This is a genomic window from Janthinobacterium sp. HH106, assembly GCF_001758725.1.
Classification (GTDB): Bacteria; Pseudomonadota; Gammaproteobacteria; order Burkholderiales; family Burkholderiaceae_D; genus Janthinobacterium.
Genome location: NZ_LRIC01000048.1, coordinates 115,344 through 340,132 on the forward strand (window position 1 = coordinate 115,344; position 224,789 = coordinate 340,132).

Here is a 224,789-nt window from a genome sequence, read left to right on the forward strand (position 1 = left end):
GCAAATGGGCGAATACGCGCAAAACGTGGCCGGCGGCGTCGACACCTACAGCGTGATGCAGCCGCTGGGCGTGTGCGCCGGCATTACCCCATTCAATTTCCCCGCCATGATCCCCCTGTGGATGTTCCCGATGGCGATTGCCTGCGGCAATACCTTCGTGTTGAAACCATCGGAGCAAGACCCGCTCGTGACGGAAAAACTCGTGCGCCTGGCCTTGCAGGCGGGCATCCCGGCTGGCGTGTTGAACGTCATCCACGGCGGCGAAGACGTGGTCAACGCCCTGTGCGACCATCCGGACATCAAGGCGATCTCGTTTGTCGGCTCCAGCAAGGTGGGCACGCATGTGTACCAGCGCGCCAGCCTGAACGGCAAGCGCGCGCAATGCATGATGGGCGCCAAGAACCACGCCGTCGTCTTGCCGGACGCCAATAAAGAACAGACCCTGAACCAGTTGCTGGGCGCCGGTTTCGGCGCGGCCGGCCAGCGCTGCATGGCGGCGTCCGTCGCCGTGCTGGTGGGCGAGGCGCGCGAGTGGCTGCCGGAACTGGCCGCCAAGGCGCAAACCCTGACGGTGGGCGCGGGCAAGGATAATCCGGACCTGGGCCCCGTGATCTCGTGCGCGGCGAAAGAACGCGTGTTTGGCCTGATCGCCAAGGGCGTGGAGCAGGGCGCCGTGCTGACGCTCGATGGCCGCGACGTGAAGGTCGATGGCTATCCGAACGGCAACTTCGTCGGCCCGACGATCTTGTCCGGCGTAAAACCCGGCATGGTCGTGTATGACCAGGAAATCTTTGGTCCCGTCCTGATCGTCGTCGAAGTCGATACCCTGGACGAAGCCATTGAACTGGTGAATGCGAATCCGAACGGCAATGGCACGGCCCTGTTCACGCAGAGCGGCGCGGCCGCGCGCTATTTCCAGGAAGAAATCGACGTGGGCCAGGTCGGCATCAACGTGCCCATTCCCGTGCCCGTTCCCCTGTTCAGCTTTACGGGCTCGCGCGGCTCCAAGCTGGGCGACCTGGGCCCGTTCGGCAAGCAGGTCGTGCTGTTCTACACGCAGACGCAGACGATCACCCAGCGCTGGTTCACGGATGCGGCCTCGGTGGGCAAGGTCAACACCACCATCAGCCTCAAGTAAGGAGTGGCCATGGACTTTGAACTGAGCGACGAGCAGCGCGAGTTCCAGCAGGCGGCGCGCGCGTTTGCCGAAGGCGAACTGGCGCCGCACGCGGCCCATTGGGATGCGGAATCGATCTTCCCCGTGGACACCATCGCCAAGGCGGGCGAGATGGGCTTTTGCGGCCTGTACACGCCGCAGCGCTGGGGCGGCCTGGGCCTGTCCCGCCAGGATGCGGCCATCGTGTTTGAAGAGCTGGCCGGTGGCTGCACCTCGACCACGGCCTACATCACGATCCACAACATGGCCACCTGGATGCTGTCGCGCTGGGGCCAGGAAGCCCTGTGCGACGAGTGGGTGCCGGCGCTGGCGGCCGGCCGGAAGCTGGCCAGCTATTGCCTGACGGAACCGCAATCGGGTTCCGACGCGGCGTCCTTGCGCACCAAGGCAGTAAAAGAGGGCGACTTTTATGTGCTCGACGGTACGAAAGCGTTCATCTCGGGCGCGGGGCAGACGGATATGCTGATCGTCATGGCACGCACGGGCGGCGAGGGCGCGGCCGGCATTTCCGCCTTTGCCGTGCCGGCGAATCTGCCCGGCATCGTGTATGGCAAGAAAGAAGAAAAGATGGGCTGGAACAGCCAGCCCACGCGCATCATCAGCTTCGACCAGGTGAAAGTGCCTGTTGGCAACTTGCTGGGCGCGGAAGGCGAAGGTTTTGCCATCGCCATGAAGGGCATCGATGGCGGGCGCATCAATATCGCCGTGTGCTCGGTGGGCACGGCGCAGGCGGCCCTCACGCGCGCGCAAACGTACATGAAGGAGCGCACGCAGTTCGGCCGCGAACTGGCGCAGTTCCAGGCCCTGCAATTCAAGCTGGCCGACATGCTGACGGAACTGGTGGCGGCGCGCCAGATGGTGCGCCTGGCAGCCTGGAAACTTGACCAGGAAAGCCCGGATGCGACGGCATATTGCGCCATGGCAAAACGTTTCGCGACGGATGTGGGTTTCAATGTGGCCAACGATGCGCTGCAGTTGCACGGCGGCTACGGCTACATCCGCGAGTACCCGCTCGAGCGCCACGTGCGCGACACGCGCGTGCACCAGATCCTGGAAGGGACGAATGAAATCATGCGCCTGATCGTCGCGCGAGCGATTTTGAAAGACGGCGCCACGGAGACCTTACGATGAACAAAGTGTATACAAATTTACTGCTGGAACGCCGTGGCCATACGGCCCTGGTGACCCTCGACAACCCGCCCGCCCACACGTGGACCCTGGCCAGCCTGAACGCCCTGAAGGAACTGGTGGCCGACCTGAATGCGGACGCCGACGTGTACGCTCTCGTGATCACGGGCGGCGGCGCCAAGTTCTTCTCGGCCGGCGCCGATCTGAACGTATTTGCCGACGGTAACAAGGACACGGCATTCGCCATGGCCGCCGCGTTTGGCGAGGCGTTCGAGGCATTGTCCGCGTTTCGCGGCGTCAGCATCGCCGCCATCAACGGCTACGCCATGGGCGGCGGGCTCGAATGCGCGCTCGCGTGCGACATCCGCATTGCCGAGGAGCACGCGCAGATGGCCTTGCCGGAAGCCTCGGTCGGCTTGCTGCCATGCGCGGGCGGCACGCAGCATTTGCCGTGGCTGGTGGGCGAAGGCTGGGCCAAGCGCATGATTTTGTGCGGCGAGAGAGTCGATGCGGCCAAGGCCCTGGCCATCGGCCTCGTCGAGGAAGTTGTTCCAACCGGCAAGGCTGCCGCCACGGCGTTGGCCCTGGCTGCCAAAGTGGCGCGCCAGAGCCCGAGCAGCGTGACGGCATGCAAGACCCTGATCCAGGGCGCGCGCAGCCATCCGCTCGTCGATTCCCTGCCCGATGAACGCACCCTGTTCCTGGGCCTGTTCGATACGCAAGACCAGAAAGAGGGCGTGCAGGCGTTCCTGGAAAAACGTCCGGCGGAGTGGAAGAATGGTTGAGACTTTGCTTGAAACCGTGAAAATCGAGGAGCGCGACTGTCCCGGCGGCATGAAGCTGGGCGTCATCACCCTCGACGCGCCCAAATCCCTGCACGCGCTGACCCTGGACATGATCCGCGCCATCGACGGCGCTCTCGTGCGCTGGGCCGCTGACGACGCCGTCGCCTGCGTGGTGCTGCACTCGTCGACCGACAAGGCCTTTTGCGCGGGCGGCGACGTGCGCAGCCTGCGTTCGGCCGTGGCAGAGCAACCGGGTATCGTGCCGAACCCGCAGGCGCTGGCCTTCTTTGCCGAGGAATACCGGCTCGACCACCGCATCCATACGTATGCGAAACCGCTGCTGGTGTGGGGCGGCGGCATCGTCATGGGCGGCGGCCTGGGCCTGATGGCGGGCGCCAGCCACCGCGTCGTGACGGAAAGCACGCGCATCGCCATGCCGGAAATCACGATTGGCCTGTTCCCCGACGTGGGCGGCAGCTGGTTCCTGGGCCGCATGCCGGGGCGCAGCGGCCTGTTCCTGGGTTTGACGGGCGCGCCCTTGAACGGGGCCGACGCCCTGTTCGCGGGCCTGGGCGACTATTTCCTGCGCCAGGAAGAACGGAACATGGTGCTCGACGCGCTGGCGCTGGCGCAATGGCAAGCCAGTCCGCAAGCGAACAGCGAGCAGCTGGACCGCCTGCTGCGCGGCTTCTCGGCGCCAGCCTCCATGCTGCCCGTGTCCGAAGTGTGCGCTAACTTCGACGCCATCGCCGCGCTGACGCAAGCGCCCACCTTGCCCGAAGTGGTGGCCGCCATTGCCGCGTATGACGGCGATTCGGTCTGGCTGCAAAAGGCGGCCCACTCGCTGGACAAGGGCGCGCCCACTTCGGCCGCGCTGGTGTGGGCCATGCGCGAGCGCACGCGCCATCTGAGCCTGGCGCAAGTGTTCCAGCTGGAACTCATTGTCGCCGTGCAATGTTGCGCCCATGCAGACTTCAGCGAAGGCGTGCGTGCTTTGCTGATCGACAAGGACAACGCGCCGCAGTGGCAGCCGGCCAGCCTGGCCGAGGTCAGCGAGACGTATCTCAATGAATATTTCACGGCGCCATGGGATAGCCATCCTTTGCGCGACCTGCATTAAAAGAACAACAGGAGACACATATGCAACATATCGCTTTTATCGGCCTGGGCAACATGGGCGCGCCAATGGCCCGCAACCTGGTGGCCGCCGGCTTCCACGTGTCCGTGTTCGACCTGGCGCCGGCGGCTGTGGCGTCGCTGGTCGAGGCGGGCGCCACGGCGGCCGCGTCCGCCAGCGCGGCCGTGCAGACGGCGGACGCCGTCATCACCATGCTGCCAGCAAACAAGCACGTGCAGGAACTGTACCTGGCGGCAGGCGGCGTGCTCGATTCGGCCAAGCCCGGTGCCCTGTTCATCGACTGCAGCACCATCGCCGCCGACGTGGCGCGGCAAGTGGCGCAGGCGGCCAGCGAACGCGGTTTTGCCATGATCGATGCGCCCGTCTCGGGCGGCACGGCGGGCGCGGCGGCCGGCACGCTGACCTTCATCGTCGGCGGCAGCGAGGCGGCCTTGCAGCAGGCGCGTCCCCTGCTGGAAAAGATGGGCAAGAACATCTTCCATGCGGGCGAGGCGGGCGCGGGCCAGGTGGCGAAGATTTGCAACAACATGCTGCTGGGCATACTGATGGCGGGGACGGCCGAGGCGCTGAACCTGGGAGTGGCGCATGGCCTCGATCCGAAAGTCTTGTCCGACATCATGGGCAAGAGTTCGGGGCGCAACTGGACCCTGGAAGTGTACAACCCGTGGCCCGGCGTCATGGACGGCACGCCCGCGTCGCGCAATTACACGGGCGGCTTCGGCACGGCGCTGATGCTGAAGGACCTGGGTCTGGCGCAGCAGTCGGCCCTGTCGGCGAACGCGCCCACGCCCTTGGGAGGGCTGGTGCGCCAGCTGTACCAGATGCATGCGCAAGCCGGCTATGCGCAGCAGGATTTCTCCAGCATCGTGCAGATGCTGCAGCCGGGCTTGGATAAACCCGCCTGAGGAATTTTGGACAAAAAAAAGCCCGCTGGTGAAAGCGGGCTAAATCCAATTCTTGGAAGAGTTGGAGGAGACAGATGCATTATGCTGCATCGCCACATATAACTCCAATTTATCTTTCGAATATCAAATATAGATTTTCGTGATATCTCTTCCTGGCAGCCGCGTCGCGGCTGCCAGCGCCACAGTCTTAGCCTGGATTGCAGGCGATCTGCACGGTGGTCACGTTTGCTTCACCCATCACACCGACGCCCGTGTTGGGTGCCACGGTGCATTTCAAGCCGGTAGGCTGGGTAAATACGCTGATGCCATACTTGTCGCCATCGGCAACAGGCGACGCCAGAGTGAAGGTCGTGCTGCCTTTGGCCACCGTGGTTTGCGCATTGCCGTTGATCAGGACCAGGCCGTCGGCTGTCAGGCCAGTCACCGTGCCGCCTACCGTGTACGCGTTTCGCGCACAGGAAACCGATGCCTGGATACTGACGTAGTGACCGGCCGAGCCGGTTCCGCCACTGACGGTGCAAGTCATGTGGGCTGGCTGGGTCTGCACGGTGATGTTGTAGTCGGTGCCATAGTCGATGCGCTTGCCAAAGGTAAACGAGGTCTGGCCGGCTTTGATCGGGAGCGGATCGCCGCCATTGACCAGGACCAGGCCTTCGGTGTTCAAATTGCTGACGGTGCCACTGACATCATACGAGGCCTTGCCGCCGCAAGCAGCCAATCCCAGGGTCAACAGCAGCGCGGCGATAGGGCGCAGGCAGGATAACTTCATGTATTTCTCCTATCCAATATAGTGGTGACGAATCGCGTAGCTTACTGCGCCGTGCAGTTCAGTGCGGCGCCGGTCGTGGCGGCTGAGCCCATGGTGCCGACGACATCGCGGCCGTTGGCACTGGCAGAACCCACGAAACTGCACGTCTGGCCCGTTGGATACGTCGCGATGGAAATATTGTAGGCGATGCCGTCATTGACATTCGGGAACGTATAGCTGGTGCTGCCTTTCAGCGGGCTGGTGGTGATATTGCCGATGGCCAGGGTCAAACCGTCGGCGGTCAGGCCCGTGATCGTGCCGCTCAGCGGGTAGGTATTGGTCACGCAAATCACCTGGGCCGTGGTCACGGTATAGCTCGATGCCTTGCCGGCGCCATTGGTAATCGTGCACACGGCGCCTTTTGGCTGTTGCGCGATGGTGATATCGTAGCGGTCATCGGTGCTGACCAGCTTGGTGAAAACAAAGGAAGTCTGGCCTGAGGTGACAGGCAGGCGTTCGCCGTCATTCAGCAGAATCAGGCCATCTTTTGCCAGATTGACGACTTGGCCGCTCAGATACAGATTGCCGCCGCTGCCGCCGCAGGCCGCCAATGTGACGGCGCAAGCCGCCGCCAGCATCGAGCGCAGGTACAAATTTTTCATACATTCTCCAAAACGAATTAGGTTGGGTAGCGCAACGCGGACGCTGGCGCCGCATTGGAATGGCGCCTATTTTAGTCTATCTGGCAAGCCGGATGATCTTGCCTTGTATCACCCTGTAACAATTTTTCGCCGGGAAGCGCCGGCCCGGCCCCATTTCATGGGGGCGCCGCCATGCCGGCGGCGGCGATCGGTGCGACAATAGCTGCGGGCTGCGCACCGTGACGCGGCATCTATATAGTGAGTTCCATGTCTCTTGCCCCTGTAAAACCTGCCGTGCCGCCCAAGGCCATCCTGTTCGACCTCGACGATACCTTGTGGCCCATCGCGCCCGTGATTGCCGCCGCCGAAACCCTGCTGCACGACTGGCTGGCCACGCATGCGCCCAAGGTGGCGCAGCAGTTTTCCATCGAGCTGTTGCGCCAGCACCGTCTGGCCATGCTCAATGAACAACCGCATTTCCATGGCAATTTGATCGAGCTGCGCCGCGCGGGATTGCTGACCGCCTTTGAGGCCGCCGGCGAAGATCCCGCCCTGGTCGACGGCGCCATCGCGCAGTTCCTGGCGGCGCGCCATCGCGTGCAGCCGTATGACGATGTCTTGCCCGGCCTGGCCTGGATGGGCCAGCGCATGCTGGTCGGCTCGATCTCGAATGGCAATGCGGACCTTGAAATTATCGGCCTGGCGCAGCATTTTAAAGTGTCGATTGCCGCCAGCGATTTCGGCGTCGCCAAGCCTGACGCCAGCATCTTCCTGGCCGCTTGCGCCGCGCTGGGCGTGGCGCCCCATGAGGCCGTGTATGTCGGCGATGACTTGTATTTCGACGTGACGGGGGCGCAAGGGGCGGGCATGCGTGCCGTGTGGATGAACCGCAAGGGCAGCGATGCCCATCTGGCCGCCGGCGTGCAGCCCGACGCCATCTGCGCCAACTTTGATGAATTGCTGCTGTGGCTGCAGGGGCAGCTGGAAGATTGATCGCCGTCGGACGGGCGAACGTGCATAATAGGCGCTGTTGATGCATGTTCGGCCGCTTTCGTTGCCGCTTGCTTAACAATATGCTTGTTTAAAGAATATTTGCTTACCTAAGACACCATGCAACTCGATACACGTGCCCAAACACTGCTGAAAGCCCTGGTCGAGCGATATATCGCCGACGGCCTGCCGGTCGGTTCGCGCGCCTTGTCGAAAATTTCCGGCCTCGACCTGTCGCCGGCCACGATCCGCAACATCATGGCCGACCTGGAAGAGCTCGGTTATGTGTCCAGTCCGCATACTTCGGCCGGACGCATCCCCACGCCGCGTGGCTACCGCATCTTTGTCGACACCTTGCTGACCGTCCGGCACCTGGACGAGCACATGGTGGAGTCGCGCATGCGCCTGCAGACGCCGCAGCCGCAAAAAACCATCGCCAACGCGGCGCAGATGCTGTCGTCGCTGTCGCAGTTCGCCGGCGTCGTGCTCAGCCCGCGCCGCGAATCCGTGTTCCAGCAGATTGAATTTTTGCGCCTGTCCGAAAAACGCATCCTGCTCGTCATCGTCGCTCCCGGCGGCGACGTGCAGAACCGTTTATTGCTGACGGAAGCCGACTATACGCCGGCGCAACTGGTGCAATCGGCTAATTACATCAACCAGAATTATGGCGGCCTGTCGTTCGACGCCGTGCGCGTGCGCCTGCAAGGCGAACTGCGCCAGTTGCGCGACGACATGGGCAGCCTGATGCAGGCGGCCGTGGAAGCGGGCAGCGAAGCGATGGCCGATCATAGCGATGACATGGTGATTTCCGGCGAGCGCAACCTGCTCAGCGTGAGCGATCTGTCATCGAATATGCATTCGCTGCGCCAGATGTTCGACATGTTCGAGCAAAAGACGGGCTTGATGCAGCTGCTCGACGTGTCGAGCAAGGCGACGGGCGTGCAGATTTTCATCGGCGGCGAATCGAACCTGGTGCCGATGGATGAGATGAGCGTGGTGACGGCGCCGTATGAAGTCAACGGCAAGATCGTGGGAACGCTGGGAGTGATCGGACCGACGCGCATGGCTTACGAGCGCGTTATCCCGATCGTCGACATCACGGCCAAGCTGCTGTCGAGCGCGCTCAGCCATCATTGATGCGGTTCAATGCTGCGCCGGCCGGCGCCTTGCGGGAACGGCCGGCGTGGGTCAGGCTGTTTTGTGCGGGCAAGCTGTCTTGGTGCAGTTGCCGTAGATGGCCAGGGCGTGTTCGGCGATCTTGAAGCCGCGCTCTTCGGCCACTTTTTGCTGGCGGATTTCGATTTCTTCGTCGAAGAATTCTTCGACCCGGCCGCAATCGAGGCACACCAGATGGTCGTGGTGGGAGCCTTCGTTGAGTTCGAAAATCGCCTTGCCGGTTTCAAAATGGTTGCGGTTAAGCAAGCCGGCTTGTTCGAATTGTGTGAGAACACGGTAGACAGTTGCCAAGCCGACATCCATATTGTCGGCCAGCAGAATCTTGTAGACGTCTTCCGCGGTCAGGTGGCGTACCGGGCTACTCTGGAAGATATCGAGTATCTTCAGCCGTGGCAGGGTGGCTTTCAGGCCGCTTGCCTTGAGATCACTAGGATTGTTACTCATGTTTGTTGCTCGTATGTGGGTCAGGTGCTTTATCATATAGCGTTTTGTCGGGGAGTGCCAAAATATGCTTTTTTTTGGCGGGCCGGTCACTCCTGGCGTTTTGTTCATCCAATTGAGGTCATTTATGCGCGTAACCCCGGCTGTATTGCCATCTCTCTGGCACCGTATTTCATTTCGAGCACCAGTCGTGGCAGGCATGGTCTGTGTCGCGCTGGCCGTGTCCGGCTGCGCCAACCGTGGCATTCTTGGCGAAAAGCCGGCAGCTGCTCAAAAAGAAGGCAAGGAACTGGTTCCCGAACAGGGCGCACAAACGACCACCATTACGCCGCTGCAAAAATTCATGTGGTTTTTCTCGCCCTACCGTCCTGACATTCAACAAGGCAACTTTGTCTCCGAAGAGATGCTGGCCCAGTTGAAAGTAGGAATGACGCGCGACCAGGTGCGTTTCGTCCTCGGCACTTCGCTGCTGACCGATATCTTCCATGCCGACCGCTGGGATTATCCATTCCGTCTGGCGCGGGGCAGTGGCGAAACCACTAGCAGCCGCGTGGTCGTGTACTTCGGCAAGGATGGCAAGGTTGAACGTTTCGAAGGCGGCAACTTGCCGACGGAGAAAGAATATATCGACCGCATCGCCGGTCCGTCGCCATTCGCCAAGGTCGCCAAGGCTGACGTGCCTGCCGCCGTCGTGCCATCGCCCGTGGCGCCGAGCGCCGTGCCGGTACCGGCCGATGCCGCTCCTGCCATTCCTGTGAGCAAGCCTGACGTTGCACCAGCACCAGCAACGGCGCCTGCCGCCGAGCCAGCACCGACGCCTGCCGCCGAACCCACCAAATAAGTTGTTGTAAGAGAATAAAATGACTGAACTGAAAATTGCCATCGCTGGCGCCAGCGGCCGCATGGGCCATATCCTGATCGAAGCGGTCAGCAACGCGCCCGACGCCGTGCTGACCGGCGCCCTCGACCGCGCCGGCTCGCCGAGCGTCGGGCAGGATGCCGCCGCCTTTCTCGGCAAGCCTGCCGGCGTGCTGATCGCGTCGGACCTTGCCGCCGGCCTGGCCAATGCCGATTACCTGATCGACTTCACGCGCCCCGAAGGCACTTTGCAGCACCTGGCGTATTGCGCCGAGCATGGCATCAAGATGATCATCGGCACCACCGGTTTCGATGACGCGGGCAAGGCCGCCATTGCCACCGCCGCCGAAAAGACGGCCATCATGTTCGCGCCGAACATGAGCGTGGGCGTGAATGTCACCATGAAGCTGCTGGAACTGGCCGCGAAAAGCCTGTCCGAAGGCTACGACATCGAAATTATCGAAGCGCATCACCGCTTCAAGGTCGATGCGCCATCGGGCACGGCCCTGCAAATGGGTGAAGTGGTGGCCGGCGCCCTGGGCCGCGACCTGAAGGAATGCGCCGTGTACGGCCGCGAAGGCGTGACGGGCGAACGCGATCCGTCGACCATCGGCTTTGCTACCATCCGCGGCGGCGATATCGTCGGCGACCATACGGTGCTGTTTGCCGGCATCGGCGAGCGCATCGAGATCAGCCACAAATCGAGCAGCCGCGTCACCTACGCCCACGGCGCCCTGCGCGCCGCGCGTTTCCTGGCCGACAAGCCGACGGGCCTGTTCGACATGCAGGATGTGCTGTCGCTGAAGAACTGAGGAAGACTATGGCCACAGCCATCCTGAATGGAAAAGACATCACCGATGAAGCGAGCTTTCACGCGCAATGCGTGCAAGCCTTCGGTTTCCCCGCGTTCTACGGCAACAGCATGGATGCCTGGGTCGATTGCCTCAGCTACTTGCGCGACGATGAAAACATGACGCAGTTCCGTTTGAAACCGAACGAAGTGCTGGACATCGTGGTGCAGGACGCTGACGCGATGAAGGCGAAAGTGCCTGATTTGCTGGAAGAAATCACATTTTGCATCGCCGGCATCAATGAGCGCTATGACGATTACGGTGAAAAACCGGCATTGAAACTGGTACTCAAGTGAATGGAATCGTAGGTCGGATTAGGCCCTGCGGGCCGTAATCCGACAACATTGTTGGCTGTGCAGGTCGGACTGCGCGCAAGCGCCAATCCGACCTACGTCCAGACGACCAACATTTACACCACCTTGCGCTCACGCAAGCCGTCAATCTCCGCACCGTCCAACCCCAGCCACTGCTGCAATACCTCGTCCGTATGCTGCCCCAGCAAGGGCGGCGGCAAGCGGTATTGCACCGGCGAGCCGGACAGGCGCACGGGATTGGCCACCAGCGCCACCGTGCCCGCCGTCGGATGCGGCATCTCCACTTTCAAGCCACGCGCCACCACTTGCGGGTCGGCAAAGACCTGGTCGATGCGGTTGACGGGGCCGCACGGCACGGCTTGCGCCTCGAACGCGCTGATCCACTCTGCCGTCGTGCGCATGACCGTGGTCTGGCGCATCAACGGTATCAACACCGCCCGGTGCGCGACGCGCTGCGGGTTGGTGGCGAAGCGTTCGTCCTGCGCCCATTCCGGGTGGCCGGCGACGGCGCAAAAACGCGAAAACTGTCCATCGTTGCCGATCGCCAGAATCATGTCGCCATCGGCAGTGGGAAAGTCTTGATACGGAACAATGTTCGGATGCGCATTGCCCATGCGCTGCGGCACCTTGCCTCCGCACAAGTAGTTGGCGGCCTGGTTGCCCAGCGCGGCCACTTGCACGTCGAGCAGGGCCAGGTCGATATGCTGGCCCAGGCCCGAGCGCTCGCGTTCGGCCAATGCGGCCTGCACGGCGATGGTGGCGTACAGGCCCGTCAGGATGTCCGTTTGCGCCACACCCACTTTTTGCGGTCCGGCGCCCGGCTGGCCATCGGGCACGCCCGTGATGCTCATCAGGCCGCCCATGCCCTGGATTAAGAAGTCATAGCCGGCGCGCGCCGCATACGGCCCATCCTGGCCGAAACCCGTGATGGAGCAGTACACGAGGCGCGGGTTGAGCGCCAGCAAGCTCGCCGCATCGAGGCCGTATTGCTTCAAACCATCGAGCTTGAAATTTTCCAGCAGCACGTCCGATTCGGCGGCCAGCTTGCGCACCAGGGCTTGCCCTTCAGGCGCAGCCAGGTCGATGCACAAGGAGCGCTTGTTGCGGTTGGCGCACTGGAAGTAGGCAGCCTCGGCCGTATCGCGGCCGTCCGCGTCTTTCAGATACGGCGGACCCCAGGAGCGCGTGTCGTCGCCGCGTCCCGGCTGCTCGACCTTGACGACGTCGGCGCCGAGGTCGGCCAGCATTTGTCCGGCCCACGGGCCGGCCAGCACGCGCGACAGGTCGAGCACGCGCAAGCCGCTCAACGGCGCGGGCCGCAGGGTGGAGGCGAGGGTGGAAGCCAAGGCGTCCATCAGTTGCTGAAGGCGGCGATGCCGGTGATGGCGCGGCCGATGATCAGCGCGTGCACATCGTGCGTGCCTTCATAGGTGTTCACCACTTCCAGGTTGACCAGGTGGCGGATGACGCCGAACTCGTCGGAAATGCCGTTGCCGCCCATCATGTCGCGCGCCATGCGGGCGATGTCCAGTGCCTTGCCGCAGCTGTTGCGTTTCATGATAGAGGTGATTTCCACGGCGGGCGAGCCCTCATCCTTCATGCGGCCCAGGCGCAAGCACCCTTGCAAGCCCATGGTGATTTCCGTCAGCATGTCGGCCAGTTTCTTTTGCACCAGCTGGTTCGCAGCCAATGGGCGGCCGAATTGCTGGCGGTCCATCGTGTACTGGCGTGCCTTCAGGTAGCAGTCTTCGGCCGCGCCCAGCGCGCCCCAGGCGATGCCGTAGCGGGCGCTGTTCAGGCAAGTAAATGGACCTTTCAGGCCGCGCACGTCGGGGAAGGCGTTTTCTTCCGGGCAAAATACTTCATCCATGACGATTTCGCCGGTGATGCTGGTACGCAAGCCCACCTTGCCGTGGATTTCCGGCGCCGACAGGCCTTTCCAGCCTTTTTCCAGCACGAAGCCGCGGATCGCGCCTTCATCGTCCTTGGCCCAGACGACGAACACGTCGGCAATCGGGCTGTTGGTGATCCACATCTTGGCGCCGGAGATACTGTAGCCGCCCGGCACCTTGCGCGCGCGCGTGACCATGCTGCCAGGGTCGGAGCCGTGGTTCGGTTCCGTCAGGCCGAAGCAGCCGATGAATTCGCCCGTCGCCAGTTTCGGCAGGTATTTCTGCTTGGTTTCTTCGTTGCCGAAGGCATTGATCGGCACCATCACCAGCGATGATTGCACGCTCATCATCGAGCGGTAGCCCGAATCGACGCGCTCGACTTCGCGCGCGGCCAGGCCGTAGCAGACGTAGTTCAGGCCGGCGCCGCCGTATTCTTCGGGTATCGTCGTGCCCAGCAAGCCCAGCTCGCCCATTTCGCGGAAGATGGCGGCGTCCGTGCGGCCATGGCGGAACGATTCGAGTACGCGTGGCACCAGGCTGCCCTGGCAATAGTCGCGGGCCGCTTCCAGCACGGCGCGTTCGTCGCCCGTCAGTTGTTCTTCCAGCAGCAGGGGGGAATTCCAGTCGAATACGGTTTTGCTCATCACAGGCCTCGCAGGTGAGCGCCGGTGATCGGCGCAAGATTGAATATGGCTCATGGTAGGTTTTTGCCTAGCCTTGCGCAAACGATTTTTTTGCACCCAGACATGCGTGATGCGCATATCTTGCGGCATACTGGAGCCTTTCACCGGCCCGATACCCCCATGTCACGCAAAATTCCCATGCTGCAAGCGCTAAATTGTTTCGAAGCGGCCGCGCGCCACCAGAGCTATACGCATGCGGCGCGCGAACTGTCGCTGACGCAAAGCGCCGTGTCGCGGCAGATATCTTCCCTGGAAAGCTTTCTTGGCGTGCAACTGTTCCAGCGCACGCGCCATGGCGTGCTGCTGACCAGCGCCGGCGCCGCATATGCGCGCCAGATCGCGGCCCGTCTCGACGGCCTGGAGCGCGACACGCTCGACACCATGGCGCGCCAGGGCGGCGGCGGGGCGCTGCAGCTCGCGTCCGTGCCCACGTTTGCCACACGCTGGCTGATGCCGCGGCTGTCGTCGCTGGCCGGTTTGCACCCCGATATCGTCGTGCATATCGATGCCTATACAAAGCCGTTCATGTTTGCCGATACGGAATACGACGGCGCCTTGTACGCGGGCACGCCCGAGCAGCTGGCGCGCTGGCCCGGCACGCGCGCCACCTTGCTCATGCACGAAGAAATCGTGCCTGTCGCCAGCCCGCGCCTGTTGGCGGCGCGCAGCGCCTGGCAGCCGCAGGATTTATTGGAACTGACCTTGTTGCAGCAAAGTACGCGCCCGGGCGCCTGGCGCCAGTGGTTTGACGCCATGCAGGTCGATGGGGAACTGGCGCGCTACGGCGCCCGCTATGAGTTGTTTTCCATGCTGGCCATGGCGGCCGTGCAGGGGCAGGGCGTGGTCTTGCTGCCCCGTATGCTGGTCGAAGCGGAACTGGCGCGCGGCGAGCTGCGCATCGCATGCGAGCGCCCACTGCGCGGCCAGCGCGCGTATTACCTGATCACGCCCGAGGCGGCACATGAAAAAATGGCCTTGCAGCAGTTCCGCGTATGGCTGCAAGACGAGGCGGCCTAGACGACCTTGGCCGTATCGAAGTGTGGATTGTCGATCAGGCCGATCTGGTTGCCGAAGGGGTCGAGCAATTCCACCGTGCGGATGCCGTCGCCCACGTCCGTGATCGGATGGTGCAGGCTGCCGCCCAGCGCCACGATGCGTTCGACTTCCTGCTCGATGCCATCCACGCCCCAGTACGTCACGCTGCCCTGCGTGCCAGGCTGGCCGTCCGGCAGCAGTCCCAGCTCGAAGCCGCCGATGGCAAAGCCGACATAGAACGGCTGGTCGAAATACGGTGCCGTGCCGAATACCTGGCTGTACCAGGCTTTGGCCTTGTCCAGGTCGGGGACGGGATAGGTGACGGTACGCAAGCCCTTGATCATGTTCTGCTCCTGGTGAATGAAGAATAACGCCATCATGCCACCGGCGTGCGCGTGGCGATTGGAAAAATGGAAGGCGCTCGCGCGCGCCGGCCCGCCAGCCACGCGTCGGGCGAGCTGCGGGCGAATTCCTGGAAGTCGTGGATCAGGTGCGACTGATCGAAATAACCATATTGCAAGGCCATCTGCGCCCAGTCCTGCTGTCCCGCCACGCTTTGCATGGCCTGGCAGGCGGCGCGGAAACGGCAGATGCGGGCAAACAGCTTCGGGCTGATGCCCACTTGCTGGCGAAATTGCAGCGCCAGGTGCTGGCGCGACACGCCCAGCTGCTGCGCCAGTCCATCCACGCGCACCTGCCCCGATGCCGCCTCAATGGCCGCGATGGCATGGTCGGCCGCGCCGGCCTGGCGCCGTGGCGGCGCGGCACGCAGGCGCAGCAGCAGATATTCTTGCAAAATGGCAATTCTTTGTGCGTTGGACAAGGGCTCGCTCCATAGCGCGTCACCGAGGCGCGCCGCCAGCTCGCGGCCCCATAGCTGCTGCAATCCCGTGCGGCCATCGCTCAGTTCGCACAAGGGCAGCTGGAAGAAGCGTGCCGCTGCGCCCGGCTTGAAGCGGGCCGCCACCGTCTGCACCAGACCCTGGCTGACGACGGTAATCGGCGCCGTCATCATGCCCACGGCAAAGCTGGCGTCCTGCTGGTCCTGGCACAGGATGTCGATGCAATTGTCGGGCAAGACCTGGTGCGTGAAGGGCGTGGCGCCCGTCTGCACGCGGCAGGTCCAGACGCAGTCCAGCCAGGGGCGCAGGGCGGGGAGGGGCGGATATTCCTGGTAGATGATCATGGCCGGCTTTGATGCAAAGAACAAGATTGCCCATATATTACACAGCATAATTGTGCGCTTGCCAAAATTTGCCGGCCCGGGCCGCCAGCGCGCCGCGCTATCGGGCGGCGACAACCAGTATAATGCTCGGTTCATATCCACTATTGGCCGCACATCATGCAAGATAAATATAGTCCCGCCGACGTCGAACAAGCCGCCCAATCGCACTGGAAGGCGATCGACGCCTATAAAGCCGTCGAACACGACCCGCGTTTCCCAAAAGGCAAGTATTTTGCCTGCTCGATGCTGCCTTACCCTTCGGGCAAGCTGCACATGGGTCACGTGCGCAACTATACGATCAATGACGTGATGTACCGCTACCTGCGCATGAACGGCTACAACGTGCTCATGCCGATGGGCTGGGATGCGTTCGGCATGCCGGCGGAAAACGCGGCCATGGCCAACAACGTGCCGCCCGCGCAATGGACGTATTCGAACATCGCCCACATGAAGCAGCAGATGGAATCGATGGGCCTGGCCATCGACTGGTCGCGCGAAATGACCGCCTGCAAGCCCGAATACTACAAATGGAACCAGTGGATGTTCCTCAAGATGCTGGAAAAAGGCATCATCTACAAGAAGACGGGCACCGTGAACTGGGACCCGATCGACCAGACCGTGCTGGCCAACGAACAAGTGGTCGACGGCAAGGGCTGGCGTTCCGGCGCGCTGATCGAAAAGCGCGAAATCCCCATGTACTACGCGCGCATCACCGATTACGCGGAAGAGCTGCTGGCCTATGTCGATGACAAGCTGCCGGGCTGGCCCGAGCGCGTGCGCATCATGCAGACCAACTGGATCGGCAAATCGACGGGCGTGCGCTTCGCCTTCCCGCATGCGATCAAGGACGCGAACGGCGCCCTGATCGGCGACGGCAAGCTGTACGTCTTTACTACCCGTCCGGACACCGTCATGGGCGTGACCTTCTGCGCCGTGGCCGCCGAACACCCGCTGGCCATCCACGCCGCGCAAACGAATCCTGCTCTGGCCGCGTTCAATGCCGAATGCAAGCTCGGTTCCGTGATCGAGGCAGACATGGCAACGATGGAAAAGAAGGGCATGCCGACCGGCCTGTTCGTCACCCATCCGCTGACGGGCGCGCAAGTGGAAGTCTGGGTCGGCAACTACGTGCTGATCACCTACGGCGACGGCGCCGTGATGGGCGTGCCGGCGCACGACGAACGCGATTTCGGCTTTGCCAAGAAATACAATCTGCCGATCAAGCAAGTGATCGAAGTCAAGGGCCAGGAATTTTCGACGGATGCCTGGCAGGAATCGTATGGCAGCAAGGACGGCGTCTGCATCGCCTCCGGCAAATACGACGGCCTGCATTTTGCGTCCGCCGTCGATGCGGTGGCCGCCGATCTGGCGGAGCTGGGCCTGGGCGAAAAGAAAACCACGTTCCGCCTGCGCGACTGGGGCATTTCGCGCCAGCGCTACTGGGGCACGCCGATCCCGATGATCCATTGCCTTGAGTGCGGCGTGGTGCCGGTGCCGGAAAAAGACCTGCCGGTGGTGCTGCCGGAAGACTGCGTGCCGGACGGCACGGGCAACCCGCTGAACAAATATGAAGCCTTCCTGCAGTGCGACTGCCCGCAGTGCGGCAAGCCGGCGCGCCGCGAGACGGACACCATGGATACCTTCGTCGATTCGTCGTGGTACTACATGCGCTATACCTCGCCAGGCTCGAACGACGCCATGGTCGACGCGCGCAACGATTACTGGATGCCGATGGACCAGTACATCGGCGGCATCGAACACGCCGTCATGCACTTGCTGTACGCGCGCTTCTGGACCAAGATCATGCGCGACTTCGGCCTGGTCAAGTTCGACGAGCCGTTCGTCAACCTGCTGACGCAAGGCATGGTGCTCAACGAAACGTACTTCCGCAAGGACGCCGCCGGCAAGACCACCTGGTTCAACCCGGACGACGTGCGCTTGTCGCTCGACGACAAGGGCCGTCCGCAGTCCGCCGTCCTGGTGGCCGACGGCCAGCCGGTGGAAATCGGCGGCACGGAAAAAATGTCGAAGTCGAAGAACAACGGCATCGACCCGCAAGCGCAGATCGAGCAGTACGGCGCCGACACGGCGCGCCTGTTCACCATGTTCGCCTCGCCGCCGGAACAGACCCTGGAATGGTCGGGCAGCGGTGTCGAAGGCGCGAACCGCTTCCTGCGCCGCGTGTGGAACTTCGGCTATGCCCAGTCGGCAACGATCCAGGCCGCACTGGCTGGCGGCGCCGCACCGGCCACGGGCGACGCGCAGAAAAACCTGCGCCGCGAATTGCACAAGCTGCTGCAGCAAGCCGATTACGACTTGAAGCGCATCCAGTACAACACCGTGGTGTCGGCCTGCATGAAGATGCTCAACACGCTGGAATCGGCCAAGCTGGACGATAGCGCGCAGTCGAAGGCGCTGATCGCCGAAGGCTTCTCGATCTTCCTGCGCCTGCTCAATCCCGTCGCGCCGCACATCACCCACGTCTTGTGGGAAGAGCTGGGCTATGCTGGCGTGCACGGCGATTTGCTGAACGTGGCATGGCCGCAGGTCGACCCGCAAGCGCTGGAGCAGTCCGAGATCGAGATGATGATCCAGGTGAACGGCAAGCTGCGCGGCTCGATCACGGTGGCCAAGGATGCGGACAAGGCCAGCATCGAAGCGGCCGCGCTGGCGTGCGAAAGTGTGCAGAAGTACGTCGAGACCACGCCGAAGAAGATCATCGTCGTGCCAGGCAAGTTAATCAGCATCGTGGTGTAATCATGACGACTTCCTCTCAAGTATCGCTGTTGGGCCGCCGCGCCGTGCTGGCGTTGGGCCTGACCGTCCTGCTGTCGGCCTGCGGCTTTCACTTGCGCGGTTCGAACGGCAGTTTCATGCTGCCGTTCGCGACGATGTACATCGGCTTGCCCGACTCGTCGCCGCTGGCGATCGGCCTGAAGCGCTATATCCGCGCCATTGGCAGCACGGAGGTGGTCAATACCAGGGATGGCGCCGACGCCGTCCTTGAAGTGATCTCCGATCCGGAGATGAATCGTACCAAGACCATTTTGTCCCTGAACACCAGCGGCCGCGTACAAGAGTATCAACTCGGCTATTCGATCAATTTCCGCGTGGTGGACAAGGCCGGCAACCAGTTGCTGGCGCCGACGACCATCAGCCTGGTGCGCCCCATCACCTTCGACGACAGGCAGGTACTGGCCAAGGAAACCGAGGAAGCGGCGCTGTACCGCGACATGCGCAACGACCTGGTGCAGCAGATCATGCGCCGCCTGGCCGCCATCAAGCCGGTGCTGCCGGCCATGTCGGTGGCGCCGGTGACGCCGGCCGCGCCGGCCGCCCCGCAGCAGTAACGGGGACGCCATGCAATTGCGGATAGATGCGCTCGATGGGCATGTGGCCAAGCCGCTGGCGCAGCTGTATGTGATCACCAGCGACGAACACTTGCTGGCGCTGGAAGCGGCCGACAAGATCCGCCGCGCGGCGCGCGCGCAGGGCTACTCCGAGCGCGACGTGCTGACGGTGGAGCGCAGCTTCAAGTGGGGTGAACTGCTGGCGGCGAACCAGGAGCTGTCGCTGTTCGGCGATAAAAAACTGATCGAACTGCGCATCCCCACGGGCAAGCCGGGCAAGGATGGCGGCGCGGCGCTGCAAAGCTACGCGAAAAACCTCAGTCCCGACAACCTGACCCTGATCACCTTGCCCAAGCTGGATTGGGCCACGCAAAAGGCGGCCTGGGTCGCCAGCCTGCAGCAGGCGGCCGTGTATATCGACATTCCGAATGTGGAACGGGCACAGTTGCCGGCGTGGATATCGCAGCGCCTGGGCGCGCAGGGGCAAAGCGCCGAGCGTGCCAGCATCGACTTCATCGCCGAACGGGTGGAAGGTAACTTGCTGGCGGCGCACCAGGAAATCCAGAAACTGGGCTTGCTGCATGCCGCGGGCAAGCTGACGTACGAACAAGTGCAGGACGCGGTGCTGAACGTGGCCCGCTACGATGTCTTCAAGCTGTCCGAAGCCATGCTGGCCGGCGATCCGGCGCGCCTGGTGCGTATGCTCGAAGGTTTGAAAGGCGAGGGCGAGGCGCTGCCGCTGGTCTTGTGGGCCGTCTCCGAGGAAATCCGCACGCTGTTAAAATTGAAGGCCGGCATGGCGCAGGGGCGTCCATTGGGCGCGCTGCTGAAGGAATACCGCATCTGGGGTCCGCGCGAGCGGATGATGGAACCGGCCCTGCGGCGCATTTCGCTGCCCGTGCTGGAAGCGGCGCTGCAGCAGGCGGCGCAGGTGGACAAGATGATCAAGGGTTTGCGCGCCAAGGGCTATGCAGGCGATGCCTGGGACGCCATGCTGCAACTGGGACTGAAGATCGCCCGAGGCTAGTTTTTTACTATATGGATACGAGCATGGACATCACAGAATATATGCAGGACGTGGGCACGCGCGCACGCGCCGCTTCGCGCGCCATGGCGCGTGCCGACAGCGCCACGCGCAACCGCGCCTTGACCCTGATCGCCGCCGCCATCGTGCGCGATGCCGATCTGCTGCGCGCGGCCAACCAGCGCGACCTCGATGCGGCGGCCGCCGCCGGCCTGGCGCCGGCCATGCTCGACCGCCTGACCCTGTCCGACGCCGCCATCGCCACCATGGTCGAAGGCTTGACGCAAATCGTGTCGCTGGCCGACCCGATCGGCGAAATCTCGAACATGAAATTCCGTCCGACGGGCATCCAGGTGGGCCAGATGCGCGTGCCGCTGGGCGTCATCGGCATCATCTATGAAGCGCGTCCGAACGTGACGGTGGACGCGGCCGGCCTGTGCATCAAGAGCGGCAACGCGACGATCTTGCGCGGCGGCTCGGAAGCGATTCACTGCAACCGCGCGCTGGCCAAGCTGGTGGCCGAGGGCTTGCTGGGTGCCGGCCTGCCTGCCGATGCCGTGCAAGTGATCGACACCACCGACCGCGCCGCCGTCGGCGCTTTGATCACCATGCCGCAGTATGTGGACGTCATCGTGCCGCGCGGCGGCAAAGGCCTGATCGCGCGCCTGATGGAAGAGGCCACCGTGCCGATGATCAAGCACCTCGACGGCATCTGTCACGTCTACATCGACGCCAAGGCGGACCTGAAAAAAGCCGTCGATATCGGCTTCAACGCGAAGTGCCACCGCTACGGCACCTGCAACACCATGGAAACCCTGCTGGTGGCGCGCGCCATCGCACCGGCCGTGCTGCCGCAGCTGGCCGAACTGTACCTGACCAAACAGGTGGAACTGCGCGCCGATCCGGAAAGCCATGCGATCCTGGCCGCCGCCGCTTATCCGCACCTGGTAGCGGCCACCGAGGAAGACTGGTCCACCGAATACCTGGCCGCCATCCTGTCGGTGAAGGTGGTCGACGGCATCGACGAAGCGATGGACCACATCAACCGGTATTCGTCGAAGCACACGGAGTCCATCATCACGGAAGACTACAGCGATGCGCTGCGCTTCCTGCGCGAAGTCGATTCCGCCTCGGTGATGGTGAACGCCTCGACGCGTTTCGCCGACGGTTTCGAATATGGCCTTGGCGCCGAGATCGGCATCTCGAACGACAAGCTGCACGCGCGCGGTCCGGTGGGCCTGGAAGGCCTGACCTCGCTCAAGTACGTGGTTTTCGGCCACGGCGAAGTACGCAAATAGTCTCATTCGCGGGCGGCCCACAAGGCGGCCCGTGCTCTTGTTTCTCTCCACCTCTGACACTGGGAACCCCATGCTCTTTCTCTGGACCAAAGCCTTCCACATCATCTTCGTCATTTCCTGGTTCGCCGGCCTGTTTTATTTGCCGCGCATCTTCGTGAACCTGGCGATGGAGACGGAAACGGTGGCCACCGAGCGCCTGCTGCTGATGGCGCGCAAGTTGTACCGCTTCATGTCGCTGCTGGCGCTGCCGGCGATGGTGCTGGGGCTGGCGTTGATGTGGATGCTGTATGGCGGGAGCCAGGGCGGCATGAAGATGCCGGGCTGGATGCACGCCAAACTGACCTTCGTGGTGCTGCTGCTCGGCTATCACCACGCTTGCGGTTCCATCCTGCGCAAGTTTGAAAAAGGTCTCAACAAGCGCAGTCACACCTGGTTCCGCTGGTTTAATGAAGTGCCGGTGGTGATGCTGCTGGCCGTCGTCGTGCTGGTCGTGGTCAAGCCTTTCTAAGGGAGTCGAAATGAGTGCAAGCCAGAGCAAAGTCGTGCAGTATTTTTTTGCGCCCCACTCGCCATGGACCTACCTGGGGCATGCGCGCCTGATGGCCATCGCCGCGAAGACGGGCGCACAGATCGACGTGCGTCCCTTTGACCTGGGCAAGGTCTTCAGCGTATCGGGCGGCCTGCCGCTGGCCAAGCGCGCACCGCAGCGCCAGGCGTACCGCCTGGCCGAACTGGCGCGCTGGTCGGCCTTTTTGCAGGTGCCATTGACCCTGCAGCCGAAGTTCTTCCCCGTGTCGCCGGAAGCGTCGGCCAAGCTGATCATCGCCACGCGCCTGGCGCACGGCGTGGAAGCGTCGCTGAAACTGGCGCACGTCATCATGCGCGGCCTGTGGGCGGAGGAGCGCAACATCGGCGACGAGGAAACCCTGGTGCAGATCGCGTTTGACGCCGGTTTCGACGGCCGCCAGTTGCTGAAAACGTCGGAGACGGCCAGCGTGCAGGCGGAATACGACGCCAATACGGAAGCGGCCACGGCCGCCAGCGTGTTCGGTTCGCCATGGTACATCGTCGATGGCGAAGGGTTCTGGGGGCAGGACCGCCTCGATTTTGTCGAGCGCGCGCTGGCGAAATAATTATGGAAAGATGTCAATGTAGGTCGGATTAGCGCTTTGCGCGTAATCCGACAAGCTCAGTCGGCAGCGGTGTTTGTCGGCTTACGCCCTGGCGGGCTAAGCCGACCTGCGCAAGATATTGGATGTAGGTCGGATTAGCGCTGCGCGCGTAATCCGACAAGTTTTGAAATTTTTAGTTAATTGTTTTTCAACGGATAAAAGGTACACCATGGCTTCATATTTTTGCCCATGCCCGCGCGGCATGGAAGCGGCGCTGGCCGAGGAACTGGGCGAGATCGCCCAGGATAGTGCGACCATGAAGGTCCACAACCAGGTGCCGGGCGGCGTCCATTGCTCCGGCGACCTGCTCGATTCCTACCGCATCAACCTGCATTCGCGCATCGCTTCGCGCGTGCTGATGCGCATGGCCCATTCCGGCTACAAGACGGAAAACGATATTTACGACCTGACCCTGGCGCAAGCGTGGGAAGACTGGTTCGGCGTGCACCACACGATCCGCGTTGACGTCACGGCCGTGAAATCGCCGCTGCGCAGCCTGGAATTCACGACACTGAAAATCAAGGATGCGATCTGCGACCGCTTCCGCGACCAGTTCAACGAGCGTCCATCGGTCAACACCAAGACGCCGGACATGCGCATCGTCGGCTTCCTCGACGCGCATACCTTCACCGTCTATCTCGACACCTCGGGCGAAGCCTTGTTCAAGCGCGGCTGGCGCGAAGAGACGGGCGACGCGCCGCTGCGCGAAAACCTGGCCGCCGGCCTGCTGCGCGTGTCGGGCTGGAAGCCTGGCATGGTGCTGTTCGACCCGATGTGCGGTTCCGGCACCATCCTGGCCGAAGCGGCGCAGATGCTGCAAGGGATACCGCCGGGCGCCTCGCGCCAGTTCGCGTTTGAAAACTTCCACGACTTCGATCCGGCGCCGTGGAATGCCATGAAAAACGCCATCAAGGTCAATCCGCTGCCGGCCGAACCGACCATTTTCGGCAGCGACATTTCGGGCGACATGGTCGCCATGACGCGCCATAACCTGCGTTGCGCCGGCGTGCGCTTCGACGTGCCCCTGAAACAGATCGAGGCGCAGGAAGTCAAGCCGCCGAGCGACGTGCCGGGCATCATGCTGACCAACCCGCCGTACGGCGAGCGTATTGGCGTGCGCGGCGACAGCACCATCCCGGAAGATGAACTGTCGACGTCGTTCTATTCGGCCATGGGCACGACCCTGAAGCAGCGCTTCGCCGGCTGGACCGTGTTCCTGTTCACGGCCGACCTGGGCCTGCCCAAGCTGCTGCGTCTGAAGGAAGCGCGCAAGACGCCATTCTTCAACGGTGCGCTGGAATGTCGTTTGTTCCGCTTTGATATGGTCGCCGGTTACAACCGCCGCGAAGAAGCCAAGCCAAAAAATAACTGATCAAACCTGCTGCGCGTCGGGATAGGCGGCCTGTGATGCTTGCCGTACTCGTGTACGGCTGCGCTTCTCGGCCAGCTCTCCCTTCCGCTCGCGACGGTTTTATCAGCTATTTTGGCGTCTGTAGACGTCTGTAGACGTCTGTAGTAACGCAGTACCTCGCGCGGACCGCAACCGGTCCGCGCGCCACTTTGGATCCGCCATGTTTCCCACCCCTCCGGCCGATGTGCCGCCCGACCCGGTCACGCCCGTTCCGCCTCCCACACCGAGCCACATGGCGCCGCTGAGCCGCGGTGCGCTGGCGATGATGCTGGCCGGGCTGTCGATGCTGGGTCCCCTGTCGATCGATACCTATCTGCCCGCGTTTGGCGCGATCCAGGGTTCGCTGCAGGCGTCGCCGCTGGAAGTGCAGCAGTCGCTGACGTTCTACATGCTGGCCTTTGCCGGCATGGTGCTGTGGCATGGCGCGATCTCGGATACCTTCGGCAGGCGCAACGTCATTCTCGTGTCGCTGCTGATGTTTGCCATCGGTTCGCTCGGCTGCGCTTCGGCGCACACGGTGCATTACCTGTGGTTCTTCCGCATCATGCAGGGCGTCTCGGCCGGCGCCGGCGTGGTGATCAGCCGTGCCATCATCCGCGACCTGTATGCCGATGCGGCGGCGGCGCGGCTGCTGTCGCTGGTGACGATGATCTTTTCCATCGCGCCGGCCGTGGCGCCGATTCTGGGCGGCTGGATCGTCATCTGGTTCGACTGGCGCTCGATCTTCCTGTTCCTCGCCTTCTACACGGTGGTGCTGCTGGCGTTCTGCTACTGGCGCCTGCCCGAAACCCTGCCGATGGAAAAGCGCCAGCCCTTCAATCCCCGCTTCCTGGCGTCGAGCTATGGCCAGATCCTGCGCTCGCCCCTGTTCCACATCAAGGCCGGCATCGTCGCGCTCAATTTCGCGGGCCTGTTCCTGTTCATCACGGCCGCGCCGGAAATGCTGCCCAAGCAGCTGGGCCTGGGGCCATCGCAATTCGCCTGGCTGTTCATTCCCTGCGTGAGCGGCATCTTCATGGGCGCCGCGGCGGCCAACCGCATCGCCGGCAAGGTCACGTTCGCGCGCCAGATCGGCATCGGCTTTGCCTTCCTGCTGTGCGCCGCCAGCGTCAATGTCGTGTATCACCTGTTCCTGCCGCCCTCCTTGCCCTGGTCGGTGCTGCCCTTGTTCTTCTATACCTTCGGCATGTCGCTGGTGGGTCCGGGCGCGACCCTGCTGGCGCTCGACCTGTTCCCGCACATCCGCGGCACGGTGGCCTCGTGCCAGTCGTTTGCCAGCACCTTGCTGGGCGCCGTGGTGGCCGGCGTGATCTCTCCTCTGCTGTCCGGTTCCGTGCTGTGGCTGGCGTCGGGCCAGCTGGCGTTTACGGGCCTGGCGCTGGCGCTGTGGCTGATATCGCGGCGCTTCCGCCACCGTTTGCTGGGTTCCTTCAAGGCATAAGTTTCCATCGCAGAACGCTGGATTTATTTCAACTTAATTTTCTATATTGCAAGTAATATCCGGCGCTTATGATAAGATGACTGCTTTTCCCGGCATCCTCTCAGGCGACATTTTTTGGGTTACAGGAGTGGAGGATTCCTCTGAACGTGGCCGCGCTTCGCTGCTGAGCGCTCTTCCTTTTCAAACCGGCAATGCCTGATACGATGCATCAATCTGATCAAGATATTCGCAATCGCCTGCTGATTGCCCGCCTGCCGGCCATGCCGCAGATCCTCCTCAAACTGATCGCCCACCTGCAGGCCGACGATGCCGGCATGCCGGAGCTGGCCGCGCTGATCGCCAAGGATGCGGGCATGACCAGCAAGATCCTCGGCGTGGCCAGCAGCTCGGCCTACCATCGGCAGAGCAAGGTCGTCAGCCTGGAACAGTCGCTCGTGTCGCTGGGCACGGACATGATCAAGACCCTGGTCATCAGCGAATCCGTCTTCCAGACCTTCAACAGCTTTCCCCATTCCGGCAGCACGGATTTGCGCGCCTTCTGGAAAAGTTCGCTGTCGGCCGCCGTCATGGCGCGCGCGCTGGCCAAGGCCATGGCCTATCCGCACGTCGAGGAAGCATATCTGGCCGGCTTGCTGCACAACGTGGGCCGCCTGGCCCTGCTGGCCACGGCGCCGAAGGAATACGCGTTCAATTTCACGGCGCGCGACGATGCCGCCCTGTGCGCGGTGGAGCAGCGTACCTTGCAGATCACGCATGCCGAAGCGGGCGCGTGGCTGATCGAGCGCTGGCATCTCGATTCCTTCCTGGCCGACAGCGTGCTGTATCACCATGAGCCGCTGGCGCGCCTGGAAGCGAGCCATCCCCTGATCCGCATCGTGCGCCTGGCGCACCTGCTGTGCTGCCATGCCGACGATGCGGAGTCGATCACGCAGGCGGCAAGCCTGTGCGCGCTGGACGTCGAGACACTGGACGAGCTGGCCGGCAGCGTCGCGCGCCAGGTGGAGCAGGCCGCGCAGCACCTGGGCATCGACCTGGCCGGCGCGGACGATATCGCCACGCCGCCCGCCTTTGCGCCGCCAGCCGTCGATCCGGTGCAGCGGCGCCTGTCCGACGAAGTGCGCAATATGGTGCTGGTGTCGGAAGTGGGCCAGACCTTCGCCCGGCAGCAGGGCGAGAGCAGCCTGCTCGAAGCCATCACGCGCTCGGCGCGCATTCTGTTCGATTTCGACACCGCCGTCATCCTGCTGCAAAACCCCACCGGCCATGCGCTCGTCGGCGTGGCGGCGGGCGAACATCAGCAGCGCCTGGCCGGCTTCTCGATCCCGCTGGCCAAGGGCGGCCTCCTGGCCGCCTCGGCGCTGGAGTGTCAGCTGGCGTTCCTGAAACGCGACATGCCGGCGCTGGGCATCGTCGAGGAGCAGCTGTTCCGCATTCTCGGTACCGATAGCCTGGTCTGCGTGCCCTTGGCGTCGGGCCAGCGCAGCCTGGGCGTGCTCATTGGCGGCGTGGCGGCGTGGCAGATTCCCGCTTGCCAGAAGCGCGAGGGTTTTCTGCGCGCGTATGCCAACCAGGCCGCCACGGCGCTGGAAACGGCCATCAGCGCGCGCGGGCTGGCGCGGCGCCAGCTCGATCACGTGACCGAGGAATACCGCGCCGCGTCGCGCCGCGTCGTGCACGAAGTGAATAACCCGCTGTCCATCATCAAGAACTATCTGAGCGTGCTCGATCACAAGCTCGAGAAGCAGGAACCGGTGTCGGGTGAAATGGCGATCCTGAACGAGGAAATCGACCGGGTCGGCCAGCTGATCGGCGGCCTGGCCGATCTGCAGCCGGCGGCGGCCAGCGGCGTGACCGATTGCGCGCGCGTGGTCGACGATGTGCTGCGCCTGTTCCGCGCCACCGACTTCCTGCCGCCGAAGATCGAGGTGGTCACGCGCATGCAGGACGCGCCATGCGAGGTAGAGGCCGATGCCGACATGCTCAAGCAAATCCTGCTCAACCTGTTGAAAAACGCCGTCGAAGCCCTGCCCGATGGCGGGCGCATCGAAGTGGAGAACCGTGGCCACGTGAACCGCGACCGCCGCCTGTACCTGGAGCTGTGCGTCAGCGACAATGGCGCCGGCCTGGCGCCGGAAGTGCTGGCCAATCTGTTTTCCCCCGTGCGCAGCAGCAAGGCAGGCGCGCATCACGGCCTGGGCTTGTCCATCGTGCATGACCTGGTCACGCGCCTGCATGGCGTGATCGGCTGCCGCAGCAGCAAGTCCGGCACCTCGTTTGAAATTTTACTGCCCATTCCCTTGCCGGCAAGCGCTGCAGCCGCGCTGCCCTCGCCCGGCAATACCGCCATGTCTTCGTAACGTCCATGAACTCCTCCGCCATTCCGTTTGACCTGGAAAACAGCCCGCGCATTTTGCTGGTCGACGACGAGCCCCGCCTGCTCGCCTCTCTCCACGAATTGCTGAAGGACCGCGGCTACCAGCTGCACACGGCCACCTGCGGCAGCGAGGCGCTGGCGCAGTTGTCGAAACTGCGCTTCGACCTGATCCTGCTCGACTTGCGCCTGCCCGACATGAGCGGCCATGAAATCATGGACCACATCAACCGGCGCGGCATCGAGGGCGACGTGATCGTCATGAGCGGCGACGTCGGCATCGAGGCGGCCATCGGCGCCCTCAAACGCGGGGCCTACGATTATCTGCGCAAGCCCTACAGCCGCGAGGAGCTGCTCAAGACGGTGGAGAACGCGCTGCAAAAGAGCCAGCTGGCGCTGGAGAACGAGCGCATCGCGCTGCAGCTGGAAAACTCGGAAAAGATGTACCGCTACCTGGTCGACAGCTCGCCCGACATCATCTATACGCTGAACCACGAAGGCCGCATCACCTTCATCAACGACAGGGTGCACCAGTTGCTGGGCTTTAGCCGCGAGGAGCTGATCGGCAGCCATTACTCGATTCTCGTGCACGATGAAGACCAGGAGCGGGCGCGCTATGCCTTCAACGAGCGCCGCCTCGACGAGCGCGCCTCGCGCAATGTGGAACTGCGCCTGAAGTGCCATAGCGGCAGCGGCAGCGACCGGACCTTCAACAACACCCTGATGACGATTCCGCTCAACTCGATCGGCATGCACGGCCACGACCAGGAAGCGAAAAAGCAGGAGTACTTCGGCACCTACGGCGTGGCGCGCGACATCACCGACCGCAAGCGCGCCGAGGAAGTCATCTCTTACCAGGCCTATCACGACATCCTGACGGACCTGCCGAACCGCATGCTGTTCAAGGACCGCCTGGGGCTGGCCGTCATCCAGGCGCGGCGCAAGCTGACGGAACTGGCCGTGATGTTCATCGACCTCGATCGTTTCAAGCTGGTCAACGACACCCTGGGGCACGTGAAGGGCGACGAGCTGCTGCAGCAAGTGGCGCTGCGCCTGAAGGATTGCCTGCGCCGCGGCGATACCCTGGCGCGCCAGGGCGGCGATGAATTCACCATCGTGCTGCCGGAACTGCGCGACCGCCAGGATGCGCGCCTGATCGCCGACAAATTCCTCGAATGCCTGCACCAGCCGTTCGACCTCGATGGCAACCAGGTGCATATTTCAGCCTCCATCGGCATCGCCATCTATCCGGGCGACGGAGAGACCATCGACGAGCTGCTGCGCCACGCCGACATCGCCATGTACCAGGTCAAGGCGCTGGGCAAGAACGGCCACAGTTTCTATCACGAGTCCATGCTCGACGTGTCGCACCAGAAGATCGCGCTCGAACAGAGCCTGCGCAAGGCGCTGGAGCTGAATCAGCTGGAGATGTATTACCAGCCGCAGGTGGACGTGATGACGGGCCGCATCGTTGGCGCCGAAGGCCTGATGCGCTGGAACCACCCGCAGCGGGGTTTGCTGACGGCCGGCGAATTCCTGCCGTTCGCCGAGGAAAACGGCTTGATGCTGCCGATCTCGGACTGGATGCTGGGTGCCCTGTGCCGCGACCTGGTGCAGTGGAACGCGGCTGGCGGCGAAGCCGTGCGCCTGTCGCTCAATTTGTCGCCGCAATACCTGGACCGGGGCGACTTTTTCGAGAAGATGCGCGGCGCGCTGACGCGCTACGGCATCGCGCCGGAAAAGATCGAAGTCGAGATCACGGAAAACATCTGCATCCGCAACCCGCAGTACGCGATCGAGCAGTTGAACAAGCTGTGCCAGCTGGGCGTGTCGGTGGCCATCGACGATTTCGGCACCGGCTATTCCTCGCTGTCGTACCTGCACCGCTTCCCCATCCACACCATCAAGATCGACCAGTCGTTTGTGAAGGAAATCCACGACGAGCACGGACACTATCCCGTCATCCTGGCCATCATCTCGATTGCGCGCGGCCTGGGCCTGCACCTGATCGCCGAGGGTGTGGAGACGGAAGGGCAGGCGCGCTACCTGCAGGACAAGGGCTGCACCACGATGCAGGGCTATCTGTACCACCGGCCCATTTCGCTGGGCAGTTTTATCGGCGTGCTGCAGGAGCAGAACCGCCTGATCGCCGATGCCGCTCCCGCGCCGTCCCCGACGCTGACCATCGAGGCTTGACCGTGTCGCTTGCCGATCCCCGCTACACGGCTGCTCATTACACGGCTGACTACCTGCGCCTGAAAGGACTGGCCGAGAAAGGCAATGCGAACGCCCAGCATAGCCTGGGCTTCATGTATTTCAATGGCCAGGGTATCGGGCAAAGCTATGCGCTGGCGCTGCACTGGTACGGCCTGGCTGCCGCGCAGGGACTCGAGCATGCGCAATACAACCTGGGCGTGATGTGCCAGAAGGGCCAGGGCGTGCCGCAGGATTTTGCGCAGGCGGCGCACTGGTACCAGCAGGCGGCCGAACAGGGCTACGCGGCGGCCCAGTACAACCTGGGCTGGCTGTATGCCAAGGGCCAGGGACTCGCGCAAGATAGCGGACAAGCCATGCTGTGGTTCAGCCGCGCGGCGGAGCAGGGCGACGCGGGCGCGCAAAACAACCTGGGCATGATGTACGACAATGGCAAGGGCGTGCCGCAGGACTTCGTGCAAGCCATCGCCTGGTACCGCAAGGCGGCCGAACAGGGCTATGCGCGTGCGCAGTTCAACCTGGGCCTGCGCTACGACAATGGCCAGGGCGTGCGCCAGGATCGCCAGCAGGCGACGGCCTGGATGCGCAAGGCCGCCGAGCAGGGTTATGCGCCGGCCCAGTTCAACCTGGCGCTGCGCTATGAAAATGGCGACGTGCTGCCGCAGGACAGCCGGCAGGCGATCAGCTGGTACCGGCGCGCGGCCGAGCAGGGCCACGCCAGTTCGCAGTTCAACCTGGGCCTGATTTACGACAATGGCCAGGGCGTGCCTTGCGATAAACAGGCGGCGCTGGAGTGGTATGTCAAGGCGGCGGGACTGGGTCATGCGGCGGCCCAGCACAACCTGGGCCTGCATCATGAACATGGCGCCCACGATTACGCGCAGGCGCAAGCGTTTTACCGCCAGGCCGCCGAGCAGGGCTTCCCCGCCGCGCAGTATCAGTTGGGACTGCTGCATGAGCATGGACAGGGCGTGCCTGCCGATGCGCAGGAAGCCATCTTCTGGTACCGCAAGGCGGCCGACCAGGGACATGTGCGCGCGCAGTTCGACCTGGGCCTGCGCTATGAGCATGGCCAGGGTGTGCCGCAGGATCTGTCGCTGGCGCTGGAATGGTACCGCCGCGCCGCCGAGCAGGATTACGCGCCGGCGCAATACATGCAGGGCGTCTTGCACGACCGCGACGATGGTCCTGCACCCGACAGCCAGCAGGCATGCGCCTGTTACTGCCGCGCCGCCGCCCAGGGCCACAGCCTGGCCCAGTTCGCGCTGGGCCTGCGGCACGACAATGGCCAGGACGTGCCGCAGGACTATGCCGCCGCCTGGGATTGGTATGCGCTGGCCGCGCGCCAGGGCCATGCGCGGGCGCAGATGAATCTGGGCTTGATGGCGGCCAGCGGCCAGGGCGCTCCGCTCGATTTGCAGCAGGCGTATATCTGGCTGTCGATGGCCTCGGCGGCCGGCGTGGCCGGCGCGGAAAAATCCCTGCGCCAGACGGCGGCGCGCATGCGCGAGACGGATCTGAACCAGGTGCGCGAGCGCCTGGAAGCGCTGGCCGATTAATTCACGCTCTCATTAAAATCGTCGCGCGCCACGCTGGCATTGAGGATGCCAGGTATGTCAAGAATGGGTCTTTATTTTACTGAAAACGGTTAACGCCATCTTCAAGAAAGATTGCGCATATTAATCCCGAATGAGAGTATCATAATATTCAAAAAAAATATCAAACACATAATATTCTGTCGCAGTAGTACGTTCAGTCAGGTCGTCCATCGACGATTGCACACTCGGGAACGCCTGTGAATTCGTTCAAGTGAGCAAAGGAAAGTAATATGATTTTAGTGACTGGTGGCGCCGGCTTCATCGGTTCCAACTTTGTAAGAGACTGGCTGGCGCTCAACGATGAGCCTGTAATCAATTTTGACAAACTGACCTACGCTGGCAATCTCAGCAATCTGGCCAGTCTGGAGCAAGACCCGCGGCATATCTTCGTACGCGGCGATATTTGCGATACTGTCCACGTCTCCCGCCTGCTGGCCGAACACCAGCCCCGTGCCATCGTGCATTTTGCCGCAGAGAGCCATGTCGATCGCTCGATCCATAGCCCCGGCGAATTCATTACCACCAACGTCAACGGCACCTTCAGCCTGCTCGAGGCCGCACGTGCTTACTGGTCTGGCCTGACAGGCGACGCCAGGGACGGCTTCCGTTTCCTGCACGTCTCGACCGACGAGGTGTACGGCACCCTGGGACCGAACGACCCGCCATTTACGGAAACGACGCCGTATGCGCCCAACAGTCCCTATTCGGCATCGAAAGCGGCGTCCGATCATCTGGTGCGCGCGTATTTCCATACCTATGGCATGCCGGTGCTTACCACCAACTGCTCTAACAACTATGGTTCCTTCCATTTCCCGGAAAAACTGATTCCGCTCATCATCAGCAATGCCCGTGCCGGCAAGGCCTTGCCTATCTATGGCGATGGTATGCAAGTGCGCGACTGGCTGTACGTGGGCGACCATTGCGCGGCGATCCGCCGCGTCCTGGAAGCGGGACGCCTGGGCGAGGTCTACAACGTGGGCGGCTGGAATGAAATGGCCAATCTGGAAGTCGTGCATATCTTGTGCGACATCCTCGATACGCTCGATCCCAAGGCGTCCGGCAGCTATCGCGAACAAATCACCTACGTACTGGATCGCCCAGGCCACGACCGTCGCTATGCCATCGACGCGCGCAAGATCGAGCGCGAACTGGGCTGGAAGCCGGCCGAAACCTTCGCCACTGGCATCCGCAAGACCGTCCAGTGGTATATGGAAAACCAGGTCTGGGTACGTGATGTGCAGTCGGGCGATTACCTGAAGTGGGTAGAGAAAAATTACGCGGCACGCGACACAGCCGAGGAGCAGCAATAATGGGAAACGCCATCGAACGCAAGGGCATCATCCTCGCAGGCGGTTCCGGCACGCGCCTGTACCCTGTCACCATGGCCGTGTCGAAGCAGCTGCTGCCCGTGTATGACAAGCCGATGATCTACTATCCGCTGACCACGCTGATGCTGGCTGGCATACGCGACATCCTGATCATTTCCACACCACAAGATACGCCGCGCTTCCAGGAGTTGCTGGGTGACGGCAGCCAGTGGGGCATCAAACTCAGCTACGCCGTGCAACCCACGCCGGATGGCCTGGCACAGGCGTTCATCATTGGCAAAGAATTTGTCGGCAATGCGCCATCGGCCCTGATTCTGGGCGACAACATCTATTATGGCCATGACTTTGAAACGCAGTTGCGCGTAGCCTCGGCACGCACCAGCGGCTCGACCGTGTTCGCTTACCATGTCACCGATCCGCAACGCTATGGCGTGATCGATTTCGACGCGCAACGTCACGCCGTCAGCATCGAGGAAAAGCCGCTCAAGCCAAAATCGAATTACGCCGTCACCGGCCTGTATTTCTACGACAGCCAGGTCTGCGACATCGCCGCCAGTATCGTGCCTTCTGCGCGTGGCGAGCTGGAAATCACGGATGTCAACCGCGCCTACTTGGAACGCGGCCAATTGAACGTCGAATTGATGGGCCGCGGCATGGCCTGGCTTGATACGGGCACCCATGAATCCTTGTTGGAAGCGGGCCAATTCATCGCTACCATTGAAAACCGCCAGGGCTTGAAAGTTGCCTGCCCCGAGGAAATCGCTTACCGCAAGGGATATATCGATGCCGCCAAACTGGAGCAGCTAGCCCGGCCGTTGAAGAAAAACGCCTACGGTCAATATCTGTTGCGTTTGCTCGACGACAAAATATTCTGAGGTGCGCTGCGCTTTCCACCTAGTTCATACGATACCGATATACCATGCAAATCCAGACCACAGCCATACCTGACATATTGATACTCGAACCGACGGTATTCGGTGACGACCGCGGCTTTTTCTATGAAAGCTTTAACCAGAAGCGCTTTGCCGAACTGACCGGCGTTACGCGCTCTTTCGTGCAAGACAATCATTCCAAGTCGGCCAAGGGGGTGTTGCGCGGCCTGCATTATCAGATCCAGCAGCCGCAAGGCAAACTGGTGCGCGTCACCGCCGGCGCAGTATTCGACGTCACCGTCGACCTGCGTAAAAATTCGCCAAGCTTCGGTCGCTGGGTCGGCGTGGTGCTGTCGGCTGCCAACAAACGCCAGCTATGGATTCCCGAAGGCTTCGCCCACGGCTTCCTGGTAACCAGCGACAACGCTGAATTTTTGTACAAAACCACCGATTACTGGGCGCCGGAATTTGAGCGTAGTATCTTGTGGAATGATCCGGCAATCGGCATCGACTGGCCGCTGGACGGCGAACCGCTCTTGTCGGGCAAGGACAAAGCCGCGACGTTGCTGGCCCATGCCGACGTCTTTGCCTGAGCACGGCAAGACAGCCGTGCCGCATTCACTGGAACAATTATGATCCGTATCTTAATTACAGGAAAAACCGGCCAGGTTGGCTACGAACTGGAACGCAGCCTGCAAGGCCTGGGAGAAATCATCGCGCTCGACCGCAGGCAGATGGATCTGGCCGATTTGACCCAGGTACGCGACATGATCCGCCGCCTCAAGCCGACGCTGATCGTCAACCCGGCCGCCTACACCGCCGTCGACAAAGCGGAAAGCGAGCCAGAGTTGGCCATGCGCATCAATGGCGAGGCGCCGGCTGTCATGGCCGAGGAAGCAAAAAAATTAGGTGCTGCAATGATTCATTACAGCACTGATTATGTCTTTGATGGATCGAAAAACGGTCCCTATGTCGAGACCGATCCGACGTGCCCTGTCAATGTGTACGGCAGTAGCAAGCTGGCCGGCGAACAGGCGATCCAGGCAGCCGGCATCCCGCATCTGATCCTGCGCACCAGCTGGGTCTACAGCATGCATGGAAAGAACTTTCTGCTGACCATGCTCCGCCTGGCGCAGGAGCGCGACGAGCTCAGTATCGTTTCCGACCAGGTCGGTGCACCCACCTGGAGCCGCACCATCGCCGACACCACCGCGCATATCGTGGCGCAAAGCGTCGTTGCCACGAACCGCCAAGCATGGTGGGACAAACGCTCTGGTTTATATCACTTGACGGCACAGGGACAAACCAGCTGGTTCGGCTTCACTGAGGCGATCATGGCACATGCCTCGATTGCCAAGAAGCCGCGTCTCAGACCGATACTCGCGCAAGCCTACCCGGTACCCGCACGGCGGCCTGCCAATTCGGTGCTGTCTTCGGAACGGTTGAAGAAGACCTTCTGCGGATTGCCGCAGTGGCAGGATGCGTTGAAGCTATGCCAGGACTGAGGATATAAAACATGTAAGAGAAACAATTGCCGTTGTAAAGCTGAACTAGCGGGGCAAGCCAGGCCCCGAGCTGCTTAGGCGGAGCCGACAGAATGCTGGCCAACGACCGGAAGTCCAAAGACCTGATCGTTGAAAACGATATCCATGTTTGCCATATGGTCCAGGTCCTGAAGAGGACGTCGCAGCCATGCGCGGCACTCCACAAATTTGCCAAGTACTCGCCATCCCGCGTAAAATGCAGGCTTCGCGGGTGTAGCTCAATGGTAGAGCAGAAGCTTCCCAAGCTTACGACGAGGGTTCGATTCCCTTCACCCGCTCCATTTTTCGCTGGCGCCTGGCTTGATGCGGCGCGGCTACTTATTTCTCCATTCCCATGTCTTCTGATACCCCAGCAAACGGCCCGGCGCGGCCGATGATGTACGATCCGACCGAACACCGCATCCGCAGTTTTGTCACCCGCGCGGGACGGCTGTCTGTCGCGCAGGCGCGCGCGCTTGAGACCTTGGGGCCGCAGTTCCTGTTGCCATTCGCCAAGGAGTCCATGGACTTCGAGCAGGTGTTCGGCCGCAAGGCGCCCGTGATCCTGGAAATCGGTTTCGGCATGGGCGCGACGACGGCGCATATCGCCAAAGCCATGCCGGAGAAGGATTTCATCGGCGTCGAAGTGCATACGCCTGGCGTCGGCAGCCTGCTGAAGCTGATCGGCGAAGAGTCGCTGACGAATCTGCGCCTGCTGCAGCACGATGCGGTGGAAGTGCTTACGCACATGATCCCAGCCAATTCGCTGGCCGGCATCCATGTGTTTTTCCCTGATCCATGGCACAAGGCGCGCCACAACAAGCGTCGTTTGATCCAGTCGCCATTCGTCAAGCAATTGACCGACCGCCTCGCGCCGGGCGGCTATCTGCATTGCGCCACCGATTGGGAAGATTACGCGGTGCAAATGCTGGACGTGCTGGGCGCCGAGCCTCAACTGTGCAATAGCGCCGATGCTTATGCGCCGCAACCGGCATATCGTCCGCTGACCAAGTTTGAAAACCGCGGCTTGAAGCTGGGCCATGGCGTGTGGGATCTGGTGTTCATCAAGAAATAAACACATTATGGCGGCTTGCCCACCCCTGCCATTTGCATAAAAATGAAGCCTGCCGCAGCAATGCGGCGGGCTTTTTTATTACGTGCGCAGCCTTGTGCGGGCTTGGCAAAGCGGGGAAATTCCGCTAGTCTTATCTTTTTTGCATTGATTGATATTATGTCCAAGAAAATACTCGTGACCGGCGCATCCGGTTTCATCGGTTCGCATACCTGTGTCGAATTGCTGGCTGCCGGTTTTGATGTGGTCGCGGTGGATAATCTGTGCAATAGCGCGCGCGAAGCGATGGCGCGCGTGGAGCGCATTGCCGGCAAAAGCGTGCCCTTCTATGAAGCGGACGTGCGCGACCGCACGGCCATGGCCGCCGTCTTGCGCGAGCATGCCATCGATGCGGTGATCCATTTCGCCGGCTTGAAAGCCGTGGGGGAGTCCGTGGCCCAGCCGCTGATGTACATGGACAACAATGTGTCGGGCACCGTGGCGCTGCTGGAAGTGCTGGCGGCGGCGAACGTGAAGCGTTTTGTGTTCAGCTCGTCGGCCACCGTGTATGGCGATCCGGAAGCCTTGCCGATCGTGGAATCGTCGCGCCTGTCCGTGACCAATCCGTACGGCCGCTCGAAGCTGATGGTCGAGGAGATCCTGGCCGATCTCGTGCATGCCGATGCGCAATGGCAAGTCGGTGTATTGCGCTACTTTAATCCCGTCGGCGCGCATGCCAGCGGCTTGATCGGCGAAGATCCGGCCGGCATCCCGAACAATCTGATGCCCTTCATCGCCCAGGTGGCCGTGGGCCGCCGCGAGCGCCTGGCCGTCTTCGGCAACGACTACGACACGCCGGACGGTACGGGCGTGCGCGACTACATCCACGTGGTCGACCTGGCGCTGGGCCATGTGGCGGCGTTGAACCGCCTGTTCTCCACCGAGGGCGGCTTTACCGTCAACCTGGGCACGGGTCACGGTTATAGCGTGCTTGATACCGTACGCGCCTTCGAGGCCGCCAGCGGCCGCAAGGTGCCATACGACATCGTGCCGCGCCGCCCCGGCGACATCGCCAGCTGCTACGCCTCGGCCGACAAGGCGAAGCAATTGCTGGGCTGGCAAGCGCAGAAAAACATCGACGACATGTGCCGCGACCACTGGCGCTGGCAGCACCAGAATCCGCAAGGCTACGCGGCGTAAAAAAGTCCGCCAGATACAAAAAATCCCGCTCACACGCAAGTGTGGCGGGATTTTTTTAACAGCGCCAGTAACTCAATGGCGCCTGAAAAATGTCTGGGGCCAGGCGCAAATCCGAAGACAGTACGCCAGTACGGCGAGGGGCAGGCAACAACGCCCCGGGCATTTTCTCAGGCAGCCATTATGGATACAGGCCGCGTACTTCGCGCGCCTGCAGCACGCGCGTGCACGCCAGGATGAAGGTGGCGGTACGCATCGACACTTTCTTCTCTTGCGACACTTGCCATACCGCGTCGAACGCTTCGCGCATGATGCGGGTCAGGCGGCTGTTGATTTCTTCTTCCGTCCAGAAGAAGCTCGAGAAGTTCTGCGCCCACTCGAAGTAGCTGACGGTCACGCCGCCGGCGTTGGCCAGCACGTCTGGCACGATCAGCACGCCGCGGTCGGTCAGGATGTCGTCCGCTGCAGGCAGGGTCGGGCCGTTGGCGCCTTCCAGGATGATCTTGGCGCGGATGACTTGTGCGCGTTCGGCCGTGATCTGCTGTTCCAGCGCGGCCGGGATCAGGATGTCGCAATCGATGCCCCAGAAATCTTCGCGCGGCACGAATGCCTCGGCGCCCGGGAAGCCTTCGACGCTGCCCACTTCGGCCACGTGTGCCAGCAATTGCGGGATGTTCAAGCCGCCGGAATGCACGACGGTGGTCTTGTGGTCTTGTACCGCGACCACTTTCGAGCCGGCTTCAGCGAACATGCGGGCAGCGACGCCGCCCACGTTGCCGAAACCTTGCACGATGACTTTCGCGCCTTCGAGCGACATGCCGACCTTGGCGGCCGCATCGCAACCGACGACGAACACGCCGCGGCCCGTCGCATCGCGGCGACCCAGGCTGCCGCCCAGCGAGATCGGTTTGCCCGTCACCACGCCGGTCGACATATTGCCGCCGATCATGGCGTAGCTGTCCATCATCCACGCCATGACTTGTTCATTCGTGTTGACGTCCGGCGCCGGGATATCCTTGTTCGGTCCGATGATCATGCTGATCTCGCTCGTGTAGCGGCGGGTCAGGCGTTGCAGTTCGTTGCGCGACAGGGTCTTCGGATCGACGCGGATACCGCCCTTGGCGCCGCCGTATGGCACGTTGACCGCCGCGTTCTTGACCGTCATCCAGGCCGACAGGGCCATCACTTCCGACAGGGTCACGTCCTGGTGGAAGCGTACGCCGCCTTTACCCGGGCCGCGCGACAGATTGTGCTGCACGCGGTAGCCTTCGTAGTGGGCAATGGTGCCGTCATCGCGCTCGATAGGCACGTCGACCGTCAGGATGCGCTTTGGACGCTTCAGCGTTTCCACCCAGCGCGACAGGTTGCCCAGGTACGGCGTGACGCGGTCGATCTGCTCGAGGTAGACGCCCCATGGGCCCAGGTCTTCAGGATTGAGGTAGGAAGGAAGTGCGTGCTTGCTGGTCATGCTTGATAAGCTCCTGGACAAAACGGTGGTGTAATGCCGAAAAATCTACTGCGCGTCGTGCTTTGCGGCCGGCGATGCTCGCTGTACCTTGGTACAGCTGCGCTTCTCGGCCACAAATCACTGCCGCTCGCTACGATTTTTCCTGGCATTCAAAAATGCTGTGGTAGGCGCAATCAATTGAGTTGCGCGCAGCGGAACCGCATCGTAGGCGATAGCCTCATGCCCCGGCCAATGCTTTGTGCGCATCCGGTTATGCATTTATTGCATAGTTAGGAGGTCAGGATGGAATGGTGGTGACAGCCGCGCGCCGGCGTTTTTTTCCGCCGCGCGCGGCGCTTTCCTGCACCTGCACCAGGTATTGCCACAGGCTTTCGACGATCTGCTTGCCGGGGCGCAGGCTGGACGGGCGCTCGCGGTACAAGCGGATTTCCAGCTCGATTTCCCAGCCAGGCGCGCCGCCGTCGGCGCGTGCCAGGTGCTTGTATTTGACGTCGCGCATGACGGCCGATTCGGGCAGGAAGGCGATGCCGCGGCCTTCCAGCGCCATCATTTTCAAGCCTTCGGCCATGTCCGTTTCGTAGCAGGTTTCCAGGAACAGGGGCGCCTTGGCGTCGGCCAGCAGCAGTTCCACCATGCGCCCCAGGTAGGCGTTGTTGGTGTAGGAGAGGAAGGGCAGCGGCTCCCTGGCGCTGCCGGGCAGGACGAAGTCCGGCACCTTGTCCTGGCCGCAGCGCGCATATGCGCGCAGGGTTTCGCGGCCCATCACCAGCATGTCGTAGCGGCCCGGATCGAGCTGCACCGGCTGGCGCGGATGGTGATAGCACAGCAGCAGGTCGCAGCCGCCGTCGACCAGCTGCAGTACGGCGTCGTGCACGTTCAGGGCCATCAAACGGCTGTTGATCGGCGCAAAACCTTCTTCCAGCGCCGTCAGCCATTTCGGCATGAAGGTCAGCGACAGGGTGTGCGGCACGGCGAAGTCGACGCTCGTTTGCGTGGCCGCGCGCTTGCCGCGCAACAGGGCGCGCACGCCGTTGATCTGCCCCAGCATTTCCAGCGCCTGCTCGTAGAACACGGCGCCAGCGGGCGTCAGCCGCGTCGGGTACGAGGTGCGGTCGACCAGGTCGATGCCGAGCCAGTTTTCCAGCGACTGGATGCGCCGCGAAAAGGCCGGCTGGGTCACGTGGCGCAGGGCCGCGGAACGGCTGAAATTATGCGTTTCAGCGAGCGAGATGAAGTCTTCCAGCCATTTGGTTTCCATCGCGGCGGCGTTCTCTTGTCAAGGGCAGGGGCTAGGTGGAGTGGTCAGGGCGTCTCGGCCGATGCCGCCGGCCGGTACAGCGATGCCGGCAGGCCGAAGAAGGAGGGCGGACCCAGGGTCGTGCCATCGAGCGAGCCACCCGCGTTCAAGGCCTTGTTGATGGCCGACAGCAAGGAGCTGCGGTCGGCGAGATTTTTTATCAGGGCGCGCGGGCCGTTGTGGAAAGTATGCTGGGCGATATCCGCGGCGACGACAAAGATCGGCTCGCGGCGCAAGGGGAACTCCACCCATTCGCCGTCCTCGTCCTGGGCGCGGAAGGTGGCGGGCAAGGTCATGTTTTCGGCGCCGGGAAGGTGCGACACCAGCACCAGGCCGAAGGCTTCCGGCACCACGTCGGCCAGGCGACGCACCGTCAGGTCGTCGCCGACCAGGGTACGTACTTGCGCTTCCACCGCGTCTTCTGCGTCAGGCTGGGCGCCGAGGATTTTCACGGCCTGGTAAATCAGGTCGGGCGAGAGTGCTTCCATTAAATCATCTCCAGGATCATGGCGACGATTTCGTCGCCGTACGAGGCCAGTTTTTTCTCGCCCACGCCGCTCACGCCGCGCATCTGCTCGAGCGAGGTGGGCTTGGCCTTGGCGATTTCGCGCAGGGTGGCGTCGACGAAAATCACGTAGGCGGGCACGTTGTGGGTGCGCGCCGTTTCCACGCGCCACCAGCGCAGTTTGTCGAAGATCGCCTGCTCGCTGGTGGACAAGTCCGTCTCGACATAACCCTTCGCCACGCTGGTGCTGCGCTTGCTGGTTTTCACCGGTTTCTGGTACTGGCGCAGCTGCACCTTCTGGCCGCCCTTGAGCACGGGGCGCGAGGCGTCCGTCAGTTTCAGCGAGCTGTATTGTTCATGGTCGACCGAGACGAGGCCGAGCGCGATGGCTTGGCGCAAAATCGATTTCCATTCCGCTTCGCCCAGGTCCGAGCCGATGCCGAAGACCGACAGCGAATCGTGGTGCCAGGTCTTGATGCGTTCCGATTCCACGCCGCGCAACACGTCGATCACGTGGCCGCCGGCGAAGCGCTGGTCGACGCGGTAGATGGCCGACAGCAGTTTTTGCACGGGCACCGTGCCGTCGAACGACACGGGCGGCACCAGGCAGGTGTCGCAATTGCCGCACGGCGAAGCCGGTTCGCCGAAGTATTCGAGCAATCGCATGCGGCGGCAGCTGAGCGTTTCGCACAGGCCCAGCATGGCGTCGAGCTTCACGCCCAGCACGCGCTTGAAGGTGTCGTCCGCTTCCGATTCGTCGATCATGCGCCGCTGCAGCACCACGTCCTGCAAGCCGTACGCCATCCAGGCGTTGGCGGCCATGCCGTCGCGGCCCGCGCGCCCCGTTTCCTGATAATAGCCCTCGATGCTTTTCGGCAGATCCAGATGCGCGACGAAGCGCACGTCGGGCTTATCGATGCCCATGCCGAAGGCGATGGTGGCGACCATGACGATGTTTTCCTCGCGCAGGAAGCGCGCCTGGTTGGCGCTGCGCTTGGCGTACTCCATGCCGGCGTGATAGGGCAGGGCGCGGATGCCGCTCTGGTTCAGAAATTCCGCCGTCTCTTCGACTTTTTTGCGCGACAGGCAGTACACGATGCCGCAGTCGCCCGCGTGTTCCGTGTTGATGAAGTCGAGCAGCTGCTTGCGGCCATTCGCCTTTTCCACGATCTGGTAGCGGATGTTCGGGCGGTCGAAGGACGAGACGAACTGGCGCGCGTCTTCCAGCTGCAGGCGCAGCGCGATTTCAGCGCGCGTCTGCGGGTCGGCCGTGGCCGTGAGCGCGATGCGCGGCACGTCCGGGAACTGCTCGTGCAGCACCGACAGCTTGATGTATTCGGGACGGAAGTCGTGGCCCCACTGGGCTACGCAGTGCGCCTCGTCGATGGCGAACAGGGAGATCTTCGACGCCTGGAACAGGTCAAGGCAGCGCTGCGTCATCAGGCGCTCGGGCGCCACGTAGACGACGTCGATGCCGCCCGTGCGCACCAGGCGCTCGATGCGGCTCGCTTCTTCGTAGGTCTGGGTGGAGTTCAGGAAGGCGGCGCGCACGCCGACTTCTTCCAGCGCGTCCACCTGGTCCTGCATCAGTGCGATCAGCGGCGAGACGACGACGCCGACGCCATCGCGCAGCAGCGCGGGAATCTGGTAGCACAGCGACTTGCCGCCGCCCGTGGGCATCAATACCAGCGCGTCGCCGCCATGGCTGACGTGGTCGACGATGTCGGCTTGCTGGCCGCGGAAGGCCGGGTAGCCGAAAACGGTTTGCAGCAGGTGCAGCGCGCGCTGGTTAAGATCTTGATTCATAGTGCCTTATTCTGCCCAAACAACCCAGCCGTAGTGGGCGCTGGCCAACACCAGCAAGCCGAACACAATGCGGTACCAGGCAAAAAACGTGAAGTCGTGCGAGCTGATATAGCGCAGCAGCCAGCGCACGCACAGGAAGGCGGAAATGAAGGCGGCCACGGTGCCCAGGCCGAACAGGGGCACGTCGGTGGCCGACAGGATGTCGCGCGCTTTATACAGAGAATAGGCGGTGGCCGCCAGCAGGGTGGGGATGGCCAGGAAGAACGAGAATTCGGTAGCCGTCTTGCGCGACAGTCCCAGCAGCATGCCGCCGATGATGGTCGAGCCGGAACGGCTGGTGCCGGGAATCAGCGCGAAGGCCTGCGCGCAGCCCACTTTCAATGCGTCGAACGGCGTCATTTCGTCGACCGAGTTGACGCGCACGGTGACGGGATTGGTGCGCGCGCGACGCTCCACCAGCAAAATCACGATGCCGCCGATGATGAAGGCCATGGCGACCGGAACGGGCTTGAAAAGCGCATGCTTGATCATCTTGCCGATAGCCAGTCCGATGACCGCCAGTGGCAGGAAGGCGATGGCCACGTTCAGCACGAACTTGCGCGACTTCGCTTCGCTGCCGAAGGTAGACAGCACGCTGCCGATGCGCTGGCGGTATTCCCAGCATACGGCAAGGATGGCGCCGGCCTGGATGGCGATCTCGAAGACATCCATGACTTCTTTCGAGACATCCTTGGTAAAGTCGAGCAGGCTGCCGGCCAGGATCAGATGTCCCGTGGACGAAATCGGCAAGAATTCGGTAAAACCTTCGACCAGCCCCATGATGATGGCTTTTAGCGCAAGAATGAGATCCATAGATGTATAAACGGGTATAAGTGGCAGGATGGGGTAAGTGCGTGGCGCCCGCAATGTGCGCGGGGTCGAAGCTTACCATGCCGCAGGCCCGTCGAGCCGATTTGGGCGCTGTCGGGCGGCGCTTTTTTAGCATCGTCCGACAGGCAGAAGGAGGATCAGGAACGTTGTTTGGCCGGCGCCACCAGGCGTGCGCTGGCTGCCACCAGCAGCAGGGCGGCGCCCAGCATGGCGAAGGCGATATTCAGGCTGGTGGCGTGCGCCACGAAGCCGATCACGGCCGGACCAGCCAGGATGCCCGCATAGCCGATGGTGGTGATGGCCGCCACCGCCAGGCTGGCCGGCATGGCATGTTGCTGGCCCGCCGCCGTGAACAGGATGGGCACGATGTTCGCCGCGCCCAGACCGATCAGCACGAAGCCGGCCATGGCCAGGCTGGCATGCGGCGCCAGCACGGCCAGGAAGAAGCCTGCCGCCGCGCACAGACCGCCGAAAGTGAGCACCCGCTTGCCGCCAAAGCGTGTGACCACCTTGTCGCCCGTGAAGCGGCCCACCGTCATGGCGATGGCGAAGGCGGCGTAGCCGAGACCGCCCTTGGCTTCTTCCACGCCGCGCGTGGTGGTCAGGAACAGGGCGCTCCAGTCGAGAATCGCGCCTTCGGCCAGGAAGACGATAAAGCACAGCAGACCGATGAAAATGACGGCGCCATGCGGCATGACGAACAGCGGCGTCTTTTCGCCGGAGGCGGACGCCGTCGGCAGCAGATGGCCTTGCGCCGCGCCCAGCACGCCGCACAGCAGCAGCATCACCACCGCGCAGGACCAGGCCGGCGTCAGTCCCAGCCACAACAGCAGGGCCATGCAGGCCGCGCCGGCAAAGCCGCCCACGCTGAACAGCGCATGAAAACCCGACATCATGGCGCCGCCGTTGGCTTTTTCGATGATCACGGCCTGGATATTGATGGCCACGTCGAAGGTGCCCATGGCCGCGCCGAACACCAGCAGCACCAGGCCGAGTTGCAGCGGCGTGGCGGCCAGCGCCAGGCCGGGCAGGATGGCGGTCAGCAGCAGGCCGGCGCCGACAATGACCTTGCGGCAGCCGAAGCGGGCCGTGAGCATGCCCGTAAACGGCATCGCGCACAGCGAGCCGGCGCCCAGGCACAGCAGCAAAATGCCGAGCGTCGCTTCATCGAGGCCCAGGCGCGCCTTGGCATAGGGAACCAGGGGGGCCCAGGCGGCCATGCCGAGGCCGGCGGCGAAGAAAACCAGGCGCGTGGCGCGTTGTTGCAGGGTGCCGGTGAGATGCATGGGGGAGCTTTTCAAGAGTCGGGGTGGATAAGTCAGGCGTGGGCGCGCAACACTTGCACGCCCAGTCGTTCAAAGGCAGCCGCGTGGGCAGCGTCGGCATCGGCTTCGAGCACCAGGTGCTGCAGCAAGCCCGTGGCCAGTACGCCGAAGGGCGCGGCCGTGCCCAGCTTGTCGCTGGTGACGGCCACGACGACCGCCTTGCTGGCGCCGGCGATGCTGCGCTTGAACTCGGCTTCGTCATAGTTGAACGCCGTCACGCCCGCGTCCGCGTCGGCACCGCAGGCACCGAGGAAGCACAGGTCGGGATGCATGCGCTCGACCGTGCGCAGCGCTTGCGGACCCAGGCTGGCACCGGCGCGGCGGTCGACCCGGCCGCCAGCCATGATCAGCTCGATTTCGGGACGTTCCATCAGTGCCATGGCGATCGCGGGAGCATTCGTGATGACAGTGAGCGCCAACTGCGGCAAGGCGCCGGCGATGGCCAGGTTGGTCGAGCCCGCATCGAGAAACAGCACCTGGCCCGTGCGCACGAGGGACACGGCCGCCTGCGCCAGGCGCGCCTTGCGCTCGGGCGCTTCCTGCTTGCGCTGCGTCAAAGTGCCGCCATCGGGCGCCAGCGGCAGGGCGCCGCCATACACGCGCTGGCACAGGCCGGCCGCCGCCATCTCGCGCAAGTCGCGCCGTATCGTGTCTTCGGACACATCGAGCTGGCGCGCCAGGTCCAGCGCCAGCACCCTGCCGTCGGCATGTAATTGTTGCTGGATCAATGCGTGGCGTTGTTTGAGGAGCAGAGTGGCGGACATGGATTTTAATTAAAACGTGCAGGAATGAGCATAAATATACGCAAACGTGCAAGCGCGGTCAATGCTTATCTGCGCGTCACGGCGGCCAACGGCTGGCTTACCGTGCAACCGCGGCGGCCTGCTTGCCTGCCTCTTCCAGCAGCCAGCCGCGAAAGGTCTCCAGGCGCGGCAGGCCTGCGGACTCCGGCCGGTAGACCACGTAGTAGGCCAGCGGCGAAAGAAAAGTCATCGCGCCGCACAGGCGTACCAGCCGCCCGGAGGCGATATCGTCATGCGCCATCACGCTGCGCGCCAGCGCCACGCCATGGCCCTCGGCCGCCGCCTGCAGCACCGCCGCCGAATTGTTGATCTTCATGCCGCGCGAGGCGGCGCTATCGCGCACGCCCGCCTTCTGCAGCCACGCTTCCCACGTTGGAAAATCGCTATGGCCATCCATCGACAGGTCGTGAATCAGCGTTTGCCGCGCCAGGTCGGCCGGCTGCCGCAATGGCGCATGCTGTTGCAGAAACGCGGGCGAACACACGGGATAGACTTCTTCATCCATCAATTTGTCGGCGCTCAGTCCCGGCCAGTTGCCGGTGCCGTAGCGCACGCCGATATCGATGCGTTGCGAGACGAAATCGACGGGCTTCAGACTGGTATCGAGCCGCACGTCGGTTTCCGGGCAGACCGATTGAAAGCGTTCAATCCGTGGCAACAGCCACTTGGCGGCGAAGGCGGGACTGACGGTCACCGTCAGCACCCCGTTGAGCGAACCTTCCTTGAGCCTTTCCAGACCCAGCAGCAAGCGATCAAAGCCGGCGCGCAAATCCGGCAGCGCGCGCTCCGCGGCCTGCGTCGCCACCAGCCGCGTCTTGCCCGCCGTGTGTCGATGGAACAGCGGCGCGCCCAGCCAGTCTTCCAGGGCGCGCACCAACTGGCCCACGGCAGCGGGGCTGACGTTGAGTTCAGCGGCGGCGGCTGAAAAGCTCTGGTGGCGGGCGCTGGCTTCGAATGCCCGCAAGGCGTTCAGATGGATCGGTGTCTTCATGATTTTCTTCCATGGTGTCGCGTGATTGTGCGTCTCTGCGTGGCTATTTTAGTCACTCCGCAGCCGTGCCACTAAAGATTTTCTTTCAATGACTGACATTTAATCTGGTTTGTTCCCGTTCGCCGCCAAGCGCAGAATGCATTGCATCGCGGCAGTACACAACTGCCCGGAAGTTTTTCTTCAACAGCGCCTGCCTGACGGCGGGCATAGGAAAGGAATGAAAATGAGCAAGCAATTCGAAGGCAAGAAACTGCTGGTTGTGGGTGGCACCAGCGGCATGGGTCTGGCGACGGCACGCGTGGTGCTGGAGCAAGGCGGCAGCGCCGTGATCGTCGGCCACCGCGCAGAGAAAACCGAAGAGGCGCGCAAGGCATTGTCGGCGCTCGGCACGGTGTGGGCGGTGACCGCCGACCTGTCGAGCGACGCGGGCCTGGCCGCGCTGCTCAAAACGCTGGACGAACAGCATGCGGACATCGATCTGCTGGTCAACGCGGCAGGCGTGTTCTTCCCCAAACCGTTCCTCGAACACGGCGCCGCCGACTACGACCAGTATATGAATCTCAACAAGGCCTTGTTCTTCATCACGCAAAAGGTGGCCGCGCACCTGGTCGCCGGCGGACGCCCTGGGTCTATCGTCAACATCGGCTCGATGTGGGGCAAGCAGGCGATCGCCGCCACGCCATCGTCGGCGTATTCGATGGCCAAGGCCGGCCTGCACTCGCTGACCCAGCATCTGGCGATGGAACTGGCATCGAAGCAGATTCGCGTCAACGCCGTCTCGCCAGCCGTCGTGCAGACGCCGATCTACGAAGGTTTTATTCCGAAGGCGGAGGTCCATGAGGCGCTGCAGGGCTTCAACGGTTTCCACCCGATCGGCCGCGTGGGCACGCCGCTGGACGTGGCGGAAGTGGTGGCGTTTCTGCTGTCCGACAAGGCTGCCTGGGTGACCGGCGCGGTGTGGGACGTCGATGGCGGCGTGATGGCCGGCCGCAACTAAATACCTGGGGCAAGCCCGCCTTGCCCGCCTTTTCTTCACCTGATCATCAAGGAGCATCGCATGGCTTATCTGCAAATCACCCTCAAGATCGCCAACGCCAACCGCGCCGCGGCGGCTGGCGTCTATCAGCAGTACAAGGCGCCGTTCCTGGCCGGCATCGCGGGCGCGCAGTCGAAGCAATTGCTGATCCGCGAGGAAGACGTGCAAGTGCTGCATGGCTTCGACAGCGTGGGCAACGCCAATGCCTATCTGCAAAGCGCGCTGTTCAACAGCGACGTGGTGGTGGCGCTCACGCCGCTGCTGGACGCGGCGCCCGACGTGCGCATTTATACCGTGGCGTAAGCGGGCACCCGCCCGCTGCTACCTACTATTCCCTTTTTTGGAGCAAAAATCATGATGCAAGACTGGAACACCTACCGCGACTCCCTGCTGGAAAAAGTCGGCGATTACGCCGCGCAGAGCCCCGACGTGATGCGCGGCGTGATGGCCATCGACGGCGCCGCCGCCAAGACCGGCCACCTGGCGCCGAAGATCCACGAACTGATCGCGCTGGCGGTGGCCATCACCACGCGTTGCGACGGCTGCATCTCGGTGCACACGAAGAAAGCGGTGGAAGCCGGTGCGACCCTGGAAGAAATTTCCGAAGCGCTCGGCGTGGCGATCGCGCTCAATACGGGCGCCGCGCTGACGTATTCGGCGCGCGTGATGGAAGCCTACCAACAGCTGCCGAATCAGTAAGCGCTGGCCGTTTTTTTCAACTTGGAAGTTTGTCATGCTGATCAATGCCGATTTTTCGCGCCCCGTCATCCTGGCGCCGCACCAGTACCGCTGGGTCGCGTCGCCGCAGGGCGGCGTCGAGCGCATCATGCTCGATCGCATCGGCGCCGAGCAAGCGCGCGCAACGAGCATCGTGCGCTATGCGCCCGAATCCTTCTTCCCGCCGCATCGGCATCCGGGCGGCGAGGAAATCCTGGTCCTCGACGGCACGTTTTCCGAAGACGGCGTGGATTATCCCGCCGGCTGGTATTTGCGCAATCCGCCCGGCTCCAGCCACCGGCCGTCGAGCGGCGCGGGGGCGGTGATCTTCGTCAAGTTGCAGCAGATGCAGCCGCGCGAACAGCGCCACGTCCGCATCGACACCCGCGACCCCGCCAACTGGCGCGAGCAGCGGGGGCGGGCCGTCTGTCCGCTGTTCGACGATGCTGCCGAGCAGGTCAGCCTGCAGCGGCTGATGCCGCATGAAGCCTTGCTGGCCGAGGCAGATGGCAGCCAGGAACTGCTGGTGCTCGAGGGCGAGGTGCGCGCACGCCAGCATGCCTGCGCGCCGCGCAGCTGGATGCGCCTGCCTGCCGGCACCTTGCCCGCCATCGTTGCCGGTGCGCAGGGAGCCACCGTTTACCTGAAAGTCCGGCATGTGGCGGACGCGACTTTGAAAGGATCAGCATGCAACACGCACGCATCATCATTATCGGCGCCGGCCTGAGCGGCCTGTACGCGGCCCACTTGCTGGAGCGGCTGGGCGTGGCCAATGTCGTCGTGCTCGAAGCGCGCGATTTCATCGGCGGGCGTATCGCCGGCATGCAGGCAGCTGGCGGCAGCGACCGCTTCGACCTGGGCCCGGCCTGGTTCTGGCCCGAGCAGCAGTGCGCGCTGCACCAGCTGGTCGACGGGCTGGGGCTGCAGTGCTTCGCCCAGTACGACCAGGGCGACATGCTGTACCAGCGCGCCGCAGGGGAGGCGCCGGTGCGCATGCGCACGTACGCGAGCGCGCCGCCATCGATGCGCCTGATTGGCGGCATGAATGCGCTGACCGATGCCTTGCACGGCACCTTGCGCAGCACGCGCGTCGTCACCGGACAACAGGTGCTGCGCCTGCGCCATGCGGCCGAGCACGTCGAAGTGGCGAGCGCGGATGCGGCGGGCGCCGTCACCGCGTGGCGCGCCGGCCACGTGCTGCTGGCATTGCCGCCGCGCCTGGCTGCCGCCGGTATCGCGTACGAGCCGGCCCTGCCTGCGGCGCTGGCGCGCGAGTGGACCGCCACCGCCACCTGGATGGCGCCCCATGCGAAGTACGTCGCCGTCTACGAGCGGCCGTTCTGGCGCGAACAGGGCTTGTCCGGTTCGGCGCGCAGCCAGAGCGGGCCGCTGGGCGAGATCCATGATGCCTCGATGCCGGGCGGCAGCGCTGCCCTGTTTGGTTTCCTGGCCATGCCGGCACGCACGCGCCAGCGCCTGGACGATGGGGTCTTGCTGGCGCATTGCCGGGCCCAGCTGGTACGGCTGTTCGGCCCGCAAGCTGCCGCGCCGCGCACCGATGCCATCAAGGACTGGTCGCAGGATGCGCTGACCGCCACCGCTGCCGACCTCGACGCCGGCGGCGAGCACGCTCACGCCCCGGCAGCGGCGCCTGCGGCCGGTCCCTGGCAGGGCCGCCTGACGGCCATCGCCAGCGAATGGTCGCCGCGCTTTCCCGGCTATCTGGCCGGCGCGGTCGAGGCGGCCGCTCTGGGCGTGCAAGCCTGGCAAGCGGCGCAGCAGCGCCCGGCGATTCCGTGACCTAACTCAACGAAGGAGAAATGAAGATGAAAGCCACTTACCGCGCCATGCAAGTGAGCCGCCCTGGCGTGCTGGAACTGGTCGAGCGCGCCACGCCGCTGCCTGGCGTGGGCGAAGTCTTGATCGCCGTCGAAGCCTGCGGCATCTGTGGCGCCGACAGCGCCGATATCGACGGCGCCGACCCGGCGCTGCAGCCGCCGCGCGTGCCCGGTCACGAGGTGGTCGGGCGCATCGTCGCGCTGGGCGAACACACGCCGGGCATCTGGCAAATCGGCCAGCGCGTCGGCGTCGGCCGTCTGGGCGGCCACTGCAACGCCTGCCCGCCCTGCCGCCAAGGCCGTTTCCAGTTATGTCAGGACCAGCCGTTCGTGGGCGCCAGCCGCGACGGCGGCTATGCCGAGATGATGCTGGCGCGCGCCACCGGCCTGGTATCGATTCCCGGGCAGCTTGATGCGGAAGAGGCGGCGCCCATCCTGTGCGCCGGACTCGCCACCTTCAATGCGCTCAAGAAGAGCGGGGCGCAGGCGGGCGATACGGTCGCCATCCTGGGCATCGGCGGCCTGGGGCATATGGCCTTGCAGTATGCGCGCCGCATGGGCTTCAAGGTGGTGGCGATCGGGCGCGGCGGCGATATTGCGCAGGACGCGCTGGAGCTGGGCGCGCACGTGTATGTCGACAGCCTGGCCGAGGATGCGGCCGCCGTGCTGCAAGCGCATGGCGGGGCGCAGGCGGTCATCACCACCGTCTCCAGCGCGGCCGCCGTGACGGCGCTGATGGATGGCCTGGCGCCAGCCGGACGGCTGGTCGTGCTGGGCGCGGGCAAGGATCCGCTGCTCGTGTCTTCCGGTAAATTGGTGGTGGGCGAACGCGGCGTGCTCGGCTCGATCACCGGCACGCCGTATGACAATGAAAAGACGCTTGCTTTCAGCGTGCTGGCCGGCGTGCGTCCGCGTATCGTAACCATGCCGCTGGAACGTGCGGCCGAAGCCTGTCAGCGCATGCAGTCCGGGGACGTCAAGTTCCGCATGGTGCTGACCATGTTGCCGAAGGCCTAGGCATTCTCTTCAAGTCTGCGGCGCCGTTGCCTGCTCCAGGTCGTCGAGCCAGCGTATCGCCTGTTCGCGGCTGGCGCCGCACATCTCTGCCGACGGCTGCAATCCTGCGCAGAACGCCGGCCGTTCCGGCTGTCCGAAAATGCGGCAGCGGCTATCGTCTCCCAGCTGCACGCAGCGGACGCCAGCGGGTTTCCCGTTCGGCATGCCCGGTATCGGACTGGTGATGGAGGGAGCGATGCAGCACGCTCCGCAGTGGTCGCGGCAGTTCATGGTTATTCTTTAGTGGACGACCAGCTTGCCATCCGGCTGCCAGGGAGCAGGCGCAGGACGGCATGGCGATGGCTGGAAAGGGATCAGGGGCCGACAGTATAGCAAGTCGGCGCGGCCTGCCGCTTCCCGCCGCTTGCCTAGCGCACGATGCTGACGCGCTTGCCCGACAGGGTGCGGCGGGCCGGATCGCCATGCACGGTGATGCGGCCGGAACCGCTGGCGCGGGCGTTGACTTCATTCTGGACGGTCACGTCGATGTCGCCGGAACCGTTGCTCGCCAGATAGGCAACGTCGCTGCGCAGGGCAGCCAGGTTGATGTCGCCCGAGCCATTCACGTTGGCGTCGAGACGCTGCACGGCGCCGCTGGCGCTGATGCTGCCCGAGCCGTTGACGGCCACGTTGATGCGTTCGCCGCGCACGCTGCCCAGCTGGATGTTGCCCGAGCCGTTTTGCACCGCATCCGTGTTGCCGCTGGCGAGGGCCGCCGCGTTGATGCTGCCCGAGCCATTGTTGGCCACGTCGAAGCGTCCCACCGTACCCGACAATTCGCTCTTCATCGAACCGCGCTGCTCCAGGCTGAAATCGTCGCCATTGAAACCGCTGGCCACCAGGCGGCCCGAGCCGGAGATGTTGATCTTTCTCATTTGCGGCGTCGTGTAGATGACGTGGATGCCATTGCTGCTGCGAATGTTCGTATCGCTCCAGATGCGCAGGGTATTGCCGCTCACTTCGCTATGGATGCGCGGCTGCAGATTGCTGTCCGCTTCGATCACCAGCGATGTTGCCGGCCCCACGCGCACGTCGATCTTGATATCGATGCGCTTCATGCTGTCGATGTCGAGCGTGTTGATGTTGCTGACCTGGCGCACGTCGCGGCTCACTTGCTCGTTGCCCTGGATGGCATTGCTACCCGAATCGGCATGGCGTACTTCGCCATCGTTGGGGTGGATGACGATGGCGCAACCGCCGAGGGCAAGGGCACAGCACAGGGCCAGCAAGGTACGCATGGTGTTTCCTTTATGATTGTTTTAGTTCAGGACAAGAAGTAAGCCGGCTGCCGCGCCGCGGCTGCCGTGCTGTCGATGTCAAGATAGCAAAGCGTCTGTCTTTGCTGAACGCCAATGCGATGAACTGCGCAAAACGGGGGCTGAAACGCATTCTGGTTCACCCAGCGCCACAGGTCAGGCGCCAGAGGAGGTGTCGCCAATGCCGGTACGGAGCGTACAATACCCGTGTTCGGCATGCTGGGCGGTGCCCCGCCTCGCCCGTGCTTGACCTTGCCCGTAGACAGGGCTACTATTAATGACTCAAAAGTAAGTTATTTGGAAAGACACATGCAAGCCCCGATTGATACCAAGCCCCGCTGGGAGCGGCGCAAGGATGCCCGCCCGCAGGAATTGCTCGCCGCCGCCCTCGACCTGTTTGTCGAACGGGGCTTTGCATCGACGCGCCTGGAAGATGTGGCCAAGCGGGCGGGCGTGTCGAAAGGCACCCTGTACCTGTACTTTGAGAATAAACAAGAGCTGTTCAAGGCCGTCGTGCGCGACAATATCGTGCAGTCGATCGGCGAGGCGGAAGACAGCATGGCCGCTTCGGACAGCAGCAGCGCCGAATTGTTGCGCAAGGTAATGATGCAGTGGTGGGAAGAATTCGGCGCCACCAAACTGGCCGGTTTGACCAAGCTGATGCTGGCCGAAGCGAACAATTTCCCGGAACTGGCGCAGTTTTACAACGAAGAAGTCGTCGCGCGCGGCAATGGACTGATCGTCAGTCTGCTGGAACGGGGCATGCAGCGGGGCGAATTCCGCCAGATCGATCCCGTGCTGGTCAGCACCATCCTCAGCGCACCCGTCACCATGCTCATGATGTGGACGCACTCCTTCGTGCCGTGCGAGGTCAAGGATATCGATCCGCTCGCCTATATGGATGCCTTTATCGACATGAGCTTGCGCAGCCTGCAGGCGGAGGCGCCCGGGAAAAGCTGATGCACCGGGCCTGGCTACTACCGTTCAGTTACCCCTTTTCCAAGGTTCGCCCCCCCAAATCTGCAGATCGTCGCAAATTTCCTCCATTCCCCGCCTTTATGGTTAACATGTGCTTTCAGCCAGTTCAACGATAAAATGGCGGATTATTACTTCACTTACCGAGTCCAAAGATGAATATCGAACAAGCCCGCTTCAATATGATCGAACAGCAGATCCGTCCATGGGACGTACTGGATATCGACGTGCTGGAGCTGTTGAACGTGGTCAAGCGTGAAAATTTCGTGCCGGCCGCCTATAAAAACCTGGCCTTCGTCGATACGGAAATTCCACTGGGCGGCGGCGAATGCATGTTCACGCCAAAGCTGGAAGCGCGTATTTTGCAAGACGTAGCCGTCAAGAAGCATGAAAATGTTCTGGAAATCGGCACCGGCAGCGGTTACATGGCCGCGTTGCTGGCGCACAAGGCGCGTCATGTGACGAGCGTGGAAATCGTTCCCCAATTGAAAACCCTGGCCGAGCAGAACCTGGCCGCCAACGGCGTGACCAACGTGACCGTGGAACTGGGCGACGGCGCCCAGGGCTGGAGCAAGGGTGCACCCTACGACGTGATCGTCGTGTCCGGCGCCCTGGCCGTGCTGCCGGAAGCGCTGTTGCAACAAGTCAAAGTCGGTGGCCGCATCCTGGCCATCATCGGCGAAGCGCCGATCATGTCGGCGCACCTGATCACGCGCAGCTCGGACAAAGCCTATGACACGCGCAAGCTGTTTGAAACCAATGTCACGCCGCTGCAAGCCGTGGCACCGTCGCATTTCCAGTTCTGAGGCGACCGATTCGATGGAGCATTTGAGTGCACCGCAGCTGGCCGCCTGGCTGGCTGACCCTTCCCGCCCGCGTCCGTTCTTGCTGGACGTGCGGGAACAGTGGGAGTTCGACCTGTGCCACCTCGACGGTGCCACCTTGATGCAGATGAACTCGATTCCCGCGCGCATCGATGACCTCGATGAAGACGCCGAAATCGTCTGCATTTGCCATCACGGCATGCGCAGCATGCAAGTGGCGGCCTTCCTGGAGCGCAATGGTTTTGGCAAGATCAGTAATTTGACAGGCGGCGTGCATGCCTGGGCGCTGCAAGTCGACAGCGCCATGCCGAAATACTAAGTGAATTCGCAGTAGATGCACTTCCAGGCATGTTTTTCTGCATGCCTGCGGAGGCCTGTACCCCGCTCCTGCCGGCGCGGCCGCCAGGCAGGCTGTAACCGATTTTTGATTCCATCAACTTTTGACGACTCCAACGGAGAAATGCAATGCGGAAACCCCTTATCGCCGTGCTGATGACCAGCGCCTTTGTCTCGATGACATGCTCGCTGCAAGCGCAGGCGGCCGATCTCATCCAGGTGTACCAGCAGGCGCTGGCCAATGACGCGCAGTACGCCAGCGCGCGCGCGGCCCTGTCTGCCGGGATGGAGCGGGTTCCGCAGGGGCTGGCAGGCTTGCTGCCGCAAATCTCCGCCTCGGGCAGCAATACGCGCGGCAATCAGGAACAGATCATCCAGAACAATGGCGGCAACAAGATCACTTCGCCGTCCGTCAACGTCCGCGCGAACAGCTACAACCTGACCCTGGCGCAGCCGCTGTTCCGCTGGGACCGTTGGGAAACCTACCAGCAAAGCAAGCTGGCGCAGGCGATTGCCGAAGCGCAATTTGCGCAAGTCCAGCAAGACTTGATCACGCGCGTGGCGCAAGCGTATTTCGACGTGCTCAGCGCGCAGGACAACCTGGGCGCCACGCAGGCGCAAAAAGTGGCCACGACGGAGCAGCTGGCATCGGCCAAGCGCAACTTCGAAGTCGGCACGCAAACAATTACCGACACGCACGAAGCGCAAGCGGCCTATGACCTGGTGGTGGCGCAGGAATTTGCCGCCATCAATGACCTGGCCAACAAGCGCAGCGCCCTGCAAACCATCATCGGCGAAGCGCCGACGAGCCTGGCGCCAATGCGCGCGGGCGTGGTCATCAGCGCGCCGGAACCGGCCGCCATCGAGCCGTGGGTGAGCTCGGCGGAAGAGCAGAACTACAGCGTCGTCACGGCCCAGTTCAACGTGGAATCGGCCAAGCGTGACATCGGCCGCAACCGCGCCGGCCACTATCCGACCCTGGATCTGATCGCCAACACGGGCCACACCTACACGTCCGGTGGCGGCAATGGCAGCGGCAATAACAACAACGCCATCGGCGTGCAGTGGAGCATCCCCATCTTCAGCGGCTTTGCCGTGACGAGCAAGGTGCGCGAATCGATCGCGCTGGAAAACAAGGCCCGCAACGATCTGGAAACGGCACGCCGCACGGCATCGCAAGGCGCGCGCCAGGCGTTCCTCGGCGTCAACAGCGGCCTGGCGCAAGTCAAGGCGCTGGAAGCGGCGGAAGTGTCGAGCAAGTCGGCGCTGGAGTCGAACCAGCTCGGCTATCAAGTGGGCGTGCGCATCAATATCGACGTCTTGAATGCGCAGAAACAATTGTTCTCGACGCAAAAAGACCTGTCGAAAGCCCGCTACGACACCATCATGAACGGCTTGCGCCTGAAGGCCGCCGCCGGCACCCTGAAGGAAACGGACTTGATGCCCGTCAACGCCTTGCTCGTCAAGTAAGCGCGCTCTGCTCTACATGAAAACCAGCCCCGGCAACGGCGCTGGTTTTTTTTCGCCTTGACGTGTGCTCACACGGCGCGGCTGTTGGCGAACTGGGTCAGCACGACACCGGCCACCACAAGGCCCGCGCCGGCCCAGTGCAGCGGAGAAATATGCTTGACGGCAAAACCCAGCAAGCCGTAGCGGTCGATGGCCAGCGCGGCCAGCATCTGCCCGCCGATGACGGCTGCCATGAAGGGGCCGGAACCCATGCGCGGCGCCAGCATCAGCGCGGCCGTAATATAAAACACGCCGGCCGCGCCACCGAGCCAGGACCAGCCCGGCCCGCGCACGGCGAGGTGCAAATCGGGCGCCGGCACGCGCCAGGCCAGCATCACGAGCGACGCGAGCACGGCGCTGACGGCCAGCGAGGCGATGGTGGCCCATAGCGGGTGGCCCAGATTGCGGTCCAGCGCCGCATTCGCGCCCGCCTGGAAAGGGACGACGGCGCCGGCCAGCATGGCCAGCGGGGCAAACAAGGTGATCCATCCGTGCATGTGCGACTCCCTGCGTGTTGAGTTGATGCAGTCATCGTATTATGCTGTCATCATTAAATCCAATTCGTATTTTGTCAGCTAACTATGCACCAAATGAATAATCTGCGCGCCGTCGATTTGAACTTGCTGGTGATCCTGGATGCGCTGCTGAGCGAACGCCATCTGTCGCGCGCGGCGGAACGCCTGCACATGAGCCAGCCTGCCGTCAGCCATGCGCTGGCGCGCCTGCGCCATCTGCTCGACGACCCGTTGCTGCTGCGCGGCAAAGGCGGTTTCCAGCCCACGGCGCGCGCCCTGGAATTGGCGCGGCCGCTGGCCGAAGCCCTGCAGAGCGTGCGCTCCGTGCTCGGTGGCGCCGTCTTCGAGGCGGCCACGGCGCAGCGCGTGTTTCGCCTGGCCATGTCGGATTACGGTGCGGCATTGATCTTGCCCGCTTTGCTGCGGCGTTTGCGCGTGGAAGCGCCCGGCATCGACGTGGCCGTCAGCTATGCCAGCCGTTCTGCCGTGGTGGCCGGCGTGCAGGATGGCGAGATCGATCTGGCGCTGGGCGTGTTCCCGCAACTGCCCGAGCAGTTGCACAGGGAAACCTTATTCGAGGAAACGTTCATGTGCGCGCTCGATCCGGCCAGCCTGGCGCCGGGCGAGAGCTTGAGCTTGCAGACCTATCTGGCGCGCCCCCATGTGCTGGTGGCGTCCGGCGAAGGCGGCATGGCGGCCGAAGTCGATGCAGCGCTGGCGCAACTGGGCCAGGCGCGCCGCATCGCCGTGCGCGTGCCGTACTGGACGGTCGCACCGGATGTCGTGATGGGGACGGATCTGATATTGACGGTGGCGCGGCGTGCCTTGCAGGGCATTGAGGCGCAGGGGCTGGCGCTGTGCTCCGCGCCGTTTGCCATCGCGCCGTTTGCGTTTGAAGCGATACGGCACCGCCGCACGGACGGCGATGCGGGGATCGCCTGGCTGCGTGCGGCCATTGCGTCGGCCGCCGAGCCAGGCTGAGGTGTTACAGGCCTCCGCCCTGGCCGTCGAACTTGCGCTCGATCAATTCGATCTTGTAGCCATCCGGGTCGGTGATGAAGGCGATGACCGTGTTGCCGCCCTTGACGGGGCCCGGTTCGCGCGTGACGTTGCCGCCGTTCGCGCGTGCCGCGTCGCAAGCGGCGACGATATCGTCGGCCGAGATGGCGATGTGGCCATACGCCGTGCCCAGCTCGTAGCTGGTGGTGCCATAGTTATACGTCAGTTCCAGTTCCGCGTGGTCGGGATTCGCGCCATAGCCGACGAAGGCCAGCGTGTACTGGTATTCCGGATTGTCGCTGGTGCGCAGCAGCTTCATGCCCAGGACGTTCGTGTAAAAGTCGATGGAGCGCTGCAGGTCGCCGACCCGTAACATGGTGTGCAAAATACGCATCGTAAATCCTTGAGGGTGAGAGGGGAATGGCAGGATTTTATGCGTTTTACGGCTTTCTTGCCGAGACCGCCCTTGCCGCCCGCTGGTACCGGGGCGGCGGACGGTGGCGGGCTTACTCCAGGCGGGCGTCCAGAGTGATTTCTGTGGCCAGCAACTTCGATACGGGGCAGCCGAGCTTGGCGCGCAGGGCCGCGTCCTGGAACGCTTCGTCGGTGGCACCGGGGATGGTGGCCACCAAGGTCAGGTGCACGGCCGTGATGGCATAGCTGCCATCGATTTTTTCCAGGCTGACGTCGGCTGTCGTTTTCAGGGCCGTGGCGCGCAATCCCGCCTCGCCCAGTTGGCCGGACAGTGCCATGGTAAAGCAGGCCGCGTGGGCCGCGCCGATCAGTTCTTCCGGATTGCTGCCGGGACCGTCTTCGAAGCGCGTGTTGAAACCATAGGCCACATTGTCGAGTGCGCCGCTTTGGGTGGAAATAAATCCTTTGCCATCCTTAAGGCCGCCACTCCAGACGGCTGATCCTGTTTTTTTCATGATGTACTCCTTGCGTGGTTCGAAGGTCCATCATGCGCGTGGCATCCTTGCCCTTCCGTTCGTTGCGCCACACAGGGGGCGCATGCGCGGCGCCAATGTGTTCACGGCGCCGGCGTGACGCGCCAGATGACATTGCCCACGTCGTCCGCCACCAGCAGCGCGCCCGCCTTGTCGACGGCCACGCCGACGGGGCGTCCCTGCGCCTTGCCATTGCCGTCGAGGAAGCCGCTGACGACGTCCTGCGGCGGCCCGCTGGGTACGCCATCGGCGAAGGGCACATAAATGACTTTATAGCCGCTGAAGGGCTTGCGGTTCCACGAGCCGTGCTGGCCGATGAAGGCGCCGCCCCGGTAGCGTTCCGGCAGCAGCGTGGCATCATAAAACGCCAGTCCCAGCGAGGCCGTATGCGCGCCCAGCGCGTAGTCGGGCGCAACAGCCGTGGCGACCAGTTCGGGACGGGGCGGCTTGACCCGCGCATCGACGTGCTGGCCGAAATAACTGTAGGGCCAGCCATAAAAGGCGCCGTCCTTGACGGACGTCATGTAGTCGGGCACCAGGTCGTTGCCCAGCTCGTCGCGCTCATTGACGGCCGTCCACAGGGCGCCCGTCCTGGGCTGCCAGGCCAGGCCCACGGGATTGCGCAAGCCCGTCGCATACACGCGGGCCTTGCCCGTGGCGCGCGTAAATTGCCAGATGGCGGCGCGGCCATCTTCGGCCGCCATGCCGTTTTCGCCCACGTTGCTGTTGGAACCGACGGCAACATAGAGAAATTTGCCGTCGGGGCTGGCGATGACGTTCTTGGTCCAGTGGTGATTGATGGGGCCGCCCGGTAAATCCATCACCTTGACGCCGGGCGCCGTGATGGCTGTCTGGCCTTCCTTGTAAGGAAAACGCATCAAGGCGTCGGCATTGGCGATGTACAGCTCGTTACCCACCAGGGCCATGCCGAATGGCGAGTTCAGTCCTTGCAGGAACACGCTGCGCGTCTGCGCCACGCCATTCGCGTCGACGCCGCGCAGCAGGGTGATGCGGTTGGCGCTGGGCGTGGCCGCGCCCGCTTTTTTCATCTGCATCTGCATGATGGCACCCTTGATGCCCTTGCTGTCGTCCGGCTTCGGCGGGGCGTTCGTTTCCGCCACGAGCACGTCGCCGTTCGGCAAGACGTACAGCCAGCGCGGATGGTCGAGGTCGCGCGCATACGCATGGATGGCCAGGCCCGCCGCGACAGCGGGGTGCTGCGCGGCCGTCCAGCGCTGCACGGGCGCCACATTCACGGTGGGAATCAGCTGCTTGTCCGGTGCGGGCAGGGTGGGCTGCGGGCCGAAGCCCACGGGCATGGCGGGCGCCTGGGCATGGGCGAGATGGGCGCCGCAGGCAGCGGCCAGCAGGAAGGAACGGGCGTAACGGTGCATGGCGTACTCCGGAGCATGAACAGTGCGGGTAGCAGAGCGTGACCGTTGGAGTCAGCGCGCCTTCTTTGGTTCCAGTTGCGCGTCGGGACGGGCTTGCTGCGGCGCGGCGGGCTTGACCTTTTCCACGCCCGGCTGGGCGTGCAGGTCCGTATCGACCAATCCCTGCTCCAGGTCGCTGGCCGCCTGCTGCATGATCTTGCGTGGGCGCACGTTCTGCGCATCGGGCGATTCGTCGCGCTCGTGCGGCAGACGGTCGATGCCGTCATTCTTGACCTTTTCATCGGTATTGATCTTGCGTTCGCTATGCTGGGTAACCATATGGCCTCCTGACAGAAGAATTGACGTGGGATCAGTGTCCTGCCGCAGCCAGGCTGCCTGCAAGCGGATTTGTCCATCCAGGGAGCGCTGGCGCACGCATGGATGATTCTTTTTCTGCGCTACACTGCGTGCAACACCAAGAACGCCCCTTGCGGGCACACGGCAGCCGCACTATACTGTGGATATATACAGTATCATGCGATGGCGGCGTGCGACGCGACAGCCTGGGGCGGCTTGCCACCGAATTCATTACCGAGATTTTTATGCCCGTCGATAACTACGCCGACCAGCGAGCCGAACAGCCAGCCGCGACCTTGCCAGCCCCGGGCGAGCGCTTCAACCTGGGCGCCAAGACCATTGCCCTGGTCGTGCGCCAGAATACGGATGGCATTGCCGAGCCCGTGAAAAGCATCGTCGATTTCCTGCAAGTGCTGGGCCACACGGTGGTCTTCGAGGCGGAGACGGCCGCGCACCTGAACCTGGCGTTTCCCGGCGTGCGCGCCATGTCGCCGGCCGAGATCGGCGCCGCCGCCGATTGCGCCATCGTCATGGGCGGCGATGGCACCATGCTGGGCATTGCGCGCCAGCTGGCGCCATTCGACGTTCCCTTGATCGGTATCAATCAGGGGCGCCTGGGTTTCATGACCGATATTCCGCTTGAGCGCATGCTGCCCGTGCTGGCGCAAATTCTCGGCGGCCGCTTCAAGGCCGAGCGCCGCACTTTGCTCGAAGGCAGCGTGCTGCGCGACGGCGAGTCGATTCACGTGGGCATGGCCGTCAACGATGTCGTCGTCTCGCGCGGCGGCGGCGCCGGCATGGCCGAATTGCGCGTCGAGGTCGACGGCCACTTCATGTACAACCAGCGTTCGGATGGCTTGATCATTTCCACGCCCACGGGCTCGACCGCATATTCGCTGTCGGCCGGCGGCCCGCTGCTGCATCCGACCCTGGGCGGCATCGTGCTCGTGCCGATCGCCCCGCATGCGCTGTCGAACCGCCCCATCGTCTTGCCCGATTCCAGCCAGATCGTCGTGGAAATCGTGCGCGGGCGCGATATCAGCGTCAATTTCGACATGCAGACCTTTGCCAGCCTGGTGCAGCAAGACCGCATCCTCATCCGCCGTTCGCCCCATACGATTACTTTCCTGCATCCGGAAGGGTGGAGCTACTACAACACCCTGCGTGAAAAACTGCACTGGAATGAGTACCCGTCGGGCGAGGGCAAGCTCAGCTAATAGTTTCTCCACCTCAACCCGCGGTGCGCCGCCTAACCACAGAAGCCATGCTCCATACACTGTCCATTCGCGATTTTGTCATTGTCGATACCATTGAACTGGAATTTTCCGCCGGCTTCAGCGTGCTGACGGGCGAGACGGGCGCCGGCAAGTCCATCCTCATCGATGCGCTGACCCTGGCGCTGGGCGGGCGCGGCGACGCCAGCGTGGTGCGCGAAGGCGCGGCCAAGGCCGACATCACAGCCGATTTTTCCGTCAGCGAGGTGGCGCAGGCCTGGCTGGTGGCGCATGAATTCGCCAACGACGATGGCGGCGCCCTGCTGCGCCGCGTGATCGACAATGCGGGCCGCTCGAAGGCGTATATCAACGGCATCCCCGCCACGGCCGCCCAGCTGCGCGAACTGGGCGACATGCTGGTCGATATCCACGGCCAGCACGCGCACCAGTCCTTGCTGAAAAGCGAAGCGCAGCGCGCCTTGCTCGACGGCCAGGCGACGGCGCGCGAAGCGGGCGCGGAGCAGGATGCGCGGCAAGTGGCGGCGCTGCACAAGCGCTGGCGCGCCCTCGTGCGTCAGCGCGAGGAATTCGAAACGAATGCCGCCAACGTGCTGTACGAGCGCGAACGCCTGGAATGGCAAGTGGGCGAACTGGAAAAGCTGGCCGCCAAGCCCGGCGAATGGACGGAGATCACGAACGAGCACAGCCGCCTGTCGCACGCGGCCAGCCTGCTGGAGGGGGCGCAGGAAGCCCTGGCGATCATTTCCGAGTCGGAAGACCATCCGATCGTGTCGCAACTGTCGGCCCTGAACCAGAAGCTGGGCAAGCTGGTGTCCGTCGATGCTGAATTGCAGCCGATCGTCGACCTGATCGAGTCGTCGCGCATCCAGCTGCAGGAATCCGTGTACGCGCTGAACAATTACCTGGACCGCGTGGAACTGGATCCGGAGCGTCTGCACCAGCTCGACGCGCGCATGGAAGCCATGCACAGCACGGCCCGCAAATTCCGCGTCACGCCAGAAGAATTGCCGGAGGAACACGCCAAGCTGTCGGAAAAGCTGCAGCACCTGGCCGACGCTTCCGATATCGAGGGCTTGCTGCGCCAGGAAGCGAAGATCGAGGCCGAGTACCGCGCCGTGGCCGAGCGATTGTCCGCCACGCGCCGCGCCGCCGCCCTGGAGCTGGGGCAAGCCGTCACGCGCGCCATGCAGGAACTGAGCATGACGGGCGGCAGCTTCGAAATCGCGCTGCACCCGTGCGATCCGGCCGCCCACGGCCTCGAGCAAGTCGAGTTTCTCGTTGCAGGCCATGCGGGCACGGCGCCACGCTCCCTGGCCAAGGTAGCGTCCGGCGGCGAACTGGCGCGTATCGCGCTGGCCATTTCCGTCATCACTTCGCACGCCACCACCACGCCGACCCTGATCTTCGACGAGGTCGACAGCGGCATCGGCGGCGCCGTCGCCGAAGTGGTCGGACGCTTATTAAAACGCCTGGGGCAGGGACGCCAAGTGCTGTGCGTGACCCACTTGCCGCAAGTGGCCAGCCAGGCCAATCAGCATTTCCAAGTGGCAAAAAGCACCCTGGACAACGGCAAGACGGCGTCGCGCATCGACATGCTCGACGCCAAGGCCAGGGTGGAAGAAGTGGCGCGCATGCTGGGCGGCCTGGAAATCACGGCCACCACGCGCAAGCATGCCCGCGAATTGCTGGCGATTTGAACGCAGGCTTAAATCCGGGGTCAGACCCCCGGACGCGTTAGCGCTGAGCTTGACGTTAGCGGCATTGAGGGTCTGACCCCCGATGTTGACGCAATGTAACTATAATAACTGCCTAATCCATCCAACGCCTTCGAAGAGCCTTCATGTCATTTCAAACAGAACCGCCGTACACGCATGGCAGCATCGACCGCAGCGCCGTGGTGCTGGTCAACCTGGGCACGCCCGATGCGCCGACCTCGTCGGCCGTGCGGCGCTACCTGAAGCAATTTTTGTCGGACCCGCGCGTGGTGGAGATTCCCCGCCTCGTCTGGTGGTTCATTTTGAACCTGATTATTTTGCCCTTCCGCTCGGGCCAGTCGGCCAAGAAATACGCGTCGATCTGGACGCGCGAGGGCTCGCCCCTGAAAGTGCACACGCAAAAGCAGGCGAAACTGCTGGCCGGTGCCCTGGCCGAGCGGGGGCACGATGGTGTGACCGTGGCCATGGCCATGCGCTACGGTTCGCCTTCCTTGCCCGAGGTGCTGGCCCAGCTGAAAAGCGAAGGCTGCGAACGGATCGCCATCCTGCCGGCCTATCCGCAATACTCGGGCACGACGACGGGTTCCATCTACGACGCCGTATTCGCCCATTACGTCACGGTGCGTAATGTGCCGGAATTGCGTTTCATCAAGCAATATCACGAGCACGACACATATATCGACGCCTTGCGCGATTCCGTGCTGAACCACTGGGAAGCGCATGGCCGTCCGGAAAAACTGGTGATGAGTTTCCATGGCGTGCCCAAGCGTACCTTGCTGCTCGGTGATCCCTACCACTGCCAATGCCTGAAAACGGCGCGATTGCTGGCAGAAAAGCTGAAATTAACTAAAGAGCAATACGTGGTGACCTTCCAGTCGCGCTTCGGCAAGGCCGAATGGCTGCAGCCGTACACGGCGCCCACCCTGGTGGCGCTTGCGCAGCAGGGCGTCAAGCGGGTCGACCTGCTGTGCCCTGGCTTTACCAGCGATTGCCTGGAAACGCTGGAAGAGATCGCCATGGAAGCCAAGCATGATTTCGAGACGGCCGGCGGCCAGCACTTCCATTACATCGCCTGCCTGAACGAAACGCCAGCCTGGATCGCGGGCATGGCGGAAATTGCGGAGCAGCATATGATCGGCTGGCCGACGATGAAGACGGCGCCGCAGCGCGACGCGGACAAGAAGGCGGGCGAGCAGGCGCGCGCCGCGGCGCTGGCACTGGGCGCGGCGAATTAAAGATAATTAATTTTTTCACAATCAAAAGCCGCGCTTGCGCGGCTTTGTCATGTTTGGCGCGACAAAAGTACTATCCAGATAGCAACGCCGCCAGTGGCGATGGCCGCGGCGGGGCTGGTAGAATGCCCGCTTTGCCCGGGGAAGCCTGGAAAATCAAGGGGGCGCGCACGGCTCACTGGCCGAAATGGGTAGCCTTTTGTAATAAGCTGTAACATGAATCGCTGTAATTCTGGTTTTGCCGTGTATACCCCTTGAAACAATAGGATATAGCCCCATCTGCCCGTTAGTGTTGTAAAGATAGTTAGACTAACTCATTTAAGTCATTGATTGTAGGAGCTTTCTAGATGCAAGATCAGGAAAACCAAGCTGTACCTAATCCGCAAGCGGACGCCGCGGCGACTGCCCCATCGACTCCCGCAGAGCCTACTTTGGAAGAGCAGCTGGCGAGTACCGAAGCGCGTCTTGCAGAGATGCACGATGCCTTCATGCGCGCCAAGGCCGATGGCGAAAATATTCGCCGCCGTGCGCAGGAAGATGTTGCTAAAGCGCATAAATTCGCAGTGGAAAGCTTTGCCGAAGCCATGGTGCCGGTGAAAGACAGCCTGGAAACGGCGCTGACGGTGGAAGCACCGACCATCGAATCGCTGAAAGAAGGCGTCGAGATGACCCTGAAGCAACTGAACGCCGCGTTCGAGCGCAACCGCCTGGTGGAAGTCTTGCCAGTGCAGGGCGAAAAGCTCGATCCGATGAAACACCAGGCCGTTGCCGTGGTGCCAGCGGAGCAGGAAGCCAATACCATCGTGTCAGTCTTGCAAAAGGGCTATATGATTGCGGACCGCCTGCTGCGTCCAGCCATTGTCACGACCGCGCAAGCAAAATAATCAGAGTGCGGCATCAAGCAAGCCTTGAAACCATGCCGCTTTGCCACATATAAGAACCATCTGAAATCTAGCAAATAAAAGGAAAAAAATCATGGGTAGAATTATCGGTATCGATCTGGGAACCACGAATTCCTGCGTTTCCATCATGGAAAACGGTCAACCAAAGGTAATCGAAAACGCTGAAGGCGCACGCACGACGCCGTCGATTATTGCTTATCAAGAAGATGGCGAAATTCTCGTCGGCGCGCCAGCGAAACGCCAGGCCGTGACCAATCCGAAAAACACGCTGTACGCAGTCAAGCGTCTGATCGGTCGCAAGTTCGACGAAAAAGAAGTCCAAAAAGACATCGCGCTGATGCCGTATCAGATCATGAAAGCCGACAACGGCGATGCATGGATCGGCGTACGCGACAAAAAACTGGCGCCGCCGCAAATTTCGGCTGAAGTCCTGCGCAAGATGAAAAAAACGGCAGAAGACTACCTCGGTGAAGAAGTCACCGAAGCCGTCATCACCGTGCCTGCCTACTTCAACGACTCGCAGCGTCAAGCCACCAAGGATGCCGGCCGTATCGCTGGCCTGGACGTCAAGCGCATCATCAACGAGCCAACCGCGGCAGCGCTGGCGTTCGGCCTGGACAAGACCGAAAAAGGCGACCGTAAAATCGCCGTGTATGACTTGGGTGGCGGTACGTTCGACGTGTCGATCATCGAAATCGCAGATGTTGATGGCGAGAAACAATTTGAAGTGCTGTCGACCAACGGCGACACCTTCCTGGGCGGCGAAGACTTCGACCAGCGCGTCATCGATTACATCATCGACGAGTTCAAGAAGATCAACGGCATCGACCTGAAAAAAGATCCGATCGCCCTGCAGCGCATCAAGGCTTCGGCCGAGCGCGCGAAGATCGAATTGTCGTCGTCGCAGCAAACCGAGATCAACGAGCCGTACATCGCCATGGCGAACGGCGCACCGGTCCACTTGAACCTGAAGATGACCCGCGCCAAGCTGGAATCGCTGGTGGAAGAGCTGATCACGGCCACGATGGAACCATGCCGCACCGCCATCAAAGATGCTGGCGTGAAAGTGTCGGACATCGACGACATCATCCTGGTCGGCGGTATGACCCGTATGCCGAAGGTGCAGGAAAAAGTGAAGGAATTCTTCGGCAAGGATCCACGCAAGGACGTGAACCCGGACGAAGCCGTTGCCGTAGGTGCAGCGATTCAAGGTTCGGTCCTGTCGGGCGAACGCAAGGACTTGCTGTTGCTGGACGTCACCCCTCTGTCCCTGGGTATCGAAACCCTGGGCGGCGTGATGACCAAGATGATCCACAAAAACACGACGATTCCGACCAAGTTCAGCCAAGTGTTCTCGACGGCCGACGACAACCAGCCTGCGGTGACCATCAAGGTCTTCCAGGGTGAGCGCGAAATCGCCGCCGGCAACAAAGGTCTGGGCGAATTCAATCTGGAAGGCATCCCGCCAGCATCGCGCGGCACGCCACAGATCGAAGTGACCTTCGACATCGACGCCAACGGCATCTTGCACGTCGGCGCGAAAGACAAGGCCACCGGTAAGGAAAACAAGATCACGATCAAGGCCAATTCCGGCTTGACCGAGGCTGAAATCCAGAAGATGGTGAAAGACGCCGAGCTGAACGCCGAAGAAGACAAGAAGGTCAAAGAATTGGCCGAGTCGCGCAACCAGGCCGATGCTCTGGTACACTCGACCCGGAAATCCTTGACCGAATACGGCGACAAGCTGGACGCGGGCGAGAAAGAGAAGATCGAAGCGGCGATCACCGACCTGGAAGCAAGCATCAAGGCGGGCGACAAGGCTGAGATCGACGCCAAGGTGGAAGCACTGTCGAGCGCATCGCAGAAACTGGGCGAAAAAATGTATGCCGACATGCAAGCGCAGCAAGCTGCCGGCGGCGCGGAAGGTGCACAGCAAGCTGCTGGCGCATCGGACGCAGGCGCCAAGCAGGACGACGTTGTTGACGCTGACTTCAAGGAAGTCAAAGACAGCAAGTAATTGTCTTGCGCTCCCATGAACCGGGGGCAGCCGGGCTGAACGCTACATCGCGGGATTAGCCGCGAAGACCGGCCGAGCCGAGTCGCTGCGCCTAGCGCAGCACTCGACTCGGCTTTTTCGTGTAATTTTTACATCAGTAGATAGACTGCAAGGTGCCGACAACATGGCAAAGCGTGATTTTTACGAGACACTCGGTGTCGCAAAAAATGCTTCGGAAGAAGAGATCAAAAAGTCTTACCGTAAACTGGCGATGAAATACCATCCGGACCGCAATCCGGATAGCAAGGAATCGGAAGAAAAGTTTAAGGAAGTCAAAGAAGCCTACGAGATGCTGACCAATCCGGAAAAGCGCGATGCGTATGACCGTTACGGTCACGCCGGCGTGGACCCGAACATGGGCGGTGGCGGCGGCTTCGGCGGCGGTGCTGGCGGCTTTGCCGACAGCTTCGGCGATATCTTCGGCGACATCTTTGGCGGTGGCGGTGGTCGCAGCCGCAATGCGGGTCCACAGGTGTACCGTGGCGCCGACTTGCGCTACAACCTGGAAATTACACTGGAGCAAGCTGCGCACGGCTTCGACACGACGATTCGCGTGCCGAGCTGGGACAAGTGCGACACTTGTCATGGCAGCGGCGCCAAGCCGGGCACCTCGCCCACCACCTGCGGTACTTGCGGCGGTCACGGCCAGGTGCGCATGCAGCAAGGTTTCTTCAGCATCCAGCAAACCTGCCCGAAATGCCATGGCAGCGGCAAGGTCATCACCGACCCCTGCACGCCATGCGGCGGCGCCGGTCGCATCAAGCGCAACAAGACCCTGGAAGTCAAAATTCCAGTCGGTATCGACAACGGCATGCGTATCCGTTCGTCCGGCAACGGCGAACCGGGCACGAATGGCGGCCCGTCGGGCGACCTGTATGTGGAAATCCACATCAAGCCGCACGCCGTGTTCCAGCGCGAAGGCGACGACCTGCATTGCGAAATGCCGATCTCGTTCACCAAGGCAGCTTTGGGTGGCGAAATCGAAGTGCCTACCCTGAACGGCAAAGTGTCGTTCACGATTCCGGAAGGCACCCAGTCGGGCAAGACCTTCCGCCTGAAAGGCAAGGGCATCAAGGGCGTGCGCTCCGGTTACGCGGGCGACCTGTTCTGCCACGTGGCCATCGAAACACCGGTGAAACTGACGGAAAAACAGAAAGACCTGCTGCGCGACTTTGAAAAGTCGACGACCGAGGGCGGTGCCAAGCACAGTCCGCAAAGCAAGACCTGGAAAGACAAGGTCAAGGATTTTTTTGAATAAGCACACGTAACACCATGCGCCGGGATGCTGAAACATCCCGGCGTTTTTTTCATCACGACTGAACAATGTGCGAGCATCGCCGGCCTATGGGCGCGATCTGCGGCCAATTCAGTCGTACGCACACAATGGGAGCGATATGACCGAACAGAAAAATGGCCCGGCCCTGGCGGAACTGCTGCAGCGTAACCGCCGCTGGGCCGACTCGATGGTGGCGAAGGACCCGAACTTCTTCAAGAACCTGGAAGCGCAGACATCGCCCGAATACCTGTGGATCGGCTGCTCCGACAGCCGCGTTCCCGCCAACGAATTGCTGGGCATGGCGCCTGGCGACGTGTTTGTGCACCGTAATATTGCCAATGTGGTCGTGCATTCCGACCTCAATTGCCTGTCCGTCCTGCAATTTGCCGTGGACGTGCTGAAAGTCAAACATATCATCATCGTCGGCCATTACGGCTGCAAGGGCGTGCATGCGGCCATGACGGGCACGCGCATCGGCCTGGTCGACAACTGGCTGCGCCACGTGCAGGACGTTGGCCAGAAGCACGAGCGCTATCTGGGCGACGTATTGACGAGCCGCCAGCGCGGCGACCGTCTGTGCGAACTGAACGTGGTCGAGCAAGTCTTGAACGTATGCCAGACCACCGTCGTGCAAGATGCGTGGGAACGGGGCCAGGAACTCAGCGTCCATGGCTGGGTCTACGGCTTGAAGGATGGCTTGCTGAACGACCTCGAAGTGACGGTCACGGCCGGCCATGAGCTGGCGCCGCGCATGGCGACCCGCCTGGCCCGCTACGAAGCAATCGCGTAAGCGGCGCTGGCGCCGCGTCTATGGCGCGGCGCCTTCCAGGCGGTCCAGATAATCGGCCGCCTCCCGCACGCCCTCCTGCGCCGCCTGGCGCAGCCAGGTTCTGGCCTGGGGAAGGTCCTGCGGCGTGCCCCGGCCTTCGGCCAGCGCCACGCCATAGTGATAGCGCGCCAGCCGCGCATAGGCGGCGTCATCGTTGGTATGGGCGCCGCGCCGCATCAGCGCCGTCGCCTGCGCCAGGTCCCTGGGCACGCCGATGCCCGTTTCATACAGCTGGGCCAGCCAAATCATCGAATACACATCGTTCCAGCGCCGGATGCAGTCTTCAAAGATGGCGACGGCCGCCGCATGGTCGCCCGTCTTGTCGGCCGCATAGCCGTATAAACACTTGATGCGCTTGTCGCTGTGCACATAGGCTTTGTAGCTGAGATCACTTTCATCCTGGCTGTCCTGGGCGTGGACGGGAACAGCGAACAGAACGGCGAGCATCAGGGCGTAGGCGTGCATGGTTTTCCTGGGCGATGGTTGAAGATTGGCAGACAAGCAAGTTGCGTGCTAGCTCCCTTTCCGGGCACAAAGCCGGTGCCGCTGTGCCCTTGCGTGACAGCGCCTGTTGCAGCATGGCGCAATGCGCCGCGCATATCCATATAGTAAATGCTTCGTTTGCAAGGAGCGCAGGCCGGCATACAGTGGACTTCCCCAGACTCTAGTCGAGTTCCCATGTCGGCCGTCCTGAAATCCGCGTTTTCTTCCAGCCAGTTCCGCATCGAAACGTTCGATGCGCCGCTCGGCGCACAAGTGCTGGGGCTGGACCTGTCGCAGCCGCTGTCGCTGGGCGACTTCCAGCGCCTGCACCACGCCCACCTCGACCATCATGTGCTGGTGTTCCGCGACCAGCGCATCACGCCGCAGCAGCAAGTCGATTTCAGCCGCCGCTTCGGCCCCCTGCAAATCCACGTGCTGCGCCAGTTCCAGCTGCCTACGCAGCCGGAAGTGCTGATCATCTCGAACATCGTTGAAGATGGCCAACCCATCGGCCTCGGTGACGCGGGCCATTTCTGGCATTCCGACCTGTCGTACAAGGAAGTGCCCAGCCTCGGCTCCATGCTGCACGCGCAAGAGTTGCCGGACGAGGGCGGCGATACCGTGTTTGCCAACATGCACCTGGCCTGGGAAAGCTTGCCGGCCGCGCTGCGCCACGCCGTGCGCGGCGCCCGTGCCGAACACAGCTACCTGAGCCAGTATGAGGAGTTGCGTCGCCGCAACCCGTGGCGCCCGGCGCTGACGCAGGCGCAGATCGATGAAGTCAAACCCGTAACGCACCCTGTGGTGCGCGTGCATCCGGAAACGGGACGCCGTGCCCTGTTCGTCAGCGAGCATTTCACCACGCGCATCGTCGGCTTGCCCGCCGATGAAAGCCGCGCCCTGCTCGACGAACTGTTCGCCCACAGCGTGCGCCCCGAACACCTGTATGTGCACCGCTGGCAGCCGCACGACCTGGTGTTCTGGGACAACCGCTCGCTGATGCACCTGGCGACGGGCTGCCCGCTCGACCAGCGCCGCAAACTCTACCGCACCACCATCGAAGGCGATGCGCCTTACTGATTTTGACTGTTGATTTAACCCAAGGAGTGTCTATGTTGCCGATCTTGACCTTTTCCCGCCGCCTTCTCGCCGCCATCGCCATGCTGTGCATGGCCATGCCCATGGCCCGGGCCGAAGGCCAGATCCGCATCGCGGGCCAGCACGGCATCACCTTCTTGCTGCTCAATATTGCGCAGGAACAAAAACTGATCGAAAAGCATGGCAAGCAGCAGGGCGTCGACGTGAAAGTCGAGTGGATCACCCTGTCCGGCGGCCCGGCCATCAATGACGCTTTGTTGTCGGGCAATATCGATATCGCGGGGGCGGGCCTGGGGCCGCTGCTGACCATCTGGGACCGCACGAAAGGCCGGCAGAACGTGCGCGGCGTGGCTTCGCTCGGTAATTTCCCCTACTATTTGATCAGCAACAACCCGAAGGTGAAAACCCTGGCCGACTTGACGGACAAGGACCGCATCGCCTTGCCGGCCGTCTCCGTTTCCGTCCAGGCCAGGATATTGCAGATGGCCGTGGCGAAGCAGTGGGGCGACAAGGAATTTGCCCGCCTGGATAAAATCACGCAAACCCTGCCGCACCCGGACGCGGCGGCGGCCATCATCGCCGGCGGCACGGAATTGAGCGGCCATTTCGGCAATTCGCCGTTCCAGGAGCAGGAACTGGCGCAGAATCCGAACGCCCATATCATCCTGAATTCGTATGACGTGCAGGGCGGACCCAGCTCGTCGACCTTGCTGTATGCGACGGAAAAGTACCGCAAGGACAATCCGAAGACGTACCGCGCCTTCATCGCCGCGCTGGCCGAAGCGGCGCAGTACGCGAGCAGCAATCGCCAAGGCGCGGCCGACATCTATATCAAGGTCAATAAAAGCAAGGTGGACCGTAATCTGCTGCTGAAAATCTTTGCCAATCCGCAAGTGCAATTCAAGATCGCGCCGCAAAATACCTATGGCCTGGCGCAATTCCTGCACCGTATAAGTGCCATCCGCAACCTGCCCGACAGCTGGCGCGATTACTTTTTTGACGACCCTGCCATCACGCAAGGAGGCTGACATGAACGCGCTTGCTTTTCACCTGGTACGCCCTCCGCTTGCGCTGGAGCCCTTGCTCAGCGTCAAACATGTCAGCCTGGAATACCGCACGGAACAGCGTACCGTGCGTGCCACGCATGACGTCAGTTTCGACGTGTTCCGCGGCGACCGTTTCGTGCTGCTGGGGCCATCGGGCTGCGGCAAGTCGTCCTTATTAAAGGCCGTGGCCGGCTTCATCGCGCCGCGCGCCGGCAGCATCGCCATGCAGGGCGTTCCTATCAGCAAGCCGGGGCCGGAGCGTGTCGTCGTGTTCCAGGAATTCGACCAGTTGCCGCCATGGAAGACCGTGCTGGAAAACGTCATGTTCCCCTTACTTGCCAGCAAGCGGCTGGACAAGCAGGCGGCCCGCGAGCGCGCCCATCACTGGATCGCCAAGGTGGGCCTGGCCGGCTTTGAAGATGCCCATCCGCATACCTTGTCGGGCGGCATGAAGCAGCGGGTAGCCATCGCGCGCGCCCTGGCCATGCAGCCGGAAGTGCTGCTGATGGACGAGCCGTTTGCCGCGCTCGATGCCTTGACGCGGCGCAAGATGCAGGAAGAGCTGAGCCGCCTGTGGGAAGAGCTGCGCTTTACCCTCGTCTTCGTCACGCATTCGATCGAAGAAGCGCTGGTGGTGGGCAACCGCATCCTGCTGCTGTCGCCCCATCCGGGCCGGGTGCGCGCCGAACTCAACAGCCATCAGTTCGGCCTGCACAGCGCGGGCAGTACGGAATTCCAGGCTGCCAGCCGCCGCATCCACGGCTTGCTGTTCGATGAGGAAGTGGTTCCTGTCCCGCAAGCAGTTACTGCGCAGCGGGAGGCCGTATGAGCGCGCTGCTGGAGCCGCCCATCCGCCAGGAATTCGTCTATGCGGCATCGCCGCCGGCCGGCGTCACCGTCGAGCGGCCATTGTCGCGCTGGCAGCGCTGGAGCCAGCACGCGCTGTGGCGCAAGGCTTTCATTTTGCTCAGTCTGGCCCTGCTGTGGGAAGGGGCGGCGCGCTGGACGCAGAACGATTTATTGCTGCCCAGCTTTATCCAGACGGCGCAGGCGTTTATCGGCGGCATCGCCAACGGTGAATTGCTCACGCGTACGGCCGCGTCCCTCGTCGTGTTGCTGCAAGGCTATGCGGTGGGCGTGTTGGCCGCCTTCGTGCTGACCTTGCTGGCCGTGTCGAGCCGCATCGGGCGTGACGTTCTGGAAACCCTGACGGCCATGCTCAATCCCTTGCCTGCGATCGCCCTGCTGCCGCTGGCCCTGCTGTGGTTCGGCCTGGGACGCGCCAGTTTGATCTTCGTCATCGTCCATTCCGTGATGTGGCCGCTGGCCCTGAACACGTATGCGGGCTTCCAGGGCGTGCCAGAGACCCTGCGCATGGCGGGCCGCAACTACGGCTTGAACGGCTTGCGGCTGGTGCTGCACATCCTCGTGCCGGGCGCCTTGCCGTCCATCGTCTCGGGTTTGAAGATAGGCTGGGCGTTCGCCTGGCGCACCCTGATCGCGGCCGAGCTGGTATTCGGCACCACGTCGGGGCAGGGCGGCCTGGGCTGGTACATCTTCCAGAACCGCAACGAGCTGTACACGGACAAGGTGTTTGCGGGCCTGGCGGCCGTCATCGTCATCGGTTTAATCGTGGAAAACATCGGTTTTCGCACCTTGGAGCGCGTCACCTTGAAACGCTGGGGCATGCAGCGATAATTATCTCAGCATGGTGCGCGCCGCCGCAATGATGTGCCGCGACAGCTGCTCCATGCGCGGCGACTGCACCTTCCACGTGTGCCAGTACAGGGCCACGTCCGCAGGTGTCTTGGGCGTGAGCATTTCCACGAGTTCCCCATCCGTGTTCGCCTTCAATAGCAATTCCGGCACCATGCCGTAGCCGAGGCCGTAGCGGATGGCGTTGAAGTGCGAGGTGGCGCCCGGCACGTAATGGCAGGGGTAGGCGCCTTCGGGCAAGCCCAGCGCCTCTAGCAGGAACGACGACTGCAGGGTGTCCTTGCGCGTGTAGGCGACGACGGGCGCCGTGCGCGCCGCCTTGCGCGTCAGCCCGTGCGCAAACCACTGCTGGCGGAACGCTTGTGTGGCCACCAGCCAGTAGCGCATCACGCCCAGCGGCTCGGCCGTGCAGCCGCGCATGGGTTTGGCTTCCGTGCTGATGCAGCCGATGGCCATGCCCGTTTCCAGCAAGGTATACGTGTGGTCCTGGTCTTCCACGGTCAGGTCCAGCAGCACGCGTTCGCGTATCAACACCTCGGACAGGGCCGGGAAGAACCACGTGCCCATCGAATCCGCGTTCAGCGCCAGCACCAGGGTCAGCGGGGCATCCTGCTGCACCGCCAGTTCCGCCTGCAAATCCGCTTCCAGCAGCTTGGCCCGCTTCAGATACTGCATCAGCCGCTGGCCCATGCGCGTGGCGCGCGCGGGACGGCTGCGCACGATCAGCGCATTGCCGAGCTGGCTTTCCAGCGCCCGCACCCGCTGCGAAATGGCCGGCGACGTCAGGTGCAGCCGCAGCGCCGCCTGTTCGAAACTGCCCGTTTCGACGACGGCGCGGAACGCTTCCGTGTGCTTGGGATTGAGATCCATGACCGCTGCCTTACATAAGAAAAATTTATCAATACTAAATAATACTTACTTTTCATAAGGATGGGTGTGTTGCAGTGCACAATGCCTCTTTGATGGAGTGCCGCGTACGCGTATGCAGCGCGGCCTCCTGGCAGCAAGGGAATCACCTCATGGAAGCACAAGCGCAAGATACAAAGCCCCGCAAGCCGTCATCGAAACTGGCGCGCAATCTGAAATTCGGCCTGGGATTGACCCTGGGCCTGGGCTTGTCCGCAGCGCTGGCGGGCGGCTGGTGGCTGCGCCAGGCATGGCAGGACTTGCCGCCCGTCGAGCACCTGGCCCAGTACAAGCCCGCGCTGCCGCTGCGTATTTTTTCCAGCGAAGGCGAGCTGCTGGCCGAGTACGGTGAAGAGCGCCGCGAATTCCTGCCCCTGAAGGAGATCCCGCTGCGCATGCGCCAGGCCTTGCTGGCCATCGAGGATGCGCGCTTCTACGAGCATGGCGCCGTCGACTTTTACGGCTTGACGCGCGCGACCCTGGCCAACGTCGTCACGGGACACCATGCGCAGGGCGCCAGCACCATCACCATGCAGGTGGCGCGCGACTTTTTCCTGTCGCGCGAAAAGACCGTGCAGCGCAAGCTGACGGAGATGCTGCTCGCCTACAAGCTGGAACAGCACTACGGCAAGGACAAGCTGCTGGAACTGTACATGAACCAGATTTATCTGGGCGAGCGCTCCTACGGCTTTTCCGCCGCCTCGAACATCTATTTCGACAAGCCGCTGGCCGACGTCAGCATCGCCGAAGCGGCCATGCTGGCCGGCCTGCCGAAAGCGCCGTCGGCGTATAACCCCGTCGCCAATCCGCAGCGCGCCACCGTGCGCCAGCATTACATCCTGCAGCGCATGCGCGAACTCGGCTACATCACGCCGGCCGAATACGACGCGGCCGTGGCGGAAAAACTGGCCCTGAACAAGGACCGCAACAGCTCCGTGCACGCGGCCGCGTATGCGGTCGAGGAAGCGCGTCAGCTGATCGTGCAAAGCTACCCCGAAGGCGCCTACAGCATGGGCCTGGACGTGACCACCACCATCCGCATGGCGCCGCAGCGGGCGGCCGACAAGTCGCTGCGCGATGGGCTATTGAATGCGCAGGCGCGGCGCGGCTATCGCGGCCCGGAAGCGCGCCTGGCCCCCTCCGCAGACAGCGTGGCGCGCCAGCTGGCCGCCTACCCCGACAGCGGAGAGGTGCGCGCCGCCCTGGTGCGCAAGGTCGAGACGAGCGGCAAGCGCCAGCTGACGGCGCAGCTGCGCAATGGCGACGAGATCGTGCTGACGGCATCGGACGCGCGCCTGGGCGGCAAGCTGCCGCTCGACGGCAAGCGCGCCATCGTGGAAAACAGCGTCATCCGCGTGGTGCACGACGCGGCGAAAAAGCGCTGGCTCGTGAGCCAGCTGCCCGAGATGGAAGGCGCGCTCATTTCCGTCGAGGCGCACAGCGGCGAAATCGTCGCCATGGCGGGCGGCTTCGATTTTTACCGCAACCACTACAACCACGCCATGCAAGCCTACCGCCAGCCCGGTTCCAGCTTCAAGCCCTTCGTGTATTCGGCGGCGCTGGAAAAGGGCTATTTTCCCGGCACGGCCGTGGACGATACGCAGCGCCTGCTGCTGCCGCGGGAAACGGGTGCGCAGCCGTGGCGTCCGCGCAATTACGGCAACAACTATGAAGGCTTCATCAGCGTGCGGCGCGGTCTCGTGCGCTCGAAAAACCTCGTCGCCGTCAGTCTGATGCAGGCGGCCGGCCCCGGCTACGTGCAGCACTACGCCACGCGCTTCGGTTTCGAGGGCGCACGCAATCCCGTCTCGCTGCCGCTGGCGCTGGGCGCGGGCGCCGTCACGCCGCTGCAGCTGGCGCAGTCGTATGCCGTGTTCGCCAACGGCGGCGTGCAGATGCCGCCAAAGCTGATCAAGGAAGTGCGCAGCCGCAGCGGCGCGGTGCTGTTTTCCGACGCGGCGCCGCGCGCCAAGGGCGAGCCGGCACCGGGCACGCAGGTGATCTCCACGCGCAATGCCTACGTCATGGACAGCATGCTGCGCGACGTCGTCAAGAGCGGCACGGGACGCGGCGCGCTGGCGCTGGGACGCGGCGACGCGGCCGGCAAGACGGGCACTTCGAACAATGCGTATGACGCCTGGTTCGCCGGCTATTCCTCGGGCCTGGTGTCCGTCGTCTGGCTAGGCTACGACCAGCCCAAGAGCCTGGGCAATGCCACGGGCGGCACGCTGGCGCTGCCCGTCTGGCGCGATTACATGCAGGTAGCCGTGCAGGGCCGCCGCGAGCAGGTGCTGGCCGAACCGCCTGGCCTGGCCCTGCTCGACGGCGACTATGTGTATGCCGAATACCTGGCCGGCGACTGCCTGAAGGATAACTTCGCTTTTATCCACAGCAGCGTCGGCTGCGGCAGCGGCGCTGCCGATACGCGCATGGCGCACGGTGACGCTGGCGCCGGCGGCGCTGGCGGCTCCGGCACGGGCACGAGCGAGGCGCGCACCCTGAGCGAAGCGCGCGAACGCGAACAAATTCTCAAATCATTTTCGGAAGAGTAAGACCATGCTGCTATATACGATTTACCTGGTGGCGATTGTCGCCGAAGCGATGTCCGGCGCCATCATGGGCATGCGGCGCGGCATGGATTTGTTCGGCATCTGCATGATCGGCACCGTCACGGCGCTCGGTGGCGGCACCGTGCGCGACGTGCTGCTGGGGCACTATCCGCTGGGCTGGATCGCGCATCCCGAATACCTGCTGTTTACCATCGGCGCGGCCATTGTGACGGCCTTTGTCGCGCGCTATCTGCATCATCTGCGCGCCATCTTTTTGCTGGTCGACGGCCTGGGCCTGGTGGCGTTTTGCGTGATCGGCTGCGACATCGCCATGTCGGCCAAGATGCATCCGGCCATCGTCGTGCTGGCGGGGATGATCACGGGCGTCTTCGGCGGCCTGCTGCGCGATATCCTGTGCAACCAGATTCCCCTCGTGCTGCAGCGCGAAGTGTATGCCACCGTGGCCCTGTTTACGGGCGCCCTGTATGTCGGCCTGCTGCACTTCAAGGTCGACAGCTCCGTGGCGCAGCTGTCGTCCATCGGCGCGGGCTTTCTGTTCCGCTTCCTGGCCTTGCACTTCGAGTGGCGCCTGCCGAATTTCAACGGCGACCGGATCCGGGGATTCGAATAGCGGCGGCGCCGTCGGGCATATCGTTAAATACCGCCCATGCAGATGTATTTGATGACCAGGTAATCGTCGATCCCGTACGACGATCCCTCCCGGCCCAGGCCCGACTGCTTGACGCCGCCGAACGGCGCCACTTCCGTCGAGATCAGCCCCGTGTTCGCGCCCACCATGCCGGACTCCAGGCCTTCGGCGACCTTCCAGATGCGGCCGATGTCGCGCGAATAGAAATAGGACGCCAGGCCGAATTCCGTGTTGTTGGCCAGGGCGATGACTTCCTCGTCCGTCTTGAAGCGGAACAGGGGCGCCAGCGGCCCGAACGTCTCTTCGCTGGCCACCAGCATGTCGCTCGTCACGTCGGCGATCACGGTGGGCTGGAAGAAGTTGTGGCCCAGCGTATGGCGCTTGCCGCCCAGTAGCAGGCGCCCGCCCTTGGCCAGTGCGTCGGCCACGTGCTGCTCCACTTTTTTTACGGCCTTTTCCTCGATCAGCGGACCCTGCGTGACGCCTTCGTCGGCGCCGTTGCCCACCTTGAGTTTTTGCACGGCCGCCACCAGCTTTTGCGCGAAGGCCTCGTACACGCCATCCTGCACGTACAGGCGGTTGGCGCACACGCAGGTCTGGCCCGCGTTGCGGTATTTCGAGGCGATGGCGCCTTCCACTGCCGCATCCAGGTCGGCGTCGTCGAAGACGATGAACGGCGCATTGCCGCCCAGTTCCAGCGACAGCTTTTTGATCGTCGGCGCGCACTGGCGCATCAGCATGCGGCCCACTTCCGTCGATCCCGTGAAACTGAGCTTGCGCACGAGGGGATTGGACGTCATCTCATCGCCGATCTCCTGCGACGAGCCGGTGATGACATTGAACACGCCCGCAGGCACACCCGCGCGTTCGGCCAGCACGGCCAGCGCCAGCGCGGAAAACGGCGTCATGCCGGCCGGCTTGACGAGCATAGGGCAGCCGGCCGCCAGCGCCGGTCCTGCCTTGCGCGTGATCATCGCGGCGGGGAAGTTCCAGGGGGTGATGGCGGCGCACACGCCGATCGGCTCCTTCGTCACGACGATGCGCCGGTCCGGCCACGGCGACTGCAGGGTATCGCCCGCGACGCGCTTGCCTTCTTCGGCGAACCATTCGATGAAGGAGGCGGCGTATTGCACTTCGCCTTTGGCTTCGAGCAAGGGCTTGCCCTGTTCCGCCGTCATGATCAGCGCCAGGTCGTCCGCGTTTTCCAGTATCAGGTCATTCCAGCGGCGCAGCACGGCTGCGCGTTCCTTGGCCGTCTTCTTGCGCCAGGCGGGCCAGGCGGCGTTGGCAGCGCTGATGGCGTTCCTTGTCTCCTGCGTTCCCATCACGGGCACATGGCCGATCACTTCACCCGTGGCGGGATTGCGGACGTCGGCGTGCTTGCCGCCGTCGGCATCGAGCCATAGTCCGTTCAGGTAGCATTGCTGGCGTAGCAGCGTGGGGTCTTTCAGTGTGAGCATGGCAGACTTTCAGCAGTGGTTGCGTGATCGTCCATGGTAGTCCTTTTTGCCGGGCGCACGATTGCGTCCCATGTGCGGCGTTTGGCCTTCAAAAATAGTTGACCATTTTTAACCCCGTTTCGCCGCGCATGCCGTTTCATGGTCATTACCCCAATCAACCGGAGCAGAAGCGATGTCCAGCGCCCACAAGATCATATTGATGCTGTCCCTGCTGCTGTCGGCAGGCAGCCATGCCGCCGGCACGGCGCCGCGCAAGACTCTGGCGCCGTTCGCCAGCGAGCAGGCCTTGAGCAGCTACCTGCAGCAACTGCAGGCGCGCCAGGCGGCCTTGCTGCGGGAGCAGCAGAAACTGCAGCGCGCCACGGCGCAGTCCATGTCGGCGCCGCCCGCGCCGCCGCCAGCGCCAGCGCCGATGGTGGCGAAAGCGGCGCCGGCGGCGTCGGCAGAGGCGGCCGAATCGGTCACCAATGTGCAGACGGCGGGCGTGGACGAAGGCGGCATCGTCAAGCTGCACGGCAAGCACCTGGTGATGCTCCGGCGCGGCAAGCTGTTCACCGTGCAGGTGGGCGGCAATGCCCTGCAGCCCGTGGCGGCGCTCGACGCGTTCGCGCCGGGCAGCGACCCGTCGGGCAGCTGGTATGACGAGATGCTGATCGATGGCGACACGGTCGTGGTGATCGGCTACAGCTACAGCCGTGGCGGCACGGAGATCGGCCTGTTCGACATCGGTGCGGATGGCAAGCTGGCGTATCGCGCCACGTATCATTTGCGCTCCAACGATTATTATTCGTCGCGCAATTACGCCAGCCGCCTGATCGGCGGCAAGCTGGTATTCTATTCGCCCCTGTCGCTGAACCTGCGCCGGGGCGACCCGTTTGGCGGCTTTCCCGCGCTGCGCCGCTGGCGTCCCGACGCCGTACCGTCCGACTTCAAGCGCATCGCGCCGGCCACGCGCATTTACCGCACCGATGAAGAGCCCGAACCGGGCTTTGGTCTGACCCTGCATACGGTCACCGTGTGCGACCTGGCGCAGCGCGACATGCGCTGCGAAGCGACGGCCGTGATGGGGCCGCAGGGGCGCGTGTTTTATGTGTCGGGCGAATCTGTTTTCGTGTGGACGACGCGCCGGGGCAGCGATTCGGGCGTGTTCCGCATTCCCCTCGACGGCTCGGCGCCCAGCGCCCTGAAGGTGGCTGGCGCGCCCGTCGACCAGTTCTCGTTCCTCGAAAGCGGCGACGGCCACCTGAACGTCCTGCTGCGCGCCGAGGGCCAGGGCGACGCGATGTGGGATGGCACGCGGGGGCGCGGCGACATGGCCCTGCTGCGCGTGCCATTGGCGTCGTTTTCCGATGGCCGCGACAGTGCGCCGGCCGGCAGCTACCGGCCGCTGCCCGGCGGTGGCGGCTACGCCTTGCAGAACCGCTATGTGGGACCCTATCTGTTGTACGGCAATCCCGGCAATGCAGGACGCCGCAAGGCCGACCAGGCCTGGCCGCGCCAGCCCCTGTATGCACTGCGCTGGGCCGATGCGGGCAGCGTGCAAGCCTTGTCGCTGCCGCACGGCGTGGAGCGCATCGAGGCGATGGGCAATGACGCCGTGGTGATCGGCGCGCAGGGCAGGGATCTGCACTTCAGCACCATCGGCCCGGGAGCGCAGGCGGCGGTCGCCACGCGCTACATCCGCGCCGATGCGGCGCAGGGCGAGTCGCGCAGCCACGGCTTTTTCTACAAGCCGCAAGCGGCCGGCGAGGGCATGATCGGCCTGCCCATCCTGGGCGCGGACGAACGGCCTGGCCTCAACAAGTCAGCCGCCTCCGTCCTGTACCTGCGCAACAGCGGCCTGCAATTGAGTGAACTGGGCGCGCTGGCGGCGCGGCCCGGCCCGGCACCGGACGACGGCTGCCGCGCGTCGTGCGTGGACTGGTACGGCAATGCGCGTCCTTTGTTCCTGCAGGGCCGCGTCTTCGCCTTGCTCGGCTATGAACTGGTGGAAGGGGCGCTCAAGGAGGGACAGATCCGCGAAGTGCGCCGCGTCAGCTATGCGCCCAATGCCTCCTCTTTGCGCTGAAGGCGCAGGGAAATTGTCGCTGCCGCGTAGTTCGGCTACACTGGTCCGCATGCCCGACACTTTATTGACCGCGACGGATGAAGACCTGATGCTGCGCTACAGCGCCGGCGACCTGCCGTCGTTTCGCGAGCTGTACCGGCGCCACAGCCATGGCCTGTACCGCTTCGTGGCCTGGCGTTCGCCGCGCCGCGCGTGGGTGGACGAGATCGTGCAGGATGCGTGGGCCAGCCTGCATGCGGCGCGCGCCGGCTACCAGCCGCAGGCGGCGTTTCGCACCTATCTGTACCAGATCGCGCGCAACCGCCTGATCGACCTCCTGCGCCAGCGGGAAGGACAGGACCACGGCGAGGCAGGCGAACTGGCGGACGAGGGCGCCTCGCCGCCGCAGTCGCTGGAGCAGAAACAGCAGCACGCGCGGCTGCATGCGGCCATCGCCGCGCTGCCGGCGGAACAGAAGGAAGCGCTGGTGCTGCAGCAGTTCAGCGGCATGAGCATCCTCGAGATCGCCGCGGTGACGGGGGCGGAAGCGGAAACCGTCAAGAGCCGGCTGCGCTACGCCATGCAGAAATTGCGCGCGGGCTTGGACAGCGCCGCTGGCGCGGGAGGACAGGCATGAATACGCACAATCACGACGAACCGAATGACGAGGAATTGACCGCGCTGCTGGCCAGCCTGCCGCAGCCGGCGCCTTCCAGCGCGCTCGATGCGGCCATCCTGGCCGACGCGGAAAAAGCCTTGCACCAGCCGGCAGCGGCCAATGACAGCGCCGATGGCGTGCTGCGCACTCTGCCGGCCAAGAAATCACCGGACTACCTGCAGCGCTGGCGCGTTCCGCTGGGGCTGGCCGCTGCCGTGCTGCTGACGGTAAACCTGATCGGCGTGGACTGGTTCGGATCGAAGCCGGCGCAGTTTCCCGTGGTCGGGGAACCGGTCACGCAGGAGGTGATGCGGGAAGCCGCACCGGCCGCTGCACCTGCGATTGAGTCCGCGCCACCGCCGCCGGCACCGCGCGCCATGGCCAAGGCGGCACCGAGGCCGCCGGTGCAGGCCGAGCCGGTAGCAGCCGTGCCGTCAGCACCTCCGCTGGCGGCGACCGTACCCGTGGCTCCTCCTGCGCCGCCACCACCACCGGCGCCTGCTGCGGCAATCGAGCAGCAAGCCGCCATGCAGGCCGAGGCCAGCCTGCAGCGTCAGGCGCCGGTGCAGCGCGCGCTGGCCATGCCCGCTCCCGTGGCGGCCCGCTCCGCGCCGCTGCCGCCGCCCGCAAAGCTCGACGCTGGCGTGTGGCTGGTGAAGATCGACGCCCTGCTCAAGGCGGGCGAGGGTGCCCTGGCGCACGAGGAGTGGACGGCGTTCCGGCAGGCGTATCCCGACTATCCGGTGGCCGAGGAGCTGCGGCAGCGGCTGGAAAAAATACCGAAGTAGCGCGTTACACGATCCCCTTCCTGCGCTCCCACACGGCGCTGCCGACGAAAATGGCGCAGCACACCCACATCACGGCCGGCAAGGCGTTTACGCCCGCCGATTGCATCAGGACGCCCGTCAGCAGGGGACCGCCGCCGCTCGTGATACCCCAGGTGGCGTTGACGATGGCGCTGGCGCTGGTCAGCGACAGCCCCGTGAAACGCTCGCCGCAGGCCACCAGCGCCAGCATGTAGATGCCGCCCGCCGCCGCGCCCAGCAACAGCAGCAAGGTCCACCACAGCCATGGCGTGCCGACGGCAAACGGCAGCAGCGGCAGCAGCAGGCAGACGGCCACGCCGCAGCCCGCGTGCACCCTGGCGCGGCCGAAGCGGTCGGCCATCCAGCCCAGCGCGAATTGCAGGCCCGTGTCGCCCACCAGCACCACGGTGGCCGACAGCAGGGCCAGGTCCGTGCCGATGCCGTGCTCCATCGCATACAGGGGCAGGAGACTCAATGCCAGCGTGTCGAACAGGGCGAAGAAGGCGGCACCGAGCACGATCATCGGCATGCGCGGCAGGATCAGGGTCCATTTCACGCCATGTTCTTGCGGCTCCTTTTCCGGGCCGCTGTTCGAGATCAGCATCAGGCCCGGCACGGTCAGCAGAAACAGCAGGCCGCAGGCGGCGAAGCTCCACGCAATCTTGTCGTTGAAGAGGGCCACGAGGGCGGGGCCGATCAGCTGGAAGAAGGTAAAACTGGTGGTGTACATGGCCACTACGCGGCCGCGCGAATTGTCGGGCGCCAGGCGGTTGACCCACGCTTCGCCGATGGTAAACAGCACGCCCATGGCGCCGCCGAACAGGAAACGCAGCACGCACCACGCCAGCAGGTGGTCGCTGAACTGCATGGCGATCGTCGCCAGCGAGGCCACCCAGACGGCGCCCAGCATGGTGGCGCGCGCGCCGAAACGCCCCACCCAGCCCGAGACGAACGGCGAGGCGGCCAGGATGCCGAGGGCGCTGACGGCCGTGATCATGCCGATGATGTCCGTGCCCACGCCGCGCTGGTGCAGGGTCAGGGCGGTGAGCGGCATGGTGGCGCCCAGGCCCAGGCCGACCACGCCGATGCTGACCACGAGGGCGAAGAAGTCGCGCCATGGCATGGTCTTCATGGCTGCCCCCGCAAGGGATAAAAGGTGTTCGGAATGGCGGGAAAACGGTGTGGAAGCATGGGAAAGTAGGCAACTGTGCCTGCGGCGCTGGTGTTTGGCGCCGGACGGGCATATGATGATTTTAATAAAGGCAATATTGCAAAGCCGTAGTGTAGGCGATGTGCGCCGCCAGTGGCCACGTCCATCGGTGTGGCCGACTCTACCGGCTCTGCTGTACAGTGAAGCGAGCGGCAGCGCTGTCATGGCGCTGTCATTGGATCGTCACGCCAGCGAGGTAGCACCATGCGCCGTCCCATCGTTCTCGTTCCCGCCTGCCAGCGCCAGCTGGGCAGCCACGCCTGGCACATGGCGCAGGACAAATACCTGCACGCCGTGCTGCGCGGCGCCGGCTGCATGCCGCTGCTGCTGCCCGCCTTGGGCGCCGATGCCGACCTGGAAGCGGCGCTGCGGATCGCCGACGGCGTCATGCTGACCGGTTCCGCCTCGAACGTCGATGCGCGCCTGTATGGCGAAGAGATTCTCCACCCCGACCTGCCGCAGGACCCTGCGCGCGACGCCACCACCTTGCCCCTGATCCGCGCCGCGCTTGCGCTCCAGTTGCCGCTGCTGGCCATCTGCCGTGGCTTCCAGGAAGTCAACGTGGCCCTGGGCGGCAGCCTGCACCAGGCCGTGCAGGCGGTGCCGGGAATGCAGGACCACCGCGAGAACGTGCTCGATCCGCTGGCGCGCCAGTATGCGCCCGCGCACCGCATCAAGCTGATGCCCGACGGCGTGCTGTCACGGTTGCTGGGCGGCGAGAGCGAAATGATGGTCAATTCCCTGCATGGCCAGGGCATCGCCCGGCTGGCCGATGGCTTGCTGGTGGAAGCGCTGGCCGACGATGGCCTGGTGGAAGCGTACACGGTGGCCAGCGCCGCCGGCTTTGCGCTGGCCGTGCAATGGCACCCGGAATGGCAGGTCGAGGACAATCCGCAGTCCATGCGGCTGTTCGGCGCCTTCGGCCAGGCTTGCCGCGACTACCAGGAGCAGCACAGAAAGACAGAATGACAGGCGCACCGCACGAGTAGCACGCGGTGTTTGATCAAGACCAGCGAGAGGGAAACATGGCAATACGCGAAAATTTCACTTATACGGATATGGATTTGTGGCTCAATGAAAAGCGCGTCACGGAAATCGAATGCCTGGTACCCGACTTGACGGGCGTGGCGCGGGGGAAGATCCTGCCGCGCGGGAAATTCACCCAGGAACGCGGCATGCGCATCCCGGAAGCGGTACTGGGCATGACGGTGACGGGCAATTACCCGGTCGACGATGGCGGCTACGACCGCGCCATTTCCAGCACCGACCGCGACATGATTTTAAAGGCCGATCCCACCACCATCACCATGGTGCCGTGGGCTACGGACCCCACCGCGCAAGTCATCCACGACTGCTATTTTGCCGATGGCGCGCTGGTCGATTTTGCTCCCCGCTCCGTGCTGCGGCGCGTGCTGAAACTGTATGCGGACAAGGGCTGGAAGCCCGTGGTGGCGCCGGAGCTGGAGTTCTACCTGACGGCGAAAAACACGGACCCCGATTTGCCATTGAAACCGCCCATCGGGCGCAGCGGCCGGGCCGAGACGAGCCGCCAGGTGTACAGCATCGACGCCGTCAACGAATTCGATCCGCTGTTCGAGGATATCTACGATTATTGCGAACTGATGAACCTTGACGTCGATACGCTGATCCACGAAATCGGCGCGGGTCAGATGGAAATCAACTTCCTGCACGGCGATCCGCTGGGCCTAGCCGACAAGGTCTTCTTCTTCAAGCGCACCTTGCGCGAAGCGGCGTTAAAACACGATATGTACGCCACCTTCATGGCCAAGCCCATGGCGGGCGAGCCGGGTTCCGCCATGCACGTGCACCAGAGCGTCGTCGATGCGAAGACGGGCCTGAACATCTTCAGCAACGAGGACGGTTCGGCCGCGCCCATCTTCAAGCATTACATCGCGGGCCTGCAGCGCTACATGCCGTCGGCCATGGCCATCGTCGCACCCTACGTGAATTCCTACCGCCGCATCGTGCGCCACACGGCCGCGCCGATCAACATCCAGTGGGGCCTGGACAACCGCACGGTGGGCTTCCGCGTGCCAGAGTCGGGCGTGCAGGACCGCCGCGTGGAAAACCGCATCATCGGCGCCGACGCGAATCCCTACCTGGCCCTGGCCGTCACCCTGGCCTGCGGCTATCTCGGCATGACGGAACAGCTGGAAGCGACGCCGATGATGGTGGGCAGCGCCTACGACATGAAATTCGAGCTGCCGCAAGGCTTGCCCGAGGCCCTGCAGCTGCTGCGCGCGGAAGACAAGCTGCGCACGGTGCTGGGCGAGCGCTTCATCGACGTGTATGCGGCCATCAAGGACCTGGAGCACCAGGAATTCATGACCGTCATCAGTCCGTGGGAGCGCGAACACCTGTTATTACACGTTTAAAAGGAACACGCATGAGCACATCCAACAATCCGCTGGCGCCGAGCGCCGCTTTTGTATCCTCCGTGGCGCAAAAGAATGCGGCGCCGCAGGTGTACGACACGGCCGCCATCCAGCAGATGGACTCGGCCCACTACCTGCATCCGTTCACCGACTTCCAGGACCTGGCAAGCAAGGGCGCCAGGGTAATGGTGCGCGGCGACGGCGTCTACCTGTGGGATAGCCAGGGCAAGAAGATCGTCGACGGCATGTCGGGCCTGTGGTGCGTCAACGTGGGCTACGGCCGCACGTCGATTTCGCAAGCCGTGTACAGGCAGATGGAGACGCTGCCCTTCTATAACAGCTTCTTTGGCACGACGAACGTGCCGGCCGCGCAACTGGCGGCCAAGCTGGCGCAGATATCGCCGCCGCAGTTCCAGCATGTGTTCTTCACCAGTTCCGGCTCGGAAGGCAACGACACGAATTTGCGCATGGTGCGCCGCTACTGGGATATCCTCGGCTACAAGGAGCGCCACACCATCATCAGCCGCCATAACGCCTATCACGGCAGCACGGTGGCGGGAGCATCGCTGGGCGGCATGGACGGCATGCATGCGCAGGGCGGCTTGCCGATACCCGGCATCGCGCATATCGGCCAGCCCAATTACCTGGAATCGGGCCACGGCTTGTCTCCGGAAGCCTTCGGCTTGAAAGCGGCCGGCTGGCTGGAGGACAAGATCCTGGAAATCGGCGCCGACAAGGTGGCCGCCTTCATCGGCGAGCCGGTACAGGGCGCGGGCGGCGTCATCATCCCGCCATCGACCTACTGGCCCGAAATCCAGCGCATCTGCGACAAGTACGGCATCTTGCTCATCGCCGATGAAGTCATCTGCGGCTTCGGCCGACTGGGGCGCTGGTTCGGCTCCGAGCTGTTCGGCATCCAGCCCGACCTGATCACGTTTGCCAAGGGCGTCACCTCGGGCTATGTGCCGCTGGGCGGCGTGCTGGTGGGCGACAGGGTGGCCAAGGTACTGATCGAGCAGGGCGGCGAATTCACGCACGGTTTCACCTATTCGGGCCACCCCGTGGCCTGCGCGGCCGCGCTGGAAAACATCCGCATCATCGAGGAAGAGCAGCTGGTGGCCAAGGTGGCCGACGACACGGGACCGTACCTGAAGCAGTGCTTCGCCAGCCTGGGCGAGCATCCGCTGGTCGGCTATGCGGACAGCTGCGGCCTGGTCGCGGGCCTGAACCTGGTGCGCCGCAAGGGCGCCACCGTGCACGAGAACGAGCTGTTCGACGAGGGCCAGGGCGTGGGCATGATCTGCCGCGGCCACATGTTCGACAACGGCGTCATCATGCGCGCCGTGGGCGAGCGCATGATCGTCGCCCCGCCCCTGGTCATGACGCGGGCGCAGATCGATGAGATGGTGGCGCTGATACGGCTGTGCCTGGACAAGACGTATGCGGACGTGAAAGCGAAGGGCTGGGTTTAGGTTCTGGCTGAACCCAAACGCAAGAATACCGGGGTCAGACCCGCCGGGTCTGACCCCAGTCTTTGCCGTTGGGTTTTCACCCAAATAAGCAGCATCTATGCATTTTTTGGACCGCAAAGGCGGCAGTTCCGCTAAACTTCCATCCTGGCCGCTCCTGTAGTGGCCAGTTTTTCATTTTGACACCCTCTTACCCAAAGCACCCACATGACGATAGCAACACCTGCCGCGTCGGCCAGCGACGCCCAAGCGCCTTTCTTGCTGATTGATCAGCTGGTCAAGGAATTCGATGGCGTGCGCGCCGTCGATGGCATTTCCGTGACGATCAACAAGGGCGAGATCTTCGCCCTGCTGGGCAGTTCAGGCTGCGGCAAGTCGACCCTGCTGCGCATGCTGGCCGGTTTCGAGACGCCGACCTCGGGGCGCATCGCCCTGGCGGGCAACAGCATCGTCGACGTGCCGCCGCACCAGCGGCCCATCAACATGATGTTCCAGTCGTACGCGCTGTTCCCCCACCTGTCCGTGTGGGACAACATCGCTTTCGGCCTGCGCCGCGACGGCTTGCCGAAGGCGGAAGTGGCGGCGCGGGTCGAGCAGATGCTGGCGCTGGTGCAGCTGGGCCAATACGCGAAGCGCAAGCCGCACCAGCTGTCGGGCGGCCAGCAGCAGCGTGTGGCACTGGCACGCAGCCTGGCCAAGCGTCCGCAGTTGCTGCTGCTCGACGAGCCGCTGGGCGCGCTCGACAAGAAACTGCGCGAACGCACGCAGATGGAACTGGTCAACATCATCGAGCAGGTGGGCGTGACGTGCGTGATGGTCACGCACGACCAGGATGAAGCCATGAGCATGGCCACGCGCATCGCCGTCATGAGTGAAGGGCGCATCCTGCAGGTGGGCGCGCCCGGTGAAATCTACGAGACGCCGAACTGCCGCTTCGTCGCCGACTTCATCGGCAGCGTCAACCTGTTCGACGGCCGCATCACGGAAGACGAACCCGATCACGTGATCATCGACACGCCCGATGGCCGCCACTATGTCGCGCATGGCATCACGGGCAACCTGGGCATGGATGTCTCGGTGGCCGTGCGCCCCGAAAAGATCGGCATCCAGACCGAACCGCCCGCCTTGGAAGAACGGGCTTCGCCAGCGGAACACGGCTACAACTGCGCCCAGGGCGTGATCGTCGCCATGGCGTATTTTGGCAATGAAACGAGCTACCACGTGCGCCTCGACAGCGGCACGGTGGTGAAAGTCTCGCGCACCAACGCGGCCCGCCACGACGCCGCGCGCCTCGAGCGCGAGCAGCGCGTGTGGGTGTGGTGGGACGGCGCCGACATCGTCGTGCTGACCAGCTGAGGCCATCATGACGTCCATTCTGCAATCGCTGCGCAAGCTCGTCACCCTGCGTTGGGTCACTGGGCGCAACGCCGTCATCGCCGTGCCCGCGCTGTTCCTGACGGCCGCCTTTTTAATACCGTTCCTGATCGTGCTGCGTATCAGCCTGTCCGACATGGACACGGCCGGCAGCCCGTTCGGCGGCCTGCTGTCGTATGTCGACGGCATCGTCGTGCTGAAGGTCAAAATCGCCAACTACCTGTTCATCGCCGCCGATGAACTGTATCTGCTCACCTACCTCAGTTCCATCAAGTACGCGGCCATCACCACGGCCATTTGCCTGTTCATCGGCTACCCGTTCGCCTACTTCATGGCGCGCGCCAGGCCATCGATCCGCCCCGTGCTGATGATGCTGGTGATGCTGCCGTTCTGGACTTCGTTCCTGCTGCGCGTGTATGCGTGGAAGGGCATCCTGGCCAACCACGGCTTGCTCAACGATCTCTTGATCGCGCTGGGCGTGGTGAGCGAACCGCTGCACATGATGAACACCTCGTTTTCGCTGGTCGTCGGCATGGTGTATGCCTATCTGCCGTTCATGATCCTGCCCCTGTACGCGAACCTGGTGAAAATGGACGTGCGCTATCTGGAAGCGGCGGCCGACCTGGGCGCCACGCCCTTGCAGGCGTTCTGGCGCATCACCGTGCCCCTGTCGAAGTCGGGCATCATCGCCGGCGCCATGCTGGTGTTCATTCCGTCCGTGGGCGAATACGTGATTCCCGAGCTGCTGGGCGGCCCGGAAACCCTGATGATCGGCCGCGTGCTGTGGGATGAGTATTTCACGAATAACGACTGGGCCATGGCTTCGTCCGTGACGGTGCTGGTGATCCTGCTGATCCTCGTGCCGATGGCCATTTTTAACAAATACAAGACCGACCAGGACGCGGAGGAGCGCACATGAACGGACGTACCTTCCTGCAGCGCTGGTTCGGGCGCGGCTGGCTCTCGCTGGGCTATTTGTTCCTCTACCTGCCCATCATCGTGCTGATCGTCTTCTCGTTCAACAGCTCGCGCCAGGACATGGTGTGGAGCGGCTTCTCGCTGCGCTGGTACAGCGAGTTGATGAGCGATGCGGAAATCATCTCGGGCTTCGGCCTGTCACTAAAAATCGCCTTCATGTCGGCCACGTCGTCCGTCATCCTCGGCACCTTTGCCGCCTTTGCCTTGAGCAGTTACCAGCGCTTCCGCGGCCGCACGGTGTTTTCCGCCATGGTCAGCGCGCCCTTGGTGATGCCGGAAGTGATCATCGGCCTGTCCCTGCTGCTGATGCTGGTGTCCATGCAAAAGGTCTTCGGTTTCCCCGAGCGGGGCGTGCTGACCATCTGGCTCGGTCACACCTTGCTGGGCATGGCGTATGCGGCCGTGGTGGTGCAATCGCGCCTGCAGGAAATGAGCAAGTCGCTGGCCGAAGCGGCCATGGACCTCGGTTGCCGCGCGCACCAGGTGTTCTTCCTCGTGACCCTGCCGAACATCACGCAGGCACTGGCATCAAGCTGGCTGCTGACGTTCACCCTGTCGCTGGACGACGTGGTGCTCTCCGCTTTCCTGTCCGGCCCCGGTTCGACGACGATGCCGCTGGTGATCTTCTCGCGCGCGCGCCTGGGGCTTGACCCGCGCGTGAACGCCATCGCGGCGCTGACGATCCTCGTCGTGACGATTGCCGTGATCGTGTATGCCGTGATGCTGGCGCGCGCCGACCGCAGACGCCGCAAGCAGATGTCCGCGGCGTATTCGGCGGACCAGGAGTAAGCTGCTTGTAAACTGACACAGGAGACGACCATGACGGAAAACACCAGTTGGCATGCACGGGCCGCAGAGATCAAGATCGATGGGCGCGCCTTCATCAACGGCGAACGGGTCGCGGCCAGGTCAGGCCGGACTTTCGACAACCTGTCGCCCATCGACGGGCGTCTGCTGGGGCAGGTGGCCCGCTGCGACGGCGCCGACGTGGAGGCGGCCGTGCAGGCCGCGCGCGCCGCTTTTGACGACCGCCGCTGGGCCGGGAAATCGCCGGCGCAGCGCAAGCGGGTATTGATCAAGTTCGCCGACCTGGTGCAGAAATACGGTCCCGAGCTGGCCCTGATGGAAACCCTGGACATGGGTAAACCGATCAAGTACAGCCAGAGCGTGGACGTGGGCGCCACGGCCAACTGCCTGCGCTGGTATGGCGAGGCGATCGACAAGGTCTACGATGAAATCGCCCCGACGCCCGCCAACAGCCTGGCCCTGATCACGCGCGAACCGGTGGGCGTCGTCGCCGCCATCGTGCCGTGGAATTACCCGATGATCATGGCTGCCTGGAAGATCGCGCCCGCCCTCGCGGCCGGCAACAGCGTGATATTGAAACCGTCGGAAAAATCGCCGCTGACGGCCCTACGCCTGGCCGACATCGCGCTGGAAGCGGGCGTGCCGGCGGGCGTGTTCAACGTGCTGCCCGGCTACGGCAACGAGGCCGGCGCCGCGCTGGCGCTGCACATGGACGTCGATTGCATCGGCTTTACGGGTTCCACGCGCACGGGGAAACTGATCGTGCAGATGGCGGGCCAGTCGAATCTGAAACGGGCGTGGACGGAACTGGGCGGCAAGTCCGCCAACATCGTGTGCGCCGATTGTCCGGACCTGGACAAGGCCGTGGCGGCCGCCGTCGGCTCCATTTTCTTCAACCAGGGCGAAAGCTGCAATGCGCCTTCGCGCCTGTTCGTGGAAGAATCGATCAAGGAAAAATTCCTCGCCAAGGCGCTGGCCATGCTGCCCCGCTTCCAGCCGGGCGATCCGCTCGATGAAGCCACCGTCATGGGCGCCATCGTCGACGCCACGCAGATGCAAACAGTGATGGGCTATATCGCGTCCGGCAAGAACGAAGGCGCGCAATTGCTGGGCGGCGGCGAGGCCGTGCGCCTTGATACGGGAGGCTATTACGTGCAGCCGACCATCTTCGGCGTGGACGCCGGCATGACGATCGCGCGCGAAGAGATCTTCGGGCCCGTCCTGTCCGTGTTGGGCTTTACGGATATCGCCGAAGCCATCCAACAGGCCAACGCCACGCCGTACGGCTTGCAGGCGGCCGTGTGGACCTCGGACATCAGCAAGGCCATCCAGACGGCGCGCGCCCTGCGCGCGGGCACCGTGCACGTCAACCAGTACGATGGCGACGACATTACCGTGCCGTTCGGCGGCTACAAGCAGTCGGGCAACGGACGCGACAAGTCGCTGCACGCACTGGACAAGTACACGGAGCTGAAGACGACGTGGATACAGGTGGGATAATTTATATAAGGGTGCTTAAAAGGGCTAATTAAGAGTATTTTCGGCTTAAAATAGTCCTTTTAGGTGCTATTAAATTTTTCATGGCGCTGCACTTGCTAAAATTTGGATCGTATAAGTGCTAATTTAAGGATAAACTGAACACAATTAGCTACTATAAGATCCAATTGGAGCGGCCATGCAATGCCATTTTCAAATTTTTCATGATGATGCGTGGCACGATTGCGCATCGCTGACTTTGCTTGAGCCTGCAGGCGGCAATCCACGTACCGCTGCCCTGTTCGAGTATGACCTCGATTATGCCTTCTTCAAGCTTGAGAGTGGGCCTGTCTCGCTGCGTTTTCCCGTCACGGCAGAGATGCAGAAGCTGGCGCAATGGCCAGCCTTTATCTTTGACCTGATTCCCCAGGGAAGCGGACGGACATATCTGCTTGGGCAGCTGCAGCTGGCCGATGGTCCGGCTGCCGATTTTCCTCTGATGTGCGCCGGCGCGTTCAATCCCGTCGGGCGCGTGCGCATTGCCGAGGCCGTGCAGTACTACGCACAACATATGCATCGCCATGACCAGGGCAAGCCGCTGAGCGGCTTTTCACTGGACGAGATCATAGGTCGCGGCGATGCCTTCAATGAGCGCATGCTGATGCATGGCATGCTGGCCGCCGGCAGTCTGGGGGTGCAAGGAGCGGCGCCGAAATATCTGCTGACCACTGACCATGCCGGTCTCTGGCATGCCGATGGCGCCCTGGCGGACCAGGACGCGGCTGCCCATTTCATCGTCAAGCGTCCGCGCGGAAAGACCGCCAGCGACGCCAAGGTATTGCGGAATGAGGCCGCATACATGACTGTGGCGCGCGCGGTGGGCTTGCGCACCGAAGGCCAGTTGCGCTACCAGGACGATACTTTGTTCATTCCCCGTTTTGACCGCCGCATCCTCGATGGAAAAGTGCTGCGACTGCATCAGGAAAGCGCCGCTTCGCTGGCAGGTATCGTCGGCTTTGAAGCCACGCCCAGCCAGTTCGACCTATTGCAGGCGCTGCGCGCCGTCGTCAGCGACAAGACTGCGGAAACCATCGAATTTCTCAAACGCGATATCTTGAACCTGGCCATGCGCAATACCGATAATCACGCACGCAATACGGCGGTGCAGCAAATTGGTGCCGAGGTGCGCCTCACGCCGCTGTTCGATTTTGCACCGATGTACCTGGACCCGGATGGCATACCACGCGCGGCGCGCTGGTATCACCCGGATACCAAAAACGAGCTGCATGACTGGACGACGATACTGGCTACGATCGGCATGCCGGACGTGGAGCGCCAGCAGATCCGCCTCGCGCTATACGGATTTTCCCAGCACCTGGTTGCGCTGGAACAGCATATGCGGGAGGCTGGCGTGGATGATGACATCATTGCTTTCCTCCGGCCACATATCGCCGGGCAGATCGAACAGCTCAAGGCATTGGGAGAGCACTGACATGGCGCGTACGAAAAAGACCGTTGACAAGGAAGAGTTGCGGCAGCGCAGGGCAGTGCTTTACGAAGCCATTGAAGCAGGAGCCGTCACGCTACAGCATGCCGTCAAGGAAATGCGCGCCATCTCGCGCATGACGCAGGCAGAGTTTGCGACGCATCGGGGCGTGAGCACGAAGGTTATCAAGGAGATCGAGAGCGGCAAGGGCAACCCGACCATCCAGACGCTGAACCGTATCGGGCAATTCTTTGGCCTGGAGGTGGCCTTTGTACGGACAGAAACACTACGTGAAAAAAAAATCGCCCCGGCGAGTACCGGGGCGATATCGCCTCAATAGACTAGATCAGAAGCAGTGTTCCAGCGCCGGGAAGCTGCCATCCTTGACGGCTTTGACGTAGCCGGTGACGGCGTCGTCGATGCTGGCCGCGCCTTCCATGAAGTTGCGCACGAAGCGCGCCTTGCGGCCTGGGAAGACACCCAGCATGTCGTGCATGACGAGGACCTGGCCCGAGCAGTCTGGGCCGGCGCCGATGCCGATGGTGGGAATCGTCAGCATGTCGGTCACTTCCTTGCCCAGCTGCGACGGCATGGCTTCCATCAGCACGATGGCGGCGCCCGCGTTTTGCAGCACCAGTGCGTCGTTTTTCAGCTCGGCGGCGCTTTCCGTGCTCTTGCCCTGCACCTTATAGCCGCCCAGCTGGTGCACGAATTGCGGCGTCAGGCCGATGTGGGCGCAGATGGGGATGCCGCGCTCGGTGAGGAAACGGACGGTCTCGGCCAGCCAGGCGCCGCCTTCGATCTTGATCATGTGCGCGCCCGCCTGCATCAGGATGACGGCGTTGGCGTAAGCCGTTTCAGGCGTGCCGTACGCGCCGAACGGCAGGTCGGACAGGATCATGGCCGACTTGCTGCCGCGCGCGACGGAAGCCGTGTGGTAAGCCAGTTCGGCCACGGTGACGGGCAGGGTGGAGTTCAGGCCGTTGCAGACCATGCCGAGCGAATCGCCGATCAGCAGGATCTCCACGCCGCAACGGTCCATCAGCGACGCGAAGCTGGCGTCATAGCAGGTCAGCATGGAGATCTTTTCGCCGGCGGCGCGCAACGTGGCCAGGGTATGGATGGTCACGGCCTTGTTGGCGACAGGCTTGGATGGCGCCGGCGCCGGTGTGGCGGCCTTGTCTTTTGCGGCCAGATCTGTTCCTTGCAAATAAGCGGACATAGGTATTCTCTAGAGTGAAAGGGGGGTGATGCTATTGCGACGCCGCTAGTGTAGTACTTTATAGGGCGGCGTGCAGGGGCGGCATTGTAGAGCAATGCCGCGTGGCGCTCAGAGCTGGCTGATGGCCTGGTCCGCCACGCCCGCCAGGTAGCCTTGCGCCGGGCCGAGGCCGGGCACGGCGATGGCCGGCGCCAGGGCCAGCAGCGGCACCAGCACGAAGGCGCGCTCGGTGAGGCGCGGATGCGGTACCGTCAGGGTGGCGCTGGCGATCTGTGCATCGCCGTACAGCAGCAAGTCCAGGTCCAGGGTGCGCGGGGCGTTGCGGTAGGGCCGTTCGCGCCCGTGCGCCGCCTCGATGGCGTGCAGGGCCAGCAGCAGTTCCTCCGCCGGCAGGGTGGTCGCGATGCGCGCCACGGCGTTGATGTAGTCGTCGCCGCTGGAATCGATGGGTGCCGTGCGGTAGCTGGCCGAGGCGTCCAGCAAGCTGGCGCCGGGCAGGCGCGCCAGGCGCGCGATCGCCTCCTGCACATTCGCGCGCGCGTCGCCCAGGTTGGCCCCGATGCCGATGTAAGCGATCACTGACATTATTCGCCGCTGCTGCTGCTGCCGGTGGTGGTGCCGCCGCCCGTTTTGCTGCGCGTGCTGCGGCGCGGCGGGCGCTTCTTCTTGACGGCGCCCGGCGCGGCATTGGCGCTGACGAGCAGCGCTTCGCGCGTTTCCTCGTCGCCTTCATAAAAGGCCGTCCACCATTCGCCGATGTCCGCGTCGATCTCGCCCGAGGCGCAGCGCAGCAGCAGGAAGTCGTAGCCGGCGCGGAAGCGCAGGTGCTCGAGCAGTTTGTACGGCGCCTTGCCGACCCGGCGCTCGAAGCGGGGCTGCATCGACCAGATGTCGCGCATGTCGGAACCGATCTTGCGCTGCAAGGCCAGTTTTTCCGTCTGCGAATCGAGCACGTCGTCGGCCGCCAGGTGCAGCGCGGGGATGGTCGACTCGCCGGCGGCGCGGTAGGCCGTCCATTTTTCCAGCACCTGGTGCCACAGCAGCGAGGCAAACAAAAAGCCCGGCGAGACGGTCTTGCCGGCGGCGATGCGCTGGTCCGTGGCGTCCAGCGCCAGGGTGACGAATTTCGCGCCCAGCGGCTGTTCCAGCACCACGTCGAGCAGCGGCAGCAGGCCGTGATGCAAGCCTTCCTTGCGCAGCTGCTGCAGGCAGGCCAGCGCGTGGCCGCTCATCAGCAGTTTCAGCATTTCGTCGAACACGCGCGGCGCCGGCACGTTGTTGATCAGCGGCGCCATGACGGGAATCGGCGCGGCCGTGTGCGGCTCGATGGTGAATTTCAGCTTGGCGGCGAAGCGCACCACGCGCAGCATGCGCACGGGGTCTTCGCGATAGCGCTCTTCCGGCTTGCCGATCATGCGCAAAGTCTTGGCGCGGATGTCTTCCACGCCGCCGTGGTAATCGAGCACTTCCTGCGTGGCCGGGTTGTAGTACATGGCGTTGATGGTGAAGTCGCGGCGCAGTGCATCTTCGTGCTGCAAACCGAAGGTGTTGTCGCGCAGGACGCGGCCATGTTCATCCTTGGGCGCCGAATCGGCGCCGGCGCCGCGGAAGGTCGTCACTTCCAGCAAATCCTGGCCGAACATCACGTGCACGATCTGGAAGCGCTTGCCGATGATGAAGGCGCGGCGGAACAAGCGCTTGACCTGTTCCGGCGTGGCGTTGGTGGCGATGTCGAAGTCTTTGGGTTTGACGCCCAGCAGCAGGTCGCGCACGGCGCCGCCGACGACAAAGGCCTCGAAGCCTGCTTCCTGCAGGCTGCTGGTGACGCGGATGGCATTCGACGATACCAGTTTCGGGTCGATTCCGTGTTGCGCAGGACCGAGCACGATGGGTGCCGTGGTGTCGCGCGCTGCCTCTTTTTTAACGCCGAGGATCTTGCGGATGAATTTTTTAATCATTGAATAAGTGGAGTGATGGCCAGCCGTGGAGGGATGCGTGTGCGCTCAAAGCGGTGTTGGGATTGGTCGCGACCGGGTGGGTCACGACCGACAGCAAGGGAATATCGTTGTGCGAATCGCTGTAAAAATAGCTGCGCTCGAACTGCCCCAGTTCCTTGCCCATCTTTTCCAGCCAGGCATGGGTGTGGGTCAGCTTGCCCGCGCCCAGGGTCGGCGTGCCCAGCAGCTTGCCCGTGACATTGCCTGCGTCGTCATATTCGGGCATGGCGGCCAGCAGGTGCTCGACGCCGAGCGCATCGGCGATGGGTTTGGTGATGAAATGGTTGGTGGCCGTGACGATGGCCAGCAGGTCGCCCGCGTCCTGGTGTTGCTTGATCAGCGCCACGACTTCCGGGCGGATGGCCGGCAAGACCACTTCGGCCATGAATTGGCGGTGCAGCGCTTCGAGGCGTTCGCGCGGGAATTGCGCCAGGGTGCCGAGCGAGAATTCCAGGTACTCCACCGGATCGAGCGTGCCGGCCTGGTATTGCGCGAAAAATTCGTCGTTGCGGCGGGTGAATTCGGCGGCGTCCACGGCACCGATGCGTACCAGGAATTCGCCCCACTCGTGATCCGAGTCGATGGGCAGCAGGGTGTGGTCGAGGTCAAACAGGGCCAGATTCATCATTCTTTCGCTTCCGCCTGCAGCAACTCGCGCAACAATGGCAAGGTGATCGGGCGTTGGGTTTCCAGGGAGTAGAGGTCGAGAGAGTCCAGCATCGTCGACAGCGAACGCATGTCGCGCCGGAAATGGGACAGCAGATAGGGTAACACGCCGGGCGACAAGGTCAAGCCGCGGGTGGTGGCCGCCTGGGTCAGGGCGGCGATTTTTTCATCGTCCGTCAAGCCGTGGATCTGGTAGATCAGGCCCCAGCCCATGCGCGTGCGCAAGTCTTCGCGCACGGGCAGCACGGCCGGCGGCACGGCGCCGCTGCACACCATGAACGCCTTGTTGGCGCGGATTTCATTGAACAGGGCAAAGGCGTCGATCTGCGCCAGCGGCGACAGCTTTTCGCAGTCGTCGAGCAGGTACAAATCCACGTCGGGCGAATACACGAATTCGGACTCGATCGAGAATGGCGAAATGTAGCGCGCGCGCTCGGTGCTGGCCAGTGCCTTGAGCAGGTGGCTCTTGCCGGCGGCCAGTTCGCCCCACAGGTAGGCAAAATGTTCGCGCGACGTGCGCGCGGCGAACTGGCGCATCAGCTGCGCCACTTCGGCATTCTGTCCCACCTCGAAGGTATCGAGGCTGTGCGCCTGGTCTGTGCCTAAATCGAGCACCAGTTGTTTCATGGCGTACGCCTTGTCCTGTTTTTCATTACTGCTTGTGCGTCGTCGTCGCTGTTGTTAGTTTAACATTTTTGTGTCTGGTGCCTGACAGAGGCGTAGCGAACGGCAGCGATTTGTGGCCGAGAAGCACAACCGTACTTGAGTACGGTGAGCATCGCCGGCCGCAAAGTGCGACGCGCAGTCGCTTATGTCAGTCACCTTGTCACGCATTATAGAAGGTGCTGGACAGGTAGTGGCGTCTTAGATGCTTAAAAGCGACCATCAGGACGGCAGAAGCGGGTAAAGCAAGCAAAACACCGACGAAACCGAACAATTGTCCGAAAGCCAATAAGGCGAAGATCACGGCCAGCGGGTTCAGGCCGATGCGCTCGCCGACCAGACGCGGCGTGAGGAAAAAGCCTTCGATGACCTGGCCGCAGCCATAGATGACGGCCACGGCGATGACGCCGCTCCAGTCGGCAAACTGCAGCAGGGCGGCGATCAGCGCCAGCATCAGGCCCAGGCCGAAGCCCAGGTAGGGGATGAACACCAGCAAGCCCGTGATGATGCCCACAGGCAATGCGACTTCAAAACCGGCGATGGCCAGCGCCACCGAGTAATACGTGGCCAGCACCAGCATGACGAGCAACTGGCCGCGCAGGTATTGCGCCAGCAGGGTGTCGACTTCCTGCGCCATGCCCACCGTGCGGCCGACCCAGCGGCGCGGCACGGCGCCGGCGATGCGCGCCAGCATCGGATGCCAGTCCAGCAACAGATAGAACAGCACCACGGGAATGAGCACGACGGTGGCCAGCCAGCCCAGCACGGCCGTGCCGCCGATGCGGGCCGAGGCCAGCACGGTGCTCCAGATTTCATCGCCGCTGGTGGCCATCTGCTGGCTCAGCATGCGCTTGATGCCCGTGCCGTCCAGGCGCACGCGGATGCCCAGGTCGCGCAGTTTCGGCGCCAGGAACTCGTTCGCCTTGCTGAGGAATTGCGGAATCTGCGCCTGCAGCAAGGGGATTTCCTTTTGCAATACGGGCACGACGATCAGTACGAGCGCCGTGATGGCGAGGAAAAACAACACTACGACGACCAGCACGGCCAGCGGACGGGGCACGTAAAAGCGCCGGTAATGCAGGCGCTGCAGGCGGTCCACGCCGGGATTGAGCACGTAGGCGAGGATGGCGGCGGCCAGGAAGGGCGTCAGGATGGGGCCCAGGCTGACGAGCAGCAGCAAGAATGCCAGCCAGACCGCGATCCAAAATGCTGTTTGCTTCTGTTCGGCGGTGATGGCGAATGGCATGTAGTTTGTGCTGTTGCGTTAAAAAAAGGCAGTTAATTACGAAATGGCGGGGCAGTTTGATAAAATAGCGTCTTGATCGACCGAATTCACCCGCTGGCGCCCTGCCGCACGATGTTGAAGAACATGCTTGCGCGCGCGTGCCGGCGGGTATCCGCCTTCTATTTTACCGCCTCCGCTGCCACCACACCATGAACCAGACTTCTAATGTTTCCCTTTCCTACCGTGACGCTGGCGTCGATATCGACGCAGGCGACGCTTTAGTCGAAGCAATCAAGCCGTTTGCCAAGCGCACCCTGCGCGAAGGCGTGATGGGCGGCCTGGGCGGTTTTGGCGCCATGTTTGAAATCAGCAAGAAGTACAAGGAACCGGTGCTCGTCTCGGGCACCGACGGCGTGGGCACGAAATTGCGCCTGGCGTTCGAACTGAACCGCCACGACACGGTCGGCATCGACCTCGTCGCCATGAGTGTCAACGACATCCTCGTGCAAGGCGCCGAACCGCTGTTCTTCCTCGATTATTTTGCCTGCGGCAAGCTGGACGTGGCCATCGCCACCGACGTCATCAAGGGCATCGCCCAGGGTTGTGAACAAGCGGGTTGCGCGCTGATCGGCGGCGAAACGGCGGAAATGCCGAGCATGTACCCGGCCGGTGAATACGACCTGGCAGGCTTTGCCGTCGGCGCCGTGGAAAAATCGAAAATCATCGACGGCACCAAGATCGCTCCGGGCGATGTGGTGCTGGGCCTGGACTCGTCGGGCGTGCACTCGAACGGTTACTCGCTGGTGCGCAAGATCATCGAAGTGGCGAAGCCGGACCTGGAAGGCGACTTCCATGGCCGTAAGCTGGCCGACGTGCTGATGCAGCCGACGCGCATCTACGTCAAGCCGCTGCTGGCGCTGATGGATGCCATGGAAGTCAAGGGCATGGTGCACATCACCGGCGGCGGCCTGGTGGAAAATATCCCGCGCGTGCTGCAGCCCGGCCTGGTGGCCGAACTGGACTCGAAGGCATGGACCATGCCGCCGCTGTTCACGTGGCTGCAACAGCACGGCGGCGTGGCTGACGCCGAGATGCACCGCGTCTTCAACTGCGGCATCGGCATGACCGTCATCGTCGCGCAGGAAAACGCCGACGCCGCCATTGCGCAATTGCAAGCGGCCGGCGAAACCGTCTCGCGCATCGGCACCATCCGCGCCCGCGTAGGCGACGAGCATCAGACCATCGTGATCTGAGCGTTACTGGCGCTGAGGGCATATGAGGCAAGGCATTCATGCCTTGCCTCACACTGGCAGAAAAAAAGCAGGCACTCGACAGTGTGCCTGCTTTTTTTTATGCAGCTGCTCGCGTTACGCAAACAGGCGGATGTACGATTTTGTCAGCGACCGCGCGCGTGTTTTTTCCCATACGCCATCCCCGCTATTGCTGTCGCGCTCACCTTTGCCGTTGGTATTGCCTTCAATTGTCATGATCGCACCAGCTTGAGAAGGTTGATCCTTGATGACCAAGCCAATATGCGAAAAGTCGTAGACAACGAAGTCGCCGGCCCTGGCGGCTTCTGTTTCTGGTAATAGCTCGATGTTTTTCTGTGCCGCCCACTTTTCCCAGCCAAATGCACTGGCGTCGCGGCAGCGCCACTTTTCGGCAGCGTTGACGGAATCGATGCCCAACGCGTCACGCACGCTTTCTTCGTGCAGCCATTCGCGCATGAGCCAGGCTGTAAAGGCTGCACACCAAGGCCAGGCACCCGGCATCATCCAAGTCGCTGACTGAAACTCTTCGATCCGCTGTCCGGTGTTATTGATGGGGCCTTCGCGCACTCCTTTTTCTTTACGCGCAAGAAAAATGAGTTTTTCTATGCTTGTGTTCATGATCCCGTCCTTTCGTGAAATTGCATACCAGCGCTTGTTCGTTATTGGAATCCGTTATTGATAAGTTTTTCTCCGACTAAATATGCGGACGTAAAGCGTTCCAGGCCATTGCTGCCGTTATTAACCTGCTTTCTGGCTAAAATAAAATTGTGTTGCAATAATGCTTGTTTTATTTCTATTTTTTTATCCGAGAGAAAAAGCGCCAGAATATTGGCCGCACATTCAGGCATATTCGCACGCTCGGGGGCATTCAATAAATCTTGTGATGGTGTCAAACGCGTTCCATAGCGCGCATAATTGTCGCGACCTGTTAGTTGGATGAAGCCACGGCCATGAAAGCGGTCCCCGTCGGGAGGCCCCTGATTACCCAGACTCTTTTTATAGTCATACAAATCGTAGGGCCGTCTGGAAGAGGGAGAGGTGTTGTATCTGGAAATGCCTTCATCGACAGGCAGGAATGCCTCTGTTTCTGCCCGGATTGTGGCTAACGCGGCCAATACCATGATTTTGTCTCCCAGGCCATGATTGCCCAATGCATCGAGTACAGGCGGCAGATAGCGCTTGATGTTATCGATGCGCGTATCGGGAAACATCTGGCTCACCACTTGCACCGAAACTTGTGTCCTGACGTCAGGCAAGTCATCGTTGTCGCACAGGTCAAGCAATGACAAGGTACGGGGGCCAGCTTCGCCATCAATGAGCAAGCCTTCGCTTTCCTGGAAGGCGACCACGGCGGCGGCCGTTGCTTGCCCGAACATGCCATCTTGCGCACCGGGATTGAACCCCCGTTCTGCCAGAGCCAATTGCAGGGCCACAACATCGCTGCCACTGCTATTGATTTTCAATAGACATTTTTTCATTATCTCTCCTTATTAAATTATTTTCTGCGCCAGAAAATTACGTATGATTATTTTTAATTGGCAGGGAGCCTGAAATGTCTATTTTTTTGCCGGGGCATGTGTTATTAAATTCGGAAGGTTATGGTAGGTCCTGCTGGTGCTGGTGGTTTGATGAATGTCAAATGGACTTATTTTTATAAAAAATCCTTTCTGTGAAAATAAGAAAGTTTTTTGAGTGAATATATGTTATGGGGAATTGACTTGCAGTAAATGTGGTGGCGTGCATGATTATTTTGAGACGGCAATGCAGAAAAGCAGGCCTCTTCGAGAGCCTGCTTTTTTACGCCTGTTGCCAGCTTACCTTGCGTGCGCCGGCTTCATGCGGCCATCCGGCTGCGAGCCGCCCCTGCCGATCATGGCCACGCTGACGGCCGAGACGAGGGAGGCGAACAGGATGTAGCCGACGATGTGCCACGGCTCGCCCTTGCCCGTCTTGAGCAGGTAGGTGGCGATGATGGGCGTCAGGCCGCTGGCGAAAATGCCCGAGAACTGGTACACGAAGGAGATGCCCGTGTAACGCACCTTGGCGTCGAACAGGTCGCAGAACAGGGCCGCTTCCGGGCCGTACACGGCCGAATACAGCACGCCCAGCGGGATGATCACGGAACACCACAGTAGCAGCGGATTGTCGGCGTGGTGCAGCATGATCCAGAAGGCGGGAATCGACGATATGCCCGTGATCAAGGAGCCCCAGAAGAACACCTTGCTGCGGCCGATGCGGTCCGACAGCCGGCCGAAGAAGGGGATGCAAAAGCACATCACGACGGCCGACGCCATCACGCCCATCAGCGCTTCCGTGCGGTCTATCTTGATGGTGTTGGTCAGATAGGTGATGGAAAACACGCCGAAGATATTGAAGAACACGCCGTCGATATAGCGCGCGCCCATGCCTTTTAATACATTGCCCGAATAGCGCTTCAGCAGGTCGAAAAACGGAATCTGCGTCTCCGCGTTCTTTTCCTTGACGGCCTGGAACTCGGGCGTTTCCATCACGTTCAGACGTATCCACATGCCGATGAAGACGAGGGCGGCCGACAGGATGAAGGCCACGCGCCAGCCCCAGGACAGGAATTGCGCATCCGTCAGGCTGTACGACAGGATCGCCACCACGCCGGACGCGAGGCACAGGCCGATGGCCAGGCCGATCTGCGGCAGGCTGGCATAGAAGCCGCGCTCTTTTGGTGGCGCATATTCGTACGCCATCAGCACGGCGCCGCCCCACTCGCCACCGAGGCCGATGCCTTGCAGCACGCGCAGGAACAGCAGCAGGCCCGGCGCCCAGTAGCCGATGTGGTCATAGGTGGGCAGCACGCCGATCAGGAAAGTGGAGATGCCCATGATCATCAGGGTCATTACCAGCATGCTCTTGCGGCCGATCTTGTCGCCGAAGTGGCCGAAGATCACGCCGCCGATGGGGCGCGACAGAAAGCCCACGGCGAAGGTGCCGTAGGCCAGCATGGTCGAGACGAGCGGATCGCCGCCCGGGAAATACAGCTTGCTGAACACGATGCCGGCGACGACGCCGTATAAAAAGAAGTCGTACCACTCGATGGTGGCGCCGATCACGCTGGCCATCACGACTTTCCGCAGCTCTTGGGCTTTTTTCGGATTGCTGGGATTGTTGTCCATATCTAGTCTCCAATCGATATCGATTATGTGTTTGATGCCTGGCTTGGCGCCGGGTCATTGGAGGCGGGGCCGCCTGCCCGCCGCTGACATCCTCCTTGCCGGAAATGGAATGGGTGGGTCAGGCCGCTTGCGGCAGCCGCACCGCGTCCGCCAGGATCATGTCGGCCGCTTTTTCGGCGATCATGATGGTGGGCGCGTTCGTATTGCCCGAGACGATTTCCGGCATGATCGACGCATCGACCACGCGCAAATTCTGCATGCCGTGCACGCGCAGGCGGTCGTCGACGACGGCCATGGCGTCATGCCCCATCTTGCAGGTGCCGCTCGGGTGGTAGATCGACTGGCTGAAGCGGCGCGCCGCATCCAGCAGCTGCGCATCCGTCTCGAACTGCGGGCCGGGCACGAACTCTGAAATGATGTGCGGCGCCAGCGACGGCGCGGCGGCGATCCTGCGTGCCACGCGCAGGGCGGCAATCGCCGTCTGCTGGTCGCGCGGGTCGGACAGGTAATTGGGATAAATGCCAGGGTAGGCGAGGGGATCGGCGGACTTGATCGACACGTGGCCGCGGCTGTGCGGGCGCAGCTGGCACACGGACGACGTAAACGCGGAAAACGGATGGGCGCCTTCGCCCGGCTTGTCGGCGCTTAGCGGCTGCATGTGGAACTGGATGTCGGGCCGCGCCACCTCGGGCGAGGACCGGGTAAACACCGTCACCTGGCTGGCTGCCAGAGTGAGGGGGCCGGAGCGGGAAAACACATATTGCATGCCCACCCACAGCTTGCCCCACAGGCTGTTGACTTCATCGTTCAGGGTTTTCAGGCGCGTCTTGAAGACGAGGCGGATTTGCAGATGGTCTTGCAGGTTCTGTCCCACGCCGGGCAAGTCGTGCACGAGCGGCACGCCCACTTGCTCGAGCAGCGTGCGTGGCCCGACGCCCGAGCATTGCAGGATTTGCGGCGAGCCGATGGCGCCCGCGCATAAAATCACTTCGCCGCTGGCGCGCGCCTGGCGCAGCTGGCCATCCTGCCGGAACTCGATGCCGACGGCGCGCTTGCCCTCGAACAGCACGCGCGTGATTTGCGCGCGCACTTCCACGCGCAGATTGGCGCGCTTGCGGGCGGGCCGCAAAAAGGCTTTGGCCGTGCTCCAGCGCAAGCCCTTGCTGGCCGTCTGCTGGAAGTAGCCGACGCCCTCCTGCGTGGCGCCGTTGTAGTCGGCGTTGAAGGGGATACCGCTTTCCGTGGCGCCGGCGATGAAGTGTTCGGCGATGGGGCGGCGCAGCCGCAGGTCCGACACCTTTAACGGGCCGCCCACGCCGTGGTAATCGCTGGCGCCGCGTTCCTGGTCTTCCGATTTTTTAAAATAGGGCAGCACCTCGGCATAGCTCCAGCCTGCGTTGCCCAGTTCGGCCCAGCGGTCGTAGTCCTCTTTCTGTCCGCGCACATACAGCAAGCCGTTGAGCGAGCTGGAGCCGCCCAGGACCTTGCCGCGTGGCCATTGCAACTGGCGCCCGGCGATGCCGGCGTCCGCTTCCGTGCGGTAGCACCAGTCCAGCTTCGGGTCGTGCATGGTCTTGAAATAGCCGACCGGCACGTGTATCCAGGGATTGTTGTCCTTGCCGCCCGCTTCCAGCAGCAATACCCGGTGGTTGCTGTCGTGCGACAGGCGGTTGGCCAGCACGCAGCCGGCGGAACCGGCGCCGACGACGATGTAATCGTAGTGTGTTTGCAACATGGTGCTTGTCTCCTGCGTTGCGGTATCAGCTTGCCTCGGCGGGCGTTTTTTGCGATACACTGGTCTTTATTGATTATTTTTGGAACGTCTGGTTCCATTTATAAAAGACGTGCAGCACCGGGACAAGCGGAAACCGCCGCATACGCGAGAGGTGAAACAGAACATGCATGATGCGTTTCAAAAACGGCAGGCCGAGGCCGAAGAAGATAGCCCGGCGGGTGGAGCGGTTGGGGCCGGCGCGGCGGCCAGCCATGGCGACGAGGCGCGCGGCTTGCGCGTGCTGCGCCTGATCGAGCACCTGGCCAGCGCCAGCCAGCCCCTGACCCTGTCGCAGCTGGCGGCGCGCATGCAGGTGCCCAAGGCCAGCATGATGCGCCTGCTCGATACCCTGGAGCAACATGGCTATGTGCTGCGCACGCCCGTGGGGCGTGGCTATGTACCGGGTGCCGCTTCGACCAACCTGGCGCTGGCGACCTTGCGCAACAATGCCCTGATCCGCGTGAGCCGCAGCATCCTGGGCAGCCTGGTGGCGGCCACGGGCGAGACGTGCAATCTGGCCATTCCCGAGAGCAATGCGATCGTCTACGTGGACCGCGTGGAAACGCAGGAACCGCTGCGCCTGCACCTGGTGCTGGGCACGCGCGCGCCCATGCATTGCACGGCCAGCGGCAAGCTGTTCTTGGCGCACATGAGTTTGCTGGAGCGGCGCGCCTTGCTGGCCATGCTAAACCTGCAGGCGCGCACGCCGAAGAGCATCACCGACCCAGCATTGCTGGAACGCGAGATCGTGCGCATCGCCCGGCTGGGCATCGGCATCGACGACGAGGAATTCGTGCACGGCATGGTGGCCGTGGCCGTGCCCATCTGCGCCGCGGACGGGCGCATCGTGGCGGCCGTCGCCTGCCACGCGCCCGTGGCGAGAAAGTCCGTGGAGCAGCTGATGCAGCACGTGCCGCAGCTCAAAGAGGCGGCCGTCAAGCTGCGGCCGCTATTGCTGGCGGAGTCCAGCTAAGGTTTCAAGACCTTCGCCACCTTGGCCGCCCTGAGGCGGAACGCATCGGGCATGCCCGAGCCCAGCAGCGGGCGCAGATACAGGCGGAAGGCGTCCGTCACGTCCGTGCCGCTGGCGCTGATGAACTCGTCTTCCATGGTGCGCGTCTTGCCCGCCACCTCGGTCAGCGGCAGCAGTTCGTAGTCGACGGAATAAAAGCCCGTGCGCTTGATGGCGACGGAGCCGTCGCGGTCGCCCCACATGGCGAACTGCACGGCCTTCTCGCCCACTTCGCGGGCTTCGCGCTGGTCGACGTCGGAAACGCAGCCGATGAACGAACGCTGCAGATAGCCGAAGGTATCGCCGCGCACGCGCTTGATGCCGAGCTTGGCCTTGATTTCGTCGCACAGCAGGTCGGCCAGCGCGCCCGTGCCTGACAATTGCACATTGCCGTGCGCATCGCGCTCTACTTCATTGCCCACCTGCCTGGCCAGCAGGCTGGCGATCGGCTCGCCCGAGGCGTCGTGGATGCCTTCCGACACGGCGATCACGCAACGGCCATACTTTTCATAGGTGGCCTTCACGTCGGCAAGGAATTGCTCCAGCACGAAGACGCGCTCGGGCAGGTAGATCAGGTGCGGGCCATCGTCGGGGAACTTCTTGCCCAGCGCCGAGGCGGCCGTCAGAAAGCCCGCATGGCGGCCCATCACCACGCCCACGTACACGCCGGGCAAGGCCGCGTTGTCGAGGTTGGCACCGGCGAACGCTTGCGCGACGAAGCGCGCGGCCGAGGGAAAGCCGGGCGTGTGGTCGCTGCCCACCAGGTCGTTGTCGATGGTTTTCGGGATGTGGATGCAGCGCAGCGGATAGCCTGCCTTGTGCGCTTCCTCGCTGACGATGCGCACCGTGTCGGACGAGTCGTTGCCGCCGATGTAAAAGAAGTGCTCGATTTCGTGCGCGCGCAGCACTTCGAAGATTTGCTGGCAGTAGGCAATATCGGGCTTGTCGCGCGTGGAACCGAGCGCCGAGGACGGCGTGGCCGCCACCAGTTCCAGGTTGTGGCTGGTTTCCTGCGTCAGATCGACGAACTCTTCATTGATGATGCCGCGCACGCCATGCAGGGCGCCGTACACGCGCGTGACGTGCTGGAAACGCCGCGATTCAAGCACCACGCCCACCAGCGACTGGTTGATGACGGCGGTGGGGCCGCCTCCCTGGGCAACAAGAATTTTTCCAGACGGCATGGGATCTCCTCGTAAGTAAAGCGGCCCTCCAGCCTACTCCTTTTTTAGCGGGACGCTGTCTTTTCCCTAAGCCGCAAGGGGAATTGATCTGGCGGGCCTGCCTGCCTATTCATTCCGGTGCCCGGATATGCTCGACCAGTCCCCTGCTGCGCCGTCCCGGCGCCGGCGTCAGCCAGCTGACGAGGATGGCGGCGGCCAGGCCGGCCGGCACGCCGAAGATGCCGGCGGAAATCGGTGCGATATGGAACCATTGTCCGCTGGCATTGCCTCCCAGCATGGTGCTCGTATGCAGCATGTAGTACAGGCAGATGCCAAAACCCGTCAGCATGCCGGCCAGCGCGCCCTGGTAATTGGCGCGTTGCCAGAAGACACCGAGCACCAGCGGCGGGAACAGGGTCGAGGCGGCCAGGGAGAAGGCCACGCCCACCAGCGACAAAATGTCGGCCGGCTTTTGCGAGGCCGCATAGGCGGCGATGAAGGCCACGGCCAGCAGCAGCAGTTTGGAAATCGTCACGCGCTTTTGCGTCGAGGCGCTGGGATCGACCACCTTGTAATAGACGTCGTGCGACAGGGCGTTGGAGATGGCCAGCAGCAAACCGTCGGCCGTCGACAGGGCGGCGGCCAGGCCGCCGGCCGCCACCAGGCCGGAAATCACGTAGGGCAGGCCGGCGATCTCGGGCGTGGCCAGCACCAGCACGTCGGCGTCGATGGAAATTTCCGCCAGTTGCACGATGCCGTCGCGGTTGACGTCGACGATGCTGATCAGGGGACTGAGCTTGTCCACGTTGGCCCAGTACGATACCCAGGTGGGCAGGTTCGCGTATTGCGTGCCGACCAGGGCCGAGTAAATGTCGTACTTGACCAGCACGGCCAGCGCGGGAATCGTGAGATAGATCAACAGGATGAAGAACAGGGTCCAGAACACGGACACGCGCGTTTCGTGCACGGACGGCGTGGTGTACGATCGCATGAGGATGTGGGGCAGGGCGGCCGTGCCCAGCATCATGCAAAACACGAGGGCCAGGAAATTGTTGCGCTTGATATCGGATTGCTCGCGGTCGGCGGCGGGAAACGGTTGCGCGTGCGGAATGATCGGCTCGGCGCGTTTCTGGTTTTGCGCCTGCATGGCCTGCCACAGCACGCGTGCCTCGTCGGGGCTTTTGGGATAGGCGATCAGGTAGCGCTCCGCGTTGCGGATGTCAAACAGCGAGGTATTGCGCTGGCGCAAACTGTCGAGCTGGCGCTGGGCCGCCAGGCGGCCTTGCTCCCAGGAGCCGGGCAAGCCGTCGATGCGCGCCTGGTAGCTTTGCGCGCGCTGGCGGAAGATGGCCCGCACTTCGTTTTCTTTCGGGTCCGTTTCCAGCACGTGTTCGCGCGCGCTTAGTTGCGGCAGCACCTTGCCGTAGGCGATCTGCGGCACGGGATTGTCCGCATGCTTGACCGACAGCCACATGGCGGGAATCAGAAAGGCAACGAGGATGATGATGTACTGCGCCACCTGCGTCCAGGTGATGGCGCGCATGCCGCCCAGAAAGGAGCAGACGAGGATGCTGGCCAGGCCCAGGAAGATGCCGACGGAAAAATCCACACCCGTGAAGCGCGAGGCGATCAGGCCGACGGCGTAGATCTGCGCCACGACATACGTGAACGACACGATGATGGTGGCGGCCACGGCCACCACGCGCACGCTGGCGCCCCGTTTGTCGGTGCCGCTGCCGTAGCGCGCGGCGAGGAAGTCGGGAATCGTGTACTGGCTGAACTTGCGCAGGTAGGGCGCGATCAATAGCGCCACCAGGCAATAGCCGCCCGTCCAGCCCATGATGAAGGCCAGGCCGTCGAAGCCGTTCAGGTACAGGCCGCCCGCCAGGCTGATGAAACTGGCCGCCGAAATCCAGTCGGCGGCCGTGGCCATGCCGTTGAACATGGCCGGCACCCGGCGCCCCGCCACATAGTATTCGGTGACGTTCGAGGTGCGGCTGATGACGCCGATGGTGGCGTACAGGGTGATGGTGACGAGCATGAACAGGTAGCCGATCCACGCGCGCGGCATGCCTTCCTGTTCCAGCACCGACAGGGCCAGCAGGAAAGCGGCGAAACCGGCGGTAAACAGCAGGTAGTAACGGCACAGGCGCGCAAAGAAGCTGCGCTGGCCGCTCATGCTTGCTCCTCGGCATGGAAAGCCCGGTCCAGGCGCCGCATGCGCCAGGCATACAAGGCGATGATGGCCAGGTAGACGAGAGAGGCGCCCTGGGCCGCCATATAGAAGGGCAAGGGCCAGCCGAACAGGTTCAGGTGCAAGAGCTCGCGCGCATAGAACACGGTCAGAAAGCCCGTCAGCAGCCAGATCAGCAGAAGGATGGCCGTCAGGCGCCGCGTCTTGCGCCAGTGCACATTGCGGCGCGCCTGCAGTTCGGGGCCGGGCGCGCGCGCGGGCTGCAGCGGCGCCGCGGGAAGGCTGGGCTTATCCATACGTGATGTCGTCCTCTTTTGGCGCTTCCGGCAACAGCAGGGCGATGCTCAGGCGCAGCAGGGTGCCTGGCAACTTCGGCGAAGTGGCGCGCGGATTGTTAAAAATATCGACTTCGGCACCATGCTGCTGCGCAATCTCGCGCACGATGGCCAGCCCCAGGCCGCTGCCGTCGACATTGCTGCCAAGAATGCGGTAAAAGCGCTCGAACACGTGAGCCCGCTCTGCCGGCGCAATGCCGGGCCCCGTATCTTCCACTTCCAGGATGGCCAGTTCCAGGGTGCTGCGCACGCGCACCGTGACGCTGCCGCCAGCTGGCGTGTAGCGCAGGGCATTGTCGATCAGATTGCTCAGCAGCTCGCGCAGCATCATGGCATTGCCGGAAATCATGATCGAATAGGCGGGCTGTTCGAAGCCCAGGTCGATATGCTGGGCAAACGAGGCTTGCACCCAGTCCTGCACCACGCCGCGCGCCAGCTCGCTCAGCTCGATCGGCTCGAACGCCGTGCCCGCCTGCGGCTGGTTTTCCGCGCGCGCCAGGGCCAGCAGCTGGTTGACCAGGCGCGTGGCCGCTTCCGAGCTTTTCGCCAGCTGCAGCAGCGAGCGGTGAATCTCGTCGTGGTCTGTCTGGCGCAGGGCCAGCTCCGATTGCATGCGCATGCCGGCCAGCGGCGTCTTCATCTGGTGCGCCGCATCGGCGATGAAGCGTTTCTGCATGTCGATCGACAGCGACAGGCGCGCCAGCATCTCGTTGAGCGAACCGACCAGCGGCGTGATTTCCTCGGGCACCTGGCCCGATTCGATGGGAGATAAATCGTCGGGCGGCCGGGCGCGTATGCGTTCCTGCAATTGCGCCAGCGGCGACAGCCCGCGCGCCAGGGCGAACCAGACCAGGGCCAGGATGACGGGCAGGATGATGAACTGCGGCAAAATCACGCCCTTGATGATTTCATTGGCCAGCTGGGCGCGCTTTTCCAGCGTCTCGGCCACTTGCACCAGCGCGCGGTGCGGTTCATCGTCGTTGCCGGCGGGAATATCGAGATAGCTGAACGCCACGCGCACGGGCGTGCCGTGGATGGTGTCGTTGCGAAACAGCACCATGCCGCTGCGGTATTTGTCGGGGTCCTGCGGCGGCGGCAAGTCGCGGTCGCCGTCGAGGTATTCGCCGCGCGGACCCACCACCAGGTAATACAGGGTGTCGACGTCGTCGCCGCGCAGGAAGTCGCGGCCCTTGTTATTGCTGTTCTTGTCCGGCACGCGGCGCAGCAGCGCGCCGTCGGCCTGCTTGACCTGTTGCGTCAGCACGGTGACGCTGTCTTCCAGCGCATGGTCGAACGGCTGATTGGCGATGCCCTTGGCCACCAGATAGGTGATGGCGATGCTCATCGGCCACAGCAGCAGCAAGGGCGCCAGCATCCAGTCGAGGATTTCGCCGAACAACGAATGCTCGATGGTGTCGTCCTGCTCCGTCGTGGGCGGCTCGAACCAGTCGTCGTCGCCCGGCTCGTCCGCTGGCGCCTCGCGCGCCTTCACTTGCTGGCGGACCCGCTGGCCGGGGCTGCCGACTCGCCCGCTTCGGCGTTCAGGCGCGCCGCTTCCGAGAATTTTTCCAGGCAATAGCCGAGGCCGCGCACGGTGGCGATGCGCACGCCGCCCACCTCGATCTTCTTGCGCAGGCGGTGCACATACACTTCGATGGCGTTGTTCGACACTTCCTCGCCCCATTCGCACAGGTGGTCGACCAGCTGCTCTTTCGAGACGAGGCGGCCGGTGCGGCCCAGCAGTATTTCCAGCAAGCCCAGTTCGCGCGCCGACAGGTCGAGCATCTGGTCGTTGATGTAGGCGCTGCGCCCCACCTGGTCGTAGCTGAGGGGACCATGCTTGATGATGGTGGCGCCGCCGCCGGCGCCGCGGCGCGTCAGGGCGCGCACTCTTGCCTCCAGTTCCGACAGGGCGAACGGCTTGGCCATATAATCATCGGCACCGAGGTCGAGGCCATTCACGCGTTGTTCGATGGAATCGGCGGCCGTCAGGATCAGCACGGGCAGCAGCGAGGCGCGCGCGCGCAGGCGGCGCAGCACTTCCAGGCCGGACATCTTCGGCAGGCCCAGGTCGAGGATCAGCAAGTCGAATTCCTGGGTGGACAGGGCCGTATCGGCTTCCTGCCCATTTTTGACGCAGTCGATGGCATAGCCCGACTGGCGCAGCGAACGGGTCAGGCCATCGGCCAGTACGCTGTCATCTTCGGCAAGTAAAATACGCATGGTGAGACTTCCTCGGCTTGCGGCATAGAAGCTTGTATTGTGTTTCATTTCCCGCAAGGTGGCGAGTTTTTGTGAAAAACCAGGCTTGTATTGATCTGTTTCAAAACAAATCCACGTTCCGCTTGCATTGATCACTGTTTTTTTATACAGTACTGTCTGTGTAAAGAATTTAACCCACTGGCGCTATCGCAGGCTGCACGGTTCACGTAGATGCGTCACGTGAATCCGCAACTGTAGAACGGCTGAAAGAACATATGGACGATAAAAAAGCTGTAGTACCCGCATCGGAAAAAGCCAAGGCGCTCGCCGCCGCACTGGCGCAGATCGAGAAGCAGTTTGGCAAAGGTTCGGTCATGCGCATGGATGCCAGCGCACCGATCGAAGAAGTGCAAGTCGTGTCGACCGGTTCGCTCGGCCTCGATATCGCGCTGGGCGTGGGCGGCTTGCCGCGCGGCCGCGTGGTGGAAATCTACGGTCCGGAATCGTCGGGTAAAACCACGCTGACCCTGCAAACCATCGCCGAAATGCAAAAACTGGGCGGCACTTGCGCCTTTATCGATGCCGAGCACGCGCTCGACGTCGGTTACGCGCAAAAGCTGGGCGTGAACCTGCATGAATTGCTGATCTCGCAACCTGACACGGGCGAGCAGGCACTGGAAATCTGCGACGCCCTCGTGCGTTCGGGCAGCGTCGACCTCGTCGTCATCGACTCCGTGGCCGCACTGACGCCACGCGCCGAGATCGAAGGCGACATGGGCGATTCCCTGCCAGGTTTGCAGGCGCGCCTGATGTCGCAAGCGCTGCGCAAGCTGACCGGCTCCATCAACCGCACGAATACCCTGGTCATCTTCATCAACCAGATCCGCATGAAGATCGGCGTGATGTTCGGCAGCCCGGAAACGACCACGGGCGGCAATGCGCTGAAATTCTACGCTTCCGTGCGCCTGGACATCCGCCGCACCGGCTCGATCAAGTCCGGCGATGAAGTGATCGGCAACGAAACCAAGGTCAAGGTCGTCAAGAACAAGATCGCGCCGCCGTTCAAGGAAGCGCACTTCGACATTCTGTACGGCGCCGGCACCTCGCGCGAAGGCGAAATCCTGGACCTGGGTTCGGATGCCAAGATCGTGGAAAAATCCGGTTCGTGGTACAGCTACAACGGCGAACGCATCGGCCAGGGCAAGGACAACGCCCGTGCCTTCCTGCAAGAGCGTCCGGCGCTGGCCCGCGAAATCGAAAACAAGGTCCGCGCTTCGCTGGGCGTGCGCGAACTGCCGCCGCTGGCCGCTGAAAAGCCGGAAAAAGCGGATAAGGCCGCCGACAAGGCTGCCAAGGCTGCGGAAACCAAGGCAGAGTAGGTCGGATTAGCGCGGCAAAGCCGCGCGTAATCCGACAGCACCACAGACGTCAACAATGTTGTCGGATCAGACGTCAACAATGTTGTCGGATTACGGCCCAAGGGGCCTAATCCGACCTACGCATGGCTTGTTGCAAGGTGTGACCATGATCGCCGTCCCGCGCTGTTGCGCCGGGCGGCGATTGTGTTTGGGTGATGTGATTGTGGAATGAAAGACAAGGTGGGTGTATGGCCGCAGTACAACTAAGCCTGAAGGGCAGGGCGCTACGCTTTCTGTCGATGCGTGAACACAGCCGCATGGAATTGCGGCGCAAGCTGCAGCGCCATGCGCAGGAAGGCGACGACGTGGAAGCCTTGCTCGACAGCCTGGAGCAAGCCAACTGGCTGTCGCAGGAGCGCTTTTCCGAGTCCTTGATCCACCGCCGCTCGGCCCGCTTCGGCAACAGCCGCATCATGGCGGAGCTGCAAAGCCATGGCATAGGCGGCGAAGCGTTGCAGGAACTCAAGGCGGGCCTGGCCGAAGGGGAAGTGGCGCGCGCCTGCGAGGTGTGGCGCCGCAAGTTTGGCCAGGTGGCGCAGGATGCCGAGCAGCGCAACAAGCAGATGCGTTTTTTGATGCAGCGCGGTTTTTCGCAGCGCGCCGTGCAGGTGGCCTTGAAGGGGCTGGATCCCGACGAGGAATAGCTCATCCAGGGCTGCCCGGCCGCCACGCCGTGCCGCCAAGAACTGCGCTTTCAAACGTCGTCTGATTCCAGTATGGTGACGCCGCGTGATCGGGTATGCTGGCGCTCGAACGCTGTGCGATACGCGCAGCACCACTGATCGTGACAGGATGCAAGATGAGCAACTGGAATGCCGGCTATGTGGCCGAAATCGCCTATACCTATGGCTATTACGAAGAATTGAACCCTCTGCGCCTGCGCCTGCCCTTGCTGGCCGCCGGCCTGGCCTTGCCTGCCAGCGGCACGGCTTGCGAGCTGGGCTTTGGCCAGGGCGTCAGCGCCAATATCCATGCGGCGGCGTCCGCCACGCGCTGGCACGGCAATGATTTCAATCCGTCCCAGGCCGCCTTTGCGCAGGAGCTGGCCAACGCGGCCGACGCTGGCGCGCAGTTCACGGATGAATCGTTCGCGCAGTTTTGTTGCCGCGACGACTTGCCCGATTTCGACTTTATCTGCCTGCACGGGATCTGGAGCTGGGTTTCGGCGGAAAATCGCGCGCTCATCGTCGACTTCCTGCGGCGCAAGCTGAAGGTGGGCGGTGTCGTCTTCATCAGCTACAACACGCAGCCAGGCTGGGCCGCAATGATGCCGATGCGCGACTTGCTGGCCGAACATAGCCGCGTCATGAGCGCCCCGGGCCAGGGCGTGCTGGCCAGAGTCGCTGGCGCCATCGATTTCGTCGACAGGATGATCGCCACGCAACCGCGCTACCTGGACGCCAACCCGCAACTGGCGGACCGCTTCGAAAAACTCAAGGCGATGGATGGACATTATCTTGCCCATGAGTATTTCAATGCCGATTGGCAGCCTATGGCCTTTTCCAGCGTCGCGGCCATGCTGGGCGAGGCCAAGCTCGAGTTCGCCGCGTCCGCCAACTATACCGCTCTGGTCGACATGCTGAACCTGACGGCTGAGCACCAGCAGTTCCTGGCCGAGATACCCGATCCTATTTTTCGCGAGACGACGCGCTCCTTCCTCGTCAACGAGCAATTCCGCAGGGATTACTGGGTCAAGGGCGCACGCAGGCTGACGCCGTTCGCCCAGGCCAGTGCCTTGCGGGCCGTGCGCGTGATGCTGGCCGTGCCCCGCGACGAAGTGGTGTTGAGCGTGCATGGCGTGCTGGGCGACGCCGATATGGACGAGCGCGTCTATGCGCCCGTGCTGGACGCCATGGCTGACCATCGCGTGTACACGATAGGCGAACTGGAGCAGCAACTGGCTGGCAGCGAAGCCAGTCTGGCGGCCTTGCTGCAGATCATGCTGGTACTGGCCAGCAAGGGCAGCGTGTCTGCCGTCCAGGACGAGGCCGGCATCGCCGCTGCGCGGCCGCAGACGGCACGCCTGAATGCACACTTGCTGGAGCAGGCGCTGGCAAGAACCGATTTGCACATCCTCGCCAGCCCCCTGACGGGCGGCGGCGTGGTTGTATCGCATTTACAACAGCTCTTCCTGTGGGCGAAACTGCAAGGTTGTCCAACGCCGCAAGACTGGGTGCGCACGACGTGGCCCGTGCTGCTGCGCCTGAAGCAGCTGATGACGAAGGATGGGCAGCCCTTGTTGACGGAAGAGGAAAACCTGGCCGAATTGTTGGCGCAGGCACAGTATTTTTCCGCGCGCATCTTGCCTGTTTTACGCGCACTGGGTGTGACTGACTGAGGTACGGTGCCGGCCAGCCTGCCGGTGCCGGCAAGCCTGCTGCCAAGTTATTTGAATTGCGAATGATCGTCATTGATTTTGCGATTTTCGTTAATGATTTGCGGCGGGCGGCACAAGCAATAAAAAATTATGTTGCGGCGCAACTAGCGCCCTGTGTGCTACACTTTTAGGGTTTTTGCGGCGCCGCAGGTGCGGTTGCTGTTCGTAGAAGCTGCGAACAGAGTGCTTTAGGCACATGGCTGCTTACTAATTATGGCCGCGCAAGCGGCATCGGTCTTATGCCCCTGTCAACTCCCGTATCCCGGCGCGCCCTACGGCACTCCCGCGTTATCGACGTCCAAGCGTATATGCGCGACGACGGCCTGTGGGATATTGACGCCCATATCACCGATATCAAAAGCTATGACGCGACCCTGGCCTCCGGCCCCCGTCCCGCCGGCGCCCCTCTGCATGACCTCCATTTACGCATTACCGTCGATCGCGCACTGACCATTGTCGAGGCCGAAGCTGCCTCCGATGCCGTGCCCTATCCCGGTTTTTGCGATACCATCGGCCCCGCTTACAAGGCGCTGATCGGATTGAATTTATTGAAGAATTTCCGCCGCGACTTGAAACAGCGCCTGGCGGGAATCGCCGGCTGTACCCATTTGACCGAACTGGCGCAAGTCTTGCCGACTGCGACGGTTCAGGCATTTGCCGGCGATGTCTGGTCGACCCGTGACGGTGCGAATGCTGACTTATCGCATGAAAAGCCGTTTCAACTCGACAAATGCCACGCCCTGCGCACCGATGGCGGGGCGGTTGCACAGTATTACCCGCGCTGGGTAGCCAAAGCGTGACCCCGGCGCTGTATTTCCTGTTTTTTTGCACCACTAACCGTATTTTTACACATCAGTATCAGAAGGGAAGCCAGCATGAAAATCCATGAGTATCAAGCCAAAGAAATCCTCCGGCAGCACGGAGTGACGGTACCACGCGGTATTCCGTGCATGTCCGTCGAAGAAGCCGTCAAGGCTGCGGAAACCCTGGGCGGCCCGGTATGGGTTGTCAAGGCGCAGATCCACGCAGGTGGCCGCGGCAAGGGCGGCGGCGTGAAAGTGGCAAAATCGATGGAACAGGTCAAGGAATACGCTGACCAGATCATGGGCATGCAGCTGATCACGCACCAGACCAGCGCCGAAGGCCAGAAAGTCAACCGCCTGCTGGTGGAAGAAGGCGCCGACATCAAGCAGGAACTGTACGTTTCGCTGGTCACCGACCGCGTTACCCAGAAAATCGTCCTGATGGCGTCGTCCGAAGGCGGCATGGACATCGAAGAAGTGGCCGAGAGCCACCCTGAGAAGATCCACCACGTCACCATCGATCCGGGCGTTGGCCTGACCGATGCCCAGGCAGACGACATCGCCGCCAAAATCGGCGTGCCTGCCGGTTCCATCGCCGACGCGCGCGCCAACCTGCAAGGCCTGTACAAAGCCTACTGGGAAACCGACTGCTCGCTGGCCGAAATCAACCCGCTGATCGTCACCGGCAGCGGCAAGGTCATCGCCCTGGACGCCAAGTTCAACTTTGACCCGAACGCCCTGTTCCGTCATCCGGAAATCGTCGCCCTGCGCGACCTGGACGAAGAAGATCCAGCGGAAATCGAAGCGTCGAAATTCGACCTGGCCTACATTTCGCTCGACGGCAACATCGGTTGCCTGGTGAACGGCGCCGGCCTGGCCATGGCCACCATGGACACGATTAAACTGTTCGGCGGCGAGCCAGCCAACTTCCTGGACGTCGGCGGCGGCGCCACGGCAGAAAAAGTGACCGAAGCGTTCAAGATCATGCTGAAAAACCCAGGCCTGAAAGCCATCCTGGTGAACATTTTCGGCGGCATCATGCGTTGCGACGTGATCGCTGAAGGCGTCATCGCCGCAGTGAAAGCCGTTTCGCTGAACGTACCGCTGGTCGTGCGCATGAAGGGCACCAACGAAGACCTGGGCAAAAAGATGCTGGCCGATTCCGGTCTGCCTATCATCGCAGCCGACACCATGGAAGATGCAGCCAAGAGCGTCGTTGCCGCTGCTGCCGGTCAAGCTTAATTAAGGAATCAACATGTCCATTCTGATCAATAAAGATACCAAAGTCGTTACCCAAGGGATCACCGGCAAGACCGGCCAGTTCCATACCCGCGGTTGCCGCGACTACGCGAACGGCAAAGCTGCCTTCGTGGCAGGCGTGAACCCGAAGAAAGCCGGCGAAGATTTCGAAGGCATTCCTATTTTCGCTAACGTTACCGAAGCGAAAAAAGAAACCGGCGCCAACGTTTCCGTGATCTACGTGCCGCCAGCAGGCGCGGCAGCGGCGATCTGGGAAGCTGTCGAAGCTGAAATGGATCTGGCCATTTGCATCACCGAAGGCATTCCTGTCCGCGACATGATGGCCCTGAAAGACCGCATGGCTAAAGCCAACAGCAAAACCTTGCTGCTGGGCCCTAACTGCCCAGGCCTGATCACGCCAGACGAAATCAAGATCGGCATCATGCCAGGTCACATCCACAAGAAGGGCCGTATCGGCGTGGTTTCCCGTTCGGGCACCCTGACCTATGAAGCAGTGGGTCAGCTGACCGCACTGGGCCTGGGCCAATCGTCGGCAGTCGGCATCGGCGGCGACCCGATCAACGGTCTGAAGCACATCGACATCATGAAGATGTTCAATGATGATCCAGATACCGACGCGGTCATCATGATCGGCGAAATCGGCGGTCCGGACGAAGCCAACGCGGCTTATTGGATCAAAGACAACATGAAAAAACCGGTCGTCGGCTTCATCGCTGGCGTAACGGCTCCTCCAGGCAAGCGCATGGGCCACGCCGGCGCGCTGATCTCGGGCGGTGCCGATACGGCGCAAGCCAAGCTGGAAATCATGGAAGCTTGCGGCATCACCGTGACCAAAAACCCGTCGGAAATGGCGCGTCTGCTGAAAGCCATGCTGTAATTTCAGCCTGATTCATGCAGTATAAAAAAAGGAGCTTCGGCTCCTTTTTTTTGTCCGCAAGACAGGCCGATTCCCGCCCTGGGGCGACGGCGCTGGTCCGAATCCGCCCCAATGCGTCGCTTTTCTTTCCATGCCTGCCAACGCCGCCCCGGGGCGCCGCTGGCACGGCGCTTGCACCATGCACGGCGTGACCAACTGCACTCCGGGAGGATGCGATGCGCGCGCAAAGCGGATTTACCCTGATAGAACTGATGATCGTGGTGGCCATCGCCAGCATCCTGGCGGCCGTGGCCATTCCCCAGTACGGCGACTATACGATGCGGGCCAAGGTCAGCAACGTGCTGGCCGCTGCCGCGCCCCTGAAGACGGCCGTGGCCCTGTGCGTGCAGGAAAATGGCGGCGAGGCGGCCGCCTGCAGCACCCCCACCGAAGCCGTGCCCAGCGCCATCCCCGTGTTCAGCCCGACGCGCGAAGTGGCCGGCGCCAAGGTCGACAAGGGCAATATCGAGCTGACCCTGGCGGGCGACCTGGGCAGCGGCTTGGGCGGTCAGAAGGTGAACATGGAGTTGCAGCTCGGCACCAGCAGCCTGAGCTGGTTTAACAGCACCACCGTGACGAATGCGGCAGCCAAGGAAGCGATTACCCGCACGAATATTCCCAAGGTGGTGGCGACGCAGTAAGCGACACCTGCCGCGCCCGTGTCAGACGATTTTTTGCCGGTCCGCGATCAGCGCTTCATAGGTGAGGTTTTGCAGCAGCGTGTAGTGGGTCGGTTCCAGGTCGATGAATTGCACGCCATACGTATAGATTTCGGCCACTCCGGCGGCGTGGCCATTGGACGGCTTGCCCACGCTGACGTTCTGGATGCGGGCGCGCGTGTTGACGCGCATCTGATGCTTGTTCGGCTGCACCAGCAGGGTAAAGCTCAGTGCCACGCCTTCTTCATCGGGCGTGAGCATGCTGGGTGCCTCGATCAGCGCGCCCGAGACGCTGAGGTTGACGATGAACACGGGCACGGCCGCCACGTCGCGGTAGCTCAGCTGCGCGGGAATCTCCACCTTGACGCGCATGGCCGTGCGCAGGCTGGTGCCCTGGATGGCGTCGGGAAAGCTCAGGTGCACATAGTTGAGCGGACGGCCGAAGAGGCGCAGCACGCTGCACGCAAACGAACAGACGGTGACGCCGGAAAACACGCGGATGGTCAGCTTGTCGCCTTCGTTGAGCACGATGGAGGCGCCGTTTTCCATGGGAATCTTGACGATCAGGTATTCGTCTTTCACATAGCCGATCACGGTCGAGAAATGCTGGATCGGTTTGATGGTGCGGTGCGTGATGAACTGGATGCGTCCCCCCACCTGCAGATTCATGGCCTCGAATTCGAAGTCCTGGAGCTTGCTTTCCGCGGCGGGCGTGTTGCTTGTCATGCGATGCTCATCTGTATATGGTCGACTCGCAGTATGCATGATTTCTTGATGAAAAAGCATTCCTATCAATGAAATTCACTTTCGCATCGAAAAATACCATGGGCATGTGCCGGTGCGCGGTGCAGGCTTTACAATTGCGTCAATATTGACGAATGTAAATCTTATGCCACGCAGCTACTTCTGGACCATGTTGTTCCTGATCCTGCATCAAATCGACGCTGCCTACTGGAAAGAGTGGGAGATGTTTCACGTGCCGGGCGGCGTACAAAGTTTTCTCGTGTTTAACCTGGCGGCGATTGCCGTGGTGCTGGCCGGTTACCGGCACGTGCTGCTGGCCACCCCGCGAGCGCCCCTGTATGCTTGTGTCTGCGCCGCGCTGGGTGTGGGGACATGCCTGATCCATGCCGGCTTTGCGCTGGCAGGACTGGAACAATTCCACTTGCCCCTGTCCATGGCCATCATCGCGTTGTGCCTGGGCTGCGCCGTCTGGCTGCTGTGCGACTTGCGCCGCATCCGGGGCCGGCTGGCGCGCCAGGCGGCATAGTTACACTTCCGCGTGCCAATCGCCCGACTTGCCGCCATGCTTTTCCAGCACGCGCACGTTGGTCATGACCATGCCCCGGTCGACGGCCTTGCACATGTCGTAGATTGTCAGCAAGCCGATCTGCACGGACGTGAGCGCTTCCATTTCCACGCCCGTCTTGCCCGTGGTGTCGACCTGGGCGCGGCAATGCACGCTGTTGGCTGCTTCATCCACGTCGAAATCGACGGTGACGCGCGTGAGGGCCAGCGGGTGGCACAGGGGAATCAGGTCGCTGGTGCGCTTGGCGCCCATGATGGCGGCGATGCGGGCGATGCCCAGCACGTCGCCTTTCTTGGCGTTGCCGGAAATGATCAAGGCCAGGGTGGCCGGCTGCATGCGGATGGTGCCGGCGGCCACGGCGTTGCGGCGCGTGTCCTCCTTGCTGCCCACGTCGACCATATGGGCTTGGCCCGTAGCGTCGAAATGGGTCAGTTCCCCGGCGGGGGCTTGCTTGTCTGCTGTTGTCATGGCGTCAAAATAGGTGAGGAACGGGGGCGCGGCAGGCCGAATCACGGCCCCATGCCACTGGCATGGCGCGTGGGAATGGGCGCCGCTAACAAGGTATGATAGCACCCGTGAATTCAAAAACTCCCCTTCCGATCGTACTTGAAAACGCCGCTGCGGCATGGCTGCGCCGCTTGCGGCGCGCATCCGTGCTGGCTGCATTGTCGCTGGCGGCGCCCTGTGCGCTGGCGCAAACCTATACGTCCGCGCCAGCGGCGCCATCTGCCGGCGCGGCGGCCAAGCCGGGAAGCGGCTGGACGCCCTTGGCCGTGCCGCCGGCGCCGAATCTGCCGAACCTGGGCGATACCTCGCGCGAAGACCTGTCGCCGGCGATGGAGCGCAAGATCGGCGAGGAAATCATGCGCGGCATCCGCGGCGACCGCGACTATCTCGATGACGCGCCTTTGCTCGAATACCTGAATACCTTCGGCAACGCCCTCGTGGCGGCGCGCCCCAGCGTGCGCGGCGAAACGAATTACGACTATTTCTTCTTTGCCGTGCGCGACCCCCAGTTGAACGCGTTTGCCTTGCCGGGCGGTTTCATCGGTGTGCACTCGGCCCTGGTGCTGGCGGCGCAAACGGAGGCGGAACTGGCGTCCGTGCTGTCGCACGAGATCGGTCACGTGGCGCAGCGCCATATCGCGCGCATGCTGGGCCAGCAGCGCCAGGATGCCCTGATGCCTCTGGCCGCCATGCTGCTGGCGGCGCTCGCGTCGCGTGCGGGCGGCGACGTGGCCATGGGCGTGTTTGCCGCCGGCCAGGGCCTGGCCATCCAGCGCCAGCTCAATTTCGGCCGCGACGCCGAACGCGAGGCGGACCGCATCGGTTTCCAGATCATGGGCGAAGCCGGTTTCGACACCACCGGCATGGTGGCCTTTTTCGGCCGCATGCAGGCGGCCAGCCGTTCGTACAGCGACCTGATGCCCGCCTATCTGCAGACCCACCCGCTGACGACGGAACGCATCGCCGACATCCAGGCGCGCATCCGCGAGCAGCCGTACAAGCAGCGTGCGGACAGCCTGAGTTTCCACCTGGCCCGCGCGCGCGCCCGCGTGCTGCAGGATGAAAGCGTGCAAGGCTTGCTGAACGCCAAGGCCGTCTTCAAGACGCAGCTGGAACAGCAAAGCCGCTTCCAGGTGACGGCCGCCCATTACGGCTTGTCCTTTGTCGCCGTCAAGCAGGGCAAGCCGGCGGAGGCGCAAAAGGAACTCGATGCGGCCAATGCCGCCCTGCACCAGCCGGCCGGGCCGAATGTGCTGACGTCGGGCGGCACGCAGGGCCCCAATTCGCTGCTGGCGGCGATGGGGCTGGAAGTGCTGCTGATGCCGGCGCAAAAGAAGGAAGTGGCGCAACAGGCTTTGAAGGCGGCCGATGCGGCGCGCCAGCAGTTTCCCCTCTCGCGCGGCATTGCCCACCAATATGCGGAAGCGCTGATGGCTGCCGGCAAGCTGGAGCAAGCCACCTTGTACCTGCGCGAGCAGGTGCAGCTCTACAAGGAAGAGCCGGAACTGTACGATTTACTGGCGAAAGCCTATGCGGATCAGGGCAAGATGACCTTGCAGCATATGGCGCTGGCCGAATCGTACGTGCTGCAGGGCGCCACCATGGCCGCGCTGGACCAGCTGACGATCGCCCGCAAATCGACGGACGCGACCTTTTATGACCAGGCCGTGATTGATGCGCGCGAGCGCGAATTGCAGGAAAAGCGCCGCGAACAGATCAAGGACCAGAAGGGATAAGCCTTATTCGGCTTGCGGCATCGGCTGGAAGTCGAAGGTTTGCGGCACGGCGTCGTAGCGCAGCGGCTGCACGGCGATCTCCTTGCCGTCATGCAATAGGGTCAGCTTGCCCCGGCGCTCTTCCAGCCACGCCAGCAAGGCCTCGTCGCTGGCCACCTGGCCATCGACGTGCAGGGCGTCCAGCACTTGCGCCATGTCGCGGTCATCGACCTGCGCCACGACCTCGCCCTGGCGCAAGATCAAGACGCCGTTGTCGCACCAATACACCTGCTCGATCTGCTCCAGCGGCGCGCCCGTCTGCAAGACAAAACCGTGCCGCGGGTCGCTGCGGGCAATGTAGGGTGTCGCTTCCAGATTTACATACACGCGCTGCGGGCCGTTCTGGAAGAACCAGCAGCCGCGTTCGTCATGGCCGTAATTGCGGTTGATAAATCCCAGTAGGGCCTCGTGGGCGATCTTGTCGCCAGGCAGTTGTCGCTGTTGCGCATGCTGGTCGCGCATGCGCCAGTGGCCGCGCGCGTCCAGGCCCAGCCAGCCGTAGCAGTGCGGTACGTTCGGCCATTTGGCCAGGGCCTGTTTGACGAGTTCATCCATGTGTAGCGTTTTCCGTGTGCGTTTGCGAACTGCCAGCGTGACAGGTTTGCGGGGCCGGCGGCGCCATGTTGCCGCCCTCAAAAAAATGGAGCAGGCGCTGCGGCAGCCAGCGTGTGCTACCCGGCAACTTGCCTGCCGCAAAGCCGACGTGGCCGCCGTGGCGCGGATACTCGAGCGTGACCGTCGGCGCGGCGCTGCGCGGCAGGAAGCGCCCGGGCAGGAAGGGATCATTCTGCGCATTCAGTACCAGGGTCGGCACGGTGATGTCCTGCAAGACGTGCTTGGCGCTGGCGCGGTGCCAGTAATCGTCGGCGTCGCGGTAGCCGTGCAGGGGCGCCGTGACGACATTGTCGAAGGCGTGCAAGTCGCGCGCGGCCAGCATGGCCTCGCGCGCGAACAGGCCGGGAAACTGTTCCAGCTTGGCCAGGCATTTCGGTTTCAAGGTGTTCAGGAACATGCGCGTGTAGAGCCGGTTCGCGCCCGATGACAGGGCCTTGCCCCCTTGCGCCAGGTCCAGCGGGGCCGACACGGCCGCCGCCGCATCGATGAAATCGGCCTGGTGCTGCGACTGGCCCAGCCAGCACAGCAGGGCATTGCCGCCCAGCGAGACGCCGGCCGCATAAAATTTCCCCGTGGCGCGCGGGCGCAGGCGCTGCACGATCCAGTCTACTTCCTGCGCATCGCCCGAATGGTAGAAGCGGGGCGCCAGGTTCGCTTCGCCCGAGCAGCCGCGAAAATGCGGCACGGCGCCCGACCAGCCGCGCGCGGCCACCTCGGCCATCAGGGCGCGCGCGTAATGGCTGTTCGACGAGCCTTCCAGGCCGTGGAACAGCAGCACGAAGGGCTGGCCCGGCTGGCCGTCGACCAGGTCGACGTCGACGAAGTCGCCATCGGGCGCTTGCCAGCGTTCGCGGCGGAAGGCCACGGCCGGCTTGGCGAGGCACACGGCAGGATAAATCGTCTGCGCGTGGCCGCCAGGCAGCCAGAGCGGGGCGGTATAGGGGGCGTTGTCAATAAGCGGCAAGGACATCAGTGCAGTATCTGCGTTCCCGTGGCGTCGGCCGGCGCGCCGCCCGGGGCGATGGACGCGTGGTGCAGCACGATGCGCCAGCCGCGCGGCGTTTTCACATACACATTCGTGGCCAGCAGATGCGCCGGTGCGCCGTCTTCATTGGTGACGCCTTCGATGACCGTGTGCACCGAACTCATCAGATTGTGCGTTTCATGCAGCTGCGCCGGCACGATGTGCAGGCCGCCGCCCGCCAGGATGGTTTCCCACGAGGCGCGGATGGCGGCATGGCCGATCAGGCGCGCGCCGCCCGGGTGGATGCAGACGATTTCTTCATCGTCGGCCCATAGCGCCATCAGCGCTTCGAGGTCGGCGCGGTGCAAGGCATCGTAGAACGCCGCTTCGACTTCCGCGGCGCTGCCATTGAGTTCTTTCAGACGTTTCATGACGACTCCGGGCTGAACGGTATAACTTGATGCACATAAAAACGGCGCGCTGGGGGCGCGCCGCTGGGCAGTTTAATGATGGCCGGCGCTGGCGCCTTCCTTCAGGGTGTAGGCCGTGCCGCAGTACGGGCACTTGGCGATACCGTCCTTGTTGAATTCCAGAAACACGCGCGGATGCGATGACCACAGCGGCATGGCCGGGTTAGGGCAGTGGGCTGGCAAGTCTTTACCGTCGAGTTCGACCGCTGGCTGGGTGGTTTTTGTCATCTTGTCATGCTCCGTGAGGCTGTATGGATGGAAGTCGGCTGCTGCCAAAAGTACGATTTTAACGGATTCAGGCAGACAGCAAAAATCATGGCTAAAATGGCGGCTTGATCATCTTCGGCTGCGGCGCGGGTTTTCGCGGAAATATGGCGGCTGCAGCGCCACACTGACTGGATTTGCCTTGCCGGTATCACCGTTGCCGCCCTTGTCGTCTTGCACCATTGTTGTGCAGTTACCACACTCAGCCTGCCGGGGGCTCGCATGAACACCCGCGTGAACGCCGTCCCGGCCAGCAGCGATCATGCCGTGCTGAAAGATGCCTGGCGCGCCGGCCTGAACCTGGGGGCACCCACCCTGCTGGGCATCGCCGCCTGGGGCATGGTGGTGGGCGTGGCCATGGTGAAAAGCGGCCTGACTGTCGCGCAGGCGGGGGCCATGACCCTGTTTGTCTTTGCCGGCTCGGCCCAGCTCGCATCCTTGCCCCTGCTGGCCGCGCAAGCGCCCGTGTGGGTGATCTTTGCCACGGCCCTCGTCGTTAATTTGCGTTTTGTTATCTTTTCCGTGCTGCTGGCCCCGCATTTCGCCCATCTGCCGTGGCGCCAGCGCTTCGCGCTCGGCTATGTGGCCGGTGACATCACCGTGGGCCTGTTCCTGCAGCGCTATCCGCACGAAACGCCGGACCCGGCCAAGCTGCCTTTCCTGAAAGGCTTGATCTATCCCAACTGGCTGGCCTGGCAAACCGGTTCCTTCATCGGCATCGTGCTGGGCGCCATCGTGCCGGCCGAATGGGGGCTGGGTTTTGCGGGCACGCTGGCGATCCTGTGCGTGACGGTGCCGCTGATTCTGAGCCGCGCCGCCCTGTGCGGCGTGCTGGTGGCGGGCACGGTGGCCGTGCTGGCGTTCAGCCTGCCGTATAAGCTGGGCTTGCTGGTGGCCGTCGTGGTGGGCATGGTCAGCGCCATGGCCGTGGAAGAATTGACAGAAAAATGGACAAAACGCCATGTTTGACGGCATAGCCTTGGGCAGGGCCGATGTGTGGATCGCCATCGCCGTGCTGGTGGTGGCGACTGCCGCCACGCGCAGCACCTTCTGGCTGATCGGCCACCACATCACCATTCCGCGCCGCGTGGGCGAGATGCTGCGCTATGCGCCGGCCTGCGCGCTGGCGGCCATCATTGCGCCCGACATGCTGATGGAAGGGCCGCAAGTGCACTTTGACTTGTCGAATCTGAAACTCTTGTCGGGTATTGCCGCCACGCTCTTTTTCGTGATTCGCCGCAATATGCTGCAAACCATCGTGTTCGGCATGCTGGTTTTCACGGGCTTGCGACTGTTGCATGTTTTTCAGTAAAGCAGGACAAATCGGCGATTTGGTCTGGTCATTGCGGTAAAATAGCGCACTTCCTTCCACTCGTCATCTGGATCGCCATGTCAGCTGTTCTCAACTTCATCCGTCTGCAAGATTTGATCGCCCAAAATGCACTGCAAGGCAAGCGCGTATTCATCCGCGCCGACCTGAACGTTCCGCAAGATGACAGTGGCAAGATCACCGAAGATACGCGCATCCGCGCTTCGGTGCCGGCCATCCGTGCCGCCCTCGACGCTGGCGCCGCCGTCATGGTGACGTCGCACCTGGGCCGTCCCACGGAAGGCGAGTTCAAGCCGGCCGACAGCCTGGCGCCCGTGGCGGCCCGCTTGTCCGAGCTGCTGGGCCAGGAAGTTGCATTGAAACAAAACTGGGTCGACGGCGCCGGCCTGGAATCCCTGGCTGCCGGCCAGGTCGTCCTGCTGGAAAACGTGCGCGTCAACAAGGGCGAAAAGAAAAACAGCGATGAGCTGGCGCAAAAAATGGCGAAATTGTGCGATATCTACGTCAATGACGCGTTCGGCACGGCCCACCGCGCCGAAGCGTCCACGCACGGCATCGCCAAGTTCGCCCCTGTCGCCTGCGCCGGCCCGCTGCTGGCCGCCGAACTCGATGCGCTGGGCAAAGCGCTGCACGCGCCCGCCCGCCCGCTGCTGGCCATCGTTGCCGGTTCGAAAGTATCGAGCAAGCTGACCATTTTGAAAGCCCTGTCCGACAAGGTCGATAACCTGATCGTCGGCGGCGGCATCGCCAATACCTTCATGAAAGCCGTTGGCTTGAACGTCGGCAAGTCGCTGGTGGAAGCGGAACTCGTCGACGAAGCGAAAGCTATCATCGACATCATGGCCAAACGGGGCGCGCAAGTGCCGATTCCCGTCGACGTCGTGTGCGCCAAGGAGTTTGCGCCGACGGCCGCCGCCACCGTCAAGGACGTGGCCGACGTGGCGGATGACGACATGATCCTCGATATCGGTCCGAAAACGGCAGCCCTGCTGGCGCAGCAGATCGCCGCCGCCGGCACCATCGTGTGGAACGGCCCCGTGGGCGTGTTCGAATTCGACCAGTTCGGCAACGGCACCAAGACCCTGGCCCTGGCGATTGCCGAGTCGAAAGCATTTTCGATCGCCGGCGGTGGCGACACTCTGGCGGCGATTGCCAAATACGATATTACGGATAAAATCAGCTATATCTCGACGGGCGGCGGCGCTTTCCTGGAGTTCCTTGAAGGCAAGACACTACCGGCAGTGGAAATCCTGATGCAACGCGCCGGCTAAGACGGAGCGTTCAGCAGTTCAGTACCAAGCGCAGCCTGACCGCTGCGCTTTTACCTTGCCGGCGGCTGTCTCAAACCGGCCTTGCTCACCTTCGCTCGCGCACAAGGATTCCTATGCCACGTGGTACAAAAATCGTAGCAACAATCGGCCCCGCCTCCACCGACTTCGATATCCTGGTCAAAATGATACGTGCGGGCGTCGACGTGGTGCGCTTGAATTTTTCCCACGGCAAGGCGCAGGACCATATCGACCGCGCCGCGCTGGTGCGCCTGGCGGCGGCCGAGTGTGGCCGCGAAGTGGCCATCATGGCCGATATGCAAGGGCCGAAGATTCGCGTCGGCAAGTTTGAAAACACGCGCATTCAGCTCGAAGCGGGCGAGCGCTTCATCCTCGACGCCAAGTGGGGAGAAAACGGCGAGCTGGGCAACCAGGAACGGGTCGGCCTCGACTACAAGGCCTTGCCACGCGACTTGCACAAGGGCGACGTGCTGCTGCTGAATGATGGCCTCATCGTGCTGATCGTCGAGCGCATCCACGGCAGCGAAATCCACACCACCGTCAAGATCGGCGGTGAGTTGTCGAATAACAAGGGCATCAACCGCCAGGGCGGCGGCCTGTCCGCGCCCGCGCTGACGGCCAAGGATATGGAAGATATCAAGACGGCCATGAGTTTCCAGGCCGACTATCTCGCCATTTCCTTCCCGAAATGCGCGACCGACATGGAAATGGCGCGCCAGCTGGCCAATATCGCCGGCGAACCGTACCACCACAAGCCGATGATGATCGCCAAGATCGAGCGGGCGGAAGCCATTCCCGCGCTGCAGGAAATCCTCGATGCCTCCGACGGCATCATGGTGGCGCGCGGCGATTTGGCCGTCGAGGTGGGCAACGCGGCCGTGCCGGCCTTGCAGAAGCGCATGATCAAGATGGCGCGCGCGTCGAATAAATTAGCCATCACGGCCACGCAGATGATGGAATCGATGATCGTCAACGCCGTGCCCACGCGCGCCGAAGTGTCCGACGTGGCCAATGCCGTGCTCGACGGCACGGATGCCGTCATGACGTCGGCCGAAACGGCCTCGGGCAAGTACCCGATCGAGACGGTGGAAATGATGGCCGCCATCTGCGTCGAAGCGGAGCAGTCCGAATACAACAAGCTCGATGCCGACTTCCTCAACGTCACGTTTACCCGCATCGACCAGTCGATCGCCTACGGCGCGCTGTTTACGGCCCACCACCTGCGCGTGAAAGCCATCGTGGCGCTGACGGAATCGGGTTCCACCGCCTTGTGGATGAGCCGCCACAGTATCGATACGCCGATCTATGCGCTCACGCCGAGCGTCACGACATTGCGCAAAGCCGCGCTGTACCGCAATGTTCGGGCGTATCATCTGATGCAGAACGCTCCCAGCGCGCAAGTGCTTAAGCAGGCGGAAGAGCTGCTGGTGGCGCAGGGCATCGTCAAAAAAGGTGACATGATCGTCGTCACCTGGGGCGAGCCGATGGGCCAGGTGGGCGGTACGAATGCATTAAAGATTGTGACAGTCGGCGAATTTGAATAAGGCCCAAGAATTCAGGCGCCGGCGCGGTTATTGACCACCGCGAAGCGCCGCAACGGTTTCTATTGTTATCTGGAGTATTACCATGTCTCTCGTATCCATGCGTCAACTGCTGGACCATGCCGCCGAAAACGGCTATGGCATTCCTGCTTTCAACGTCAACAACCTGGAACAAGTGCAAGCCATCATGGCTGCCGCCGATGCGCTCAACAGCCCGGTGATCATGCAGGCGTCCGCCGGCGCGCGCAAGTACGCCGGTGAAGCGTTCCTGCGCCACCTGATCGACGCCGCCGTCGAAGCGTATCCGCACATCCCCGTCGTCATGCACCAGGATCACGGCCAGTCGCCGGCCGTCTGCATGGCCGCCATCCGCTCGGGTTTTACTTCCGTGATGATGGACGGTTCGCTGGAAGCGGACGGCAAGTCGGTCGCGTCGTACGAATACAACGTGGAAGTGTCGCGTGAAGTGGTGAAATTCTCGCACGCCATCGGCGTGACGGTGGAAGCGGAACTGGGCGTGCTCGGTTCGCTGGAAACCATGAAAGGCGACAAGGAAGACGGCCACGGCGCCGACGGCACCATGACGCGCGAGCAACTGCTGACGGATGTGGCGCAAGCGGCCGATTTCGTGCAGCGCACCCAGTGCGACGCCCTGGCGATCGCCATCGGCACCTCGCACGGCGCCTACAAATTCACGCGCAAGCCGACGGGCGACATCCTGGCCATCGACCGCATCAAGGAGATCCACGCGCGCATCCCGAACACCCACCTGGTGATGCACGGTTCCTCGTCGGTGCCGCAGGAATTGCTGGCCATCATCCGCGAATTTGGCGGCGACATGAAGGAAACCTACGGCGTGCCAGTCGAAGAAATCCAGGAAGGCATCCGTCACGGCGTGCGCAAGATCAACATCGACACCGATATCCGCCTGGCGATGACGGCCGCGATCCGCAAGTACCTGTTCGAAAACCCGTCGAAATTCGATCCGCGCGACTTCCTGAAGCCCGCCCGCACCGCCGCCGAGCAAATCGTGCGCGCGCGCATGCAGGCTTTCGGCTGCGAAGGCCAGGCGTCGAAAATCAAGGTCATCACGATGGAAAAAATGGCCGAGCGCTACAAGGCCGGCGAGCTGTCGCAAATTGTGAAGTAAAATTCTGTCTGGAACGGGTCGGAAGCAATGCTCCGTGCCCGATTTTCTCGACCGGCGGGCGCCTTCCCTGCCTGCCGGTTTCGTTTCATCCAACTATTCCCCCGCTATGAACAGCCTCTATCAGACTTCCATCCATTCCCTGCCATTGCTGGGCCACGGCAAGGTCCGCGACAACTACGCCGTTGGCGACGACAAGATCCTGATCGTCACCACGGACCGCCTGTCGGCCTTCGATGTCGTCATGAATGAGCCTATCCCCGGCAAGGGCAAGGTCCTCAATCAGATGAGCGATTTCTGGTTCGAGAAACTGGGCCATATCGTGCCGAACCACCTGACCGGCGTGGCGCCGGAGTCCGTGGTGGCGCCCGAGGAAGTGGAGCAAGTCAAGGGCCGCGCCGTCGTGGCCAAGCGCTTGAAGCCCATCATGGTCGAGGCAGTCGTGCGCGGCTACATCATTGGTTCGGGCTGGAAAGATTACCAGGACACGGGCAGCATCTGCGGCATCAAGCTGCCAGCCGGCCTGCAACAGGCGGAAAAGCTGCCGGAACCGATCTTCACCCCGGCGGCCAAGGCCGAACTGGGCGAGCATGACGAAAACATCAGCTTTGCGGAAATGGAAGAGCGCATCGGCGCGGAACTGGCCGCCAAGATGCGCGACGTCGCCATCGCCCTGTACAAGACGGCCGCCGAATATGCGGCCACGCGCGGCATCATCATCGCCGACACCAAGTTTGAATTCGGCCTGGACGACAATGGCGTCATGCATCTGATGGATGAAGTGCTGACGGCCGACTCGTCGCGCTTCTGGCCCGCCGACTCCTATCAGCCTGGCATTTCGCCGCCGTCGTTCGACAAGCAATTCGTGCGCGACTACCTGGAAACACTGACCTGGGGCAAGACCGCACCGGCGCCGGCGCTGCCGGCCGACGTCATTGAAAAAACCCAGGCCAAGTACTTTGAAGCCATCGAACGCCTGACGGGCGAGAAGCTGAAGGCCTGAGATGAGCGAGCAGAATAAGCCGCTGGTCGGCGTCATCATGGGTTCGTCTTCGGACTGGGACGTGATGCAGAATGCGGTTGCCATCCTGAAACAGTTTGGCGTGCCGTACGAAGCGCAAGTCATTTCGGCGCACCGCATGCCCGACGAGATGTATGCGTACGCGAAAAGCGCACGCGCGCGCGGCTTGCGCGCCATCATCGCCGGCGCCGGCGGCGCGGCCCACCTGCCTGGCATGGTGGCCGCCATGACCATCGTGCCCGTGCTGGGCGTGCCCGTGCCGTCGAAGTATTTGCGCGGCGAAGATTCCATGCTGTCGATCCTGCAAATGCCCAAGGGCGTGCCGGTGGCCACCTTCGCCATCGGCGAAGCGGGCGCGGCGAATGCGGCGCTGACGGCCGTGGCGATGCTTGCCGCCAACGACGACGCCCTGGCCGAGCAGCTGGAAGCCTTCCGTGCCACGCAAACGGCCGCCGCCAAGGCCATGGTCTTGCCTGAATAATGTGTTTGAAAAATAATGAATAGTAAATCGACTTCCCCATTGCTACCCGCCGCCAACCCACCGGCGTGGCTGGGCGTGATGGGCGGCGGCCAGCTCGGCCGCATGTTTGCCCAGGCCGCCCAGAGCATGGGCTACCAAGTGGCTGTGCTGGAACCGTCCGACGCCTGCCCTGCGGGGCAGGTGGCGCAGCGCCTGGTCAATGCCGGCTACAGCGACGCGGCAGGGCTCGACGCGCTGGCGGCGCAATGCCTGGCCGTCACCACGGAATTCGAGAACGTCCCGGCCGACAGCCTGTCGCGCCTGGCCGAACGCGTGTTTGTCGCCCCCAACGTCCACGGCGTGTCGGTGGCGCAAGACCGCATCGCGGAAAAACGTTTCTTTGTCGCTTGCGCCCCGAAATCGGGCGTGCTGCCGGCGCCGCATACGGTGATCGCCACGCAGCTTGACATCGACGGCATCGCCGACGACTTGCTGCCGGGCATTTTGAAAACCGTGCGCATGGGCTATGACGGCAAGGGCCAGTTCCGCGTGCGCACGCGCGACGACGTGCGCGCCGCCTTCGCGGAAATGGGCGAAGTAACTTGCCTGTTGGAAAAGATGCTGCCGCTGGCCTATGAAGTGTCCGTGCTGACGGCGCGCGGCGTGGACGGCGCATCGGTCGTGTATCCGATCGCCGAAAACGTGCACCGCGACGGCGTGCTGTTTACCACCACGGTGCCGGGCCCGAACGTGTCGGACGACTGCGCCGCCAGGGCGCAGCGGGCGGCGCAGGCCATGGTTGCCGAACTCGGCTATGTCGGCGTGCTGTGCATCGAATTTTTCGTGCTGGAAGATGGCAGCCTTGTGGTCAACGAAATGGCGCCGCGCCCGCATAACAGCGGCCACTACACGATGGATGCCTGCGTCACCAGCCAGTTCGCGCAGCAGGTGCGGGCCATGGCGCGCCTGCCGCTGGGCGAGGTGCGCCAGCATTCGCCGGCCGTGATGCTCAACCTCCTCGGCGACGCCTGGTTTGCCGACGGCAGCGATGTCGCCAGCGAGCCGGCCTGGGACCGCATCCTGGCCTTGCCGGGCGCGTGTCTGCACCTGTACGGCAAGGACGATCCGCGCCGTGGCCGCAAGATGGGTCACCTGACCTTCATCGCCGCCACCTTGCAAGAGGCGCAGCAGCGCCTGCGCGATGCGTGCCTGATCCTGGGAATCGCGCCGTGAGCGTGCCCGCACACGACCTGGCGGCGGCGGCCGCCGTGCTGGAAGCGGGCGGCCTCGTCGCTTTCCCGACGGAAACCGTGTACGGCCTGGGCGCCGATGCGGAAAACCCGGCCGCCGTGGCGCGCATCTATGAAGCCAAGGGCCGTCCCTCGGACCATCCCGTGATCGTGCACGTGGCGCCGGGCGCCGACCTGGCGCACTGGTCCGATGATATTCCAGTCGAGGCGGAACAGCTGGTGGCGGCCTTCTGGCCCGGCCCGCTGACCCTGATCGTCAAGCGCGCCGCGCATATCCCCGATGCCGTTTCCGGCGGCCAGGATACGGTGGGCTTGCGCTGCCCCTCGCATCCGGTGGCTATCGAACTGCTACGCACTTTCAAGGGCGGCAACGGCGGCCTGGCGGCGCCGTCGGCGAACAAGTTCGGCAACGTCAGCCCCACCACGGCGCAGCACGTGCGCGATGAATTCACGGCGGAGCTCGACAGCGGCTTGCTGGGCCTGGTGCTCGACGGCGGGCAGAGCGACGTGGGCATCGAGTCGACCATCGTCGACCTGTCGCGCCTGGCCACGCACGGTCCCGTGTTGTTGCGTCCCGGCCATATCAGCAGCGAGCAGATCGCCGCCGTCATTGGCCGCGCACCGGCCGTGGCCGACGCGGCCGCACCGCGTGCCTCGGGCACCCTGGAATCGCACTATGCGCCACACACGCCTGTTGCGATGCAGCACAGCGACGACGTGCGCGCCACCTTGAACCGCCTGCTCAATGACGGGCGCCGCGTGGCGCTGATCCACTACTCGGATCTGCCGCCGGCCAGCGCCAGCGTGCGCCTGGCCGCCAGCCCGGAAAACTACGCACATGCGCTGTATGCCTCGCTGCGCACGATGGACCAGGTCGGCGCCGAGCTGATCCTCGTCGAAGCGCCACCGACGGGCCCCGCGTGGCTCGGCGTCAACGACCGTTTGCGGCGTGCCGCATTCGGCTCAAGTGGTATCTTGCAGCAATTCCTGTCCGTCTGAAAAAAGCCCCGCAAGGGGCTTTTTCTTGATGCAGCGCAATAGCAATGCTTGCCACGAAACATAGTAAATCCTCCATAATTCAGCAGATCGCCCGGCCATCACAGGGCGCAGGCGGTGTTGTTATTTCGTTGATTTTTAAAGCATATTTTCTATACAAGCCTCTGGAACGATGGCATATTAGTTGGGTAACGAATAGCACGCCCGTTCGTTTAGAAACCATAAAAAAGACCGAGGAGACAAAATGCATCAAACAAAATTTGCGCTGGCCGTGCTGGCTGCGGCTGTCCTTGCAGGTTGCGGCGGCGCCAGTGGCGGTGATCAAACCTTGAAAGTCAAGTACACGGCGCAGGTGTCGTTCGGCGACAGCCTGTCCGATGTCGGTTCGTATGCCGTGGGCACAGTGCTGGCGAAAGGTGGCGGCAAGTTCACCATCAATGGCGACAATACCAAGATCAATCCTGAACTGACAGGCAAGAACTGGACCGAGCACCTGGCCGCGCAATTCGGCCTGGCCGCCCCATGCGCCGCCGAGACTGGCCTGGAAGGCAATGCGGCAAAAGGCTTGTCTGTTCCACGCGTCAAGCATCCGGGCTGCTACGGCTACGCCATGGGCGGTTCGCGCGTGACCAACCCCGTCGGTCCGAACAACAAGTTGACGGGCAGCGAGCTCGGTGCCCTGACCGTGCCCGTGGTGACGCAGATCGCGAACCACCTGGCTGCTTCCGGGGGCAAGTTCAGCGGCACGGAAGCCGTTTTCGTGATGGCGGGCGGCAATGACGTGCTGTTCCAGCTCGGCGCATTGCAGGCCGGTGCGACGGCGGCCGGCAAGACGGCGGGCGCCGATGCGGGCGCCAAGGCTTTTGCCACCAATTTAACCATGGCCCTGGCCGCCGGCGCGCCCAATCCCGCCACGGCGGCCGCCTCCATCGGCGCCGCCATCAAGACGGCCAGCGCGGCGCCTGGCGCCACCTCGGCGACCATCGTCGGTGCCGCGGTGCAAGCGGCCGTGATTGCCGGCAATACGGCGGTAGGCGCGCTGGAAGTGTATGGTCCGCTGGTCACCAAGGCGCAAGCCGATGCGACGGTCACCGGCAATGCTGCCGGCGCCAAGGCCGGCGCCGATTATGCGGCGGCCCAGGGGCCGTTGCTGATTGCCGCCATGAAACAAGCGGGTACTGAACTGGTGGCGCTGGTCAAGGATCAGATCATCGCCAAGGGCGCCAACTATGTCATCGTCAACAACTTGCCGGACGTGGCCGGTACGCCATCGGGCTTGAGCAAGGATGCCAATACCAAGACGCTCATCAATGCCATGGTCAGCGCCTTCAATGGCGAACTGAGCGGTGGCCTGAGCGGCAATGCGAAAGTCTTGCTGGTCGACGTGTTTGCCGTCAGCCATGACCAGGGCGTCAACCCTGGCCCGTATGGCTTGACCAATGTCAGCGAGACGGCGTGCGACCTGAGCGCACCTGGCAATATCCTGGGTAGCTCGCTGGTGTGCAATGGCTCGAACCTGAAAGCGGGCGACGTCAGCCACTACGCGTATGCCGACGATGTGCACCCTACGCCGTTCAACAACCTGTTGCTGGCCCGTTATGTGGCCAAGGACATGGTCGTGCGGGGCTGGCTGTAAGGAATCGCCGCGCCAGCCGCGTCCCGGGGACGGGGCTGGCGCCGGCAGCGACAAGACTGGATAGCCCGGCTATCCGCACATAATGATCAGGAGACAAGATGAAAAATCGTTTGAATACCGCTGTACGCGTGCTGGCCGCCGCCGCCGCGATGGCCATGGCGACGGGCGCTTCTGCGCAAAGCGCAGGCACCTGGATGGCCAAGGTCGGCCTCAACAAAATCACGCCCCACGTCGATAGTGGCGACATTTCTGCGCCGGCACTGCCGGGCACGAAGGCCGACGTCAAGGCGGATACCAAGCCCATCCTGACCTTTGCCTACATGATCACGGACAATATTTCCGCTGAAATGATCCTGGGCGTGCCGTACAAGCATGACCTGATGGGCGATGGTGCCATCAAGGGCACGGGCAAGCTGGGGACGGCGGAAGCCTTGCCGCCGACGGCCTTCATCCAGTACCGTTTCTTCCAGCCCAATGCGATGATCCGTCCTTACGTGGGCGCGGGCTTGACGTATGCATATTTCCAGAAGGAAAAAGGCTCGGGCCAGATGACGGCCTTGCTGGATCCGGGTGGAGCGCCCGTCACTTACCGCATGGACAACAAGCTGGCAGGCAGCCTGGTGGTCGGCAGCACCCTGTCCTTCAACGAGCGCTGGTTTGCCGACGTGGCCGTGGTCAAGACCTTCCTGAAAACCAAGGCGAAATTCTCGACGGGGCAGACGCAGGACATCAAGCTCGATCCGCTCGCCGTGAGTGTCAGCATCGGGTATAAATTTACCCTGTAAAACAAAAAATCCGCCTCGGCGGATTTTTTTTTGTCCCGCTCAGGCTGGCGGTGTATTGAACTTACCATTGTGGAAGATCAAGGGCGGCTGCGCGGCAAACGCGCATTGTTCTACTTCGCCCACGAAAATGACGTGGTCGCCTTCTGGATAGCGGCTGCGGTTGTGGCATTCGAACCAGGCCGACGCGCCTTTCAGGATGGGCTGGCCCGTGCGCGACAGTTCGTATTCGACGTCGTCGAAGGGATTCGGCGTGCGCCGTGCAAAGCGCTGCGCCAGTTCAGCCTGCTCGGCGCCCAGCACATTGATGACGTAATGCGAGTTGCCGCTGAAAATCGGCATGCTGTTCGCCACCGTGCCCAGACTCCACAGCACCAAGGGCGGCGACAGCGAGACGGAATTGAAGGAACTGGCCGTCAGACCGCGGAAACTGCCGTCGGCCAGGCGCGTCGTGATGACCGTCACGCCGGTGGCAAACTGTGACAATGCCTGCCGAAAATGTGCCGTATCGAATTCTTGCGCTGGCGCGCGGGGAGAGCGTGTGTTCATGGGTGACCTGTCTATTTGCTGACATTATGCCAAAAATCGGCCACGCCAGCGCAATCGTGGCCGGCATGCCCCTTATGTGCGGTGCATCACGCGCCGTTTCAAGCGGCACTGCAGGCCATGGCGCTTTGCGTTACAGTAATGAAATGATACGTCGCACAGGCGTTGCGGGAGGACATCATGAACCAACAGACGGAAGTGGCGGTATTCGGCGGTGGCTGTTTCTGGTGCCTCGCTGCCGTGTATGGGGAAGTGCGCGGCGTGACGCGCGTCGAGTCCGGCTACACGGGCGGCACGGTGCCCAACCCCACATATGATCAGGTGTGCACGGGCGAGACGGGCCACGCGGAAGTGGTACGGCTGGAATTCGATCCCGCCGTCATCCCTTACCACGATTTGCTGGAAATCTTTTTTACCTTGCACGATCCTACCACCCTGAACCGGCAGGGCAATGATGTCGGCACGCAATTTCGCTCCGTTATCCATTATCAGTCGGCGGAGCAGGAAAGCGTGGCGCGCAAGGTGCTGGCCGAGATGGCCGGCGTGTGGGATGCTCCGATCGTCACGCAGCTGGCGCCGGCATCGGTCTTTTATCCGGCCGAGGATTACCACCAGAATTATGTCGAGCAGCATCCCTTGCAGGGCTATTGCGCCCTCGTTGTCGTGCCCAAGGTGGAAAAATTCCGCGCCATGTACGCCGAGCGCCTGAAGTAAGCGCCCCGCGTGGGCATCAGGATCAGGTCGCCAGCAGGGGCGCCGGCCTGGCGTCCTGCGCATACATGTAGTTGCGCGACCAGGGCAGGGTGGAGGAGCGCCGGCCCGCCTTCACGCAGACGATCTGGTACAGGCTGATCAAATCTTGCTCAAAGGCATAGGCGCAGCCGGCCAGGTAGACGTGCCAGATGCGGAAGCGCCGCTCGCCCGCCAACGGACGGATCTGCTCGGCATGGGCTTCGAAATTTTCCGTCCACAGGGCGCAGGTGCGCGCATAGTGGCGCCGCAGGTTTTCCACGTCCAGCACTTCCAGCCCCCCTTGCTGCATGGTTTTCAGGACATTGCCGATATGGGCCAGTTCGCCGTGCGGAAACACATATTTTTCGATGAATTCCCCGCCGCCATACGGCGTTTCGCCATTCTCCGGGTCGGTCGAGGTGATGCCATGGTTCATCGCCATGCCGTCCGGCGCCAGCAGCTTGTTGATGATGGAAAAATAATCGGGCAAATGTTTCAAGCCCACGTGCTCGAACATGCCCACGCTGGTGATGCGGTCGAACTGGCCCGTCACGTCGCGGTAGTCTTGCAGGCGGATGTCGATCAGGTGGGCCAGGCCGGCCGCCGCCACGCGCTCGCGCGCCAGCGCGTACTGGTTTTCCGACAGGGTGACGCCCACGCAGCGGGCGCCATATTGTTGGGCGGCACGCATGACGAGCGCGCCCCAGCCGCAGCCGATGTCGAGCAGGGTCTGGCCCGGTTGCAGCTGGATTTTCTTCAGGATATGGTCGATCTTCTTGACTTGCGCCTGCGCCAGCGTTTCATCGCCGTGTTCGAAATAGGCGCAGGAATACACGAGGGCGGGGTCGAGGAATTGCTCGTAGAAGGCATTCGACACGTCATAATGGTAGCGGATGGCTTCGGCATCCTTGCTCTTGTCGTGCGTAAAGCTGCGCACGATGCGGGCCAGCTTGCCTTCCGGTTTCAAGGTGTTGCGCGCCAGGGCATTACAGATGGCAATCATGTCCTGGGCCGTGCCCTTGACTTCGATATTGCCTTCCACATAGGCCGAACCCAGGTTGGCCAGCGAGGGGTTCAGCAGATAGCGGGCCGAGGCGACGGTCGGCAGGCGGATGGTGACTGTGGGCGTTTCGCTGGACAGGTCGACATGCTGGCCATTCCACAATTCTATGCGCAGCGGCAAGGCAGTCTTGCTGCGGATACCGGCAATCCAGGACTTGAGTTGGTTTTGTACAAACAAAATAGCCTCCAATGAAGCGGCCGCTGTTGCGGCCGCAAATTGAGAAACAATGTCATTTAGTAACTTCTACCCTCATAGCCTACACCGATATTGACCAGCTTGCTTTGCGCCGCCTTGACTGTCCTGCTTATGGTTGCAAGCGTTGCATGCTCCATTGCCCGTCAGCACCGCGTGTAAACACGATGCGGTCGTGGAAGCGCGAACGGCGCCCCTGCCAGAATTCGATGCGTTCCGGCTGCAAACGGTAGCCGCCCCAGTGGGCCGGGCGCGGCGGTGGCGCGTCGCCGACGGCGGCCACCACGGCCTCGTAATTGCTTTCCAGTGCGGCACGGTCGGCGATAGGGGCGCTTTGCTGCGAGGCAATCGCCGACAAGCGGCTTTGCACGGGGCGTACATTGAAATACTCGTCGCTCTCGGCGGCCGTGGTTTTCACCACCGTGCCCTCGATGCGCACTTGCCGCTCCAGCTCGCCCCAGAAGAACAGCAGGGCGGCGTGCGGGTTGTGTTCGAGCTGCTGGCCCTTGTCGCTCTGGTAATTCGTGTACCAGGTAAAGCCACGCTCGTCGAACTGCTTGATCAGCACGATGCGCGAGCTGGGCTTGCCGTCGGCACTGACGGTGGACAAGCTCATGGCGTTCGGCTCCAGCACCTGGGCTTTGACGGCCTCGGCAAACCATTTCTGGAACTGGGCGATGGGATCGGCCAGCACATCCGTCTCGCTCAGGCTCGATTGCACGTAATCGGTGCGCATGGCCGCCAGCATGGCGGCCGCGTCCGGCTGGGCTGCCGTTGCGGGCGCCTCGGGAGCGATGCCGCGGCGGCGCTGCATGGCCGTGCCCAGCTGCTCCATCTGTTGCGCACTGAACAGGCGCTTGGCCATCGGTGCCAGCTGGCCCTCTTCCTTGCTCATGTGGGCCTGGTAGGCGGCCACATAGTCGCGCACGCCATGGGCGGACAGTTGCACGCCCGTGCCGGCCGCGATGGCGTCCAGTTCCGGGCGCAGGGTCAGCCAGGCCTGGTCCATGCGCTGGTGGTCGGCCAGGATTTCCGGCACCAGGGTCACCAGCAGGGCCGCATCGTCGCCCGTGGCCGTGGCCTGCAGCATGGGCATCAGGTCTTGCTCTTCATCGTCATGGTGCAGATGGGCGGCCTTATTGAAATATTGCAACACCGCCTTGGCCGCCTGCTGCGCGTCCGCCGTGTTGCCATGCTGCACCAGGTGGGCCAGCAGGTTTTGCAGGGTCGTCAGTTGCTTGCGGATCTTGTCGTGGCAATGCTTGAGCACGGCGATGGGCTGGTCAAAGCCGGGAACGGAGTCGAACAGGGGAGCGGTCATGGCGAGTTCTCGTGGTGAACGGTGTGGGGGCGCGGCGACAAACGGAGCTTGTCGCTGTGTCAATTCGGCTATTTTAGAATATCCGCCAGCGCAGTGTCCGTTAAAATGGCGCCATGCATACCTCCACCAATGAACTAATTTCCATGGACTTGACCGAGATCGATTTTGAACGGCGTTTCGGCGGCATAGCCCGCCTGTACGGCGCCCCCGCGCTGGAACGTTTTCGCGCGGCCCACGTGTGTGTGATCGGCGTGGGCGGCGTCGGTTCCTGGATCGTCGAAGCGCTGGCGCGCAGCGCCGTCGGCCGCCTGACCCTGATCGACCTCGACAATGTTGCCGAATCGAACATCAACCGCCAGATCCAGGCCATGAGCGACACCATCGGCAAGGCCAAGATCACGGCCCTGGCCGAACGCATCGAACTGATCAACCCCTTGTGCCAGGTCACGCAGATCGAGGATTTCATCACCCCCGATAACCTGGAGCAGTTGCTGGGCGGACGCGATTTCGACTACCTGGTCGACGCCATCGACAATGCCAAGGCGAAAGCAGCCGTGATCGCGTATTGCCGCGCGCGCAACATCCCCATGCTGACCATCGGCAGCGCGGGCGGGCAGACGGATCCGACACTGATCGCCGTGCGCGATTTGTCGAAGACGGAGCAGGAACCGCTGCTCAAGAGAGTACGAAAACTGTTGCGCACCGAATATGGTTTCCCCCGTGGCGTGAAAAACAAATTCAATGTCGATGCCGTGTTTTCCATGGAGCCGTTGAGCACGCCAGAGAGCGCGGAAGCGTGCGCCATCGATGGCAGCGCGCCTGCCGGCGTCACGGGCCTGAACTGTGCCGGCTTCGGTTCCAGCGTGGTGGTGACGGCCAGCTTCGGCATGGTGGCGGCCGCCCATGCGCTGAAAAGCTTGCGCCAGGACAAACCTGCTTCAGTGCCAGTGCCGGACGCCGCCTAAGCCACGCCGCTTAAGTCAGTTTGCGGCTGGCCAGGATGCGGTAGTCGCCGTTGCTTTTCAGCGATTCCACCAGCACCAGTTCATCCGCCTGCCAGGCGATGGGCGCGAAGTCCTGGCTAGCCGGCGGCGGCGCCTGGCGCGCCAGGGTCACGTGCGGCGTAAAACGGTCGTGCTCGAAGCGGGGCGCCAACCCCTGTTGCGCCAGCGCGCGCATGCAGGCCGCGCGCAAGTCCAGCAGGGCCGGCGAGGGCTGCGCCAGGGCGGCCCAGGCCAGCGCCAGCTGCGTGAAGTGGCTGGCGTGATCGAACAGCAAGGGCATGGGGCGCGCCGGCAATTGTGCCAAGATAGCCAGCAGGGCCGGCAGGTCGCTGGCCGGGTGCTGGCCCAGGAAGGCCAGGGTCAGGTGCAACTTGTCCGCGCGCACGGGTTTGCCTTGCAGGCGCGCCTGCCAGGCGGCCAGCGCCGCGCGCGTGGCCGCGTCGGGCCACAGCGCGTAAAACAGGCGGGGGCAATGGGTATCGGGCGACAAGTTTTTCCTATCGTTGCGGCGGTTTGCTATGATTGGCGTTCCCTGCCCACTCGCATTGGCAGGGATCTCACCGAAACTCACTGAAAGAATACATCATGACGCGTAGCTCCGTTTTGTTTGCCCTGATCTGCTCCGTCGCCGCGTCGCTGGCGCAGGCACAGGCGCCGGCGCCTGTTCCCGCCTCGGCCGTCTCGCTGAGCCCTGGCCCTGTCGCCGATAAATTGATTCTGATCGACAACAAGGTCGGCACGGGCAAGGAAGCGTCCGCCGGCAGCAACGTCACCGTGCACTACACGGGCTGGCTGTATCGTCCCCTGGCGAAAGATTCGCGCGGCAAGAAGTTCGACAGCTCCGTGGGCCGTGGCCCGTTCGACTTCCCGCTGGGCAAGGGCATGGTCATCAAGGGCTGGGACCAGGGCGTGGCCGGCATGAAAGTGGGCGGCAAGCGCACCCTGATCATTCCAGGCGAACTGGCTTACGGCCCGCGCGGTGCCGGCAATGGCGACATTCCGCCGAACTCGGCACTGATCTTCGACGTGGAACTGCTGGACGTTAAGTAATTGTTCAGTTTGGCGGCGGCGCATGCTCGCGCTGCCGCCAAAACGCGGTAGACTGGATTCTTCTGTAATTGCTGTGGAGACTCCCATGAACATCGCCAACGACGTCACTGAACTGATCGGCAACACCCCCCTGGTGCGCATCAACCGCATCGCCGCCGGCAGTGTGGCCACCATCCTGGCCAAACTCGAATTCTACAATCCCGCGCACAGCGTCAAGGACCGCATCGGCCTGTCCATGATCGTCGCCGCGGAAGCCGCAGGCAAGATCCATCCCGATACCGTCATCGTCGAGCCCACCAGCGGCAACACGGGCATTGCGCTGGCCATGGTCTGCGCCGCGCGCGGCTACCGCTGTACCCTCGTCATGCCCGATACCATGAGCCGCGAACGGCGCATCCTGCTGCGCGCCTACGGCGCCGAGCTGGTGCTCACGCCCGGCAGCGAAGGCATGCTGGGCGCCATCCGCAAGGCCGAGGAAATGGTGGCGGCCGACCCGCGCTATCTGATGTTGCAGCAATTTAATAATCCCGCCAACCCCGCCATCCACCGCGCCACGACGGCCGAGGAAATCTGGCGCGACACGGAGGGGCAAGTCGACATCGTCGTCGCCGGCGTAGGCACGGGCGGCACGATTACCGGCATCGGTGAAGTGTTGAAGGAGCGCAAGCCCGGCCTGCAAGTGATCGCCGTGGAACCGGAAGCGTCGCCGATGCTGTCGAAGGGTACCAAGGGGCCGCATCCGATCCAGGGCATCGGCGCCGGTTTCGTGCCGCAGATACTGAACACGACCATCTACGACGAAATCATTTGCGTCAAGAACGACGACGCCTTCGCCACGGCGCGCCTGGCCGCCAGCGATGAAGGCTTGCTGGTCGGCATCTCGTCGGGCGCCGCCCTGTGGGCCGCCCTGCAAGTGGCGCGCCGCCCGGAAAACGCGGGCAAGACCATCGTCACCATCATCCCGTCGTTCGGCGAACGCTACCTGAGCACGGCCTTGTACGCGGGCCTGGGCGACTGACCGTTCAACAGCAGCGGCAGGTCTATGCCTTCCGCCAGCGCCCGGTTGCCCGCGTCGCCCGGGTGCAGATGGTCGCCCGAGTCGTAGGCGGGCAGCAGGCGCAGCGGATGGGCGGGGTCGCGCGCCAGTGCGTCGAAGTCGAGCACGGCGTCAAACAGGCCGCTGGTGCGTATCCACGCGTTCAATTGCTGGCGCAGCGCATCTTTTTCCTTTTGATAGTAGTCGCTCAATGGCGTGCCGGGCAGGGCGCCTGCGAACGGCATCACAGTGGCGCCGATGACGCGCACGCCGCGGCTGCGCGCCTGGGCCACCAGCTGCGCGTAGCCGCTGCTTAATTCTTCCAGTGTCGGTCTTTGTGCCCGAGGCGCGAACGCCGTGCCGGGCCAGCTGATGTCATTGATCCCCAACAAGACGACGACCGTGCGCACACCGGGCTGCGCCAGCACGTCGCGCTCGAAGCGGGCCAGGGCGTTCTCTCCCATGCCGTCGGACAACAGCCGTCCACCGGAAATGCCCGCATTGATCACGGCCACGCCGTGCGGCGCTAGGCGTTCGGCCAGGAAATCGGGCCAGCGCGCATTGATCCCCAGGCTGGCGCTGGCGCCATCGGTGATCGAGTCGCCGAGGATGGCCACCGCTTGCGCCCCCGGCGCCGCCTCCACGTCGATGGCACTCAGTAAAAGGCGCGCCGTGGTGGTCTGCACGCCGGGTGCGTCATCGATGCGGAGGGAGCGCGTCTGGTCCTGCGGCGCAATCCACGCCGTCTCGCGGCCATCCCAGTGAAACGTGGCAGTCGCGCTGGGCTGCGGCAGGTGCACGCTCACCGTCAGGCGCGCCAGGTCCGGCACGGACAGGTCGATGGGGTCGCTGACGAGCGGCGCGCCCGGCGCCATGGTGGCCGCCGGCTGGCCGGAAAACGTCAGCGTGCGCAGGCTGCCCGCTTCGATGGCCGAACCGGAAGCGGCCAGGGCCACGGTGGCCGCGCCGATGCGCTGCGGCACCTTGCCGTAGGCATTCGACAGCACGATGCGCACGCGCGGGCCGCCCACGCTGAGGCGCGCCACCTGGCGCACGGTCTGTCCGTGCAGCACGGCGGGCACGTTGGCGGGAAGCACAAAGTCGCTGCCCCACACGGCTTGCGGACCGGCCGTCCAGCTGGCCAGCCAAGTGGAGACGGGGGCTGGTGCAGGTTCGGCGTTGGCGGCCTGGAGCGGGCTGGCGCTGAATGCCAGGCTCAGCAGGGCGGCGGGGAGGAGGGAATGTCGTTGCATGGCGGCTCGCTTTATCAAGGGGAATGTGCGCATGATGAAAGCAAAGCCATTTATGTACTAGACTATCCCATCGAAGAACATTTATGAGTTGAATTCACAATGACCAGACTGGAAGTGAACCGTTCCGGCGAGCTGGAGGTGTTTGTGCGCGTGGTCGAGCTGGGCGGCTTTTCCGCCGCCGCGCGCGCCTGCGGCATGACGCCGTCGGCCGTCAGCAAGCTCGTGTCTCGGCTGGAAGAGCGCCTGGGCGCGCGCCTGCTGAACCGCTCCACGCGTCAGCTGCAGCTGACGGCCGAAGGCTGCGGCCTGTATGAACGGGGCAGGCAGGTGCTGGCGGCGCTGGACGAGGTGGAGCGCTGCGCGGGCGTGCAGGATGTGCCGCGCGGCAAGATCAGGGTGAATGCGAACGTGCCGTTCGGCCAGCATTTTCTGCTGCCGCTGGCGCCGCTTTTTCTCGAGCGCTATCCCGAGGTGACGCTCGACATCGTGCTGACCGATACCGTGGTCGATATCCTCGAGCAGCGCACGGACGTGGCCGTGCGGGCCGGTCCCCTGAAAAGCTCCAACTTGCTGGCGCGCAAGCTGGGCCAGACGCGCATGGCGATCGTGGCATCGCCCGCCTATCTGGCGCGGCGCGGCACGCCGCGGGCGCCGGCCGAGCTGGCGTCGCACAATCTGCTCGACGCCAATTACGCGCGCGCCCGCTCGGGCTGGCCGCTGCGCCTGCCCGAGGGCGACATCGTCGTGCCCGTCGTTGGCAATGCGCAGGCCAGCGATGGCGAAGCCTTGCGGCAACTGGCGCTGGCGGGACTGGGACTGGCGCGCCTGGCGGCGTTCCAGGTGCGCGCCGATATCGCGGCGGGCCGATTGCAGGCCGTGCTGGAAGCGTTCAACCCCGGCGACAGCGAAGACGTGCATGCCGTCTTCGTGGGGCAGGGCGGGCACGTGCCGCTGCGCGTGCGCGTTTTTCTCGACTTTCTGGCGCAGCATGTCGACCTGGCTTGATGCGATAGGCTGCAGGCGGACACGGCCGCGCAGTACAATATCGGACGGGCCGCAATGGTTCGGCCCGTATTGTGCCTTTGAATGGAAATATGTTCCTGGTAAAACCTGAACGCCGCCGCCTGCTGCAGGTGGGCGCAACCGTGGCTGTCATCGCGCTGGGCCTGGCCTCGCGCGCCTATCCCCAATTCCTCCCCGCCGCGCTCGGCAAGTATCCGGGCGACGCCCTGTGGGCCATGATGATCGTCTTTGCGCTGGGTATCTTCGCCACGCGCATGCGCACGTGGCAGCTGGCGCTGACTGCGCTGCTGATCTGCTTTGCCGTGGAATTCGGCCAGCTGGTCCAGATGCCCTGGCTCGTCGCGCTGCGCGCGCATCCGCTGGGGCACCTGGTGCTCGGTTCCACCTTCGGCTGGGGTGATTTGATCGCCTACACGGCCGGGGTGGCCGTGGCGGCGTTCATCGACAAGCTGGCGCTGTTCAAGCGCCGCTAGTCTTATTTGACGTTACCCTCCGCATCGCGCAGTTCCACGGGCGCCAGTTTCAGCTTGCTCAACTGCGGCGCGATCTTCGCCCGGTCGCCCACGCCGATGACGATCAGCTTTTCCGGCTGCAGGTATTTTTTGGCCACCTGCTGCACCTGCTTGTCCGTCACACCCGCAAAGCGCTGCGGCAAGGTCGCGTAATAGTCGAGGCCCAGGCCGTAGATATACGTGTTGGCCATGCTGGCGCTGATGCTGGCATTCGTCTCGAACTGGCCCGGCAGGGACAGCACCTGCGAATTGCGCGCATTCGACAATTCCTTGGCCGTCAAGGGTTTGGCCATCATGGCGCGGATTTCCTTGAAGGTTTCCGACACGGCCGCGCCCGTCACGTCGGTGCGCACGCCGGCCGCGATCGAGAACGGTCCCGGCTGGCTGCGGTACTGGAATTGCGAGCGCACGCCATACGTGTAGCCCTTCTCTTCGCGCAGGTTATTGCTTAGCCGACTCGTAAACAAGCCGCCCAGCGCCGCGTTCATCACTTGCAGCGGCGCATAGTCGGGTGTCGCGCGGGCCACGGCGATGGTCGACAGGCGCACGGCCGTCTGCGGCGCGCCCGGCTTGTCGACGAGGATCAGCCTGGCTTTCGTCGTGGCCGGCGCCGCCGTCACGGACGGCGCCACCGTACCCGCCTTCCAGCCGCCGAACTTGGCTTCGGCCAGTGCCTTCAATTGCGCCGCATCGATGTCGCCCGAGACGATCAGCGCCGCATTGTTGGGCACGTAATGCTGCTGCCAGAACGCCTGCAGGTCGGCGCGGCTGGTGGCTTTCAGGGCCGCTTCCGTGCCCAGCTGGATGGTGCCGTACGGATGCTGCGGACCGTACAGGGCGGCCGCTTCCACGCGGGCCGCCACGGCCGCCGCGTTTTCGCGCTGCTGCGCCAGTTCGCCGATGCGGCTGGCGCGCTGGCGTTCCACCTCTTCTTGCGGGAATTGCGGGTGCTGGACCACGTCGGCCAGCACGTCGAGCGCTTGCGGGAAGGTGGTTTTCAGCGACGTCAGCTGGGCGAACGAGGCATCAGCGCCGGAACCCGTGCCCAGAAAAGCACCGAGTTGCGCCACGTCATCGGCTATCTGCGGCGCGCTGCGCGTACTGGTCCCTTCCTGCAGCAATTGCGCCGTAAAGCCCGACAAGCCCGGCTGCGCCAGCGGATTGGCGCCCGAACCGCTCTTGATGACCAGCTGGCTGGACACGAGCGGCACGGCCGGGTTGTAGTTGTGGATCACGGTCAAGCCATTGCTCAGGGTGAAGGAGGTCGCTTGCGGCAGCACGATCTTCGGCGCGGGACCGGCCTTCGGCACCGCGTTGCGCCATGGCTCGTCCGCGTTGATGGCCGTGCCTGGCGCCGGCTTGACCTTGCCCGGCGCCGGCGTCGCCACTTCCGGACCCAGGTCCGGCTTGCCCGGTACTCCATACACGACCACGCGCGCCTGGTTTTTCAGGTAGGTGTCGACGGCGCGCTGCACGCCGGCCGCCGTCACCTGGCGGTAGCGCTCGATATCCTTGCCCAGGTAGCCGGGGTCGCCCAGGTACTGGTTGTACTGGTTCATCATGTTGGCATTGCCACCCACTTTTTCCACCTGGCTCAGCATGGCTGTTTCGATGCTGTTGCGGGCCCGTTCGATTTCCTTCTCGCTGGGCCCCTGGGCGCGCAATTGCTCCAGCTCCGCCTGCATGGCTTGCTCGATTTCCTCGGGCTGGTGGCCGGGGCGCGCCGTCACGTCGAGGGTGAACACGGAGGTGAGGGCGTTCGAGCTCTGGTTGGCGCCCACGTCCTGCGCGATCTGCTTGTCGTACACCAGCGATTTATATAAACGGCTGGACTTGCCGCCGGCCAGTATCTGCGCGGCCATCGACAGTTCCGCATCGTCCTTGGCATAGGCGGACGGCGTCAGCCAGGCCATGAAGACGCGCGGCAGCTCGACCCGGTCCTGCACCACGATGCGGCGCTCCTGCGTGATGGGCGGCGTCACGACGTCGGGCTTGGCCACGGCGGGGCCGCTCTTGAAGCTGCCGAAGTATTTATTGACCAGTTCCTTGGTCTTGGCCTTGTCGATGTCGCCCGCGATCACCAGGCTGGCATTGTTGGGACCATAGTATTTGGTGAAGAATTCCTTGATGTCGGCCAGTTTCGCGTTCTGGATGTCCGCGTGCGAACCGATGACGCTGGCGTAATACGGGTGGCTCTTCGGGAACAGCTGGTGGTACAGGGCTTCCTGCACGATGCCGTAGGGCGCGTTTTCCACGCTCTGGCGGCGCTCGTTGCGCACCACGTCCTGCTGGTTCGTCAGCGCCGTCTGGTCGAGGACGTCGAGCAGATAGCCCATGCGGTCGGAATGGGCCCACAGGGCCAGTTCCAGCTGGTTCGACGGCACCGTGTCGAAATAATTGGTGCGGTCAAAATCCGTGCTGCCGTTCGAATCGGTGGCGCCCGCGCCTTCGAGCAACTGGTCGGCCATGCCGCGCGGCACGTGCTTGGTGGCGGCAAACATCATGTGCTCGAACAGATGGGCAAAGCCCGTCAGGCCCGGCGCTTCATTCGCCGGTCCCACGTGGTACCAGATGTTGACGGCCGTGACGGGCAATTTATGGTCTTCCACGAGGATCACGTCGAGGCCGTTCGGCAAGGTGTATTTTTCGTAGGCGACATTGGGCACGGCCGTGGCTGCCGTCGCGGCAGCGGCGCCGGCGGCGTGGGCGAGCGTGAGCGGGGCGCCGTACAGCGACAGCATCAGGGCGGGAATGGCCAGCAATTTGATCGGTTTCATGCATGCTTCCAGGCTAGGGTGGGGAAGACGCTGCGGCCCGCTCGTGGCTGGCCCAGCGCGATGGTGCTACGGTCGGTGCTACGGTTGATACAGCAGGGCCGCGCCGCCCAGCACCAGCAGCGCGCAGGCGAGCGAGACGATGGCCGCCGCGCCCAGCAAACGCCATTCGCGCGGCGTAAAAAGGGGGACAGGCCCGGGCGCTTGCTGCATGGGCTGCGGCATGGCTGCGGCCGGTTCGGGCGGCAAGCCGCCCGTGGCGCGCGCCTGCGCCGCCAGCGCCTGCGTGGCGGCGTCCAGCAGGGCCAGCTGGCGCTCGACGGTGTCCGCCAGCACGGCTTCGTTCAGCGCCACGAGGGCGAATATCGGGTCGTCGACGTCGACCTTGATGCCCGTCTTGTCGAACACGTGGCTGCGCAGAGTGTGCCGGTCCATCTACCACTGCACCTTGTCGAGCTGTTCGAAGATGTCGCGGTAGACGACCTTGATGCGCTGCTTTTCCATGATGTTGAACTTGTCGTTCTGCAGCACTTCCTGCATCGTCAGGCGCGCCGTGTTCATTTTCTTGACGTCCGCGCCGAAGGTGTCGGGGTTGCGCTGGCTCAAAGTGATGCTGCCTTTTACGCGCGCGCGGTTGTCGGCATACGACTGCGATTCGACGAATTGCTTGCCGGACGCCGATTGCAGCAGGCCGAAGTGTTCGTTTTGCCACAGCACCAGCGGCACCTTCGTCGCTTGGGCCGTCGCGACAAAACCCGTAGCCGTGTCGTGCAGGGTGTCGCCGCCGCCGACGATGGTGTGGATGTACACCTTGCGGCCCGATTCTTCCAGCAGCGAAAAACAGTCGTTTTCCAGCAGGTAGCCCATCAGCGGCGAAAACGTGTTCGCGCCATTGTCGATCACGCAGTTGCCGTCCGTGTCGAGGATGTCGATCATCAGCGCGTCGAAGCGTTTCGGATCGATGTTGCGCGCATCCGTCATCACGGGCACATGCTTGACGTTCATCGCCTTGTAGCGCGAGAACGTGGCGTTTTCCTGATCGGTGTCGTAGCAGCGCAGCGGCGTGTCGTCCTTGCCGCCTATCCACTGGGCCAGCAGGGTCGAGACGAGGGTCTTGCCGATGCCGCCCTTGCCCTGCAGGATGAAATGTACCGTGTTTTGCATTGCGACTACTCCAAGTTGTTGCGTCAGTGACAATCAAAGATCCGTGACAGCGGCGCTGGCGCCCGGGCAGGCCACGACTGGCATTTTTACCACAATCCTTTGCAAAGATGCCATGCGCGCGCGCGAATCTGGTTATGATGTTAATCAGGATACCATTGATACAAAGCAAGTTTTGTGTGAAAAATGCACCCCAGAGTGTGAACGAGGACGCAGTGCCGATCTCCAGTCTCGATAAAGCCGACATTGACCGTTTGAATCAGCAAGCCCTGTCCTGCCTGATCGGCAACCGCCGCCAGGCACGCCGGCTGGCGCAGATGGCGCTGGCGGCGGCGCAACGGCAACAGTATGCGCGCGGCGGCGCATATGCGGAACTCAATCATTGCTGGCTGTCCTATTATGCGGGCGAAACGGAGCCGTCGTGCGAGCGTCTGCGCGACTATTTCAAGCACACCTGCGACCTGGAAGGCGGCATGGAAGTGGCCGCCCTGCAGGGCGCGTACGCGAGCCGGCGCGGCGACTTTGCCGATGCCGAGCAGCATTTCCTGCAGGCGCGCAGCCAGGCCGCGCAGATCCCCGACTCGCTGCACAAGTTCATGCTGTACGCGCGCCTGGGCGTCGATGCCCTGAACCGTGGCGATACGCAGGACGGCCCGCGCAATTTCCTGCTGGCGCTCGACATCGCCGAGCGTTTCGGCAGCCCCGCGCACCGGGTCAACAGCCTGTCGAACCTGGCGTCGTCGCAGCATGACCTGGGCAACGATGAAGACGCCATCCCCCTGCTGGTCGAGGCGCTCGACATCATCGGCACGCAAAAGCTCAAATACCAGCAAACCATCGTTTCGGCCAACCTGGCCATGTGTTTATTAGCCACCGGCAAGCCGGCCGAGGCGCTGGCGCTGGTCGAGCCGTTTTACGAGTGGCCGGAAGAAGACCTGGCCGTGCGCGCCTTCCTGTTCTGCATCGCCGCCCATGCCGCCATCCTGCTGCGCCAGCCCGAGAAGGCCTTGCAATTGCTGCTGCGGGCCGAAGACTATGCGCGCCGGGGCCAGGACCTGGAGGAGCAGATGCATGCATGGCTGGTGCGCGGCAAGCTGGACCTGCACGCGGGCCAGACGGCGCAGGCGCTGGCGTCCCTGACGCAGGCGCACAGCCTGCTGAGCTGGACGCGCAATCCGTTTCACCAGCAACAGATCCTGCGCGGCCTGGCCGACATCAATTCCCAGCTGGGCGAATGGCAAACCGCGTACGGTTTCCTGCAGCAATACCAGGCCGCGTACGAGGCCAGCAGCAAGTCGGCGCGCGCCTCGCGCAGCCTGATGCGCAACCTGGAAAAGGAAATGCACAGCCTGAAGGCCGAGCGCGACAAGGCGCTGGAGCTGCAGGCGGCGCGCGAATCGGAAAACGTCAAGCTCGAGCACCTGAACCGTGAACTGGCGCACCAGATCCTGCACGTCAATTCCCTGCAGGACAGCCTGAAGGAGCAGGCCATGCGCGACCACCTGACGGGCTTGTACAACCGCCGCCATTTCGAAACCTGCCTCAATGCCATCCTGCACGAGGCCGACGCGGATGCGCCCGTGGCCATCGCCATCATCGACCTGGATTTCTTCAAGCGCGTCAACGACACCTACGGGCATAATTTTGGCGACGAAGTGCTGATCCAGTTCGCGCGCCTGGTGGAAGGCCAGCTGCGCGGCAGCGACATGGTGTGCCGCTATGGCGGCGAGGAATTCTGCCTGCTGTTGCGCGAAGCCGACAGCCTCATCGCCGCGCACAAGATCGACGATATCGCCGCGCGCTACCGCCAGCTGCTGATCCAGCAGGCGCCGCACAGCTTGACGGGCTGCACCTTTTCAGCCGGCATTGCCGAATATCCGCGCCACGGCGCCGGCCGCCATGAATTGCTGATGCGCGCCGACAGCGCCCTGTACGCGGCCAAGCAGGCGGGCCGCGACCGCGCCTGCATCGCCGGCGCTACTGAATAAAACGCAGCAGTTCCCGCAAGGCGTGCGCCACCGCCTGCTCGCGCACGGCTTGCCGGTCGCCCGCGAACACCAGCCGCTGCGTCTGCACGCGCCCGTCCATGGCCCAGCCGAAGCAGACGGTGCCGACGGGCTTGCCCGGCACGCCGCCCGTGGGGCCGGCGATGCCCGTGGTCGAGACGGCCACCTGGGCTTCGCTGTGGGCCAGAGTGCCTTGCGCCATGGCGGCCGCCACTTCCTCGCTGACGGCGCCGTGTGCGGCGATCAGTTCGGCGGGCACGTCCAGCATGCTGGTCTTGGCCCCGTTGGAATAGGTGACGAAGCCCCGTTCGAACCAGGCGCTCGAGCCCGAGATATCGGTGACGGCCTGCGCCACGCCGCCGCCCGTGCACGATTCGGCCGTGGCCAGCAGCAGGCCTTTCGCCTGCAAGGCCAGGCCGACGGCGGTGGAGAGGGGGACGAGTTCCTTGCTCATGGATGGCTCCTGTGTGCGGTGAAAATGGTGGCAAGACTGTAGCATGGCCGACGGTAAAAGAAACTTTCCCCGGTCACAGCGAAAATGCGTACACTCTTTTATACATTTGCTACCACTTCGGGCCGGCAGGCGCTCTGTCGCTGCGCCACCCTGGTGCGCATCGCTCGAACAGGCAGGCGGCATGGTGCCGCGCCTTCATATGCATTATCTTTACTCGGTTGTCATGGCAATTCTGAACTGGACCTGGTGGCGTCATCCTGGCCCCCTGCGCCGCCCTGTGCGCGGCGCTGCTCGCCGCTCCCTGCGCTGGGGCTGGCTAATGCTGCTCCTGGGCGTGCTGTGCGCCGATGCGCGGGCGCAGGTGCCGGGGGAGCTGGAACGCCAGGTCAAGGCCGGATATCTGTACAAGTTTGCCGGCTATGTCGAGTGGCCCGACGGCAGCTTTGCCCGGCCCGACTCCCCGCTGGTGATCGGCGTGGCGGGCGCCGATGCGCTGGCCGAGCAGCTCGAACAGAGCGTGGCCGGGCACAGCGTCAACGGCCGCGCCGTGCAGGTGAAAAAAGTGCGCCGCGGCGACGCGCTGGCCGGGCTGCACGTGCTGTACCTGGGCGCGCTGGATAAAATGGCGCTGCAGGAAATGCTGGCCGCCAGCCGTGGCCTGGCGTTGCTGACGGTGTCCGATTCGGATGAGGTCTACGCGATGGGCAGCATGATCAATTTTGTGATGGCCGAAGACAAGGTGCGCTTCGACGTGGCGCTGAAACCCGTGGCGCAGGCGCATATCCGCATCAGCGCACGCATGCTGCTGGCCGCCTACCGCGTGCAGACGGGAGGCGCCTAGATGATACGACTGCGTTCCATCCGTCACAAGCTGATGTCGGTGGTCTTGCTGACCACCCTGGTGGCGCTCGTCATTTCGCTGGGCACCATCGTCGCCTACGACTTGCGCGCCTACCACCGCAATCTGGTGGCCGACATCAGTACCCAGGCCGAACTGCTCGGGCACATGAGTTCGGCCGCGCTGGCCTTCGACGACGAGCGCCTGGCGCTGGAAAACCTCAATCTGATGCGCATCCGCCCGCGCGTGACGGCCGGCGCCCTGTACAAGGCCGACGGCAGCCTGTTTGCCAGCTACCGCGCGAATGAACGCTTGGGCGAGCTGCCGGCGAAGGCGGGCAAGGAAGGCGTCAGCATCGCGGGCAAATCCGTCGAATTGTTCAAGCCCATCGTCGACAATGGCGAGCTGCTGGGCACCGTGTATCTGCGCGCCGATTACGAACTGGCAGGCCGCACGGCCGATTACCTGGCCATCGCGCTGGGCGTGACGGTGCTGGCGCTGCTGGTGGCCTTGCTGCTGCTGCGCCGCCTCGATTTCGTCATCACGCAGCCCATCCTCGACATCGCCGACGTGGCGCGCGAAGTGATCGAGACGGGCGACTACTCGCGCCGCGCGCGCAAGCTCAGCGTCGACGAGGTGGCGCAGCTGGTCGATTCCTTCAACAAGATGCTGGCCGAGATCGAGCTGCGCACGCAGGCGCTGGAGCGCTCGAACGGCGAGCTGGCGCGCGAGGGCGAGCAGCGCACCCAGGCGCAGCAGGAAGTCATGCGCCTGAACCAGGAGCTGGAAGTACGCGTGCACGAGCGCACGATGCAGCTGGAAATGACGAATGGCGAACTGGCCATGGCGATGGAAGAGGCGCGCAGCGCCAACTATGCCAAGTCGGCGTTTTTGTCGTCGATGAGCCATGAATTGCGCACGCCGCTCAACGCCATCCTGGGCTTCGCGCAAATCCTCAGTTCCGACCGCCTGCCGTCGACCCTGGAGCAAAAGAAGGAGTTCGCCGGGCATATCCTGAAATCGGGGCGCCACCTGCTGACCTTGATCAATGAAATCCTCGACCTGGCGAAGGTGGAATCGGGCACCGTCAGCCTGTCGCTCGAACCGGTGGGCCTGGACGCCATCTTGCAGGAGTGCCGCGACATGATCGCGCCGCTGGCCAGCCAGCGCGGCATCGGCATGACCTTTCCCGACGCTTGCCCCCTGAACGTGCTGGCCGACCGCACGCGCCTCAAGCAGATTCTGTTGAACCTGCTGTCGAATGCGCTCAAGTACAACCGCGAGCAGGGACAGGTGGCCATCGATTGCGCGCCGCAGGCGGACGGACGGGTGCGCATCAGCGTGCGCGATACGGGCGTGGGCCTGGACGGCGAACAGGTGGCGCTGCTGTTCCAGCCCTTCAACCGGCTGGGGCAGGAGGGCGGCACGGAAGAAGGCAGCGGCATCGGCCTGGTGGTCACCAAGCGCCTGGTGGAGCTGATGGATGGCAGCATCGGCGTGAGCAGCGCGCCCGGCGAGGGCAGCACCTTCTGGATCGAGCTGCGCGTGGTCGACGCCTTGCCCGCACCCGACCTGCTGGCCTTGCCGCGGCCCGACCTGGCCGGGGCGCTGCTCGATCACAGCGCCCCCGTGACCTTGCTGTACGTGGAAGACAATCCCGCCAACCTGACCCTGGTCGAGGAAATCGTCCGCTACTGCCCGCAATTGCAGCTGCTGACGGCCACGGATGGCCGCCTGGGCGTGGAAATGGCGCGCACGCACCTGCCGCAGCTGATCCTGATGGACATCAATCTGCCGCACGTGAACGGCACGGAAGCGCTGAAGCTGCTGCGCGCCGACCCCCGCACGGCGCACATTCCCGTCATCGCCCTGACGGCCAACGCCATGCCGGGCGACGTCGAGCGCAGCATGGCGCTGGGCTTTTACCGCTACCTGACCAAGCCGATCAACCTCGATGAATTTACCGAGGCGATCAACAGCACCCTGGCCTATGTGGCGCAGCAGCGCCGGCAGAAGGGAACAGGCGCGCCATGATCAGCCAGGCCGATATCTATGCGGCGAAAATTCTCATCGTCGACGACCAGGACGTCAATTTGCGCCTGCTCGAGCATTTGCTGCAAAGCGGCGGCTACACGGCCATCAGCAGCACCCTCGACGCGCGCGCCGTGGCCGGCCTGCACCAGCGGCACCAGTTCGACCTGATCATCCTCGACCTGGTGATGCCCGGCATGAGCGGCTATGAGGTGATGGATGCCTTGCGTCCGCTGGAGCGGGAAGGCTATCTGCCCGTGCTGGTGATCGCCGCCGACCCGGACGCCAAACTGGCGGCGCTGGAAGCGGGCGCGCGCGACTTCATCAGCAAGCCCTTCGACGCGCTCGAAGTGCTCACGCGCATCCGCAACATGCTTGAAGTGCGGCTGCTGCACCGCGCCGCGCGCCACTACAACACCTTGCTCGAACGCACGGTGAGCCAGCGCACGGCCGAACTGCAGCGCTTTCGCGGCGCCATGGACGCCACCACGGACGCCATCTTCCTCGTCGACGTGCTGGGCATGACCCTGGTCGACGTCAACGACGGCGCGTGCCGCCTGCTCGGCTATGCGCGCGCCGAACTGCTGGCGCTGGCGCCCGGCAGCCTGCTGCCGTCGCCGCCGGCCCCGCCGCTGGCCGCGCTGCCGGGCGGCCCGGCCCACCTGGCCACGGAAGTGACGGAATGCGAACTGGTGCGGCGCGACCTGAGCTTGATACCCGTGGAACTGGGCTGGCACTGGTATGCGCAGGCGCCCGTGATGGGCGGGCAGGCTGCGGGCGGCCTGCTGCTGATCGCCGTGGCGCGCGACATCAGCGAGCGGCGCCAGGCGCAGGAGCGCCTGAAACACCTGGCCCATTACGACGGCTTGACGGGCCTGCCGAACCGCAGCCTGTTCTACCAGACCCTGGCCCAGGCCGTCGAACTGGCGCAGGAAAAAAGCTGGCGCATCGTGGTGCTGTTCATCGCGCTGGACCGCTTCAAAAGCATCAACGACACCCTGGGCGCGGCGCTGGGCGACGAACTGCTGCGCCAGTTCAGCAACCGCCTGGTCGAATGCGTGCGCCTGCGCGACACGGTGGGGCGCCTGGGCAACGACGAATTCGCGCTGATACTGACCATGAGCCGTAACCAGCAGGAAGCCGTGGCCGTGGCCAACCAGGTGCGCGAAGCCCTGCGCGCGCCGTTCGACTTGCGCGGCCACGCGGCCACCCTGACGGCCAGCATCGGCATCGCCATGTATCCGGACGACGCCACCGACCCGGAAACGCTGATCAAGTACGCGAATACGGCCATGGGCGGCGCCAAGCAGGCGGGCCGCGACGGCTACCGCTTTTTCACGGCCGGCATGAACGTGCAGGTGCTGGCGCGCCTGGACCTGGAACTGGCGCTGCGCCATGCGCTCGAACACGAGCAATTCATCCTGTATTACCAGCCGAAGGTGGATTTGCGCACGGGCCGCATCAGCGGCGTGGAAGCGCTGCTGCGCTGGCGCCGCCCCGGCTACGGCCTGGTGGCGCCGGCCGAATTCGTGCCCGTGCTGGAAGACACGGGCCTGATCGTGCGCGTGGGCGCCTGGGTGATCCAGGCCGCCTGCCGCCAGATCGCCGAGTGGCGCGACAGCGAAGTGGGCCCCGTGCACGTGGCCGTGAACGTGTCGAGCCGCCAGTTTGCCGAAGGCGACCTGGAAGGCGAAGTGACGCGCGCGCTGACACGGCACAACGTGGCGCCCGAGCTGCTGGAACTGGAACTGACGGAAACGGCGCTGATGTCGAACGCCGAGCGCACCATCGTCGTGCTGGGAAAATTGAAGAAGATCGGCGTGAAGGTGGCCATCGACGATTTCGGCACCGGTTACTCGAGCCTCGCGTATCTGCAGCGCTTCCCCATCGACAAGCTGAAAATCGACATCGCCTTCGTGCGCAACATCACCAGCAACCCGAACGACGCGGCCATCGCGCTGGCCATCGTCAGCATGGCGCACAGCCTGAAACTGAGCGTGGTGGCCGAGGGCGTGGAGTCGCGCCCGCAGCTCGAATACCTGCGGCGCAACCGCTGCGACGAAATCCAGGGCTTTTATTTCAGCCGCGCCCTGCCGGCGCTGGAACTGGGGCAGATGATCGCCGCGGGCGCCGGCCTGCCGCCTGGCCACGACCCGGCCGCCCAGCCGGCGCAAACCCTGCTCATCGTCGACGACGACGTCAACGTGCTGTCGTCGCTGCACCGCCTGTTCCGTCCCGAGGGCTACCAGATCCTCACGGCCAGCACGCCGGCCGAAGGATTCGAGATGCTGGCCCTGCACCGGGTGCACGTCATCGTCTGCGATCAGCGCATGCCCAGCATGAGCGGCACGGAATTCCTCAGCAAAGTAAAAGAGCTGTACCCGGAAACCATCCGCATCATCCTGTCCGGCTACACGGGCCTGGAAGCGGTGCTCGACTCGATCAACCGGGGCGCCATCTACCGTTTTTATACGAAGCCGTGGGATGACACCCAGCTGCGCGACAACATCCGCCTGGCCTTCCAGCACTATTGGATGGTGAACCAGCCGGGGCTGGCGCGCGTGGCGGTGCGCTAGCTCAGTCGCTGAAGTGGTCGAACGAGCTTAGTTGTAAATCCAGCGGCTGTCCGGCCGCATCCACCAGCCGCAAGCCTGCTTGCGTCTCGATGCGGCCCACGCGCGTGGCGGGCGTGCCGCAGCTGATCGCCAGTGCGGCGATGGCGTCGCGCGACGATGCGGGCGCCGTGAAGCACAGTTCATAGTCGTCGCCGCCGGCGGCCGTGTAGCGGCGGCGCAGGCCTGTTTCCTGCCGCGCCAGCACGGGGCCGGCCGGCAGGGCGTCGACGTCGAGCGTGGCGCCCACGCGCGACGCTTTCAAGATGTGACCGAGGTCGCCGACCAGGCCGTCCGAAATGTCGATGGCCGCATGCGCGAGGCCCGCTTCTGCCAGCGCGCAACCGAGCGCCACGCGCGGCGTCGGTGTGTGCATGCGTGCGCCTGCAGTGGCCAGGTCGGCTGGCGACAATTCCTGTTCCATGCGGTAGCCGGCCAGCGCCAGGCGCGCGTCGCCCAGGGTGCCGCTGACCCAGATGTCGTCGCCCGCCACGGCCGCGCTGCGGCGCAGGGCCTGGCCCGGCGCCAGTTCGCCAAACACGGTGATGCAGATATTTAAGGGACCCTTGGTGGTGTCGCCGCCGATGAGTTCGCAATCAAAGGCGTCGGCCAGCGCGAACAGGCCTTCGGCAAAGCCGGCCAGCCAGGCGCGTTCCGCTTGCGGCAGCGCCAGGGCCAACGTGAATGCCACGGGGCGCGCGCCCATGGCGGCCAGGTCGGACAGGTTCACGGCCAGGCTTTTGTGGCCGAGCATGCGGGCGTCGGCGCCGGCAAAGAAGTGCCGGTCCTCGACCAGCATGTCCGACGAGATGGCGATCTGCTTGCCGGCCGCTGGCGTCATCAGCGCGCAATCGTCGCCGATGCCCAAGGTGGCGCGGCCGGGGCGCTGGCGCACGAAATAGTGTTTGATCAGGTCGAATTCGGAAAGCGCGTCGTGTGGGGCCATGGCGTGGTCTGTTCGTTGAGTGATGGTGTGGCCCGGCTATTATAGGCTGGCCTACAATACAGGCCTTTGTCATTGCCGAGCAACTTGCCATGCCCCTTTCCGATATTCACGTTCTACTGCAATCCTGGCTCGATCACGGCTGGCTGCGCGACCCGCAAGCCGTCGGCCTGGCCACCTTCGAGGCGCAGGAGCTGGTAGCACATGGCTTCGACGCCATCAGCGACGGTGGTCAGCTGTGCCTGTACGAGGATGAGCGCCTGTTCCGCAGGGGCAAGCGGCCCGTGCAGGCGTCGTTCAAGGCGTATCTGCAGCGCGGCCAGCTGGGCGCGAATGGACTGGACCTCGGTTACCAGGTGCACCTGGCCGGTTTCCTGCGCGCGGCGCGGCAGCCCTTGCCCGCGTTTCGCGTGCTGCTGGAGCAGGGCGGCCGCAGCGGCGCCCTGCTGTTCGACAGCGGCCTGGTGCTGCAGTTTGCCGCCAATTTGCGCGGCAAGCCCCGCCATTACTATCTGACCCTGGTCGAGGGGCACGTGGCCGACGCCGAGCTTCCAGACCGCGACAGCGATATCGACTTGCGCGCGGCCAGCGTGGGCCATGTCCAGGCCCTGTACGACAGCCGCGACCCTGCCGACCTGCAGCGCCTGGCCCGGCGCGGCAGTGCAGCGCTGCGCGAGCTGGCGCAGCTGCTCGCTGCTTAGCTCTTCTTCGCCTGCGCCATGCCGTGCAGCAGCTTGGCCAGCAACTGGTCGAGCTGGCGCTGCTCGTCCGCGCTCAAGGCCGACAGCATGGCGCGCTCGTTCTCCACGTGCAGCAGCACCAGCTTTTCAATCAAGGCCAGTCCCTGGGGCGTGAGGGCCACCAGCACGCCGCGCCGATCCGTCGGGTGCTTCTGCCGTTCGATCAGGCCGGCCGCTTCCAGCCGGTCGATGCGGTTGGTCATGCCGCCCGAGGACAGCATGGCCGCCTCGTACAGGGCCGTCGGCGTCAGGCTGTAGGGCGCGCCCGAGCGGCGCAATGTCGCCAGCACGTCGAATTCGCCCGGCTGCAAGCCGTGTTCGGCGAACAGGGGATTGAGCCAGTCGCGCGCCATCAGCTGCGCCACCGTGCCCAACTGTCCCACCAGCTGCATGGCGCGCGTATCCATCTGCGGCAGCTCGCGCTGCCATTGTGCGGCGGCAAATTGCGCGCGCGCGTGTTCTTGCGGGGTATCCGTCATGGCGTAGGCATTTATCTCGACATCAAGATAGATTTCTATCTTTATGTTAAGATACTTTTCATCAAGTGATTATGTCACGCATTAAACCATGTGCCTCCCTGCGAGGCAAGGACTACTCTGCCATGCCTGTTGAACGCCCCGTCTCTTCTCCGCTGCCCTCGTCCGCCCTGCTGGTGGCCGCAATCATCCTGCTGGGCCTGAATTTGCGCCCCATCCTGGCCGCCATCGGCCCCTTGCTCGACAGCATCCAGGCCAGCACGGGCCTCAGCAATGCCGACGCGGGCTTGCTGACCACCGTGCCCGTGTTCGCCATGGGCGTGTGCGCGCTGGCGGGCGCGCAGCTGCAGCGCCGTCTGGGCGTGGTGCGCGGCATCGGGATCGGCATCGCCATCATCGCTGCCGCCTGCGCGCTGCGCTGGCCCCTGCACGGCAGCGGCGGCCTGATCGCCACGGCGGCTCTGGGCGGCCTGGGCATCGCGCTGGTACAAGCCTTGTTGCCGGCCTTTATCAAGCGCCATTTCCCCGAGCGGGCGGGCCAGTTGATGGGTTTTTATACGACCGGCATCATGGGCGGCGCGGCCATCGCGGCCGCCTCCGCTTCGCCCTTGGCGCAAAGCTGGGGCTGGCAAGCGCTGCTGGCCCTGTGGGCGCTGCCCGCCGTGGCCGCCGCGCTGCTGTGGCGCCGCGCCGCCGCCTCGCGCGTGGAGGTGACCGGCGGCGCGGGTGCCAGCCTGCCCGTGGGCAGCCGCCGCGCCTGGCTGCTGATGGTGTTCTTTGGCATCGGCACGGGCGCCTATACCCTGGTGCTGGCCTGGCTGCCGCCGTTTTACACGGAACTGGGCTGGAGCGCCGCCGACAGCGGCTTGCTGCTCGGTGGCCTGACCCTGGTGGAAGTGCTGGCGGGACTGGCGATTTCCAGCATCATCCACCGCTTCCCCGACCGCCGCATCCTGCTGCTGTCGGTACTGCTGGCCGTGCTGGCCGGCCTGGCTTGCCTGATCGTGGCGCCCGCGCAACTGGCCATTCCCGCCGTGATCCTGCTCGGTTGCGGCATCGGCTCCCTGTTTCCCCTGTCGCTGATCGTCAGCATGGACCACGTGCGTGACCCGGCAGGCGCCGGCGCCTTGCTCGGTTTCGTGCAGGGCGGCGGCTACATCATCGCCAGCAGCATGCCCTTCATCGCCGGCCTGATCCGCCAGCATTCGTCCAGCCTGGCCCAGGCGTGGATGGTGATGGCCGGGGGCGTCGTGCTGTTGCTGCTGATCGCCGTGCGCTTCGCGCCGGGGGCGCGGCTGGCCGGTGCGCGCTAGCGTGCGCATGGCGTATCGGCCAGCTGATATATTTCGGCTATGAACATCGTCGACCACTATTTAGCCGGCTTGCGCCAGGCCATGCCGCCCGAGCCGCTGGCGGAGCTGGCGCTGGCCAGCGGCGCCAGCGCGATGCAACTGGCCAGCTTGCGCCAGGCCTATCCGCTGTGCCCGGACAGCCTGCTGCGCCTGCTGGGCCAGTACAACGGCACCTATTACCAGGAGTATCCCGGCGGCATGGTGCTGGTGTACATGCTGGGCTCGGACGTGTTCGAGTATCCGTATTACCTGAGTTCCGTCGAACAGATCCTGGAAGACCGGCAAGCGAACCAGCGCAGCATCGCCGATATCTACGGCCATTACCTGGAAGACGACCCCGGCATCGTCGACACCCGCATCGACGCGGGCATCCAGCAGGGCCAGCGCCTGTGCTTTTCGCATTGCATGAACAATGGCGGCTCCTCGCGCCTGTATGTCGATTTCACGCCCACGGCGTCGGGCAAGGTGGGGCAGGTCGTGCGCTTCCTGCACGATCCCGACAACTACCAGGTCATCGCCGACAGCTTCGACGCGTATCTGCAAATGCTGATCGATGACGATTACGGCTTCCTGATCGATGACAATTTCGAATAAGCGCGCCGCGCCGCCGTCCCTGCTGCCCGCCAACCGCCGCATCGTGCTGTCCGGCGAGGATGCGCTGCGCATCCTGCGCGAGATCGAATTTTTGTTGATATCGCTCCATAACATCGGCCGCCATTATTATCCCGACGGCGACGATGACGGCGCCGATGCCCTGCGCCGCGCCCGGTATTGCGCGGAGACGACGCGCTTCATCGACGAGGAGCAAGCGACGACGCGCCTGGCCCTGATGCGCCGCATCCTGTCCGCCCCATTTGACACCAGCCTGGGTGACGACGACATGGACGATCTCGAGCGCGCCGTCGCCGCGCTGCCGCTGTGGCGTGCTCCCGGCGACTGATCATAAAAACTAATTGAAATCTAAAATTTGATAGTTTTTCCTGTTCAGGACGTTTGTGCCGCCGGACGGCCTTACAATGCTAGGTTATGCGTTTTCGTGATATCAGACTGTGGCTAGCGGAAAATACCTAGCTAATTGAAAGAATCGGTCTGATAAAATCCGGAACACCCGATCGACCAAACAGGAAGGCAGCACAGCATGGATTCGTCATCTGATAAAAAAGAAGAATTGCGTCAACAATTGCGCTTGGCCGCACTCGAGTATCACGAGTGCCCGCGCCCCGGCAAAATCAGCGTGACGCCGACCAAACAACTGACCAACCAGCGCGACCTGGCACTGGCCTACTCGCCAGGCGTGGCGGCACCGTGCGAAGAAATCGTCATCGATCCGGCGAATGCCTATAAATACACGGCGCGCGGCAACCTGGTGGCCGTCATCACCAACGGCACGGCCGTGCTGGGACTGGGCAATATCGGCCCGCTGGCCGCCAAGCCGGTGATGGAAGGCAAGGGCGTGCTGTTCAAGAAATTCGCCGGCATCGACGTCTTCGACATCGAAATCAATGAATCGGATCCCGATAAACTGGTCGACATCATCGCGTCGCTGGAACCGACCTTCGGCGGCGTAAACCTGGAAGACATCAAGGCGCCCGAGTGCTTCTACATCGAGCGCCAGCTGCGCGACCGCATGAAGATTCCCGTCTTCCATGATGACCAGCACGGCACCGCCATCATCGTCGGCGCGGCCATCCTGAACGGCCTGAAAGCCGTCGGCAAGAAGATCGAGGACTGCAAGCTGGTCGTGTCGGGCGCGGGCGCCGCGGCGCTGGCCTGCCTGGACCTGATCGTCGACCTGGGCTTCCCCCTGAAAAACATCTACGTCACCGATCTGGCCGGCGTCGTCTACAAGGGCCGCGCGGAACTGATGGATCCGGACAAGGAACGCTTCGCGCAAGACACGCCGCTGCGCACCCTGGGCGAAGTCATCCCGGACGCCGACATCTTCCTCGGCGTTTCCGCCGCCGGCGTGCTGAAACAGGACATGGTGCGCAAGATGGCGCCGAACCCGCTGATCCTGGCGCTGGCCAACCCGAACCCTGAAATCCTGCCGGAAGAAGTCAAGGCCGTGCGCAGCGACGCCATCATCGCCACGGGCCGTTCGGACTATCCGAACCAGGTCAACAACGTGCTGTGCTTCCCGTACATCTTCCGCGGCGCCCTCGATTGCGGCGCCACCACCATCACGCGCGAGATGGAAATCGCCGTCGTGCACGCGATCGCCGACCTGGCGCATGCCGAGCAGTCCGACATCGTCGCCACCACCTACGGCATCAGCAACCTGTCGTTCGGCCCTGAATACCTGATCCCGATGCCCTTCGATCCGCGTTTGCTGATCAAGATCGCGCCGGCCGTGGCCAAGGCGGCCGAGGATTCCGGCGTCGCCACGCGTCCGATCAAGGACTTGCAGGCGTATGCGGACAGCCTGCAGCAATTCGTCTACCGCAGCGGCACCTTCATGAAGCCGCTGTTCCTGATGGCCAAATCCACGCCGGCCGAACTCAAGCGCATCGTCTACGCCGAAGGCGAAGAAGAGCGCGTGCTGCGCGCCGTGCAAGTGGTGGTCGATGAAAAACTGGCGCGTCCCATCCTGGTGGGCCGTCCGCCCGTGCTCGAAGCGCGCATCCAGAAGTTCGGCCTGCGCCTGAAGCAAGGCGTCGATTTCGACGTCATCAACCCGGACTTCGACGAGCGCTATCGCGATTACTGGAACACGTACTACGCCATGACCAGCCGCAAGGGCGTTACCGAGGAATACGCGAAGCTGGAAATGCGCCGCCGCCACACCCTGATCGGTTCGATGATGATCCACAAGGGCGACGCCGACGGCATGATCTGCGGCACCTTCGGCACCACCCAGCTGCACCTGAAATACATCGACCAGGTGCTGGGCAAGCGCGCCGGCAGCAATGTCTACGCCGCCATGAACGTCTTGATCATGCCGGAACGCCAGCTGGTGATGGTCGACACGCACGTCAATGAAAACCCGGACGCCGAGCAGCTGGCCGAGATCACCATCATGGCCGCCGAAGAGATGACCCGTTTCGGCCTGTCGCCGCGCGCGGCCCTGCTGTCGCACTCGAACTTCGGTTCCAGCGACAGCGCCTCGGCGCAAAAGATGCGCGCCGCCCTGGCCATCGTCAAGGAACGTGCGCCGGACCTGGAAATCGACGGCGAAATGCACGGCGATACGGCCCTCGACAGCAAGCTGCGTCAAAAAATCATGCCGAATTCGGCACTGAAGAACGACGCCAACCTGCTCGTCATGCCGAACATCGAATCGGCCAACATCGCCTACAACCTGGTGAAGACGGCGGCCGGCAACGGCATCGCCGTGGGTCCGATCCTGCTCGGCTGCGCCAAGCCCGTGCACATTCTGACGCCATCGGCCACCGTGCGCCGCATCGTCAACATGACGGCCTTGTGCGTGGTCGACGCAGTGGCCCAGCGTAAGGTCTAAGCGTTAGCTGCACATGAAAAGCCGCCCCATCCGCAAGGAGGGGCGGCTTTTTTACGTCGGTGGGACGGGCAGGGCCGTGGCGGCCGGCTGGCGGCGCAGGTAATAGTGGCGGTACAGCATGATCTCGCCCCATACCAGCAGCAGCGCGACCAGCGCGAACAGGGCCAGCGTGATCTTGAGCGAGTTGAAATACGCGCCGGCCTGGCGCTTGATGGCGTCGACGAAAATCATCGGCACTGACTTGTCGAGTTTGCTGAAGTCGGCCTGGCGCGCCACGTCGGTGGTCAGGCGCACGGCCAGGTCGGTGCCCAGCGCGGCCAGCTCGCCCGTCGCCTGGCCACGGAAGTTGGCGCCCTTGAGCGCTTCGCCGAGCAGGCCGACCCTGGCGATCAGCTGTTCCTGCAGCACTTGCGTCAGCAGCACGCTGCCGCGGCGCAGGATGAATTCATTGATCCAGCGCGCCTTGCTGCGTTCCCAGTAGCTGCTGGACGTGGGCTGGTAATACATGCCTTGCACGTAGGGTTCGAGCAGGCTGCGCACGCTGATGGGCTGGCCCGGGGCGATCAGCTTGACCTGCTGCTCCAGGTAGATGCGCAGCGCCGGCATCTGCGCTTCGACCACCGGCTGCAGGTCGCGCTCGAGGGCCTGGTTGACCATGCGGTGTGCGCTGTGCACGGCGCCAAACCCGCCGCCGAGGAGCGGCAGCGCGAGCAGGATCAACACATAGCTGAGCTTGGCGGCCACATGCCAGGCGCGCGGACGGCGCACGAGCAGGCATTTTCTGGCCAGCTGGTAGCAGATGCCGAGCGCCAGCACAAAGCCGAGCATGCCATACAGCAGCATCGATGGCAGGGCGGTCCACAGCAGTTCGCTGCCGAACGGCGCCAGGTTGCTGCCCCAATTGATCATTTGTTGCTTCATCTACATTGCCTTGATATGGAAAATCAGGCAAGTATAGCCATTGTGCAACAGAACGTGGCGCGCAGGATCTCAGTGCGCCATCAGCACGGGCAAGGTCATCTGGCGCAGCACCGTTTCCGTCACGCCGCCCAGCAGGATTTCGCGGAAGCGGGCGTGGCCGTAGCCGCCCATGACCAGCAGGTCCGCATGCACTTCGGCCGTCATGGCCAGCAGCGCCGCGCCGACGTCGCCCGTGGTGACGGCGGGGCGCACCTCGACGGGCACGCCATGGCGGCTCAGGTAGGCGGCGATGTCGGCGCCCGGATGGCGGGCCGGCTGTGCGTGGCCGGCCGGCGGGTGCAGCAGGGCCAGCACCACCAGGCGCGCCGCGCGCAGCAGGGGCAGGGCGTGGCCGATGGCGCGCGTCGCTTCCATGCTGCCATCCCAGGCCACCACCACGGTGTTGTCCACTTGCGCGAATTGACCGCTGCGCGGCACGATCAGCACGGGACGGGCCGCGTTCAGCATGACGTAGGGCACCAGGTCGCTCATGGCGCCGGGCAGCGCTTCGCTGGCGTCGTGCTGGCTGAGCACCGTCAAGTCGCTGTAGCGGGCGCTGACGGCCAGGCCGCCATCCTCGTCGTCTTCGATCAGGCGCCGCTCGAGCGAAACGGCGCCGGCCTGGCGCGCCAGCGTTTCAAACTGGTCCAGCGCCTGCTCCGCCTGTCCGTGCAGGGCATTGATCTGCGCCGCCACGGCGCCGCCGCGCATGCCGCGGTTGTTTTCCAGGGTAAAGCGCGACACGCCCGTCATGGCGGCGCCGATCAGGTGCGCCTGGTGCGTGTGCGCCAGCCGCGCCGCGATGGCGATGCGCTGCGGCGCATGGCGCGACAGGTCGGCGTGGACGAGGATGGATTTGTAAGCCATGGTGTCATTCGCTAGTCAGGGTGGCAACAAGGCTAGAACGGCAACACGGGCAAGTCCAGCATTGCCGTGCCGGCGGGCGGTTTTCTTATGCGGGACTTGACGTGGGTCAAAAAAATATGGACGAGGGCCTTTCGCAAGGCGATAGCCAGGAGATTGCGAGCTGTTTGATGTGCATCAAAATGCGGGGTCCGCCACCAGCCATAATGGCATTGAACTCCTTGTCCTTCCAGTGGTCTGCATCGGCGCCGGCGCCATCTGTCCGGCACTTCTTTGTGTGACGCAACAACGCTGGCCGTGGCGGGAGTTCACTTCTCGGGCTTCCAGGCCTTCTCGTATTCTTTTCGGCCAGCACGCGCAGTGTGGCGCCTTGCCTGGAGTCATGCTACATTCGCGTCCTGTTTTTCTGAAAGGATGACGATGCCTTTAGGTAATAACGGTAACAACTTCTTGCAGCACAATCAGCAAGCCTGGGATGCCCAGGCTGCACGGAACAGCCCGTGGTCGCAACCCGTCGACAGCGCCACCATCGCCGCGGCCCGTGCCGGGCAGTGGCAAATCCATCTGACGCCCGGTCCCTTGCCGGCCGGCTGGCTGGGCGAGGTGCGCGGCAAGCGCATCCTGTGCCTGGCCGGTGCCGGCGGGCAGCAGGCGCCCGTGCTGGCTGCCGCCGGCGCGCACGTCACCGTCTTCGATCTGTCTGAACAGCAACTGGCGCAAGACCGCATGGTGGCCGAACGCGACGGCTTGCAACTGGCCACCGTCCAGGGCGATATGCGCGATCTGGCCTGCTTTGCCGACGCCAGCTTCGATGTCATCATCCACCCCGTGTCGAACCAGTACGTGCCCGATATCGCCCCCGTGTGGCGCGAATGCGCGCGCGTGCTGGCCGATGGCGGCGTGCTGCTGAGCAGTTTCTTTAACCCGGCCGTCTTCATCGGCGACCGCGATCCGCAATGGGCACAGCAGGGCTTGATACGGCCACGTTTCGTGCTGCCGTATTCGGATGTGGAGGATATGGATGCCGATGCGCTGGCGGCGCGCATGGAAAAGGGCGAGGCGCTGGTCTTCGGCCACGGCCTGGACAGCCAGATCGGCGGCCAGCTGGCGGCGGGCTTCGTGCTGGCCGGTTACCACGAGGAAATGCATCCCCACCCGCGCTTTGAAATTGAAAAATTCCTGCCCAGCTTTATTGCCACGCGGGCCGTCAGGCTGGCGCGCGCGCTATAGCGATCATTAGTTGTACGGCTGCAAGTCCAGCCAGACGGCGTACGACAGGCGCTTGCCGTTCCACAGGCCGCCGCCGCGGATGACGGCGTCGCACGAGGTCAGCTGGCCCACCAGATCCATGCGGCCCAGGTTGCGGCGCAGGCGCAGGGCGTCGTTGTGCGACAGGTAGCCCACCAGCAGGCCGTCGATGAAGACGGCGATGGCCTTGTCCTGGAACGGATTGGCATCGTCGCAGACGAGCAGGGCCAGGCATTTTTCTTCCGCGTTGCCGGGGCCGTGTTCGCCGGCCAGCTTGGCGATGGCGGGTTGGTACATCGCTTCGTTTTCCACTTCCGACGCAAAGCGCCCCTCGTCGCTCCAGTGGTGCGCCGGTGCGCCCGCAGGGATCGCCGGCACGTACTGGCGCACGGACACGAGCGGCTTGTGCAGCGGTTTGACGGGCGTGCGGCCGCTGAAGACGTAGTACAGCAGGGCGATGACGATCACGATGGCAAGCAGGTAAAGCATGGTATCTCTCTGATTTCTAAGGGGGAAGCCGGGATCGCGGGCATGCCGCGCGGCGTTGCCGCTACTATAGCAAGTTCGCCGCCCGGTCCCGGGTAAATCTGGCCATCAGATGACGCCGCCGGCGCAGCGCCAGCGGATCGTTCAGCACGATGGGCGAGGCGCCCGTCAAGCCCGAATAATACTGGCCGTGCCGGCGCAGGACGAAGGCATAGTCGTGCAGCGCGTGGCCGCGTGCCAGCATGCGCGCATCGCAATCGACCTCGATGGCAAAGCGCAGCCGGTGCAGCTGCCACCACAGGGGCACATTCCACGGCATGATCACGATCAAGCCGTAGGCCAGGGCCAGCAACTGCGGATCGCGCGCGGCCAGCCGGCATTGTGCATGCGCCAGCAGCAGCGCCTGTTGTTGGGGAGGAATCAGTTGCAGCCAGACGGGCATCACGATGCGCGGCCGCAGCAAGCCCGCCACGCAGGGGCCGATGCCGCCGCTCAAGTACACTGGCGTGCCCAGCAGCGATGTTTTCTGCCAGCGGCGCTGGTGCGACAGCAGCCAGATGCTGCGCAGCGCCAGCAGCAAGAGCATGCCGCTCGATAAGACAAACCAGCCCAGTTTCAGCTGCGCCTGCTCCGCCGGCATGGCCTTCAGCACGCCGGGCAGCCACGCAAGGGGCAAGATGACGGACGCGGCGATGGCCGCCAGCCACAGCCAGCGTGTCGTGCGCCCGCGCCGTTGCCGCGCGCGCTCGGCGCGCCAGGCGGCAGCGCTCAAGAGCAGCGCCAGCGCCATGCAGCACAGCAGCCAGACCGGCATCGGGCGCCTAGCGCTTCAGCGCCATGCCGACGGAGGCGGGCGCCGTATGCTTGAAACCGAACTGCGCATACAGGTCTTGCGCCTGGCCATCGGCGATCAGGCTGACGTACGCGCTTTCCGGCACGTCGCTGTCGATGAACTGGCGGATTTCGCGCATGATCAGCTTGCCCAAGCCCTTGCCCTGGTGGGCCGGCAGCACGGCGATATCGACGACCTGGTAAAAACAGCCGCCATCGCCGATGACCCTGCCCATGCCGACGACCTCGTCGCCATGCAGCACTTGCACGGCAAACAGGGAATTCGGCAAGCCCTTGGCCGCCGCCTCCGCAGTTTTCGCGCTCAGCCCGGCGGCGACGCGCAGCTGCTGATAGGTGGCGATGGAGGGAATGGCCAGGCGGGTGGTATAAGGTGATGCGGCGGTCAAGACGGTCTCCTGTGCAATATGGATGGAATGGCCATTATAGGCGGCGAGCGCGGCCGGGGGCGGCACGCTTTATTCGCCGCGCCCTATGTCGTGCGCGGCGCTTTTGCGCTATGGTGGCGTCATTCATTTATTTGTTGAAAGCATGCCATGTCCGCAGGATTTACCGCCACCGAGTTGTCCGTCATCCATGAAGACGACGCCCTGATCACCACCCTGGCCGCGCCAGCGGGCAAAGGCGAGCCCGTCTACCTGATGCTGCAGCGCGCCGATGAATACGACGAGCAGGACGTCGCTACGGGCATGGACGAACCGTATATTGAATATGGCGGCCAGGAATTTGCGTGGTATGGCCACATGCACGCCGTGATCCTGCATCCGAACCGCCTGTCCGTGCAGATGGATGCCGAGGCCGCCATGCAGATGGATGACGACGGCCAGATCGACGTGCGTTTCAACTTGACGCCCGAGCGCTACGCCCAGCTGCAGCAGGCGCTGCGCACCACGTTCGAGGGCTGCGATTACTATCGCGAAGAACGTTGATCTGCGCGGACGGCGCACGAGCGGATCAAGGTTCAGGAGGATCATCACGAGCAATAACATAGGCATTCGCGTGATCCATAACGGTAAAGAAATTTACGCAGTAGCAGAACCCTCACGCTTATGCGCACGGCATTCGAGGTAAGCCGAAAGAAAGGTTTTTCTTGCCGTATATCAATCATGTCAACCAGTCCACATGGAAATTCGTTATTCCTCAAGGAAATATTTGATTCAGTTTTTAAGGGATGTCTATGCGTAAAATACTTGTCTTGCTTCTTCTCGGAACGATTCTCGGCGGCTGTGCTGGGCAGCGTGTTTCTTCTGATGATCCGATAAACAGAGCGCTGAAGCTTTGTGGACTTGGTATGGATACCAAGTCTGCCGACGTATACAAGGCTGCCGTGGATTTTGCAAACAAAAAAGGCTCTGTCTCATTTGGTAGCGAGGTGTCTGAAGCAGTGGATACGCAGATTGGTATTCTGTTAAAGCAAACGGATTTGAAGTCTGACACTGGGCGTAAGGATGTTGTGGACGAAATCCAAAGGACCCGCCAGTGTGTCATTAGCCAAGTTGAGCTAGCAAGACCTCTCAAGAAGGCTGAGCTGCTTGAGCTATGTCGGGTTGATGTCCAAAGAAAGATTTCTCCACCGGGAAACACATCCTATGGCACGCTTCGCAACTGGAATCAAGCATCAGGTAGTTTCAGTGATTCAGAGATTGTGACGATGACTGGATTATTTGATACTCGCGGAAGCTCATCGTTCTGGCTAAGGGCGCAATGCGATCTTCAGGGAGGTACGTTCAATGAGGCAGTGATTCAGCATAGCAATAACTAGCGACAGAGTCAGAGCGATGCGTACGTCACTTCTAGTGGGGAGTAACGGCCCAAGAGGCTATTTCGTGTCCTTTTAGTTTCTTTTATCATGGATTTGATTCCTGCAAATTTCTCGGCTTTCTCGGAACTCCATTCCGTATCTCATTCGAGTAATTTTCGCAGTACTGCATCATTTGCTTTCTGGCCGGTAGGGGCCCAGTGCGGTTGCAGGCCCGCCAGTTGGGATCGATGACTGCATGTGTCAGTTAGTGCTCGATGAGGTCGAGGTGCTCACCCAACACTTCATCGAGGTTGGCTTGCGCCATCGCCATTTCCCGTGGGGGGGGGCTCCGCGCTCTAGAAAGAAGTACTGGGTCATATCGCTAAATTCAATAATGTATGCGATTTGTAAAGCGACGGGCAGCCAATAAAAAACCCGCAGCATCTGGCGATGGGCGGGTTTGATCAGGTGCAACTAAAGTGTTCTGTGGGGGAGCCGGAATCGAAAACCGCTCTGTTAACTCAGCCAATATCCAAAAATACCATCATAAATACCATCATTGGAGAAAAAGTTCTTCGTTACCATTCCACTTGGAGCGGTTGCTGGTGACTTCAGACAAATAGTCTAGTACAAAAAACGTCAAATGCTAGTACTCGCGTTGAAGTTTTTTTGACTTTGTATTTTCGTCCCTGCAAGCATCGGCAGTGAGGGAATACCTTCTTGAAAAGCATGGCCGAAACTACTGCGTTTTTTTGAGGTGGCTGCTTCTGTATTGCGGTGTCCGCTTACGCCCCAAACCGGACATAATCCTCAGTGGGTCGAAGTAACGGCTAATCGGCTAGCACACTCCTGGCCGGCTCCAAAATATAGGCTTCAAAATCATCAAACGCTTCGTTTGAAAGGAAGTACGCATTAAGACACTCTTCGCCGGATTGCACATACTCATCCCAAGGACGTCGTGTTTTGGGTGCGCCATAGACTAGGGCAGAGCACAGTCCAACAAACTCCCACCCAATGCAAGAGTAAGCCAACTTAACCGCGTCGTTATATGCAGCGACTGCGTCTTTCTCATATCCAAATAACGAGCCGATTTTTGCATACGAAATGAACGGCAATGTTTTTAGCCCTTGGTTCATTGTGTTGATCTGTCGTTCTGGTTCCTCGTACTGCCTATACAAACCAGATAAGCTCGCCATGATAGTACGAGGTCAATAGAGGCGATCCAATTCTAATAGCGCGTCGTCAACGTAACTCATTTTTTTCCTTATTCGCCGTTTCAGCCCTGTCTGCTTTTGGCCGTATGCTGTCGTCACCGGGAGCAGGAGCGGTTGAGTCGAACCAATCAATCGGGAACCCAAATTTTTTTCGGCACGGTTCGCACGTAAAGAAAAAGTAGGCCTAAGCAGATCCAAAAGCCATTTCTATAGATTCTCTCTTCCGGAAAAGTGAAGTTCAACATCGCACATAACAAAATCAAACCTGCGATCAATGACGCACCAGCGAAGGCAAGTCGTCGTGCATTATTCTCAGTCATCATCCTCTCCCGGGGCACTTCGTTCAGTGCAGTATATGCGAAAGCGTGAATACGTCTGCTTCTGGCCGGATACTGTCGGAGGTCAGAATAGCACCTTGCGATGTTCCCCAACGCCTGTACCTATTGGCTCAACCATGACCCGCCCGGAAAAATCAGATGCCACCACCTGGACAGTTGCGGAGGCGTCGTTGCGCCTGTATTCGCAGATAAGCTCGTAAGCCTCAGTGCACGAGACTAAGGCGCACTGGTGCGAACTTGCGTAAACAATGACGTCCTTCGTGCCTACATATTCCCTAATCAAAGAATCCACCAAATTCACGTCGAGTACGTTCTCTTTTATGAGGTGGTGATATCCGTCCGCCGCTGAAACGCGGAAGTAGCAAAACTTTCTCATCAGGGTTTGAATCTCTCGCGGCGTCATCAATGTCGATTCAATATGTTGTCATCTTTGGCGGCAACGTCGGCTTTTGGCCGGCCGATTGCCGCCGTTGCCAGGTTCCCCCTGCGGACATGCACCCCGCTGCAAGCACTATAAATCTTAGAGGCCCATAACAGCCTCGAAGAGATGACGAACCCAATTTCTAAACGCGAGGCGTTTGGACTCATGTTGCCTCAGCCGATGCATCAACAACCACGTTGCATACAAGGCGATTATAACGGCGCACGCTGCACTGATGATGGCTGTGAAGATCTGTATAGCTGGAAGCATAACCATCTGTCCTCATTTTCACTACGTCCGCTTGTGGCCGGTTGCCGTCATTGCCAGGTTCTGCCCCATACCAGACTGTCGAAGGGGCTGTTCAGGCCCCGAACACAGTACTTTCAATCCAAACCCGTTCGCCCGGGTGATGCTCCTCGATAGTCGCAAGCGCCCGCTGAATCGTCGCTTGGTCGGCATCCGTGAAAGAGTACGTGAAACGAGTGACATTGCTGCGCTCAAGCTTCGCAAATTCTGCTTCTGACAATGCATCCGCGCTGCACCATACGGGAGTCTTGGTCGCCTCTGAAGCATCCAAAATTTCTCGCAAACCTCGTGGGGTTAGTGCTAGGTACACCATGTCATCCTCGTTTTTTGATCCAAAAAAGCATAGCTGCCCCAAGGTCTGCTTCTGGCCGGTTGGTATCGTTCGCAGGTTCCGCCCGAAGCGGACAGATGGATTCGTTACACCGATGGTTGCGCATTTACGAACAGCACTACGTCAGAAACGGTACGCACTTTGTCGTAATACGGGTTGCGCTCGGTCTGTTCTAGCGATCTTCCGGCCCGCAAAGCAACGTCCACTATGAGATCGTCCACGTCATCGACATCCAAGCCTAAATCGCCCGTGAGCGAGTCCGATGCTCGCACTGGAAACGCGATGAACGGCCTAAGAAAAACTTGCAATTCCTGATGCACCGCGCGGATGATCCAGGTGTCGGTTTTTCTTTTGTCAAAACTGCGGGCGAAGTGGCATATCGATTCGCCTTCGCGGGCGTAAGCCAGGGTTTGAAGGCGATGCTTTTCACGCCGATTCAAAACGGTGGTCCAGACATAAAAAACACAGACCAAAGTACCGGTAACGCCCAAAATCCGAGCAGATGACGCGTAAATAAAGTACCCGAACCCGATTGCTACCACGACCATGAACACCTTCAGCGGGATGACAGGCCGTTTGGCATGCTGCGCCATTTGCCTTGACGGCAGCCGTGTTGCTTCCATTGCTACTCCTTTTATGCCTCATCATGATTATTCATCGTCCGCTTCTGGCCGGTTGCCGTCGTTGACCGGTTGAATCCGCAGCCGATAGCCGCCCCCGAGAATAGCAAATTGTCAAACGGAAAACTACACGTATTATCACGCCCGTGCAAATGACTCCCCACGTGCCAGACAGTCGCCGCCATGTCGAAATGCTAGCGGGAACGCTGCTGCCCAGGTCATAGGCCCGCACGCCGCGAAAGCCGCGTCCCTTGATGGCCTTAGCGATCATGGTCCTGCTCCTTCACGCCCAAGAGTGCCAGTCGCAGGCGGCGCGTTTCCGCGATCAGCCGCTGCAGCAGGGCGTCGGCCACGGCGACGCGGCCGCCTTCGTTGGCGAGATGGGTCAACTGATTCAGGTTGGACGCCAGGCGGGCCAGTTCCACGTAGTGTTCGCGGTTGATGGCGGCGACGGGCGGCGGGGGCAAGACGCGCGCCAGCGCTGCGGTGCGCAGCCATTGCGCGGGACGCATCTGCATGCGGGCGGCGCGTTCCAGCAGCGCCGCATGTTCGGCGGCCGAGACGCGCACGCCGATGGTGGCGCCGCGCACGGCGGCCGGGTCGCCTTTCGGGCGGCCGCCTTGTCGCTTGCGTGGCGTGGTCTCGGCGTGCATCGATGCTCCTGGCGTGGTGGGCGAGCGCAGCGAGGATGGCCCCGCAGGGCAAGCCGGTTTGAGCGAAGCGAAAACATGGCTTGCTCCTCGCCAGCCCACGCGCCCGCGGCTCCCCGGTCTTTAATGTAGGCGCGGGCCAGCCGCTTTTCTTACGCGATATCAAACAGCGCGGGCGCTGTCGCGAAACAGGACGACGGCGGATGCGGGTGGACGCACGCCTTGTCGCCCATCGTGGCGCGCAGGCGACAGGCATGCGTATCGCCGCACCTGTTCCTGCCAGCGCCGCCGCTGGTTTTCTTTCTCCAGGCGGGCGTCGCCGTCAGGCTGGCGGCGTGGCGACGCCGTCGCGCAGGGCGTCGAGATAGTCGGCCCAGCGCTGCATCATGGCGCGGCGCGCAGGCAGGTGCGCCGTGCGGTTGTAGGCGCGCCCGTTCGGGTCGATGACGCTGTGCGCCAGCTGGTGCTCGATCAGGTCCACGCGCTCCTGCAGCACTTCGTCGAGGATGGTGCGGGCCATGGCGCGGAAACCGTGGCCGGTCATGACTTCCTTGGCATAGCCCAGGGAACGCAGCGCCGCATTGATGGTGTTTTCGCTCATGCAGCGCTGGCCGCTGCGCAGGCCGGGAAACACGTAGCGGCCTTCGCCGGTGACTGGCTGCAGCGCGCGCAGGATCGCCACGGCCTGTGTCGGCAGCGGCACCAGGTGTTCGAGCTGCATTTTCATTTTCCTGGCCGGGATGCGCCACTCGGCGGCATCGAGATGGATTTCGCTCCATTCGGCGGCGCGCAGTTCGCCGGGACGCACGAACAGCATGGGCGCCAGTTTCAGCGCCGCCACCGCCGTGGCGTGGCCCTGGTAGCCGTCGATGGCGCGCAGCAGCGGCGCGACATCGCCCGGTTTCGTCAGTGCCGGGTAGTGCGTTCTTGGCACCGGCGTCAATGCGCCTTTCAGGTCTGCCGTGACGTCGCGCTCGACGAGGTCCATCGCCACGCCGAAGCGCAGCACCTGGCCGCACAGCTGCTTGATGCGGTGCGCCGAATCGATCGCGCCGCGCGCCTCGACGCGCTGCACCACGCGCAGCACGTCGCGCGGGCGGATGGTGTTGAGCGGCATCTTGCCCAGGTAGGGGATGACGTCGCCTTCGAGCCAGTTGCCGACTTTCTTTTGCGTGCTGGCGCTGCCGTTGCGCTGGATCGTGAGCAGCCACTGGCGCGCCAGCTTGTCGAAGGTGTTCAGGGCGGCGCTGCGCTGCTCGGCCTTCTGGGCGCGCTTGACGGCGTTCGGATCGATTCCTTCGGCCAGCGCCTTGCGCGCCTCTTCGGCCTTGCGCCGCGCCTGGGCCAGGCTCACGCGAGGGTAGACGCCCAGGGCCAAGGTCTTTTGTTTGCCAGCATGGCGGTAATTCAACCGCCAGTATTTGCCAGTTCGGGTAACCAGCAGGTACATGCCGTACAGGTCGGGATACTTGTCGCCGCTGGGCGTGCCCTTGTAGACGGCATGGCGGATAAGCAGATCGGACAGTGGCATGGCGCACTCCCTGATGGTATTTTTTTAGAGAAAATCCTAAATCCAGCAAAAAGTACCAACAAAATTCATGGCTTTTAATGTACGCCGATGGACAAATACGGACAACAAAAAACCCGCTCTCCTATGACGAAGGCGGGTTCCTGGATGTTTTTCGAGCTTCTAATGCTGTGTTCTGGTGCCGGGAGCCGGAATCGTTGCCCGCATATTCATGCGGGTTTTCGGAGATTTGGCGTAAATTTGGCGTAATCGAAATTAATTTTTCTCGCGGTACGATTGTACCCACGCGATCACCTCCTTGGCATTGTACAGGGGCTGCGCACGGCCCTTTGATGTCGGCAGGCGGATGGCTTTGGGAAACGAGGGCAAGCATGCCATCTGTTCACGAACCGTACCGGGTTCGCGTTTCAAGTACGCGGCAATCGTTGCAATGTCCCACAGGTCAACGGCCAGCGGAATCGATGGTGCCATCCGCTGGGCGACAGCGTCGGCCAGGCGCTCAATCAGGTCAACGTCGGTCATGTTTTGTTCCCTGGGCTGCTTGCCAGTTTTGGTGGTGTGTTGAATTTCCATATCGTTCTGTTTCTCAGTAAGTTGTAACGCAGGTTGAAGATTGGCGGCGTCGTGGGCACTTCGCATCATGGATACCAGCAGTAGAGGCTAGCCAAGGCGCTCGCTAGCGACGCAAACACGACGGCGATATGAAGGCGGTAGGGCATCGGCTCGGTGCGGCCCTGGGGGCGCTTTGACGGCTTGCCGAGCGAGGCGCTAAGGGCTGCCATGTGAGCCGCGATGGCTTTGTCTTCACGCTGCTCGACTTGATCGGTGAGGTGTCGCTCGAAGCTGCGCAGAATCCGGCGGAATTGGAGGTTGATCATTCATCCCCCTTTTTTTTTGCACGGTCCAGGCGCTCGATCTCTGCGACCAGGAGCGCTGCGGCTTTGACGAGTTCTTGGCGGCGATCGCAGGCCTTTGGTGGCCCCCAGTCGGCAGGAACGATCACGTGACCCCGAGTCATGCCATAGCCGGTTTCCTCTGCGGGCCAACTGCGGGCCGCTGGTGGCATGGCGTAGAACGTGGCGTAAGCTGCGATCTCGTCGTTTTGATGCTCGTCGTCGTGCTTCAGGTCATAGCATTTCGCCTTGATCTGCCGATTCCGCTCGGCCATCACATCGCGCTCTGCTGCGCTGGCTGGCGGCAACTTGTCGGCATACTCGATGATCGATGAGCGCAGCCATTCTGCGCCGCGATTGAAACCGTCGGCATAGGCCGTAGCTGTCGCTTCGGTGTGGACCCAGCCGCCGACGCCAATATTTACCAAATGCACTGCAGCCAATGGCCCAATGCCCTTGTCCAGCACCACGCGAGCAGGCCTGCGAGCCATCATGGCCTTGCCGACGCTCACCGGCTCTTCCAGCGGTACTCCGCCGCGTATAGCATCCAATAAAGCACTGTGACCCTCGCTCACTTTTGGGGGCGGAGCTGAGTGTGTGAAGAGGGGGACAAGGTCTGCAGTGTCAATGCCGGCTTGCGTGGCCCATTTGCAGGCGCTGACATAATTGGAGAACCATACGCGGACGTTTTGACTGTCCTTGGCGAACACAGCAAACCCTACAGCGTCGTCTTGTTGGATGCGCTTTGGTGGTACGCCGGTCGAGGCGTGGGTTTCTTCGATCAGCGCCCCCACTATCTCGGCCGGGCTGCGTTTGAACAGGAACTGTGGACGGTATGCCTGGATCTCCTGCAGCAGCTCGGCGCCGAGGTTGGCCATGGCGGCGACCTGGTGCGGGCCGCTGGGCAGAAACTCCAGGGTGGCTATGTCGATGGTGATCGATGCAGCTTGGCCGGCGCGCATTGCTTGCCAGTTCATGCGTTCAGCAACCTCCACTGCATTCACGGCATCAATGCTGGCGTTCGAGGTAGGGCCGTTCATGCTGCCACCGCGCGTTCGATTGCATAGCTCGTCGACGCGTACTGATCGAAGTCGGCCATGTCGAGTTCGTGGGTGAGGTACTGGTGGAAGTCGACCAGGCCGCCATTCTCAATCTCGTGCAATACGGCGGTGGCCAGTTCTACCGGCAGAGGCTTTTGCGGAACGAGAGTAAACAGCCGGCGATTTTCATAATCGTGCGGTATTGCATCTGCAGTCAGCAGAACCAAATTCAGGCTATTCGAGATGGCGATATCAGGCATCTCGTGCCGATGGACGACAATGTTTGCAGAGGCAATGAGGTTCTTGATGGTGCCAGTGGCCCAGTCAGCGAAGCGAATGTCCTGCAGGACCGCGTAGCGCTTACCGATCGCCCAGCCGTTGAATGTGCGGCGCGGCAGCACGCCGCACAGCTGTGCCTGGCTGCCGTACATTGGGCCGATTACTATCTCAAACAGCAGGTGCTGGCCAGCGCCCTGGTCGCCGGCTACAAGCAGGGCAGTTGCCATCTTGGCGCCACGGTGGCGCAGCGGATACGCAAGCCAGCGGGCCACCCAGGTGGCCTGTTCGGCATCCTGGTTGCACAGGTGAAGCAACAGCGCGCGGATGTGCGGTGCGGTGGTCGTGGCCACTGGCGCTGCAGGTTGCGCGATCGAGCCGAAGAAGGCGCGGATTTTGGCGAAAAGGGACGTGATGAATTTCATGGTTGCTCCGTTCGTGGTGGTTATTGAATTGCTGCTTCGGTATCAGGCGTGGGCTTGGTGGTGCCGACTACCGGGGATTTTGGCCATGGCCATGGCTTCTGTGGAGCGGCCGCTTTCGACTTGCGTGCGCGCGGCGTTGACGTGGTTGCTTGCGATACTGGTTCGTCGTGCGTGGGTGCTGCAGGTGCTTCAGCTGCGGGAGCAGCCGCATTGAGGCTAATCTGCTCGGCGAGCATTTCCGCGTCTTCGTCGTCTTCCGGGTTGTCGGCGAGCTGGTTCTCTGGCGCCGGATCAGTCTCACGGCGCAGCCAGACTTGACCAGGTGCGTAGTGCCAGCCGAGCGCATTGGCTGCGGCCTCCAGCGGTTTGAGCATCAACGGCCGTTCGGCGAGGATGAACTTGCTCAGGTCATTGAGGCGGGCAGGCGCAATGGCGATCAGCTGGCCAAGCTGATAATCCTGGACGGATTCAAACGCTATCGTTTCCATTTCCAACTGTAGGCGCACCGCATCTGGATCGATGCCCTCATGCCTGGCCATGGCATGTATTGCGGCCTGCTGGTTATCGAAATCTTCGTCATCCCATCCATTTGTAATCAGGCTGTCGCCCAGCAGCATGTCGACCAGCAACAGCTGCACATCTGGCAGTCCTGCCTGATCGATATAGGCGTGGATGCTCTCGGTGCTGGAGGTATCAAATGTGTATATGCCGGCGAGAGCCTCGTCGGGAAGATCGCGGTCAATCAGCACCAGTTTGGTAAATTCGCGCAGCGAGGCCAGTGAAAATCCGTTGGCGCCGCGTGCGCGCAGGCGCTTGTAAAGCTCGATGCGGTAGGCTTCTTCCTGCTCGGCTTTTGCCTCGTCTGCGCGTGCGATTTCCCGTTGCTTTTCGGCGGCCGCTTGCTTTTCCGGTGTATTGGCAGCGGCCTCCTTTTTTGCTTCTGCGGCGCGGAGTGTCGACATGCGAGCGTCATAGACTTCTTTTGTTTCGCACGCGCCGGCATCTTCCAGGAGTTTCTGGATAGTCGCCTTATCGTAAAACGGGGTCAATTGGCCCTTCTCGTCCTTCACGTACCACGCTGGCTCGGGGAGCAGGCCGCTCTCAAGGAATTTCTCTGTGTTACCTTCATTTTTTGTGCTGGGCGCGTTGCGTTCGAAGACCCACAGCGGCGACGCCAGCGCTACAAACTCGCTGCTGCTTCTATATTCATTCTGACGTCTTCTTGTCGCCCCATCCTCGCCTTCGTAGACGGGCACGCCGCCTTGAGATGCTGCTGCGATGGCTAATGCGTCGTGCGCCTGGCGCTTTTCGGCATAGCACGCCGGATCTGTGCAGACGTCTGCACTTTTGATGTCGGTGAAAACGTCCGGCTGGTTGCCTGTTTTCTTGGGGCACTTGGTGCAGGCGCCGGCCAGCGTCACTAGGCTCGCGTCGCTGAGATTAAACAGCGCGCGGGTCAGGTCGACCATATAGCGGGTCTGGATATGCTGTAACGCCGCGCGGTAGGACATCGGCTCGCCAGTGCGCTGGTCCGGCGCGCTGATCTCGGCCAGTGCCTTGATCTGCAGGGCAGGGACGGGTACGCGTGCGATCAGCAGGGCTGTCGAGGCCGAGATAACGTCATCGAGAAATTTCTCGCGCACCTCGGTCGTCAGGGCGCACAGTTTCAGGCGGCCATAGATGTGGCTACGCGACTTCTTCAGTTTTTCCACCAGGCGATCAGCGGTGTAGCCGGCATTGAGCATCAGTTCTTGGAACCCTTCGGCTTCTTCCATCGGGTGCGGGTCTTCGCGCTGCAGGTTCTCCAGCAGCTGGATTTCGCGCGCCTGCAGGTCGGTCAGCTTGCGGATCATGGTCGGACCGCGCAACAGTTCGGCGATGTTTCCCGCGCGCCAGCGCCGCTCTCCGGCAACGATCTCGAAATGCTGTGGAGCGTCTGCTGTTGGAGTCACAGGTCGAATCAAGATCGGCTGGACGATGCCGACCTCCTTGATATTGGCGGCCAGCTGCTCTAGCGCCACCTGGTTGAATCGTTTGCGGTTGGTGTAACTGGGGCGGATATCGGCCCAGTCCGTGATCGCGAACACTTGGTCGTCGACCAGCTCGTCGACGACGATGCGTTTCTCGCTTCGGGCCGGGGCATTCTTCATGCCACCGATGGTGGGTATTACGAGTTCGCTCATGTGCGGCTCCTGGTTGTGGGCGGGTACGGCCCGGTTAGCGTTTAATGAAATCGAAAGGGCTGCTGTTGCCGATGGGGAGCAGTTCATGGCCGTCGGCCAGCTGCGCCACCAGTGCGGCTTTGGCCTGGCGCGGAGTCATGGCGCGGCCGTCCGGGTGGGTGAAGCCGCGCAGCTCGTGGAGTGGCCTGGCCAGCACGCTGCGCACATCGATTGCCAGGTGGACGAGCGGGACGGTCATTTGATCGCCCCAGGTGTGTGGTAGGCGAGCTTGAAAGTGACGCCTTTAGGCAGCGTCACGCTCACGCACCATGCGGTGAAGCCGGCGCGGGGCTGCTGTTGAGGACGGACTGGCTCGGTGACGTGGTAGCCGCGACGGCGCATGGCCTCGAATACCTGCAGGATAGACAGGCGACCATCAGGGCCAGTCAATTCCTTGGCTGCGCATCCAGTGTTGCGCGTGAAACGCGCTAGCTGGGCGGCGTCGTTCGCGTTGACCAGCGTGTCGTGCAGGCTTTGCGACGATGGCAGGTTCACTTTGGGCAGCCTGCGGGTGGCGGTCGAGGGCATGGCTGCGGCCTCCTACAGTGGATGCGCGGTCACGCCGCAGGGTTCGCCGCACTGTGCTTCGACGGCGTCCTCGCAAGCACTCGCAGCCGTGCTGGCCAGCGCGTAGTAGCGCGTCACGCCGCGCGAGGTTTTCACGGTGACGCGGAAGGCACTCAATGGCGAGCCTCTTTTTTCGGAGTGAGCAGCAGCGAAAAGACGCGGTTGGCCAGCGCCATGTCGTCTCGCTGCAGCGCGCCAGATAGTGCAGCGATGAAGGTTTCTGTGCACAGGACGCGATCTTGCGGGTGCCTGTTCGTGGCGACGTCAATGCATTGCTGAATGCTCTCAAGAACTGTGAGAGGGGGTTTTGGAAGGTTTTCCATCGTCTTCGCTCCATCGTTGTGGTTGCTAATACGAAGAAGTTTAGGCATACCTAAAGAAACAGTCAAGTTAATATTTTCGGCATGCCTAAATTTTTAGTCATATTGGAGCTGTGATCTTTTGGCAAGGCGAAAAAAAACCCCGCCATGCGGGGTGGATTGACTTAAGCGGTTGTGTTAGAAGTGGTCGCCTTCTCTACGTACAACCCTGCCAATAATGATGCATTCGTTGCCTTGGCAATTCCTGCGATAAAACTTTCGTTGATCGGAGTTGTCCGACATAAGCCACCACTGGCCGGCATCACGTGACACCCGTTTTACAACTGCTTCTCCACCATAATTGACTGCGAATACTGCATTGTCGGTCAACTTCTTGTCAGCCAAGTTGATAACAATCGTATCGCCCTCATAGAACGTGGGTTCCATGCTTTCTCCCTTAACCTTGACGGCTAGAAGGCTCTCCGGGTCAAATCCTTTGCGATGCACCCACGATTTTGACAGGCCCAGTGTTCCCCCATCGGTATTGTCTGGTTCAGTCTGAAAGCCCGTAACCCCAGCTTGCAGCCGCAGTTGCACTAATTTAACACGATAGAGTGCCTCCTCGTCCTCGTCAATGAGCGAGATTGGTATGGCGCCAGGCATCAGCTTCTGGGCCTCTTCCTTTGTTGTATCGGTTCCGTGGAGCAGCCAATCCGGTGATACCTCCAGCACTTGACAAACCTTTACCAGGTTGTTGCCTTCGATCATTTTTGTATCGCCATTTTCCCAGTCGGTAACTGTCGGCGCGGATACTCCCACCAGCTTCGCAAAAGCTGATTTTTTGATGTTTTTGGCCTCGCGGGCCAGCGTAAGTCTTTTGTGCCAATCCATTAGGTAATCCTAACAATTTCCATATAAGGGATGCCTAAATTATTCTTGCTTATTTCTTTAGGCTTGCCTAAAATAAGGTATGACTAATGAACTTACAGCCGACGAAATCATTGACGCGCTTGGCGGCACGTCAGAAACCGCACGGATTTGCCAAGTTAAAGACCCGTCCGTGTCTGAGTGGCGCCGCAACGGCATTCCGCGTGCGCGTCTTATGTTCTTGAAACTGGCACGGCCAGAAGTCTTTAGTTCAGAGGGGCGGCTGGACCCTGGCCCGGGTCGTGCAGGCCGTCAGCTGCCATCGCCAACAAACATCCTTGACACCGTACCGGAGCATTCCGTTGTCGGTGTCGATCCGCGAAGCAGGGTGTGAGCAGGATCAATTTTCATGTCGCAAGCGTAGCTTGACCGCGTAGCAAGAACAACCACCAAGAAGAAGGAAATGTTGTGAAAATCAAAAAATCGTACCTTGCCATGATCAGGGCATTTCCCGGCGGTTGGGACGCAATCGCAGCCGCCCTGGGCATGAGCCGGAACGGGCTGGAAAACCGCATTTACGAACGCAAGGGGCAGGGCGTTGCTGTTGACACGGCCCTGCAGCTTCAGGCGTTCTCCAACACGACGCTGTTTGCTGAAGCCGTGGCGGCATCGAGCGGCGGTGCCTTCGTTAAGTTGCCAGCTGATTTGTCGGATGGGAATGAAGTAATCGCTAAGAAGTTTCGTGAGGTCTATATCCGCTTGGGGCGCTTCGCTGAGCATTTCGAGGCGGCCATCGCTGGCGACGATGAAATCGACGAGAAGGAACGTGCTGAACTCGATGCCATCATGCATGGCATCCATAAATCGCTTTCCGAAATGATGGCGATGAGTATTCGCGTGTATTGCAAACCGGAAGCCGGCCAGGATGGTGCGGCATGAGTGCGCATTTCGGCCCGCGCGCCGGAACACGCCCTGATCTCGCCTTTCGCAAGCTGGTCCAGCTGGGCGGCCGTGCTGGCTTGCATGGCTGGATGAAAGCCATGACGTGGACGCGCCCCATTACAGCGTTTGAGCGCGAAATCATTAACTCGCTGATGCGTTGTCATGTGGTGCGCCGTGAGGCTGGCGATTACGCGGTGACGCAAAAAGGCTGGGATTTTGTTGGCCGCTCAACTCAAGCCAACGTGGCGCCGGCAGGGCAGGTCGCAGGGCCGCGTTATGTCGGCAAGAAACTGCCTCTGTCACCCGCGAATATGGTGCGTGCACCGCTGGCCCGTCCTGGCTCGTTTGACTATGCAGCAATCCCCTCCCGTATGGGAAGTCAGCGCGTGCCGCATGGCCTGGCTATGCCTGGGGTGACGGGAGCCATTGTCAGTGAGTAATGTTGACCAGGTAGTTGCTCAAATGGCGGCATACGACATGCCGCAACTCCCGCCCAATCACCCTGTATTCGATGGCAAGTTTCACCGTTTCGGCCCGAAGAAAAAGGGCTGGTACATCCTGCGTGAACTGGAGCTCGAGACCGGCCGTAGGGTCGTCACTGGCGCTTTTGGTTTCCACCAAGGCGACAACCGGAATACCGTACCTGTCACCGTCGACGCCGAGGCGATGACGGATGATGAGCGCGCGGAGTTTGCGACCAAGCTGCGCGAGAACGAACAGCGCGAGGCCGAGAAAAAGCTGCGAGAAGCGCAGCTGGCCGCCAACCGCGCGCGCGACCAGTGGGCGAAAGCCGCAGGTATCGCTGTGCAGCACCCGTACCTTGATCGCAAGCAGGTTGCCGGCGAGGGCGTGCGCGTCGACCGCGCCGGCGCGTTGTTGATTCCCCTGCAGCGCGCTGGCCAGATCATCGGCCTGCAGAAGATCGACCAGGCTGGCGAGAAGCGCTACAACGCCGGCATGGACAAGCCGGGCGCATACCACATGCTTGGCCGGCCGCTTGATGCGCCTGTAATCGCGGTGGGCGAGGGTTACGCCACATGTGCGAGTGCGCGTGCGGCCGCAGCTCTGGCCGGCGTCGACCTGCCTGTGGCCGTGGCTTTTGACGCCGGTTCTTTGGCGTCCGTGGCTTCCGCTTTGCGCGAGGCGTTCCCGCAGGCGCATCTTCTTTTCCTTGTGGACGATGATGACCAGGTGGTCCAGCGTTTCATCGAGCGCTTGCGCGAGGACTATCAGGTCTTGGCCGCCGTGCCGATCGATGGCGTCTCGCATGTGGTGCTGGCCGATGACGGTGCCGACGTCGAGGTGACCGCCTGGTGGCGCACGGACGCGGCCGGCGTGCCGTACATCGAGGCGGACGTGCGTACTGGCCGCCGGCAACAGCGCTACACGTTCAAGAACGCCGGCGTGGCCAGCTGCTCGGCGCTGTGCCGCAAGATGCAGCGCACGTCGATGGTCGTTCCGGCGTTTGCCGACAGGGCAGGGCGCAAGCTAAGCGATTTCAACGACATGCAAATTGAGGAGGGGCTTGAGGAGGTAGCGGCGCTGATCGGGGTTGCCATCCTTGCTGCGCAGCAGCCTAAATCTGCCGTTCCTTTTCCTCTCGCCGCGCCAGCGGGCAATTCAATGGTTCCGCCTGCAGCTGCTGCCGTAGCCGTTGGCGTCTCCCCCGTTCCCCCTGCTGCGCAGCAGCCAGATTCTGGTTTTCCCGACGCCGGCGTGATCGCGCCAGTGCTTGATCTCGGGGTGTTGTTCCTGGAAGGCGTGACGGACGAATCCCCCCCTCCCCCTGGTGCGGAGCAGCCAGCCCGCAGGAGCGCTATCGACGCAGAGGCGGACGATAGCGAGGCGCGTCTGGCCGCCACGTTGGAAGCGGGATACGCCGACGGATCGCTGCCTGAGCCTCCTGACGAGGGCGGCTCCGCTTCCGCGCCGGGGGCGGGGGGTGACGGCAAGCAGGCGAAGGACAAACCGAAAAAAGTATACGGCGCCGACCACTGGAATCAGGTCGAGTACGTGCTGAAGAACTTCGTGCTGGTGTATGGCGAGGACCTGGTGTGGGACGTGTCGCAGCGGATGCTGATGAAGATCAGCAGCATGCGCACCATCGTGGCCAACAACGACGTCATGAAGTTTTGGGGCGGAGAGGCGCGGCGCTGGGTGCTGAAGAAAAACATCGTCTTTGATCCGCAGGACATTCCGTCGCCGGCATCGAGCGGCGCGACGGCCACCGTGAACCTGTTCAACGGATGGGCGATGCAGCCGCGACGCGGCAGCTGCCTGCGCATCCAGACCCTGATCGCGCACCTGTGCGATGGCAACGATGCCCTGGTCGAGTGGGTCGAGCGCTGGCTGGCCTACCCGTTGCGCAATCGCGGCGCCAAGATGGAAACGTCGATCATCATGCACGGCGACGAGGGCAGCGGTAAGAATTTCTTCTTCGAGAAGGTCATCAAGAAAATCTACGGCGAGTACGGCTATGTGATCGGCAATGCGCAGCTGGAGAGCCAGTTCAACGACTGGGCCTCGATGAAGCTGTTCATGGTGGCCGATGAGGTGGTGACGCGCTCGGAGCTGAAGCACATGAAGGGCAAGCTCAAGTACCTGGTGTCGGGCGACATGATCATCATCAATCCGAAGGGGTTGCCCGAGCATGGCGAGGCGAACCACATGAACTTCGTGTTCCTGTCGAACGAGCTGCAGCCGCTGGCCCTGGACAAGACGGACCGCCGCTACCTGGTGATCTGGACGCCGCCGGCGTTGTCGCGCGAGTTCTACGTCCAGGTGGCCGAAGAGATCGCCAATGGCGGCATCGAGGCGTACTACCACTACCTCATGCACGAGCTGGACATGGGTGACTTTGACGAGCACACCAAGCCGATCTACACGGATGCCAAAGACGACCTGATCGAGAAGAGCCTGACGCCGGCCGAGCGCTTCTACCGCGACTGGAGCCGGGGCTTCCTGCCGCTGCCGTTCATCACGTGCGGCGCTACCCAGCTATACGACGCCTACAAGGTGTGGTGCGACAAGAGCGGGGAATCGAAGTACATCTCACAGACCATCTTCTCGCCCACCGTGCTGCGGTACGCCGGCGAGGCGTTGGAAAAGCACCTGATCAAGTATGAGCTGGGATCGGTGGTAAAGCAGCGCAACGTGTTTTTAGCCGGGAAGAAGCCAGAGGGCAAGACGCTTGCAGAGTGGGCGGCAGATGCATCGGGCCTGTTCGAGAAAAGTTTGAGGGCATACCGGAGTCGCAGCGGGGTTGATGCTGCCGATGTTGAGGGTTAAGCCATCACATAGCACAAAGCCATCACATCGCAAACCCGCATGGATGCTGGAATGTGATGGGTATGAAGGGTATTACGGGTTCTCGCGCACGCACACATGTGCGCATTGATGGACAAGGCCGTTTGAATGTCGATGGTTCGCTGTATTTTTTTTGTCAGAAAGTAGAAAGAAGTAATAACAGTACTCATACCCATCACAAGTAAGTATTCATGCGGGTTAGCGATGTGATGGGTATGTGATGGGTATGACGGGTTAGCGGAATACGGCCGGTTTTCATCGAAGAAGGAAGTGGAGGGCAGGACGATGAACAAGAAGGTGAGCATGCGGGAGCAAATGCCCCAGGTGGCGGCGATCATCGATGCGTTCCGCGAGGCATTTGGGGCGGAGGTGGTGGATGCGGCGATACGGCGCGGTATGCGTGGTGGGCAGGGCTTCCACGCTACTGAAAATGGGCATGAGGTGGGCACGCCGGTTTATCAGGGCGTGCCGCTGGATAGGACGCCTGGGCGGTATGTGGGGCGGATGGGCGAAGTGGCATGGCAGGCAGCATTGGATCAGCAGGCGATTGATAACGAGAAAAGGGGCTAGGTGATGGAAGTGAAAGCGGAAGAAGCGGTATTTGAAAACGTGGGTCAGGCGGTACATGTGTCGTTCCTGATCATGGCCCAGGAGGCAAAGCAGGACGCGCCGTTGCGCGCGGCACTGATCAAGGCGATGGAGTCGGTGCAGTTGAACGGCCGTCAGCGTTGCTGGCTGGAGCAGCTGCGCGGCGCGGCGTCGGGAACAATTAACTTCGGCGGACTGGATGGCAACGAGGTGCGCGCCCAGTGTGCCATGGTGCTGCAGGCGGTAAAGCATAGGCTGCCGAAGACGGAAATGTGGGTGTTGCAAGCGAAGTACGGGCAGACGGACTTTGAGGATGTGGATGGCCGACGGCGCTTTGCCTTCTCGGTCGAGCGCATCGAGGCCATCAAGGGATTGGCGGATTGGTTCCGGCCAATGTTCCCTGGGCTGAACCCGCATGCAGTCGACTGCATGCTGGGGCGCTTGTTCGCCAACCATAAGCAGCTGGATATCACGGTGCGCGACCTCGCCAAGTCATTCGGTGCAAGCCACATGACCTACCAGCGGGCGTCGACAAAGATGCACGGGCATGTGCGGGAGCTTGAGCAGAAGGCCTATAGCCGCCTCGCGCCAAGCTTTGTTGCTGATGGTGTTGTCGAGGAGTTTTTGCAATAGCTTGACGCGGCTGTTACAGCGGGTGTATATTTCGGTCATTCTCGCAGCAGTAACGCCTAAAGCCCGCACAAGCGGGCTTTTTTGCGTTTAACGAGACGATTTCTCAACAGCGAAAGAGGTGATCTATCTCGATCCGCTCCATAGCGGGGGATACATTCGTTTCTGGTGCTTGCCCACTTCGGTGGGCTTTTTTATTTGTGTTGATGATAGGGCGCAGGGGCGCACACCTCAACCACAAGGCGGCCGCGTTTCTTGTGGGATGTTTTGTGCAGACGTCTGCACAAGTACTGGATGGAAAAAGAATGGCCCTTGAAATATCCGTTCGGACGAACCTCGCAGACGTAGAGCGCGGGTTGAGTGACTTGGCCAAGCGGCAAATGCCATATGCCACAGCGTTAGCATTGACGTCGCTGTCCAAGTTGGTAGCTGCCGATGCTGTTAGCAATTTGTCTGCCAAGCTCAAGAACCCGTCGCCCTTTACGCTGCGCTCGGTGAAGACGATGGGGGCGCGCAAGGATAACCTGGTGGCCAAGGTGTACGTGATGGACAAGGCGGCAGAGTATCTGGAGCCTTATGAGCGTGGTGGTGTACATAAGCTGGCCGGCAAGGCGCTCCTCAATCCCAAAGACATCGCGCTCAATCAGTATGGACAGTTGCGCAAGGGTACGCTGGCCGCGTTGAAAGGGCGCAGCGATATCTTCATTGGCCCGGTCAAGACAAAGAAGGGAATCGTCAATGGTGTATGGCAGCGCACGGCAATAAAGGCAACGATCACCAACAGGAAGACAGGCAAGGCGCGCGTCAGTTCGCGGGGTGTCAACACGTCCGGGGCACTGAAGCTGTTGATTCGATTCGGTGATGCGCTCGCGGTCAGAACACATCTAGGCTACCACGCTCGGGCAACGGCAATGATCAATGCCAACTTCAATGCCGAGATGGATAAGGCAATGATCAAAGCAATGGGGACGGCACGTCCCTGACGACCGGCCGGTCGAGTGTAAAGGCGGCGCCGAAATCAACGGGTCCTCCCTGGAGGTTTTGCTCCCGAGGGCATTGCGCGCCCCGTTCTTTCTCTAGCTGAGGAATTGCATACGCTTCCTTCCTTTTTAGATTACTGGGTACCGATATGGGAAAGCTGGTCAACAAGCGCGACCTGTCGGAGATCATGGGCGTGTCGGAGCGGACATTCACCGAGTGGCAGAAAGAACCAGGCTTCCCTTTTGAAATCAATGGGGGGCGGGGCGTTGGAAATAGCTACGATACTGCCAAGGTCATCCAGTGGATGATCGAGCGCGACATCGCGCGCCGCTCCGCAGAAAAGCCGCGTGACCGCTTGGATCGTTTGAAGGCGGACATGGTCGAAGTCGACCTGGCCGAGAGGCTGGGCCAACTGGCGCCGGCCGCACTGTTCGAGCGCGCCTGGTCCGATCACATCATCGCGGCCAAAACAGAACTGTTGTCACTGCCGCTCAGGCTAGTGGGCGAAATTCATGCATTGCATAACATCACGGTCGATACCGATCTGATCCTGGTGCAGATCGAGGCCTCGCTGGCCAAGCTGGAGAGTTTTGATGTCGACGCATTCGATTCTGATGAACCCGACCCTGAAGGCGATGATGCGCCAGACGGTGGCGACGACGATTAAAGAAGTCCAGCGGCGTTGGGCGCCCGCGCCGAAAATCAGTACCCGCGCCTGGGCACGGAAATACCGCTACCTGTCCGAGCTGGAGTCGCAACTGCCTGGCAAGTACAACCTGGACGTGACGCCATACCTGGCGTGGGAGAACGGGCCGCTCGATGCGATCGACGATCCAACCGTACGCAAGGTCGTTGGGCAGAAGTCCGCGCAGATCGCGTGGACGTCAGGTGTGATTGGCAACGCCCTGGCGAAGTGGGTAGACAGTGACCCGTCGCCGATCCTCGGGCTGTTCCCGAAGGAAGCGTCGGCCAAGGAATACATGGCCGAGAAGTTTGAACCAATGGTCGACGCGACGCCCCGCTTGCGCGGCAAGATCGATCTGCGCAGCAGGAAGGCGCAGCAGCGCCAGTTGTTCAAGCGGTTCCCCGGCGGCTTCCTGAAGCTGGTCGGCTCGAATTCGCCGTCCTCGGTGAAGTCGACGCCGACGCCCCGCGTTTTCGTAGAAGAACCCGACGATTGCAATTTGAATCTGAGGGGACAGGGGGACTCGATCAAGCTGGCAGAGGAGCGGGTGAAGACATACGCTCGGCCGAAGCTGATCATTGGCGGCACGCCGACGATCGAGGGTGTTTCGGCTGTCGTCGCTGAAATGGAAAATTCGGACAAGCGCCAGGCGATGATCCCGTGCGGCGATTGTGGCGAGGCGCATCCGCTCGACTTCGAGAACCTGCGCTGCCTGGAAGATCCGCTGCAGAACCATCCGATCTTTGGGACCAAGCAGCCCGAGACAGCGTACTACGCATGTCCGGCCTGCGGCAGCACCTGGAACGATGCACAGAAGAATCGGTATGTGCGCAAGGGGAGCTGGGTCGCTACTGCGCCGTTTCGTGGCGTCGCCGGCTTTTACTTCAATGAGCTGATGAGTCCGTTCCCCGGTTCGCGCATGTCGTTGCTGATGGAAAAGTGGTTGACGGCATTGCACGACCTGAGCCGTGGTGATGCGGGGCCGCTGATCGCATTTGTAAACAGCAGCAAGGGATTGCCCTATACGTACAAGGGCGACATGCCGACCGCTGGCGCGCTTCAGGAGCGCGAACTGGATTACGAGGCAAACACGGTCCCGATCGGTGGGCTGATCCTTGTCGCCGGTATCGATATCCAGCATGACCGCATCGAGGTGGTGCTGCGTGCCTATGGCCGTGGCGAAGAGAGCTGGCTGGTGCAGTACATCCGGATATTCGGCACGCCTGGCGTGTATGAAGATCCCGTGTGGGCTGACCTGGACGCAATCTTGTTTCACAAATACCGCTCGGTGCGTGGCTTCAAGATTGGCGTTTCCGCCGTCAGCTTGGATACGTCGGACGGCACGACGTCCGACGCCACATACAAGTGGGTGCGAAACCGACAGCGCAAGGGTATCGAATTCGTCATGGCCATCAAGGGTTCGAGCCTGACGGATTCCGAGATCTTCGCGCGGCCGGTGCCCACAAAGGACACGAACCGGCGCAATACTAAGGCGGCGAAGTATGGCCTGCAGGTGTTTATCGTCGGCACGTCGCGCGCCAAAGACCTGCTGATAGGCGAGCGTGGCCGGGTATCGTTGGAAGGCGATGGACCCGGCCGGTTCCATACCTATCGGAACGCCAGCCCGGAGTATTACAGCCAGCTGCTGGAGTCGGAGGTCAAAGCACCAGTGCGGACTAGCAACGGCCATATCGTCAAGGCCTGGCAAAAGAAGATCGGCCGTCGCAACGAGGTGCTGGACTGCGAGGTTTATGCACTGCATGCGAGCCGCGCGGCGAAAGTTCATCTTCGCACGCCGGCGCAATGGAGTTCTTTGGAGGCTAGGTTAAGCCAAGCGGCATTGTTTGATGACGATGAGCAGCCGGATGTTCCTGTGCTGCCAAGTGCTGGCGCAGCGCCGGTCAAGAGTGATATGGCCGATGCGGTAGAAGGGATGCCGCCCATCGAGTCGGCGCAACCATCTGAAGCCCCACCCATTCCTGCGCCGGCTGCCGTGCGAGTGATATCCGTTGCCGCAGCGCCGGCTTTGAAAAAACGAAAACGCTTCGCGTAGGAAATTTATGAAACCATTTGATCCATCCACCAGCCTGTTGGCGGGCATGCCCACGGACGCGCTGAAAAAAACGCTGGCCGAAGCGCAGCAGGCATATATCGATCTGTCGACTGGTGCTAAGGGTGTGTCCTACTCATACACCCAGGGTGACGGCGCGCGCGCCGTGACATACACTCAGACGAATATCTCACAGCTGATTGTGCTGATCCGGACGCTGCAGCAGCAGGTGGGTATTGTCAGCCGCGCACGTCGCCCAATGCGGTTCCGATTCTGATGGGCAGCCCCATTAGAATCCTCGGGCCAAACGGCCAGCCGTTGCCGCCACATCGCGGTCGAGCGTCGATGTTGTCCGGCGCCGGTGGTTCCCCATACGATGCCGCCGATATGTACGGCGACCACATGGCTGATTGGAACCCGTACCTGGGCTCGCCTGATGGCGACCTCAATATGCACCGCGACCGCATCGTCTCGCGCGTGCGCGACATGGTGCGCAACGATGGCTGGGCATCTGGTGCTGTCACGCGCATTCTGGACAACGCGATCGGCGCTTCTTTCCGGCCGATCTTCAAGCCGGACTACGCTGCGCTGCGCGCCCACACGGGAATCAAGGAATTTGATCACGTGTGGGCCGATGAGTTCGGGCAGTGCTTGGAGGCCAGCTATCGAACCTGGGCGAACGATATCGGCCGCTACAGCGATACCCAGCGCGAAATGACAGTGGGCCAGCAAATGCGCCTCGGCTTTCGCCACAAGCTTGTTGATGGCGATGCCTTGGCCATGGTGCATTGGTTACCAGAACGGCAGGGTCCAGGCCGCGCGCGATATGCAACTGCCATCCAGATACTGGACCCGGATCGTCTGTCGAACCCGCAGTTGGTATTTGACAGCAACGAGATCCGGGGTGGCGTTGAGATTGATGCATACGGCGCGGCGGTTGCTTATCACATCCGCCGCGCGCACCAGGGCGACTTCTTCACCGGCGCCAAGTCGGTGACGTGGGAGCGCATCGAGCGGGAGACCAACTGGGGCCGGCCGATCATCATTCATGATTTTGACCATGAGCGCGCCGGCCAGCACCGGGGTGTGGGAATTTTCGCGCCGGTGCTGCAGCGGCTGAAAATGCTGGTCAAGTACGACAGCGCCGAGCTCGATGCATCGATCATCAACGCTATCTTTGCCGCTTACATCGAGTCGCCGTATGACCCGGCTGTTGTCGAAGAGGCGATGGGAGGCGACGACCTGAAGGATTATCAAACTCAGCGTCAGGAGTTTCACGATGATCGCCGGATTAAGCTTGGCGGCTCTCGCATGCCAATTCTCTTTCCGGGCGAGAAAATCAACGCGGTCTCCGCAACACGGCCGAACGCCAATTTTCAGGCCTTTGAGTCTGCAGTCCTGCGTAACTTTGCTGCAGGGACCGGGTTATCGGCGCAGCAGGTCAACAACGACTGGTCGGACGTGAATTACAGCTCGGCGCGTGGTGCCATGCTGGAAGCCTGGAAAACGCTGTCGCGGCGTCGCAATGATTACGCCGTTGGTTTTGGCCAGTCGCTGGTCAGCGTCTTTGCTGAGGAAGCGATGGAGGTCGACAACCTGCCCTTGCCACGCCGCGCGCCGGAGTATCACGAATTCCGGACGGCTTACTCGCGCGCCAAGTGGATGGGGCCAGGTCGCGGCATCATCGATCCGGTGAAAGAGCGCCAGGGCTCCATCCTCGGCATGGATGCCGGCCTGTCCACACTCGAAGACGAGGCGGCGGAACTGGGCGGTGTCGACTGGCGCGAGACGTTGAACCAGCGCGCCATTGAGATCGCTCGCTTTAAGCAGCTGGGCATCAAGCTGCCGGAATGGGCGGCTGGATATGACACGAAGTCTGCAACTGAGGAAGAAAAGGCTACCTGATGAAATTTGAATTCCTGGCCCAGCGTTTGTTCAACACACCGCTGGCGATCGCGCCTGGCAAGGCCGAGGTCATCATGGCAGCGCTGGCCGACCGGCTGGGTATCAGCCAGATCGCACGCCTGAACCCAGCGCCGCTGATGATGGAAGACGATGAAGTAGTTTATTCATCGCCGGGCCGCAATGGCCGTGCCGGCTACGAGGTAATCGCCGGTGTGGCCATCATCGAGGTTTACGGCACGCTGGTGCAGAAACTCGGCTCGTTGCGGCCCTGGTCCGGCATGACTGGTTATGACGGCATCCGGCAGAACTTCCTGATGGCGATGAGCGATCCGGACGTGAAAGCCATCATGCTCGACATCGACAGTCCGGGTGGTGAGGTGGCTGGCTGTTTCGACCTGGTCGACGCGATCTACCGTGCGCGCGGCAAGAAGCCGATCTGGTCGATCCTGAACGAGTGCGCCTATTCAGCTGCCTACGCGATCGCCAGCGCGGCCGACCGTATCACGGTGCCGCGCACTGGTGGCGTCGGCTCGATCGGCGTTATCTGGATGCATATGGATTGGTCGAAGGCCCTGACCGGCGCAGGCTTCAAGGTCACGTTCATTACCTACGGCGAGTCGAAGGCGGATGGACATCCCGAAATCCCGCTGTCTCCGGAGGCGCTTGCGCGCTTCCAGGGGGATATCGATTTGATGGGCGAATTGTTTGTCACGACCGTCGCCCGCAACCGGAATATCTCGGCCAAGGTTGTCCGCGATACCCAGGCCGCAACCTACCTGGGGGCGGCCGGCGTCAGCCAGGCGCTTGCAGATGATGTACTGGCCCCTGATGCAGCATTTCGTGCATTGCTTGCCGAAATTACCTAACTTTTTACTGGAAAATACATGAGCAAAATTACCAAGATGATGGCATCCCTGTCGTTCGCACACCTGCTGGGCATGCCGGCCGGCGCCAAAGCCGAAGACGGCGACGACGATGACGACAAGAAGCAGCGCACCGACGAATCCGACGAAGACTATGCCAAGCGCATGGAGGAAGAGGAGGAGGAAGAGAAAAAGAAAGAAGACGCCCGTCGCGCCGAAGAAGAAGAAAAAGAAGAAAAGAAAAAGGAAGACGAAGCCAAAAAGGCCAAGAAAGCCGAAGAAGACGAAGACGACAAGGAAAAGGCGGCTCGCGTGAACGAGCGTGCCCGCTGTGCCGCGATCTTCAAATGCGCAGCAGCTGGCACGCGGCCAGACGTCGCCGCGCACCTGGCCTTCAATACCAGCATGCCCAGCGCTGAAGCGATCGGCATGCTGGAAACCTTCGCTATGGGTGGCGCGCCGCAGCCGTCGAGCTTGGCCAGCCGCATGGCCGGTGTGAAACCGCAGAATGTCGGCGCCGGTGCGGCAGCAGCTCCTGCTGCTGGCAGTGACGCCGCTGTTACGGCGCAGATCATCGCGGCCGGCAAGATCCGTCGCGGCGAAAAATAGTTTTCAACCCGTCCTACAAAGGAAGCAAAGCATGAGTCTCCCCGTCAATTCCGTGGGTGGTAACCCGCAGATTCCCGGCATTTTTGCCGAAACCTTTATCCCGGATCAGTTGATCGCTGGTCGCCATCCGCTTGTTACGGACAGCGTGACCGTGCTGGCCGGCCAGGTGTTCCCGCGTGGCGCCGTGCTGGGCCGTATCACTGCATCGGGCAAATACGTCGTGGCGCTCGCTGCCGCTGCCGATGGTTCCCAGAATCCGGCAGTCGTTGCTGTCGACAACGTCGACGCGACTGCTGGCGATATGAATGCCGGGGTGTATCTCGCCGGCGAATTCAACGGTGCCGCCATGACCCTGGGCACCGGCATCACGATTGCTGCAGCTGCTGCGGCGCTGCGGCCCTTGTCGATCTACGTCAAGGGTTCGGTATCCGCTGCCGATCCAACCTGATCGGCAATGCCCCCTGAGGCCCTCTGATGAGGGCTTTTTTTTCGTCCAAATTCCCGGAGTAATCTATGTCCTTTTTGTTCAACACCAATGTCCTGATCGGTGTGGTGCCCAACCTGAAGCGTCCGCAGAAATTTCTGCTGGACCGCTTTTTCCCGAACATCGTGATGTCCGACAGCGAGTTCGTGTCGATCGACGTCGATGTCGGCCTGCGCCGCATGTCGCCGTTTGTTTCTCCGCTGGTGCAAGGCAAGCTGGTCGAGCAGCGCCGCCTGCAGACCAACCAGTTTAAGCCGGCGTACATCAAGGATAAGCGCGCCCCTGACCTGAGCAAACCCGTACGCCGCATGATCGGTGAGCGTATCGGCGGCGAGCTGACTGGCGCAGCACGCGAAGCGGCCAACCTCGAAGCGGAAATGTCCGACCAGGTCGACATGATCGACCGCCGGCTGGAATGGATGGCGGCCTCGGCGCTGATGACAGGTACGGTCTTGATCGTGGGCGATGGCTTCCCCGCAGTGCAAGTTGATTTTGGCCGTGATGCTGGCTTGTCGCTCGCATTGACCGGTGCCGACAAATGGGACACGGCTTTTGCGGCGGTCGGAGCCAATGGCATTTATACCGCGCCATCGGACTGCATTGAGGAGTGGGGGCATGTCATCCTGAAAAAGTCGGGTGGCACCGCTACCGATCTGATCTTCACGACCACGTCGTGGAAATACTTCAAGCTCGACAGCAACGTCAAAACTTCGCTGCATTACCCACGTTCCGGCGAAGGCAACAACGTGAATATCGGCGCGCAGGTCCAGCGTGGCGCCCAGTACAAGGGCAAATGGGGCCAGTACGATCTGTGGGTCTACAACGACTGGTACATCGATGAGAAGGGCGTCGAGCGTGCCATGGTGGATGACGGCAAGGTCATCATGAGCGGTCCTGACCTGATGGGCACGCGTGCATTCGGCCAGATCCTGGACCCGGCTTTTAACTACACAGCCATGCCATATGCTCCGAAGACCTGGCTCGAGAATGACCCGGCCCAGCGCCTGATCATGATGCAGTCCTCGCCGATTGTCATCCCGTCCCGTGTCAACGCCTCGCTCTGCGCAACCGTAGCAACACCGAAAGTATTCTGATCATGGCCAAAACTGAAAAAGTTGTCAAAGCAGTGGTCGCGCCGGGGCGCACCGTCAAATTTGAAGGCGCTAACGTTGGTCCAGGTGGTGAAGTGACACTGCCTGCAGATGAAGTGGCGTGGTTACGCAAGGGCGGTTATCTGCTCGACCCTGCCGCGACTGCGCCGACCATCGCGCCGGGCCCGGCTTTTGAAAAGGACGGGGAAGGTGAACCATCCCCTCCCGCAGAATGATCGACTGGAATCGCATGGTCAACGGTCCAGTCATGGCTGTGTTTGGTGATCAGGCGCGGTACCAGCCGATGGCTGGTGCAGCGTTTGATATCCAGGGTACCTTCCATGAAGCCTACAAGAGCCTTGACTTGACCGGTGGGATGGGCGTGACCACGGAGATGCCTGCATTGGGGGTGCTCTTGTCAGACTTCCCTATGCCTCCGAAGCAGAAGGATCGAGTGGCTATCAAGTCGACCGCGTTGCATGGCGGCGGTACCTTCGTAGTCAAGGAAGTGCAGCTGAGCGGTATTGGCGGCGCGCTCTTGCTGTTGAATTACGTGGGGGAGTGAGATGGCTAACACATCCATCCTGGCACGCCGGCATATCCGCCTGCTTGCCCTGGCTGCCCTGACCGGAGATACCTTTTCCCAGGTGACCATAGACTCACCTGGCGACTGGGATACGCCTCCGGAAGATTTGCCGGCGATTCTCTTGCGCTCACCGGATGACCGGAAGGTTTCCCTATCGAAAGGTCAGCCGACATTCTCTACGACCGTCGGTATCGAAATTGAGGCACGAGTGAGCGGGATGACCGCTGAGTCCGCACAGGATGCAATTGAGGCATTGTGTTTCGCCATCGAGACGGCGCTCTTTTCGAGCTATGACTTGACCTGTGCGGCGGCCCTGGTCTCTTGCGACACGCGCACAGAGGTTACGGCGGATGGCCGCGTTCATTTTGGGGCTGCCCGTATGACTTTGCAGGCCGAGTTGCCGGAAAGCTTCGACGCATTCAAACCCGGTGATCCAGTGGATTTGGGAGACTTCGGTCTTGTCTTTACCGCTGGCCAGGCCTACGACTCGACCGGCAATCATCCCAATCCAATGTTCGCATCAAGCCACGATGTGGCTGGCTGACGCCACTTCACGCTCTTACTTCAGGAGTTCACCATGTTTGTAAAACCTGCGCCGGGTCTGCGGATTCCGGACCCTGATTTGCACGACTTCTTGCCCGAACAGGGCAGGGAGGTGCCCGACGCGCCATATTGGCAGCGCCGGATTCATGACCAGGATGTCGTCATTGCAGTGGCAGTGGCAGAGAAATCGGCCATGGCCGATGCAGCGACATCGAAAAACCGGAGCAAGGAATGACCCTCCCTTTTAAAAATATCCCGGCCAATATCCGGGTACCCCTGTTTTACGCCGAGGTGGACAACTCGCGGGCCAACAGCGCCCAGTCCAATCAGCGCGCGCTGATCATTGGCCAGATCACGGCCGCTGGCACTGCAGTGCCCAATGTCCCTATTATTTCCCAGGGGGCGGCGGACGCCGCAATCGCCGGCGGTCAGGATTCGATGCTGGCATTGATGACAGCGGCGTACCGCGCGAACGATACGTTCGGTGAGGTGTGGTACCTGCCCCTCTCGGACGATGCGGCTGCATCGGCCGCTGTCGGCACGGTCACCTTTTTGACGTCGCCTACGGTCAACGGCACGCTGTATCTGTACGTCGCAGGCGTGCGCTACGCTTTGCCCGCCTTGACCAGCCAAACGGTGGCCCAGCTGGCCACTGCCTTGGCCGCGCTGATCAATGCCGACGCGGCCTGCCCGGTGAATGCGGTGGCGGCGGTGGGTGTCGTGACGCTTACCGCAGTCAACAAGGGGCCGTGCGGCAACGATATCGACCTGCAGTTCAATTACCTGGGTACGCGCGGTGGTGAGGCGCTACCGGCCGGATTGAGTGCAACGCTGGGGCCAATGGCAGGTGGTGCAACAGCGCCCTCGTTGTCTGTGGCCCTGGCGAATCTGGGTAGCCAGGAATTCGATTTCATCGTCAGCCCGTACACGGATACCGCGTCCCTCGATGCGCTCAAAAGTTTGCTCAATGACAGCACGGGACGTTGGGCCTGGAATCAGCAACTGTACGGGCACTACTTTGCTGCTTACAAGGGCACCTTCGGCGCGCAGGTGACCTTTGGCACTGCGCGTAACGATCAGCACGGTACCGTAATGGGCGTCAATGGCTCGCCCACGCCCACGTGGCTATGGGCGGCATCGATGGCTGGCGCCGCAGCGGTAAGCCTGCGCGCGGACCCAGCGTTGCCATTGCAAACGGTGGCAATTCAGGGCGTGCTGGCGCCACCGTTGCAGATGCGTTTCCAGCTGACGGAGCAGAATTCCTTGCTGTACTCCGGTATTTCAACATTTTCAGTGGCCGACGACGGGACGGTGGCCATTCAAAACCTGATTACGACGTATCAGAAAAACGGTTTCGGCAATGTCGATAACAGTTATTTGCAGATCGAAACGATGTTCACACTGGCCTATGTCCTGCGTGCGCTCAAGACGATGGTGACGTCGAAATACGCACGCGTGAAGCTGGCGGCAGATGGCACGCGCTTTGCGTCCGGCTCGGCCATCGTCACGCCGAACATTATCCGGGCCGATTTGATCGCCAAGTACCGCGAGCTGGAAGCGGATGGTTTCGTGCAGAACGGCGATGCCTTCAAGGAAGGGCTGATTGTGCAGCAAAACAGTCAGAACCCGAACCGGGTCGACGTCCTGTTCCCTGGAATTTTGATCAACCAGTTGCGCGTTTTTGCGTTGCTGAATCAGTTCCGTCTTCAGTAAGCCAACCGCGGCCGCCACGTGCGGCCAATTATATTTTAGGGAGCCTTTATGGCAGATACAACCAACCGGCTGGCCGGGATTGCTTACCTGACCGTCGACGGCACCAACTACATGCTGGCTGGTGATTTCGCCTATAGCGTGTCGAAGGTGGCCCGCGAGACGCTGATGGGGCAGGACCGGGTGCATGGTTATTCGGAAAAGCCGAAGCAAGGCAGCATGTCCGGATCTATCCGTGATGCCGGCGGCTTGAGCGTGGCTAGCTTCAATGCAATGACGAACGTTACCGTCACTGTCGAACTGGCCAATGGCAAGACGATTATCGGTCGCAACATGTGGACCGTGGGTGACTTGGAGGTGAAAACCACCGAGGCAACATTCGAAGTGAAATGGGAAGGTTTCAGCGTCGAGGAGGCGTAAATCATGAATCAAGTAAATACCGCAGTGGTGGCTCCGGCCGAAGAAGAGAAAACATTGGAGCTGCGCAAACCAGTCAAGCTGGGCGAAGTCGAATACAGCACCCTGAACCTGCGTGAGCCGACGGCAGGTGAATTGTCGAAAGCATCGAAGGCCGGCGGCAACGTTGACATTGCCATTGCACTGATTTCGATCATCGCCAAGGTACCTCGTGGCGCTGTTGAGAAGTTGTCGCAGCGCGACTTTCAGGAGGCCGCCGATTTTTTGGGCAGCTTTACGGGTGGTGGCCTGGCAACTGGCGAGATGTAGTCGCAGAACTCACCAAGTACTACGGTTGGGGGCCGCATGATGCATGGTCCCTGACCTGGACCGAACTGGCATGGTGGAATGACCAGGCGCACAGGATCATCAAAGCGGCAGGGACTGAGTAAATGGCAAATAATTTTCAGATCGTCATTTCGGCGGTGGACCGGGCAACTCAGACGGTACAGCGGATTAATAATTCGCTAAACCGCGTGACCCAGCCGCTGGTGCGAATTCAACAGTCTGTTCGGCAGTTTTCCAATGCCATGGGCCTCGACAAGGTGGGGAAGGCGATGCTTGGCGTGGGGCGCGCGGCCGGCGATGTTGCCGGAAAGGTGTCGTCGATCGTCGCGCCAATGACCGCAGTGATTGGCGTCGGTTCGATTGCTGGCCTGTTCGCGCTGGCTACCGGATGGGGGGAGCTTGGTTTTGAAGTGAGCAAGACGGCAGGAACGCTGGGCGTGGCCACCTCGGACCTGATGTCGATGCGCGGTGCCGCGCGCCTGGCAGGTGTGTCGTCAGAGCAACTGACCGGCAGCTTGAAATCTGTTGGCGATACGATGGAGGATGCGCTGTTCGGGCGCAACCAGTCCGCGCTGATGCTGCTCAACAAGATCGGCGTCAGCATCCATAAGACTGCAGATGGTTCCATCGACGCGGCCCGTGGCTTCAAAGACATCGCAACTTATATCGCCGGGATCAAAAGTGCTCAGGTGCAAAGCCTGGTGGCCCGCCAGTTCGGCATTGAAGCCGCATTGCCCTTGTTGCGAAAAGGAGCGCAGGGTATCGAGGAGTATCAGCGCCAGGTCGCTGAGTTCGGCGGATCGCGCACGCAGGCTGGCATTGCCGCTGCAGAGGGCTTTGGCCTGAAGATGATCTACCTGAATATGGCGACAGATGGTCTGAAGACCTCAATCGGTGACCGCCTGATCCCGGTGCTGCAGCCTTTTATCGAACGGCTGACCGCGTGGATTGCGGCCAATCGTGACCTGATCGCCACCCGCGTCACCGAGTTTGTCGAGGCGTTTGCAAACTGGCTGAACCGCATCAGCTTCAATGACGTGCTGAACGGTATGAGTAGTTTTCTGTCTCGCATTTCAGACACTGTCGATGCTCTCGGTGGCTGGAAGACTGCCGCTCTGTTGGTAATGGGCGTCATGGCGGGGCCATTTCTGCTCAGCATCGCTTCGTTTGGTATCAGTCTGGCTAGATTGGCGGCCGTCACCATCCCTGTGCTGATCCGTGCGCTGGGGCTGTTGCGTCTGGCGATGCTGGCCAATCCAATTACTGCCATTCTGACCGCCATTGCGACAGTTGCGGTGCTCATCTATGAGAACTGGGACCGACTCGCCAAGTGGTGGCGCCGGATGTGGGGTGACATGTCCGACGATGCTGCCAGTGGACAGGGCAAGATCGCCGCATCAACTGACAAGCTCGCCAAGGGCGCAAAGAGTGTCAGCGATGGCTGGAGTACTACACCCGAAGGACAGGGTGCGTCTCCGGCCATGCCAGGAGGTGGACGGTTTAACGGCCACGGCGCTTCTGGTGACTGGGAGTCGTCACCAGGCAGCGACACGCGCCCTCGCGGCATCCGGAACAACAATCCGGGCAACCTGCGCACATGGGGCAATACCCCGCGTGAAGATGGCTTTGCCCGGTTTGCGACGCCTGAAGCCGGCTTGAGCGCGATGATCCAAAACCTGCAAACTCAGCAAAGCAAGCATGGCCTCAACAGTATCGCCAGCATTATCGGTAAGTGGGCGCCAGCGAGCGAAAACAATACTGCAGCCTACATCGATGCGATGGCCAAGAATACTGGTTTTGGCCCGAATCAGAAACTTGATCTCACAGATAAGGCAACTGTGGCACCACTCGTATCGGCCATCATCAGGCAAGAGGGTAACCAGGGCGGCTTCAGCAAGGATATGGTCGAGAAGGCTGTGGCCAGGGTTGTGGTCGACTTTAAAAATGCGCCAGCTGGCACGACGGCAACGGCAAGTACGAAAGGTGGAAATATGGTCCCAGTAAGGGTCAGTCACGCGATGCCGACGTTGGCGGCAGGATGAGTATCGATAGCGCCCTGGGCGCGTTGCAGTCGATCACTACTACTATCAGCATTGCTGATAACACCATCAAACGCGTTGCCGCCGATTTCGGTGGTGGCGGCCTGGGCGGTGATTCGGGTACAGGCTGGGCTGCGCAGTTGCGGCCCGCCTCTTGGCGCGGTGTGCCTTTTGGTGTCCTGGGAGGTGGTATCAAGTTCGGCCGCCGTACGGCGGTTCATGAATATCCGTACCGCGATACAGTCTGGGTGGAAGACCTGGGCCGAGCGGTGCGTCGCATCACAATGACGGGATTCCTGGTTGGTGACGATGTGATTGCCCAGCGTGATCGCATGATCGCCGCAGCTGAGACTGCAGGCAGTGGGGAGTTGATACACCCGACGCTTGGTCAGCTCACCGCCAGTGCAGTTGAATGCGTGGCTGAGGAAAAGTGGGAACAGGGACGGGTATTCCAACTAAGTTTCACGTTCATCGAGTCAGGGAAACGGGTTTTCCCGAGTGTGCAGGTGTCGACGGGTTCGGCGGTATTGAAGGCATGCGCACAAGCCGATGCCGCATCCAAGGGCGACTTCCTGGCAAGTACATCAGCGGCGCTCAAGCAGGGTGCGGCAGTTGTTGCGAAGGTTGCCAGCACGGCGGCTACCTGGGGGCGCCAGGCGCAGCGTTTGGCTAACGACGCGACGAACTTATACAACATGGTGGGTACGCTCAAGGGTGGCTTTGGCCGCTATGCCAAGGGCAATGGTATTGCCGGCATCGCGGTGGCTGCTGGTGCAGTCTCCACTGCGGCCAATTCCATTCCCAAGCTGATAGCGCTTGGCTCGGCCGCTCGCACGGCTGTTTCGAGCGCAGTCGAAAAACTTACATCAACGGCATCGGGATTGGGATCATGAGTACAGGTAGCGAACTTGTTGACGCGGCGCACGAATTGGCGGCCGCAGTCAAGGATGCGGCAGTGCAACCAGGCGACGCTATGCGTTTGCTGTCCATTCTGGCTGTCAATGTGCCCCCTGATCCTGCCACGTCGTCGGCAATCGGATCGGCAATGGCCTCGGTGCAACACGCCACTGGCGACATGTTTCGACGGGCCGCTGTCGTAGCACTGGCCCGCGCGTCTGCAGCTTATCAGCCCACTTCTGTGGAGGATGCGGCGGCGGTGCGCGATGCGGTTTGCGCGTTGCTCGATGCTGAAATTACGATCGCTGGCGACCAGGGGCAGGACGCCACATTCAATGCATTGCGGGAGGTGCGGTCTGCGGTGTCGCTGGATCTGGCCACGCGTGGCGCCGGCCTGGCATCCATTATCACTGTCACTAGCGTGCAGCCGGTGCCGGCGCCGGTGCTGGCCCAGCGGTTGTATCGCACACCTGGGCGGGCCGATGAGCTGGTGGGGCAGGCAAATCCGATTCATCCAGCCTTCATGCCCACAAGCTTTAAGGCACGGTCTTCGTAATTAACCGGCAGGTAGGGTTTGAACAGAGTGGGTTTCTGGGGGCCCTCGGCGCTCCATTTTTTCGGCCCGTTCGCATACGAACGATGCGGGATGACCATTGCCAGTGTAGTAGCGCACCAGCTGTGGCGCGAACTTCTTGCATTCGGCCATCGTCTTAAAGTCGCGGGCATGCACGGAGCCGCCCATATACCCATCCGAAAAGATGATCGTCAACGCAACAACGATGCTCATGGTATTCACATTTCATAAAGAACAATATGGCTGATGATCTCACATTAATTGTCGGAGGTCGACTTTTGTCCGGCTGGACCTCGGTACGAGTTACGCGCGGCATTGAACGGTGCCCTAGTGATTTCGAGGTGGTCATGACCGAACTCTATCCAGAGGAGGTTGGTGCTTTCGTCATTCAACCAGGCGACGCGTGTCAGGTGTTGTTGGGCAGCGATCTGGTCATGACCGGCTACGTAGACCGCTTCATTCCTTCCATGGATGCCGGAACGCACGCAATCCGTGTTGTCGGCCGAGGAAAGTGCGCGGACCTGGTCGATTGTGATGCAGAGTGGCCAGGTGGACAGATCAGCGGATCGAGCGTGCTGGAAATCGCGCGCAAGCTTGCTGCGCCATATGGTATTTCACTGACGGGAGATGCCTCCTATCCGATCAGCGTCAGTACGGATGTAACGGATGCTGGACCGCCTCTACATCAGTTCAACTTGATGCTCGGAGAAAAAGCCTTCGAGATCATCGAGCGCCTGTGCCGCTATGCGGGGCTGCTTGCCTACGATGATCCTGCTGGGAATTTGTTTCTGACACAAACGGGGAAAGTATCGGCGGCCAGCGGTTTCAAGCAGGGTGTCAACGTACAGTCTGCTTCCTTGGAGTATTCCATGGACCAACGATTCTCCGAAGTGCTGGCGTTCATTCAGAACCTGGACACGTTCTCGGATGCTGGCGATGACGGGAACCTGGTAGCCACCGTGACCGATCCGAATGTGCCGCGTCATCGGCGCAAGGTGCTGATCGCGGAATCGGGAGATAGCGGATTTGATGTGCTCAAGCGGCGCGCCAACTGGGAAGTGGCACGGCGATCTGGCCGCTCGCGGCGGTTGCAGGTACGCACCGACGGCTGGCGTGATTCCGACGGTGCGTTGTATGCACCGAACACCCTGGTAGCGGTGGATTTTCCGGCATTAAAGCTAGCGCCCACGACCTGGCTGATCAGTGAAGTGAGCTACAAGCGCGATGGGCAGAGCGGCACGACATGCGAGCTGGTAATCATGCCGCCGGACGCCTTCATTCCGCAGCCGATGCTGCTGTACAAGGTACTGGCTGATGTGCCGGCAGCGGGCGCGCCATGATCGGGGCGATTGAGCGGCTGTACCGTTGCATGCTGCTGGCGTTCGGCCGGGGACGCGTGACCTTTGTGGACGACAGCGGACCAGTGCAGAAACTGCAGGTGAGGTTCGGCGGCATGGAAATCATCGACAACCTGCCGGCGCCACACGACTTCGGCTTTACGTCGAATCCTCCAATCGGATCTGATGTGTTCGTTTCATTCATGGGTGGCAATCGGACCAATGGAATCGCGGTCACTATCGGCAGCCAGGCCTACCGCATGAAAAGCCTGGCGTCGGGTGAAGTCGCCATTTACGACAGCCTCGGCCAGTCGGTGCATCTCACCCATGGCGGCATTGTCATCCAGAGTGCAGGGCTACCGATCACGATACACGGCAGTATCAAGCTGCATGGCGATCTTGATGCAACCGGCGATGTCACTGCCTCTGGCGTCAGCCTGGTCAACCATCAGACCGCTGGCGTGAAGGCTGGCGGCGATACATCAGGAAAGCCGATACCAACATGAGTGATACAGCAACAATCTGGGTGCGCGACCTGGGTCGCGCTGACTGGGCGATGGATGGCCTGGCGCTGCAGACAGGTAGCGATTTGGAGACGGCCATCATCATCAGTCTCTTCTCCGATCGGGAGGCAAATCCTGATGATGACATCCCTGACGGAACGCGCGATCCTCGTGGATGGATTGGCGACGTCGACCAGCCCTACAAGGTGGGGTCGCGCATGTGGCTGCTCGATCGAGCCAAGCAAACCACGGAAACGCTACGGCGGGCAAACGACTACATCGCTGAGGCGCTGCAATGGCTCATTGCTGATCGCGTGGTGGCCAGGTTCGATATCACGACGCAATGGTCGGCGCCCACGATGCTCGCGGCCAATGTTGTGGCCTACAACGACCAGGGTTCATTAATTCCGATGAACTCAAGCTGGGTTTGGAAAGTGATTAACTGATGCCATATACACGTCCCACGTTAAGTGATCTGCGTAGCCAGGTCGCGCAGGACATTTCCGCAGCGTTGCCAGGCGCAGATGCCTTGCTGCGCTTCTCTAACCTCAATATCATAGGAGTTGCTCAGGCGAACCTTGCTAATTTGCATTATGGCTATTTGGACTGGATCGCCCTGCAGGCCAATCCATTTACCGCCACAGACGAGTATCTTGAAGGCTGGGCAGCCTTGAAAGGAATCTACCGTAAGGGGGCGACGTCGGCAACAGGGAAGGTGACTTTCTCTGCCACGAGTGGCTCAGTTATCGGGGCAGGGACGACTCTGGTACGCGGCGATGGCGCAACTGCATACACCTTGGATGATGCGGTGGAGATTGGTGGGCGCGTGACGGTCCGCGCCACCATCACTGCTGATCCAGCAGGTAGCGCGGGGGCATTTGGCAATGCGGCGGTGGGAGTTGTCATGTCCCTTAGCCAAGCGCACGCCGGCATTCAGGCCAACGGCGTGGTGAGTGTAGCCTTCACTGGCGGCGCTGATATTGAAAAAGACGACCCTTTTCGTAGCCGCATGCTTGAAGCCTACCAAAGCACGCCGCAAGGCGGCGATCGTAGCGATTACGTGGGCTGGGCCAAAGAGGTGCCTGGTGTTACGCGCGCATGGTGCTCCCCTAACTCTTTCGGTGCTGGCACGGTCGTTGTGTATGTCATGTTTGATAACGCCAATGCAGCGCAAGCAGGCTTTCCTCAAGGTGGGGATGGTGTGGCTTCGGAAGAGCCTCGGGCGGTCGCGGCGAACGGTGACCAGCTGGTCGTTGCCAATCATATTTTTCCAGTGCAGCCCGTCACTGCGCTGGTCTACGTGGTTGCGCCATTGGCCGCCCCCGTAAATTTTTCGCTGTCTGGTATTCCGGTGGGGAAGCAAGCCGCTGTCCGGGCCGCACTTGCCGATGTGTTTTTTCGTACAGGGAAGGCTACCGGAGGCAGCACGCCGATCGCGTTCGCCTGGTCCGCCATTGCTGCGGTCGCAGGCGTCAGTGACTTTGTGATTGTTGCGCCCACGACTGACATCATCAACGCCGCCGGCACGCTGCCGACTGTCGGCGTTATTACCTACTCATAATCCTATGGCACCAGCATATACCGCCGCTGATTACCTCAGCGCGTTGCAGTCCCTATTGCCGCGCGGGCCTGCTTGGCCACGCGCGCCTGATGCAGTGCAGACGTCTGCACTTGCCGGCTTGACGCCGATCTATGCGCGACAGAACCTGCGCGCCAACCATTTACTGGTTGATGGATTTCCAACGACAACCGTTGAATTACTGCCTGAATGGGAGGCCGCGCTTGGATTGCCCGACCCATGCGCAGGGCCAGCTCCCACGCTGCAAGGCCGTCGGGCACAGGTGGTCGCACGTTTTACAGCGACAGGAGGCCAGTCCGTTAACTACATGAAGTCGTTTGCCCTGAGCCTTGGGTATGCCATTGATATTGCGCAGTTTATCCCGGCGCGGGCTGGGATATTGCGTGCTGGCCTGCCCCTGTGTGGAAATGCCTTTGCACATGCCTGGCGCGTGAGCACGCCATTACATAGTTCGTTTGCGTTTCGCTCTGGCTTGTCGATGGCTGGTGAGCCGTTGACATCGATTGGCAATGCAGTCCTGGAGTGCGAACTCCGGAAGGTCGCGCCAGCTCACACAGTCGTCTTTTTTACTTACACCTAACAAGGAACTCTATGTACCGTATTGATGATCCTAGCGCCGCAGCGGCGTTACCAGAGCCAGAAGCGGCTGGCAGAGAGGGGTTTTTTACCGAGGGCGTTCCCGGCGTGAAAGAGGCCACGCTGGTACGTGCAAGTTTTCTTAATATGCTTCAGGAGGAGCTGCGCAATATCGTGCTGGCGGCTGGCGTAGTGCCGGCTAAAGCTGACTATACCCAGCTGCTCAAAGCGCTTCGCTCTGCTGGGGTTTTTCAAACTGCTGCGCAGTTCGACAACACCACGAAAGTGGCGACAATGGCCGCAGTACGAAACGAGCTGCTCGGATTGGGGAACTCAGTTTATGCCGCTATTTTTGGCGCGTCCCTCGCACCGAACGGGTGGCGGAAATTGCCAAGCGGCGAGATTATGCAGTGGGGTTATGGCTCAACCTCAGATGGGTCTGGTACTTCAACTGTGACATTCCCTACGGCGTTCCCCACGGCACTTTTACACATATTCCCATTCTACGAATCTAGCGGCAACGTTCCTTCAACCAATCCATCCGTTATTAATGCTGGCATAACTTCTTTGTCGGGGGCGAAGATTTTTACCTGGAATGGCATAACTATCTCTGGGGGAATTACCCCGTCATACATTGCTATCGGCAAGTAAAGGAAATTCTAAATGAGTATATTTTTCTCAGTTGCAACCGGTGGCTTTTACGCCTCGGAGTTGCGGGAAGACTATGACGTTGCTGGAACATGGCCGGCGGATGCGGTAGAGATTGATGATGCGGTCACCGAAGGAGACCTGCGTGCGGCAATTTTCCGTGGCGACGCAATCGCGTTCTTCGAAGGTAAGTTTGCCTTTACCCCCGCACCAGCGCCCCCATTCGCGCCAATCGCAACCGCATACCTGGACTCCGTTCGCGTCATCCGCGAACAGGTACTCAACCGCTTGGCAGGGATCGGGATGGCTGCATTGCTGGCCGCCGATACCATGACCGCCCAGGCAGTTACGAGTGCCCGCCAGGCGCTGCTCGACATCACCGTGGTTCCCGATGTGTTGGGGGCTACAGACCTCGATAGCTTAAAGGCGGCAGTGAAGTCTGCCTATGCAGCAATTATCGCGGCAGCGCCCCCTGTCATCCGCGAGGCGTTCGATCCAGCTGCGATCTAACCGAACCCCTCTCCAGTTACCCGCTTCGGCGGGTTTTTTTATTTCAACTACCTGAAAGGTATTCATGGCCCTCGAAACGACCGCCGCTGGCGGCGCACTGATTAAATTTTTTGGCCTCCCGGTCCTGGCCGGCGCTGCCGCAACATCGCTAGGATTCATGTTCATGTGGCCCAAGACCAAGAAAGAAGCATTTACGCGCTTTTTCGTGTCCACGCTCTTTTCCATTCTGTTCGGCCCCGCGCTGGTAGTTGCCGTGCGCTCCTGGTGGCCAACCTTGTTCGATAGCGCAAAGGACGTGGCAGCCCTGTATGGCAGTGATCCTGCGGTGGGCTTCCTCTTTATCGCCGCGCCGCTGATGGTGGCCGCTGGCTTACCTGCCTGGTGGGTGCTGGGCGCCACGGTTCGCTGGCTCGACAAGCGCAAGGACAAGGACATCGGCGAGCTGGCGCGCGACGTGGCTGCCGCCGTCAAGGACGTGCGGGGTGGCCTGTGAGCGCCGTCACCTTGGCCCAGCTGGTGGCCATCATGCCGCTGGCCCGCACTCGTGCGGTCACCTTCCTGGCGCCGTTGAATGCGGCCATGGTGGAATTCGGCATTACAACGCCGGCGCGCCAGGCGTCGTTCCTGTCCCAGGTCGGGCATGAGTCTGGCCAGCTGCGCTATGTGCGTGAGCTGGCCAGCGGCCAGGCCTACGAAGGTCGCGCCGACTTGGGCAACGTGCGCGCGGGCGACGGCATACGCTTCCGTGGGCGTGGCCTGCTGCAGGTGACTGGCCGCGCGAACTACGCTGCCTGCGGCAAGGCACTGGGACTGGATCTGCTGGCTCAGCCCGAGCTGCTCGAGCAGGCTGTCAACGCCTGTCGCTCGGCCGGCTGGTTCTGGCAGACGAAGGGACTGAACGCCTTGGCCGATGCTGGCGACCAAGAGCGGGTGACGCGCCGTATAAACGGTGGCGTGAACGGTTTGGCCGAGCGCCTGGCGCTGTTCGCGGTTGCGCAGCGGGTGTTGGCTTGATCGCGCTGGCCAAGCTGGCGGGATTTATACCTGGCTGGCTTTACGGCGCCACGCTGGTGTGCGTGCTGGCCGGCGCCGGCATGCTGCACCAGCACGCACAGGGTCTCGCCCAGGGGCGAGCGGCTGTGCAGTCACTGTGGGATGCCGACAAGAAGAATCGCGCGGCAGAGGAAAAGAAGGCGGTGGCGCGGCGCGCTGCCGAGAACTTGGCGCAAGCCCGACAACAGGCCGCCAAGGCGGCGGCCGTCACGAAAGTCTACGATGACGAAATCAACGATATCCGCGCTCGCCTTGCTGCTGCTGAGCGCATGCGCAAACCCGCCTTCTGTGCAAGTGCTGGACCTGCCGCCCCGGCCGGTGCCGTTGGCGCCGAAGGAGGCGCTGCAGCCGATCCCACCAGCGGGCTACTTCCTGACGCGGTGGCGCGAGATATTCAAGCCTTGATCCTGCAGACGGAGGAAGTGGCCGCGACAGGCCGCGCATGCCAAGTATTCGTGCGTGAAAATGGCATGGCGCCATAGGAGGGATGGCTGATTGCCGCTGCGCTAACAGCAGCAATCAGCCGGTGCCTGGTTAGTAGGCTTGGATTGCCTCATGGGAGGAATTCGACTTTACCACTAGGAGGTACACATTTTGGCACTACCCATCATCCCCTGGATCGGCGGCAAACGACGCCTGGCCGACCGCATCATCCCGCAATTTCCACCGCACTCCTGCTACGTCGAGGTCTTCGCCGGCGGCGCCGCGCTGTACTTCATACGGCCGCCGGCCGAGGTCGAGGTGCTGAACGACGTCAACGGCGAGCTGATCAACCTGTATCGAGTCGTCAAAAACCACCTGGAGGAATTTGTCCGCCAGTTCAAATGGGCGCTGTCGAGCCGCGAGGTGTTCAAGTGGCTGCAGGACACGCCGCCGCATACCCTGACGGACTTGCAGCGCGCGGCCCGTTTCTTCTACCTGCAGCAGCAGGCCTTCGGCGGCAAGGTCGACGGGCAGAGCTGGGGCACGGCCACCACCGCACCGCCGATCAACCTGTTGCGCATTGAGGAGAACTTGTCGGCCGCACACCTACGTCTGTCTGGCGCCTACATCGAAAACTTGGATTGGTACAAGTGCATGGAGCGCTACGACCGGCCGCACACGTTGTTTTACCTGGACCCGCCATACTGGGAGACAGCTGGGTATGGCGTGGAATTCGAGTTCGAGCAATACGTGAAGATGGCCGAACTTATGGCCAGGCTGAAGGGAAAGGCCATCCTGAGTCTGAATGACCACCCGGACATCCGGCGCGTGTTCGCACGTTTTCAGATGGATACGACGGGTATCCAGTACAACGTTGGCGGCGGTGGTCGGGCTGTAGAGCGTAAGGAACTGATAATTTACAGCTGGGATAGGGCTGCCGAGCCTGCTGGTCTTTTCTGAATTTCCGGGACTGTAGCCAGTTGCCAATGACGACGAGATCGTTCTGGCGCTGGCGCGGGACTGGCCGCGTGTGCGGAAATAATAGTTGGAGATCGACGTGGTGATTGCGGGGTGCCGAGACTAATAGCACCCCTAATTTATTCACGATGATAATACGGGAACGCTATTTCCCGAGCAAATCATCATAAGCATCGAGCATAGCTTCAACCTCAGGCCATTTATGATCCATACTAATTAATACTTCTAGTGGATGCGCGCCTTTTCGATGCGACTTGGCGATTGCCCAAAGTAGGTAGTCTAGCGTTACGGGCGCGCCCGATGCTTGAAATGCATGAGTCGTATTTATTACGGCATGATGTGGGAATTTCTTGTTGGCTTCATCGATCTTCGTTATCAATTCAGGACTTTTCCCCCGTAGTGCAAGTTTTTTGTGTCCATCCAATTGAGCGGCGTAATGTGCAGCAACTTCTTTCGCAGCCGCTACCTCAGCCCTCAGTTCTTCCAATTCATCATGCGTTGCAGCGGCAGGGGTTGCTCCACCTAGCTTCCTTATTAGGAGACTGAAAACTTCTTCATATTTTTCATGATCGGTAAAGTCCCCATAAAATTTCCCTTTCAGAAATCCAGGAAGCGCTACGTTTTCTAGCAATAATGGTAGTACCACAACTCTGTTTTCTTCGATCTCTCTGTTTGATGCAATATCGAGTTCGCGCGTTACCCATTTGCTTGCAATAGAAGCATTGGAAAGTATCGCGGCAACATAATCGACATCGTCAAGTCCCTCACGAATTTTTTCGATAAGCGAATCTCCGATATTGATTTCTGCTTCATCGATCCAGACCGCATGGCCTGCTTTCCTTAAATCGTTGCCAAGCCGTCTTGCGAATGGCTTATCTGAATGTGAATGGCTTAAAAATATACTGCTCAAATTACCCTCCTGTATTTCTTAAAAGTATTGCAATATTTTTATTGATTCGATGGCAAAGAATAGCCAATTTCTGTAAATCCATCGTCATCGACGTCTGCGATGGGAATTTCAACCAATGGGCCGATACGAACTCCGTGAATATGGGCAATGGTTGTTGAAATCGCGTATCTACGCGACACGATATAGTCGTCCTCGATGATGCTGTAAATTTTAAATTGGGAAACTGCGACGGTGGTACCTCTTGACGCAATAATGGGCATTCTGTCTCCAATCTAAAAAATATCATAGTCGCCTTTCTTGATAGAAATTGCAACAGTTCAAGATGGAATTATGAAACCGACGAGCTTGTGCGCTGGCTCATCGAGCGCGGCGACGGCGGGCCAGTGGCCATTGCCGGGATATGGGAGTACCGTCCAGCTGATCAGCTGCACTCGTTCTCGATGCTAACGATCAACGCCGACGGGCACCCGTTGATGCTGCGCTTCCACAAGCCTGACGACGAAAAGCGCGTGGTGATGATCCTGGATCCTGACCAGTACCACGGCTGGCTGGATGGCTCGCTGGTGTCGGAAGAGGACGTTTATCGACAGTATGGTGAAGAGCTGCTCGTTGCGCAGCCCGACCCTATGCAGCCGCGCTCCATTGCAAAAACACCTACGCCGGCCGCGCTAGCGGAGCAGGGCGGGCTCTTCTAGTTACAAATTTCACCTTCTGGTTTCCCTTGCCTGGCAATATACTGTGTTTTTGTACAGTATTTGTTGAGGTGAGTGATGAAAGTTTGGGCATCGAGGCGGCGAGAGGATGGGGCGGTGCTGGCAGCCCCTGTACCGGTAGTAGAGGGCGCGATACTTCTCGAACTGTTGGTGGTCGACGTAACGCTGGAGGGGAATCGACGCCCTTCAAAAGTGGCACGGCTGCAGGTGATTGGCGTGCCGCGCATTCTGGCGCAGCTGGCCAGGCCCAAGTTGGTGCGAGTTCAAGGATGGAATATAGTGTTGAGCGGCATTGAGGCAACGAGGGATGAGTCTGGCCACACTCGCGAGGTCGCCCAGACCTGGGTATGCAAACTTTTCGTACCGGAAAACGCTATCGGATTCCGCGCCAGGGAACTGTATCGATCCGGAGTGGCGCTACCGAAAAAACTTGCGCGTGAGAGCGGTGGCTCGCGCGGGTTGCTGGCGGTGGCTGATGATTACTCAAACGTGCTTCAGCGCCAGGCTACGTGCGCTGAGCTGCGCGGCCATCAGATTTCCACATTTCCGGAAGGCCGCCTGATCGACTGTTACATCGAGTGGATGTCGGAAGAGTCGTTTGAACTGGGCGGCCTGCAGTTGCGCTCGAGTTTCGAGAGCCGTCCGGAGCAGTTGGAGCGCGGCGGGTGGCTGGTTGGCATCGACATGAAAGAACGCGAGCTGACGAAGAGCGAGGCGGGCATGATTCGATAGAATACCGATCGAGTTTAACGCGCGAGGACGAACTGGCATCGGGCAAACGAAAAGTTATGAGCAAGATTCGAAAACCCCTCAGCATCGAGCAGCTGAAAGAAATCCAAGGTCGCAATGACTCGGCCGACGTGCGTGCGCTTTTGTGGGAGGTTCGGCGCCTGCGCGAGATCGCGGCGGCGGCCGATGAATTGGAGCGCAGCTTGGGGCCGCGTATCGGTATGTCTGGATTGATCCGTGCCTCGCTTCGGGTTCAACTGGACGGCGAGCCTTGCACTGTCTCGATGCCTCCATCCACATGAAAGTAGCCGGTCAGCGTGCCGGGCAAGATCGTCCGGCGGATGCCCAGCCGGCCACGCGCTGTTGCCGGTCGATCAGCACGATGACCTGGCAGCCGGCGGCCACGCTGCCGTAGTTGAGCTGCAGCACGTCGCCCTGGTGATGATGGCTGGTGGGTGTTCCAATACGTGCTGCCAATGCGAAACTATCTTCACCGAGTAGGATCGTATTTTTCATACGGTTAATACCCGCCGTGCCACTGCAGGCCGCGAGAAAAATACAAAAGGGAATTGCCTGCAGATAAAACATGGCTGAGACTAAAAGAATGGGCTTTGCCGAGTTAACCAGCTTACACCGCGCATTCCAGCCCGAACTGTGTAAGCGCAAACAGCAGTCAGATCGGTTTTACAGGGGGGGGGGGCAGGTAAGTGCAGACGTCTGCACTGAGCGCTGGCTCAACGGTGTCTGCGTTGTTGGAGCATTGGAAAATCTAAAAAATCGTTGGAAAATACAAAAAAAGGGTTACAAGCCGAAGCGTGTAACCCTTTGATTTTCATACAATTCTGTGGGGTGGCTGATGGAGCTCGAACCCACGACAACAGGAATCACAATCCTGAACTCAACGTTAAGCTTGCATCTCTGTGGTGGTTAGATCTTGTCTAATACGGGTAACGTCCCAGCAAGCGTGAACCCTCTGATGTTTGTTGAGGAATGAAATGGCATCCAACCAACCGACTACGGCTTCGTATCGCCGCTTATAAAATTCAGCAACAGACTTTGCGCCGCCGAGGCGATTATGCTCTTCAATACACCAAGCAAGTTGCTGAAGTTCGATCCCGACAATTGCAGCTATTGACCAAATAGATGGCTTTATCTTATCAATAATCTCTCTTTTTCTTGCTTCAACAATATAGTCCGATGATGAATTGAGAGCTGCGCTGCCCGCTGCGCCAATGTAAAAGAAGATTGTTTCCGGCTTAAGTGGCAGACCTGGATGCATAGGTGGTATTTCTAGCCTGTGGGCAAGTAAGCCATCGAGTTGCAATGAAACGTTGGCTAAAACCCTTTGAAACTCGTCAATATTGGCTTGTGAACTTGCCCTTTCTAGTTGTATTTTTTGAAGCCAGACTGTGAGCAAGACGCCAGCGAACGCGAGAAATGAGAAAAGAGGACCAAGCACACCCCCGATGTAACCGCCGAAATTAGCCCAAGCGCCATCGGCAGAAGAGAGTTGAAAATTGTTCTTGGGTGCAAAGTTGTAAAAGTAGAGCGATAGAAGCGCCAATGAGAAAAATACAGCGGTAAGAGTGATTTTTCTTGCCCAAGAAAAAATTGGTTCCAGATCAGTATTTTTCAAAAGGACTCCTTTAACGCGGTCGCTTACAAAATTTTAGGCGTAACATTAAGCTTAACTTTTAAGAGTTGGCGTAAATTTTCATAGGTAAAAGTACTGCTGCATCATGTACGTAGGTTATAGCTGCTTACAACGAAACCCAAGGATATGCGCGACGGGTAATGTTACAAAAAAATGATTTATCTATTAAGTATTTCAGATAGCACGGATGGGCGCCACACTTTTCCTACCTCAGAATCTTCGTGAATCCGTCCGGAATAAATTCCTATAAATTTCGTTGCCCTTCCAATATGCATAACGTGTGATCCGTCTGATCTCTCGTAATTGTGGAGCCGCAAGACGACCGGTGAACCTGACATTCCAGAACGTGTGGTTGCATCAATTAGGAAGACAGGTCTCCCTGGTTCAAAATCGATGTCGGGATCTGATGCAATGTGTCCCGTTTTCCAAATTGGCCAGCTCTGGCCAGCACTTAGGCCTAGGGGATAACCGATTACCGAAACAGGAAATGCAGGCATCGCGATCATATCCACTGCAGCGAGCGCAAGGTCTAAAGGATATATGGCTACTTGGGCGGTCACCTCTGGTGGTAGTGGGATAGCCACAACGTCTACTTCTTTTCCTAGTGGATGCTCTTGCCATAGCGAATGCTGGTCCTCGTCGAAGAGTTGGATATCAACATGCGACCATTGCCCAAATTTCCCCTTAGTGTGGAAGCGAACGCGAAGTATGTTGGGGATAGCCGCATGGATTTTATCGATGCAATCGCCTGTGTCAGGCTTTCGGCCGGTAACGACGTGCCAGTTCGTGACTAGGTATGGAGTCTTATTCGATTCAATCGTGAACGCGGTTGCCGAGGCTAGTTCAATGCCATTGAACATTGAGACAACGTGAAGGGATGTTGCGGACAGCGGATCTATAAAAATTGGTTCTGGCACTTATGCACTCCACTTTAAGGTGTTTTGAACCGCGAAATGACTGCTAACCATGGGTGTCGGCGATAGAGCAACCCCTGTTTTTACACGTAGAAATCGAGAGCCGACTTTAGCATACCTTTCTTTCGCCGAATTCTAGGTTAGTAAATGACCGAATTTACAATTTTTTAGCTATTTCCGCTGCAGTTTCGTTGTAGTAGACCTGTAGCTGGCGAATGTCTTTGTGGCCAACCATCCTTGCCAGTTCGAGAATATTCAACTTCTTAGCCAGCCTTGTAATAGCTTCGTGCCTGGAGTCGTGGAATGTGAGGCCTTTGACGCCTGCTCGTATAACCGCTTTCCGGAAAAGGACGTCCCGGCTTTCATCTGAAACGTTAAAGTAGGGGGTGCTGGTCGCAGGCATTGGAAGTTCATTGAGGATTTCGAGCGCGCGTTTTGAAAGGGGGACGTCACGCTTGCTATCGTTTTTCGTGCGTGGGAGGTGCGCCACCCAGCCGGTGATGCTATCAGGAGTGAGGCTTAGGATTTCTCCCGACCGCATGCCAGTTTCAATCGCGAACAAAAAAGCTGCTGCGACGACGCCAGATATATTGGTGATCTGGCCATCGTAGGCAAGGGCTAAACATATCCTATCAATTTCATCTTGACTGATGAGGCGATCCCTTGGCGGTGGGTCCTTCGGGCGGCGAACATCCGCGGTGGGACTCTTCGCAGCCCAATTCCATTCGCGGCGTGCTGTCGTGAAAACGTGTGAGATCAAATTAAGGTCGCGATTGACCGTTGACCCCAATACCGTTAGTAGGCGCATATCGCGCCATTGCCCCAGAATGTCCGGGGTAATCTCCGCGACCAGGTAGTCGCCCAGTTTCTTGTCGGCGACGATGTGCTTAGCGATTGCAGCTAGTCGGATGGTTTCCCATCGCGCACCCTTCTTGTGGACTGAGACCTCGTCGCGGTACCGTTCAAAGGCTTGTAGGCAGGTTTTGCCTGCGACGATGCCGTTGGCGTCACTGCGGCGCAGCTGTGCCTCCCGCTCAGCCGCCCATGCCACGGCTTCTGCCTTAGTACTGAATGTCTCTGATTCCCTGGTGCCGAGTACGGCAATTTCGGCGCGCCAACCGCCTGAACGTTTTCTGAATGATGCCATGACTTCTCCAATTTGGCGTAATCATGGCGTAAATTTGGCGTAACGCCTATCAGTTTTTATCGGGTTTAATCGGGAGTGATCGGATTGATCAGGCAAGAAAAAAGCCACTAAATCCTTGATTCTATTGGATTTAATGGCTTTATCGGTACTTCTTTGATGTGTTCTGTGGTGCCGGGAGCCGGAATCGAACCGGCACGCTGTTTCCAGCGCGGGATTTTGAGTCCCGTGCGTCTACCTATTCCGCCATCCCGGCAACGCGAGACGCATTATCACTGATTTGTCACAATCTGGCAAGTTTTATGCTTGGCGTGCGTTTTGCCCAAGCCTGCAGAATCTGTGACGCTGCCGATTCCAGCGCAAGAAGCGGAGTGCCGCGCCCGGCTTGCCGGCCTATCTTTTCCCTTTCAACCACATGAAGGGGAAGCAAATGTTACAACTGGAAAACAAGGTCGCCATCATCACGGGCGCCAGCTCGGGCATCGGCCATGCGGCGGCGCGCCTGTTTGCGCGGCATGGCGCGCGGCTGGTGCTGGTGGCGCGGCGGCGGAAGGAACTCGATGCGCTGGTGGCTCAGCTGGCGGACGGCGGCGCGCAAGCCGTGGCCTGCGCCGGCGACGTGGGCGATGCGGCGTGCGCGCAAGCGGCCGTGGCGCTGGCGCTGCAACGCTTTGGCGGCCTCGATATCGCCTTCAATAATGCGGGCACCCTGGGACCCATGGGACCCACGCCCGAGCTTGCCCTGGAAGACTGGCGGGCGGCGGTCGACACCAATCTCACCAGTGCCTTCCTGGCGGCCAAATATCAGCTGCCCGCCATGGCGGCGCGCGGTGGCGGTTCGCTGATTTTTACCTCGACCTTCGTCGGTCATACGCTGGGCATGTCCGGCATGGCCGCGTATGCGGCCAGCAAGGCGGGCGTGATCGGCTTGACCAAGGCCCTGGCGGCCGAATATGGCGCGGCGGGCATCCGCGTGAATGCCCTGCTGCCGGGCGGCACCGATACGCCGATGGGGCGGGTAGTGGCGAATACGCCCGAGGCGCTGGCCTTCGTGGCGGGATTGCATGCCCTGAAACGCCTGGCGACGCCGGACGAGATCGCCCGCTCGGCGCTGTACCTGGCGTCCGATGCCTCGAGCTTCACCACCGGCACGGCACTGCTGGCCGATGGCGGCGTGTCCATCGTGCGCGCATAAAGCACGCGCAGAAACGCCGACGGCCCGGGGATGAGCCGGGCCGTCGGTGGTGTGCGCTACATCAAGCTCAGTTGTGAACCGAGTTCAGCTGGCGCGCGATGATGTCGTGGTTGAGCCAGACGACGGGCGCTGGCGGTTCCGACATGGTGTGGAACATCAGCGGGCCCGTGCCTTCCAGCACCAGCGAGCTCAGGTGGTCGGTGATCAGTTCCTTGCGGTCCTTGTGCAGCTTGGTGATGTCGTCCGAGGTACCGATCATGACGTCGGCCAGCTCAGGGGTGTTGTCCATCGGCCAGGCGGCGAAGTTGCGGAACTGCACGCTCGTGGCGTCGCCATTGTAGGCGGCGATACGGTCGAGCAAGTCTTGCAGCGACACGCCGTCTTCCAGCAAGCCCTGGCAGATTTTCCATTGCTCTTCGGCCCAGGCTGCGCCGCCTTCTTTTTTCAGCGCGTCGAGCAGGGGGAACAGGGACAGTTCCACGCCGACGAAAATGTCGGACGAATTCGTGCGGATTTCCGGGCAATTGAAGACGGTCGCCTTGATGCCTTTTTCCCACGCGGCCTTGGCCACGTTTTCCAGGCGCATCTTGGCCAGGCCTTGCGTGTAGTTGCTGTAGGTTTGCCACTGGTATTTGCCGTCGATCAAGATCTCGGTGCCGTGGTAGCCGTAGGCGCTGTAGCGCACCTGGCCGCCCGTTTGCTCGATGCGGGCGCGGATGGCGGCGCTGCCGTCGATCAGGTGCTGCAGGGTGTTGGCCGTGACTTCGTCGAAGTTCATCAGGATCAATTTACCCAGGTCGCTGTCGAGCAGGGCGCGCGAAGACATGAAGCGCTCGCCGCGGCCTTTGTAGATGCGGTTGGCGATCGCCAGGAAGACCTTGACCTTTGGAATGCCGCCCGCCATGGTGTGGGCGAAATACACATTGCTGCCGTCAGGAATCAGGCTGTCCAGTTCGGCCATGGCTTTGGCCACGGAAGCGCTGAAGCGGGCGATGCCGGCTTCGCGGCAGCGTTCGATCTGCGCCCAGTCCAGCTTGTCTTCCTGCCAGCTTTTCAGGGTCATGTCGGCCAGCAGGGCCGTCGGCGTCGGTTCGCCGGCTGGCGCGTCGAGGTCGAAACCGGCCATCAGCGGCACATTGATGATGCGGCCGCCCAGGTTGGCTTCGGCTTCGGCCAGCTCTTCCGCGTTCAGCGGGCGCAGCGCCATGTTTTCATCGCGGCGGCCGACCGTCATGCCGACGATATTCATGCCCGCCTTGCGCGCTTCGTCCAGCAAGCCATTCACATAGCCGCGGCCGAACAGCTCGCCGAACAGCACAAAGGTGTCGCCCTTGCGGAAGATATTTTTTTGCGGGATGTCTCTCAGGGACGTGATCTCGGTCATGGTGTCAATTCATTCAAAAATTAGCAGGGCAGATGGCTGTTGCTGCTGCCCGCTGGTTCAACATAGTGTGAAATTATGCGCCATTTCAGCGGGGAAAATCTTCTTGCGAATGATTCTCGTCTGGAATGGCATCTTCTTCTTCATGCAGCTCTTATTCTTTCGCCAAGGCGTATTTTACGCTGCCCCGGCGCACAGCGCCCGCGGACTGGCCCGGCAGGCGCCGATATTACCTCAGCTTGGCCGCGCAGGTCAGTAAAATTGATCTAAAACAAATCCTGTTGTCCCGAGACCAGGCGCGAAAAATCGTCGCCCAGGAAGGGCAAGATGGCGTCCGCCACCGGCTGCAGCTGGCGCGTCAGGTAATGCTGGTAGTCGATGGGCGAGCGCTGCGTTTCCAGCGGTTCCGGCCCCGCCACCGTGATGACATAGCTGATCCAGCCGCCGTTCTGGTATTGCAATGGCCGGCCCTGCGCCAGGTTGTAGGCGTCGGCCGTGCGCGCCGCGCGCACGTGGGGCGGCACGTTGCGCTGGTAATCGTCGAGCGGGCGGCGCAAGCGCTTGCGGTAGACCAATAAGGCGTCGAACTCGCCGCGCACCGTGCGCGCCACGTAGTCGCGCACATAGTCCTGGTAGGCGGCGCGCTGGAAGATACGCAGGTACAAGGCTTGCTGGAATTGCTGCGCCAGCGGCGTCCAGTCGCTGCGCACCGTTTCCAGGCCCTTGTAGACCATCTGTTCGCTGCCGTCGGGCTTGCCCACGAGGCCCGCGTAGCGCTTCTTGCTGCCTTCTTCCGAGCCGCGGATGGTGGGCATCAGGAAACGCCGGTAATGGGTCTCGAATTCCAGTTCCAGCGCATTCTCGAGGCCGAATTCTTCGCGCAGATGGGCGTCCCACCAGGCGTTCACATGCGCCACCAGGGCGCGGCCGATCTTGCCTGCCTCTTCATCCGTATGCGCTGTTTTGAGCCACACAAACGTGGAATCCGTGTCGCCATAGATCACCTGATAACCTTGCTCGGTGATCAGCTCGCGCGTGCGGTGCATGATGTCGTGGCCGCGCAGGGTGATCGACGAGGCCAGGCGCGGGTCGAAAAAGCGGCAGCCGCTCGACCCCAGCACGCCGTAAAACGCGTTCATGATGATCTTTAACGCTTGCGACAGCGGCGCGTTGCGCTCGCGCTTGGCCGCCTCGCGCCCTTGCCACACCTGTTTCACGATGGCAGGCAGGCAATGTTTTACGCGTGAAAACTGCGCGCCCCGGTAGCCGGGCACGGTATCGGCCTCGTCGCCGCTGGTGCCCACCACCAGGCCCACTGGGTCGATCAGGAAAGTGCGGATGATGGACGGGTACAGGCTTTTATAGTCGAGCACCAGCACGGAATCGTACAGGCCCGACTGCGAATCCATGACGAAGCCGCCGGGGCTGTTTTCGCCCGAGACATCGCCCAGGTTGGGCGCCACGTAACCCTGCCGGTGCATCAGCGGCAAGTACAGGTGCTCGAAGGCGGCCACGGAGCCGCCGCTGCGGTCGGCCGCCAGGCCCGTCACGCTGGCCCGTTCCAGCAGGAAGGTCAGCAACTCGGTCTTGGCGAAGATGCGCGTGACCAGCTCGCAATCCTTGAGGTTGTAGCGGGCCAGCGCGGGCTTGTCTTCGCGGAACCGCCGGTCGATCTCGGCCATGCGCTGGTAGAGGTTGTCGATGGACTTGCCTTCACCCAGCAAGGTCTGCGCCACGTTTTCCAGGCTGAACGAAGAAAAATTCCACGTCGCCGAGCGCAAGGCTTCGATGCCGTCGATGATCAGGCGTCCCGCGGCGGCGGCAAAGTAATGCTCCTGCTTGCCGCCATGCTCGCGCCATTCCATGACGGCGCCGCCGCGTCCCAGTTTCAACGGTACCTGGTAGCGCTCGGCGTGTTCGCGCAGCACGCGCAAGTCGAACTGCACCAGGTTCCAGCCGATGATGGCGTCCGGATCGTGCCGCTCCATCCACGTGTTCAGGCGCTCGAGGATCTGTGCGCGGCTGTCGCAGTATTCGAGGTCGAAGTCGAGTAGCTCATCGCCGCCGTTTTGCGGCCCCAGCATGTAGACCTGGCGCTGGCCGCAGCCTTCCAGGGCCAGCGAATACAGCTCGCCATGGGCCGTCGTCTCGATATCGAGCGAGGCCAGTTTCAAGCTGGGCCGGTAGCCGGGTGCCGGTTTCAGCTGCACGTCCTGCCCTGTTTCCCCTTTGACGCTTACCGGCGCCGTAATGAAACGTTCCATCAGATAGCGCTCGGGCGGGCGGATGTCGGCTTCGTACACGTCGACACCGTGCGCGCGCAGCTGCTTTTCCAGCTTCAGCAAATGCCGGTATTGCTTGCAGTACAGGCCCAGCACGGGACGGTGGTGAAAATCGCACAGCGACAGGGGACGCAGCTCGGCATGGCGCTCGCCG

Annotated in this window: 227 protein-coding genes, 2 tRNA genes and 1 pseudogene (2 of these 230 cut by a window edge); 144 read left to right on the forward strand and 86 right to left on the reverse strand. The window is 62.1% G+C overall.

From position 1 onward, the window contains the following. The 5 genes and pseudogenes from JAB8_RS18040 to mmsB all read left to right on the forward strand — a co-directional run. On the forward strand, positions 1–1,138 hold the 3' portion of the coding sequence (locus tag JAB8_RS18040) for a CoA-acylating methylmalonate-semialdehyde dehydrogenase (RefSeq protein ID WP_070290845.1). 371 nt of this gene lie to the left of the window's left edge; only the last 1,138 of its 1,509 coding nucleotides appear in the window; its start codon lies off the left edge, out of view; the stop codon is at positions 1,136–1,138. A gap of 9 nt (positions 1,139–1,147) precedes the next feature. Beyond that, the gene (locus JAB8_RS18045) at positions 1,148–2,308 is read left to right on the forward strand and encodes an acyl-CoA dehydrogenase family protein (protein ID WP_070290846.1); all 1,161 of its coding nucleotides are present in this window, start codon (positions 1,148–1,150) and stop codon (positions 2,306–2,308) included. Beyond that, positions 2,305–3,090 (forward strand): enoyl-CoA hydratase, encoded by a 786-nt coding sequence (locus JAB8_RS18050; RefSeq protein WP_070290847.1) that lies wholly within the window; start codon positions 2,305–2,307, stop codon positions 3,088–3,090. Before JAB8_RS18045 ends, JAB8_RS18050 begins: the two co-directional genes overlap by 4 nt. Next, positions 3,083–4,210, forward strand: a complete 1,128-nt coding sequence (locus tag JAB8_RS18055; RefSeq protein ID WP_070290848.1) for an enoyl-CoA hydratase/isomerase family protein — start codon at positions 3,083–3,085, stop codon at positions 4,208–4,210. The genes JAB8_RS18050 and JAB8_RS18055 overlap by 8 nt, the downstream gene beginning before the upstream one ends. 14 nt (positions 4,211–4,224) lie before the next feature. Further along, positions 4,225–5,133, forward strand: a pseudogene (mmsB, locus tag JAB8_RS18060) (3-hydroxyisobutyrate dehydrogenase); the annotation flags it as partial. A 187-nt stretch (positions 5,134–5,320) separates the two neighbouring features. Here the strand turns inward: mmsB and JAB8_RS18065 are convergent. Then, positions 5,321–5,902: a hypothetical protein gene (locus JAB8_RS18065; RefSeq protein ID WP_070220542.1), complete on the reverse strand. Its 582-nt coding sequence runs from the start codon at positions 5,900–5,902 to the stop codon at positions 5,321–5,323. 41 nt (positions 5,903–5,943) lie between these two features. Beyond that, positions 5,944–6,543 carry a hypothetical protein gene (locus tag JAB8_RS18070; protein ID WP_070220540.1) on the reverse strand — a complete coding sequence of 200 codons (600 nt, stop codon included), beginning with the start codon at positions 6,541–6,543 and terminating at the stop codon, positions 5,944–5,946. Between the two features lie 246 nt (positions 6,544–6,789). On the opposite strand from JAB8_RS18070, the gene JAB8_RS18075 reads away from it, so the two are divergent. Both JAB8_RS18075 and hrcA read left to right on the forward strand, forming a co-directional pair. Further along, positions 6,790–7,515: an HAD family hydrolase gene (locus JAB8_RS18075; RefSeq protein WP_070220538.1), complete on the forward strand. Its 726-nt coding sequence runs from the start codon at positions 6,790–6,792 to the stop codon at positions 7,513–7,515. A 117-nt stretch (positions 7,516–7,632) separates the two neighbouring features. After that, positions 7,633–8,649 carry a heat-inducible transcriptional repressor HrcA gene (hrcA, locus tag JAB8_RS18080; protein ID WP_035822689.1) on the forward strand — a complete coding sequence of 339 codons (1,017 nt, stop codon included), beginning with the start codon at positions 7,633–7,635 and terminating at the stop codon, positions 8,647–8,649. Positions 8,650–8,700: 51 nt separating this feature from the next. Here the strand turns inward: hrcA and fur are convergent, their stop codons facing one another. Beyond that, a complete protein-coding gene (gene fur / locus JAB8_RS18085) occupies positions 8,701–9,132 on the reverse strand; it encodes a ferric iron uptake transcriptional regulator (protein ID WP_034745717.1) in 432 nt (143 codons plus the stop codon). Positions 9,133–9,328: 196 nt separating this feature from the next. Between fur and JAB8_RS18090 the strand changes: the two genes are divergently transcribed. The 3 genes from JAB8_RS18090 to JAB8_RS18100 are packed head-to-tail and all read left to right on the forward strand — an operon-like array spanning position 9,329 to position 11,134. Beyond that, a complete protein-coding gene (locus JAB8_RS18090) occupies positions 9,329–9,970 on the forward strand; it encodes an outer membrane protein assembly factor BamE (protein WP_070220536.1) in 642 nt (213 codons plus the stop codon). 19 nt (positions 9,971–9,989) lie between these two features. Continuing rightward, the gene (gene dapB / locus JAB8_RS18095) at positions 9,990–10,799 is read left to right on the forward strand and encodes a 4-hydroxy-tetrahydrodipicolinate reductase (protein ID WP_070290849.1); all 810 of its coding nucleotides are present in this window, start codon (positions 9,990–9,992) and stop codon (positions 10,797–10,799) included. Positions 10,800–10,807: 8 nt separating this feature from the next. Next, entirely contained in the window at positions 10,808–11,134 is a 327-nt protein-coding gene (locus tag JAB8_RS18100; protein ID WP_070290850.1) for a barstar family protein, read from the forward strand. Positions 11,135–11,247: 113 nt separating this feature from the next. Here JAB8_RS18100 and JAB8_RS18105 read toward each other — a convergent pair whose 3' ends face one another. Together JAB8_RS18105 and JAB8_RS18110 are read right to left on the reverse strand one after the other, a co-directional pair. Continuing rightward, a complete protein-coding gene (locus JAB8_RS18105; RefSeq protein WP_070220530.1) occupies positions 11,248–12,507 on the reverse strand; it encodes a CaiB/BaiF CoA-transferase family protein in 1,260 nt (419 codons plus the stop codon). Then, positions 12,507–13,688: an acyl-CoA dehydrogenase gene (locus JAB8_RS18110; RefSeq protein ID WP_070220528.1), complete on the reverse strand. Its 1,182-nt coding sequence runs from the start codon at positions 13,686–13,688 to the stop codon at positions 12,507–12,509. Before JAB8_RS18110 ends, JAB8_RS18105 begins: the two co-directional genes overlap by 1 nt. Positions 13,689–13,847: 159 nt before the next feature. Here JAB8_RS18110 and JAB8_RS18115 point away from each other — a divergent pair, with 159 nt between their 5' ends. Further along, positions 13,848–14,744: a LysR substrate-binding domain-containing protein gene (locus JAB8_RS18115; RefSeq protein ID WP_070290851.1), complete on the forward strand. Its 897-nt coding sequence runs from the start codon at positions 13,848–13,850 to the stop codon at positions 14,742–14,744. On the opposite strand, the gene JAB8_RS18120 is transcribed toward JAB8_RS18115, so the two are convergent. Both JAB8_RS18120 and JAB8_RS18125 read right to left on the reverse strand, forming a co-directional pair. Then, complete coding sequence (locus JAB8_RS18120; protein ID WP_227742056.1) at positions 14,741–15,142, reverse strand: VOC family protein; 402 nt, start codon at positions 15,140–15,142, stop codon at positions 14,741–14,743. The two genes, JAB8_RS18115 and JAB8_RS18120, sit on opposite strands and share 4 nt — an antisense overlap. Then, complete coding sequence (locus JAB8_RS18125) at positions 15,139–15,972, reverse strand: DUF6597 domain-containing transcriptional factor (protein ID WP_254679543.1); 834 nt, start codon at positions 15,970–15,972, stop codon at positions 15,139–15,141. Before JAB8_RS18125 ends, JAB8_RS18120 begins: the two co-directional genes overlap by 4 nt. Positions 15,973–16,104: 132 nt before the next feature. Here JAB8_RS18125 and leuS point away from each other — a divergent pair, with 132 nt between their 5' ends. The 17 genes from leuS to trmB all read left to right on the forward strand — a co-directional run bounded on the left by leuS (position 16,105) and on the right by trmB (position 36,664). Next, positions 16,105–18,744, forward strand: coding sequence for a leucine--tRNA ligase (gene leuS, locus JAB8_RS18130; protein WP_070290853.1), 2,640 nt, complete (start codon positions 16,105–16,107; stop codon positions 18,742–18,744). A gap of 2 nt (positions 18,745–18,746) precedes the next feature. Next, positions 18,747–19,337 (forward strand): LPS assembly lipoprotein LptE, encoded by a 591-nt coding sequence (gene lptE / locus JAB8_RS18135; protein WP_070220522.1) that lies wholly within the window; start codon positions 18,747–18,749, stop codon positions 19,335–19,337. A gap of 10 nt (positions 19,338–19,347) precedes the next feature. Continuing rightward, positions 19,348–20,364 carry a DNA polymerase III subunit delta gene (holA, locus tag JAB8_RS18140; RefSeq protein WP_070290854.1) on the forward strand — a complete coding sequence of 339 codons (1,017 nt, stop codon included), beginning with the start codon at positions 19,348–19,350 and terminating at the stop codon, positions 20,362–20,364. Between the two features lie 23 nt (positions 20,365–20,387). Next, entirely contained in the window at positions 20,388–21,659 is a 1,272-nt protein-coding gene (locus JAB8_RS18145) for a glutamate-5-semialdehyde dehydrogenase (protein WP_070290855.1), read from the forward strand. 70 nt (positions 21,660–21,729) lie between these two features. Then, positions 21,730–22,167 (forward strand): CopD family protein, encoded by a 438-nt coding sequence (locus JAB8_RS18150; RefSeq protein ID WP_070220518.1) that lies wholly within the window; start codon positions 21,730–21,732, stop codon positions 22,165–22,167. Positions 22,168–22,177: 10 nt separating this feature from the next. After that, on the forward strand, positions 22,178–22,792 hold the full coding sequence (locus tag JAB8_RS18155) for a 2-hydroxychromene-2-carboxylate isomerase (RefSeq protein WP_070290856.1): 615 nt from the start codon (positions 22,178–22,180) through the stop codon (positions 22,790–22,792). Between the two features lie 241 nt (positions 22,793–23,033). Then, positions 23,034–24,203, forward strand: coding sequence for a class I SAM-dependent RNA methyltransferase (locus tag JAB8_RS18160; RefSeq protein WP_070220514.1), 1,170 nt, complete (start codon positions 23,034–23,036; stop codon positions 24,201–24,203). Between the two features lie 199 nt (positions 24,204–24,402). After that, on the forward strand, positions 24,403–25,683 hold the full coding sequence (locus JAB8_RS18165; RefSeq protein WP_200880291.1) for a multidrug effflux MFS transporter: 1,281 nt from the start codon (positions 24,403–24,405) through the stop codon (positions 25,681–25,683). A 203-nt stretch (positions 25,684–25,886) separates the two neighbouring features. Continuing rightward, entirely contained in the window at positions 25,887–28,040 is a 2,154-nt protein-coding gene (locus tag JAB8_RS18170; RefSeq protein WP_070291058.1) for an HDOD domain-containing protein, read from the forward strand. Positions 28,041–28,045: 5 nt separating this feature from the next. After that, positions 28,046–30,250, forward strand: a complete 2,205-nt coding sequence (locus tag JAB8_RS18175) for an EAL domain-containing protein (protein WP_070220512.1) — start codon at positions 28,046–28,048, stop codon at positions 30,248–30,250. A gap of 2 nt (positions 30,251–30,252) precedes the next feature. Next, positions 30,253–31,827, forward strand: coding sequence for an SEL1-like repeat protein (locus tag JAB8_RS18180; RefSeq protein WP_254679544.1), 1,575 nt, complete (start codon positions 30,253–30,255; stop codon positions 31,825–31,827). A gap of 269 nt (positions 31,828–32,096) precedes the next feature. Beyond that, complete coding sequence (gene rfbB, locus JAB8_RS18185) at positions 32,097–33,176, forward strand: dTDP-glucose 4,6-dehydratase (protein ID WP_070290858.1); 1,080 nt, start codon at positions 32,097–32,099, stop codon at positions 33,174–33,176. Beyond that, complete coding sequence (gene rfbA, locus JAB8_RS18190) at positions 33,176–34,069, forward strand: glucose-1-phosphate thymidylyltransferase RfbA (protein ID WP_070220506.1); 894 nt, start codon at positions 33,176–33,178, stop codon at positions 34,067–34,069. The genes rfbB and rfbA overlap by 1 nt, the downstream gene beginning before the upstream one ends. 44 nt (positions 34,070–34,113) lie before the next feature. Beyond that, entirely contained in the window at positions 34,114–34,659 is a 546-nt protein-coding gene (gene rfbC / locus JAB8_RS18195) for a dTDP-4-dehydrorhamnose 3,5-epimerase (RefSeq protein WP_070220504.1), read from the forward strand. 39 nt (positions 34,660–34,698) lie between these two features. Beyond that, positions 34,699–35,571, forward strand: a complete 873-nt coding sequence (gene rfbD, locus JAB8_RS18200) for a dTDP-4-dehydrorhamnose reductase (protein WP_070290859.1) — start codon at positions 34,699–34,701, stop codon at positions 35,569–35,571. Between the two features lie 246 nt (positions 35,572–35,817). Beyond that, positions 35,818–35,891, forward strand: a tRNA-Gly gene (locus tag JAB8_RS18205). Positions 35,892–35,983: 92 nt separating this feature from the next. Continuing rightward, a complete protein-coding gene (gene trmB / locus JAB8_RS18210) occupies positions 35,984–36,664 on the forward strand; it encodes a tRNA (guanosine(46)-N7)-methyltransferase TrmB (RefSeq protein ID WP_070290860.1) in 681 nt (226 codons plus the stop codon). A gap of 5 nt (positions 36,665–36,669) precedes the next feature. On the opposite strand, the gene JAB8_RS29565 is transcribed toward trmB, so the two are convergent. Then, positions 36,670–36,861 carry a hypothetical protein gene (locus JAB8_RS29565; RefSeq protein ID WP_175445214.1) on the reverse strand — a complete coding sequence of 64 codons (192 nt, stop codon included), beginning with the start codon at positions 36,859–36,861 and terminating at the stop codon, positions 36,670–36,672. Between JAB8_RS29565 and galE the strand changes: the two genes are divergently transcribed. Next, positions 36,821–37,840, forward strand: a complete 1,020-nt coding sequence (gene galE / locus JAB8_RS18215; RefSeq protein WP_070290861.1) for a UDP-glucose 4-epimerase GalE — start codon at positions 36,821–36,823, stop codon at positions 37,838–37,840. The genes JAB8_RS29565 and galE overlap by 41 nt on opposite strands. A 178-nt stretch (positions 37,841–38,018) precedes the next feature. On the opposite strand, the gene JAB8_RS18220 is transcribed toward galE, so the two are convergent. The 8 genes from JAB8_RS18220 to gcvA form a co-directional block, all read right to left on the reverse strand. Further along, positions 38,019–39,305 carry a Glu/Leu/Phe/Val dehydrogenase gene (locus JAB8_RS18220; RefSeq protein WP_070220497.1) on the reverse strand — a complete coding sequence of 429 codons (1,287 nt, stop codon included), beginning with the start codon at positions 39,303–39,305 and terminating at the stop codon, positions 38,019–38,021. A 277-nt stretch (positions 39,306–39,582) separates the two neighbouring features. After that, positions 39,583–40,563: a LysR family transcriptional regulator gene (locus JAB8_RS18225; protein ID WP_070290862.1), complete on the reverse strand. Its 981-nt coding sequence runs from the start codon at positions 40,561–40,563 to the stop codon at positions 39,583–39,585. A 44-nt stretch (positions 40,564–40,607) separates the two neighbouring features. Then, positions 40,608–41,090 carry a hypothetical protein gene (locus JAB8_RS18230; RefSeq protein ID WP_070290863.1) on the reverse strand — a complete coding sequence of 161 codons (483 nt, stop codon included), beginning with the start codon at positions 41,088–41,090 and terminating at the stop codon, positions 40,608–40,610. Next, the gene (gene recQ, locus JAB8_RS18235; RefSeq protein ID WP_070220494.1) at positions 41,090–42,913 is read right to left on the reverse strand and encodes a DNA helicase RecQ; all 1,824 of its coding nucleotides are present in this window, start codon (positions 42,911–42,913) and stop codon (positions 41,090–41,092) included. The genes JAB8_RS18230 and recQ overlap by 1 nt, the downstream gene beginning before the upstream one ends. Before the next feature lie 6 nt (positions 42,914–42,919). Further along, on the reverse strand, positions 42,920–43,765 hold the full coding sequence (locus JAB8_RS18240; protein ID WP_070220493.1) for an undecaprenyl-diphosphate phosphatase: 846 nt from the start codon (positions 43,763–43,765) through the stop codon (positions 42,920–42,922). A gap of 155 nt (positions 43,766–43,920) precedes the next feature. Continuing rightward, the gene (locus JAB8_RS18245; RefSeq protein ID WP_070290864.1) at positions 43,921–45,069 is read right to left on the reverse strand and encodes an MFS transporter; all 1,149 of its coding nucleotides are present in this window, start codon (positions 45,067–45,069) and stop codon (positions 43,921–43,923) included. A gap of 32 nt (positions 45,070–45,101) precedes the next feature. Continuing rightward, positions 45,102–45,872 (reverse strand): DeoR/GlpR family DNA-binding transcription regulator, encoded by a 771-nt coding sequence (locus tag JAB8_RS18250; protein WP_070290865.1) that lies wholly within the window; start codon positions 45,870–45,872, stop codon positions 45,102–45,104. Between the two features lie 97 nt (positions 45,873–45,969). Continuing rightward, on the reverse strand, positions 45,970–46,902 hold the full coding sequence (gene gcvA, locus JAB8_RS18255) for a transcriptional regulator GcvA (protein ID WP_070290866.1): 933 nt from the start codon (positions 46,900–46,902) through the stop codon (positions 45,970–45,972). 223 nt (positions 46,903–47,125) lie between these two features. On the opposite strand from gcvA, the gene JAB8_RS18260 reads away from it, so the two are divergent. From JAB8_RS18260 to JAB8_RS18285, 6 genes are read left to right on the forward strand one after another with little or no spacing between them, the layout of a single operon-like run. Next, the gene (locus tag JAB8_RS18260) at positions 47,126–47,899 is read left to right on the forward strand and encodes an SDR family oxidoreductase (protein WP_070220755.1); all 774 of its coding nucleotides are present in this window, start codon (positions 47,126–47,128) and stop codon (positions 47,897–47,899) included. Positions 47,900–47,959: 60 nt separating this feature from the next. After that, a complete protein-coding gene (locus JAB8_RS18265) occupies positions 47,960–48,241 on the forward strand; it encodes a hypothetical protein (protein ID WP_070220486.1) in 282 nt (93 codons plus the stop codon). Positions 48,242–48,292: 51 nt separating this feature from the next. Then, positions 48,293–48,637 (forward strand): carboxymuconolactone decarboxylase family protein, encoded by a 345-nt coding sequence (locus JAB8_RS18270; RefSeq protein WP_070290867.1) that lies wholly within the window; start codon positions 48,293–48,295, stop codon positions 48,635–48,637. A gap of 34 nt (positions 48,638–48,671) precedes the next feature. Then, positions 48,672–49,382: a cupin domain-containing protein gene (locus tag JAB8_RS18275; protein ID WP_070290868.1), complete on the forward strand. Its 711-nt coding sequence runs from the start codon at positions 48,672–48,674 to the stop codon at positions 49,380–49,382. Further along, positions 49,343–50,455, forward strand: coding sequence for an FAD-dependent oxidoreductase (locus tag JAB8_RS18280; RefSeq protein WP_175445215.1), 1,113 nt, complete (start codon positions 49,343–49,345; stop codon positions 50,453–50,455). Before JAB8_RS18275 ends, JAB8_RS18280 begins: the two co-directional genes overlap by 40 nt. Before the next feature lie 26 nt (positions 50,456–50,481). After that, positions 50,482–51,510, forward strand: coding sequence for an alcohol dehydrogenase (locus JAB8_RS18285; protein WP_070291059.1), 1,029 nt, complete (start codon positions 50,482–50,484; stop codon positions 51,508–51,510). A 9-nt stretch (positions 51,511–51,519) separates the two neighbouring features. On the opposite strand, the gene JAB8_RS28240 is transcribed toward JAB8_RS18285, so the two are convergent. Continuing rightward, a complete protein-coding gene (locus JAB8_RS28240) occupies positions 51,520–51,780 on the reverse strand; it encodes a YkgJ family cysteine cluster protein (protein WP_070220477.1) in 261 nt (86 codons plus the stop codon). A gap of 137 nt (positions 51,781–51,917) precedes the next feature. After that, on the reverse strand, positions 51,918–52,787 hold the full coding sequence (locus JAB8_RS18290; protein WP_070290870.1) for a head GIN domain-containing protein: 870 nt from the start codon (positions 52,785–52,787) through the stop codon (positions 51,918–51,920). Between the two features lie 327 nt (positions 52,788–53,114). Between JAB8_RS18290 and JAB8_RS18295 the strand changes: the two genes are divergently transcribed. From JAB8_RS18295 to JAB8_RS18310, 4 genes are all read left to right on the forward strand, one after another. Beyond that, entirely contained in the window at positions 53,115–53,765 is a 651-nt protein-coding gene (locus JAB8_RS18295; RefSeq protein WP_070220474.1) for a TetR/AcrR family transcriptional regulator, read from the forward strand. Positions 53,766–53,935: 170 nt separating this feature from the next. After that, on the forward strand, positions 53,936–54,586 hold the full coding sequence (locus tag JAB8_RS18300) for a protein-L-isoaspartate O-methyltransferase (RefSeq protein WP_070220472.1): 651 nt from the start codon (positions 53,936–53,938) through the stop codon (positions 54,584–54,586). A 13-nt stretch (positions 54,587–54,599) separates the two neighbouring features. Beyond that, positions 54,600–54,923: a rhodanese-like domain-containing protein gene (locus JAB8_RS18305; RefSeq protein ID WP_034788759.1), complete on the forward strand. Its 324-nt coding sequence runs from the start codon at positions 54,600–54,602 to the stop codon at positions 54,921–54,923. 146 nt (positions 54,924–55,069) lie between these two features. Next, positions 55,070–56,410 (forward strand): TolC family outer membrane protein, encoded by a 1,341-nt coding sequence (locus tag JAB8_RS18310; protein WP_070290871.1) that lies wholly within the window; start codon positions 55,070–55,072, stop codon positions 56,408–56,410. A 68-nt stretch (positions 56,411–56,478) separates the two neighbouring features. Here the strand turns inward: JAB8_RS18310 and JAB8_RS18315 are convergent, their stop codons facing one another. Beyond that, complete coding sequence (locus JAB8_RS18315; protein WP_070290872.1) at positions 56,479–56,946, reverse strand: DMT family transporter; 468 nt, start codon at positions 56,944–56,946, stop codon at positions 56,479–56,481. Positions 56,947–57,039: 93 nt separating this feature from the next. Here JAB8_RS18315 and JAB8_RS18320 point away from each other — a divergent pair, with 93 nt between their 5' ends. After that, entirely contained in the window at positions 57,040–57,945 is a 906-nt protein-coding gene (locus tag JAB8_RS18320) for a LysR substrate-binding domain-containing protein (RefSeq protein ID WP_070290873.1), read from the forward strand. Positions 57,946–57,949: 4 nt separating this feature from the next. On the opposite strand, the gene gloA is transcribed toward JAB8_RS18320, so the two are convergent. The 4 genes from gloA to JAB8_RS18340 all read right to left on the reverse strand — a co-directional run bounded on the left by gloA (position 57,950) and on the right by JAB8_RS18340 (position 60,622). Further along, positions 57,950–58,357: a lactoylglutathione lyase gene (gene gloA / locus JAB8_RS18325; protein WP_070290874.1), complete on the reverse strand. Its 408-nt coding sequence runs from the start codon at positions 58,355–58,357 to the stop codon at positions 57,950–57,952. Between the two features lie 112 nt (positions 58,358–58,469). Further along, positions 58,470–58,892, reverse strand: coding sequence for an OsmC family protein (locus JAB8_RS18330; protein WP_070220462.1), 423 nt, complete (start codon positions 58,890–58,892; stop codon positions 58,470–58,472). Positions 58,893–58,993: 101 nt separating this feature from the next. Then, on the reverse strand, positions 58,994–60,304 hold the full coding sequence (locus tag JAB8_RS18335; protein ID WP_070290875.1) for a sorbosone dehydrogenase family protein: 1,311 nt from the start codon (positions 60,302–60,304) through the stop codon (positions 58,994–58,996). A 51-nt stretch (positions 60,305–60,355) separates the two neighbouring features. After that, positions 60,356–60,622, reverse strand: coding sequence for a hypothetical protein (locus JAB8_RS18340; protein ID WP_070220458.1), 267 nt, complete (start codon positions 60,620–60,622; stop codon positions 60,356–60,358). A gap of 263 nt (positions 60,623–60,885) precedes the next feature. Between JAB8_RS18340 and JAB8_RS18345 the strand changes: the two genes are divergently transcribed. The 7 genes from JAB8_RS18345 to can all read left to right on the forward strand — a co-directional run bounded on the left by JAB8_RS18345 (position 60,886) and on the right by can (position 69,846). Beyond that, positions 60,886–61,857 (forward strand): NAD kinase, encoded by a 972-nt coding sequence (locus JAB8_RS18345; RefSeq protein WP_227742053.1) that lies wholly within the window; start codon positions 60,886–60,888, stop codon positions 61,855–61,857. Between the two features lie 47 nt (positions 61,858–61,904). Then, positions 61,905–63,572, forward strand: a complete 1,668-nt coding sequence (gene recN, locus JAB8_RS18350) for a DNA repair protein RecN (RefSeq protein WP_070290876.1) — start codon at positions 61,905–61,907, stop codon at positions 63,570–63,572. A gap of 143 nt (positions 63,573–63,715) precedes the next feature. After that, positions 63,716–64,825, forward strand: coding sequence for a ferrochelatase (gene hemH / locus JAB8_RS18355; RefSeq protein WP_070290877.1), 1,110 nt, complete (start codon positions 63,716–63,718; stop codon positions 64,823–64,825). Between the two features lie 344 nt (positions 64,826–65,169). Beyond that, on the forward strand, positions 65,170–65,706 hold the full coding sequence (grpE, locus tag JAB8_RS18360; protein WP_034788734.1) for a nucleotide exchange factor GrpE: 537 nt from the start codon (positions 65,170–65,172) through the stop codon (positions 65,704–65,706). Positions 65,707–65,797: 91 nt separating this feature from the next. After that, entirely contained in the window at positions 65,798–67,741 is a 1,944-nt protein-coding gene (dnaK, locus tag JAB8_RS18365; protein WP_070290878.1) for a molecular chaperone DnaK, read from the forward strand. 163 nt (positions 67,742–67,904) lie between these two features. Next, positions 67,905–69,038, forward strand: coding sequence for a molecular chaperone DnaJ (gene dnaJ, locus JAB8_RS18370; protein ID WP_034745985.1), 1,134 nt, complete (start codon positions 67,905–67,907; stop codon positions 69,036–69,038). A 136-nt stretch (positions 69,039–69,174) separates the two neighbouring features. Next, on the forward strand, positions 69,175–69,846 hold the full coding sequence (gene can / locus JAB8_RS18375) for a carbonate dehydratase (protein WP_034788731.1): 672 nt from the start codon (positions 69,175–69,177) through the stop codon (positions 69,844–69,846). 18 nt (positions 69,847–69,864) lie between these two features. Here the strand turns inward: can and JAB8_RS18380 are convergent, their stop codons facing one another. Continuing rightward, positions 69,865–70,350: an SEL1-like repeat protein gene (locus JAB8_RS18380; protein ID WP_070290879.1), complete on the reverse strand. Its 486-nt coding sequence runs from the start codon at positions 70,348–70,350 to the stop codon at positions 69,865–69,867. Positions 70,351–70,563: 213 nt separating this feature from the next. On the opposite strand from JAB8_RS18380, the gene JAB8_RS18385 reads away from it, so the two are divergent. The 4 genes from JAB8_RS18385 (at position 70,564) to JAB8_RS18400 (ending at position 74,210) form a co-directional block, all read left to right on the forward strand. Beyond that, positions 70,564–71,448 (forward strand): TauD/TfdA family dioxygenase, encoded by an 885-nt coding sequence (locus tag JAB8_RS18385; RefSeq protein WP_070290880.1) that lies wholly within the window; start codon positions 70,564–70,566, stop codon positions 71,446–71,448. A gap of 80 nt (positions 71,449–71,528) precedes the next feature. After that, the gene (locus JAB8_RS18390; protein ID WP_240453677.1) at positions 71,529–72,494 is read left to right on the forward strand and encodes an ABC transporter substrate-binding protein; all 966 of its coding nucleotides are present in this window, start codon (positions 71,529–71,531) and stop codon (positions 72,492–72,494) included. 1 nt (position 72,495) lies between these two features. After that, a complete protein-coding gene (locus JAB8_RS18395; RefSeq protein ID WP_070290882.1) occupies positions 72,496–73,341 on the forward strand; it encodes an ABC transporter ATP-binding protein in 846 nt (281 codons plus the stop codon). Further along, positions 73,338–74,210, forward strand: a complete 873-nt coding sequence (locus tag JAB8_RS18400; RefSeq protein ID WP_070290883.1) for an ABC transporter permease — start codon at positions 73,338–73,340, stop codon at positions 74,208–74,210. Before JAB8_RS18395 ends, JAB8_RS18400 begins: the two co-directional genes overlap by 4 nt. Here JAB8_RS18400 and JAB8_RS18405 read toward each other — a convergent pair whose 3' ends face one another. Further along, positions 74,211–75,098, reverse strand: coding sequence for an HTH-type transcriptional regulator ArgP (locus JAB8_RS18405; RefSeq protein ID WP_070290884.1), 888 nt, complete (start codon positions 75,096–75,098; stop codon positions 74,211–74,213). Between the two features lie 149 nt (positions 75,099–75,247). Here JAB8_RS18405 and JAB8_RS18410 point away from each other — a divergent pair, with 149 nt between their 5' ends. After that, on the forward strand, positions 75,248–77,686 hold the full coding sequence (locus tag JAB8_RS18410; protein ID WP_070290885.1) for a PBP1A family penicillin-binding protein: 2,439 nt from the start codon (positions 75,248–75,250) through the stop codon (positions 77,684–77,686). 4 nt (positions 77,687–77,690) lie between these two features. Continuing rightward, the gene (locus tag JAB8_RS18415) at positions 77,691–78,314 is read left to right on the forward strand and encodes a trimeric intracellular cation channel family protein (RefSeq protein WP_070220436.1); all 624 of its coding nucleotides are present in this window, start codon (positions 77,691–77,693) and stop codon (positions 78,312–78,314) included. Positions 78,315–78,337: 23 nt separating this feature from the next. On the opposite strand, the gene gabD is transcribed toward JAB8_RS18415, so the two are convergent. Then, complete coding sequence (gene gabD, locus JAB8_RS18420; RefSeq protein WP_070290886.1) at positions 78,338–79,792, reverse strand: NADP-dependent succinate-semialdehyde dehydrogenase; 1,455 nt, start codon at positions 79,790–79,792, stop codon at positions 78,338–78,340. Positions 79,793–79,964: 172 nt separating this feature from the next. Between gabD and JAB8_RS18425 the strand changes: the two genes are divergently transcribed. The 3 genes from JAB8_RS18425 to JAB8_RS18435 are packed head-to-tail and all read left to right on the forward strand — an operon-like array spanning position 79,965 to position 83,285. Further along, entirely contained in the window at positions 79,965–81,860 is a 1,896-nt protein-coding gene (locus JAB8_RS18425; RefSeq protein ID WP_070290887.1) for a beta-propeller domain-containing protein, read from the forward strand. 49 nt (positions 81,861–81,909) lie between these two features. After that, the gene (locus tag JAB8_RS18430; protein ID WP_070290888.1) at positions 81,910–82,476 is read left to right on the forward strand and encodes a sigma-70 family RNA polymerase sigma factor; all 567 of its coding nucleotides are present in this window, start codon (positions 81,910–81,912) and stop codon (positions 82,474–82,476) included. Then, on the forward strand, positions 82,473–83,285 hold the full coding sequence (locus JAB8_RS18435) for a hypothetical protein (protein WP_070290889.1): 813 nt from the start codon (positions 82,473–82,475) through the stop codon (positions 83,283–83,285). Before JAB8_RS18430 ends, JAB8_RS18435 begins: the two co-directional genes overlap by 4 nt. 4 nt (positions 83,286–83,289) lie before the next feature. On the opposite strand, the gene JAB8_RS18440 is transcribed toward JAB8_RS18435, so the two are convergent. After that, entirely contained in the window at positions 83,290–84,435 is a 1,146-nt protein-coding gene (locus tag JAB8_RS18440) for an MFS transporter (RefSeq protein WP_070290890.1), read from the reverse strand. A 282-nt stretch (positions 84,436–84,717) separates the two neighbouring features. On the opposite strand from JAB8_RS18440, the gene JAB8_RS18445 reads away from it, so the two are divergent. From JAB8_RS18445 to JAB8_RS18485, 9 genes are all read left to right on the forward strand, one after another. Then, complete coding sequence (locus tag JAB8_RS18445; protein WP_070290891.1) at positions 84,718–85,482, forward strand: gamma-glutamyl-gamma-aminobutyrate hydrolase family protein; 765 nt, start codon at positions 84,718–84,720, stop codon at positions 85,480–85,482. A 56-nt stretch (positions 85,483–85,538) separates the two neighbouring features. Further along, entirely contained in the window at positions 85,539–86,909 is a 1,371-nt protein-coding gene (locus tag JAB8_RS18450; RefSeq protein ID WP_035822563.1) for a glutamine synthetase family protein, read from the forward strand. 11 nt (positions 86,910–86,920) lie between these two features. After that, the gene (locus JAB8_RS18455; protein WP_070290892.1) at positions 86,921–88,381 is read left to right on the forward strand and encodes an aspartate aminotransferase family protein; all 1,461 of its coding nucleotides are present in this window, start codon (positions 86,921–86,923) and stop codon (positions 88,379–88,381) included. Positions 88,382–88,585: 204 nt separating this feature from the next. Next, a complete protein-coding gene (potA, locus tag JAB8_RS18460; RefSeq protein ID WP_070290893.1) occupies positions 88,586–89,734 on the forward strand; it encodes a polyamine ABC transporter ATP-binding protein in 1,149 nt (382 codons plus the stop codon). A gap of 7 nt (positions 89,735–89,741) precedes the next feature. Next, positions 89,742–90,671, forward strand: coding sequence for an ABC transporter permease subunit (locus tag JAB8_RS18465; protein ID WP_070290894.1), 930 nt, complete (start codon positions 89,742–89,744; stop codon positions 90,669–90,671). After that, positions 90,668–91,519, forward strand: a complete 852-nt coding sequence (locus tag JAB8_RS18470; protein ID WP_070220415.1) for an ABC transporter permease subunit — start codon at positions 90,668–90,670, stop codon at positions 91,517–91,519. The genes JAB8_RS18465 and JAB8_RS18470 overlap by 4 nt, the downstream gene beginning before the upstream one ends. Before the next feature lie 30 nt (positions 91,520–91,549). Next, positions 91,550–93,037, forward strand: a complete 1,488-nt coding sequence (locus tag JAB8_RS18475) for an aldehyde dehydrogenase (RefSeq protein WP_070290895.1) — start codon at positions 91,550–91,552, stop codon at positions 93,035–93,037. A 175-nt stretch (positions 93,038–93,212) separates the two neighbouring features. Next, positions 93,213–94,505, forward strand: coding sequence for a HipA domain-containing protein (locus JAB8_RS18480; protein WP_254679545.1), 1,293 nt, complete (start codon positions 93,213–93,215; stop codon positions 94,503–94,505). A gap of 1 nt (position 94,506) precedes the next feature. Further along, on the forward strand, positions 94,507–94,839 hold the full coding sequence (locus tag JAB8_RS18485; protein ID WP_034746036.1) for a helix-turn-helix domain-containing protein: 333 nt from the start codon (positions 94,507–94,509) through the stop codon (positions 94,837–94,839). Positions 94,840–94,845: 6 nt separating this feature from the next. Here the strand turns inward: JAB8_RS18485 and panB are convergent, their stop codons facing one another. The 6 genes from panB to JAB8_RS18515 form a co-directional block, all read right to left on the reverse strand. Continuing rightward, a complete protein-coding gene (gene panB, locus JAB8_RS18490; RefSeq protein WP_175445216.1) occupies positions 94,846–95,721 on the reverse strand; it encodes a 3-methyl-2-oxobutanoate hydroxymethyltransferase in 876 nt (291 codons plus the stop codon). Positions 95,722–95,829: 108 nt separating this feature from the next. After that, positions 95,830–96,306: a 2-amino-4-hydroxy-6-hydroxymethyldihydropteridine diphosphokinase gene (folK, locus tag JAB8_RS18495; protein ID WP_070290897.1), complete on the reverse strand. Its 477-nt coding sequence runs from the start codon at positions 96,304–96,306 to the stop codon at positions 95,830–95,832. Continuing rightward, on the reverse strand, positions 96,306–97,679 hold the full coding sequence (pcnB, locus tag JAB8_RS18500) for a polynucleotide adenylyltransferase PcnB (RefSeq protein ID WP_070290898.1): 1,374 nt from the start codon (positions 97,677–97,679) through the stop codon (positions 96,306–96,308). The genes folK and pcnB overlap by 1 nt, the downstream gene beginning before the upstream one ends. Next, on the reverse strand, positions 97,672–98,343 hold the full coding sequence (locus tag JAB8_RS18505) for an HAD family hydrolase (protein ID WP_070291061.1): 672 nt from the start codon (positions 98,341–98,343) through the stop codon (positions 97,672–97,674). Before JAB8_RS18505 ends, pcnB begins: the two co-directional genes overlap by 8 nt. Then, positions 98,343–99,011 carry a DnaA regulatory inactivator Hda gene (gene hda, locus JAB8_RS18510; protein WP_058048421.1) on the reverse strand — a complete coding sequence of 223 codons (669 nt, stop codon included), beginning with the start codon at positions 99,009–99,011 and terminating at the stop codon, positions 98,343–98,345. The genes JAB8_RS18505 and hda overlap by 1 nt, the downstream gene beginning before the upstream one ends. 199 nt (positions 99,012–99,210) lie before the next feature. Then, complete coding sequence (locus JAB8_RS18515) at positions 99,211–100,293, reverse strand: AI-2E family transporter (RefSeq protein ID WP_070220405.1); 1,083 nt, start codon at positions 100,291–100,293, stop codon at positions 99,211–99,213. A 188-nt stretch (positions 100,294–100,481) separates the two neighbouring features. Between JAB8_RS18515 and purM the strand changes: the two genes are divergently transcribed. Further along, a complete protein-coding gene (gene purM, locus JAB8_RS18520; protein ID WP_070290899.1) occupies positions 100,482–101,525 on the forward strand; it encodes a phosphoribosylformylglycinamidine cyclo-ligase in 1,044 nt (347 codons plus the stop codon). A 114-nt stretch (positions 101,526–101,639) separates the two neighbouring features. Here the strand turns inward: purM and JAB8_RS18525 are convergent, their stop codons facing one another. The 4 genes from JAB8_RS18525 to JAB8_RS18540 all read right to left on the reverse strand — a co-directional run bounded on the left by JAB8_RS18525 (position 101,640) and on the right by JAB8_RS18540 (position 106,424). After that, positions 101,640–102,161 (reverse strand): CHAP domain-containing protein, encoded by a 522-nt coding sequence (locus tag JAB8_RS18525; protein ID WP_139143080.1) that lies wholly within the window; start codon positions 102,159–102,161, stop codon positions 101,640–101,642. Positions 102,162–102,202: 41 nt separating this feature from the next. Next, entirely contained in the window at positions 102,203–103,021 is an 819-nt protein-coding gene (locus JAB8_RS18530; RefSeq protein ID WP_070290901.1) for a peptidoglycan-binding protein, read from the reverse strand. A gap of 336 nt (positions 103,022–103,357) precedes the next feature. Further along, a complete protein-coding gene (locus tag JAB8_RS18535; RefSeq protein ID WP_070290902.1) occupies positions 103,358–104,689 on the reverse strand; it encodes an MFS transporter in 1,332 nt (443 codons plus the stop codon). Between the two features lie 118 nt (positions 104,690–104,807). After that, a complete protein-coding gene (locus JAB8_RS18540) occupies positions 104,808–106,424 on the reverse strand; it encodes a choline dehydrogenase (protein WP_070290903.1) in 1,617 nt (538 codons plus the stop codon). A gap of 163 nt (positions 106,425–106,587) precedes the next feature. Here JAB8_RS18540 and JAB8_RS18545 point away from each other — a divergent pair, with 163 nt between their 5' ends. Further along, positions 106,588–107,436, forward strand: a complete 849-nt coding sequence (locus JAB8_RS18545) for an IclR family transcriptional regulator (RefSeq protein WP_083287802.1) — start codon at positions 106,588–106,590, stop codon at positions 107,434–107,436. Here JAB8_RS18545 and JAB8_RS18550 read toward each other — a convergent pair. The 5 genes from JAB8_RS18550 to JAB8_RS18570 all read right to left on the reverse strand — a co-directional run bounded on the left by JAB8_RS18550 (position 107,433) and on the right by JAB8_RS18570 (position 113,390). Continuing rightward, positions 107,433–108,659, reverse strand: coding sequence for a 6-phosphofructokinase (locus tag JAB8_RS18550; RefSeq protein WP_070290904.1), 1,227 nt, complete (start codon positions 108,657–108,659; stop codon positions 107,433–107,435). The genes JAB8_RS18545 and JAB8_RS18550 overlap by 4 nt on opposite strands. Positions 108,660–108,768: 109 nt before the next feature. Further along, positions 108,769–110,817 carry a sodium:solute symporter family protein gene (locus JAB8_RS18555; protein WP_070290905.1) on the reverse strand — a complete coding sequence of 683 codons (2,049 nt, stop codon included), beginning with the start codon at positions 110,815–110,817 and terminating at the stop codon, positions 108,769–108,771. Further along, positions 110,814–111,128 (reverse strand): DUF4212 domain-containing protein, encoded by a 315-nt coding sequence (locus JAB8_RS18560; protein WP_083287803.1) that lies wholly within the window; start codon positions 111,126–111,128, stop codon positions 110,814–110,816. The genes JAB8_RS18555 and JAB8_RS18560 overlap by 4 nt, the downstream gene beginning before the upstream one ends. Beyond that, complete coding sequence (locus JAB8_RS18565) at positions 111,121–112,659, reverse strand: sensor histidine kinase (RefSeq protein ID WP_070290906.1); 1,539 nt, start codon at positions 112,657–112,659, stop codon at positions 111,121–111,123. The genes JAB8_RS18560 and JAB8_RS18565 overlap by 8 nt, the downstream gene beginning before the upstream one ends. After that, complete coding sequence (locus JAB8_RS18570; RefSeq protein ID WP_070290907.1) at positions 112,656–113,390, reverse strand: response regulator transcription factor; 735 nt, start codon at positions 113,388–113,390, stop codon at positions 112,656–112,658. The genes JAB8_RS18565 and JAB8_RS18570 overlap by 4 nt, the downstream gene beginning before the upstream one ends. 254 nt (positions 113,391–113,644) lie before the next feature. Between JAB8_RS18570 and recA the strand changes: the two genes are divergently transcribed. From recA to JAB8_RS18605, 7 genes are all read left to right on the forward strand, one after another. After that, positions 113,645–114,748, forward strand: coding sequence for a recombinase RecA (gene recA / locus JAB8_RS18575; protein ID WP_070220389.1), 1,104 nt, complete (start codon positions 113,645–113,647; stop codon positions 114,746–114,748). 227 nt (positions 114,749–114,975) lie between these two features. Then, positions 114,976–115,431 carry a recombination regulator RecX gene (gene recX / locus JAB8_RS18580; protein WP_034788658.1) on the forward strand — a complete coding sequence of 152 codons (456 nt, stop codon included), beginning with the start codon at positions 114,976–114,978 and terminating at the stop codon, positions 115,429–115,431. 155 nt (positions 115,432–115,586) lie between these two features. After that, the gene (locus JAB8_RS18585) at positions 115,587–117,125 is read left to right on the forward strand and encodes a class I SAM-dependent methyltransferase (RefSeq protein ID WP_070290908.1); all 1,539 of its coding nucleotides are present in this window, start codon (positions 115,587–115,589) and stop codon (positions 117,123–117,125) included. A gap of 278 nt (positions 117,126–117,403) precedes the next feature. Then, complete coding sequence (locus JAB8_RS18590) at positions 117,404–117,964, forward strand: DUF2889 domain-containing protein (protein ID WP_070290909.1); 561 nt, start codon at positions 117,404–117,406, stop codon at positions 117,962–117,964. A 75-nt stretch (positions 117,965–118,039) separates the two neighbouring features. Further along, positions 118,040–119,209, forward strand: a complete 1,170-nt coding sequence (sucC, locus tag JAB8_RS18595) for an ADP-forming succinate--CoA ligase subunit beta (protein WP_070220383.1) — start codon at positions 118,040–118,042, stop codon at positions 119,207–119,209. A gap of 13 nt (positions 119,210–119,222) precedes the next feature. After that, positions 119,223–120,104, forward strand: a complete 882-nt coding sequence (gene sucD / locus JAB8_RS18600; protein WP_034746085.1) for a succinate--CoA ligase subunit alpha — start codon at positions 119,223–119,225, stop codon at positions 120,102–120,104. Between the two features lie 215 nt (positions 120,105–120,319). Continuing rightward, positions 120,320–120,784, forward strand: coding sequence for a prepilin-type N-terminal cleavage/methylation domain-containing protein (locus JAB8_RS18605; RefSeq protein ID WP_070220381.1), 465 nt, complete (start codon positions 120,320–120,322; stop codon positions 120,782–120,784). 21 nt (positions 120,785–120,805) lie between these two features. On the opposite strand, the gene JAB8_RS18610 is transcribed toward JAB8_RS18605, so the two are convergent. After that, positions 120,806–121,528: a flagellar brake protein gene (locus tag JAB8_RS18610; RefSeq protein ID WP_070290910.1), complete on the reverse strand. Its 723-nt coding sequence runs from the start codon at positions 121,526–121,528 to the stop codon at positions 120,806–120,808. Positions 121,529–121,691: 163 nt separating this feature from the next. On the opposite strand from JAB8_RS18610, the gene JAB8_RS18615 reads away from it, so the two are divergent. Continuing rightward, the gene (locus JAB8_RS18615; protein WP_070290911.1) at positions 121,692–122,072 is read left to right on the forward strand and encodes a DUF6713 family protein; all 381 of its coding nucleotides are present in this window, start codon (positions 121,692–121,694) and stop codon (positions 122,070–122,072) included. Here JAB8_RS18615 and moaC read toward each other — a convergent pair whose 3' ends face one another. Further along, a complete protein-coding gene (gene moaC, locus JAB8_RS18620) occupies positions 122,073–122,579 on the reverse strand; it encodes a cyclic pyranopterin monophosphate synthase MoaC (RefSeq protein ID WP_070290912.1) in 507 nt (168 codons plus the stop codon). A gap of 305 nt (positions 122,580–122,884) precedes the next feature. Here moaC and JAB8_RS18625 point away from each other — a divergent pair, with 305 nt between their 5' ends. Continuing rightward, positions 122,885–124,354, forward strand: coding sequence for a M48 family metalloprotease (locus tag JAB8_RS18625; protein ID WP_227742189.1), 1,470 nt, complete (start codon positions 122,885–122,887; stop codon positions 124,352–124,354). A gap of 3 nt (positions 124,355–124,357) precedes the next feature. Here JAB8_RS18625 and JAB8_RS18630 read toward each other — a convergent pair whose 3' ends face one another. The 4 genes from JAB8_RS18630 to JAB8_RS18645 form a co-directional block, all read right to left on the reverse strand. Continuing rightward, entirely contained in the window at positions 124,358–124,948 is a 591-nt protein-coding gene (locus tag JAB8_RS18630) for a DUF2946 family protein (RefSeq protein ID WP_070290913.1), read from the reverse strand. Further along, positions 124,941–125,978 (reverse strand): alpha/beta fold hydrolase, encoded by a 1,038-nt coding sequence (locus tag JAB8_RS18635; protein WP_070290914.1) that lies wholly within the window; start codon positions 125,976–125,978, stop codon positions 124,941–124,943. The genes JAB8_RS18630 and JAB8_RS18635 overlap by 8 nt, the downstream gene beginning before the upstream one ends. Further along, positions 125,978–126,403, reverse strand: coding sequence for a nuclear transport factor 2 family protein (locus tag JAB8_RS18640; protein WP_070220368.1), 426 nt, complete (start codon positions 126,401–126,403; stop codon positions 125,978–125,980). The genes JAB8_RS18635 and JAB8_RS18640 overlap by 1 nt, the downstream gene beginning before the upstream one ends. Positions 126,404–126,475: 72 nt before the next feature. Next, a complete protein-coding gene (locus tag JAB8_RS18645; protein ID WP_070220739.1) occupies positions 126,476–126,670 on the reverse strand; it encodes a zinc-finger domain-containing protein in 195 nt (64 codons plus the stop codon). 258 nt (positions 126,671–126,928) lie between these two features. Here JAB8_RS18645 and JAB8_RS18650 point away from each other — a divergent pair, with 258 nt between their 5' ends. The 11 genes from JAB8_RS18650 to JAB8_RS18700 all read left to right on the forward strand — a co-directional run bounded on the left by JAB8_RS18650 (position 126,929) and on the right by JAB8_RS18700 (position 138,161). After that, a complete protein-coding gene (locus JAB8_RS18650) occupies positions 126,929–127,675 on the forward strand; it encodes an AzlC family ABC transporter permease (RefSeq protein WP_070290915.1) in 747 nt (248 codons plus the stop codon). Then, on the forward strand, positions 127,668–128,018 hold the full coding sequence (locus JAB8_RS18655; protein ID WP_070220364.1) for an AzlD domain-containing protein: 351 nt from the start codon (positions 127,668–127,670) through the stop codon (positions 128,016–128,018). Before JAB8_RS18650 ends, JAB8_RS18655 begins: the two co-directional genes overlap by 8 nt. A gap of 77 nt (positions 128,019–128,095) precedes the next feature. Beyond that, entirely contained in the window at positions 128,096–129,307 is a 1,212-nt protein-coding gene (locus JAB8_RS18660; RefSeq protein ID WP_070290916.1) for a phosphoglycerate kinase, read from the forward strand. A 113-nt stretch (positions 129,308–129,420) separates the two neighbouring features. Then, on the forward strand, positions 129,421–130,869 hold the full coding sequence (pyk, locus tag JAB8_RS18665) for a pyruvate kinase (RefSeq protein WP_070220360.1): 1,449 nt from the start codon (positions 129,421–129,423) through the stop codon (positions 130,867–130,869). Positions 130,870–130,951: 82 nt separating this feature from the next. After that, a complete protein-coding gene (fba, locus tag JAB8_RS18670) occupies positions 130,952–132,016 on the forward strand; it encodes a class II fructose-bisphosphate aldolase (RefSeq protein ID WP_010401625.1) in 1,065 nt (354 codons plus the stop codon). A 106-nt stretch (positions 132,017–132,122) separates the two neighbouring features. Further along, positions 132,123–133,016, forward strand: coding sequence for a phosphoribosylaminoimidazolesuccinocarboxamide synthase (locus JAB8_RS18675; RefSeq protein WP_070220356.1), 894 nt, complete (start codon positions 132,123–132,125; stop codon positions 133,014–133,016). A gap of 1 nt (position 133,017) precedes the next feature. Continuing rightward, positions 133,018–133,515: a 5-(carboxyamino)imidazole ribonucleotide mutase gene (purE, locus tag JAB8_RS18680; RefSeq protein ID WP_070220354.1), complete on the forward strand. Its 498-nt coding sequence runs from the start codon at positions 133,018–133,020 to the stop codon at positions 133,513–133,515. Between the two features lie 15 nt (positions 133,516–133,530). Then, positions 133,531–134,727: a 5-(carboxyamino)imidazole ribonucleotide synthase gene (locus JAB8_RS18685; protein WP_070290917.1), complete on the forward strand. Its 1,197-nt coding sequence runs from the start codon at positions 133,531–133,533 to the stop codon at positions 134,725–134,727. Then, positions 134,724–135,743 carry an L-threonylcarbamoyladenylate synthase gene (locus JAB8_RS18690; protein ID WP_070290918.1) on the forward strand — a complete coding sequence of 340 codons (1,020 nt, stop codon included), beginning with the start codon at positions 134,724–134,726 and terminating at the stop codon, positions 135,741–135,743. The genes JAB8_RS18685 and JAB8_RS18690 overlap by 4 nt, the downstream gene beginning before the upstream one ends. A 241-nt stretch (positions 135,744–135,984) precedes the next feature. Further along, on the forward strand, positions 135,985–137,376 hold the full coding sequence (locus JAB8_RS18695) for an SGNH/GDSL hydrolase family protein (protein ID WP_070290919.1): 1,392 nt from the start codon (positions 135,985–135,987) through the stop codon (positions 137,374–137,376). 98 nt (positions 137,377–137,474) lie between these two features. Next, a complete protein-coding gene (locus JAB8_RS18700) occupies positions 137,475–138,161 on the forward strand; it encodes an OmpW family outer membrane protein (protein WP_070290920.1) in 687 nt (228 codons plus the stop codon). A gap of 39 nt (positions 138,162–138,200) precedes the next feature. Here the strand turns inward: JAB8_RS18700 and JAB8_RS18705 are convergent, their stop codons facing one another. Then, positions 138,201–138,707 (reverse strand): flavin reductase family protein, encoded by a 507-nt coding sequence (locus tag JAB8_RS18705; RefSeq protein WP_070290921.1) that lies wholly within the window; start codon positions 138,705–138,707, stop codon positions 138,201–138,203. A gap of 177 nt (positions 138,708–138,884) precedes the next feature. Here JAB8_RS18705 and msrA point away from each other — a divergent pair, with 177 nt between their 5' ends. Further along, complete coding sequence (gene msrA, locus JAB8_RS18710; RefSeq protein WP_070290922.1) at positions 138,885–139,418, forward strand: peptide-methionine (S)-S-oxide reductase MsrA; 534 nt, start codon at positions 138,885–138,887, stop codon at positions 139,416–139,418. A 22-nt stretch (positions 139,419–139,440) separates the two neighbouring features. On the opposite strand, the gene JAB8_RS18715 is transcribed toward msrA, so the two are convergent. Beyond that, a complete protein-coding gene (locus JAB8_RS18715) occupies positions 139,441–140,676 on the reverse strand; it encodes a cyclopropane-fatty-acyl-phospholipid synthase family protein (protein WP_070290923.1) in 1,236 nt (411 codons plus the stop codon). A gap of 127 nt (positions 140,677–140,803) precedes the next feature. Then, the gene (gene pdxH, locus JAB8_RS18720) at positions 140,804–142,012 is read right to left on the reverse strand and encodes a pyridoxamine 5'-phosphate oxidase (protein ID WP_070290924.1); all 1,209 of its coding nucleotides are present in this window, start codon (positions 142,010–142,012) and stop codon (positions 140,804–140,806) included. 113 nt (positions 142,013–142,125) lie between these two features. On the opposite strand from pdxH, the gene JAB8_RS18725 reads away from it, so the two are divergent. Beyond that, complete coding sequence (locus tag JAB8_RS18725; protein ID WP_070290925.1) at positions 142,126–142,977, forward strand: tRNA threonylcarbamoyladenosine dehydratase; 852 nt, start codon at positions 142,126–142,128, stop codon at positions 142,975–142,977. 10 nt (positions 142,978–142,987) lie between these two features. Here JAB8_RS18725 and thpR read toward each other — a convergent pair whose 3' ends face one another. After that, entirely contained in the window at positions 142,988–143,506 is a 519-nt protein-coding gene (gene thpR, locus JAB8_RS18730; RefSeq protein WP_070290926.1) for an RNA 2',3'-cyclic phosphodiesterase, read from the reverse strand. A gap of 95 nt (positions 143,507–143,601) precedes the next feature. Between thpR and JAB8_RS18735 the strand changes: the two genes are divergently transcribed. Together JAB8_RS18735 and cysK are read left to right on the forward strand one after the other, a co-directional pair. Continuing rightward, on the forward strand, positions 143,602–144,066 hold the full coding sequence (locus JAB8_RS18735) for an FKBP-type peptidyl-prolyl cis-trans isomerase (RefSeq protein ID WP_034780576.1): 465 nt from the start codon (positions 143,602–143,604) through the stop codon (positions 144,064–144,066). 85 nt (positions 144,067–144,151) lie between these two features. Then, positions 144,152–145,084, forward strand: coding sequence for a cysteine synthase A (cysK, locus tag JAB8_RS18740; RefSeq protein WP_070290927.1), 933 nt, complete (start codon positions 144,152–144,154; stop codon positions 145,082–145,084). Here cysK and JAB8_RS18745 read toward each other — a convergent pair. Then, positions 145,045–146,355, reverse strand: a complete 1,311-nt coding sequence (locus tag JAB8_RS18745) for an SGNH/GDSL hydrolase family protein (RefSeq protein WP_070290928.1) — start codon at positions 146,353–146,355, stop codon at positions 145,045–145,047. The genes cysK and JAB8_RS18745 overlap by 40 nt on opposite strands. Positions 146,356–146,454: 99 nt before the next feature. On the opposite strand from JAB8_RS18745, the gene JAB8_RS18750 reads away from it, so the two are divergent. Both JAB8_RS18750 and JAB8_RS18755 read left to right on the forward strand, forming a co-directional pair. Next, positions 146,455–147,360, forward strand: a complete 906-nt coding sequence (locus tag JAB8_RS18750; RefSeq protein ID WP_070290929.1) for a LysR family transcriptional regulator — start codon at positions 146,455–146,457, stop codon at positions 147,358–147,360. An 89-nt stretch (positions 147,361–147,449) separates the two neighbouring features. Then, positions 147,450–147,851 (forward strand): DUF2809 domain-containing protein, encoded by a 402-nt coding sequence (locus JAB8_RS18755; RefSeq protein WP_070290930.1) that lies wholly within the window; start codon positions 147,450–147,452, stop codon positions 147,849–147,851. Between the two features lie 2 nt (positions 147,852–147,853). Here the strand turns inward: JAB8_RS18755 and JAB8_RS18760 are convergent, their stop codons facing one another. From JAB8_RS18760 to JAB8_RS18770, 3 genes are all read right to left on the reverse strand, one after another. Then, the gene (locus JAB8_RS18760; RefSeq protein ID WP_070290931.1) at positions 147,854–150,667 is read right to left on the reverse strand and encodes a pitrilysin family protein; all 2,814 of its coding nucleotides are present in this window, start codon (positions 150,665–150,667) and stop codon (positions 147,854–147,856) included. 78 nt (positions 150,668–150,745) lie between these two features. Then, positions 150,746–151,099 carry a hypothetical protein gene (locus JAB8_RS18765; RefSeq protein WP_070220322.1) on the reverse strand — a complete coding sequence of 118 codons (354 nt, stop codon included), beginning with the start codon at positions 151,097–151,099 and terminating at the stop codon, positions 150,746–150,748. After that, on the reverse strand, positions 151,100–151,828 hold the full coding sequence (locus JAB8_RS18770; RefSeq protein WP_070220320.1) for a hypothetical protein: 729 nt from the start codon (positions 151,826–151,828) through the stop codon (positions 151,100–151,102). Positions 151,829–152,040: 212 nt separating this feature from the next. On the opposite strand from JAB8_RS18770, the gene JAB8_RS18775 reads away from it, so the two are divergent. After that, positions 152,041–153,813, forward strand: a complete 1,773-nt coding sequence (locus JAB8_RS18775; RefSeq protein WP_070291064.1) for a GGDEF domain-containing protein — start codon at positions 152,041–152,043, stop codon at positions 153,811–153,813. Here the strand turns inward: JAB8_RS18775 and JAB8_RS18780 are convergent. Then, entirely contained in the window at positions 153,803–154,285 is a 483-nt protein-coding gene (locus tag JAB8_RS18780) for a CinA family protein (RefSeq protein ID WP_070290932.1), read from the reverse strand. The genes JAB8_RS18775 and JAB8_RS18780 overlap by 11 nt on opposite strands. Before the next feature lie 223 nt (positions 154,286–154,508). Here JAB8_RS18780 and JAB8_RS18785 point away from each other — a divergent pair, with 223 nt between their 5' ends. Genes JAB8_RS18785 through JAB8_RS18795 form a run of 3 tightly spaced genes read left to right on the forward strand, consistent with a single transcriptional unit; the run spans position 154,509 to position 159,730 of the window. Further along, positions 154,509–155,126, forward strand: coding sequence for a YfiR family protein (locus JAB8_RS18785; RefSeq protein ID WP_162995783.1), 618 nt, complete (start codon positions 154,509–154,511; stop codon positions 155,124–155,126). Continuing rightward, positions 155,127–157,157, forward strand: a complete 2,031-nt coding sequence (locus tag JAB8_RS18790) for an ATP-binding protein (RefSeq protein WP_070220315.1) — start codon at positions 155,127–155,129, stop codon at positions 157,155–157,157. Continuing rightward, positions 157,154–159,730: an EAL domain-containing protein gene (locus JAB8_RS18795; protein WP_070290933.1), complete on the forward strand. Its 2,577-nt coding sequence runs from the start codon at positions 157,154–157,156 to the stop codon at positions 159,728–159,730. The genes JAB8_RS18790 and JAB8_RS18795 overlap by 4 nt, the downstream gene beginning before the upstream one ends. A gap of 1 nt (position 159,731) precedes the next feature. On the opposite strand, the gene thiL is transcribed toward JAB8_RS18795, so the two are convergent. Further along, positions 159,732–160,712 carry a thiamine-phosphate kinase gene (gene thiL / locus JAB8_RS18800; protein ID WP_070290934.1) on the reverse strand — a complete coding sequence of 327 codons (981 nt, stop codon included), beginning with the start codon at positions 160,710–160,712 and terminating at the stop codon, positions 159,732–159,734. A gap of 89 nt (positions 160,713–160,801) precedes the next feature. Here thiL and JAB8_RS18805 point away from each other — a divergent pair, with 89 nt between their 5' ends. Further along, on the forward strand, positions 160,802–161,410 hold the full coding sequence (locus JAB8_RS18805) for a hypothetical protein (RefSeq protein WP_070290935.1): 609 nt from the start codon (positions 160,802–160,804) through the stop codon (positions 161,408–161,410). Here the strand turns inward: JAB8_RS18805 and JAB8_RS18810 are convergent. Further along, the gene (locus JAB8_RS18810) at positions 161,407–161,928 is read right to left on the reverse strand and encodes a MarR family transcriptional regulator (RefSeq protein ID WP_070290936.1); all 522 of its coding nucleotides are present in this window, start codon (positions 161,926–161,928) and stop codon (positions 161,407–161,409) included. The two genes, JAB8_RS18805 and JAB8_RS18810, sit on opposite strands and share 4 nt — an antisense overlap. 122 nt (positions 161,929–162,050) lie before the next feature. Between JAB8_RS18810 and JAB8_RS18815 the strand changes: the two genes are divergently transcribed. The 4 genes from JAB8_RS18815 (at position 162,051) to JAB8_RS18830 (ending at position 166,734) form a co-directional block, all read left to right on the forward strand. Beyond that, positions 162,051–163,238 (forward strand): MFS transporter, encoded by a 1,188-nt coding sequence (locus JAB8_RS18815; RefSeq protein ID WP_070290937.1) that lies wholly within the window; start codon positions 162,051–162,053, stop codon positions 163,236–163,238. 39 nt (positions 163,239–163,277) lie between these two features. Next, complete coding sequence (locus JAB8_RS18820; RefSeq protein WP_070290938.1) at positions 163,278–163,871, forward strand: SMI1/KNR4 family protein; 594 nt, start codon at positions 163,278–163,280, stop codon at positions 163,869–163,871. Further along, a complete protein-coding gene (locus JAB8_RS18825; RefSeq protein WP_217494230.1) occupies positions 163,855–164,217 on the forward strand; it encodes a hypothetical protein in 363 nt (120 codons plus the stop codon). Before JAB8_RS18820 ends, JAB8_RS18825 begins: the two co-directional genes overlap by 17 nt. 198 nt (positions 164,218–164,415) lie before the next feature. Beyond that, positions 164,416–166,734 (forward strand): NADP-dependent malic enzyme, encoded by a 2,319-nt coding sequence (locus JAB8_RS18830; RefSeq protein WP_070220307.1) that lies wholly within the window; start codon positions 164,416–164,418, stop codon positions 166,732–166,734. A 51-nt stretch (positions 166,735–166,785) separates the two neighbouring features. Here JAB8_RS18830 and JAB8_RS18835 read toward each other — a convergent pair whose 3' ends face one another. Next, on the reverse strand, positions 166,786–167,655 hold the full coding sequence (locus JAB8_RS18835) for a hypothetical protein (protein WP_070290939.1): 870 nt from the start codon (positions 167,653–167,655) through the stop codon (positions 166,786–166,788). Positions 167,656–167,724: 69 nt separating this feature from the next. Next, entirely contained in the window at positions 167,725–168,561 is an 837-nt protein-coding gene (locus JAB8_RS18840) for a universal stress protein (protein WP_070290940.1), read from the reverse strand. Between the two features lie 411 nt (positions 168,562–168,972). On the opposite strand from JAB8_RS18840, the gene JAB8_RS18845 reads away from it, so the two are divergent. Further along, complete coding sequence (locus JAB8_RS18845; RefSeq protein WP_070290941.1) at positions 168,973–169,788, forward strand: class I SAM-dependent methyltransferase; 816 nt, start codon at positions 168,973–168,975, stop codon at positions 169,786–169,788. A 6-nt stretch (positions 169,789–169,794) separates the two neighbouring features. Here JAB8_RS18845 and JAB8_RS18850 read toward each other — a convergent pair whose 3' ends face one another. The 3 genes from JAB8_RS18850 to JAB8_RS18860 all read right to left on the reverse strand — a co-directional run bounded on the left by JAB8_RS18850 (position 169,795) and on the right by JAB8_RS18860 (position 171,530). Beyond that, entirely contained in the window at positions 169,795–170,295 is a 501-nt protein-coding gene (locus JAB8_RS18850; RefSeq protein WP_070290942.1) for a hypothetical protein, read from the reverse strand. A gap of 64 nt (positions 170,296–170,359) precedes the next feature. Further along, positions 170,360–171,106 carry a M56 family metallopeptidase gene (locus tag JAB8_RS18855; RefSeq protein WP_070290943.1) on the reverse strand — a complete coding sequence of 249 codons (747 nt, stop codon included), beginning with the start codon at positions 171,104–171,106 and terminating at the stop codon, positions 170,360–170,362. Positions 171,107–171,113: 7 nt separating this feature from the next. Next, complete coding sequence (locus JAB8_RS18860; RefSeq protein WP_070220730.1) at positions 171,114–171,530, reverse strand: GNAT family N-acetyltransferase; 417 nt, start codon at positions 171,528–171,530, stop codon at positions 171,114–171,116. Between the two features lie 147 nt (positions 171,531–171,677). Between JAB8_RS18860 and JAB8_RS18865 the strand changes: the two genes are divergently transcribed. Together JAB8_RS18865 and JAB8_RS29150 are read left to right on the forward strand one after the other, a co-directional pair. Beyond that, positions 171,678–172,070: an Imm10 family immunity protein gene (locus tag JAB8_RS18865; RefSeq protein ID WP_070290944.1), complete on the forward strand. Its 393-nt coding sequence runs from the start codon at positions 171,678–171,680 to the stop codon at positions 172,068–172,070. Positions 172,071–172,318: 248 nt separating this feature from the next. After that, positions 172,319–172,903: a hypothetical protein gene (locus JAB8_RS29150; RefSeq protein WP_139143082.1), complete on the forward strand. Its 585-nt coding sequence runs from the start codon at positions 172,319–172,321 to the stop codon at positions 172,901–172,903. Between the two features lie 2,675 nt (positions 172,904–175,578). On the opposite strand, the gene JAB8_RS18880 is transcribed toward JAB8_RS29150, so the two are convergent. From JAB8_RS18880 to JAB8_RS18935, 13 genes are all read right to left on the reverse strand, one after another. After that, a complete protein-coding gene (locus tag JAB8_RS18880; RefSeq protein ID WP_254679546.1) occupies positions 175,579–176,115 on the reverse strand; it encodes a hypothetical protein in 537 nt (178 codons plus the stop codon). A 257-nt stretch (positions 176,116–176,372) separates the two neighbouring features. Next, positions 176,373–176,765 carry a plasmid mobilization relaxosome protein MobC gene (gene mobC, locus JAB8_RS18885; protein WP_070290948.1) on the reverse strand — a complete coding sequence of 131 codons (393 nt, stop codon included), beginning with the start codon at positions 176,763–176,765 and terminating at the stop codon, positions 176,373–176,375. A gap of 319 nt (positions 176,766–177,084) precedes the next feature. Then, positions 177,085–178,293 carry an integrase arm-type DNA-binding domain-containing protein gene (locus JAB8_RS18890; RefSeq protein WP_070290949.1) on the reverse strand — a complete coding sequence of 403 codons (1,209 nt, stop codon included), beginning with the start codon at positions 178,291–178,293 and terminating at the stop codon, positions 177,085–177,087. Positions 178,294–178,545: 252 nt separating this feature from the next. Beyond that, a complete protein-coding gene (locus JAB8_RS18895; RefSeq protein WP_254679547.1) occupies positions 178,546–178,863 on the reverse strand; it encodes a hypothetical protein in 318 nt (105 codons plus the stop codon). Positions 178,864–178,928: 65 nt separating this feature from the next. After that, on the reverse strand, positions 178,929–179,168 hold the full coding sequence (locus JAB8_RS18900; protein WP_070290951.1) for a hypothetical protein: 240 nt from the start codon (positions 179,166–179,168) through the stop codon (positions 178,929–178,931). Beyond that, positions 179,165–180,223 (reverse strand): hypothetical protein, encoded by a 1,059-nt coding sequence (locus tag JAB8_RS28640; RefSeq protein ID WP_083287806.1) that lies wholly within the window; start codon positions 180,221–180,223, stop codon positions 179,165–179,167. The genes JAB8_RS18900 and JAB8_RS28640 overlap by 4 nt, the downstream gene beginning before the upstream one ends. After that, positions 180,220–180,924, reverse strand: coding sequence for a hypothetical protein (locus tag JAB8_RS18910; protein ID WP_070290952.1), 705 nt, complete (start codon positions 180,922–180,924; stop codon positions 180,220–180,222). Before JAB8_RS18910 ends, JAB8_RS28640 begins: the two co-directional genes overlap by 4 nt. A 20-nt stretch (positions 180,925–180,944) precedes the next feature. Continuing rightward, on the reverse strand, positions 180,945–183,107 hold the full coding sequence (locus JAB8_RS18915) for a ParB/RepB/Spo0J family partition protein (RefSeq protein ID WP_070290953.1): 2,163 nt from the start codon (positions 183,105–183,107) through the stop codon (positions 180,945–180,947). Positions 183,108–183,141: 34 nt separating this feature from the next. Next, positions 183,142–183,345: a hypothetical protein gene (locus JAB8_RS18920; protein ID WP_070290954.1), complete on the reverse strand. Its 204-nt coding sequence runs from the start codon at positions 183,343–183,345 to the stop codon at positions 183,142–183,144. After that, positions 183,342–183,674, reverse strand: coding sequence for a hypothetical protein (locus tag JAB8_RS18925; protein ID WP_070290955.1), 333 nt, complete (start codon positions 183,672–183,674; stop codon positions 183,342–183,344). The genes JAB8_RS18920 and JAB8_RS18925 overlap by 4 nt, the downstream gene beginning before the upstream one ends. Positions 183,675–183,686: 12 nt before the next feature. Then, the gene (locus JAB8_RS29570) at positions 183,687–183,830 is read right to left on the reverse strand and encodes a hypothetical protein (protein ID WP_175445217.1); all 144 of its coding nucleotides are present in this window, start codon (positions 183,828–183,830) and stop codon (positions 183,687–183,689) included. After that, complete coding sequence (locus tag JAB8_RS18930) at positions 183,827–184,036, reverse strand: hypothetical protein (protein WP_139143083.1); 210 nt, start codon at positions 184,034–184,036, stop codon at positions 183,827–183,829. Before JAB8_RS18930 ends, JAB8_RS29570 begins: the two co-directional genes overlap by 4 nt. A 174-nt stretch (positions 184,037–184,210) precedes the next feature. Next, positions 184,211–184,903 (reverse strand): XRE family transcriptional regulator, encoded by a 693-nt coding sequence (locus JAB8_RS18935; RefSeq protein WP_070290957.1) that lies wholly within the window; start codon positions 184,901–184,903, stop codon positions 184,211–184,213. 444 nt (positions 184,904–185,347) lie between these two features. Here JAB8_RS18935 and JAB8_RS18940 point away from each other — a divergent pair, with 444 nt between their 5' ends. The 24 genes from JAB8_RS18940 (at position 185,348) to JAB8_RS19050 (ending at position 206,088) form a co-directional block, all read left to right on the forward strand. Beyond that, a complete protein-coding gene (locus JAB8_RS18940; protein ID WP_070290958.1) occupies positions 185,348–185,818 on the forward strand; it encodes a YmfL family putative regulatory protein in 471 nt (156 codons plus the stop codon). After that, complete coding sequence (locus JAB8_RS18945) at positions 185,815–186,261, forward strand: hypothetical protein (protein WP_070290959.1); 447 nt, start codon at positions 185,815–185,817, stop codon at positions 186,259–186,261. Before JAB8_RS18940 ends, JAB8_RS18945 begins: the two co-directional genes overlap by 4 nt. Before the next feature lie 37 nt (positions 186,262–186,298). After that, positions 186,299–189,109 (forward strand): DUF5906 domain-containing protein, encoded by a 2,811-nt coding sequence (locus JAB8_RS18950; protein ID WP_139143084.1) that lies wholly within the window; start codon positions 186,299–186,301, stop codon positions 189,107–189,109. Between the two features lie 303 nt (positions 189,110–189,412). Next, positions 189,413–189,697 carry a hypothetical protein gene (locus JAB8_RS18955; RefSeq protein ID WP_070290961.1) on the forward strand — a complete coding sequence of 95 codons (285 nt, stop codon included), beginning with the start codon at positions 189,413–189,415 and terminating at the stop codon, positions 189,695–189,697. A 3-nt stretch (positions 189,698–189,700) separates the two neighbouring features. After that, positions 189,701–190,348 carry a hypothetical protein gene (locus tag JAB8_RS18960; RefSeq protein ID WP_070290962.1) on the forward strand — a complete coding sequence of 216 codons (648 nt, stop codon included), beginning with the start codon at positions 189,701–189,703 and terminating at the stop codon, positions 190,346–190,348. A 302-nt stretch (positions 190,349–190,650) separates the two neighbouring features. After that, positions 190,651–191,328 (forward strand): hypothetical protein, encoded by a 678-nt coding sequence (locus JAB8_RS18965; protein ID WP_070290963.1) that lies wholly within the window; start codon positions 190,651–190,653, stop codon positions 191,326–191,328. A gap of 146 nt (positions 191,329–191,474) precedes the next feature. Beyond that, complete coding sequence (locus JAB8_RS18970; protein ID WP_070290964.1) at positions 191,475–191,993, forward strand: terminase small subunit; 519 nt, start codon at positions 191,475–191,477, stop codon at positions 191,991–191,993. Beyond that, on the forward strand, positions 191,920–194,064 hold the full coding sequence (locus JAB8_RS18975; RefSeq protein WP_217494231.1) for a terminase gpA endonuclease subunit: 2,145 nt from the start codon (positions 191,920–191,922) through the stop codon (positions 194,062–194,064). The genes JAB8_RS18970 and JAB8_RS18975 overlap by 74 nt, the downstream gene beginning before the upstream one ends. Before the next feature lie 7 nt (positions 194,065–194,071). Beyond that, positions 194,072–194,338: a gpW family head-tail joining protein gene (gene gpW, locus JAB8_RS18980; protein WP_070290966.1), complete on the forward strand. Its 267-nt coding sequence runs from the start codon at positions 194,072–194,074 to the stop codon at positions 194,336–194,338. A 68-nt stretch (positions 194,339–194,406) separates the two neighbouring features. Beyond that, entirely contained in the window at positions 194,407–195,966 is a 1,560-nt protein-coding gene (locus JAB8_RS18985; protein WP_070290967.1) for a phage portal protein, read from the forward strand. Beyond that, a complete protein-coding gene (locus JAB8_RS18990; RefSeq protein WP_070290968.1) occupies positions 195,966–196,832 on the forward strand; it encodes a S49 family peptidase in 867 nt (288 codons plus the stop codon). The genes JAB8_RS18985 and JAB8_RS18990 overlap by 1 nt, the downstream gene beginning before the upstream one ends. Before the next feature lie 18 nt (positions 196,833–196,850). Next, positions 196,851–197,438: a hypothetical protein gene (locus tag JAB8_RS28645; RefSeq protein WP_070290969.1), complete on the forward strand. Its 588-nt coding sequence runs from the start codon at positions 196,851–196,853 to the stop codon at positions 197,436–197,438. Positions 197,439–197,469: 31 nt separating this feature from the next. Continuing rightward, complete coding sequence (locus tag JAB8_RS19000) at positions 197,470–197,886, forward strand: head decoration protein (protein WP_070290970.1); 417 nt, start codon at positions 197,470–197,472, stop codon at positions 197,884–197,886. 65 nt (positions 197,887–197,951) lie between these two features. Beyond that, entirely contained in the window at positions 197,952–199,016 is a 1,065-nt protein-coding gene (locus tag JAB8_RS19005) for a major capsid protein (RefSeq protein ID WP_070290971.1), read from the forward strand. Positions 199,017–199,018: 2 nt separating this feature from the next. Beyond that, positions 199,019–199,249 carry a hypothetical protein gene (locus tag JAB8_RS29155; protein WP_139143085.1) on the forward strand — a complete coding sequence of 77 codons (231 nt, stop codon included), beginning with the start codon at positions 199,019–199,021 and terminating at the stop codon, positions 199,247–199,249. 14 nt (positions 199,250–199,263) lie between these two features. Then, positions 199,264–199,578, forward strand: a complete 315-nt coding sequence (locus JAB8_RS19010; protein WP_139143086.1) for a hypothetical protein — start codon at positions 199,264–199,266, stop codon at positions 199,576–199,578. A gap of 1 nt (position 199,579) precedes the next feature. After that, positions 199,580–200,143, forward strand: coding sequence for a hypothetical protein (locus JAB8_RS19015; RefSeq protein WP_070290973.1), 564 nt, complete (start codon positions 199,580–199,582; stop codon positions 200,141–200,143). 33 nt (positions 200,144–200,176) lie between these two features. Then, complete coding sequence (locus JAB8_RS19020; protein WP_070290974.1) at positions 200,177–200,377, forward strand: DUF2635 domain-containing protein; 201 nt, start codon at positions 200,177–200,179, stop codon at positions 200,375–200,377. Next, on the forward strand, positions 200,374–201,855 hold the full coding sequence (locus tag JAB8_RS19025) for a phage tail sheath subtilisin-like domain-containing protein (RefSeq protein ID WP_070290975.1): 1,482 nt from the start codon (positions 200,374–200,376) through the stop codon (positions 201,853–201,855). The genes JAB8_RS19020 and JAB8_RS19025 overlap by 4 nt, the downstream gene beginning before the upstream one ends. 48 nt (positions 201,856–201,903) lie before the next feature. After that, a complete protein-coding gene (locus tag JAB8_RS19030) occupies positions 201,904–202,272 on the forward strand; it encodes a phage tail tube protein (RefSeq protein WP_070290976.1) in 369 nt (122 codons plus the stop codon). A gap of 3 nt (positions 202,273–202,275) precedes the next feature. Continuing rightward, positions 202,276–202,578 (forward strand): phage tail assembly protein, encoded by a 303-nt coding sequence (locus JAB8_RS19035; protein WP_070290977.1) that lies wholly within the window; start codon positions 202,276–202,278, stop codon positions 202,576–202,578. A 122-nt stretch (positions 202,579–202,700) separates the two neighbouring features. After that, positions 202,701–204,638, forward strand: a complete 1,938-nt coding sequence (locus tag JAB8_RS29575; protein ID WP_070290978.1) for a hypothetical protein — start codon at positions 202,701–202,703, stop codon at positions 204,636–204,638. Next, the gene (locus JAB8_RS19045) at positions 204,635–205,528 is read left to right on the forward strand and encodes a DNA circularization N-terminal domain-containing protein (protein WP_070290979.1); all 894 of its coding nucleotides are present in this window, start codon (positions 204,635–204,637) and stop codon (positions 205,526–205,528) included. Before JAB8_RS29575 ends, JAB8_RS19045 begins: the two co-directional genes overlap by 4 nt. Beyond that, positions 205,525–206,088, forward strand: coding sequence for a hypothetical protein (locus JAB8_RS19050; protein WP_070290980.1), 564 nt, complete (start codon positions 205,525–205,527; stop codon positions 206,086–206,088). The genes JAB8_RS19045 and JAB8_RS19050 overlap by 4 nt, the downstream gene beginning before the upstream one ends. Here the strand turns inward: JAB8_RS19050 and JAB8_RS19055 are convergent, their stop codons facing one another. Continuing rightward, the gene (locus JAB8_RS19055; RefSeq protein WP_070217942.1) at positions 206,089–206,319 is read right to left on the reverse strand and encodes a hypothetical protein; all 231 of its coding nucleotides are present in this window, start codon (positions 206,317–206,319) and stop codon (positions 206,089–206,091) included. It abuts the gene before it with no gap. 26 nt (positions 206,320–206,345) lie between these two features. Here JAB8_RS19055 and JAB8_RS19060 point away from each other — a divergent pair, with 26 nt between their 5' ends. The 11 genes from JAB8_RS19060 (at position 206,346) to JAB8_RS19105 (ending at position 213,695) form a co-directional block, all read left to right on the forward strand. Then, positions 206,346–207,446, forward strand: a complete 1,101-nt coding sequence (locus tag JAB8_RS19060; RefSeq protein ID WP_070290981.1) for a phage baseplate assembly protein — start codon at positions 206,346–206,348, stop codon at positions 207,444–207,446. Continuing rightward, positions 207,443–207,949, forward strand: coding sequence for a phage baseplate assembly protein (locus JAB8_RS19065; RefSeq protein WP_070290982.1), 507 nt, complete (start codon positions 207,443–207,445; stop codon positions 207,947–207,949). Before JAB8_RS19060 ends, JAB8_RS19065 begins: the two co-directional genes overlap by 4 nt. Further along, positions 207,946–208,392 (forward strand): phage GP46 family protein, encoded by a 447-nt coding sequence (locus JAB8_RS19070; protein ID WP_070290983.1) that lies wholly within the window; start codon positions 207,946–207,948, stop codon positions 208,390–208,392. Before JAB8_RS19065 ends, JAB8_RS19070 begins: the two co-directional genes overlap by 4 nt. After that, on the forward strand, positions 208,392–209,507 hold the full coding sequence (locus tag JAB8_RS19075) for a baseplate J/gp47 family protein (protein WP_070217950.1): 1,116 nt from the start codon (positions 208,392–208,394) through the stop codon (positions 209,505–209,507). The genes JAB8_RS19070 and JAB8_RS19075 overlap by 1 nt, the downstream gene beginning before the upstream one ends. Before the next feature lie 4 nt (positions 209,508–209,511). Further along, a complete protein-coding gene (locus JAB8_RS28260) occupies positions 209,512–210,105 on the forward strand; it encodes a putative phage tail protein (RefSeq protein WP_071654436.1) in 594 nt (197 codons plus the stop codon). Positions 210,106–210,116: 11 nt separating this feature from the next. Beyond that, a complete protein-coding gene (locus tag JAB8_RS19080; RefSeq protein ID WP_070290984.1) occupies positions 210,117–210,752 on the forward strand; it encodes a hypothetical protein in 636 nt (211 codons plus the stop codon). A 12-nt stretch (positions 210,753–210,764) separates the two neighbouring features. Continuing rightward, complete coding sequence (locus JAB8_RS19085; protein WP_070290985.1) at positions 210,765–211,259, forward strand: hypothetical protein; 495 nt, start codon at positions 210,765–210,767, stop codon at positions 211,257–211,259. A gap of 163 nt (positions 211,260–211,422) precedes the next feature. Continuing rightward, the gene (locus JAB8_RS19090; RefSeq protein WP_254679549.1) at positions 211,423–211,752 is read left to right on the forward strand and encodes a hypothetical protein; all 330 of its coding nucleotides are present in this window, start codon (positions 211,423–211,425) and stop codon (positions 211,750–211,752) included. Further along, complete coding sequence (locus tag JAB8_RS19095) at positions 211,749–212,273, forward strand: glycoside hydrolase family 19 protein (RefSeq protein ID WP_343216105.1); 525 nt, start codon at positions 211,749–211,751, stop codon at positions 212,271–212,273. Before JAB8_RS19090 ends, JAB8_RS19095 begins: the two co-directional genes overlap by 4 nt. After that, on the forward strand, positions 212,270–212,794 hold the full coding sequence (locus JAB8_RS19100; protein WP_070290987.1) for a hypothetical protein: 525 nt from the start codon (positions 212,270–212,272) through the stop codon (positions 212,792–212,794). The genes JAB8_RS19095 and JAB8_RS19100 overlap by 4 nt, the downstream gene beginning before the upstream one ends. Positions 212,795–212,906: 112 nt before the next feature. After that, on the forward strand, positions 212,907–213,695 hold the full coding sequence (locus JAB8_RS19105; RefSeq protein ID WP_070290988.1) for a DNA adenine methylase: 789 nt from the start codon (positions 212,907–212,909) through the stop codon (positions 213,693–213,695). Positions 213,696–213,858: 163 nt separating this feature from the next. Here the strand turns inward: JAB8_RS19105 and JAB8_RS28265 are convergent, their stop codons facing one another. Continuing rightward, positions 213,859–214,623 (reverse strand): toll/interleukin-1 receptor domain-containing protein, encoded by a 765-nt coding sequence (locus JAB8_RS28265; RefSeq protein WP_071654437.1) that lies wholly within the window; start codon positions 214,621–214,623, stop codon positions 213,859–213,861. A gap of 38 nt (positions 214,624–214,661) precedes the next feature. Continuing rightward, positions 214,662–214,883, reverse strand: a complete 222-nt coding sequence (locus JAB8_RS29160; RefSeq protein WP_139143087.1) for a hypothetical protein — start codon at positions 214,881–214,883, stop codon at positions 214,662–214,664. 24 nt (positions 214,884–214,907) lie between these two features. Between JAB8_RS29160 and JAB8_RS19110 the strand changes: the two genes are divergently transcribed. The 3 genes from JAB8_RS19110 to JAB8_RS19120 all read left to right on the forward strand — a co-directional run bounded on the left by JAB8_RS19110 (position 214,908) and on the right by JAB8_RS19120 (position 216,367). Continuing rightward, the gene (locus JAB8_RS19110) at positions 214,908–215,318 is read left to right on the forward strand and encodes an SOS response-associated peptidase family protein (protein ID WP_275528106.1); all 411 of its coding nucleotides are present in this window, start codon (positions 214,908–214,910) and stop codon (positions 215,316–215,318) included. 114 nt (positions 215,319–215,432) lie between these two features. Then, a complete protein-coding gene (locus tag JAB8_RS19115; RefSeq protein WP_139143089.1) occupies positions 215,433–216,068 on the forward strand; it encodes a hypothetical protein in 636 nt (211 codons plus the stop codon). 56 nt (positions 216,069–216,124) lie between these two features. Continuing rightward, positions 216,125–216,367, forward strand: coding sequence for a hypothetical protein (locus JAB8_RS19120; RefSeq protein ID WP_070290991.1), 243 nt, complete (start codon positions 216,125–216,127; stop codon positions 216,365–216,367). A 10-nt stretch (positions 216,368–216,377) separates the two neighbouring features. Here the strand turns inward: JAB8_RS19120 and JAB8_RS29165 are convergent, their stop codons facing one another. The 4 genes from JAB8_RS29165 to JAB8_RS19130 form a co-directional block, all read right to left on the reverse strand. After that, positions 216,378–216,653, reverse strand: coding sequence for a hypothetical protein (locus JAB8_RS29165; protein ID WP_139143090.1), 276 nt, complete (start codon positions 216,651–216,653; stop codon positions 216,378–216,380). Between the two features lie 316 nt (positions 216,654–216,969). Continuing rightward, a complete protein-coding gene (locus JAB8_RS29170) occupies positions 216,970–217,701 on the reverse strand; it encodes a hypothetical protein (RefSeq protein WP_139143091.1) in 732 nt (243 codons plus the stop codon). A 1,089-nt stretch (positions 217,702–218,790) separates the two neighbouring features. Further along, positions 218,791–219,780: a site-specific integrase gene (locus JAB8_RS19125; protein ID WP_070290992.1), complete on the reverse strand. Its 990-nt coding sequence runs from the start codon at positions 219,778–219,780 to the stop codon at positions 218,791–218,793. A 166-nt stretch (positions 219,781–219,946) separates the two neighbouring features. Continuing rightward, a tRNA-Leu gene (locus JAB8_RS19130) sits at positions 219,947–220,033 on the reverse strand. Positions 220,034–220,207: 174 nt separating this feature from the next. Here JAB8_RS19130 and JAB8_RS19135 point away from each other — a divergent pair. Next, positions 220,208–220,972 carry an SDR family oxidoreductase gene (locus JAB8_RS19135; protein WP_070290993.1) on the forward strand — a complete coding sequence of 255 codons (765 nt, stop codon included), beginning with the start codon at positions 220,208–220,210 and terminating at the stop codon, positions 220,970–220,972. Positions 220,973–221,039: 67 nt separating this feature from the next. Here the strand turns inward: JAB8_RS19135 and JAB8_RS19140 are convergent, their stop codons facing one another. Beyond that, positions 221,040–222,356 (reverse strand): hypothetical protein, encoded by a 1,317-nt coding sequence (locus JAB8_RS19140; protein WP_070290994.1) that lies wholly within the window; start codon positions 222,354–222,356, stop codon positions 221,040–221,042. 263 nt (positions 222,357–222,619) lie between these two features. Continuing rightward, positions 222,620–224,789 carry the 3' portion of a DNA polymerase II gene (locus JAB8_RS19145; RefSeq protein WP_070290995.1) on the reverse strand. The gene runs 194 nt beyond the window's last position, so 2,170 of the gene's 2,364 nt are visible here — the last part of the coding sequence; the start codon falls outside the window, past its right edge — the gene reads right to left on this strand; its stop codon occupies positions 222,620–222,622.

Coding starts and splice junctions, on each gene's coding strand:
- JAB8_RS18250 (WP_070290865.1), bottom strand. CDS start 45,872: ATGTCCGCCACTCTGCTCCTCAAACAACGCCACGCATTGATCCAGCAA.
- JAB8_RS18970 (WP_070290964.1), top strand. CDS start 191,475: ATGGGAAAGCTGGTCAACAAGCGCGACCTGTCGGAGATCATGGGCGTG.
- JAB8_RS18635 (WP_070290914.1), bottom strand. CDS start 125,978: ATGTCCTTGCCGCTTATTGACAACGCCCCCTATACCGCCCCGCTCTGG.
- JAB8_RS28640 (WP_083287806.1), bottom strand. CDS start 180,223: ATGAACGGCCCTACCTCGAACGCCAGCATTGATGCCGTGAATGCAGTG.
- dnaJ (WP_034745985.1), top strand. CDS start 67,905: ATGGCAAAGCGTGATTTTTACGAGACACTCGGTGTCGCAAAAAATGCT.
- dapB (WP_070290849.1), top strand. CDS start 9,990: ATGACTGAACTGAAAATTGCCATCGCTGGCGCCAGCGGCCGCATGGGC.
- sucD (WP_034746085.1), top strand. CDS start 119,223: ATGTCCATTCTGATCAATAAAGATACCAAAGTCGTTACCCAAGGGATC.
- JAB8_RS18245 (WP_070290864.1), bottom strand. CDS start 45,069: ATGCATCTCACCGGCACCCTGCAACAACGCGCCACGCGCCTGGTTTTC.
- JAB8_RS18160 (WP_070220514.1), top strand. CDS start 23,034: ATGGAAGCGGCGCTGGCCGAGGAACTGGGCGAGATCGCCCAGGATAGT.
- JAB8_RS19120 (WP_070290991.1), top strand. CDS start 216,125: ATGAGCAAGATTCGAAAACCCCTCAGCATCGAGCAGCTGAAAGAAATC.
- dnaK (WP_070290878.1), top strand. CDS start 65,798: ATGGGTAGAATTATCGGTATCGATCTGGGAACCACGAATTCCTGCGTT.
- pyk (WP_070220360.1), top strand. CDS start 129,421: ATGCCACGTGGTACAAAAATCGTAGCAACAATCGGCCCCGCCTCCACC.
- JAB8_RS19080 (WP_070290984.1), top strand. CDS start 210,117: ATGTACCGTATTGATGATCCTAGCGCCGCAGCGGCGTTACCAGAGCCA.
- JAB8_RS18480 (WP_254679545.1), top strand. CDS start 93,213: ATGCAATGCCATTTTCAAATTTTTCATGATGATGCGTGGCACGATTGC.
- JAB8_RS18055 (WP_070290848.1), top strand. CDS start 3,083: ATGGTTGAGACTTTGCTTGAAACCGTGAAAATCGAGGAGCGCGACTGT.
- moaC (WP_070290912.1), bottom strand. CDS start 122,579: ATGACAACAGCAGACAAGCAAGCCCCCGCCGGGGAACTGACCCATTTC.
- fur (WP_034745717.1), bottom strand. CDS start 9,132: ATGAGTAACAATCCTAGTGATCTCAAGGCAAGCGGCCTGAAAGCCACC.
- recN (WP_070290876.1), top strand. CDS start 61,905: ATGCTCCATACACTGTCCATTCGCGATTTTGTCATTGTCGATACCATT.
- JAB8_RS29150 (WP_139143082.1), top strand. CDS start 172,319: ATGCGTAAAATACTTGTCTTGCTTCTTCTCGGAACGATTCTCGGCGGC.
- JAB8_RS19075 (WP_070217950.1), top strand. CDS start 208,392: ATGCCATATACACGTCCCACGTTAAGTGATCTGCGTAGCCAGGTCGCG.
- panB (WP_175445216.1), bottom strand. CDS start 95,721: ATGTCCGCTTATTTGCAAGGAACAGATCTGGCCGCAAAAGACAAGGCC.
- JAB8_RS18075 (WP_070220538.1), top strand. CDS start 6,790: ATGTCTCTTGCCCCTGTAAAACCTGCCGTGCCGCCCAAGGCCATCCTG.
- JAB8_RS18445 (WP_070290891.1), top strand. CDS start 84,718: ATGCGCCGTCCCATCGTTCTCGTTCCCGCCTGCCAGCGCCAGCTGGGC.
- JAB8_RS18330 (WP_070220462.1), bottom strand. CDS start 58,892: ATGAAAAAAACAGGATCAGCCGTCTGGAGTGGCGGCCTTAAGGATGGC.
- JAB8_RS19025 (WP_070290975.1), top strand. CDS start 200,374: ATGACCCTCCCTTTTAAAAATATCCCGGCCAATATCCGGGTACCCCTG.
- JAB8_RS19005 (WP_070290971.1), top strand. CDS start 197,952: ATGTCCTTTTTGTTCAACACCAATGTCCTGATCGGTGTGGTGCCCAAC.
- JAB8_RS18090 (WP_070220536.1), top strand. CDS start 9,329: ATGGTCTGTGTCGCGCTGGCCGTGTCCGGCTGCGCCAACCGTGGCATT.
- JAB8_RS18810 (WP_070290936.1), bottom strand. CDS start 161,928: ATGACGGATACCCCGCAAGAACACGCGCGCGCGCAATTTGCCGCCGCA.
- JAB8_RS18295 (WP_070220474.1), top strand. CDS start 53,115: ATGCAAGCCCCGATTGATACCAAGCCCCGCTGGGAGCGGCGCAAGGAT.
- hda (WP_058048421.1), bottom strand. CDS start 99,011: ATGAAACAACTGGTGCTCGATTTAGGCACAGACCAGGCGCACAGCCTC.
- JAB8_RS19085 (WP_070290985.1), top strand. CDS start 210,765: ATGAGTATATTTTTCTCAGTTGCAACCGGTGGCTTTTACGCCTCGGAG.
- JAB8_RS18840 (WP_070290940.1), bottom strand. CDS start 168,561: ATGGCTTACAAATCCATCCTCGTCCACGCCGACCTGTCGCGCCATGCG.
- JAB8_RS18115 (WP_070290851.1), top strand. CDS start 13,848: ATGTCACGCAAAATTCCCATGCTGCAAGCGCTAAATTGTTTCGAAGCG.
- JAB8_RS18825 (WP_217494230.1), top strand. CDS start 163,855: ATGACAATTTCGAATAAGCGCGCCGCGCCGCCGTCCCTGCTGCCCGCC.
- JAB8_RS18855 (WP_070290943.1), bottom strand. CDS start 171,106: ATGCCGGTCTGGCTGCTGTGCTGCATGGCGCTGGCGCTGCTCTTGAGC.
- JAB8_RS18265 (WP_070220486.1), top strand. CDS start 47,960: ATGGCTTATCTGCAAATCACCCTCAAGATCGCCAACGCCAACCGCGCC.
- JAB8_RS18225 (WP_070290862.1), bottom strand. CDS start 40,563: ATGGAAACCAAATGGCTGGAAGACTTCATCTCGCTCGCTGAAACGCAT.
- JAB8_RS18960 (WP_070290962.1), top strand. CDS start 189,701: ATGGAAGTGAAAGCGGAAGAAGCGGTATTTGAAAACGTGGGTCAGGCG.
- JAB8_RS18590 (WP_070290909.1), top strand. CDS start 117,404: ATGCCCCTGTCAACTCCCGTATCCCGGCGCGCCCTACGGCACTCCCGC.
- JAB8_RS18975 (WP_217494231.1), top strand. CDS start 191,920: ATGTCGACGCATTCGATTCTGATGAACCCGACCCTGAAGGCGATGATG.
- JAB8_RS18275 (WP_070290868.1), top strand. CDS start 48,672: ATGCTGATCAATGCCGATTTTTCGCGCCCCGTCATCCTGGCGCCGCAC.
- JAB8_RS18760 (WP_070290931.1), bottom strand. CDS start 150,667: ATGAAACCGATCAAATTGCTGGCCATTCCCGCCCTGATGCTGTCGCTG.
- JAB8_RS18965 (WP_070290963.1), top strand. CDS start 190,651: ATGGCCCTTGAAATATCCGTTCGGACGAACCTCGCAGACGTAGAGCGC.
- gloA (WP_070290874.1), bottom strand. CDS start 58,357: ATGCGTATTTTGCACACCATGTTACGGGTCGGCGACCTGCAGCGCTCC.
- JAB8_RS18820 (WP_070290938.1), top strand. CDS start 163,278: ATGAACATCGTCGACCACTATTTAGCCGGCTTGCGCCAGGCCATGCCG.
- JAB8_RS19135 (WP_070290993.1), top strand. CDS start 220,208: ATGTTACAACTGGAAAACAAGGTCGCCATCATCACGGGCGCCAGCTCG.
- rfbA (WP_070220506.1), top strand. CDS start 33,176: ATGGGAAACGCCATCGAACGCAAGGGCATCATCCTCGCAGGCGGTTCC.
- JAB8_RS18605 (WP_070220381.1), top strand. CDS start 120,320: ATGCGCGCGCAAAGCGGATTTACCCTGATAGAACTGATGATCGTGGTG.
- JAB8_RS18175 (WP_070220512.1), top strand. CDS start 28,046: ATGAACTCCTCCGCCATTCCGTTTGACCTGGAAAACAGCCCGCGCATT.
- JAB8_RS18660 (WP_070290916.1), top strand. CDS start 128,096: ATGTCAGCTGTTCTCAACTTCATCCGTCTGCAAGATTTGATCGCCCAA.
- JAB8_RS18305 (WP_034788759.1), top strand. CDS start 54,600: ATGGAGCATTTGAGTGCACCGCAGCTGGCCGCCTGGCTGGCTGACCCT.
- folK (WP_070290897.1), bottom strand. CDS start 96,306: ATGTCAGTGATCGCTTACATCGGCATCGGGGCCAACCTGGGCGACGCG.
- JAB8_RS18260 (WP_070220755.1), top strand. CDS start 47,126: ATGAGCAAGCAATTCGAAGGCAAGAAACTGCTGGTTGTGGGTGGCACC.
- JAB8_RS18515 (WP_070220405.1), bottom strand. CDS start 100,293: ATGCCATTCGCCATCACCGCCGAACAGAAGCAAACAGCATTTTGGATC.
- JAB8_RS18220 (WP_070220497.1), bottom strand. CDS start 39,305: ATGACCAGCAAGCACGCACTTCCTTCCTACCTCAATCCTGAAGACCTG.
- JAB8_RS18390 (WP_240453677.1), top strand. CDS start 71,529: ATGCTGTGCATGGCCATGCCCATGGCCCGGGCCGAAGGCCAGATCCGC.
- JAB8_RS18705 (WP_070290921.1), bottom strand. CDS start 138,707: ATGAACACACGCTCTCCCCGCGCGCCAGCGCAAGAATTCGATACGGCA.
- JAB8_RS29160 (WP_139143087.1), bottom strand. CDS start 214,883: ATGCCCATTATTGCGTCAAGAGGTACCACCGTCGCAGTTTCCCAATTT.
- JAB8_RS18725 (WP_070290925.1), top strand. CDS start 142,126: ATGCATACCTCCACCAATGAACTAATTTCCATGGACTTGACCGAGATC.
- JAB8_RS18240 (WP_070220493.1), bottom strand. CDS start 43,765: ATGGATCTCATTCTTGCGCTAAAAGCCATCATCATGGGGCTGGTCGAA.
- JAB8_RS18795 (WP_070290933.1), top strand. CDS start 157,154: ATGATCAGCCAGGCCGATATCTATGCGGCGAAAATTCTCATCGTCGAC.
- JAB8_RS18915 (WP_070290953.1), bottom strand. CDS start 183,107: ATGAGCGAACTCGTAATACCCACCATCGGTGGCATGAAGAATGCCCCG.
- JAB8_RS18930 (WP_139143083.1), bottom strand. CDS start 184,036: ATGGAAAACCTTCCAAAACCCCCTCTCACAGTTCTTGAGAGCATTCAG.
- JAB8_RS18640 (WP_070220368.1), bottom strand. CDS start 126,403: ATGAAACGTCTGAAAGAACTCAATGGCAGCGCCGCGGAAGTCGAAGCG.
- hemH (WP_070290877.1), top strand. CDS start 63,716: ATGTCATTTCAAACAGAACCGCCGTACACGCATGGCAGCATCGACCGC.
- mobC (WP_070290948.1), bottom strand. CDS start 176,765: ATGCACGCCGAGACCACGCCACGCAAGCGACAAGGCGGCCGCCCGAAA.
- JAB8_RS28645 (WP_070290969.1), top strand. CDS start 196,851: ATGAGCAAAATTACCAAGATGATGGCATCCCTGTCGTTCGCACACCTG.
- rfbD (WP_070290859.1), top strand. CDS start 34,699: ATGATCCGTATCTTAATTACAGGAAAAACCGGCCAGGTTGGCTACGAA.
- JAB8_RS18880 (WP_254679546.1), bottom strand. CDS start 176,115: ATGGAAGCAACACGGCTGCCGTCAAGGCAAATGGCGCAGCATGCCAAA.
- JAB8_RS18540 (WP_070290903.1), bottom strand. CDS start 106,424: ATGTTGCAAACACACTACGATTACATCGTCGTCGGCGCCGGTTCCGCC.
- JAB8_RS18475 (WP_070290895.1), top strand. CDS start 91,550: ATGACGGAAAACACCAGTTGGCATGCACGGGCCGCAGAGATCAAGATC.
- JAB8_RS18630 (WP_070290913.1), bottom strand. CDS start 124,948: ATGGATGAACTCGTCAAACAGGCCCTGGCCAAATGGCCGAACGTACCG.
- purE (WP_070220354.1), top strand. CDS start 133,018: ATGAGCGAGCAGAATAAGCCGCTGGTCGGCGTCATCATGGGTTCGTCT.
- JAB8_RS18155 (WP_070290856.1), top strand. CDS start 22,178: ATGAGTGCAAGCCAGAGCAAAGTCGTGCAGTATTTTTTTGCGCCCCAC.
- JAB8_RS18230 (WP_070290863.1), bottom strand. CDS start 41,090: ATGGAAGCACTCTCGCCCGACCTGATTTACCAGGCCGTGAAAATCCTC.
- leuS (WP_070290853.1), top strand. CDS start 16,105: ATGCAAGATAAATATAGTCCCGCCGACGTCGAACAAGCCGCCCAATCG.
- JAB8_RS18770 (WP_070220320.1), bottom strand. CDS start 151,828: ATGCAAAACACGGTACATTTCATCCTGCAGGGCAAGGGCGGCATCGGC.
- JAB8_RS18435 (WP_070290889.1), top strand. CDS start 82,473: ATGAATACGCACAATCACGACGAACCGAATGACGAGGAATTGACCGCG.
- msrA (WP_070290922.1), top strand. CDS start 138,885: ATGAACCAACAGACGGAAGTGGCGGTATTCGGCGGTGGCTGTTTCTGG.
- JAB8_RS18345 (WP_227742053.1), top strand. CDS start 60,886: ATGCCCGTCGATAACTACGCCGACCAGCGAGCCGAACAGCCAGCCGCG.
- sucC (WP_070220383.1), top strand. CDS start 118,040: ATGAAAATCCATGAGTATCAAGCCAAAGAAATCCTCCGGCAGCACGGA.
- JAB8_RS18865 (WP_070290944.1), top strand. CDS start 171,678: ATGTCCGCAGGATTTACCGCCACCGAGTTGTCCGTCATCCATGAAGAC.
- JAB8_RS18755 (WP_070290930.1), top strand. CDS start 147,450: ATGTTCCTGGTAAAACCTGAACGCCGCCGCCTGCTGCAGGTGGGCGCA.
- JAB8_RS18045 (WP_070290846.1), top strand. CDS start 1,148: ATGGACTTTGAACTGAGCGACGAGCAGCGCGAGTTCCAGCAGGCGGCG.
- JAB8_RS18065 (WP_070220542.1), bottom strand. CDS start 5,902: ATGAAGTTATCCTGCCTGCGCCCTATCGCCGCGCTGCTGTTGACCCTG.
- gpW (WP_070290966.1), top strand. CDS start 194,072: ATGAAACCATTTGATCCATCCACCAGCCTGTTGGCGGGCATGCCCACG.
- JAB8_RS29575 (WP_070290978.1), top strand. CDS start 202,701: ATGGCAAATAATTTTCAGATCGTCATTTCGGCGGTGGACCGGGCAACT.
- JAB8_RS18165 (WP_200880291.1), top strand. CDS start 24,403: ATGTTTCCCACCCCTCCGGCCGATGTGCCGCCCGACCCGGTCACGCCC.
- JAB8_RS18890 (WP_070290949.1), bottom strand. CDS start 178,293: ATGCCACTGTCCGATCTGCTTATCCGCCATGCCGTCTACAAGGGCACG.
- JAB8_RS18745 (WP_070290928.1), bottom strand. CDS start 146,355: ATGCAACGACATTCCCTCCTCCCCGCCGCCCTGCTGAGCCTGGCATTC.
- JAB8_RS18550 (WP_070290904.1), bottom strand. CDS start 108,659: ATGCCGTCTGGAAAAATTCTTGTTGCCCAGGGAGGCGGCCCCACCGCC.
- JAB8_RS18425 (WP_070290887.1), top strand. CDS start 79,965: ATGTCCAGCGCCCACAAGATCATATTGATGCTGTCCCTGCTGCTGTCG.
- JAB8_RS18655 (WP_070220364.1), top strand. CDS start 127,668: ATGTTTGACGGCATAGCCTTGGGCAGGGCCGATGTGTGGATCGCCATC.
- JAB8_RS18615 (WP_070290911.1), top strand. CDS start 121,692: ATGCCACGCAGCTACTTCTGGACCATGTTGTTCCTGATCCTGCATCAA.
- JAB8_RS18735 (WP_034780576.1), top strand. CDS start 143,602: ATGACGCGTAGCTCCGTTTTGTTTGCCCTGATCTGCTCCGTCGCCGCG.
- JAB8_RS18070 (WP_070220540.1), bottom strand. CDS start 6,543: ATGAAAAATTTGTACCTGCGCTCGATGCTGGCGGCGGCTTGCGCCGTC.
- JAB8_RS18100 (WP_070290850.1), top strand. CDS start 10,808: ATGGCCACAGCCATCCTGAATGGAAAAGACATCACCGATGAAGCGAGC.
- JAB8_RS18545 (WP_083287802.1), top strand. CDS start 106,588: ATGCATGATGCGTTTCAAAAACGGCAGGCCGAGGCCGAAGAAGATAGC.
- JAB8_RS19045 (WP_070290979.1), top strand. CDS start 204,635: ATGAGTATCGATAGCGCCCTGGGCGCGTTGCAGTCGATCACTACTACT.
- JAB8_RS18700 (WP_070290920.1), top strand. CDS start 137,475: ATGAAAAATCGTTTGAATACCGCTGTACGCGTGCTGGCCGCCGCCGCC.
- JAB8_RS18315 (WP_070290872.1), bottom strand. CDS start 56,946: ATGCACGGATGGATCACCTTGTTTGCCCCGCTGGCCATGCTGGCCGGC.
- grpE (WP_034788734.1), top strand. CDS start 65,170: ATGCAAGATCAGGAAAACCAAGCTGTACCTAATCCGCAAGCGGACGCC.
- JAB8_RS18785 (WP_162995783.1), top strand. CDS start 154,509: ATGGCAATTCTGAACTGGACCTGGTGGCGTCATCCTGGCCCCCTGCGC.
- JAB8_RS18585 (WP_070290908.1), top strand. CDS start 115,587: ATGAGCAACTGGAATGCCGGCTATGTGGCCGAAATCGCCTATACCTAT.
- JAB8_RS18610 (WP_070290910.1), bottom strand. CDS start 121,528: ATGACAAGCAACACGCCCGCCGCGGAAAGCAAGCTCCAGGACTTCGAA.
- JAB8_RS18535 (WP_070290902.1), bottom strand. CDS start 104,689: ATGGACAACAATCCCAGCAATCCGAAAAAAGCCCAAGAGCTGCGGAAA.
- JAB8_RS18310 (WP_070290871.1), top strand. CDS start 55,070: ATGCGGAAACCCCTTATCGCCGTGCTGATGACCAGCGCCTTTGTCTCG.
- purM (WP_070290899.1), top strand. CDS start 100,482: ATGAACCAGACTTCTAATGTTTCCCTTTCCTACCGTGACGCTGGCGTC.
- JAB8_RS19140 (WP_070290994.1), bottom strand. CDS start 222,356: ATGACCGAGATCACGTCCCTGAGAGACATCCCGCAAAAAAATATCTTC.
- JAB8_RS18105 (WP_070220530.1), bottom strand. CDS start 12,507: ATGGACGCCTTGGCTTCCACCCTCGCCTCCACCCTGCGGCCCGCGCCG.
- recX (WP_034788658.1), top strand. CDS start 114,976: ATGGCCGCAGTACAACTAAGCCTGAAGGGCAGGGCGCTACGCTTTCTG.
- JAB8_RS18910 (WP_070290952.1), bottom strand. CDS start 180,924: ATGAAATTCATCACGTCCCTTTTCGCCAAAATCCGCGCCTTCTTCGGC.
- JAB8_RS19035 (WP_070290977.1), top strand. CDS start 202,276: ATGAATCAAGTAAATACCGCAGTGGTGGCTCCGGCCGAAGAAGAGAAA.
- JAB8_RS19030 (WP_070290976.1), top strand. CDS start 201,904: ATGGCAGATACAACCAACCGGCTGGCCGGGATTGCTTACCTGACCGTC.
- rfbB (WP_070290858.1), top strand. CDS start 32,097: ATGATTTTAGTGACTGGTGGCGCCGGCTTCATCGGTTCCAACTTTGTA.
- JAB8_RS18695 (WP_070290919.1), top strand. CDS start 135,985: ATGCATCAAACAAAATTTGCGCTGGCCGTGCTGGCTGCGGCTGTCCTT.
- JAB8_RS19050 (WP_070290980.1), top strand. CDS start 205,525: ATGAGTACAGGTAGCGAACTTGTTGACGCGGCGCACGAATTGGCGGCC.
- JAB8_RS18955 (WP_070290961.1), top strand. CDS start 189,413: ATGAACAAGAAGGTGAGCATGCGGGAGCAAATGCCCCAGGTGGCGGCG.
- JAB8_RS18560 (WP_083287803.1), bottom strand. CDS start 111,128: ATGGATAAGCCCAGCCTTCCCGCGGCGCCGCTGCAGCCCGCGCGCGCG.
- JAB8_RS28240 (WP_070220477.1), bottom strand. CDS start 51,780: ATGAACTGCCGCGACCACTGCGGAGCGTGCTGCATCGCTCCCTCCATC.
- JAB8_RS18950 (WP_139143084.1), top strand. CDS start 186,299: ATGCCGCAACTCCCGCCCAATCACCCTGTATTCGATGGCAAGTTTCAC.
- JAB8_RS18395 (WP_070290882.1), top strand. CDS start 72,496: ATGAACGCGCTTGCTTTTCACCTGGTACGCCCTCCGCTTGCGCTGGAG.
- lptE (WP_070220522.1), top strand. CDS start 18,747: ATGACGACTTCCTCTCAAGTATCGCTGTTGGGCCGCCGCGCCGTGCTG.
- JAB8_RS18570 (WP_070290907.1), bottom strand. CDS start 113,390: ATGCGTATTTTACTTGCCGAAGATGACAGCGTACTGGCCGATGGCCTG.
- trmB (WP_070290860.1), top strand. CDS start 35,984: ATGATGTACGATCCGACCGAACACCGCATCCGCAGTTTTGTCACCCGC.
- holA (WP_070290854.1), top strand. CDS start 19,348: ATGCAATTGCGGATAGATGCGCTCGATGGGCATGTGGCCAAGCCGCTG.
- JAB8_RS18765 (WP_070220322.1), bottom strand. CDS start 151,099: ATGGACCGGCACACTCTGCGCAGCCACGTGTTCGACAAGACGGGCATC.
- JAB8_RS18525 (WP_139143080.1), bottom strand. CDS start 102,161: ATGAACACAAGCATAGAAAAACTCATTTTTCTTGCGCGTAAAGAAAAA.
- JAB8_RS18830 (WP_070220307.1), top strand. CDS start 164,416: ATGGATTCGTCATCTGATAAAAAAGAAGAATTGCGTCAACAATTGCGC.
- JAB8_RS18340 (WP_070220458.1), bottom strand. CDS start 60,622: ATGGTTACCCAGCATAGCGAACGCAAGATCAATACCGATGAAAAGGTC.
- rfbC (WP_070220504.1), top strand. CDS start 34,114: ATGCAAATCCAGACCACAGCCATACCTGACATATTGATACTCGAACCG.
- JAB8_RS18380 (WP_070290879.1), bottom strand. CDS start 70,350: ATGCACGCCTACGCCCTGATGCTCGCCGTTCTGTTCGCTGTTCCCGTC.
- can (WP_034788731.1), top strand. CDS start 69,175: ATGACCGAACAGAAAAATGGCCCGGCCCTGGCGGAACTGCTGCAGCGT.
- hrcA (WP_035822689.1), top strand. CDS start 7,633: ATGCAACTCGATACACGTGCCCAAACACTGCTGAAAGCCCTGGTCGAG.
- JAB8_RS18555 (WP_070290905.1), bottom strand. CDS start 110,817: ATGAGCGGCCAGCGCAGCTTCTTTGCGCGCCTGTGCCGTTACTACCTG.
- JAB8_RS18170 (WP_070291058.1), top strand. CDS start 25,887: ATGCATCAATCTGATCAAGATATTCGCAATCGCCTGCTGATTGCCCGC.
- JAB8_RS18270 (WP_070290867.1), top strand. CDS start 48,293: ATGATGCAAGACTGGAACACCTACCGCGACTCCCTGCTGGAAAAAGTC.
- JAB8_RS18285 (WP_070291059.1), top strand. CDS start 50,482: ATGAAAGCCACTTACCGCGCCATGCAAGTGAGCCGCCCTGGCGTGCTG.
- JAB8_RS18845 (WP_070290941.1), top strand. CDS start 168,973: ATGACGATGCCTTTAGGTAATAACGGTAACAACTTCTTGCAGCACAAT.
- JAB8_RS18790 (WP_070220315.1), top strand. CDS start 155,127: ATGATACGACTGCGTTCCATCCGTCACAAGCTGATGTCGGTGGTCTTG.
- JAB8_RS18850 (WP_070290942.1), bottom strand. CDS start 170,295: ATGCTTTACCTGCTTGCCATCGTGATCGTCATCGCCCTGCTGTACTAC.
- JAB8_RS18750 (WP_070290929.1), top strand. CDS start 146,455: ATGACCAGACTGGAAGTGAACCGTTCCGGCGAGCTGGAGGTGTTTGTG.
- JAB8_RS18985 (WP_070290967.1), top strand. CDS start 194,407: ATGTTGTCCGGCGCCGGTGGTTCCCCATACGATGCCGCCGATATGTAC.
- recQ (WP_070220494.1), bottom strand. CDS start 42,913: ATGAATCAAGATCTTAACCAGCGCGCGCTGCACCTGCTGCAAACCGTT.
- JAB8_RS18120 (WP_227742056.1), bottom strand. CDS start 15,142: ATGATGGCGTTATTCTTCATTCACCAGGAGCAGAACATGATCAAGGGC.
- JAB8_RS18530 (WP_070290901.1), bottom strand. CDS start 103,021: ATGAAAAAATGTCTATTGAAAATCAATAGCAGTGGCAGCGATGTTGTG.
- JAB8_RS18440 (WP_070290890.1), bottom strand. CDS start 84,435: ATGAAGACCATGCCATGGCGCGACTTCTTCGCCCTCGTGGTCAGCATC.
- JAB8_RS18835 (WP_070290939.1), bottom strand. CDS start 167,655: ATGAAGCAACAAATGATCAATTGGGGCAGCAACCTGGCGCCGTTCGGC.
- JAB8_RS18895 (WP_254679547.1), bottom strand. CDS start 178,863: ATGGAAATTCAACACACCACCAAAACTGGCAAGCAGCCCAGGGAACAA.
- JAB8_RS18505 (WP_070291061.1), bottom strand. CDS start 98,343: ATGAATCTGGCCCTGTTTGACCTCGACCACACCCTGCTGCCCATCGAC.
- gcvA (WP_070290866.1), bottom strand. CDS start 46,902: ATGAAGACACCGATCCATCTGAACGCCTTGCGGGCATTCGAAGCCAGC.
- JAB8_RS18900 (WP_070290951.1), bottom strand. CDS start 179,168: ATGATCAACCTCCAATTCCGCCGGATTCTGCGCAGCTTCGAGCGACAC.
- JAB8_RS18300 (WP_070220472.1), top strand. CDS start 53,936: ATGAATATCGAACAAGCCCGCTTCAATATGATCGAACAGCAGATCCGT.
- JAB8_RS18150 (WP_070220518.1), top strand. CDS start 21,730: ATGCTCTTTCTCTGGACCAAAGCCTTCCACATCATCTTCGTCATTTCC.
- JAB8_RS29155 (WP_139143085.1), top strand. CDS start 199,019: ATGGCCAAAACTGAAAAAGTTGTCAAAGCAGTGGTCGCGCCGGGGCGC.
- JAB8_RS18400 (WP_070290883.1), top strand. CDS start 73,338: ATGAGCGCGCTGCTGGAGCCGCCCATCCGCCAGGAATTCGTCTATGCG.
- JAB8_RS29165 (WP_139143090.1), bottom strand. CDS start 216,653: ATGTTTTATCTGCAGGCAATTCCCTTTTGTATTTTTCTCGCGGCCTGC.
- JAB8_RS28260 (WP_071654436.1), top strand. CDS start 209,512: ATGGCACCAGCATATACCGCCGCTGATTACCTCAGCGCGTTGCAGTCC.
- JAB8_RS18455 (WP_070290892.1), top strand. CDS start 86,921: ATGAGCACATCCAACAATCCGCTGGCGCCGAGCGCCGCTTTTGTATCC.
- JAB8_RS18645 (WP_070220739.1), bottom strand. CDS start 126,670: ATGACAAAAACCACCCAGCCAGCGGTCGAACTCGACGGTAAAGACTTG.
- JAB8_RS18430 (WP_070290888.1), top strand. CDS start 81,910: ATGCCCGACACTTTATTGACCGCGACGGATGAAGACCTGATGCTGCGC.
- cysK (WP_070290927.1), top strand. CDS start 144,152: ATGAACATCGCCAACGACGTCACTGAACTGATCGGCAACACCCCCCTG.
- JAB8_RS18990 (WP_070290968.1), top strand. CDS start 195,966: ATGAAATTTGAATTCCTGGCCCAGCGTTTGTTCAACACACCGCTGGCG.
- JAB8_RS19015 (WP_070290973.1), top strand. CDS start 199,580: ATGGCTAACACATCCATCCTGGCACGCCGGCATATCCGCCTGCTTGCC.
- JAB8_RS18465 (WP_070290894.1), top strand. CDS start 89,742: ATGACGTCCATTCTGCAATCGCTGCGCAAGCTCGTCACCCTGCGTTGG.
- JAB8_RS18450 (WP_035822563.1), top strand. CDS start 85,539: ATGGCAATACGCGAAAATTTCACTTATACGGATATGGATTTGTGGCTC.
- JAB8_RS18470 (WP_070220415.1), top strand. CDS start 90,668: ATGAACGGACGTACCTTCCTGCAGCGCTGGTTCGGGCGCGGCTGGCTC.
- JAB8_RS18780 (WP_070290932.1), bottom strand. CDS start 154,285: ATGAGCAAGGAACTCGTCCCCCTCTCCACCGCCGTCGGCCTGGCCTTG.
- JAB8_RS18815 (WP_070290937.1), top strand. CDS start 162,051: ATGCCTGTTGAACGCCCCGTCTCTTCTCCGCTGCCCTCGTCCGCCCTG.
- JAB8_RS19055 (WP_070217942.1), bottom strand. CDS start 206,319: ATGAGCATCGTTGTTGCGTTGACGATCATCTTTTCGGATGGGTATATG.
- galE (WP_070290861.1), top strand. CDS start 36,821: ATGTCCAAGAAAATACTCGTGACCGGCGCATCCGGTTTCATCGGTTCG.
- JAB8_RS18145 (WP_070290855.1), top strand. CDS start 20,388: ATGGACATCACAGAATATATGCAGGACGTGGGCACGCGCGCACGCGCC.
- JAB8_RS18320 (WP_070290873.1), top strand. CDS start 57,040: ATGAATAATCTGCGCGCCGTCGATTTGAACTTGCTGGTGATCCTGGAT.
- recA (WP_070220389.1), top strand. CDS start 113,645: ATGGACGATAAAAAAGCTGTAGTACCCGCATCGGAAAAAGCCAAGGCG.
- JAB8_RS18935 (WP_070290957.1), bottom strand. CDS start 184,903: ATGGATTGGCACAAAAGACTTACGCTGGCCCGCGAGGCCAAAAACATC.
- JAB8_RS29565 (WP_175445214.1), bottom strand. CDS start 36,861: ATGAAACCGGATGCGCCGGTCACGAGTATTTTCTTGGACATAATATCA.
- JAB8_RS18110 (WP_070220528.1), bottom strand. CDS start 13,688: ATGAGCAAAACCGTATTCGACTGGAATTCCCCCCTGCTGCTGGAAGAA.
- JAB8_RS18405 (WP_070290884.1), bottom strand. CDS start 75,098: ATGGATCTCAATCCCAAGCACACGGAAGCGTTCCGCGCCGTCGTCGAA.
- JAB8_RS19090 (WP_254679549.1), top strand. CDS start 211,423: ATGTGGCCCAAGACCAAGAAAGAAGCATTTACGCGCTTTTTCGTGTCC.
- fba (WP_010401625.1), top strand. CDS start 130,952: ATGTCTCTCGTATCCATGCGTCAACTGCTGGACCATGCCGCCGAAAAC.
- JAB8_RS18290 (WP_070290870.1), bottom strand. CDS start 52,787: ATGCGTACCTTGCTGGCCCTGTGCTGTGCCCTTGCCCTCGGCGGTTGC.
- gabD (WP_070290886.1), bottom strand. CDS start 79,792: ATGCTCACACTGAAAGACCCCACGCTGCTACGCCAGCAATGCTACCTG.
- thiL (WP_070290934.1), bottom strand. CDS start 160,712: ATGGCCCCACACGACGCGCTTTCCGAATTCGACCTGATCAAACACTAT.
- JAB8_RS18280 (WP_175445215.1), top strand. CDS start 49,343: ATGCAACACGCACGCATCATCATTATCGGCGCCGGCCTGAGCGGCCTG.
- JAB8_RS18920 (WP_070290954.1), bottom strand. CDS start 183,345: ATGACCGTCCCGCTCGTCCACCTGGCAATCGATGTGCGCAGCGTGCTG.
- pcnB (WP_070290898.1), bottom strand. CDS start 97,679: ATGATTAAAAAATTCATCCGCAAGATCCTCGGCGTTAAAAAAGAGGCA.
- JAB8_RS18675 (WP_070220356.1), top strand. CDS start 132,123: ATGAACAGCCTCTATCAGACTTCCATCCATTCCCTGCCATTGCTGGGC.
- JAB8_RS19060 (WP_070290981.1), top strand. CDS start 206,346: ATGGCTGATGATCTCACATTAATTGTCGGAGGTCGACTTTTGTCCGGC.
- JAB8_RS18385 (WP_070290880.1), top strand. CDS start 70,564: ATGTCGGCCGTCCTGAAATCCGCGTTTTCTTCCAGCCAGTTCCGCATC.
- JAB8_RS18410 (WP_070290885.1), top strand. CDS start 75,248: ATGGAAGCACAAGCGCAAGATACAAAGCCCCGCAAGCCGTCATCGAAA.
- JAB8_RS18415 (WP_070220436.1), top strand. CDS start 77,691: ATGCTGCTATATACGATTTACCTGGTGGCGATTGTCGCCGAAGCGATG.
- JAB8_RS18945 (WP_070290959.1), top strand. CDS start 185,815: ATGAGTGCGCATTTCGGCCCGCGCGCCGGAACACGCCCTGATCTCGCC.
- JAB8_RS19010 (WP_139143086.1), top strand. CDS start 199,264: ATGGTCAACGGTCCAGTCATGGCTGTGTTTGGTGATCAGGCGCGGTAC.
- JAB8_RS19020 (WP_070290974.1), top strand. CDS start 200,177: ATGTTTGTAAAACCTGCGCCGGGTCTGCGGATTCCGGACCCTGATTTG.
- JAB8_RS18650 (WP_070290915.1), top strand. CDS start 126,929: ATGAACACCCGCGTGAACGCCGTCCCGGCCAGCAGCGATCATGCCGTG.
- pdxH (WP_070290924.1), bottom strand. CDS start 142,012: ATGACCGCTCCCCTGTTCGACTCCGTTCCCGGCTTTGACCAGCCCATC.
- potA (WP_070290893.1), top strand. CDS start 88,586: ATGACGATAGCAACACCTGCCGCGTCGGCCAGCGACGCCCAAGCGCCT.
- JAB8_RS18050 (WP_070290847.1), top strand. CDS start 2,305: ATGAACAAAGTGTATACAAATTTACTGCTGGAACGCCGTGGCCATACG.
- JAB8_RS18925 (WP_070290955.1), bottom strand. CDS start 183,674: ATGCCCTCGACCGCCACCCGCAGGCTGCCCAAAGTGAACCTGCCATCG.
- JAB8_RS18685 (WP_070290917.1), top strand. CDS start 133,531: ATGAATAGTAAATCGACTTCCCCATTGCTACCCGCCGCCAACCCACCG.
- JAB8_RS19000 (WP_070290970.1), top strand. CDS start 197,470: ATGAGTCTCCCCGTCAATTCCGTGGGTGGTAACCCGCAGATTCCCGGC.
- JAB8_RS18335 (WP_070290875.1), bottom strand. CDS start 60,304: ATGCACCGTTACGCCCGTTCCTTCCTGCTGGCCGCTGCCTGCGGCGCC.
- JAB8_RS18805 (WP_070290935.1), top strand. CDS start 160,802: ATGCCCCTTTCCGATATTCACGTTCTACTGCAATCCTGGCTCGATCAC.
- JAB8_RS18485 (WP_034746036.1), top strand. CDS start 94,507: ATGGCGCGTACGAAAAAGACCGTTGACAAGGAAGAGTTGCGGCAGCGC.
- JAB8_RS19125 (WP_070290992.1), bottom strand. CDS start 219,780: ATGGCATCATTCAGAAAACGTTCAGGCGGTTGGCGCGCCGAAATTGCC.
- JAB8_RS19065 (WP_070290982.1), top strand. CDS start 207,443: ATGATCGGGGCGATTGAGCGGCTGTACCGTTGCATGCTGCTGGCGTTC.
- JAB8_RS19070 (WP_070290983.1), top strand. CDS start 207,946: ATGAGTGATACAGCAACAATCTGGGTGCGCGACCTGGGTCGCGCTGAC.